General features: G+C 56.5%; 176 protein-coding genes, 4 tRNA genes, 2 pseudogenes and 1 riboswitch (1 of these 183 cut by a window edge). Of the genes and pseudogenes, 108 read left to right on the top strand and 74 right to left on the bottom strand.

The genetic code is table 11. The annotated features are described in order from the left end of the window. The 28 genes and pseudogenes from tuf to rplQ form a co-directional block, all read left to right on the top strand. Positions 1-140: pseudogene (gene tuf / locus ACN0TA_RS09270) on the top strand (elongation factor Tu); the annotation flags it as partial. 66 nt (positions 141-206) lie between these two features. Then, positions 207-515: a 30S ribosomal protein S10 gene (gene rpsJ, locus ACN0TA_RS09265; RefSeq protein ID WP_014130837.1), complete on the top strand. Its 309-nt coding sequence runs from the start codon at positions 207-209 to the stop codon at positions 513-515. A 91-nt stretch (positions 516-606) separates the two neighbouring features. Then, on the top strand, positions 607-1,302 hold the full coding sequence (rplC, locus tag ACN0TA_RS09260) for a 50S ribosomal protein L3 (protein ID WP_338610410.1): 696 nt from the start codon (positions 607-609) through the stop codon (positions 1,300-1,302). Then, on the top strand, positions 1,302-1,922 hold the full coding sequence (gene rplD / locus ACN0TA_RS09255; protein ID WP_417582000.1) for a 50S ribosomal protein L4: 621 nt from the start codon (positions 1,302-1,304) through the stop codon (positions 1,920-1,922). The genes rplC and rplD overlap by 1 nt, the downstream gene beginning before the upstream one ends. Next, positions 1,919-2,212, top strand: a complete 294-nt coding sequence (locus ACN0TA_RS09250; RefSeq protein ID WP_264227493.1) for a 50S ribosomal protein L23 — start codon at positions 1,919-1,921, stop codon at positions 2,210-2,212. Before rplD ends, ACN0TA_RS09250 begins: the two co-directional genes overlap by 4 nt. 23 nt (positions 2,213-2,235) lie before the next feature. Further along, positions 2,236-3,075 (top strand): 50S ribosomal protein L2, encoded by an 840-nt coding sequence (gene rplB, locus ACN0TA_RS09245; protein WP_417581998.1) that lies wholly within the window; start codon positions 2,236-2,238, stop codon positions 3,073-3,075. Positions 3,076-3,078: 3 nt separating this feature from the next. Continuing rightward, positions 3,079-3,357, top strand: coding sequence for a 30S ribosomal protein S19 (rpsS, locus tag ACN0TA_RS09240; RefSeq protein WP_014130832.1), 279 nt, complete (start codon positions 3,079-3,081; stop codon positions 3,355-3,357). A 2-nt stretch (positions 3,358-3,359) separates the two neighbouring features. Beyond that, the gene (gene rplV / locus ACN0TA_RS09235) at positions 3,360-3,740 is read left to right on the top strand and encodes a 50S ribosomal protein L22 (RefSeq protein WP_417581995.1); all 381 of its coding nucleotides are present in this window, start codon (positions 3,360-3,362) and stop codon (positions 3,738-3,740) included. Further along, positions 3,740-4,450: a 30S ribosomal protein S3 gene (rpsC, locus tag ACN0TA_RS09230; RefSeq protein ID WP_417581993.1), complete on the top strand. Its 711-nt coding sequence runs from the start codon at positions 3,740-3,742 to the stop codon at positions 4,448-4,450. The genes rplV and rpsC overlap by 1 nt, the downstream gene beginning before the upstream one ends. 14 nt (positions 4,451-4,464) lie before the next feature. Continuing rightward, positions 4,465-4,878, top strand: coding sequence for a 50S ribosomal protein L16 (rplP, locus tag ACN0TA_RS09225; protein ID WP_417581991.1), 414 nt, complete (start codon positions 4,465-4,467; stop codon positions 4,876-4,878). Positions 4,879-4,890: 12 nt separating this feature from the next. Next, entirely contained in the window at positions 4,891-5,091 is a 201-nt protein-coding gene (gene rpmC / locus ACN0TA_RS09220; protein ID WP_264227498.1) for a 50S ribosomal protein L29, read from the top strand. A gap of 10 nt (positions 5,092-5,101) precedes the next feature. Continuing rightward, a complete protein-coding gene (gene rpsQ / locus ACN0TA_RS09215; protein ID WP_417581989.1) occupies positions 5,102-5,335 on the top strand; it encodes a 30S ribosomal protein S17 in 234 nt (77 codons plus the stop codon). 76 nt (positions 5,336-5,411) lie between these two features. Beyond that, positions 5,412-5,780, top strand: coding sequence for a 50S ribosomal protein L14 (gene rplN / locus ACN0TA_RS09210; protein ID WP_014130826.1), 369 nt, complete (start codon positions 5,412-5,414; stop codon positions 5,778-5,780). Continuing rightward, the gene (gene rplX / locus ACN0TA_RS09205) at positions 5,780-6,094 is read left to right on the top strand and encodes a 50S ribosomal protein L24 (RefSeq protein ID WP_417581986.1); all 315 of its coding nucleotides are present in this window, start codon (positions 5,780-5,782) and stop codon (positions 6,092-6,094) included. Before rplN ends, rplX begins: the two co-directional genes overlap by 1 nt. Then, positions 6,087-6,641 (top strand): 50S ribosomal protein L5, encoded by a 555-nt coding sequence (rplE, locus tag ACN0TA_RS09200; protein WP_417581984.1) that lies wholly within the window; start codon positions 6,087-6,089, stop codon positions 6,639-6,641. Before rplX ends, rplE begins: the two co-directional genes overlap by 8 nt. Before the next feature lie 36 nt (positions 6,642-6,677). Next, positions 6,678-6,983 (top strand): 30S ribosomal protein S14, encoded by a 306-nt coding sequence (gene rpsN, locus ACN0TA_RS09195; RefSeq protein ID WP_264227502.1) that lies wholly within the window; start codon positions 6,678-6,680, stop codon positions 6,981-6,983. 13 nt (positions 6,984-6,996) lie between these two features. Beyond that, positions 6,997-7,395, top strand: coding sequence for a 30S ribosomal protein S8 (gene rpsH, locus ACN0TA_RS09190; RefSeq protein WP_417581982.1), 399 nt, complete (start codon positions 6,997-6,999; stop codon positions 7,393-7,395). A gap of 45 nt (positions 7,396-7,440) precedes the next feature. Beyond that, positions 7,441-7,974 carry a 50S ribosomal protein L6 gene (rplF, locus tag ACN0TA_RS09185; RefSeq protein WP_417581980.1) on the top strand — a complete coding sequence of 178 codons (534 nt, stop codon included), beginning with the start codon at positions 7,441-7,443 and terminating at the stop codon, positions 7,972-7,974. 12 nt (positions 7,975-7,986) lie between these two features. Next, complete coding sequence (gene rplR / locus ACN0TA_RS09180; protein WP_417581978.1) at positions 7,987-8,340, top strand: 50S ribosomal protein L18; 354 nt, start codon at positions 7,987-7,989, stop codon at positions 8,338-8,340. A gap of 47 nt (positions 8,341-8,387) precedes the next feature. Further along, positions 8,388-8,918: a 30S ribosomal protein S5 gene (rpsE, locus tag ACN0TA_RS09175; RefSeq protein WP_417581976.1), complete on the top strand. Its 531-nt coding sequence runs from the start codon at positions 8,388-8,390 to the stop codon at positions 8,916-8,918. A 21-nt stretch (positions 8,919-8,939) separates the two neighbouring features. Further along, complete coding sequence (rpmD, locus tag ACN0TA_RS09170) at positions 8,940-9,128, top strand: 50S ribosomal protein L30 (RefSeq protein ID WP_014130818.1); 189 nt, start codon at positions 8,940-8,942, stop codon at positions 9,126-9,128. Between the two features lie 14 nt (positions 9,129-9,142). Further along, complete coding sequence (gene rplO, locus ACN0TA_RS09165; protein ID WP_417581974.1) at positions 9,143-9,622, top strand: 50S ribosomal protein L15; 480 nt, start codon at positions 9,143-9,145, stop codon at positions 9,620-9,622. 150 nt (positions 9,623-9,772) lie between these two features. Next, positions 9,773-11,107 carry a preprotein translocase subunit SecY gene (gene secY / locus ACN0TA_RS09160; RefSeq protein WP_417581972.1) on the top strand — a complete coding sequence of 445 codons (1,335 nt, stop codon included), beginning with the start codon at positions 9,773-9,775 and terminating at the stop codon, positions 11,105-11,107. After that, positions 11,104-11,670, top strand: coding sequence for an adenylate kinase (locus ACN0TA_RS09155; protein ID WP_417581970.1), 567 nt, complete (start codon positions 11,104-11,106; stop codon positions 11,668-11,670). Before secY ends, ACN0TA_RS09155 begins: the two co-directional genes overlap by 4 nt. Before the next feature lie 186 nt (positions 11,671-11,856). After that, positions 11,857-12,225, top strand: coding sequence for a 30S ribosomal protein S13 (rpsM, locus tag ACN0TA_RS09150; protein WP_014130814.1), 369 nt, complete (start codon positions 11,857-11,859; stop codon positions 12,223-12,225). A gap of 119 nt (positions 12,226-12,344) precedes the next feature. Then, a complete protein-coding gene (gene rpsK, locus ACN0TA_RS09145; RefSeq protein ID WP_350057778.1) occupies positions 12,345-12,737 on the top strand; it encodes a 30S ribosomal protein S11 in 393 nt (130 codons plus the stop codon). A gap of 50 nt (positions 12,738-12,787) precedes the next feature. Further along, the gene (locus ACN0TA_RS09140) at positions 12,788-13,849 is read left to right on the top strand and encodes a DNA-directed RNA polymerase subunit alpha (protein ID WP_417581967.1); all 1,062 of its coding nucleotides are present in this window, start codon (positions 12,788-12,790) and stop codon (positions 13,847-13,849) included. Positions 13,850-13,887: 38 nt separating this feature from the next. Continuing rightward, a complete protein-coding gene (rplQ, locus tag ACN0TA_RS09135; protein ID WP_417581965.1) occupies positions 13,888-14,316 on the top strand; it encodes a 50S ribosomal protein L17 in 429 nt (142 codons plus the stop codon). A gap of 19 nt (positions 14,317-14,335) precedes the next feature. Here the strand turns inward: rplQ and ACN0TA_RS09130 are convergent, their stop codons facing one another. Continuing rightward, the gene (locus ACN0TA_RS09130) at positions 14,336-14,797 is read right to left on the bottom strand and encodes an AAA family ATPase (RefSeq protein WP_417581963.1); all 462 of its coding nucleotides are present in this window, start codon (positions 14,795-14,797) and stop codon (positions 14,336-14,338) included. A gap of 110 nt (positions 14,798-14,907) precedes the next feature. After that, on the bottom strand, positions 14,908-16,059 hold the full coding sequence (locus ACN0TA_RS09125) for a hypothetical protein (protein WP_417581961.1): 1,152 nt from the start codon (positions 16,057-16,059) through the stop codon (positions 14,908-14,910). 219 nt (positions 16,060-16,278) lie between these two features. Here ACN0TA_RS09125 and ACN0TA_RS09120 point away from each other — a divergent pair, with 219 nt between their 5' ends. The 5 genes from ACN0TA_RS09120 to ACN0TA_RS09100 all read left to right on the top strand — a co-directional run bounded on the left by ACN0TA_RS09120 (position 16,279) and on the right by ACN0TA_RS09100 (position 21,532). After that, positions 16,279-17,670, top strand: coding sequence for a DegQ family serine endoprotease (locus tag ACN0TA_RS09120; RefSeq protein WP_417581959.1), 1,392 nt, complete (start codon positions 16,279-16,281; stop codon positions 17,668-17,670). An 18-nt stretch (positions 17,671-17,688) separates the two neighbouring features. Next, positions 17,689-19,017, top strand: coding sequence for a replication-associated recombination protein A (locus ACN0TA_RS09115; RefSeq protein WP_417581957.1), 1,329 nt, complete (start codon positions 17,689-17,691; stop codon positions 19,015-19,017). Positions 19,018-19,089: 72 nt separating this feature from the next. Beyond that, complete coding sequence (locus ACN0TA_RS09110) at positions 19,090-20,091, top strand: RluA family pseudouridine synthase (protein ID WP_417581955.1); 1,002 nt, start codon at positions 19,090-19,092, stop codon at positions 20,089-20,091. Then, positions 20,091-20,759 (top strand): HAD-IA family hydrolase, encoded by a 669-nt coding sequence (locus ACN0TA_RS09105; protein WP_417581953.1) that lies wholly within the window; start codon positions 20,091-20,093, stop codon positions 20,757-20,759. The genes ACN0TA_RS09110 and ACN0TA_RS09105 overlap by 1 nt, the downstream gene beginning before the upstream one ends. Then, on the top strand, positions 20,759-21,532 hold the full coding sequence (locus ACN0TA_RS09100) for an ATP12 family chaperone protein (RefSeq protein WP_417581951.1): 774 nt from the start codon (positions 20,759-20,761) through the stop codon (positions 21,530-21,532). The genes ACN0TA_RS09105 and ACN0TA_RS09100 overlap by 1 nt, the downstream gene beginning before the upstream one ends. On the opposite strand, the gene folK is transcribed toward ACN0TA_RS09100, so the two are convergent. The 6 genes from folK to lipB all read right to left on the bottom strand — a co-directional run bounded on the left by folK (position 21,524) and on the right by lipB (position 26,059). Then, the gene (folK, locus tag ACN0TA_RS09095; protein ID WP_417581949.1) at positions 21,524-21,970 is read right to left on the bottom strand and encodes a 2-amino-4-hydroxy-6-hydroxymethyldihydropteridine diphosphokinase; all 447 of its coding nucleotides are present in this window, start codon (positions 21,968-21,970) and stop codon (positions 21,524-21,526) included. The two genes, ACN0TA_RS09100 and folK, sit on opposite strands and share 9 nt — an antisense overlap. Continuing rightward, on the bottom strand, positions 21,970-22,356 hold the full coding sequence (gene folB / locus ACN0TA_RS09090; RefSeq protein WP_417581947.1) for a dihydroneopterin aldolase: 387 nt from the start codon (positions 22,354-22,356) through the stop codon (positions 21,970-21,972). Before folB ends, folK begins: the two co-directional genes overlap by 1 nt. Positions 22,357-22,360: 4 nt before the next feature. After that, the gene (folP, locus tag ACN0TA_RS09085; protein WP_417581945.1) at positions 22,361-23,212 is read right to left on the bottom strand and encodes a dihydropteroate synthase; all 852 of its coding nucleotides are present in this window, start codon (positions 23,210-23,212) and stop codon (positions 22,361-22,363) included. Continuing rightward, the gene (gene rimO, locus ACN0TA_RS09080) at positions 23,209-24,558 is read right to left on the bottom strand and encodes a 30S ribosomal protein S12 methylthiotransferase RimO (RefSeq protein WP_417581943.1); all 1,350 of its coding nucleotides are present in this window, start codon (positions 24,556-24,558) and stop codon (positions 23,209-23,211) included. Before rimO ends, folP begins: the two co-directional genes overlap by 4 nt. Before the next feature lie 172 nt (positions 24,559-24,730). After that, on the bottom strand, positions 24,731-25,267 hold the full coding sequence (locus tag ACN0TA_RS09075) for a DUF4282 domain-containing protein (protein WP_417581941.1): 537 nt from the start codon (positions 25,265-25,267) through the stop codon (positions 24,731-24,733). Positions 25,268-25,324: 57 nt separating this feature from the next. Then, positions 25,325-26,059 carry a lipoyl(octanoyl) transferase LipB gene (lipB, locus tag ACN0TA_RS09070; protein ID WP_417581939.1) on the bottom strand — a complete coding sequence of 245 codons (735 nt, stop codon included), beginning with the start codon at positions 26,057-26,059 and terminating at the stop codon, positions 25,325-25,327. Positions 26,060-26,140: 81 nt separating this feature from the next. Between lipB and ACN0TA_RS09065 the strand changes: the two genes are divergently transcribed. From ACN0TA_RS09065 to ACN0TA_RS09055, 3 genes are all read left to right on the top strand, one after another. After that, positions 26,141-26,374, top strand: coding sequence for a FliM/FliN family flagellar motor switch protein (locus ACN0TA_RS09065; protein WP_264227524.1), 234 nt, complete (start codon positions 26,141-26,143; stop codon positions 26,372-26,374). Positions 26,375-26,486: 112 nt separating this feature from the next. Next, positions 26,487-26,573 (top strand) — tRNA-Leu (locus ACN0TA_RS09060). A gap of 262 nt (positions 26,574-26,835) precedes the next feature. After that, positions 26,836-27,471, top strand: a complete 636-nt coding sequence (locus ACN0TA_RS09055) for a L,D-transpeptidase (RefSeq protein WP_417581936.1) — start codon at positions 26,836-26,838, stop codon at positions 27,469-27,471. A 32-nt stretch (positions 27,472-27,503) separates the two neighbouring features. Here ACN0TA_RS09055 and ACN0TA_RS09050 read toward each other — a convergent pair whose 3' ends face one another. Beyond that, positions 27,504-28,088, bottom strand: coding sequence for a DNA-3-methyladenine glycosylase (locus tag ACN0TA_RS09050; RefSeq protein WP_417581934.1), 585 nt, complete (start codon positions 28,086-28,088; stop codon positions 27,504-27,506). Positions 28,089-28,102: 14 nt separating this feature from the next. Further along, the gene (locus ACN0TA_RS09045) at positions 28,103-28,888 is read right to left on the bottom strand and encodes a GGDEF domain-containing protein (RefSeq protein ID WP_417581932.1); all 786 of its coding nucleotides are present in this window, start codon (positions 28,886-28,888) and stop codon (positions 28,103-28,105) included. A 198-nt stretch (positions 28,889-29,086) separates the two neighbouring features. On the opposite strand from ACN0TA_RS09045, the gene mgtE reads away from it, so the two are divergent. The 4 genes from mgtE to ACN0TA_RS09025 all read left to right on the top strand — a co-directional run bounded on the left by mgtE (position 29,087) and on the right by ACN0TA_RS09025 (position 32,805). Then, positions 29,087-30,496 (top strand): magnesium transporter, encoded by a 1,410-nt coding sequence (mgtE, locus tag ACN0TA_RS09040; RefSeq protein WP_417581930.1) that lies wholly within the window; start codon positions 29,087-29,089, stop codon positions 30,494-30,496. Between the two features lie 343 nt (positions 30,497-30,839). Further along, complete coding sequence (locus ACN0TA_RS09035; RefSeq protein ID WP_417581928.1) at positions 30,840-31,262, top strand: DUF1489 family protein; 423 nt, start codon at positions 30,840-30,842, stop codon at positions 31,260-31,262. Positions 31,263-31,358: 96 nt separating this feature from the next. Then, positions 31,359-31,760 (top strand): PRC-barrel domain-containing protein, encoded by a 402-nt coding sequence (locus tag ACN0TA_RS09030; protein ID WP_417581926.1) that lies wholly within the window; start codon positions 31,359-31,361, stop codon positions 31,758-31,760. A 172-nt stretch (positions 31,761-31,932) separates the two neighbouring features. After that, positions 31,933-32,805, top strand: a complete 873-nt coding sequence (locus tag ACN0TA_RS09025) for a division plane positioning ATPase MipZ (protein WP_417581924.1) — start codon at positions 31,933-31,935, stop codon at positions 32,803-32,805. Between the two features lie 9 nt (positions 32,806-32,814). Here ACN0TA_RS09025 and ACN0TA_RS09020 read toward each other — a convergent pair whose 3' ends face one another. From ACN0TA_RS09020 to ACN0TA_RS09010, 3 genes are read right to left on the bottom strand one after another with little or no spacing between them, the layout of a single operon-like run. Beyond that, positions 32,815-33,594, bottom strand: a complete 780-nt coding sequence (locus tag ACN0TA_RS09020) for an SDR family oxidoreductase (RefSeq protein ID WP_417581922.1) — start codon at positions 33,592-33,594, stop codon at positions 32,815-32,817. Positions 33,595-33,653: 59 nt separating this feature from the next. Beyond that, positions 33,654-33,935, bottom strand: coding sequence for a hypothetical protein (locus tag ACN0TA_RS09015; RefSeq protein WP_417581920.1), 282 nt, complete (start codon positions 33,933-33,935; stop codon positions 33,654-33,656). A gap of 52 nt (positions 33,936-33,987) precedes the next feature. Then, a complete protein-coding gene (locus tag ACN0TA_RS09010) occupies positions 33,988-35,568 on the bottom strand; it encodes a serine hydrolase (RefSeq protein ID WP_417581918.1) in 1,581 nt (526 codons plus the stop codon). Between the two features lie 285 nt (positions 35,569-35,853). Between ACN0TA_RS09010 and clpS the strand changes: the two genes are divergently transcribed. Further along, complete coding sequence (clpS, locus tag ACN0TA_RS09005; RefSeq protein WP_417581916.1) at positions 35,854-36,273, top strand: ATP-dependent Clp protease adapter ClpS; 420 nt, start codon at positions 35,854-35,856, stop codon at positions 36,271-36,273. 12 nt (positions 36,274-36,285) lie between these two features. After that, on the top strand, positions 36,286-38,667 hold the full coding sequence (clpA, locus tag ACN0TA_RS09000) for an ATP-dependent Clp protease ATP-binding subunit ClpA (RefSeq protein WP_417581914.1): 2,382 nt from the start codon (positions 36,286-36,288) through the stop codon (positions 38,665-38,667). Between the two features lie 110 nt (positions 38,668-38,777). Here the strand turns inward: clpA and ACN0TA_RS08995 are convergent, their stop codons facing one another. The 6 genes from ACN0TA_RS08995 to ACN0TA_RS08970 are packed head-to-tail and all read right to left on the bottom strand — an operon-like array spanning position 38,778 to position 43,208. After that, positions 38,778-39,197, bottom strand: coding sequence for an HIT family protein (locus tag ACN0TA_RS08995; RefSeq protein ID WP_417581912.1), 420 nt, complete (start codon positions 39,195-39,197; stop codon positions 38,778-38,780). 59 nt (positions 39,198-39,256) lie between these two features. Next, a complete protein-coding gene (locus ACN0TA_RS08990) occupies positions 39,257-40,417 on the bottom strand; it encodes a GNAT family N-acetyltransferase (protein ID WP_417581910.1) in 1,161 nt (386 codons plus the stop codon). Next, positions 40,414-41,172, bottom strand: coding sequence for a glycerophosphodiester phosphodiesterase family protein (locus ACN0TA_RS08985; RefSeq protein ID WP_417581908.1), 759 nt, complete (start codon positions 41,170-41,172; stop codon positions 40,414-40,416). Before ACN0TA_RS08985 ends, ACN0TA_RS08990 begins: the two co-directional genes overlap by 4 nt. After that, on the bottom strand, positions 41,173-41,625 hold the full coding sequence (locus ACN0TA_RS08980; RefSeq protein ID WP_417581906.1) for a RidA family protein: 453 nt from the start codon (positions 41,623-41,625) through the stop codon (positions 41,173-41,175). Next, positions 41,600-42,928 carry a DNA polymerase IV gene (locus ACN0TA_RS08975; RefSeq protein ID WP_417581904.1) on the bottom strand — a complete coding sequence of 443 codons (1,329 nt, stop codon included), beginning with the start codon at positions 42,926-42,928 and terminating at the stop codon, positions 41,600-41,602. Before ACN0TA_RS08975 ends, ACN0TA_RS08980 begins: the two co-directional genes overlap by 26 nt. A gap of 4 nt (positions 42,929-42,932) precedes the next feature. Beyond that, positions 42,933-43,208: a DUF3572 family protein gene (locus tag ACN0TA_RS08970; RefSeq protein ID WP_417581902.1), complete on the bottom strand. Its 276-nt coding sequence runs from the start codon at positions 43,206-43,208 to the stop codon at positions 42,933-42,935. A gap of 99 nt (positions 43,209-43,307) precedes the next feature. Between ACN0TA_RS08970 and ACN0TA_RS08965 the strand changes: the two genes are divergently transcribed. Both ACN0TA_RS08965 and ACN0TA_RS08960 read left to right on the top strand, forming a co-directional pair. After that, the gene (locus ACN0TA_RS08965) at positions 43,308-43,679 is read left to right on the top strand and encodes a response regulator (RefSeq protein WP_417581900.1); all 372 of its coding nucleotides are present in this window, start codon (positions 43,308-43,310) and stop codon (positions 43,677-43,679) included. A 43-nt stretch (positions 43,680-43,722) separates the two neighbouring features. Further along, positions 43,723-45,093 (top strand): PleD family two-component system response regulator, encoded by a 1,371-nt coding sequence (locus ACN0TA_RS08960; protein WP_417581898.1) that lies wholly within the window; start codon positions 43,723-43,725, stop codon positions 45,091-45,093. A 336-nt stretch (positions 45,094-45,429) separates the two neighbouring features. On the opposite strand, the gene rpmG is transcribed toward ACN0TA_RS08960, so the two are convergent. From rpmG to ACN0TA_RS08905, 11 genes and pseudogenes are all read right to left on the bottom strand, one after another. After that, complete coding sequence (gene rpmG / locus ACN0TA_RS08955) at positions 45,430-45,597, bottom strand: 50S ribosomal protein L33 (RefSeq protein WP_014130775.1); 168 nt, start codon at positions 45,595-45,597, stop codon at positions 45,430-45,432. Between the two features lie 102 nt (positions 45,598-45,699). Continuing rightward, complete coding sequence (locus ACN0TA_RS08950; protein ID WP_417581896.1) at positions 45,700-46,128, bottom strand: DUF983 domain-containing protein; 429 nt, start codon at positions 46,126-46,128, stop codon at positions 45,700-45,702. Positions 46,129-46,131: 3 nt separating this feature from the next. Next, positions 46,132-48,426, bottom strand: coding sequence for a ribonuclease R (gene rnr / locus ACN0TA_RS08945; protein WP_417581894.1), 2,295 nt, complete (start codon positions 48,424-48,426; stop codon positions 46,132-46,134). A gap of 9 nt (positions 48,427-48,435) precedes the next feature. Next, positions 48,436-51,051 (bottom strand): type I DNA topoisomerase, encoded by a 2,616-nt coding sequence (gene topA / locus ACN0TA_RS08940; RefSeq protein ID WP_417581892.1) that lies wholly within the window; start codon positions 51,049-51,051, stop codon positions 48,436-48,438. A 360-nt stretch (positions 51,052-51,411) separates the two neighbouring features. Further along, positions 51,412-52,527: pseudogene (gene dprA / locus ACN0TA_RS08935) on the bottom strand (DNA-processing protein DprA). A gap of 9 nt (positions 52,528-52,536) precedes the next feature. Beyond that, positions 52,537-53,139, bottom strand: coding sequence for a glycerol-3-phosphate 1-O-acyltransferase PlsY (plsY, locus tag ACN0TA_RS08930; protein WP_417581890.1), 603 nt, complete (start codon positions 53,137-53,139; stop codon positions 52,537-52,539). Continuing rightward, complete coding sequence (gene pyrC / locus ACN0TA_RS08925; RefSeq protein ID WP_417581888.1) at positions 53,136-54,434, bottom strand: dihydroorotase; 1,299 nt, start codon at positions 54,432-54,434, stop codon at positions 53,136-53,138. Before pyrC ends, plsY begins: the two co-directional genes overlap by 4 nt. Continuing rightward, positions 54,427-55,404 (bottom strand): aspartate carbamoyltransferase catalytic subunit, encoded by a 978-nt coding sequence (locus ACN0TA_RS08920; protein ID WP_417581886.1) that lies wholly within the window; start codon positions 55,402-55,404, stop codon positions 54,427-54,429. The genes pyrC and ACN0TA_RS08920 overlap by 8 nt, the downstream gene beginning before the upstream one ends. Before the next feature lie 69 nt (positions 55,405-55,473). Continuing rightward, on the bottom strand, positions 55,474-55,977 hold the full coding sequence (locus ACN0TA_RS08915; protein ID WP_417581884.1) for a DUF1772 domain-containing protein: 504 nt from the start codon (positions 55,975-55,977) through the stop codon (positions 55,474-55,476). 61 nt (positions 55,978-56,038) lie between these two features. Further along, a complete protein-coding gene (locus ACN0TA_RS08910; RefSeq protein WP_417581882.1) occupies positions 56,039-56,431 on the bottom strand; it encodes a DUF4345 domain-containing protein in 393 nt (130 codons plus the stop codon). Further along, positions 56,431-57,261, bottom strand: a complete 831-nt coding sequence (locus tag ACN0TA_RS08905; RefSeq protein WP_417581880.1) for an NAD(P)H-binding protein — start codon at positions 57,259-57,261, stop codon at positions 56,431-56,433. Before ACN0TA_RS08905 ends, ACN0TA_RS08910 begins: the two co-directional genes overlap by 1 nt. A gap of 131 nt (positions 57,262-57,392) precedes the next feature. Here ACN0TA_RS08905 and ACN0TA_RS08900 point away from each other — a divergent pair, with 131 nt between their 5' ends. After that, on the top strand, positions 57,393-58,346 hold the full coding sequence (locus ACN0TA_RS08900; RefSeq protein ID WP_417581878.1) for an AraC family transcriptional regulator: 954 nt from the start codon (positions 57,393-57,395) through the stop codon (positions 58,344-58,346). On the opposite strand, the gene ruvX is transcribed toward ACN0TA_RS08900, so the two are convergent. Then, complete coding sequence (gene ruvX / locus ACN0TA_RS08895) at positions 58,332-58,790, bottom strand: Holliday junction resolvase RuvX (RefSeq protein WP_417581876.1); 459 nt, start codon at positions 58,788-58,790, stop codon at positions 58,332-58,334. The two genes, ACN0TA_RS08900 and ruvX, sit on opposite strands and share 15 nt — an antisense overlap. 89 nt (positions 58,791-58,879) lie before the next feature. Here ruvX and ACN0TA_RS08890 point away from each other — a divergent pair, with 89 nt between their 5' ends. The 6 genes from ACN0TA_RS08890 to ACN0TA_RS08865 all read left to right on the top strand — a co-directional run bounded on the left by ACN0TA_RS08890 (position 58,880) and on the right by ACN0TA_RS08865 (position 62,932). After that, entirely contained in the window at positions 58,880-59,416 is a 537-nt protein-coding gene (locus ACN0TA_RS08890) for a hypothetical protein (RefSeq protein ID WP_417581874.1), read from the top strand. A gap of 112 nt (positions 59,417-59,528) precedes the next feature. Further along, positions 59,529-59,816, top strand: coding sequence for an Asp-tRNA(Asn)/Glu-tRNA(Gln) amidotransferase subunit GatC (gene gatC / locus ACN0TA_RS08885; protein WP_417581872.1), 288 nt, complete (start codon positions 59,529-59,531; stop codon positions 59,814-59,816). A gap of 3 nt (positions 59,817-59,819) precedes the next feature. Continuing rightward, entirely contained in the window at positions 59,820-60,287 is a 468-nt protein-coding gene (locus ACN0TA_RS08880) for a GNAT family N-acetyltransferase (protein ID WP_417581870.1), read from the top strand. Between the two features lie 10 nt (positions 60,288-60,297). Further along, positions 60,298-61,782: an Asp-tRNA(Asn)/Glu-tRNA(Gln) amidotransferase subunit GatA gene (gene gatA / locus ACN0TA_RS08875; protein ID WP_417581868.1), complete on the top strand. Its 1,485-nt coding sequence runs from the start codon at positions 60,298-60,300 to the stop codon at positions 61,780-61,782. Next, complete coding sequence (locus ACN0TA_RS08870; RefSeq protein ID WP_417581866.1) at positions 61,782-62,543, top strand: pentapeptide repeat-containing protein; 762 nt, start codon at positions 61,782-61,784, stop codon at positions 62,541-62,543. The genes gatA and ACN0TA_RS08870 overlap by 1 nt, the downstream gene beginning before the upstream one ends. Before the next feature lie 74 nt (positions 62,544-62,617). After that, positions 62,618-62,932 (top strand): hypothetical protein, encoded by a 315-nt coding sequence (locus ACN0TA_RS08865; RefSeq protein ID WP_417581864.1) that lies wholly within the window; start codon positions 62,618-62,620, stop codon positions 62,930-62,932. Between the two features lie 406 nt (positions 62,933-63,338). On the opposite strand, the gene ACN0TA_RS08860 is transcribed toward ACN0TA_RS08865, so the two are convergent. Further along, positions 63,339-63,596, bottom strand: a complete 258-nt coding sequence (locus ACN0TA_RS08860) for a YjhX family toxin (RefSeq protein ID WP_417581862.1) — start codon at positions 63,594-63,596, stop codon at positions 63,339-63,341. A 257-nt stretch (positions 63,597-63,853) separates the two neighbouring features. On the opposite strand from ACN0TA_RS08860, the gene ACN0TA_RS08855 reads away from it, so the two are divergent. From ACN0TA_RS08855 to gatB, 3 genes are all read left to right on the top strand, one after another. Beyond that, positions 63,854-64,168, top strand: coding sequence for a chorismate mutase (locus ACN0TA_RS08855; RefSeq protein WP_417581860.1), 315 nt, complete (start codon positions 63,854-63,856; stop codon positions 64,166-64,168). 13 nt (positions 64,169-64,181) lie between these two features. Further along, positions 64,182-64,697, top strand: coding sequence for a GNAT family N-acetyltransferase (locus tag ACN0TA_RS08850; protein WP_417581858.1), 516 nt, complete (start codon positions 64,182-64,184; stop codon positions 64,695-64,697). Positions 64,698-64,780: 83 nt separating this feature from the next. Next, complete coding sequence (gene gatB, locus ACN0TA_RS08845) at positions 64,781-66,265, top strand: Asp-tRNA(Asn)/Glu-tRNA(Gln) amidotransferase subunit GatB (RefSeq protein WP_417581856.1); 1,485 nt, start codon at positions 64,781-64,783, stop codon at positions 66,263-66,265. A gap of 300 nt (positions 66,266-66,565) precedes the next feature. Here the strand turns inward: gatB and ACN0TA_RS08840 are convergent, their stop codons facing one another. The 3 genes from ACN0TA_RS08840 to purM all read right to left on the bottom strand — a co-directional run bounded on the left by ACN0TA_RS08840 (position 66,566) and on the right by purM (position 69,247). Next, positions 66,566-67,465, bottom strand: coding sequence for a DMT family transporter (locus tag ACN0TA_RS08840; RefSeq protein WP_417581854.1), 900 nt, complete (start codon positions 67,463-67,465; stop codon positions 66,566-66,568). A 115-nt stretch (positions 67,466-67,580) separates the two neighbouring features. After that, positions 67,581-68,174 (bottom strand): phosphoribosylglycinamide formyltransferase, encoded by a 594-nt coding sequence (gene purN / locus ACN0TA_RS08835; RefSeq protein ID WP_417581852.1) that lies wholly within the window; start codon positions 68,172-68,174, stop codon positions 67,581-67,583. Further along, positions 68,171-69,247: a phosphoribosylformylglycinamidine cyclo-ligase gene (purM, locus tag ACN0TA_RS08830; RefSeq protein ID WP_417581850.1), complete on the bottom strand. Its 1,077-nt coding sequence runs from the start codon at positions 69,245-69,247 to the stop codon at positions 68,171-68,173. Before purM ends, purN begins: the two co-directional genes overlap by 4 nt. A 127-nt stretch (positions 69,248-69,374) precedes the next feature. On the opposite strand from purM, the gene ACN0TA_RS08825 reads away from it, so the two are divergent. The 4 genes from ACN0TA_RS08825 to ACN0TA_RS08810 are packed head-to-tail and all read left to right on the top strand — an operon-like array spanning position 69,375 to position 74,914. Further along, positions 69,375-70,493: an AI-2E family transporter gene (locus tag ACN0TA_RS08825; protein WP_417581848.1), complete on the top strand. Its 1,119-nt coding sequence runs from the start codon at positions 69,375-69,377 to the stop codon at positions 70,491-70,493. A gap of 34 nt (positions 70,494-70,527) precedes the next feature. Continuing rightward, positions 70,528-71,175: an HdaA/DnaA family protein gene (locus tag ACN0TA_RS08820; RefSeq protein WP_417581846.1), complete on the top strand. Its 648-nt coding sequence runs from the start codon at positions 70,528-70,530 to the stop codon at positions 71,173-71,175. Positions 71,176-71,195: 20 nt separating this feature from the next. Beyond that, on the top strand, positions 71,196-73,376 hold the full coding sequence (locus ACN0TA_RS08815; protein ID WP_417581844.1) for an RNA degradosome polyphosphate kinase: 2,181 nt from the start codon (positions 71,196-71,198) through the stop codon (positions 73,374-73,376). Further along, the gene (locus ACN0TA_RS08810; RefSeq protein WP_417581842.1) at positions 73,373-74,914 is read left to right on the top strand and encodes a Ppx/GppA family phosphatase; all 1,542 of its coding nucleotides are present in this window, start codon (positions 73,373-73,375) and stop codon (positions 74,912-74,914) included. Before ACN0TA_RS08815 ends, ACN0TA_RS08810 begins: the two co-directional genes overlap by 4 nt. A 3-nt stretch (positions 74,915-74,917) precedes the next feature. Here ACN0TA_RS08810 and rnd read toward each other — a convergent pair whose 3' ends face one another. Further along, entirely contained in the window at positions 74,918-76,078 is a 1,161-nt protein-coding gene (gene rnd / locus ACN0TA_RS08805; protein WP_417581840.1) for a ribonuclease D, read from the bottom strand. 152 nt (positions 76,079-76,230) lie between these two features. On the opposite strand from rnd, the gene aspS reads away from it, so the two are divergent. The 3 genes from aspS (at position 76,231) to ACN0TA_RS08790 (ending at position 82,077) form a co-directional block, all read left to right on the top strand. Continuing rightward, positions 76,231-78,015: an aspartate--tRNA ligase gene (aspS, locus tag ACN0TA_RS08800; RefSeq protein WP_417581838.1), complete on the top strand. Its 1,785-nt coding sequence runs from the start codon at positions 76,231-76,233 to the stop codon at positions 78,013-78,015. 92 nt (positions 78,016-78,107) lie between these two features. Then, positions 78,108-79,697, top strand: a complete 1,590-nt coding sequence (locus ACN0TA_RS08795; RefSeq protein WP_417581836.1) for an EAL domain-containing protein — start codon at positions 78,108-78,110, stop codon at positions 79,695-79,697. 97 nt (positions 79,698-79,794) lie between these two features. Continuing rightward, the gene (locus ACN0TA_RS08790) at positions 79,795-82,077 is read left to right on the top strand and encodes an NADP-dependent malic enzyme (RefSeq protein WP_417581834.1); all 2,283 of its coding nucleotides are present in this window, start codon (positions 79,795-79,797) and stop codon (positions 82,075-82,077) included. Positions 82,078-82,110: 33 nt separating this feature from the next. Here the strand turns inward: ACN0TA_RS08790 and ACN0TA_RS08785 are convergent, their stop codons facing one another. The 3 genes from ACN0TA_RS08785 to ACN0TA_RS08775 form a co-directional block, all read right to left on the bottom strand. Further along, complete coding sequence (locus ACN0TA_RS08785; RefSeq protein WP_417581832.1) at positions 82,111-83,589, bottom strand: AMP nucleosidase; 1,479 nt, start codon at positions 83,587-83,589, stop codon at positions 82,111-82,113. Between the two features lie 274 nt (positions 83,590-83,863). Next, positions 83,864-84,286 (bottom strand): DUF1801 domain-containing protein, encoded by a 423-nt coding sequence (locus ACN0TA_RS08780; RefSeq protein ID WP_417581830.1) that lies wholly within the window; start codon positions 84,284-84,286, stop codon positions 83,864-83,866. A 12-nt stretch (positions 84,287-84,298) separates the two neighbouring features. Then, a complete protein-coding gene (locus tag ACN0TA_RS08775; RefSeq protein ID WP_417581828.1) occupies positions 84,299-84,904 on the bottom strand; it encodes a DUF1176 domain-containing protein in 606 nt (201 codons plus the stop codon). Between the two features lie 106 nt (positions 84,905-85,010). Continuing rightward, positions 85,011-85,124: riboswitch (TPP riboswitch) on the top strand. On the opposite strand from ACN0TA_RS08775, the gene ACN0TA_RS08770 reads away from it, so the two are divergent. The 4 genes from ACN0TA_RS08770 to ACN0TA_RS08755 all read left to right on the top strand — a co-directional run bounded on the left by ACN0TA_RS08770 (position 85,115) and on the right by ACN0TA_RS08755 (position 88,820). Next, complete coding sequence (locus ACN0TA_RS08770) at positions 85,115-85,732, top strand: YkoF family thiamine/hydroxymethylpyrimidine-binding protein (protein WP_417581826.1); 618 nt, start codon at positions 85,115-85,117, stop codon at positions 85,730-85,732. Its footprint overlaps the riboswitch before it by 10 nt. Positions 85,733-85,792: 60 nt before the next feature. Beyond that, the gene (locus tag ACN0TA_RS08765; RefSeq protein WP_417581824.1) at positions 85,793-86,404 is read left to right on the top strand and encodes an ECF transporter S component; all 612 of its coding nucleotides are present in this window, start codon (positions 85,793-85,795) and stop codon (positions 86,402-86,404) included. Then, positions 86,404-88,059, top strand: a complete 1,656-nt coding sequence (locus tag ACN0TA_RS08760) for an ABC transporter ATP-binding protein (RefSeq protein ID WP_417581822.1) — start codon at positions 86,404-86,406, stop codon at positions 88,057-88,059. Before ACN0TA_RS08765 ends, ACN0TA_RS08760 begins: the two co-directional genes overlap by 1 nt. 5 nt (positions 88,060-88,064) lie before the next feature. Further along, positions 88,065-88,820: an energy-coupling factor transporter transmembrane component T family protein gene (locus ACN0TA_RS08755; RefSeq protein ID WP_417581820.1), complete on the top strand. Its 756-nt coding sequence runs from the start codon at positions 88,065-88,067 to the stop codon at positions 88,818-88,820. Here the strand turns inward: ACN0TA_RS08755 and ACN0TA_RS08750 are convergent. Then, a complete protein-coding gene (locus ACN0TA_RS08750; protein WP_417581818.1) occupies positions 88,817-89,446 on the bottom strand; it encodes a Spy/CpxP family protein refolding chaperone in 630 nt (209 codons plus the stop codon). The two genes, ACN0TA_RS08755 and ACN0TA_RS08750, sit on opposite strands and share 4 nt — an antisense overlap. A gap of 153 nt (positions 89,447-89,599) precedes the next feature. Next, complete coding sequence (locus ACN0TA_RS08745; RefSeq protein ID WP_417581816.1) at positions 89,600-90,853, bottom strand: aminopeptidase; 1,254 nt, start codon at positions 90,851-90,853, stop codon at positions 89,600-89,602. A 91-nt stretch (positions 90,854-90,944) separates the two neighbouring features. Here ACN0TA_RS08745 and ACN0TA_RS08740 point away from each other — a divergent pair, with 91 nt between their 5' ends. From ACN0TA_RS08740 to ACN0TA_RS08730, 3 genes are all read left to right on the top strand, one after another. Then, entirely contained in the window at positions 90,945-92,135 is a 1,191-nt protein-coding gene (locus ACN0TA_RS08740) for a TIGR03862 family flavoprotein (protein WP_417581814.1), read from the top strand. Between the two features lie 142 nt (positions 92,136-92,277). After that, the gene (locus tag ACN0TA_RS08735) at positions 92,278-92,649 is read left to right on the top strand and encodes a VOC family protein (RefSeq protein ID WP_417581812.1); all 372 of its coding nucleotides are present in this window, start codon (positions 92,278-92,280) and stop codon (positions 92,647-92,649) included. A gap of 391 nt (positions 92,650-93,040) precedes the next feature. Beyond that, positions 93,041-93,727: a response regulator gene (locus tag ACN0TA_RS08730; RefSeq protein ID WP_417581810.1), complete on the top strand. Its 687-nt coding sequence runs from the start codon at positions 93,041-93,043 to the stop codon at positions 93,725-93,727. A 28-nt stretch (positions 93,728-93,755) separates the two neighbouring features. On the opposite strand, the gene ACN0TA_RS08725 is transcribed toward ACN0TA_RS08730, so the two are convergent. Further along, complete coding sequence (locus ACN0TA_RS08725; protein WP_417581808.1) at positions 93,756-95,153, bottom strand: sensor histidine kinase; 1,398 nt, start codon at positions 95,151-95,153, stop codon at positions 93,756-93,758. Positions 95,154-95,338: 185 nt separating this feature from the next. On the opposite strand from ACN0TA_RS08725, the gene ACN0TA_RS08720 reads away from it, so the two are divergent. The 4 genes from ACN0TA_RS08720 (at position 95,339) to ACN0TA_RS08705 (ending at position 107,606) form a co-directional block, all read left to right on the top strand. Continuing rightward, positions 95,339-102,271: a peroxidase family protein gene (locus ACN0TA_RS08720; RefSeq protein WP_417581806.1), complete on the top strand. Its 6,933-nt coding sequence runs from the start codon at positions 95,339-95,341 to the stop codon at positions 102,269-102,271. A gap of 65 nt (positions 102,272-102,336) precedes the next feature. Beyond that, positions 102,337-104,073: a type I secretion system permease/ATPase gene (locus ACN0TA_RS08715; protein ID WP_417581804.1), complete on the top strand. Its 1,737-nt coding sequence runs from the start codon at positions 102,337-102,339 to the stop codon at positions 104,071-104,073. Continuing rightward, the gene (locus ACN0TA_RS08710) at positions 104,070-106,235 is read left to right on the top strand and encodes a calcium-binding protein (RefSeq protein WP_417581802.1); all 2,166 of its coding nucleotides are present in this window, start codon (positions 104,070-104,072) and stop codon (positions 106,233-106,235) included. Before ACN0TA_RS08715 ends, ACN0TA_RS08710 begins: the two co-directional genes overlap by 4 nt. A gap of 27 nt (positions 106,236-106,262) precedes the next feature. Continuing rightward, positions 106,263-107,606, top strand: coding sequence for an HlyD family type I secretion periplasmic adaptor subunit (locus ACN0TA_RS08705; protein WP_417581800.1), 1,344 nt, complete (start codon positions 106,263-106,265; stop codon positions 107,604-107,606). Between the two features lie 739 nt (positions 107,607-108,345). Here the strand turns inward: ACN0TA_RS08705 and ACN0TA_RS08700 are convergent. Both ACN0TA_RS08700 and ACN0TA_RS08695 read right to left on the bottom strand, forming a co-directional pair. Next, positions 108,346-109,011 (bottom strand): ImmA/IrrE family metallo-endopeptidase, encoded by a 666-nt coding sequence (locus ACN0TA_RS08700; protein WP_417581798.1) that lies wholly within the window; start codon positions 109,009-109,011, stop codon positions 108,346-108,348. 9 nt (positions 109,012-109,020) lie between these two features. Then, on the bottom strand, positions 109,021-112,737 hold the full coding sequence (locus tag ACN0TA_RS08695; protein ID WP_417581796.1) for a vitamin B12-dependent ribonucleotide reductase: 3,717 nt from the start codon (positions 112,735-112,737) through the stop codon (positions 109,021-109,023). Positions 112,738-113,281: 544 nt separating this feature from the next. Between ACN0TA_RS08695 and ACN0TA_RS08690 the strand changes: the two genes are divergently transcribed. Then, positions 113,282-113,680, top strand: coding sequence for an NADH:ubiquinone oxidoreductase subunit NDUFA12 (locus ACN0TA_RS08690; RefSeq protein ID WP_417581794.1), 399 nt, complete (start codon positions 113,282-113,284; stop codon positions 113,678-113,680). Between the two features lie 15 nt (positions 113,681-113,695). Beyond that, entirely contained in the window at positions 113,696-114,115 is a 420-nt protein-coding gene (locus ACN0TA_RS08685; RefSeq protein ID WP_417581792.1) for a DUF2155 domain-containing protein, read from the top strand. On the opposite strand, the gene ACN0TA_RS08680 is transcribed toward ACN0TA_RS08685, so the two are convergent. From ACN0TA_RS08680 to ACN0TA_RS08650, 7 genes are all read right to left on the bottom strand, one after another. Next, positions 114,112-114,609, bottom strand: coding sequence for a GNAT family N-acetyltransferase (locus ACN0TA_RS08680; protein WP_417581790.1), 498 nt, complete (start codon positions 114,607-114,609; stop codon positions 114,112-114,114). The two genes, ACN0TA_RS08685 and ACN0TA_RS08680, sit on opposite strands and share 4 nt — an antisense overlap. Continuing rightward, positions 114,609-115,247: a leucyl/phenylalanyl-tRNA--protein transferase gene (gene aat, locus ACN0TA_RS08675; RefSeq protein ID WP_417581788.1), complete on the bottom strand. Its 639-nt coding sequence runs from the start codon at positions 115,245-115,247 to the stop codon at positions 114,609-114,611. The genes ACN0TA_RS08680 and aat overlap by 1 nt, the downstream gene beginning before the upstream one ends. Before the next feature lie 38 nt (positions 115,248-115,285). After that, positions 115,286-116,632 (bottom strand): acetyl-CoA carboxylase biotin carboxylase subunit, encoded by a 1,347-nt coding sequence (gene accC / locus ACN0TA_RS08670; RefSeq protein ID WP_417581786.1) that lies wholly within the window; start codon positions 116,630-116,632, stop codon positions 115,286-115,288. Between the two features lie 9 nt (positions 116,633-116,641). Next, a complete protein-coding gene (accB, locus tag ACN0TA_RS08665) occupies positions 116,642-117,139 on the bottom strand; it encodes an acetyl-CoA carboxylase biotin carboxyl carrier protein (RefSeq protein WP_417581784.1) in 498 nt (165 codons plus the stop codon). A gap of 36 nt (positions 117,140-117,175) precedes the next feature. Then, a complete protein-coding gene (gene aroQ, locus ACN0TA_RS08660; protein ID WP_417581782.1) occupies positions 117,176-117,613 on the bottom strand; it encodes a type II 3-dehydroquinate dehydratase in 438 nt (145 codons plus the stop codon). Positions 117,614-117,745: 132 nt separating this feature from the next. After that, on the bottom strand, positions 117,746-118,102 hold the full coding sequence (locus ACN0TA_RS08655) for a DUF2087 domain-containing protein (protein ID WP_417581780.1): 357 nt from the start codon (positions 118,100-118,102) through the stop codon (positions 117,746-117,748). Then, on the bottom strand, positions 118,092-118,982 hold the full coding sequence (locus ACN0TA_RS08650) for a DsbA family protein (protein ID WP_417581778.1): 891 nt from the start codon (positions 118,980-118,982) through the stop codon (positions 118,092-118,094). Before ACN0TA_RS08650 ends, ACN0TA_RS08655 begins: the two co-directional genes overlap by 11 nt. Before the next feature lie 242 nt (positions 118,983-119,224). Between ACN0TA_RS08650 and ACN0TA_RS08645 the strand changes: the two genes are divergently transcribed. Together ACN0TA_RS08645 and ACN0TA_RS08640 are read left to right on the top strand one after the other, a co-directional pair. Then, positions 119,225-120,364: a pyridoxal phosphate-dependent aminotransferase gene (locus tag ACN0TA_RS08645; RefSeq protein ID WP_417581776.1), complete on the top strand. Its 1,140-nt coding sequence runs from the start codon at positions 119,225-119,227 to the stop codon at positions 120,362-120,364. A 78-nt stretch (positions 120,365-120,442) separates the two neighbouring features. Beyond that, a complete protein-coding gene (locus ACN0TA_RS08640; RefSeq protein ID WP_417581774.1) occupies positions 120,443-121,345 on the top strand; it encodes a hypothetical protein in 903 nt (300 codons plus the stop codon). A gap of 84 nt (positions 121,346-121,429) precedes the next feature. Here ACN0TA_RS08640 and ACN0TA_RS08635 read toward each other — a convergent pair whose 3' ends face one another. Beyond that, the gene (locus ACN0TA_RS08635) at positions 121,430-124,057 is read right to left on the bottom strand and encodes an Rne/Rng family ribonuclease (RefSeq protein WP_417581772.1); all 2,628 of its coding nucleotides are present in this window, start codon (positions 124,055-124,057) and stop codon (positions 121,430-121,432) included. Positions 124,058-124,582: 525 nt separating this feature from the next. On the opposite strand from ACN0TA_RS08635, the gene ACN0TA_RS08630 reads away from it, so the two are divergent. The 4 genes from ACN0TA_RS08630 to prfB all read left to right on the top strand — a co-directional run bounded on the left by ACN0TA_RS08630 (position 124,583) and on the right by prfB (position 132,160). Beyond that, positions 124,583-125,875 (top strand): N-acetylmuramoyl-L-alanine amidase, encoded by a 1,293-nt coding sequence (locus ACN0TA_RS08630; protein WP_417581770.1) that lies wholly within the window; start codon positions 124,583-124,585, stop codon positions 125,873-125,875. A gap of 65 nt (positions 125,876-125,940) precedes the next feature. Beyond that, positions 125,941-128,427: a response regulator gene (locus ACN0TA_RS08625; protein WP_417581768.1), complete on the top strand. Its 2,487-nt coding sequence runs from the start codon at positions 125,941-125,943 to the stop codon at positions 128,425-128,427. Between the two features lie 122 nt (positions 128,428-128,549). Beyond that, positions 128,550-130,967: a penicillin-binding protein 1A gene (locus ACN0TA_RS08620; RefSeq protein WP_417581766.1), complete on the top strand. Its 2,418-nt coding sequence runs from the start codon at positions 128,550-128,552 to the stop codon at positions 130,965-130,967. A gap of 76 nt (positions 130,968-131,043) precedes the next feature. Further along, a protein-coding gene (gene prfB / locus ACN0TA_RS08615; RefSeq protein ID WP_417581764.1) for a peptide chain release factor 2 occupies positions 131,044-132,160 on the top strand; the annotation gives its coding sequence in 2 pieces (ribosomal slippage) (positions 131,044-131,112 and positions 131,114-132,160; 1,116 coding nt in all). Positions 132,161-132,235: 75 nt separating this feature from the next. On the opposite strand, the gene ACN0TA_RS08610 is transcribed toward prfB, so the two are convergent. Together ACN0TA_RS08610 and bcp are read right to left on the bottom strand one after the other, a co-directional pair. Next, positions 132,236-133,363 carry a M23 family metallopeptidase gene (locus ACN0TA_RS08610; protein WP_417581762.1) on the bottom strand — a complete coding sequence of 376 codons (1,128 nt, stop codon included), beginning with the start codon at positions 133,361-133,363 and terminating at the stop codon, positions 132,236-132,238. 69 nt (positions 133,364-133,432) lie between these two features. Next, complete coding sequence (gene bcp, locus ACN0TA_RS08605) at positions 133,433-133,894, bottom strand: thioredoxin-dependent thiol peroxidase (protein WP_417581760.1); 462 nt, start codon at positions 133,892-133,894, stop codon at positions 133,433-133,435. 206 nt (positions 133,895-134,100) lie between these two features. Between bcp and ACN0TA_RS08600 the strand changes: the two genes are divergently transcribed. Next, positions 134,101-137,523, top strand: a complete 3,423-nt coding sequence (locus ACN0TA_RS08600) for a hypothetical protein (protein WP_417581758.1) — start codon at positions 134,101-134,103, stop codon at positions 137,521-137,523. Between the two features lie 56 nt (positions 137,524-137,579). Here the strand turns inward: ACN0TA_RS08600 and tyrS are convergent, their stop codons facing one another. Both tyrS and ACN0TA_RS08590 read right to left on the bottom strand, forming a co-directional pair. Continuing rightward, positions 137,580-138,833, bottom strand: coding sequence for a tyrosine--tRNA ligase (tyrS, locus tag ACN0TA_RS08595; RefSeq protein WP_417581756.1), 1,254 nt, complete (start codon positions 138,831-138,833; stop codon positions 137,580-137,582). A gap of 163 nt (positions 138,834-138,996) precedes the next feature. Continuing rightward, on the bottom strand, positions 138,997-139,659 hold the full coding sequence (locus tag ACN0TA_RS08590; protein WP_417581754.1) for an alpha/beta hydrolase: 663 nt from the start codon (positions 139,657-139,659) through the stop codon (positions 138,997-138,999). Positions 139,660-139,907: 248 nt separating this feature from the next. Here ACN0TA_RS08590 and ACN0TA_RS08585 point away from each other — a divergent pair, with 248 nt between their 5' ends. Genes ACN0TA_RS08585 through ACN0TA_RS08550 form a run of 8 tightly spaced genes read left to right on the top strand, consistent with a single transcriptional unit; the run spans position 139,908 to position 147,101 of the window. Then, complete coding sequence (locus tag ACN0TA_RS08585) at positions 139,908-141,050, top strand: cysteine desulfurase family protein (RefSeq protein WP_417581752.1); 1,143 nt, start codon at positions 139,908-139,910, stop codon at positions 141,048-141,050. A 17-nt stretch (positions 141,051-141,067) separates the two neighbouring features. Beyond that, the gene (gene sufB / locus ACN0TA_RS08580; RefSeq protein WP_417581750.1) at positions 141,068-142,597 is read left to right on the top strand and encodes a Fe-S cluster assembly protein SufB; all 1,530 of its coding nucleotides are present in this window, start codon (positions 141,068-141,070) and stop codon (positions 142,595-142,597) included. Beyond that, a complete protein-coding gene (locus ACN0TA_RS08575) occupies positions 142,597-143,112 on the top strand; it encodes a cupin domain-containing protein (RefSeq protein WP_417581748.1) in 516 nt (171 codons plus the stop codon). Before sufB ends, ACN0TA_RS08575 begins: the two co-directional genes overlap by 1 nt. 8 nt (positions 143,113-143,120) lie before the next feature. Further along, entirely contained in the window at positions 143,121-143,873 is a 753-nt protein-coding gene (gene sufC / locus ACN0TA_RS08570) for a Fe-S cluster assembly ATPase SufC (RefSeq protein ID WP_417582106.1), read from the top strand. Between the two features lie 11 nt (positions 143,874-143,884). Continuing rightward, complete coding sequence (gene sufD / locus ACN0TA_RS08565; RefSeq protein WP_417581746.1) at positions 143,885-145,096, top strand: Fe-S cluster assembly protein SufD; 1,212 nt, start codon at positions 143,885-143,887, stop codon at positions 145,094-145,096. Further along, positions 145,096-146,313 (top strand): cysteine desulfurase, encoded by a 1,218-nt coding sequence (locus tag ACN0TA_RS08560; protein ID WP_417581744.1) that lies wholly within the window; start codon positions 145,096-145,098, stop codon positions 146,311-146,313. Before sufD ends, ACN0TA_RS08560 begins: the two co-directional genes overlap by 1 nt. Before the next feature lie 12 nt (positions 146,314-146,325). Then, positions 146,326-146,712 carry an SUF system Fe-S cluster assembly protein gene (locus ACN0TA_RS08555; RefSeq protein WP_417581742.1) on the top strand — a complete coding sequence of 129 codons (387 nt, stop codon included), beginning with the start codon at positions 146,326-146,328 and terminating at the stop codon, positions 146,710-146,712. Positions 146,713-146,714: 2 nt separating this feature from the next. Further along, positions 146,715-147,101: a HesB/IscA family protein gene (locus ACN0TA_RS08550; RefSeq protein ID WP_417581740.1), complete on the top strand. Its 387-nt coding sequence runs from the start codon at positions 146,715-146,717 to the stop codon at positions 147,099-147,101. Positions 147,102-147,107: 6 nt separating this feature from the next. Here the strand turns inward: ACN0TA_RS08550 and ACN0TA_RS08545 are convergent, their stop codons facing one another. The 3 genes from ACN0TA_RS08545 to parE form a co-directional block, all read right to left on the bottom strand. After that, positions 147,108-148,172, bottom strand: a complete 1,065-nt coding sequence (locus ACN0TA_RS08545) for a GGDEF domain-containing protein (protein ID WP_417581738.1) — start codon at positions 148,170-148,172, stop codon at positions 147,108-147,110. A gap of 322 nt (positions 148,173-148,494) precedes the next feature. Beyond that, positions 148,495-149,901 (bottom strand): DEAD/DEAH box helicase, encoded by a 1,407-nt coding sequence (locus tag ACN0TA_RS08540; protein ID WP_417581736.1) that lies wholly within the window; start codon positions 149,899-149,901, stop codon positions 148,495-148,497. A gap of 243 nt (positions 149,902-150,144) precedes the next feature. After that, entirely contained in the window at positions 150,145-152,157 is a 2,013-nt protein-coding gene (gene parE / locus ACN0TA_RS08535; protein ID WP_417581735.1) for a DNA topoisomerase IV subunit B, read from the bottom strand. A gap of 273 nt (positions 152,158-152,430) precedes the next feature. Here parE and ACN0TA_RS08530 point away from each other — a divergent pair, with 273 nt between their 5' ends. From ACN0TA_RS08530 to ACN0TA_RS08520, 3 genes are all read left to right on the top strand, one after another. Beyond that, the gene (locus ACN0TA_RS08530; protein WP_417581734.1) at positions 152,431-152,601 is read left to right on the top strand and encodes a hypothetical protein; all 171 of its coding nucleotides are present in this window, start codon (positions 152,431-152,433) and stop codon (positions 152,599-152,601) included. Positions 152,602-152,668: 67 nt separating this feature from the next. Continuing rightward, positions 152,669-153,562 (top strand): sulfotransferase domain-containing protein, encoded by an 894-nt coding sequence (locus ACN0TA_RS08525; protein ID WP_417581733.1) that lies wholly within the window; start codon positions 152,669-152,671, stop codon positions 153,560-153,562. A gap of 257 nt (positions 153,563-153,819) precedes the next feature. Continuing rightward, the gene (locus ACN0TA_RS08520; protein WP_417581732.1) at positions 153,820-155,331 is read left to right on the top strand and encodes an ATP-binding cassette domain-containing protein; all 1,512 of its coding nucleotides are present in this window, start codon (positions 153,820-153,822) and stop codon (positions 155,329-155,331) included. On the opposite strand, the gene ACN0TA_RS08515 is transcribed toward ACN0TA_RS08520, so the two are convergent. The 9 genes from ACN0TA_RS08515 to ACN0TA_RS08475 form a co-directional block, all read right to left on the bottom strand. Further along, positions 155,311-155,799 (bottom strand): DoxX family protein, encoded by a 489-nt coding sequence (locus ACN0TA_RS08515; protein WP_417581731.1) that lies wholly within the window; start codon positions 155,797-155,799, stop codon positions 155,311-155,313. The genes ACN0TA_RS08520 and ACN0TA_RS08515 overlap by 21 nt on opposite strands. Before the next feature lie 4 nt (positions 155,800-155,803). After that, positions 155,804-156,550, bottom strand: coding sequence for a DNA-binding domain-containing protein (locus ACN0TA_RS08510; RefSeq protein WP_417581730.1), 747 nt, complete (start codon positions 156,548-156,550; stop codon positions 155,804-155,806). After that, entirely contained in the window at positions 156,547-157,413 is an 867-nt protein-coding gene (locus ACN0TA_RS08505) for a DUF692 domain-containing protein (protein ID WP_417581727.1), read from the bottom strand. The genes ACN0TA_RS08510 and ACN0TA_RS08505 overlap by 4 nt, the downstream gene beginning before the upstream one ends. 63 nt (positions 157,414-157,476) lie before the next feature. After that, positions 157,477-157,770 (bottom strand): DUF2282 domain-containing protein, encoded by a 294-nt coding sequence (locus ACN0TA_RS08500; protein WP_417581725.1) that lies wholly within the window; start codon positions 157,768-157,770, stop codon positions 157,477-157,479. A 282-nt stretch (positions 157,771-158,052) separates the two neighbouring features. Continuing rightward, on the bottom strand, positions 158,053-159,648 hold the full coding sequence (locus tag ACN0TA_RS08495) for a carboxylesterase/lipase family protein (RefSeq protein ID WP_417581723.1): 1,596 nt from the start codon (positions 159,646-159,648) through the stop codon (positions 158,053-158,055). A gap of 130 nt (positions 159,649-159,778) precedes the next feature. Then, a complete protein-coding gene (locus tag ACN0TA_RS08490; RefSeq protein ID WP_417581721.1) occupies positions 159,779-160,807 on the bottom strand; it encodes a serine hydrolase domain-containing protein in 1,029 nt (342 codons plus the stop codon). Between the two features lie 179 nt (positions 160,808-160,986). After that, entirely contained in the window at positions 160,987-161,118 is a 132-nt protein-coding gene (locus tag ACN0TA_RS08485; protein WP_417581719.1) for a hypothetical protein, read from the bottom strand. Between the two features lie 171 nt (positions 161,119-161,289). Next, complete coding sequence (gene glnA / locus ACN0TA_RS08480) at positions 161,290-162,699, bottom strand: type I glutamate--ammonia ligase (RefSeq protein ID WP_417581717.1); 1,410 nt, start codon at positions 162,697-162,699, stop codon at positions 161,290-161,292. 106 nt (positions 162,700-162,805) lie between these two features. Beyond that, the gene (locus tag ACN0TA_RS08475) at positions 162,806-163,144 is read right to left on the bottom strand and encodes a P-II family nitrogen regulator (protein WP_014130680.1); all 339 of its coding nucleotides are present in this window, start codon (positions 163,142-163,144) and stop codon (positions 162,806-162,808) included. A gap of 339 nt (positions 163,145-163,483) precedes the next feature. On the opposite strand from ACN0TA_RS08475, the gene ACN0TA_RS08470 reads away from it, so the two are divergent. The 3 genes from ACN0TA_RS08470 (at position 163,484) to ACN0TA_RS08460 (ending at position 166,649) form a co-directional block, all read left to right on the top strand. Continuing rightward, positions 163,484-163,568 (top strand) — tRNA-Leu (locus ACN0TA_RS08470). Positions 163,569-163,621: 53 nt separating this feature from the next. After that, positions 163,622-165,010, top strand: a complete 1,389-nt coding sequence (tig, locus tag ACN0TA_RS08465; protein ID WP_417581713.1) for a trigger factor — start codon at positions 163,622-163,624, stop codon at positions 165,008-165,010. Between the two features lie 163 nt (positions 165,011-165,173). Then, positions 165,174-166,649 carry an NAD(P)H-hydrate dehydratase gene (locus tag ACN0TA_RS08460; RefSeq protein ID WP_417581711.1) on the top strand — a complete coding sequence of 492 codons (1,476 nt, stop codon included), beginning with the start codon at positions 165,174-165,176 and terminating at the stop codon, positions 166,647-166,649. 69 nt (positions 166,650-166,718) lie between these two features. On the opposite strand, the gene ACN0TA_RS08455 is transcribed toward ACN0TA_RS08460, so the two are convergent. Then, positions 166,719-167,972 (bottom strand): cytochrome P450, encoded by a 1,254-nt coding sequence (locus tag ACN0TA_RS08455; protein ID WP_417581709.1) that lies wholly within the window; start codon positions 167,970-167,972, stop codon positions 166,719-166,721. 233 nt (positions 167,973-168,205) lie between these two features. On the opposite strand from ACN0TA_RS08455, the gene ACN0TA_RS08450 reads away from it, so the two are divergent. From ACN0TA_RS08450 to ACN0TA_RS08415, 8 genes are all read left to right on the top strand, one after another. Then, entirely contained in the window at positions 168,206-168,433 is a 228-nt protein-coding gene (locus tag ACN0TA_RS08450; protein ID WP_417581707.1) for a hypothetical protein, read from the top strand. 174 nt (positions 168,434-168,607) lie between these two features. Further along, positions 168,608-169,237, top strand: coding sequence for an ATP-dependent Clp protease proteolytic subunit (locus tag ACN0TA_RS08445; RefSeq protein WP_417581705.1), 630 nt, complete (start codon positions 168,608-168,610; stop codon positions 169,235-169,237). A 169-nt stretch (positions 169,238-169,406) separates the two neighbouring features. Further along, positions 169,407-170,684, top strand: a complete 1,278-nt coding sequence (gene clpX / locus ACN0TA_RS08440) for an ATP-dependent Clp protease ATP-binding subunit ClpX (protein ID WP_417581703.1) — start codon at positions 169,407-169,409, stop codon at positions 170,682-170,684. Positions 170,685-170,862: 178 nt separating this feature from the next. Continuing rightward, on the top strand, positions 170,863-171,249 hold the full coding sequence (locus ACN0TA_RS08435; RefSeq protein WP_417581701.1) for a hypothetical protein: 387 nt from the start codon (positions 170,863-170,865) through the stop codon (positions 171,247-171,249). Positions 171,250-171,503: 254 nt separating this feature from the next. Continuing rightward, a complete protein-coding gene (gene lon, locus ACN0TA_RS08430; RefSeq protein WP_417581699.1) occupies positions 171,504-173,930 on the top strand; it encodes an endopeptidase La in 2,427 nt (808 codons plus the stop codon). A gap of 328 nt (positions 173,931-174,258) precedes the next feature. Next, on the top strand, positions 174,259-174,531 hold the full coding sequence (locus tag ACN0TA_RS08425) for an HU family DNA-binding protein (RefSeq protein ID WP_014130670.1): 273 nt from the start codon (positions 174,259-174,261) through the stop codon (positions 174,529-174,531). Positions 174,532-174,703: 172 nt separating this feature from the next. Beyond that, positions 174,704-174,779: transfer RNA gene (locus tag ACN0TA_RS08420), tRNA-Val, on the top strand. A 110-nt stretch (positions 174,780-174,889) separates the two neighbouring features. Beyond that, positions 174,890-175,093, top strand: a complete 204-nt coding sequence (locus tag ACN0TA_RS08415; RefSeq protein WP_417581697.1) for a hypothetical protein — start codon at positions 174,890-174,892, stop codon at positions 175,091-175,093. Between the two features lie 210 nt (positions 175,094-175,303). On the opposite strand, the gene ACN0TA_RS08410 is transcribed toward ACN0TA_RS08415, so the two are convergent. Next, complete coding sequence (locus tag ACN0TA_RS08410) at positions 175,304-176,056, bottom strand: SDR family oxidoreductase (protein ID WP_417581695.1); 753 nt, start codon at positions 176,054-176,056, stop codon at positions 175,304-175,306. Between the two features lie 321 nt (positions 176,057-176,377). Beyond that, the gene (arfB, locus tag ACN0TA_RS08405) at positions 176,378-176,809 is read right to left on the bottom strand and encodes an alternative ribosome rescue aminoacyl-tRNA hydrolase ArfB (RefSeq protein ID WP_417581693.1); all 432 of its coding nucleotides are present in this window, start codon (positions 176,807-176,809) and stop codon (positions 176,378-176,380) included. Between the two features lie 259 nt (positions 176,810-177,068). On the opposite strand from arfB, the gene ACN0TA_RS08400 reads away from it, so the two are divergent. Further along, a tRNA-Asp gene (locus ACN0TA_RS08400) sits at positions 177,069-177,145 on the top strand. A gap of 250 nt (positions 177,146-177,395) precedes the next feature. On the opposite strand, the gene ACN0TA_RS08395 is transcribed toward ACN0TA_RS08400, so the two are convergent. The 3 genes from ACN0TA_RS08395 to ACN0TA_RS08385 form a co-directional block, all read right to left on the bottom strand. Beyond that, entirely contained in the window at positions 177,396-177,815 is a 420-nt protein-coding gene (locus tag ACN0TA_RS08395; protein ID WP_417581691.1) for a hypothetical protein, read from the bottom strand. 160 nt (positions 177,816-177,975) lie between these two features. Then, positions 177,976-178,305 (bottom strand): I78 family peptidase inhibitor, encoded by a 330-nt coding sequence (locus ACN0TA_RS08390; protein ID WP_417581689.1) that lies wholly within the window; start codon positions 178,303-178,305, stop codon positions 177,976-177,978. A 111-nt stretch (positions 178,306-178,416) separates the two neighbouring features. Beyond that, positions 178,417-178,635: a hypothetical protein gene (locus ACN0TA_RS08385; RefSeq protein ID WP_417581687.1), complete on the bottom strand. Its 219-nt coding sequence runs from the start codon at positions 178,633-178,635 to the stop codon at positions 178,417-178,419. A 195-nt stretch (positions 178,636-178,830) separates the two neighbouring features. On the opposite strand from ACN0TA_RS08385, the gene ACN0TA_RS08380 reads away from it, so the two are divergent. The 4 genes in view from ACN0TA_RS08380 to ACN0TA_RS08365 are tightly spaced (at most 37 nt apart) and all read left to right on the top strand, a layout consistent with a single transcriptional unit that may run on beyond the window. Further along, entirely contained in the window at positions 178,831-180,309 is a 1,479-nt protein-coding gene (locus ACN0TA_RS08380) for an ABC transporter substrate-binding protein (RefSeq protein ID WP_417581685.1), read from the top strand. Between the two features lie 37 nt (positions 180,310-180,346). Beyond that, on the top strand, positions 180,347-181,294 hold the full coding sequence (locus ACN0TA_RS08375) for an ABC transporter permease (protein ID WP_417581683.1): 948 nt from the start codon (positions 180,347-180,349) through the stop codon (positions 181,292-181,294). Then, positions 181,291-182,118, top strand: coding sequence for an ABC transporter permease (locus ACN0TA_RS08370; RefSeq protein ID WP_417581681.1), 828 nt, complete (start codon positions 181,291-181,293; stop codon positions 182,116-182,118). The genes ACN0TA_RS08375 and ACN0TA_RS08370 overlap by 4 nt, the downstream gene beginning before the upstream one ends. Beyond that, positions 182,115-182,303, top strand: partial view of an ABC transporter ATP-binding protein gene (locus tag ACN0TA_RS08365; protein ID WP_417581679.1) — the beginning only. Its footprint extends 1,407 nt past the window's final position; only the first 189 of its 1,596 coding nucleotides appear in the window; the start codon lies at positions 182,115-182,117; its stop codon lies off the right edge, out of view. Before ACN0TA_RS08370 ends, ACN0TA_RS08365 begins: the two co-directional genes overlap by 4 nt.

The raw sequence follows: 182,303 nt of genomic DNA, 5'->3' as shown, positions 1-182,303 counted from the left end.
AGATGGTGATGCCTGGTGACAATGTGGAAATGAACGTGGAACTGATCGTTCCGATCGCGATGGAAGAGAAGCTCCGCTTCGCCATCCGTGAAGGCGGCCGTACTGTCGGCGCCGGCGTCGTCTCCAAAATCGTCGCTTAACGAGCCAATTGAGAGCGCGGTGCGCGAATGGCGCGCGCCGCGGTCCTTTTTTCGGGATAGAACACAATGAACGGTCAGAATATTCGCATCCGGCTCAAGGCGTTCGACCATCGCGTGCTCGACAATTCGACCCGCGAGATCGTCAACACGGCCAAGCGCACAGGCGCGCAGGTTCGCGGACCCATTCCGCTGCCGACGCGAATTGACAAGTACACCGTCAACCGGTCGCCACACGTCGACAAGAAGAGCCGCGAGCAGTTCGAAATCCGGACTCACAAGCGTCTTCTGGACATCGTGGATCCGACACCACAGACGGTGGATGCACTGATGAAGCTCGATCTCGCCGCCGGTGTCGACGTCGAAATCAAGCTCTAAGCTAAGCGTTTAGACGCGACTTTCGTTTTAGTGGGTCCTCTTGGGAAACAATGACCCGGAAAGCCGCAAAATAAAGAGAAGGTAACAACCGATGCGTTCTGGATTGATCGCACAGAAGCTGGGAATGACCCGCATCTTCACTGATGACGGCGCTCATGTTCCCGTTACCGTTCTGGCGCTGCAAGGCTGCCAGGTGGTGGGCCAGCGGACGCAGGACAAGGACGGCTATGTTGCGCTGCAGCTCGGCGCAGGCTCGGTCAAAGTCAAGAATGTCAGCAAGGCCGAGCGCGGGCACTATGCCGCAGCCAAGGTCGAACCCAAGCGTAAGGTCGTCGAGTTCCGCGTGAGCGAAGACAATCTTATCGACGTGGGTGCTGAACTTCAGGCAGACCACTTCATCGAGGGGCAGCTCGTGGACGTCACGGGTACTTCGATTGGTAAGGGCTTTGCTGGTGCAATGAAGCGCCACAATTTCGGCGGCCTGCGTGCATCGCACGGCGTTTCGGTTTCGCACCGTTCGCATGGTTCGACCGGTCAGAACCAAGACCCTGGTAAGGTGTTCAAGGGCAAAAAGATGGCTGGGCACATGGGTGCTGAGCGCGTCACGACCCAGAACGTCAAGGTCGTCAAGACCGATGTCGAGCGTGGCCTGATTATGGTTCAGGGTTCGGTTCCGGGTTCCAAGGGTGGCTGGATCCAGATCCGCGACGCCGTCAAGAAGCCGCGTCCGGAAGGCGTTGCGTTGCCTGGTTCGTTCAAGGCCGCAGCCAATGGGGAGAGTGCATAATGGAACTCCAGGTCACAACCCTCGAGGGTAAGTCGGCCGGCAAGGTCACTCTCGACGAAACCGTATTCGGTCTCGAGCCTCGCGCCGATCTGATCCAGCGCATGGTGCGTTATCAGCTTCTCAAGCGCATGTCTGGTACGCACGACGTCAAGAATCGTGCAGAAGTCTCCCAGACGGGCAAGAAGTTCGGTCGGCAAAAAGGCGGCGGCGGTGCACGTCACGGTTCGCGCCGGTCCAACATCTTCCGTGGTGGTGGCCGTGCTTTCGGTCCGACGCCGCGCAGCCACGCGATCGAGCTTCCCAAGAAAGTTCGCGCGCTTGCTCTAAAGCATGCACTTTCTGCCAAGGCCAAGTCTGGCGATCTCGTGATTATCGAGAATGCCGTTGCTGACGCCCCCAAGACTGGCGCGCTGCGTCAGATCTTCGGCAAGCTCGGTTTTTCCAATGCGCTGATTATCGGCGGCACTGAACTGGATACAAATTTCGCGCTTGCCGCGCGTAATATTCCCCAGATCGACGTGCTTCCGGCCCAGGGCATCAACGTTTACGACATTCTGCGTCGTGAGAAACTCGTTCTTACCAAGGACGCTCTCGCTGCGCTGGAGGGCCGGTTCCAATGAGCGCGCTCAAGCACTACGACATCATCCGCAATCCGGTCGTGACTGAAAAGTCCACCATGGCTTCGGAAAACGGTCAGGTCGTGTTCGATGTAGCCATCGACGCAACCAAGCCGGAGATCAAGGCCGCCGTTGAGGCGCTCTTTGAAGTCAAGGTTAAGGCCGTCAACACGATCGTCCGCAAGGGCAAGGTCAAGCGGTTCCGCAACATGCTTGGCACCCGCAAGGACGTCAAGAAGGCCGTCGTTACCCTCGTTGACGGTCAGACCATCGATATCTCGACCGGTCTGTAAGAAGGCGAGAAGGAAGAGTTCAAATGGCTTTGAAACAATATAATCCCACCTCGCCGGGCCGTCGCCAGCTTGTCGGCATCAACCGGTCCGAGCTCTGGAAGGGCGGTCCGGTCAAGAAGTTGACTGAAGGTCTTTCCAAGTCTGGTGGTCGCAACAACAATGGTCGCATCACCTCGTTTGCACGGGGCGGCGGACACAAGCGCAGCTATCGTGTCGTCGATTTCAAGCGCACGAAGTTTGACGTCCAGGGTACAGTTGAGCGTCTTGAATACGATCCCAACCGGACCGCGTTCATTGCTCTGGTGACCTATGACGATGGTGAGCAGGCATATATCCTGGCCCCGCAGCGTCTAGCTGCTGGAGACAAGATTATCTCGTCACTGAACGCAGTGGACGTTAAGCCCGGCAATACCATGCCGCTTGAGCGTATGCCGGTTGGCACTATCGTTCATAACATCGAGATGAAGCCCAAAAAGGGTGGCCAGATGGCTCGCTCTGCTGGTGCTTATGCTCAGTATGTGGGGCGCGATGCTGGTTGGGCGATCCTTCGCCTGGGCTCTGGCGAACAGCGCCTCGTGCATGGTTCTTGCCTCGCGACAGTGGGTTCGGTTTCCAATCCGGATCACTCAAACACCTCGATCGGTAAGGCCGGCCGCAGCCGTTGGTTGGGCAAGCGTCCGAACGTTCGCGGCGTCGCTATGAACCCTGTCGATCACCCACATGGTGGTGGTGAAGGCCGTACCTCGGGTGGCCGTCATCCGGTTACTCCGTGGGGCAAGCCGACCAAGGGCAAGCGCACCCGCACCAACAAGGCGACGGACAAGTTTATCGTCCGCTCGCGGCACCTCAAGAAGGGCAGGTAAGACATGGCACGTTCCGTCTGGAAAGGCCCGTTTGTCGACGGGTATCTGCTGAAGAAGGCAGACAAGGTCCGGGAATCGGGCCGCAACGAAGTCATCAAGATCTGGAGCCGTCGCTCTACGATCCTGCCGCAGTTCGTTGGCCTCACCTTCGGCGTCTACAACGGCCAGAAGCATATCCCGGTGAATGTCTCCGAGGATATGATCGGCCACAAGTTCGGTGAGTTTTCGCCCACGCGCACCTATTACGGGCACGCGGCCGACAAGAAGGCGAAGAGGAAGTAACGATGGGCAAGGAAAAGCGTGAACGCGCGCTCAAGGACACTGAGGCGAAAGCCGTCCTTCGCATGGTGCGCACGAGCCCCCAGAAGCTCAACCTGGTTGCCGCACAGATCCGTGGCAAGAAGGTCGATAAAGCTCTGGCCGAACTGGAATTCTCGCGGAAGCGGATTTCGCTCTCGGTCAAGAAGACCCTTGAGAGCGCCATCGCGAACGCCGAAAACAACCATGGTCTGGATACGGACTCGCTGGTGGTCTCGGAAGCCTTTGTTGGCAAGGCCATGGTGATGAAGCGGTTCCATGCACGTGCCCGCGGTCGCGGCGCTCGCATCGAAAAGCCGTTCTCGCACCTGACCATCGTCGTCCGTGAAGTCGAGGAGGCCGTCTGATGGGCCAGAAAGTTAATCCGATCGGGCTTCGCCTCGGCATCAACCGCACCTGGGACTCCCGTTGGTACGCCAACAAGGGCGAATATGGTTCGCTCTTGCAGGAAGATCTCAAGATCCGCGAGATGCTCGAGAAAGAGCTCAAGCAAGCTGCAGTTTCCAAGATCGTTATCGAACGCCCGCACCGTAAGTGTCGCATTTCGATCCACTCGGCTCGTCCGGGTATCGTGATCGGCAAAAAGGGTGCGGACATCGAGAAGATCCGCAGCAAGGTCAAGAAGTTCACCAACTCGGAAGTGCACATCAATATCGTTGAAGTGCGCAAGCCTGAGACTGACGCGACGCTGGTTGCACAGGGCATCGCCCAGCAGCTGGAACGTCGTGTTGCGTTTCGCCGTGCCATGAAGCGTGCTGTGCAGACGGCAATGCGTATGGGCGCTCAGGGTATCCGCGTCAACGTTGGTGGCCGTCTTGGTGGCGCTGATATCGCCCGGACCGAATGGTACCGTGAAGGCCGCGTGCCGCTTCACACCCTTCGTGCCGACGTCGACTATGGTGTTGCCGAAGCCGCGACCACCTATGGCATCATCGGTATCAAGGTCTGGATCTTCAAAGGCGAGATCATGGAACACGATCCGATGGCTCACGAGCGCCGCGCCACTGAAGGTGGTGATTCCGGCGGGCAGGGCCGCCGCGGTCCGGCTGCAAGCTGATAGGACTATAAAAAATGCTGCAACCGAAACGTACAAAGTTCCGTAAAGCCCATAAGGGCCGGATCCACGGCGCCGCCAAAGGCGGTACCGATCTGAATTTTGGCGAATATGGCTTGAAGGCTCAGGAACCTGAGCGTATAACCGCCCGCCAGATCGAGGCTGCACGTCGCGCGATGACTCGCTATATGAAGCGCGCTGGTCGTGTGTGGATTCGGGTGTTCCCGGATGTGCCCGTGTCGTCCAAGCCGACTGAAGTCCGTATGGGTAAAGGTAAGGGTGCTCCCGAATATTGGGCAGCCCGCGTCAAGCCCGGCCGGATCATGTTCGAAATTGACGGCGTAAGTGAAGAGATTGCGCGTGAAGCTCTGCGTCTGGCGGCCATGAAGTTGCCGATCAAGACGCGGTTCGTCAGCCGCATTGCAGATTAAGGACGTACAGCGATGGCAAAGCCGAGCGACGTTAGGGCAAAGACGGTCGACGAACTCAAGGATGAGCTCGTCAATCTGAAGAAAGAGCAGTTCAACCTGCGCTTCCAGCGCGCTACCCAGCAGCTGGAGAATACTTCTCAGGTACGCAAGGTCCGCCGCGATATCGCGCGCGTTCAGACCGTGCTTGCTGAGAAGTCAGCAGAAGCCAAGTAAGGAGCCACAGATGCCCAAGCGTATCCTGCAGGGGACAGTGGTCTCCGATACGAACGAGAAGACGGTTGTGGTCAGCGTTGAACGGCGCTTCACGCACCCGATCATGAAAAAGACCGTGCGCCGGTCCAAGAAGTATCACGCACACGACGAAGCCAATGTGGCTAAGGTCGGAGATATTGTGCAGATTCAGGAATGTGCGCCGATCTCCAAGAACAAGCGTTGGACGCTCGTTACTCCGGCGTAACGCAAGAGCTCATAAAGAGGTCTAGTGCCGTGCCGGTTACCGGACGCGGACCAGTAATTAAAGAAGGCAACCAGTCATGATTCAGATGCAGACGAACCTCGACGTCGCCGATAATTCGGGCGCTCGTCGTGTTATGTGCATCAAGGTGCTGGGCGGTTCGCATCGCAAGTATGCGTCTGTTGGCGACATCATTGTTGTGTCGGTCAAGGACGCCATCCCGCGCGGCCGCGTCAAGAAGGGCCAGGTTATGAAGGCTGTGGTGGTTCGCACCGCTTCCGACATACGCCGCCCCGATGGCACCGTGATCCGTTTTGACCGCAATGCGGCGGTGATCATCAACAACAATAAGGAACCGATCGGCACCCGTATCTTTGGCCCGGTTCCTCGTGAGCTGCGCGCGAAAAGTCACATGAAGATTATTTCGCTCGCGCCGGAGGTGCTGTAATGGCTGCCAAGATCAAAAAGGGTGACAAGGTCATCGTTCTGACTGGCAAGGACAAGGGCAAGACGGGGCAGGTGCTTCAGGTCATGCCGACCGATACCAAAGCCTTGGTACAGGGTATCAATCTGGTGCGTCGTCACCAGAAGCAGACCCAGAGCCAGGATGCGGGCATCATCACTAAAGAAGCCCCCATTCACCTGAGCAATATTGCTTTGGTCGATGCCAAGGAAAACAAGCCGACCCGTGTCGGCTTCAAGATCGAAGACGGCGTCAAGAAACGCGTCGCAAAGCGTTCTGGAGAAGTGATCGATGGCTGAGACTTATATTCCGCGCCTCCGTACACATTATGACGATGTCGTGCGTGCCGGTCTCACCGAGACCTTCAATTACGTCAACCCGATGCAGGTGCCCAAGCTTGAGAAGGTCGTTCTCAACATGGGTGTTGGCGAAGCTGTTGCCGATTCCAAGAAGGTAAAGGCGGCCCTTGCCGATCTCGAAAAGATCGCTGGGCAGAAGCCGATCGTGACCTATGCTCGCAAGTCGATTGCTGGCTTTAAGGTTCGTGAAGGCATGCCACTCGGCGTCAAGGTCACGCTCCGTCGTGCTCAGATGTACGAATTCGTCGACCGTCTGGTCAACGTCGCGCTGCCGCGCGTCCGAGATTTCCGCGGTTTGAACCCCAAGAGCTTCGATGGCCGCGGCAACTACGCAATGGGCATCAAGGAACATATCGTGTTCCCGGAGATCAACTATGACCAGATCGACCAGGTCTGGGGCATGGACGTGATCGTCTGCACCACGGCAAAGACCGATGATGAAGCGCGTGCGCTTCTCAAGGCTTTCAATTTCCCGTTCCGCCAGTAAGCGGATAACTGGAAAAGAGACGAAAGAGAGACTTAGATGGCTAAGACTAGCTCCATCGAGAAAAATAAGCGCCGCGCGAAGCTGGCCAAGCAGTATGCGCCTAAGCGCGCAGCGCTGAAGGCAAAGGCAAAGGACGCGTCGTTGAGCTTTGAAGAGCGCTTCGCTGCCCAGCTCAAACTGGCTGAATTGCCCCGCAATGCTTCCCCGGTTCGCATTCGCAACCGTTGCGAGGTTTCGGGTCGTCCGCGCGGTTACTATCGCAAGCTCAAGCTGAGCCGTATTGCGCTCCGCGAGCTAGGCTCGATGGGCATGATCCCTGGTTTGGTCAAGTCGAGCTGGTAAGGAAAGAACGAAGATGACTCTTACAGATCCTCTTGGCGATATGCTGACCCGCATCCGCAACGCGCAGATGCGTCGTCGTGATGTTGTCCGTACGCCTGCTTCGAGCCTTCGTGCTCATGTGCTCGACGTTCTCAAGGGCGAAGGCTACATTCGTGGCTATTCGGAAGAGACCAGTGAAAACGGTCTTCCCGAATTCTCCATTGAGCTGAAATACTCGGAAAACGAACCGGTTATCCGCGAGATCCAGCGCGTGTCCAAGCCGGGCCGTCGGGTTTACGCATCGGTCAAGAATATTCCGGTTGTTGGCAATGGTCTTGGTGTTTCGATCTTGTCCACCCCCAAGGGTGTGATGGCCGATCACAAGGCGCGTGCTGAAAATGTTGGCGGTGAGGTCCTCTGCCGCGTCTTCTAAGGCGCGACGAGGAGACCCCACCAACTAGACGAAAAGGCAATTAATATGTCGCGTATTGGCAAAAAGCCGGTAGGACCGGTCAGCGGCGTGACGGTCACACTGGACGGCCAGAAGGTTACTGCAAAGGGCTCGAAAGGTGAGCTCTCGGTGGTACTCGTTGATCTGGTTAAGCCGGAAATGACCGATGACGGCGTGGTTGTAACCCCCGTCGACGATAGCCGCGAGGCCCGTGCGGCCTGGGGCTTGTCCCGCTCGCTCGTTCAGAACATCGTGACTGGTGTATCGACAGGCTTTGAGCGCAAGCTCGCCATCACCGGCGTTGGTTATCGTGCCCAGATGCAGGGTTCTGATCTCAAGCTTTCTCTCGGCTTTTCCCATGAAGTTATCTTCAAGGCGCCGGACGGGATATCGCTTGCAGCGCCCACCCAGACGGAAATCGTCGTTACGGGTATTGACAAGCAACAGGTTGGCCAGGTCGCGGCTGACATTCGTGAGTTCCGTCCGCCGGAGCCCTACAAGGGCAAGGGCGTGCGCTATGCGGATGAGCATATCTACCGCAAAGAAGGCAAGAAGAAGTAAGGATTGGTCGAGATGGCTAAGCTTTCTGGTATCGAACGGCGCAAGGCGCGTGTTCGTCGGGCGCTCAAGGCCCGTGCCAACGGTCGTCCGCGCTTGTCGGTCTTCCGTTCGGAAAAAAATATTTATGCGCAGATCATTGACGATGCGAATGGCGTGACGCTGGCGTCCGCTTCTTCGCTCGAGAAGGATCTCAAGATCGAGAACGGTGCCAATCAGGCCGCTGCCTCCGAGGTCGGCAAGGCACTTGCTGCTCGCGCCACTAAGGCCGGTGTTTCGGACGTTGTGTTCGATCGCGGGTCGTACCTGTTCCATGGTCGCGTCAAGGCGCTGGCCGATGCCGCTCGCGAGGGCGGGCTAAGCTTTTAAGCGAACGCTCCTTACAAGATAAAAGAGAAAAAAGACTGGTAGGAACGATGAGAGACACTCAAGAACGCGATAGCGAATTCGTCGATCGCCTGGTGCATATCAACCGTGTCGCCAAAGTGGTAAAAGGCGGTCGCCGCTTTGGTTTCGCTGCCCTGGTGGTGGTTGGTGACCAGAAGGGGCGTGTCGGCTTCGGTCATGGCAAGGCACGTGAAGTGCCGGAAGCCATCCGCAAGGCAACCGAGCAGGCCAAGCGCCAGATGATCCGCGTCCCGCTGCGCGAAGCCCGCACGTTGCACCACGATGTGCATGGTCGTCACGGCGCTGGTAAGGTGATCCTGCGTGCGGCTCCGGCCGGTACCGGTATCATCGCCGGTGGCCCAATGCGTGCCGTTTTCGAAACGCTTGGCATCAACGACATCGTTGCAAAGAGCCAAGGTTCCGCAAATCCGTACAACATGGTTCGCGCCACATTCGACGCGCTCAAGAACGTTGACAGCCCGCGTTCGGTCGCTGCTCGTCGCGGTCTTAAGGTTTCCGAGCTGCAGGCCCGCCGCGGCGAAGCAGCCGTCGAGGCTTGATAGGGCTCGAGGAGAGATATAATGGCTAAGAAGACCGTCATCGTCGAGCAGATCGGTTCGCCGATTCGCCGCAAGGAAGATCAGCGCGCGACACTTGTGGGCCTTGGCCTGAACAAGATGCATCGCCGCAGCGAACTGGAAGATACGCCGTCTGTACGCGGCATGATTTCCAAGGTCGCTCACCTCGTCCGCGTCGTGGACGAGCAGTAAGAGGGATTGTTACTATGAAACTCAACGAGATCGCCGATAACGCCGGCGCCACCAAAGCCAAAGTACGCGTCGGCCGTGGGCTTGGCTCTGGTCTTGGCAAGACCGGCGGTCGTGGTGTCAAGGGTCAGAAATCCCGTTCGGGCGTTTCGATCAATGGCTTTGAAGGCGGCCAGATGCCGCTTCATATGCGGATGCCCAAGCGTGGCTTCAACAATCCCTTCGCCAAGAAATGGAATGCTGTGCGCCTCGATCGTATCCAGGCCTATATCGATAGCGGCAAACTCGATGCCAAAGGCGTCGTCGATGCTGAAGCACTTGTAAAGGCTGGCGTTATCCGCCGCGCTAAAGACGGCGTTCGCCTTATCAACAGCGGTGAGTTCAAGGCCAAGAAGGTTACCTTCAAGGTCAATCACGTCTCAGCCGGCGCTGCCGCTGCTATTGAAGCAGCCGGGGGCAAAGTCGAGCTGATCGGCAAGCCTGCTGACGCCGAATAATTCGTTGCGACTTTTCGAGCGCGCCCTAGTGATCGTCCCGTATACGGGGATTGCATAAGGGCGCGCTCTGACTATATCAGAGCATTGTCTTTTCGCGGGCCCGAGTGGCCCGTTCCTTTGCTCTATTAAGCTACTTCAGAGGGAGCCGTCATGGCGTCTGCAGCCGAGCAACTGGCCCGAAACTTGAGTTTTTCGACCTTCTCCAAGGCCAAGGAACTCCAGAAGCGGATTTTCTTCACCCTTGGCGCGTTGCTGGTGTACCGACTCGGCACCTACATCCCGATTCCGGGTATCGATCCGGACGCCTTTGCTGCGACATTCCAGCAGGCACAAGGTGGTATCTTTGGCCTATTCAATATGTTTGCTGGTGGCGCTGTAGAGCGGCTGGCAATTTTTGCTCTTAACCTGATCCCCTATATTACGGCCTCCATCGTCATTCAGGTGATGTCGACGGCGTCTCCGCGCCTTGAAGCGCTGAAGAAAGAAGGGGAGAGCGGGAGGCGCAAGCTCAATCAGTACACCCGCTATCTCACTGTCATTTTCTGTGCTGTTCAAGCCTATGGCATTGCCGTCGGTTTGGAGGCCAGTGAAGGTGTTGTTGCGGATCCGGGCTGGTTCTTCCGTATTTCGACAGTGATCACCCTGGTCGGGGGCACCATGTTCCTGATGTGGCTGGGTGAGCAGATGACTGCCCGCGGTGTTGGTAACGGCATTTCTCTGATCATTTTCGCCGGTATCGTTGCATCGTTGCCTGCTACCATTGCCCAGACACTCGAACTTAGCCGCACCGGTGCTCTGCCGACGATTGCCGTTGTCGGCATTCTTATCGGCGCCATTGTTGTGATCGGCATTATCGTGTTCTTCGAACGCGCCCAGCGCCGTCTTCTGATCCAGTATCCGAAGCGTCAGGTCGGCAATAAGATGTATCAGGGCGACACTTCGCATCTGCCGCTCAAGCTCAACACGGCCGGCGTTATTCCTGTGATCTTCTCGTCCTCGTTGTTGTTGTTACCAGCAACAATCGCGACGTTTTCTGCGCAGGGTGATGCCCCGCAGTGGTTGCAGTACATTTCTGCGCTGCTCGGCCGTGGTCAGCCGCTCTACCTGGCGCTCTTTGCCGGCATGATCATCTTCTTTGCTTTCTTTTATACCTCGATCGTTTTTAATCCGACCGAGACAGCTGACAATCTCAAGCGTTCGGGCGGGTTCATTCCTGGCATTCGCCCGGGAGAAAGAACCGCACAGCATATCGATTACGTGCTGACTCGTATTACTGTTGTCGGCGCGATCTACCTGACCATCGTCGCGCTGATCCCGGAAGTGTTCCTGAGCCAGCTCAATATCTCGGCTTTCCTTGGCGGAACATCGCTGCTCATCATGGTTACTGTCACATTGGACACTGTGAGCCAGATACAGAGCCACCTGATTGCTCAACAGTATGAGGGGATGGTCAAGAAATCGCGTCTAGGGGGACGGAAAAGATGAGATTGGTTCTTTTGGGCCCACCGGGCGCAGGCAAGGGTACGCAGGCACAGATTCTGGTGTCGACCTATTCCATTCCGCAGCTTTCGACGGGCGATATGCTCCGAGCTGCAATCGCCGAAAAGACGCCATTGGGTCTCGAAGCGAAAGCAATCGTCGATCGTGGCGATCTGGTTTCCGATGATATCGTGTCCGGTATCATTTCCGAGCGAATGGACCAGCCAGATTGCGCAAACGGGTTTATTCTTGACGGTTTTCCGCGCACAATTGCGCAGGCCGAGGCTCTTACTCATATGCTCGACCGCAAAGGGCTTCACCTTGATGCGGTCGTTGAAATCAAGGCCGATCCCAATGTGCTCGTGGAGCGTATTATCAATCGCGCCAAGGAAAGCGGCGGTGCTCGGGCCGACGACAATGAGGAAGTGCTGCGCAAGCGCCTCGAAGTCTATTCCGAGCAGACGGCGCCTCTGGTGTCATTCTATTCAGAGCAGGGTTTGCTCAAATCCGTAGATGGAATGGCTCCTATCGAGGACGTCACTGTTGCGATCAAGTCAGCCATCAGCTGACTATTACGTTTGGACTTGCGGCAGTGTTGACTTTAGAGCCGTGAGTCCTTAGAACCGCGCCCAGTCTCAGAAATTTCGAGGGCTGGATTCGGTTCCTTCCGTATAGAGAAGGGGGTCGGATACCGGTCCCTTGTTGTTGAACGAAACGGGACGGTAACGTCCTCATATCAATTTAGGAGATCCGACGTGGCTCGTATTGCTGGCGTCAATATCCCGACGAACAAGCGCGTGGTTATCGCGTTGCAGTATATTCACGGGATTGGGCCGAAAATGGCCTCTGAAATCTGCGAAAAGGTATCCATTCCAGCCGAACGGCGTGTGAATGAATTGACCGACGCGGAAGTTATCCAGATCCGCGAAACCATCGACCGTGACTATCAGGTTGAAGGTGATCTTCGCCGCTCTGTTGCCATGAACATCAAGCGTTTGATGGATCTGGGCAATTACCGCGGCCTTCGTCACCGTCGCGGGCTGCCGGTGCGTGGTCAGCGGACCCACACCAATGCGCGCACGCGCAAGGGTCCTGCAAAGGCCATCGCGGGCAAGAAGAAATAAGAAGGTCGGGCAGGGCGATGATGCCGGGAGAAGTGTTCCGGCCAAGGCGTTCTGTTTCGGATTTCTTGAGGTGTAGCCGCTGGAACCACGGCGGCGCTAGAGATCAATTGAGGAAGTAAATGGCTAAAGCAGATACCACACGCGTTCGCCGTCGCGAGCGTAAGAATATCAGTGCTGGCGTTGCACACGTAAACGCCTCGTTCAACAACACGATGGTCACCATCACCGACGTTCAGGGCAACACGATCTCCTGGTCCTCCGCCGGCACGATGGGTTTCAAGGGTTCGCGTAAATCGACCCCTTACGCAGCACAGATGGCTGCGGAAGACGCCGCCAAGAAGGCGCAGGAACACGGCATGAAGACCCTCGAGGTCGAGGTTCGTGGCCCGGGTTCAGGGCGTGAGTCGGCACTGCGTGCCCTTCAGGCCGCCGGTTTCACTGTCACTTCCATTCGGGACGTTACATCCATTCCTCACAATGGTTGCCGGCCGCGCAAGCGCCGTCGCGTCTGATGTGATTGGACCTCGGCAAGGCCAGCCGGGGTTCTTTTACGGTTTGCGGCATGGCGGCCGGGCAGGGCCGCGATTTTGAAAGGAAGTTGGACGTGATGATCCAGAAAAACTGGCAGGAACTGATTAAGCCGACCAAGCTCGACGTCGTTCCGGGCAGCGATTCCGCGCGCGTCGCCTCCGTGGTCGCCGAGCCGCTTGAACGCGGTTATGGCTTGACCTTGGGCAATACGCTGCGCCGGGTTCTGCTCTCGTCGCTGCAGGGGGCGGCAATTACCGCCATCCAGATTGATGGCGTTTTGCATGAATTCTCGTCGATTCCCGGCGTGCGTGAGGACGTGACTGACCTCGTTCTCAACATCAAGGAAATCGCCATCAAGATGGAAGACGAAGGGCCGAAACGCCTTGCGCTTTCCAAGCAGGGTCCGGGTGCCGTTACTGCTGGCGACATCAAGACCACTGGCGATATTGAAGTGCTCAATCCTGAGCTCGTGATCTGTCACCTTGATGATGGCGCCGAGATCAATGTCGAGTTCACGATCAATACGGGCAAAGGTTATGTTCCGGCCGACCGGAACAAGCCTGAAGACGCTCCGATCGGTTATATTGCCGTCGATGCGCTTTTCTCGCCGGTCAAGCGGGTTAGCTACAAGGTTGAGAAGACCCGTGAGGGTCAGAACCTCGATTTCGATAAGCTAAGCATGCAGATCGAAACCAATGGCGCGATTAGCCCCGAAGATGCTCTGGCCTTTGCGGCTCGGATCGTCCAGGACCAGCTTTCGGTATTCGTCAACTTCGAAGAGCCCACAAAGGAAAAGCCCGAGGATTCGACTCCCGAACTCGCCTTCAACCCGGCGCTGCTCAAGAAGGTCGACGAACTCGAGTTGTCTGTGCGTTCGGCAAACTGCCTCAAGAACGACAACATCGTCTATATCGGTGATCTCATCCAGAAGACGGAAGCGGAGATGCTCCGTACGCCAAACTTCGGGCGCAAGTCGCTCAACGAGATCAAGGAAGTTTTGGCCCAAATGGGGCTCCATCTTGGTATGGACGTCAACAACTGGCCGCCCGAAAACATTGAAGACCTCGCCAAGCGTTACGAAGATCATTATTGATCGTCCGCCGAGCGAAAGAGCATTTTTAGGAGAGTACCATGCGCCACGGTAAAGCCGGCCGCAAACTGAACCGGACCTCTTCGCATCGCAAGGCGATGTTCAAGAACATGTCCGCATCGTTGATCAAGCACGAACAGATCGTGACGACCCTTCCCAAGGCGAAGGAACTCCGTCCGATTGTTGAAAAGCTCATCACCCTTGGGAAGCGCGGTGATTTGCATGCGCGTCGCCAGGCCATTGCCCAGATTGGCGATGAAACGATGGTCAAGAAGCTGTTCGACATTCTCGGACCGCGCTACAAGGATCGCAACGGTGGTTACACTCGCGTCCTGAAAGCGGGATTCCGCCATGGCGACAACGCGCCAGTTGGCGTTATTGAGTTTGTCGACCGCGATGTTGAAGCCAAGGGCAAGGATTCCGGCCCCACTGCTGACTTTACGCGCGACGAAGAGACTGAGGCTGCGTAAGCGCTTTATAGTTTTGAATTTAGAAAGGCGGCCTTTGGGCCGCCTTTTTTTTGTTCGTAGGAGGGTGGAGGTGCCAGGCGCGATAAAGGGTGCGTAACTGCTTGCTGTCGCGACAGAAGATGTGTGGTCGCCCGGTCTCAAGCACAAATTGCCGGGTTTGGTTGGATTTGTTGCGGGTTTTCCAAATCCAGCTCAACATTTCGAAGGTGATCCGCTCATGTCGCTGGCCCAGGCCGCCTTTTCGCGGCGTCACAGATAGACTGCGTTTCAAGTAACGCAGGGTGCGGATGAAGAGGTTTTCGTCAAGGACGATGATGGCGGTCGCGCGCAGGATGCGTTGGGGCATCAGAGCAGAGTACGAACCGTCCATTATCCAGGCTGGTTCGGCAATTGCAGCATCGTGCAATGTTGCAAAGTCTTCGTCGGATCTTGGTTGCCAGTTCGATCCGGGCACGTGTCGCAATTGGTCGAGATGGACCACGGGGATAGCACAATGCTTCCCCATTGCGTCTGTCAATGTTGACTTCCCCGAATGAGTCGGGCCCAGGACCATGATGCGTGGTCCCAGGCTTGCGATTGGCGGAATGGTCATCAGACCAGAATATCGTCGACCCAATAGAGGTCACGGCGGTCAAACCCGTTGAACGGCGTCAGCGATGCTTGTGTATAGGCCCCCATAAGGCCGAACTCGATGTAATCATCTTCCGCAATGGCGGCGGGCAGGATGAACGTTTGGGGCATCACGTCGTAGCTGTCACAGGTAGGGCCGAATATTTTGAAATCCCAGCTTTCGCCCGTGAGTAGTTTGTCTCCGCGCCACACGCGGATCGGTGGCATGAACTCAAGGATCATCGCCTCCATCAATGAGCCGTAGACGCCATCATTGAGGTAGACCGATTGTTCGCCGCGTACGTGTTTGACGCGCAGCAACAGTGACGTACAGCCTGTCGACAGGCCGCGTCCCGGCTCAGCAATCAGTTCTGGTTTGCTCGATCCGAACGTATCGGTAACAGCATTGCTGATGGTCTCGAAGTAAACGTCTAGAGGGGGGGCCGAATTGGTAATGTACGGGGCAGGGAACCCACCGCCGATATTGAGGTGCTTTAGCTCGATGCCCGAGGCTTGAGCGATGCGACCGGCGGCAGCGATGTGACGTTCATAGGCGTAAGCTTCCTCGCACTGACTGCCGACGTGGAAACAGAGAGATGTGGAGTATCCCATGGCCTTTGCCAGTGTGCAGATTGCTATGGCACCTTCTTCCATCACGCCAAACTTGGTGCCGAAATCATAGGATTTGAGTGCTTTGCCCGCCTTGAAACGAACGGTGACCTCAACATCTGCGCTAGGTGGGATCACTGCGGCGAGCTGATCGAGTTGGGCAACATGGTCGATGGTAAACGAGCGGACGCCAAATTCTTCATAGGCGCGGCGGATTTCGCGGCGCGACTTGATGGGATTGTTGTAGTGCATTCCCGCTTGGGGGGCGTGTTTGCGGATCAACGCCATCTCGGTATTGGACGCAACGTCATAGGCTTTCAAGCCTTCGCGATTCATGATCTCGAGGATGTGCGGTGAGGGGTTCGATTTGACCGCATAGGTCAAAAGCCCGTCAAAGCCAGCCTTGAAGGTATTTATCGCATTGACCAGATGCCGTTCAGAAAACAGAAAACCCGGATAATCCGGTTCCTCTATGGCGATCAGTTCTGCGGTGTTCGCGTATGTGCGAGACGGCGCGTGGTCCATTGACCTGGATACCTTGTGCGGGGGTTGAAAGCGCGCGTGTATAGGGCTCATTGCCCCCCTCTGCAATGGCCAAATTCGCCTATAGAGGCAGGTTGTGACGATTCTTTGTGCGGGGTCAAAAATGCCACGGTTTTGCTCCCTATCTTACGGTCTTGTCACTTGAAACCGGAGGCTTTGCGCCTAACCTCTGGTTAGATTGCATGCCTTTTGGAGTCTCGAATGTTCAGCAGATCAGTTCTTGCCCTCTTTCTGGTTCTGGCGCCGGTCGCCGTACAGGCGCAGGTTGAACGTGCGGTGCCGCAAAGCCATGAAGCGATTCAACTTTCCTACGCCCCCGTGGTTCAAGAGGTGGCACCTGCGGTTGTCAATGTGTACGCGACGCGAATGGCTCAGCAGCAGAGTGGTTTTGGCGACCCGTTTTTCGATCAGTTTTTTGGCCGCTCACCCATGTTCCAGCAACGCCCACGGGAATCGCAATCACTCGGTTCGGGCGTGATTGTCAGTGGGGAAGGCATGATCCTTACCAACAATCACGTGGTTGAGGGCGCCACTGACATCCGGGTGGTTCTTACTGACGGGCGTGAATTTCCGGTGGATCTTGTGTTGGCCGATCCGTCGACTGATCTGGCTGTTTTGAAGGCCGATGATGGGACCGGCAGCTTTCCCTTTTTGTCCTTTGCCGATTCTGACCAGCTTGAGGTCGGCGATCTGGTCCTTGCCATCGGCAATCCATTTGGGGTCGGACAGTCGGTTTCAAGTGGCATCGTATCGGCCCTAGCCCGGACAGGGATGGGCATGACCGACTATCAGTTCTTCATTCAGACAGATGCGGCGATCAATCCTGGTAATTCGGGAGGGGCGCTTGTCGATATGAACGGCCGGCTGATTGGTATAAACACTGCGCTTTTCACCCGTTCTGGCGGCTCTCAAGGCATAGGTTTTGCTATTCCTTCCAATATGGCAAGGGTGATTGCCGACGCCGGCGAGGCCGGCGGCGAGATCGTCAGGCCCTGGTTGGGCGCGCAGATGCAGATGCTGGATGCTGAACTGGCTGCGAGCTTGGGGTTGGAAACGCCGCGCGGCGCTCTTGTCACCGAGATTGCGCCTCAAAGCCCTGCCGAAGCGGCTGGCTTGATCTCCGGCGACGTCATTACTGAAATCGATGGGATCGTTGTGCAGGATCCTGAAGCGCTCAATTACCGTGTCGCTACCATGCCCGTAGGCACGATCGTACAATTGACCGTCTGGCGAAATGGAGCCCCCACAACCGCCGCACTGGAAATGGGAGCACCGCCATCAGCTTCGGTGGACCAAACGACGATTTCAGGGAATACGCGGTTTTCGGGCGTGACGGCTGCGGAACTGACTCCGGCTCTGGCGCAGCAATTGGGTCTGGGTTTTTCAACTCAAGGCATCGCGTTGATCGGCATTGAAGCGGGCAGTCCTGCAGCACGAATGGGACTGCGGGAAGGCGATGTTATCGTTGCGCTCAATGGCGCGGAGATTCGTGATATTGAGACTTTCGAATCCGTTGCCAGTCAGCGCCCGCGTTCCTGGCAAATCATTTTGCAGCGCGGGGGCCGTGTCATTCGGTCAGTGGTCAGCGGCTGAAATGCATGAAAGAATGCGATGAGCGATCTGTTTCCCGAAGACATTCCAGCGTCCCGACCAACGGATAACTCGGGTGGGGACCGACCTTTGGCCGATCGTTTGCGGCCCAAATCTCTCGATGAGGTGATTGGTCAAACTCACATCATTGGGCCCGAGGGTACATTGCGGCGCATGCTGGCCTCGGGACGTATGGGGTCCCTAATCCTTTGGGGGCCTCCGGGGACCGGCAAAACCACCGTCGCGCGACTGCTGGCCGCTGCTGTCGATTATCGATTTGAGCAGATTTCTGCAATCTTTTCGGGTGTGGCTGACCTCAAGAAGGTTTTTGAAACGGCCAGGGTTGCGCGGCGGGCAGGGCAACGGACGCTGTTGTTCGTTGACGAAATCCATCGTTTCAATCGGGCGCAACAGGACAGTTTCCTGCCGGTCATGGAAGATGGGACCGTGGTGCTGGTTGGCGCTACAACTGAAAATCCGAGTTTTGAGCTAAACGCTGCGCTCTTATCGCGTGCTCAGGTACTCAAGTTCACTAGTCTTGACCGTAACGATCTCGATGCACTTGCCAAGCGCGCGGAAGACGAGTTGAGCCAGCGGCTGCCGCTCGACGATGATGCGCGCCAGACGCTTATCGGGCTCGCTGATGGCGATGGCCGGGCCATGCTGGGCTTGATTGAGGAAATCATCGCTGCCACCGGACCGGATGAAATACTGGACCCGGCGGGGCTTGCAAAGCTCGTTCAGCGACGAGCGCCTATTTACGACAAGAGCCAAGACGGGCACTACAATCTCATTTCGGCTCTGCACAAGACGGTGCGTGGATCGGATCCGGATGCTGCACTATATTATTTCGCCCGCATGATCGATGCGGGCGAGGATCCGATGTATCTCGCACGCCGGCTCATCCGTATGGCAGTCGAGGATATCGGTATGGCCGATCCGCAGGCGCTCCCGATCGCGACGGCGGCCAAGGATGCCTACCATATGCTCGGCTCCCCGGAGGGCGAGTTGGCTCTAGCTGAAGTTGTCGTTTATCTCGCAACTGCGCCAAAATCCAACGCGCTCTACAATGCCTACAATCGAGCATTGGCTCTTGCCAAGAAGACCGGGTCGCCGACGCCGCCCATGGCAATTCTGAATGCGCCCACCAAGTTGATGAAGTCAGAAGGCTATGGTGAGGGGTATATCTACGACCACGATACGCCAGAGGGATTTTCCGGGCAGGAGTATTTCCCCGAAAAGGTGGGCAGACAGGATTTCTACAAACCGGTGGAACGCGGGTTTGAGCGCGATGTCAAAAAACGCATGGACTATTTTGAAAAGCTGCGCGCGGCAAAGCGCGACAGCTAAACCAAGACTTCCCCCATGACGGCGCGGCATTTTCCCGCTAGAAGGGCCGCGAATGATAAAGGACCGAATGCGATGAGCGGCGTGCAATTGCGGGAAGTGGCGGAAGATGAAGACGGGATGCGGCTCGACCGCTGGTTCTCGGTTCATTTCTCTGAACTGAGCTTCGGACGGCTGCAAAAACTGCTGCGCTCGGGGCAGGTGCGTGTCGATAGCGGACGCGTGGTCACTAACACGCGGCTGGCGGCCGGCCAGACTGTGCGTGTTCCGCCGTTGGGCGATGCGCCTGCGCCTACACCCGACAAGCCGCGTATCAATCAGAAGGACGCCGACTTCCTGCGCGATCTCATCCTGTATGAGGATGATGAGGTTTATGTTTTCAATAAGCCGCATGGCCTTGCTGTTCAGGGCGGATCGGGCACCAAACGTCATATCGACGGGATGCTTAAATCGCTGCCCAACAAGAAGGGTGAGCCGCCGCGCCTGGTTCATCGGTTGGACCGCGATACGTCCGGCTGCCTGCTTGTCGCAAAGACTCGCGCAGCGGCCAGCCACTTCGGTACCGTGTTCCGGTCGCGTTCGGCACGCAAGATCTATTGGGCTTTGACCATCGGTGTGCCGCATCCGCGGCAGGGTCGCATTTCGTGCTTTCTAACCCGCCAGTCCACGCAGGACGGTGAGCAGATGGTGGTGGTCGACAATGGCGTCAAGGGCGCGCAACACTCGGTTAGCTACTATTCAGTGACCGAAAGCGCGGCCAATCAATTCGCATGGGTGACGCTCAAGCCGGTAACGGGACGCACACACCAACTGCGCGTTCATATGATGGAACTGGGAACGCCCATCCTCGACGACCCGCGCTACAATACGCTTGAAAACTGGAATTTCGAACGCCCAGAGGAACTCGGCAATGGGCTGCATTTGCACGCGAGGCGTTTGGCTATTCCGCTACGCAGTGGCAAGAAAATCGACATTACGGCGCCACTGCCGCCGCATATGAAGGCGAGTTTTGATACTTTGGGCTTCAATGCCAATCAGTACGATGTTCAGGACGTCGATCCCGAGGACGATGCCTGATGGCTGAACCCCGCCTGATCATGTTCGACATGGATGGTACGCTCATCGATTCAGGGGCTGTCATCGCTCGCCATATGGCTGCGACGTTTCGCGACCATGGTTTCGATGTGCCAACGACTGAAATGTCGCATTCCATCATTGGCTTGTCTCTGGAACTTGCCATGGAACGTTTGGCGCAATGCGACGCGGAAACTGCCTTGCTTATGGCTGGGACCTATCGCCGACATTATCGTGCCATGTTGGCCGAGGGCGGCAGCCATGAGCCTCTCTACGTCGGAGCGCTGGACGCCCTGAATCGACTGCGTGCGGATGAAACGTCAGCTCTGGGCATCGCCACCGGCAAAGGGCTGAACGGGGTCAACCGCATTCTGACGTTGTACGAGTTGGCTGGGCATTTCGTGACGCTGCAAACGCCTGATCACAATCCTTCAAAACCCCATCCGGGTATGATCCTGCGGGCGTGTGCCGAAACCGGGATCGATCCGGCATCTACGGTCATGATTGGCGACACGACCTTCGATATGGAGTTGGGACGTTCGGCAGGGGCACGGACGATTGGTGTCACATGGGGCTATCATGCCCGTCTTGCGCTTGAAGAGAGTGGCGCCGATATCATTATCGAAGATTACACCGATCTCGATGATGCTATAGAAAAGGTAATGAACTGATGCGCGAATTTCTGGAAGACGCCATTCGGCACCAGGACGCCGGGCAGGGGCGCGATCAAAAAGACCTGATCCGCGAATTACCTAAACGGTTCTACAAATCGGCCGAGATTGCAGAACAAGACGGCGTGTTTTCAGTCCTACTCGATGGGCGCGTGACCAAGACGCCGACTGGTAAGCTGGTTGGAGTCAGGCATCCCGAGATTGCTGAACGTATGCGTGACGAATGGGAGGCCCAGTCCGAACGCATCGATCCCGACATGATGCCGCACGTCAAACTGATCAATTCGGCGGTTGAGGCGGGTGATGAAACACGGGCAGCGCTGCTCGACGAGGTTGTCAAATACGCCGGCAACGATCTGCTGCTCTATCGCGCCGATAGTCCGCGCGAGCTTGTCGAAAAGCAGGAACAGATCTGGGACGACGTCCTGGTGCGCATTGCGCGACATTTTTCCGTCAGCTTCCAGCCCACAGTGGGCATTTTGCACAAGGCGCAATCTCGGGACATGCTCGATAAGCTAAGGTCGGCAATCGAACCGCTGCACCATATTCCGGCGACTGCAATGGTGTCGGTGACAGGGCTGACTGGATCTGGGCTATTGGCTGTAGCGCTGCGTGAATGTCTTGTCGACGCCGATGCCGCATGGACGGCGGCGCATGTGGATGAAGACTATCAAATATCGCTTTGGGGCGAAGATTATGAAGCGGCTGCGCGGCGTCGGCAGAGGCGACTGGAGTTTGATGCTGCCGTTAACGTTATCAAGCACTTAGGTTGATGGTCTGCCAGCTTGATTCATGAGCCAGTTGGCCACATCCGGTGCAATTTCTCGCACCGGCGTCATCACAAAATCTCGCTCGTGGGCATAGGGGTGGGGTAGGATTAGTTGCTCAGTTGTAATCACCAGATCGTCATACACAATGATGTCTATATCGATCACGCGCGGACCCCATCTCTCAATGCGGACGCGCCCGATCTCTGCTTCAGTCGCTAGACAGTACTCCAGCAAATCGATGGGCAGCAGGCTGGTTTCCACAAGTACGGCGCTGTTGTGAAATTGCGGTTGATCAGTTTTGCCCCAAGGGGCGCTGACGATCAGCGTACTTTGCTCAAGAAGCGAAATTTGAGGGTGAGCGGCGATTGCATCGATTGCTTGGGCAATTTGATGCGCGGGATCGCCCATGTTGGCGCCAAGAGCCAGAATGGCACGAGCCATTACACCTGTTCCCGCGTCCTGACCATTTCAATTGCAGCCTCGCCCGCGACTATGGGAAGCGGGGCTTCGGGCTTCCGGACTTTTATGCGTATCCAGTCGAGTTTGTCGAACTGCCCGAACAGACGGGTCATTATGTGGTGGCCAAGGGCTTCGATGAGCTTGAATCGTTTTTCGTCAAACGCTTCTTTGACCAGATCGTAAATGTGCGCATACGAAATGGTTGACGCAACATCGTCGGTGCGGGCGGCTTCGGACATATCGAGACCGAGTTCCAGATCGATGCGAAAACGCTGCCCGAGGGCGTTTTCTTCCATCATGACACCGTGATAGCCATAAAAGGCCAGACCGGCCAGAATTATGCGGTCGCGATCGGCAAAGCTGTCCATTGGGTCACCCTTTTTGTTGCGGCGGACCATAGAGTGCGGCGGCGGCAACGCGCAAGGCATCGCGATTGGCGCGCACGTCATGGACACGGAAAATATGACCGCCTTTGAGATAGCCCAAAACCGATGTGGCAATGGTGCCCGACACGCGTTCCCTGGGCGGCACGTCGAGTAAGTTCCCGATCATGCGTTTGCGGGATGTCCCCACCAGCAACGGGAACCCAAGCGCGTGCAATTCGTCTAGGCGATTCAAAAGTTCGTAGTTTTCAGCAAAGGATTTGGCGAAGCCGAACCCAGGATCGAGAATGATCTTGTCCTTGGCAATTCCAGCGTTCAAGGCAATTTCGATGGACCGTGACAGCCAACGCTTCATCTCGTCGATCAAATCAAGCCCAGAATCACGCTCGGTGTCCCAGTGCATGGCAATCACCGGCGTACCATGACAGGCGGCAACGGCTGCAATTTCCGGATCGCGCTGCAAACCCCGTACGTCGTTGATGAGACTAGCGCCGGCCTGAACAGCCTGGTCGGCGACCAGTGCCTTGTAAGTGTCGATGGAAATGGGCGCTTCAAAGTCACGGGCGGCCAGGGCGTCGAGAATTGGCATGACCCTGTCGAGCTCTGCCTGCACACCAACTTCTTCAGAGCCCGGCCGCGTGCTCTCGCCCCCGAGGTCGACGATATCTGCGCCTTCGGCAATAAGAGCGTCGGCATGGTTGAGTGCCAGATCGCGATTGGAAAAATCTCCGCCATCGGAAAAGCTGTCCGGTGTGACGTTCAAAATGCCCATAACTAATGGATCGCGGCCCAACTTGAGCGGGCCGCCGGCCATCACGACGTTATGGGCGGTGTGGGTCACTGCGCCGAGCCGGTCGGAACCGCGTAGAGGTCATACTCGTCGGAATCCACGACATCGACCGAGATCATGTCGCCCGGTTTGATGCCTGTAGCGTTTTCGACGATGACGTTGCCGTCGATCTCGGGCGCATCCCACTGGGACCGCGCTATGACGCGCTGTTCGTCGGGTTCAACATCGTCAACCAAAACATCGATTGTGCGGCCGACGCGTGAAGCAAGGCGCTCGGCGGAAACCTCCTGCAGAGCTTCCATCAAGCGGCCGTAGCGTTCCTGCTTGACTGCGTCGGGGATCTCATCGAGTCCCAGATCGTTGGCGCGGGCGCCCGTCACCGGCTCGTACGGGAAGGCTCCAGCGCGATCGATCTTAGTCTCGTGGACCCAATCGAGCAGCATCTGGAAATCCTCGTCTGTCTCGCCGGGGAAGCCGACGATAAATGTCGAGCGAATCGCCAGGTCGGGGCAGACTTCACGCCATTTGCGGATGCGGTCCGCAGTCTTTTCCTGATTGGCCGGGCGCCGCATGGATTTGAGAACTTGCGGGCTGGCGTGCTGGAAGGGAATATCGAGATAGGGCAGGATCACCCCATCGGCCATTAGTGGAATGACGTTATCGACATGCGGGTAGGGATACACATAGTGCATCCGCACCCATGCGCCGAGCTTGCCCATCTCTTCAGCAAGTGTCTGGAAACGAGCTTCGACCTGGCGGCCGCGATAGGGCGATGTGGCGTATTTGAGATCGACGCCATAGGCAGAAGTGTCCTGGGAAATAACCATGATTTCCTTGACACCGGCCTTTACCAGCCGCTCGGCTTCGTAGAGCACCGAAGCGATGGGGCGCGATACGAGATCGCCACGGATAGAGGGGATGATGCAGAAGGTGCAGCGATTGTTACAACCTTCGGAAATCTTGAGATAGGCGTAGTGGCGCGGGGTCAGGCGAAGGCCTTGTTCTGGCACCAGATCAACGAAGGCATTGGGCACCGGTGGCACTGCTTGATGGACGGCATCGACCACGGCTTCGTATTGATGCGCGCCGGAAATTGCTAAAACGCCCGGATGGGTCTTGCGGATCAGCTCTTCCTCGCCGCCCAGGCACCCGGTGACGATGACGCGGCCATTTTCAGTAATGGCTTCGCCAATGGCATCGAGGCTCTCGGCTTTCGCACTGTCTAGAAAGCCGCAGGTGTTGACGATAACGACGTCTGCGCCCTCGTAAGACGGGGAGAAACTGTAGCCTTGGGCTCGCAATGTTGTGAGGATCCGCTCGGAATCAACCAGGGCTTTGGGGCAGCCAAGGCTGACGAGACCGATCTTGGGGGCGTTTTGCGTTGTTGGCGCGCTCATGGGCGTCCGCTAATCCTTGAAATGGCGAGATTGCCAAAGGCGCCGAGCCAAGTGGGTCGGTGCAGTGGATATGAAACTCGCATGAATTTGCGGGTGTCATAACGCAAAGCGCGCAAAGGTCAATCTTTGCGCGCTCATACCAGCCTTGATGTCAGGGCGTACCCTGTCAATTTCAACCCTCGGAAGCGGGTTTTGTGAGGTTCTCGCCGTTGGATTTTGGCGCGTTACCGTCCGGCATGATTACAGGCTCTTCAGCAACCGTTGTGCTGGGCGCTGGCGGTGTCGTTTGGGTCGGCTGAGATGGAGCGGGGGCAGATGGTGCCGGTGCGATTGGCTCGACGGGGTCGGGTTCCTGATCAGCCAGATCTTCGATCGCGTCGCGCACGTCGTCGATCAACGAAGCGCCGAGGTTTTCGGGCTCATAAGTTTCGGCTTCCTCACTGTTGGCCCGGAAGTACACAATGATCGCCTCGCAAACGATCCGGAGCGCCACGAAGGCAAGCAAGCCAAAAACCGCGATTTCGAGCAAGCCCCAAAGCCCGTTTCCAAATCCGAAGCGAAAGCTCGAGAAAAAGTGGTTCACAGCCCATAGACCGATGGCGGCCAGACCAAGCAGGTAGAGGATCGTCACAAGGCGTGGCGAAATGATCCGTCCCAGATTGAACAGAACACTGCCCGTGGCGAGCTTTCGCAGATCGTCGAAGCGCATTTTAGTCCCCTTGCACCTGGATATAGTGAGGATTGAGTATCACCGACCTTGTCGCGATCAAAGCGTCGAGGCAAGCGTCGTTGGTCCGAAGTGTGTTTCGAATTTAGATTTGAGTACCGAATCCACTTCCGCCAGGGAAACGATTTGTCCGAGGTCCTCAAAGCTGGTTACGCCATGTTGGCTGATGCCGCACGGTACGATACTAGAATAGTGATCCAGGTCAGGGCTTACGTTGAGCGATATGCCGTGAAAACTGACCCAGCGCGAGACACGGACGCCGATGGCGGCAATCTTGTCTTCGACAAATGGGCCCTTGTCTGGCCGCTTCACCCATACGCCGATCCGGCCCTCGCGCTTTTCGCCTTTGATGTTGAATGCTGCCAGGGTGTCGATCACCCAGTTTTCGAGGCCGGAAACCAAGCAGCGAATATCCCGTCCCCGCTCGCGCAGGTCGAGCATTACGTAGGCTACGCGCTGGCCGGGGCCGTGATAAGTGAACTGTCCGCCGCGGCCGGCTTCGAATACGGGAAAGCGATCGGGGACAAGCAGGTCTTCAGACTTTGCTGATGTGCCGGCTGTGTAAAGGGGGGGGTGCTCGATCAGCCAGATCGCTTCCTGCGCTGCACCGTCCGCTATAGCGCGCGCGCGCTCCTGCATGACTTCAAGGGCATTTGGATAACTCACCGGCGAATCGGCGATCACCCAATTTGCTGGATGCCTATCGGAGCGAAGCAGTTTGGGTGCACTTGCACACACCTCGATTGCTTCGGGCTTTAACGCTTCACTAACCATGACGCCTCAATGTCGAACGCAGCGTGCGAAAATCGACGATTCTCGCCCATGTGATTTGAATTTTTCGGTCCGGACCTTTTGATGAATACGCTTGAAACCATCGAAATCGATGTCTCCGTGGAACTCGGGGCTGCCGTCCTGCCGGTCCACCACCTGCTGCGCATGGGGCGAGGCGCGGTGATTGAACTCGATGCCTTCGAGAACGATGCAATGCGTATCTATGCCAACAACACGCTTATCGCAAAGGGCGAGGTTCAGGTCGACGAAGGTCAGCTTAATGTGGTTGTGACCGAGAAGGTCATCAAGCCCGCATAGAAGGTGGTTTGAAAACTTTATCCCCAAACCGCGAAATAGGTCTTGAGGGACACCAAACCATTTGCTACATGCAGCCTCGCTTCGCCCGAGGGTGTGGCATTCCCCAGACAGTGCGGTCGTGGCGGAATTGGTAGACGCGCAGCGTTGAGGTCGCTGTGGGGTAACTCCCGTGGAAGTTCGAGTCTTCTCGACCGCACCATCTCTGGCCCGCATCGGGCAAATATAAAAATTTCCATCTATGTTGATGAGCTCAGACGGGCGCCTACGGCGCGCGTGGGGCGGATTTGTGTCGCTCAATGATGTCTTCGTTTGTGTGGGTGTTGCAGATTTGCCGCGATTCCCGAGCAGAACGCCCTGAAATCGATCACGAGCGGCTATGCGGCGGAATTATGGTGAGAGAAGTTTTAACCCTTGTGGTTAATTATCGCACAAGTTGTTGATTCTTGCCTGGGTAGTTATCGATGAGCCTGACGCGTCGCGGATTTCTTGTAGGCCTTCCGCTTTTTCTCGCTGCGTGTTCGACGCGCACCTCCTCCTCCATTTCTTCGACATCGATGATCAGTGCTTATGGGCCGGTCACTGATGAGCCATTTCCGCTTCCTGGTCTCAATGCACGGTTGATCAAGCCCGAGTTGCGGCGGCAGATGGTAGATTACGAGACCAATCATTCCAAAGGGACCGTAGTCGTCGATACGCCCAATCGTTTTCTTTACCTTGTTGAAGGCGACGGCAAGGCGATGCGCTATGGCGTTGGTGTCGGACGGGAAGGGCTCGCGCTACGCGGCAATGCCTATATCGGACGTAAGGCTGAATGGCCCAGCTGGACGCCGACAGCCAATATGCTGCGCCGCGATCCGGAAGCCAATGGCCCTTATCGCAACGGTATGGCGGGTGGGCCAAACAATCCGCTGGGCGCCCGCGCGCTCTATCTCTACCGCAGCGGCGGAGACACGATGTTCCGGATTCATGGCACCAACCAACCCCAGTCGATCGGACTTGCCATGTCCTCGGGTTGCATTCGTATGCTCAACCACGACATCATCGACCTTTACGAACGCGTCCCCTCGGGTACCCGGGTCGTGGTCATTCAAGCCTGATATCGCTGCAAAGTATGTATTTGAACGGCCCCTCAGACCGCTGAGGGGCCGTTTTTCGTGAAAGGCCGACTGAGATATTTGCTGTCGGGCAGTCCAAATCGCCAGGCCAAGTCGGTGGCCTTGGTGATCCCGATGCGCGGCCCGGCGATTACGCCGCTCTCGACGGGCGCGGGAGCAAAATCGAACGGCAGGTCGGACAACGGGCGTTCGTTGTGCTCAAGGTCTATTCCAAGGGCCTGTGTTAGTCTGCCTGGACCCGCGCAGAGTTTCCGTCTATCGGGCACGGCGCGGCGTTCGATCATATGTTCGATACCATCGGTCGGGAACAGTGCCCGGATCAAGACAGCGTTTCCAGGGCGGCAAACGAAGTTCACGCACCAATGAACCCCGTAGCTGCGATAGACGTAGACGGTGCCTGGCGCGCCAAACATTGGCCTGCTGCGGGGTGTGGGGCCGCGAAAACTGTGTGAAGCTGGATCGTCTGGCGCGTAAGCTTCGGTTTCTATGATTGTTCCACCGACGTGATTGACCAAGAATTGCGCGCCGATCAAGCGTCGTGCCACGGCGACGACATCGTCGTTGAAATAGTTCTCGATAAACTCTCGCTTGGCGGCCATTCGCCTAGATAGCGTCAGACATCAAGGATTGCAAAGTCGCCCTCAGCCATTTCGCACCCTGTTATTCGAACGGTATTGCGGCCTGCAGTCTTCGCTGCATAAAGCCTCTCGTCAGCCAGCTTGAACAGTTCCTCAAACCCTGTTCGATGATCAAACACGATGCCGCCCACACTTACCGAGAGTTGACGATGGTGCCCGTTGGCCACGAAAGTCAGGTGCTCGACCGCACGCCGGAGCCGTTCGGCCACTGCATCGGCGCCGGAGCGGTCGGCGACAGGAAGAAAGACGCCGAACTCCTCCCCTCCGAGCCTTCCAACAATGTCACCGGCACGAACAGATGACCGTATTGCTCTGGCGATAAGAGTTAGAGCGAGGTCACCATTTTGATGACCGAACCGATCGTTCACCTGTTTGAAGTTATCGGCGTCAATCACAAGTAGCGCGCCTAGCACATGATCGCCATGTGGCACGCGTGCTTCAAGTCGCGCTTCGACAAGTGCCGTAAAAGCTGTCCGGTTTAAGCAGTTGGTTAATCCGTCAGTAGCCGCCAGAAGGCTGAGTTGCCGATTGGCGGAGGCAAGCTCTCCAAGCTTGATCGAAAAATAGAGAAAGAGTGGGGTTGCCAATCCAAGCGACACCACTACGGCCGAGATCGTCGCCTGGTGTCGAATTTCGGGCGCAAAACTGGCAAATGTCACGCTGTTGTAAACGAGTGCCGCCAAAACGCAGAATACGGGACCCGAGATCGTCCAGCTTGCGATCCGGATCCATCCTTTGTGCCCTTGACTGCCGACCTCCATTACCGCCTCCATAGTCTCCGACGACAGTGAAGGTAGCCATGATAAGGCTGGCCTTACACGGCTTTAGGCTAAACTACGGACACAACGCCAGCGGGCAGCTGCCATGCGATTGTGCTGTGGCAAATGGAAGCTGAATGGTTTACGCCATAGCCAGAAACAAAGAGTCGCGCCATCGCGAAAACCGGGAAGGAGAGATGCATGGAAGACGCTGCACCGACCGGACCGGAGCCCCACGAAAAAATTGATACCATCTACGATGAAGATGGCCGCCTGCGTTCCGATTGGTATGAGGCGCTGCGGGTCGAAGTGGAGGCTGGCGAGGCTGAGGCGCTTCGCAAGCGCATGGAGCCGCTCCACGAGTCGGAAACGGGCGACGTGATCGAAGCGCTGCCAGCGGACGATCGGGTTCGGTTGGTTAGACTGCTTGGCGATGCCTTCGACTATTCGGCGCTGACAGAGGTCGATGATTCGGTTCGTATCGAGCTCATGGAAGAGTTGCCCAATGCCGAGATTGCGCGCGGCGTTGCGGATCTCGACAATGACGACGCCGTCTACATTCTCGAGGATATAGATCAGGACGACAGGGACGAAATCCTTGCCCAGATGCCGGCGTTCGACCGCATCTCGCTCAAACGCAGTCTCGATTTTCCAGAAGATTCCGCCGGTCGGCGGATGCAGACCGAGTTTATCGCCATTCCGCCGTTCTGGACGGTCGGTCAAACCATCGATTATCTGCGCACCAATGATGATCTGCCCGACGATTTTTACCAGATCTATGTGGTGGATCCGGGTTTCAATTTGCTGGGGACCATTCCACTCGATCGCATTCTTCGCGTGCAACGGGCTACGCGCATTGAAGAGATAATGAACACCCAGATCCGCCAGATCGATGCAACACTCGATCAGGAAGAGGCAGCACGCATCTTTGAGCGGTACGATCAGATTGAAGTTGCAGTTGTTGACGAGAGCAAACGGCTCGTTGGTGTCCTGACCATCGACGATATTGTCGACGTTATCAACGAAGAAGCCAACGAGGACATTCACCGCCTCGGCGGTGTGGGCGACGAAGATATTTCGCGCACTGTACCTGGCGTGGTGCGCAGTCGCGCCACCTGGCTCCTGGTTAATCTAGGAACCGCCACGCTGGCGTCGCTGGTCATCGGGCTTTTCGATGGCACCATTCAGCAAATGGTTGCACTGGCGGTATTGATGCCCATCGTTGCGTCGATGGGCGGTGTGGCAGGCACGCAGACCATGACGGTTACTGTGCGCGCAATTTCACAAAAGGAACTGGACAAGAACAATGCCTGGCGGCTGATCCGTCGCGAGCTGCTCGTGGGGCTGACCAACGGCTTGATTTTTGCCGTGTTGCTCGGCCTCATCACCGGTTTCCGGTTCGCAAATCCGGAACTGGGACTGGTCATTGCCATGGCCATGGTCATCAACATGATCGTTGCGGGCGGTTGCGGTATTCTTATCCCTCTGTTGCTCAATCGGCTCAAGGTCGATCCGGCAGTGGCCTCGTCCACCTTTGTTATGACCTTTACCGACGTCATCGGTTTTCTCGCATTCCTCACTTTGGCAGGCTGGTGGTTCGGACTTTTCTGAGTGCGATTCGCAAGCCATGCGTAAATTGCAAGTGAGAATTGCGCGAATGTGGCTCAAACATGGCTTGCGGAACCATCTTTGCGTAGTTAATTAGGCGTTACCGGTGAGTTGCTCAGAAGGCGCTCGCCGCTTTTGCAACAGCGCAAGGAGCTTGCATGCGTAGCCAATCCAAGGCCGTATGCTGGCGAGCAGCAAGTTGGACGTGTGTCGGCTTGATCTCGCTTGGTTTCATTGTTTCTGTCATTGCTGGTGCCTGATACGGCCTTTCGGCAAAAGATGGATTCAGATACGACAATGGGGTGCCCGGAAACGGTCGCCCCATTATCTTTTTTGGGTGGTTCTCATGCATATCATCAAGCTCTGCGTCGGCGTTTCCTCGGTTGAGGACCTGATTGCATGGCGGACGCAGCGGCGCGAGCAGGGTTTTGGCCGCCCCGACGGACTTACAGTTCATCGCACGCGCATGATGCCCAAAAAGGCCACCGAAATCGTGGGGCACGGATCATTATACTGGGTTATTGCCGGTGCGGTTCGGGTGCGGCAGGTCATTGCGGATCTCAAGTCCGAGACCGATGCGGAAGGCAAGTCGTGTTGCGATATCCTTCTCGAGCCCGAATTGATCCGTACGGCGCCCTATCCACGCCGTCCTTTTCAAGGGTGGCGCTATCTTGACGCTAAGGACGCGCCCCCCGATCTTGCCCGAGCAGGTGAGGACGCGCCCCCGGAGGGAATGGCCGAAGAACTCGCACAACTGGGGCTCCTTTAGGCCAGCTTGGTGGCGACTTGCCTTAGTTGGCAAGTGCGGGAACTCCACAGACTCCATGCCGTTGATCCTCAGTGCTACCTGCAACGGAGAGCTACAATGGATCCGAGGAAAGATGACGGACTACAGGCGCGAGATCTCGACCGGCGCGAGAGCGGCAACCTGATCGGAAGCGACAAAGTCGAAGGCACTGCCGTCTATAGCCTTGCCAATGACAAGATTGGCGTCATCGAGCGCTTAATGATCGATAAGGTAAGCGGCAAGGTTGCGTACGCCGTCCTGAGTTTTGGTGGTTTCTTGGGCATCGGCGATGATCACTATCCTCTTCCATGGGCCAAGCTGACCTATGATGAAACGATAGGTGGATATCGGATGGACGTTTCAAAAGCCGATCTCGATTCGGCACCCCGCTACGAGTCAGACGACGATTTCGAATGGCATGATCGACAGCGCGCGATGGACATCTATACTTATTATGGTGTCCCGCCGTACTGGATCTGAACGGCCCATCAAAAAGTCGAGTTGCGCAGGGCGCGCGCTGCTCATTCGTTTATAAAATGTAAATCAAATGCGAACTATGCTTCGCCTTATGCGCAATATTCGTACTTGTGCGGGTATTGCCAAGCACACAAGCTATGCGACGCTTTTGGGGGCAGGGGTTAGAGTCGGATCAATGCAGCGATCGAACGCGCATGTTATCGTTCTGGGCAACGAAAAGGGTGGCTCGGGAAAATCCACTACGGCAATTCATCTTGCTATCCACCTTCTTTATGCAGGCTTGCGCGTCGCAACCATTGATGCCGACAGCCGCCAGCACACCCTTACGACCTATGTGCGTAATCGCCGCGAGTGGGCCCGTGCTCATGGCTTGTCAGTCCCACATTCCACGCATTTCCATCTGCCGCAGGGGCGGGGAGATTCCCGCGAGAAAAACGCGGATATGGAGTTCGAAATGTTCCGTCGCGCCGTGGCGGAGGTGGAAAAAGATGTTGATTATCTCATCATCGATACACCGGGGTTCGATACACATCTTACGCGTATTGCACATTCATTAGCCGATACGTTGATTACCCCGCTCAATGACAGCCTGATCGATCTAGACGTCATTGCACGCATTGCGCCAGACAGCGGGGAACTGCTTGAACTCGGCCATTACTCACGGTTGGTTCAGCGCTCGCGGCGCGAACGGTTGGCCATTGATGGTCGGACGATCGATTGGGTGATGGTCCGCAACCGTACGTCCACGCTAAACTCGCGCAATACGCGTCTGGTGCGGACGGGCGTTGAAAATGTTGCGAAGCGCGTTGGGTGTCGTGTGGCGGATGGAATTGCAGAGCGCGTGATTTTTCGCTCCCTGTTTCCAATCGGCATGACAGTTTTTGACCCTCTCGATGAGGAGGCGCTTGGTGGCGCACCGACGATGAGCCACATCGGCGCTCGGCAAGAGTACCGGCAGTTGCTTGACGCCCTTAACTTGTCGGGTAAACGGTGTCGGGAGCAGGGTGGCGGCCAAAGCGACGACCGGATTTTGGCAGGTACCGTTTAGCGTCCAGTCTCACACGAGCAAGGATTGGGCGCCATCGATCCAGATTGGTGTGCCCGTAATATGCCGAGAGGCATCGGACCCAAGAAAGTACACAAGGTCAGCAACCTCCTCCGCTTTTCCCGGAATGCCGTCGGTCAGGGGGATATCGCCATCTGGATAGTGGGCCGGTTCAGCAGCTTTTTCGACGTTCCTCCGTTCGGTGTTCTCATCGATTTGGCTTTCGATGGCACCAGGACAGATCGCGTTGACGCGGATGCGATGCTTAGCGAGTTCCAGCGCAGCCATCTGCGCCAATGCAAGCTGACCGGCTTTTGTGGTTGAATAAGCCGACGCACCAGCTGTCGTAAACGTGCGTGTGCCATTGATTGATGACGTGATGATTATCGAGCCGCCGTGCGACTTCATCAACGGTATTGAATGGTGCAGCGTGAGGAAAGTGCCGCGCAGATTGACGGCAATAGTCTTGTCCCAATCGTCAACAGTCAAATCTTCGATTGGGGCCCAGGTCCCGTTGATCCCGGCATTGGCAAAGACGATATCGAGCCGCCCAAATGTCTCGGTTATCTGATCGAATGCGGCCTGCATATCGGAGACATCTGAAACATCGGCGTAGATGGGAAGCGCTTTGCGCCCCAATCTGGTGATTTCGAGCGCGACAGCGTCGACTTCTTCCATGGTGCGGCTGAGCAGAGCTATGTCTGCACCTTTGGCCGCCAGTTTGAGGGCGCTGGCCCTGCCTAGACCGGATCCGCCTCCGGTCACCAATGCTATTTTTCCTGTAACCGCCATCTTCATCTCCGTGCCAACAGGAAAGGCAACGCGAATGAGAGCAGCCGGTTCCGCTGGCGTCAGTCGTCCTGTGGCATATACATCCGGAGTGCTCGGCGACCGGCGGGGTCGAATACATCGACGTCCACAGCCACGCGTGGGAGGACCATGCGCCGCGTGCGTGAGGACAGTGCGAGAACCACCGAAAGCATGTCGGACATACGCCGATGGACCGGCTTGTTTTCTCCAAGACCCCGCGCCAGAAGACGGAGGGACTGTGCGCGCGTGGCGTCGTCGTCCGATGCCAGTGGTGAGCGGGGCTGGAACTGGCCAAGCTCAGAAAGTCGGGTCATTTCGCTCATTGGGCTACTCCATACACTTGCGCCAATTATCGAAGACTGTCCGGTTTTTTCGCTACCCTTGGACTGTTAGGCAGTTGATCGAAGCTTCCGAAAGCGCATCGCAAGTGGTTCTGGCCTGGGTTCGGTCGGCAAAGCCAGCGAAACGGGCGCGATAGTAAAGCACGCCATTGCGCTCGAAGGTTTCAACATACCCGCGCAGATTGGCGAGCTGATCATAGGTCTGGGTTGCTTGGCTAAGCATTTGTTCTGCATTGCCTTCGCTATCGGCAGCACCGACCTGAACCACCCAGCCGCCGGCGGGAACGGTTGCGGCGCTGTTTGTGCTCATTGTATCCAAGGCCAGTCCGTCGGGGCGTGCGATGGGCGCGGGTGGAACGAGAATCTGGCCACGTTGCGGGCCGAGCTGAAGCGATTCAGCAATCCAGGCACCAATCGGGTCGTCAGCGGGATAAACTGGCGCTTCTGAGGGCATCACACCGGTAGCAACGTAGGTTGCCTGATCGAGCGCGTTGTCGCCGGGCCGAGAAGGAATGTCGTCGGCTGAAACGACTTGGAACGGGATATTCTGCGGTTCGCTTGGCGTGGGTGCGGGCGCAGCAGCCGACGCTGCCTGGCTGAGCGAGGCGACCTGCATGGCCTGTTCCGCCGTTATGATTGGTAGCAGGCTGACGGGTCGGCCGGGAGGAAGGCGGTTGAGGGGCACTGATGCACCAGCTGAGGCCACTGTAATGCCGCCGCCAAGCAGAGTAGGGCGAGGGATCATCGCTTCGCGCCAGTAATCGCCCTGGCGCGCGTCGGGGAGGTAGGTGCGGACCAGTTCGGCAACGCGGGCGTTCCGGGCGGCGCCGGTGTTGAAGCCCAGTCCGATCACAACGATATGGCGGTTGTTGGAACGGGCTGCGGTCATCAGATTGTAGCCCGAAGCGTTTATGTAGCCGGTCTTGATGCCGTCGACACCGTTCTGACCCAGAAGCGCGTTGTGATTGCCATACGTCTTTGAGCCGTAGGTGAAGCTGCGTGTCTGGAAATATTCGTAATAATGAGGGAAGTGGAGGTAGATTGCTCGGGCAAGGGTGGCTTGATCGGCGGCCGTCGTAACCTGTCCGCTATCGGGCAGGCCCGAGGCATTCTTATATGTGGTGCGGCTCATGCCAAGCGCGCGGGCCGTCTGGGTCATCCGCTCGCCGAATTTGCTTTCGGTGCCTGAGATGTTCTCGCCAATAACGCGTGCAACGTCGTTTGCCGATAGCGTAACCAGGGCCTTGATCGCGTTCTCCACGCTGATGGTCGAGCCGCGCTGAACATAGAGCTTGGTGGGGACTGCTGCAGCTGCATGAGCGGAAACAGACAGCTTGCTATCGAGCCGCAGACGGCCGGCCTCGAGTTCCTGGAAGAGGATATAAAGCGTCATCACCTTGGTGAGTGATGCCGGATAACGCAGATCGTTTGCGTGATCCTGGTACAGAACCTGGCCCGTTTTTGCGTCAACGGCGATGCCCGCAAACGCGCGAGGCACACTTTGTGCCGCTGCTGGAGCGGAAATGGCGGCGAAACTGATCGCCGCGATCAAGATTGTGATAAAAAAGCGTACAAAAGGGACGCGTGCGGAATCGATACGCAGAAGGGTCGGCACCCGATACTCCAACTCTTTACTGGACCGGTACGAAATACGCCGCACCGTTACTCTACTCTTGAATCTCTGTGCGCCCGTCCCCCGATGGCACGCCAGAAACCCTAACTCGCAGGCACTTTAGGCCGATGCGGTTACAAATCCGTAAAGTGCTTAAAACTTGAAGCAAAAACCTTGTTGGGCGATCACACCTGATTGATCGGATTTTCGCCCCTTAACATGGCCGAGATTTTGCCTACATAATGGGGCCATCTTGCCTTTCTGATTTGGGACAAAAGAGCCGTGCTAATGTCTGCCCCTCTTACTGGTCTGGAACTGCTGGCAAACGGCAGTGTTGGTTTGCGGCTGGAAACGCCGCAAGCGATCTCGGCCGGGCCGGGAAAAGACGGAAACGATGATGACCATGGCGGTGATGGCCAAACCGGGGTCGCCACCAAGACCAGAACCAAAACCAAGAAGCCGAGCCTTTATCGGGTTTTGCTGCTCAATGATGATTACACTCCAATGGAATTCGTCATTCTGATCTTGGAAGAGGTCTTCAACAAATCCCGGGAGGATGCGACGCGCATCATGATGAGCGTCCATAATCAAGGTGTGGGGGAGTGCGGGGTTTATCCTTACGAGGTGGCTGAGACCAAAGTCACCAACGTCATGGATGCCGCTCGCCGAAACCAACATCCGCTGCAATGCGTGATGGAAAAGCAATAGGATAGGACCAACATGCCTTCATTCTCTCGCGGTCTCGAAAAGGCGTTGCATCAGGCCATGAATTTGGCTCGGGAGCGCAGTCATGAATTTGCGACCCTGGAACATCTGCTGCTGGCGCTGACCGAAGATCGCGATACGATTTCGGTTCTGACCGGCTGCGATGTCGATATCGAGTCTCTCAGGGCTGATCTCGAAGAGTTCATCGACGAGGAACTCGATAGTCTCGTTGTGCCCAACGGTCAGGATGCACGTCCGACGGCGGCATTTCAGCGCGTCATTCAGCGCGCGGTTATTCATGTTCAATCGTCTGGCCGTGAAGAAGTGACCGGTGCCAATGTGCTGGTTGCGATTTTCGCCGAGCGCGAGAGCCACGCTGCTTATTTCCTTGAGCAGCAGGACATGACCCGGCTCGACGCCGTCAATTTCATTTCCCACGGCATCGCAAAATCGGGTCGTAACGCCGATCGCCCCGTGCGTGGCGCCGAAGAAGGCGGGCCAGGGTTCGAGGGTGAACAGGAACGTGGCGGAAGCAGTCCGCAGCAAAGCTCGGCGCTTGCCGATTTCTGTGTCAACCTCAATGAAAAGGCCCGCGCCGGCAAGATCGACCCGCTTATCGGCCGGGGCATTGAACTCGAACGCACAATACAGGTGCTGTGCCGACGGTCGAAGAACAATCCGCTCTACGTGGGCGATCCCGGTGTTGGCAAGACAGCCATTGCCGAGGGACTTGCGCGTCGCATTGTCGAGGGTGACGTTCCAGAAGTGCTGGAAACTGCTGTGATCTACGCCTTGGACATGGGAGCGCTCCTGGCCGGTACGCGCTATCGGGGCGATTTCGAAGAGCGCCTCAAGGCAATTATGAAAGAGCTCGAAAAGAAGGATAATGTCGTTCTTTTCATTGACGAGATCCACACTGTGATCGGCGCAGGGGCAACTTCGGGCGGGGCGCTAGACGCCTCCAATCTGCTCAAGCCCGCTTTGGCTTCGGGCGCAATCCGTTGCATCGGCTCGACTACCTACAAGGAGTATCGCCAGTTCTTCGAAAAGGATCGCGCCCTTGTGCGTCGCTTCCAGAAGATAGATGTAAACGAGCCCACGATTCCCGATGCCATCGAGATCATGAAGGGGCTGCGCCCGTATTTTGAGGACTACCACAAGCTCAAATACACAGATGATGCCATCAAGGCTGCTGTTGAGCTTTCGGCGCGCTATATCAACGACCGCAAATTGCCCGACAAGGCAATCGATGTTGTCGATGAGACCGGTGCTCGTCAGAAGCTGGTTGCCGAGGACAAGCGCAAGAAGACGATTGGCGTCGAGGATATAGAGGCGACGGTCGCCACCATTGCCCGCATCCCACCAAAATCGGTTTCCAAGTCCGATACTGAGTTGCTGGGTAATCTCGAAGCCAACCTCAAGCGCGTCGTCTTTGGCCAGGACAAGGCAATCGATGCCCTGTCGTCGGCCATCAAACTTGCCCGTGCCGGGCTGCGTGAGCCTGAAAAGCCCATCGGGTCCTACATGTTCACCGGTCCGACCGGTGTCGGTAAGACCGAAGTGGCCAAACAGCTTGCCGACACGCTCGGGGTCGAGCTTTTGCGCTTTGACATGTCCGAATATATGGAGCGTCACACAGTTTCGCGATTGATCGGCGCGCCTCCGGGCTATGTCGGCTTCGATCAGGGCGGGTTGATGACCGATGGCGTGGATCAGCACCCTCATTGCGTCCTGCTGCTCGATGAAATCGAAAAGGCTCATCCGGATCTGTTCAATATTCTCCTGCAGGTCATGGACCACGGCAAACTGACCGATCACTCGGGAAAGCAGGTCGATTTCCGCAACGTTATCCTTATCATGACCTCTAACGTCGGCGCCTCCGAGCTGGCAAAGTCTCCGATCGGCTTTGGACGCGTACGTCAGGAGGGGGACGACGAGGAAGCCATCAACCGCATGTTCACGCCGGAATTCCGAAATCGGCTCGATGCGATCATATCCTTTGCACCGCTCCCCCCCTCGACGGTCAATCGTGTCGTGGAGAAGTTTATTCTCCAGCTCGAGGGTCAGCTCGCCGAACGCGGCATAACCATTGAATTGACGCCAGAGGCGTCCGATTGGCTGGCTGTCCGCGGCTATGATGAAAAGATGGGTGCGCGTCCGTTGGGGCGGGTCATTCAGGAATATGTCAAGAAGCCGCTTGCTGAGGAAGTGCTGTTCGGTCTCTTGCAGAAGGGGGGATCGGTCAAGGTTACTGTGGTCGGTGAGGGCAGCGAAGCGCGGCTTGAGCTGGTCTCCGTACCGCCGCGCCCGGCACGCCCAAAAGCAATCACTGGTCCGAAAGGCGGAAAGAAGCCCGTCCGGAAGTCCAAGCCTAAGGATGCCGAGCAGAACACCTGATCGGTTACAGGAATGGAAAAAGGCCGGTCTTGCGACCGGCCTTTTTTAATTGGGTTATGCCTTATCGTTTCGGACTTATCCCCGTTAAGCCCGGAGTTATCCAAAAGCGCTCACAGGGCGGCTCGGATCTTTTCAGCTTGGGCCGCCAACTCGTCCTGATCGGCAGTTTCGCCCGTGTGGGGCCGCAAGGGCACCCCTTCATACATGGGGATGATATGGAAATGGAGATGGAACACCGTCTGGCCGGCCGGCGCTTCGTTGAACTGGGCGATCCGTAGTCCGTCGGCATCCATGGCACTCATTACAGCTTTTGCAATCCGCTGCGTTTTCTGGATCAGGTTGGCTAGCACCTGCGGTTCTGCGTCAAACAGATTGCGTGACCCGGTTTTGGGAATGACGAGTGTATGGCCGCGCGATTGCGGCATCACGTCCATGAAGGCGAACGTGTCGTCGTCCTCGTAAACCTTATGGCTCGGAATCTCGTCCTTGAGGATCTTGCCGAATATGTTGTCCGGATCGTAAGCATTCATGACACGCTCCCTTGCTGCAGGTTCTGAGCTATAGCGGAATGGTACTGGGGGACAACCCGCTAGCCTTTTCGGAATGGGGTGTAGTCGGCGAGTTCCTGGTTTTGAAGATCGACATATTTGCGTTCATCCTCAAGGTATTCAGACACGGCACGCCGCAGCCCAGGATGCACTATGTGGTGGATCGAGCGTGTCACGGCCGGCGCATAACCGCGCGCCAGCTTGTGTTGCCCCTGCGCGCCGGCTTCAACACGCTTAAGCCTGTGCGCAATGGCAAAATCTATAGCCTGATAATAGCATAGCTCAAAATGGAGAAACGGCACGTCGCGAACGGCACCCCAGTTTCGGCCGTAAAGCGTATCATCTCCCACAAAATTGAGCGCTCCGGCGATGTACTCGTCACCATCGCGCGCCAGCATCAGAACGACGCTGTCTGCCATGGTTTCGGTGACGCGAGAAAAGAACTCGCGATTGAGATAGGGGCGGCCCCATTTGCGGGCGCCGGTGTCCATATAGAACTTGTAAAACGCGTCCCAGCGCGCCTCTGTGAGATCGCTTCCCGTAAACCATTCGCAGACGATTCCGTCTATCAACGCGTCGCGGCGTTCGCGGCGAATGGCCTTGCGCTTGCGCGATTGCAGGGTTTCGAGGAAATCGTCGAACGTCTCAAAACCGTCATTGGTCCAATGAAACTGCGTGTCGTGACGCACGAGCCAATTGGTGCTTGCTGCAATTGCCTCTTCGTCGCCCGTGACAAAGGTCGCATGGACCGATGAAGCGCCCAGACGTTCGGCCAATGCTTCTGAGGCTTGCAGTAATAAAGTCTGGGTGTCGGCGCTGCCATCGCGTGTCAGCAATTTTGGGGCGCTGGCCGGTGTAAACGGAACAGACGACTGAAGCTTGGGGTAGTAGTTGCCTCCTGCACGCTCGATGGCGTCGGCCCAAGCTTGGTCAAAGACATATTCGCCCATTGAATGCGATTTGAGGAACATGGGCATCAGCCCGATGGGTTCGTCCTCGCGCGAAATCAGAAGATGCTGCGGCTGCCAACCCGTTGCGCCAGTGGCGCACCCGGACTCTTCAAGCGCCAGAAAAAAAGCGTGATTTAGGAATGGGTTGCCTGGCTTTTTTCCACCACGAGATGCAAGCGCATTCCACGTGTCCGAAGGGATGGAAGCGGTCGTCGGATGAACCGAAATCGTCAGTTCGGGCTTATCATTCACGCGTCGGGATCGAATCCTTCAAACACTATTTGGTCAGCGTTGTGCCGAGCGATCTTGGCCTGATCCGCCGTTCTGACGGTCCAACTCATAACCTTGAATCCCAAGGCGCGGAACAGGCGTATGGCCGGAAGGCCCAGGGCCGTTTGTTCGCACGATATGAATGTGAAGCGGGTCCATGGGTAGTGCAAGAGGTGGCGCAACACAAATCGCGTTTGCGCCGGCATGTCGCCATACCATTCTGGCTTGTCGTACCCATAGGTGATGATGCCGATTTCGCCCGAAAATCCTTGCCGCCGCACTGCGACGATCATTCGTGGATCAAAGGTCTTTAGAACAAAGGGGCCCTGATAGGTCGCCAAAGTTTGAACGACACGTTTTGCGAGTTCGGACGTGTCTTTGGCATTTGCTTGCTTTTTGATCTCAATGACCAAAGGCGTGCGCCCGTCGATTTGGTCGAGGAAGGCTGCAAATGTCTGAGGGCAATCGCTGGTCGCACTTTCGAGTAGCGGGAGTGCGGTGAGCTCATTGGCCGAAAGGGCGCGAACAAGCTTGTTACCGCCAACGAGACGAGAGATGTCATCGTCGTGAAAGACCACGGCCTCACCGTCGGCAGTCAGTTGGAGATCGCATTCAATTCCAAAACGGCGCTCTATTGCGGCGGTAAAGGCGGAAGGCGAGTTTTCGATAATCCCCCGTTGCCTGTCATGCAATCCGCGATGGGCGACAGGACGGGCGAACGGGGGATACTGTGTCATTTATTCAATCTCGATAATTGCGTCGATTTCGACTGCAGCGCCAAGGGGAAGGGAGGCCACGCCAAACGCGGCGCGGGCGTGCTTACCCGTGTCGTCCAACAGTTTTATGAACAGATCGGAAGCGCCGTTTGCCACGATATGCTGTTCGTTGAAATCGGGCGTCGATGCGACAAGAACTGTCAGCTTCTGAATTGCCTTTATCCGGGAGAGTGGCACGACGGTATTGACGTGCGCCAGGATGTTGATGGCACAAAGCTCAGCGGCCCTCTGACCAGTTTGCACGTCGACATCCTTACCGAGACAACCCTTCACGATGCCATCGGCGCCTTGGGAAATCTGGCCCGAGACGAAAAGCAATTTGCCCGATTGGCGTACAGGGACATAGCTGGCCGCAGGCGAAGCTGGTGTGGGCAAGGTGTAGCCCAGATCATTGAGTTTCTGTTCGATCGTCATCGTCGGTCTCCGGTTTTATGTCTCTGGTGTTCGATTGGCGGTAGAGCTTGCCGCGTACCAGGGCCTCACGGCCATATTTGTCACGTACCTTGTCCATGGCCCGTTCCGCCGCAGCCTTGCGAGCGATATCGGGTTCGATCAGGTCAACCGGATCGATGCCAGTGGCCGCCTCCAGACCGGTAACACCGATCCCCAAAAGGCGAAAGGCTGTGCCGTCTACTTCTCGGGCTAATAGCCTCATGCCGGTTTCATAGAGCGTTGTGGCCAGTTGTGTCGGCAGCATGATGTGCTGGGCGCGCGTGCGGGATTTGAACCCCGCCGTTTTGAGCTTGATGGTTACAGTGCCGCCCACAAGGTGCTGCTTTTTCAGGCGTTCGGACAGGCGCTCGCACAGGCTCAACAATGCAGTCGAGAGCGAGTCGAAGTCGGACAGGTCCTTGAAAAATGTCGTTTCGGTACTTACCGACTTGGTCTCGCGATCAATCGAGACCCGTCTGTAATCTTCGCCTCGCGCCAGCTTTGCAAGTCTCGCGCCCATCTCGCCATAGCGCCGCATTAAGTCTTCGGGCGAACGTTGTTGTAGTTGCCCGATGGTAATCAGCCCGTCTTTGCGCAGCGTTTCGGCCATCACTTTGCCTACCCCGAATATGACCGTGATGGGCTTTTCTGCCAGAAGAGAGACGGTTTCCGCTTTCCCGATGATGGCAAAGCCCCGCGGCTTGTCGAGTTCCGAAGCGATCTTGGCGAGGAATTTGTTGTGACTGAGGCCGACTGAAATCGTTACACCGATCTCGACTTCGATTCTTTTCGCCAGCCGCGCCAACGATACGGCCGGAGCAGCTTGATGAACTTTCTCGGTGCCGGAAAGATCGAGGAACGCCTCATCGATTGAAAGTGGTTGAACGAGCGGTGTCAGTGAATCCATCAGCGTGCGGATTTGTCGGCTGACTGCGACATATTTTGCCATGTCGGGCTTAATGACGACAGCCTGTGGGCATAGCCGGTTTGCCTGAAACATCGGCATTGCCGATCTGACTCCGCTCATGCGAGCGATGTAACAACATGTCGACACCACACCCCGCTGCCCGCCACCAACAATCAGGGGCTTGTCGAGCAGTGACGGATCGTCGCGCTTTTCCACGGAAGCGTAAAACGCATCGCAGTCGATGTGGGCGATCGAGAGGGAAAACAGTTCTGGGTGATGCAGGATGCGTGGCGATCCGCATTTGTAGCACCGGGCAGGGGCTTTCGCGCTGTTTCCCGTTGCAAAGCAATCGCGGCACAGATGTCCGCCCGCAATCATCTGATCAACTCTGCGGGTTCAGGCTGTGCCACAGGCCCATGACACGGTTTACGTCCAGGCCGGCATTGGCGCACATAGCAAGCAATTGAGCCTCGTGCCGTCCGAAATAATCGATGAGCCCCTCAGCCAGTTCCTGCGTACCGACCGAATCTCGCAGGCGCTGAGGCGAAAACCCGGCGAGGGCCATGAAGCGCTCAAGCTCGTTAACGTCGGCGGCAAGCCAGTTGAGGCAAGCCTCGCCAACGTAAAGAAGTTCTTCGGTGTTGATCCTATCGCGCAAGCGTCAGACTCAGCTTATTTCTTGTTTCGTAACACATTGCTGTTAGCGCAAAGCAATGACAACTCAAAGCATCCGATTGCTGGTGCCGAGCGAGGTGAAATGGCCAAGACTGTCATGATCGTGGAAGACAACGAGCTCAATATGAAGCTCTTTCACGACCTGCTCGAATCCCGCGGATACGACACCATTCAGACCCGAAACGGTCTGGAAGCACTCGATCTCGCCCGCGAACACCGGCCCGATCTCATCTTGATGGATATTCAGCTTCCGGAAGTATCGGGCCTTGTGGTCACCAAATGGCTCAAGGAAGACGACGATCTCGCCCATATTCCAGTAATCGCTGTCACGGCGTTTGCCATGAAGGGCGATGAAGAGCGTATACTGTCCGGTGGCTGCGAAGGTTATATCTCCAAGCCCATCTCCGTGCCTCACTTTTTGGAAACGATTGAAGGCTATATTGGCAAGGCATAACCGCTAAAACCATTCTTCATTCAGGGGCGAAGGGACGCGCGCCGTGACTGCACGAGTGCTCATCGTTGATGACATCCCCACAAATGTGAAACTGCTCGAGGCGCGTTTGCTCGCCGAGTATTTCGATGTGGTGACAGCCTCTTCAGGCGCGCAGGCCATCGAAATCTGCCGCAAACAGGATATCGATATTGTCCTTCTCGACGTAATGATGCCCGAGATGGATGGATTTACGTGCTGCCAGATTCTTAAGCGCGACGTCGCGACATCTCATATTCCAATCGTAATGATTACCGCTCTCGATCAACCCTCTGATCGGGTCCGTGGTCTGGAATCTGGCGCCGACGACTTTCTCACCAAGCCTGTCGATGACATCCAATTGCTTGCTCGGGTCAAGAGCCTCGTAAGGCTCAAGGGACTCAGCGACGAACTTAGAGCACGTGCGCGAACCAGCCATGAACTGGCGCTTGAAGATACGGCGCGGACCGAGTTCGGGATTGCAGTGGATGGCGGGCGTGTTCTGGTCATCGATACCGAGCGGGGGCGGGCCGAGCGCATCGAAGCGTATCTGCGTGATACTCACAAGGTCACGACTCTCTTGAACCCTGCCGATGCCGTCTTCCAGATGTCAGGTGGAGAATTCGAGCTTGCAGTTGTCTCAATGGCTCTTGATGGATTCGACCCGCTACGCATCTGTTCCCAGATACGCACTGTAGATCAGACGCGTTCGATCCCCATCATTCTGGTTGCTGACGAAATGGATCGTCCCAAAGTGGTCAAGGCACTTGATCTGGGCGTCAATGATTTCATCATGCGGCCGATTGAGCGCCATGAGCTCTCGGCGCGGGTGAAAACCCAGATCCGGCGTCAACGCTATACTGTAGAATTGCGCGAGAGCCTGAATTCGACAATGGCCATGGCGGTCATTGATGAGCTGACTGGCCTCTATAACCGGCGCTATTTTGAACGGCACCTTGCGATGGTGCTCAACAAAGCGCAGGAGCAGGATCGCGATATGGCGCTAATGCTGCTTGATATCGACTACTTCAAGCCAGTCAACGACACGTATGGTCATGATGTCGGCGATGCCGTGCTCAAGGAGTTTGCCACGAGGTTGCAGCGCAACATTAGGGGCGTCGACCTAGCTTGCAGGTTTGGTGGTGAAGAGTTTGTGGTTGTGATGCCCGATACCGACATGCGAGCCGCCCAGGGGGTCGCTGAACGGGTGCGCAGCGCGATTGCCGATGAAGGATTTCAGTTCGGCGCCGATCGGCCGCTCAACGTTACGGTCAGTGCCGGCCTGGCACTTAACGACCGGGAAAATGATACACCAGAATCGGTAATCAAGAGGGCCGATGTAGCGCTCTATATGGCCAAGCGAAGCGGTCGCAATCGGGTTGTTCACGACGCAGCCTGATCTCGCAGGTCGGTAAGGTTAACCTTTCATTATTAATTTTGAAACCGGCACCGGACCGCATTGGAATGCTTGGCGTTCGCCCAGCCCCAGAGTAGGTTGTCAGCACTGAGACGGGCGTGTTTACGCGATCCAGTCCAGTACAAAACCCTACGGTTTTCAGGTCCGCCGCAACTCCTGATCCGTAGGGCGGCTGGCCCGGTATCGGACAAGAGTGGCCTCTTCGACAAACCGGAACCGGGTCAGCCATATTTCACCAGGACATCTCAGATTATGAACAACAAAAAACCCCGCTCTATGGCGGGGTTTTTGAATTTTCGGCAGATGCTTTCGACCAATTTATTTGATCTTGGCTTCCTTGAATTCGACGTGCTTGCGAACAACTGGATCGTACTTGCGGAACGAGAGCTTTTCGGTCGCTGTACGGGTGTTCTTCTTGGCAACGTAATAAAAGCCAGTGTCGGCGGTCGAAACCAGCTTGATCTTGATCGTGTTGGACTTTGCCATCGCGGTAGCCTTTGAAACAAACAGGCCGCGCGGCGGTTTTGCGCACGGCTCGGAAAATCAGTTGGGCGCAAACTATGCATTTCGCGCCAAAAGTCAAGCGGATCAGCTTCGCTCGTCGTCCTCAAATTCATCATATGCGCTGACCGGATCAAATCCGTGCATATAGCGTGCCCATTGAAGCCCGACGATGGCACCTTTGGTGATCGGAAGAAGGGCAAGCGTGGAAATGATGATGAGTGGAATCATCACCCACAGATAGGTCAGGGCCGGGAGCGGGGTTGAGCTCATTTCCATGTGTAGGACCGCGCCCACAGCAAGATGCCCCACGATTGTAATCACGATATAGGGAGGGGCATCATCGGCGCGATGATGGAAAAGTTCGGTGCCGCAAAAGTCGCACTGATCTGCCACCTTGAGGTAACTGGAGAACAGCTTGCCTTGCCCACAATTAGGACAGCGGCATTTCAGGCCGTTGAGCATGGCCGGCCATGTGGGGCGGGCCGGGCGCAAAGTCAGATCCGTATATGGCATCGTCTATCTCCTCGCGCGGTGTCCTCGCGGCGTCGGCTTGCCCTTGCGGTCCCTGCGGCCGCGGGTGGGGCCGGGCGGTTTGACCCGCTCCCCTTCAGATAGAACTTCAAACCGTAAGGCACCAGCCATCGGCGCTGCTTCAAGCAGTCGCACCTCGATGCGATCGCCGATTCGGAACCGCTCGCCAGTCCGCTCTCCGATTAACGCCTGCTGATCTTCGAAATGGCGGAAATAGTCCTGCCCCAGCGATGACACCGGCACAAATCCGTCGGCACCGGTTTCGTCAAGGCGTACAAAAAGCCCTGCGCCGACAAGGCCCGCAATCTTGCCGGTAAACCGCGCGCCGATATGTGCAGCCAGATACTGCGCCAGCAAGCGGTCAGACGTCTCGCGCTCGGCCACCATCGCGCGACGCTCGGTAGCCGATATATGCTCGCCGATGGAGCCGAGGCGTTGTTCTTCGGCTACCGTCAACCCGTCTTCGCCGAGTTCGAGCGCCCGGATCAACGCGCGATGGACGATCAAGTCGGCGTAACGTCGGATCGGCGAGGTGAAGTGTGCATAGCGATCAAGGTTGAGCCCATAATGGCCGTAATTGCCAGGCGCATATTCTGCCTGCGCCTGGCTGCGCAGTACCATTTCGTTGACCTGCTGGCTTTTTCCGGCCTTTTCGGCCCGAAAAAGGATCTGATTGAAATCTTTGGGGCGCAGCGACTCGCTGCGCGGCACGGGCAGGTCAAGAGATTTGAGAAACTCGCCCAGCATCACCACTTTCTCGCGGCTCGGGGCATCGTGGACACGATAGAGAAGACCTAGCTTGTGCTTTTCCAAAGTCTGGGCCGCGCACACGTTCGACAGAATCATCATTTCTTCGATGAGCTTGTGTGCTTCAAGGCGTTCGGGAACGTAAACGCCGTCAACCATACCGTTGGCGTCGAGCCGTATGCGGCGTTCGGGTAGGTCGAGCGCCAGAGGGTTGCGTCGATCGCGTGCCATCGAAAGCGCTTCGTAGGCGGCCCAGAGGGGCTTCAGGATCGGTTCGAGTAACGGGCCGGTCACCTCATCGGGTCGGCCATCGATTGCGGCCTGTGCTTGTTGGTAGCTCAATTTGGCTGCCGATCGCATCATTACGCGATGGAAGGTATGGCTCTTCTTGTTGCCGTCGGCATCGATCACAATGCGAAGGGCCATTGAAGCCCGGTTTACGCCTTCACGCAGCGAACACAGATCGTTTGAGATGCGTTCGGGCAGCATTGGGACGACGCGGTCGGGAAAATAGACCGAGTTGCCCCGCAGGAACGCTTCGCGGTCCATCGCCGAGCCCGATTTCACGTAATAGGATACATCGGCAATCCCGACGCGGATGATGAATCCGCCTTCATTGTCGGGATCGGTATCGTATTCCGCGTGGACAGCGTCGTCATGGTCCTTGGCGTCAGCCGGATCGATGGTGACCAAGGGAATGTCGCGCCAATCCTCGCGACCTTGCAGTGTCGCGTCCTGAGCCTGTTCAGCATCCTTGAGAACGGATGAGGGAAACCTGTAGGGAATGTCCAGCGCGTGCAACGCAATCAGGCTGACCGCGCCTTCGGACTCTGGGTTGCCGATAACACTGACAACCTTGGCGCGCGGTATCATCATTCGGCCGGAAACACTCACCTCGACCTCGACAAGATCACCGTCTTTTGCGTCGCCAAGATCCCCTGCAGAGATTCGCATTTCGCGAGCCTTGCGCTCAATGGGGACAAGGCGTGCGCCATCGGTGTCCAGACGCACGATGCCAACATCTGCCTTTCTTGGCTTGTCGAGCACCTTCATGGGCCGCGCAGTATAGGTCGGTACGGCGCCGCCATCGCGCTGAATGCGAGCCAGGATTCTGTCGCCGGGCGCGGGTACGACGCGCGCATCCTTGCTCACCGACACCGACACACGCGGCTTTTCACCTTCGTCATCGTCCCATTTGGATGGGAACGCGTGCATGTTGTCCGGGTCAGCATCGGCAGGAATGTCGAGCACGGTGACGGCCGGAAGCTCACCGACAGGCCGTAGTTCCTTGCGCTTTCGCGCCAGCAGGCCCTCTTTTTCCATGTCGCGCAACAGCACTTTGAGCGGCACGCGGTCGTCGCCCTTGATATTGAAATGGCGCGCGATTTCCCGCTTGGAGTTGATTTCTGGGAAATCGGCGATTGCTTCGAGAATCTGTTCGCGGGTCGGCAATTGACCGGGTGAGAAGCTGGCCGAACGCCGACCCTTACGCGGAGCAGGGGCCGAAGGGGATTGTCCTGTGCGTTTGGCCATTTCTATCCTTTAAGCCTCAGCCTTCTTCTTGGCGGCGGGTTTTTTGGTTGCCGTTGTCTTTTCTGCTGTCTTTTTTGCAGCCGGCTTATTGGTCGCCGTCTTTTTCGCTGCGGCCTTGGGTTTGGCTTTTGCCTTGGGCTTGGCCTTTGAACCGCCTTTGGCGGCAATCAGTTCCAGCGCTCTCTCGAGGGTAACGGCCTCCGGAGCCAGATCCTTGGGCAAAGTCGCGTTGACCTTGCCCTGGTTGACGTAAGGACCGTACCGGCCCGCGCGAACGGTGACCGGGCCATCGTCATGCTCGAAGGTCTGAATGGCGGCCACGGCTGCACCGCGCGCTCCACGCCCGCCACCGGCGCGCTTCTGGGCAATCAAGTCGACGGCGCGGTTAAGTCCCACGGTGAAAACTTCTTCCACATCAGGAAGGTTCGCGTAAGTCTTCTCGTGGAGCACGAAGGGACCGTAGCGGCCGATCCCCGCGGTAATCGGTTTGCCGTCTTCGGGGTGCAGTCCAACTTCGCGAGGCAGTGAAAGCAGCTTCAGTGCCTTTTCGAGATCCATGGTTCCGACATCCCAGCCTTTGGGAATGCTGGCGCGCTTGGCATCCTTGGCGTCTTCACCCAATTGCACATAGGGGCCAAAACGGCCAGTCTTGAGATGGATGTCTGAACCGGTTTCTGGATCGGCGCCCAGCACACCGTCGCCCTGGCCGGCCTCCGATGCCTGTCCCGTTGCGCTCTCGGCCAATTGCTGGGTGTGGCGACACTCAGGGTAGTTCGCGCACCCGATAAAGGCGCCGTACTTGCCTAGCTTGAGCGAAAGCTGGCCGGTGCCACACGTCGGGCAGAGCCGGGGATCTGTGCCATCGGGCCGCTCGGGAAAAATATGGTGTCCCAAGAGGTCGTTGAGCGCGTCGAGGACTTCGGAAACCCGCAAATCCTTGATTTCATCAGCCTGATGGGAGAAGTCCTTCCAGAAGCGGCGCAGCACTTCCTTGTAATCGATCTGCCCTGCAGAAATTTCGTCGAGCTCTTCTTCAAGTCCAGCGGTGAAACCGTACTCGACATACTTGGTGAAAAAGCTCTGCAGAAATGCCGTAACCAACCGGCCGCGATCCTCGGGAACGATGGCGCGTTTGTCGATACGGATGTAATCGCGGTCCTTGAGCGTGCCAAGCGTTGCCGCATAGGTCGAGGGACGGCCTATACCGAGCTCTTCCATCTTCTTGATCAGGCTTGCTTCGGTATAGCGGGCAGGGGGCTGGGTAAAATGCTGGTCGATGTCGACCTTTTCTAAAGCAGGGGTGTCGCCGACATTGAGCGCAGGAAGGTCTTTTCCATCCTCGTCATCGTCTTCGGCTTTTTCAACGCCATAGACGCCCAGAAAGCCAGGAAATGTTACCACCGATCCTGTGGCGCGAAGGGTTATGGCGCGGCCGGCGGCAGCGACATCGATATCGGCTGTCGTGCGCTCTATTTCGGCCGATCGCATCTGGCTGGCAAGGGCGCGGCGCCAGATCAATTGGTAAATCTTGTGCTGGTCGGGGTCGAGATTGCGCAGCGTATCGGGGTGCTTGCCCAAGTCTGTCGGACGGATAGCTTCGTGGGCTTCTTGAGCGTTTTTCGCCTTGGTTTGGTAAAGGCGCGGCTTTTCGGGCACGTACTCGGTGCCGAACTCCTTGCCAATGACCCGGCGCGCAGCTTCAATCGCCTCGGGCGCCATCTGAACGGCGTCGGTACGCATGTAGGTAATCAGCCCGTCCTCATAAAGACGCTGGGCGATCTGCATGGTTCGCGACGGAGACAGGGACAGCCGCGAGGAGGCGTCCTGCTGCAAGGTCGAGGTTGTGAACGGCGCGTAAGGATTTCGCTTGGTTGGCTTCTTGTCGACACTGGCAACCTTGAAGGCGCCTTTTTCGATTGCCGATTTCAGGTCTTCTGCGTCATCGCCGGTCTTTACGGCCAGCTTGTCGGTCTTGACGCCATCGACTGAATACAGCCGCGTTGCAAAGCTTTTTCCAGCCTGATTGAGCGTCGGAATCACGCTCCAGTATTCTTGAGGCTTGAAGCGTTCGATCTCTTCTTCACGCTCGGTAACCAGACGCAGCGCGACAGATTGGACACGCCCCGCCGACCGCGAGCCTGGCAGCTTACGCCAAAGAATAGGCGAAAGGGTAAAGCCCACAAGATAGTCCAGAGCGCGGCGTGCCAGATAGGCATCGACCAGCGGCGCGTCGATGTCGCGCGGCTTCTTCATCGCCTCTGTCACTGCGTCCTTGGTGATCGCGTTGAAAACCACGCGCTTGACTGGCAGATCGGCTTTTATTGCTTTTTTGGCCTTGAGGGCGTCGAGCAGGTGCCAGGAAATGGCCTCTCCTTCGCGATCAGGGTCAGTCGCCAGAATCAGTTCGTCGGCGCCCTTAAGCGCGCGGGTGATGTCGGCAAGGCGCTTTTTGGAGTTCGTATCGATCTCCCAGCTCATCGCAAAATCTTCGTCGGGCCGTACCGAGCCGTCCTTCGCTGGCAGGTCGCGCACATGGCCAAAGCTGGCCAGAACCTCGAAGTCCTTGCCCAGATACTTGTTGATGGTCTTTGCCTTGGCCGGGCTTTCGACGATGACGACTTTCATGCCTGTGACGGCTCCGCAAATAAGAGAGAATTGCCTTGAAGGAGTGGAGATAGGGCGGACGACACCCGCCCACAAGGTCCGCGCAAAATGGTGAAAGCGTCAGCTTCTGTCAATTGCGCGTGGATATTGGAGCCCATTGGCCGCTTCCCGGCATGCCACCTAAAGCTTCTCGAGGGACCGAAATTGGGGCAACATCATCAGCGTAGTGTGGGTTTGAGATACCGTTCGCGGTGATACTGTGCATGGGCCGCAAGTGGTGCACATTTTATCCTGGGCTGCGTCATCTTCGCGCGCCGGCCCCAAACTGTTCTGCACAAAGCATGGCCCCAGGTTGCCATAGAGTTATCTATAAGTTTTACCTTATGTCTTCAGGGCAAACAGATGCCCGCCTGAACGTTCGACCCGTCCCGCAAGTTCAAGCTCGAGAAGCAGGATCTGCAGGATCGGTGCCGTGATGCCAGTCGTTTCGATCAACATGTCAGTGGCCGTCGGCGCATGGCTGAGCGCCGTCAGCAGGCGTCCTCGATCATCCTCAGTAGGATCTGAAGAAGCCGCTGCAAAGACAGCGTCTATTGTTTCATTTTCAAACAGTCGAAGACGGGTCGGATCGGCATGGGTTAGCTCGGCAATGATGTCGTGGGCACCAGTCACCAGCTTGGCGCCCTGCTGAATGAGATGATTGCCACCTTCGGCGCGTGGATCGAGCGGAGAGCCGGGAACGGCGAACACCTCGCGATCCTGTTCTAGGGCCAGCCGTGCGGTAATCAGCGAGCCCGAGCGTTTGGCAGCTTCGACGATTACGACACCCAGGCTTATCCCAGCCACAAGCCTGTTGCGGCGGGGGAAATCTCGTGCCCTCGGTTCCCAGCCCAACGGCATTTCAGTGACCAAGGTACCGCCAGCCTCAACGATTGATCTCGCAAGATCGGCGTTTTCGTTAGGATAAATATGATCGAGGCCGCCGGCCATTACGGCGACGGTTCCTGTCTGGAGCGACGCGTGATGAGCTGCCTAGTCGATGCCGCGTGCCAGCCCGGAGACAATTATGTATCCTTGTTGCCCAAGATCGGTAGCCAGCACCTGTGCCATGCGCCGACCAGCGGCCGATGCGTTGCGCGCACCCACGATCCCCACGGTCCTGGTTTCGCCGAGCGCTGTCCCACCCATCACTGTAAGTAGCGGCGGCGGCCCCGCGACGTGCCGCAGATGGGGCGGATAGTCTGGGTCGTTGATCGAAATCAGGCGCGCGCCGATCGCCTCGACGCGCGAGATTTCATCCTCTGCTGCATCCAGACTTGGAATTCTGATTGCTTGTCCGCCGCCGCGCTGCGTTAGCTTGGGCAGTGCATCGAGCGCCGCTTCTGCCGAGCCAAAGCGGTTGACCAGTGTGCGAAATGTTGTCGGCCCGACGTTGTCGGAGCGGATGAGGCGGAGCCAGGAAACGCGCTGGGATGGGGTCAAGCTCGAGCGCGTCATGATTTCTGCCTAGACTCGGGTGGTGTTCTTTTTCCCGCCGACCTTGTTTTCGGTACCAGCGATCAACCGCTTGATGTTTTCCCTGTGAGTAAAGAACAGCACCACGGAAAGTGCAATTGTAACCCAGGTCAATTGTACGCCGGAAAACGCAAAAGCAAACATAGGCGCGGTGGCTGCCGCTGTCAGAGCCGCCAGCGAGGAATAACGCTGGGCGAAAAGGATGAGCAGCCAGGTTGCGCAAAAAATCAGTCCGACTACCCAGTTGAGTGTCAGTAGGATGCCTACATAGGTCGCAACGCCCTTGCCGCCCTTAAATCCAAGCCAGACCGGAAAGATATGACCCAGGAAGGCTGCAACTCCGGCCAGCATCGCGGCTTCGTAGCCCCACAGCCAGTGGGCGATCATTACGGCAACTGCACCTTTGCCAGCATCAAGTAACAACGTCAGCGCTGCAATATCGCGCCGGCCGGTCCGCAGCACATTGGTAGCGCCAATATTGCCTGAACCGATCGTGCGTACGTCGCCCAATCCCGCAGCTCGCGTGACGACCAATCCGAATGGGATGGAGCCAAGCAGATATCCCAATATAAGTGCCAGCGCATATTCGGTCATGCGAAGGCTTCCTCCCTGTAAACGATCTGCCCGCCAACCAGTGTTGCCATGACTTTGCCGGACATGCGGGCACTTTCGAACGTTGTGTTAGTCGAACGCGAGCGGATGGTAGCTTCCTCAACCACCCAGGGATAGTCCGGATCGAAAAGACAGAGATCGGCTTTGCCCCCTTTGGTGATCCGCCCCGCATCTATGCCCAGAATTTCTGCCGGGCGCACTGTCATGGCGCGCAGGATCGTCATAAGGTTTGTATCGCCCGAATGAACCAACCGCATGGCGGCAGCCAAGAGAGTTTCGAGGCCGATCGCTCCGGTTGCCGCATCGGCGAAAGGCTGTCGCTTGCCTTCCGCATCCTGGGCATCATGATCGGAAACGATGACATCTATGGTTCCGTCCTTGAGCGCTTCGACGAGGGCGAGCCTGTCATCTTCTGTGCGCAGCGGCGGGTTGAGCTTGAAGAAGGTTCGATAGGAGCCGACGTCGTTCTCGTTGAGGCATAGATTGTTGATCGAAACACCCACCGAAATTGCCGAGCTCCGCTTTTTGTAGAAAGCTGCCAGCTCTGCTGAACGGGCGGTGGAGATGGCGGCGGCGTGATAGCGCGCTCCCGTCATCAATGCCAATTGCAGGTCGCGATCGAGGGGAATGGTTTCGGCTTCTGATGGTATACCCTTGAGGCCGCGGAAAGTGGCCAGCGGCCCCGCGTTCATCACACCATCAGACACAAGATTGGCGTCGGCCGGAAGATGCATGATGGGCATGTTGAAATTCGTGGCATAGACCATGGCGGCCCGCAGCACGGAGCTGCTCTGGAGCGCCTTGCGCCCTTCGGTGAAACACACAGCCCCGGCCTCCTTGAGAAGCCCGAATTCGGTGAGGTCCTTGCCTTCTGTGTCAGTTGTGATCGCCGCGGTGGGCAGAACGTTGACACAAGTGGTAGCCTGGGCATGGCGGGAGATGAACTCGACCAATGCGCTGTTATCGATTACCGGCTGCGTGTCCGGCATGACCAGGATCGAGGTAACCCCGCCTGCTGCCGCAGCTTGGCCCGCACTCTTGAGCGTTTCGCGATATTCGTGACCTGGTTCGCCCGTGAATACGCGCATGTCGATCAAGCCAGGACCCAGCACGAGACCCTTGGCGTCAATGATATCGGCATTTTCAGGAGCGCCGGGTGCATTGCCGTTGACGATGTCGGCGATCGATCCGTTCTCGACAAGAATGGCGCCGGTGAAATCGGCATTGGTCGCCGGATCAATGATCCGGGCATTGTTGATAAGGAGGGGCTTATTCACCGTTTTCCTCCTTGTTGAGCAGCGCATCGAGCACCGCCATGCGGACGGCGACGCCCATCTCGACTTGCTCGGTAATCACCGATTGCGGGCCATCGGCAATAGCAGGATCGATTTCCACGCCGCGGTTCATCGGTCCGGGATGCATGACCAGGGCGTCGGCGTTGGCTCGGGCCAGTTTGTCGGCATCGAGCCCGTAAAAGCGGTAATATTCTCGCACCGAGGGGATTAGTCGGCCTGAAGCCCGTTCGTTCTGCAGCCGCAGCATCATCACCACGTCTACCCCTTCCAGGCCTTTTTCCATGTCGGTAAACACTTCTGCGGCCATTTGTTCGACGCCGCGAGGCAGCAGGGATTTTGGCGCGATTACACGGGTGCGGGCCTGCATGGCGCCCAGCAGGATGAGATTGGACCGGGCGACGCGCGAATTCGCAATGTCGCCGCAGATCGCCACGGTTAGCCCGTTCAGTCGACCTTTGTGGCGACGAATGGTGAGTGCATCGAGGAGCGCCTGAGTGGGGTGCTCATGAGCGCCGTCACCCGCGTTGAGCACTGCGCACTCGACTTTTTGGCTCAGCAGTTCTACCGCGCCCGACGATCCATGCCGAACGACAATCGCATCAGGCTGCATGGCGTTGAGCGTTGCCGCCGTATCGATAAGGGTCTCACCCTTGGCGACCGATGAGGTTCGCACCGCCATGTTCATGACAGTTGCGCCCAATCGTTTGCCTGCGATTTCGAAACTTGCCTGTGTCCGGGTCGAGTTTTCAAAGAACAGGTTAATCTGCGTTTTGCCTGCAAGGCTTGGCAGCGTTTTGCGCTGGCGCGATATTGGGATCATCGCTTCGGCTCGGTCCAAAAGATCAATGATCTCGACTGGATTGAGCTGGGCGATCCCCAACAAATGCCTGTGACGGAAAGGCAGAAAAGATGCGGATGATGTTTCCGAAGTGTCGGGTTCTGGAGGTGCCATAGGGGTTCCCACTGCGACTAGCGGTGCGTACCCCAAGGCCCGACCAACGGCAAGTCCCTATTGGCGATTTTAGCCGACCGCCCGCCCCGCGAGGAAGATGCCAAGGCCACAGAGCAGCGTTGAAGCGATGCTGGACAGAGTACGAATGTGGTTCCACCAGGTCCAACGGTTCGAATAGTCAGCCCATAATATGCGGGCAGCTTCGGTATCGAGAGGGATCGACTCGCTGCCCAGTGCCTGATTCATGGGCACGTTGATCGCGACGGTGACGCCAAAGGCGCCGATCAAATATGCGAGCGCGGCCAGGCTAAAGACGATGCCGATATCACGCTCACCCATTGAGAGGAAAACGAACGCTGTTAGAATTGCGAATATCGGGGCGCCGAAAAAGTTGGGGAAGAACCAAGGGTTCTGGATCACCGCGTTGATGCGCTGCATGCCATTGATCGCTGAGGCTGGCGCAGCCGCATCGAGACCCCACATCACTGAAACCGAATAGGCAAAGAAGGAGCCGGCCATGATGGCGCTGGTCAAGAGTGCGAGGCCGGTCAGTACGCCCGCAATATAAGTCATGTCGCCCTCCGTTGGTTCGTATCTGTCATACAGGTGTTTTGAGGCGATGGCGGCATCAGAGCTATCGCGCGGATTTTCGATGTCGCCACACCAAAAACGCGCCGCCAAGGCCCAGTAGAAGTTCTGCCGCCATGGCGATCAACAGTCCTGTGCCGGGAAGGCCATCCAATGCTATTGATACACTCCGGGCTGCAGCATAGCTGAGGTATAGCATAGTCGCGATGCCGAGAGAGAGGCTGCGCAAATGGCGCCTGAATGTCCCGACCCCGATGGAGACGCCGACCAGTGCGAGCCAGAGCCCCGGCGAACGCAATTCGTTCGCAAGGTCGACCGACTCCATCAATTCTATGCCGTAGCTGCCGTAAAACGGGGCGGGCATGAAGACCATGCCTGCCCCTATCAATAGCGCAACAGCGCCGGCGAGCGAGAGATAGGCGACTTCGAGCTGTCCCATCACGCTGCCGCCTGCCACGCGCCACCGGCCATCGCACGCTGCAGATACTCGCCAAAATCACGCGGCTCGCGCCCAAGTGCGCGCTGAACGCCGTCGCCTAGCCGTTCATTGCGGCCATCAAACAGTTCCGCGCATATGTTGGCCATGAGATTTGCATCATCTTGACCGACAACGGGCAGCAATGCCGCATGGAACTCCGTAACGCTGAGCGGGACATAGGCCACATCAAGTCCCGAAGCCGCGGAAATTTCCGATGCCGCATCCGCGAACGTCAAAAGTCGTGGCCCTGTCACCTCGTAGATTTCCCCATTGTGCCGGTTGTCGAGCAGTGAGGCGACGGCAACATCGGCGATATCGTCGGCGTCGACGAAGGGCTCAAGCTTGTCACCCGCCGCCATTGCCAAAGTGCCTGAGAGTACCGAGGGCAAAAACATGCCCTCATCGAAGTTCTGGTTAAACCAGCTGGCGCGGACAACAACGTGGTCGAGGCCGCTCTGACGCACCTTGTTTTCGGAAAGCTCGGCTCCGTGTTCGCCGCGGGCCGAGAGCAGCACGATCTTGCGTACCCCTGCGGCCTTGGCTGTGGCTATGAATTGTTCAATGATTTCGGGTGCACCTTGTGCTGCGAGGTCCGGCATAAAACTCACGAAGGCGACCTGAACAGCCTCCAGCGCTTTTGCCCAGCTTTCCGGGTTCTCCCAGTCGAATGATGGGGTCGTGGAGCGCGAAACGGCGCGGTGAGCATGCCCGTGCTCGGCCAAACGGGCGGCGACACGGGAGCCGACCTTGCCGGTTGCGCCGACGACGAGGATTGTTTTTGTGCTTGGCATCGTGTTCTCCGATTGATGACACCGCCAATTTGGAGGTATGATCCCGGACGAACAATGATCTTTTTTACGATTATATTTGCGAATCGTCCAAACTTCTGGACGCTAACGTTTTGTCGGAGTACTTTCGAAAAATGGATGATTGCTTTCAGCCCGTGCCGTTGGCCGATCCGCTTGGCGAAGCTTTGCACATGCTCCGGCTCACCGGGACACTGTATTGCCGTGCGACGATGACGGCCCCTTGGGGGGTCGTTTTGCCCAAACTTGTCGATTCGATGATCTTCCTGATCGTTACGGCGGGGCGTTGCGTCGCAGAAATCGATGGTGAAATCATTGAGCTGTCCGCGGGCACCATGGTGCTTTTGCCGCATGGCGACAGTTTCAGACTTCTCAGTGAGGCAGGCGTGGATGCCGAGCCGTTGTTCGATCTGCCGGTCGAGAAAATCAGTGATCGTTATGAATTGATGACCTATGGCGGCGGTGGCGCGTTGACGCGTGCGATGACAGGCGTTGTGCAGTTCGACACTGTTGCAGGTCAGCGGCTTCTGAGCGTGTTGCCGCGCGTTATACGCATTGATGGCTGGGACGAATCTCTCGGGGATTGGGTGCAAAGCACGCTGGGCCTCATCGCGCGAGAGGCAAGCGCTCTCAGGCCGGGTGGTGAAATCGTCATAACACGGCTTGCCGATATTCTCGTCATCCAGGCCATAAGGGCTTGGCTCGATTCCGCGCCTGACAGCGAACAAGGCTGGCTTGCCGCCTTGCGCGATCCGCAGTTGGGGCGGGCGCTGGTTGCCATTCACCGCTTTCCGCAAACCGACTGGACGCTCGCGCAACTGGCCGCGCAGGCGGGTATGTCACGATCTGCCTTTTCGGCGCGCTTCAGCGAACGCCTCGGGCAATCCGCAATGGCCTATCTCGTGCAATGGAGACTGCATCTGGCACGGGCGCGGCTCATGGAAACCAATGATCCGATGGCTGCGGTGGCGCAACAGGCGGGGTATCAATCGGAAGCCGCGTTCAGCAGGGCCTTCCGGCAGTATTTCGGCAAGCCTCCAGGCGCCGCGCGGCGCTCAGTTGTTGCGTAGCCGATCCAACGCGCCCTGAAGGATGTAACTGGCCGCCAGTTTGTCGACCACTTCGGCCCGCTTCGCGCGCGACAGGTCGGCCTCCAACATTGTGCGGGTGACGGCCATTGTCGACATGCGCTCATCCCAGAACACGATGGGCAGATCTGTTTTTTGCTTGAGATTGCGCACGAATGCCCTGGCCGATTGGGCGCGGGGGCCCTCGCTGCCGTCCATGTTGAGTGGAAGGCCCATTACGATGCCAGTAACGTTGTTCTTGGCGATCAGTTCGACCAAGCGCTCGGCATCGGCGGTGAATTTGCTTCGTTTTATCGTTTCGATCGGAGAGGCCGCCATGCGCAGGGAGTCCGAGATCGCAACACCGATGGTTTTGGTGCCCAGATCGAGTCCCATCAGCTTGCCCGCGGGGTGAAGCTCGGCGAGGGCAAAAGGGGCGTCGGTCATCGTGAGTTTCCTTGCGGAGATCGGTATGTCGGCTTATCAGCAGTTTGTGCCGCACTGGCAAGGAAAATGGTTTTGAGGCTGGGCCCGAAATGAAGATCACCTGGTTTGCCGATATGACCTTTCGCATACAGATTGCAGGGCGAACTATTGTGACCCATGCCGAAGAGGTTCCTCAGGGCATTGACCGGTCCGAACTGATCGCCGGCGCTCAGACCGTAGTTTCCACCCCAAGCTCCGATCTTGCCCAATTCGACTTTTTGAAATGGCGCCCACGCCGCCGTACGCGTCTGATCGACCGGGAGGCAGGCGAGGAGGGGCTTGATCTCTTTGGATTTGGCGCGCGCGGTCTGTTGGTCTATTCCGTCGATGAGGGTGTTCTGGTTCTTGACGAAGCCAGCGCGGGCGCCCAGTGGGACCGGTTTGCGGACAATGGCGTTGTCGTTCTTGCCGGTTCGGGGACTCGGTGCGCGGCGCAAGGCGCTGCCTTGCTCCACATCGCGCGGCCCCGCCTAATTGCACTCGCGGTCAATGATAGCGAAATCGATATTGCGTTCGATGCGCTCGCCGCCGGGCTTGGACAAGCCAGCCTGATCGTGCTCGAACCCAATCTGGCAGTGGAAGTGTAACTAAGGACCGAGCGGGCGCATAAAGCGTTTCGATGGGCGGATTTGCCGATTGCGTTTGTCGGACACCCATTGCTAAAAGCCCATTCAACTCTAAGTTTGCTAGGAGATGGCTATGTCGGTCGACGCCGATACCGTGAGACGCATTGGGCGTCTGGCCCGCATCCGTATTACCGAAGACGAGGTCGCCGCATACGAAGGCGAGCTCAACGCGATTCTCGGGTTTGTCGAACAACTTGATCAGGTCGACGTCGACGGCGTAGAGCCGATGACGTCGGTAACCCCGATGACGCTTCGTCGCCGCGATGATGCTGTGACAGATGGCGGCTATGCCGACCGGATTGTCGCTAATGCTCCAATCTCGGAAGACAATTTCTTTATGGTACCGAAAGTCGTGGAGTAGTCCGTGGCTGCCAGTATTGCCATCGAGACGCCGTTGCAGGACGATGTGCGCGACCTTGTCGCTGCACTCAACGAAACCATGCGCCCGCTTTCTCCCCCCGAGTTCCAGTTCCAGATGACAGTGGAGCAAATGGCCGGTGCGGACACGACCGTGTTTGTCGCTCGCGACGATTCCGGGCGTGCGGTGGGCATGGGTGCGCTTAAAATGGTCGATGGCGAGTTGGCCGAGGTCAAGCGCATGTATACGTTGCCCGAGGTGCGCGGCCAGCGCATCGGAGTCGTACTGCTCGACGCCATCGAGACGCAAGCCCGGCAAAAGGGCGTAAAAACGCTCAAACTCGAAACAGGGAACGTTGCCGGGTTCGAACCTGCCTGGCGGCTCTATGAGCGCGGCGGGTTTACGCGCTGCGGCGCTTTTCTCGATTACCCCGATAGCGAATATTCAGCCTTTTATGAAAAGGCACTGATCTAAGGATTTATCCGTGACTGATCTTACCCGTCTGAGCCTCAAAGCCCTGCGCGATGGCATCGCTGCCAAGGAGTTTACTGCGCTCGAAGCCACCGATTCCTATGTTTCCGCCATTGAGGCCGGGAATGACAAGCTTAATGCCTATGTGGCCGTCACCGCAAATCAGGCGCGTGAAATGGCAAAGGCGTCAGATGCGAAAATCGCCTCGGGCGACAATGGTATGCTTGAAGGCGTTCCTTTGGGCATCAAGGATCTGTTTGCGACCAAGGGTGTCCATACCCAGGCTGCCAGCCATATTCTCGATGGCTTCAAGCCCGAATATGAATCCACTGTCACCGCGCATCTTTGGGCGGATGGCGCGGTTATGCTGGGCAAGCTCAATATGGATGAGTTTGCCATGGGGTCATCCAACGAAACTTCCTATTACGGCCCGGTGGTAAACCCTTGGCGCGGCGAGAGCGACAACAAGGACTTGGTGCCGGGAGGGTCCTCAGGCGGTTCGGCTGCTGCGGTTTCCGCGTGGCTCTGCGCTGGCGCAACCGCTACTGACACTGGCGGATCGATCCGGCAGCCCGCAGCTTTTACCGGCACAGTTGGCATCAAGCCGACTTACGGCCGCTGCTCGCGCTGGGGCACTGTCGCTTTCGCGTCCTCGCTCGACCAGGCTGGCCCCATCGCGCGCACAGTCGAGGACACGGCGCTGATGTTGCAGTCCATGGCCGGGTTCGACCCCAAGGATTCCACTTCAGTGGATATGGCGGTTCCTGACTTCGCAGCTGCGGTCGAACGCGGCGTCAAGGGCATGACCATTGGCGTTCCCGCCGAATACCGTATGGACGGAATGCCCGAAGAGATCGAAAAACTCTGGAGTCAGGGTCTCGAGTGGCTCAAGGCCGAGGGTGCAATGGTCAGGGACATATCCCTTCCGCACACGAAGTATGCGCTGCCAGCCTACTACATCGTGGCGCCGGCCGAAGCGTCTTCCAATCTGGCGCGCTATGATGGCGTCAAATACGGACTGCGGGTTTCTGGCAAAGACATCACCGACATGTACGAGATGACCCGGGCCGAAGGGTTTGGCCGCGAGGTCAAGCGCCGGGTTATGATCGGAACCTATGTGCTTTCGGCTGGCTATTACGATGCCTACTACGTCCGCGCTCAGAAGGTCCGGACGCTGATCAAGCGCGATTTCGAGGACGCCTTCAACGCAGGTGTCGATGCAATCCTGACCCCTGCCACACCGTCTGCGGCCTTTGGCATAGCTGATCAGGAGCTGCATGCAGATCCCGTCAAGATGTACCTCAACGACATCTTCACAGTTACCGTCAACATGGCCGGGCTGCCAGGAATCGCAGTTCCAGCAGGCAAGGACGGGCAGGGGCTTCCGCTCGGGTTGCAACTCATCGGAAAGCCGTTCGACGAAGAAACGCTATTCGCTGCCGGTCGCGTCATCGAGAAAAGCGCAGCTCTCGATCTTGGTCCTGCCAAATGGTGGTGATGACCCAAAGGCAGCTTGAAGAGCTGATCCTTGAAAAAAAGCCGATCGAAAATGCCGATCTCTCGTCCATTGATTGGACCGATCTTCCCGATGGCGCACTTCATGCGCGCCATTGCGTGTTTCGCGATGCCCATTTGACGGATGCCGAACTGGCTGGCGCGAAATTTGAAAATTGCAGTTTCGAGCTTGCCCGCTTTGGCGGTGCGAATTTCACTGACGCCAGTTTTTCAAACTGCTCGTTTTTTGACTCGGAGACCCGTGAAGGCTGTGATTTTTCCCGCGCCGATTTCGAAGGTGCGACATTCGATAACTGCAATTTGGCGACGTCGAAATTTGGCCTGGCGAGCCTTTTCGATACCACCTTCAAACACTGCAAGGCGGCGGGGTGCGATTTCGAAGACGCACGCTTTGGAAAGGCATCGGGCCGCGTATCGGTTTCGCGCGTACGTTTCATCGGCTCGCAACTGGATATGTCCAGTTTTCGGCAGGCCCGGCTCGACGATTGCGTATTTTCGGAGTGCAGTCTGCGTCAGTCGGATCTGCGCCAGACGACGCTGTCGAGCGCAGACCTGCGTGGTTCGGATCTGTCGGAGGCCAACCTCAACGGCGCCATACTCGACAATGCCGATTTGCGCGACGCCACGCTTCTTGGGCTCGATGTTACACAGCTTGCGAGCTTCGAGGGGATGAAGGTTTCCGCCGATCAGTTGACCGATCTCGTAAGACCATTGGGCATCAGGGTCTTTCCGCGCGGGCGTTGAACCATCATGTTGCACTCGGCGTCCTTAGCGGCTAACTGACGTCTTCATCTGCTTTCTGGTATTTTTTGAAATCCATGTCTGACATCTTCACCACACTCGATTGGTCCGCACCACCTAAAGACCTCAGCATGCCTTTGCAGGCGCTTTGGTGGATCAGGAAGGGCGAGTTTCGCATGGGCCCTGAATGGGAAGAGGCTCATCGTATCGTTCAGCAGATGGAAGGTGTTGAATCCTTTGATTGGGTTCATGCTCTTCTACACTGGATAGAAGCTGACATGGGCAATGCCGATTACTGGTATCGCCGGTCCGGCAAACGCCGCACAGCGCCATCGGTTTCTCAGGAATGGGAACACATGGCAATGATGCTCTCGGACGCGCCAAGGCATTAGCCAAAACTTATCCCCCCACTCAAATCCGCCCCCATACTCTCTCACGAACCCGCTTTTATGGACGCAAGCGCAACGAACGTTTGGGCGGGCTTGGTTCGGGTTCCTTGCGGGTCGCTGCAGGGAAGGCCCAAACGTCACGAGCGCTGGACGGCGCGAACCGGCCGCCTGATCTCGATTGAGACTGGCGCGATATTGCTAGCGCCGTCGTACTCTCGAAAGGGAGAAGGGATTGACCCTGGCCTTTGAAGGGCGACTAAGCCAAAAATCCCGGATGCATGGGGCAATGATCGCTTCATATAAAAACTAAAAAATGCGGAGCGTTCATCGCCCCATGCCGTCTTTGACTTTTCATCAGCCGCGGTCCGATGGGCCGGCGGGCGTTTTGTTGCGCCGGCCCCGGGATTTCTCAGCGGTTGTCCAATTGGCCGCGCACCAGCGCTATGCCCCTGCGGGTTATTCGATACGGGCCTCCCTGCTGAGAGGCAATCGTCTTGCGGCGGCGCAGCCTCTTAAACAGTGCCATATCGCATTGGGTCATGCGCCAGCCATCCCTGTTGTAACACTCTATATCGGCGATTTTGCCGTGTGAGTCCTTGAGGGGTTGGATGAAGCCGCCTTGGGCCAGCGCGTGCAACACGCGCTGTTCGTCTCGGGAAATGTCCATGAAAGTCTGTCTGTCGATGAGGCGGTCAAACCGCCGGTCAAACGAAACCGTGCCACCCGCATTACGCCAGGAGGTCGGTAGGTTCGATTTTTCAGCCCAGCCAGATTTGGCCGGGCCTCAGCGGAGCTCAGACAGATTACACATAAGACATTTGCTTATGCCCGCGGCGTCCAGAAGGCAAGAGGATCGAACGGGACGGTTGAAAAACATCGGCCGTCGATGCACACCTGCATCACAGAATAAAGAGGAATACCGCAATGACCGCGACGAAACTGCCTGCCGATTGTGAGACCAAGGATGACGTGCGCGCTGAGATCGACCGGATCGATCATGCGCTGATCGAACTTTTTGCCGAGCGGCATGGCTATGTCACACGCATGGCGGAAATCAAGACCGACCCACATGAAGCCAATGATCCGGCCCGTATCGAGGCGATTGTTTCCAAGCGCCGGGCTCAGGCTCTGGACCTTGATCTCGATGAAGATCAAATCGAATTGCTCTGGCGCACATTAATTGACTGGAACATCAACTATGAAAAGGGCATCATCATTGCCCGGAACCGGAAAAAATAGAGCGCCCAAGGAAATGCTCGACAATCTGATCCTCCGCCGCGCCTCGATCGCCGAAGCTGACAAGCTCGGAATGCTCGCATTTGCGTCGTGGGATTCGAGCATGTGCCATATTATCAGCCCCGAATCTGAAGATGGTGAAGCCGCAGAGCGTGCGGCGCTTGAGCTATCGTTTCAATTATTCTGCATCACCGCGTGTGATGCCATTACTGTTGCCGACAACGACGGTGAGCTTGTGGGCTGGGGAGCTCGTGAGCCATTGAGCGACTATATTTCCGATCTCTGGGTCACGCCGTCCCACCAGCGCAACGGTATCGGTCGTGCACTTCTGGCCGCGGTCGAGCAGGATATATTTCGTGCCGGCCACGATATCGCAGTGCTTGAAACACATGCTGAGAACGGCGGTGCCATCCGGTTCTATGCCCGTGAGGGGTATGGGATCGTCTGGCGGGGGGTGAAGTTTTCGCGCTTGCTGGGCCAGCGCGTCGAAAAAGTACGCATGGAAAAGCAACTCGTGGTCAGTGCCCACTAGCCTCTCGGCGGCAATTGATTTATTCCCCACATCATATTTTCGCGCACACTAGCGCCTGAGCAATCAAGCAGGTTTTTGCCTCCATGACACTCGTCGACACACGTACACCCACCCCGAAATATTTCATCTCCGGCGCCACGGGCGATTGGGAAATGGTCATCGGAATGGAGGTGCATGCTCAGGTAACCTCGGAATCTAAGCTTTTCTCCGGCTCGTCGACGGAATTCGGCAATCCACCCAACTCAAATGTCTCGTTCATTGATGCCGCCATGCCTGGCATGCTGCCGGTCATCAATGAGGAATGCGTGCGCCAGGCTGTGCGTACCGGGTTGGGACTCAAGGCTCAGATCAACAAACGTTCGGTATTCGATCGCAAGAATTACTTTTATCCCGACCTGCCTCAGGGCTATCAGATTTCCCAGTTCAAGGATCCCATAGTGGGTGAGGGCAAGGTTATGCTCGATCTTGGCGAGGATGGTGAAGTCGAAATCGGTATAGAGCGCTTGCATCTCGAACAGGATGCCGGCAAGTCGATCCACGATCAGCACCCTAATATGAGCTTTGTGGACCTTAATCGGTCCGGCGTTGCGCTGATGGAAATTGTGTCCAAGCCGGATTTGCGGTCGTCGGACGAGGCGAGGGCCTATCTGACCAAGCTCCGCACAATTCTGCGCTATCTTGGCACCTGCGATGGCAATATGGAGCAGGGTTCCATGCGCGCAGACATTAACGTTTCGGTTCGCCGCCCGGGCGGGGAGTTCGGTACGCGGTGCGAGATCAAGAACGTTAACTCGGTTCGCTTTGCCGGACAGGCTATCGAATATGAGGCCCGCCGACAGATCGACATTCTTGAGGATGGAGGATCGATAGATCAGGAGACGCGCCTTTACGACCCCAAGACCGGCACCACCCGATCAATGCGATCTAAGGAAGAAGCACACGATTACCGCTACTTCCCCGATCCTGATCTGTTGCCACTCGAATTCGATGATGCGTTTATCTCCAAGCTGGCCGAAAACCTGCCGGAACTTCCCGATGAGAAGGGCGCGCGTTTGGTCAAGGATTACGGCGTAACGGCTTACGACGCCTCTGTTCTGGTCTCTGATCGTCGCTATGCCGACTTCTATGAGAATGTTGCCAAAGGCCGCGATGGCAAGCTGGCTGCCAACTGGGTCATCAACGAGTTCTTCGGGCGATTGTCCAAGGAAGGTCTGTCGATCGATGAAAGTCCGATGGACGCAGATCAGCTTGGCGGCATCGTTGACCTGATCTCGAACGGCGAGATTTCAGGCAAGATTGCCAAGGACTTGTTTGAGATTGTTTGGAATGAAGGCGGCGATCCGGCCAAACTCGTCGAATCGCGCGGCATGAAACAGGTGTCCGATACGGGCGCTATCGAGAAGATTGTCGATGAGATTATTTCCGGCAATCCCGGACAGGTTGAAGCCGTCAAAACAAAGCCTGGCCTTTTGGGCTGGTTTGTCGGGCAGGTCATGAAACAGACCGGCGGCAAGGCCAACCCGCAAGCCGTCAATGAGATACTTAGGGCCAAGTTGGAACTCGAATAGTTCCGACCGTTCCAGCCGGCAGATCATCCTCATGGATTGATCTGCCGCAAGGGCGGCTCAATTGTGGGAACGGAGGCACTGGGATCATCGTTGGTAGGAAAAGGAGGTCGCCATGACTAATCCGCCGCCCGACAATCCCATCCCCAATCCTGACCCTGTTCCACCGATTCCAGGCCCCAAGCCAGACCCTGTTCCGCCACCGCCAGATAGTCCGATCCCAGATCCGTCTGATCCGGTTCCGCGTCCTCCGGAGCCGGAAATTCCGCCCAACCCTGGCGACCCTGTTCAACCGATTCGGAGTTAGCCGGCGGAGCGCGAGCGCATGCCGATCCACCTTGGCAAGCGGCCATCGATCATCAAGAGTCCGATGAAGATGGCCAGCATGCCGAGAAGGTGTGTGGGCAAAATGATTTCCCCGAGCAGCACGAACCCGAATATGATCGCAGACACCGGTGCTATGAAGGTGACTGTAGAGAAATTTGTAGCGCCGATCCGGGGGAGGATGCGGTACATGATGATGAAGGTGAATGTCGTGGCCACCAATCCTATGCCCAAGGCTGCGAGCCAAGTTTCGGGAAGTGTAATAGTGGGCGCGCCTTCAAAGAAAATTGCAATCACAGCGGAACTGAGGCCCGCCCCTGACATTGCAATGACCGCGAATGCTGTCGGCTCGACCGACTTGAAGCTGCGCGTTATGTTGAGTGACAATGCGTAGCAGACGGTTGCGCCCAAGCATGCGGCAATGGCCCACAATTGGGAGTTTCCGCCCTCGGCCAGCGCGGGCGAAGCCAAGATTGCCACGCCAGTAAATCCGCAGATGACGCCCACGAACTTGAGGGTGCTTGCCCGCTCTCCGTCCCGGAAAAAAAGTGAAATAATCACTGTCATTATCGGCGTAAGCGCGTTGATGATGGCGGCGACGCCGCTGGCAAGACTGCCCTGAGCCAATGGATAAAGGGCAAACGGGATTGAGTAGGCCAACCATCCAAGCATGCCCAGCTTTATCCAAAGCATGGGATCGCGCGGCAATTGCTTGCGCATCACGAATAAGGCCACCCAGCATCCCAGCGCGCCGATGCAGACTCGCAGCGCCGAAACCCATAACGGTCCCAGTTCTCGGATAAGGATTGCATTGAAAATAAAGGAAAAACCCCAGATTCCGCCGAGGAGGAGAATCCAGAACCAGTCGCGCGTTGCCATGATTTTATGCCCATGAGTCGGGTTGTGGACGCTACGCCTTTGCTGGCGTGTTGTCGAAGCAGTTCTAGAAATGACGCATATCAAATCGGGTGATGTCAGCGACCCGTTTTTGACACTACCCGTTATAGGTGATCTGGCCCGACGCCAGCATTTCCAGCGCCTTTGGGTAGAGTTTGTGCTCTTCTATCAGGATACGCGCGGCAAGAGATTCAGCAGTGTCGTCCGGGCGGACGGGAACTCGGGCTTGGGCAATGGCCGGGCCCTCATCAAGACCTGGTGTCACAAAATGAACAGTACAGCCGGCTTCCGATACGCCATCTGCTATTGCCCGCGCATGAGTATCAAGGCCCTTGTAGGCCGGCAGCAGCGAGGGATGGATGTTAATGGCTCTGCCAAGCCAGCGTTCAGTAAATTGCGGTGTCAGGATTCTCATGAAGCCGGCAAGGCAGATGAAATCCACAGCCCAGTTTTCGAGAATTTTCGTCAATGCATTCTCGAAGTCGAGGCGACTATCGAAGCTGCTTTGTGCGAGACTTGCCGTCTGAATACCATCGGCGCTGGCCGTTCCAAGCCCTGCCGCCGCCGCGCGATTGGAAAAAACCCCTACGATCTCGGCGGGATAGTCAGCGGCTTTGGCAGCCTTGATCAATGCCGTCATGTTCGAACCACGACCGGAAATCAGCACCGCAACACGCTTTTTGCGAGTCATAGTGAGAGGGCGCCACTAAACTCGACTGCATCGCCGCTGCGCTCGATCAGTTCGCCGATGACGTTTGCGGCTTCCCCATGGCTCTCGAGTTTGGCAATCAAAGAATCGGCATCCTGTGCATCCACCGCAACCAGCATACCAACGCCGCAGTTGAACGTCCGGAGCATTTCGCGCTCTGCGATGCCGCCCTGCTTTGCCAGCCAGCCGAACACTTTGGGCGCCGACACCGCATCAAGATCCACACGGGCCGCCAGCGTAGAGGGCAGTACGCGGGGGATGTTCTCTTGAAAGCCTCCGCCAGTGATGTGAGCAAGCGCCTTGATGTTGTGGCCGGACTTGATGGCATCGAGCAACGGTTTGACGTAGATCTTGGTGGGTGTCAGCAACGCGGCACCCAAGGTGGTTTCCGGTGCGAAGGGTGCGGGGTCAGTCCATCCGAGACCAGACATGGCAACGATTTTGCGCACCAGCGAATAGCCGTTGGAATGAACACCCGAAGAGGCTATGGCGACCAGCTTGTCACCAGGACCGATGCCCTTGCGTGGCAGGAGCGTGCCACGTTCCGCTGCGCCAACCGCAAATCCGGCAAGGTCGTAATCGCCGCCATGATACATGCCTGGCATCTCGGCGGTTTCGCCCCCGATCAATGCGCATCCAGCCTGTCGGCAGCCTTCGGCAATACCTTCGACGATCGCCGTGCCCTGCGCGACATCTAGAGCTCCAGTAGCGAAGTAATCGAGGAAAAACAGCGGCTCTGCGCCCTGAACCACAAGGTCGTTGACGCACATGGCAACGAGATCGATGCCCACGGTATCGTGGATACCCGCTTCGATGGCGATCCTCAATTTTGTGCCTACGCCATCATTGGCTGCGACAAGCACGGGATCTGAAAATCCGGCAGCCCTGAGGTCGAACAGCCCGCCGAACCCCCCGATCTCTCCATCTGCACCGGAGCGACGAGTCGATTTGACAGCCGGCTTTATGGCCTCAACCAGAGCATTTCCGGCGTCAATATCGACTCCGGCTTGCTTGTACGAAAGGCCATTCGAGGGCAGATTTGCATCGTTGGACATATGAATACGCCATCCCCGGAGAGTCGCCCTAATGTGAGGCGACGTCAGATTAACGTTGATCGGGCCGGTTGGCCTCTATATTTCGAAAGGCTGATACCGGCTCACAACGCTACACGCAAGGACTGCCATGTCTCTTAGGAACCAGATTACGTTCTGGATCGCACTGTTTGTCGTATTGGGCGTGCTGATGTGGGTCTTCAGGGGCATCCTGTTGCCGTTCGTTCTCGGCATCACCTTGGCTTATCTGCTCAATCCATTCGTCGATTGGATTCAAGCCCGAAAAGTGCACCGTGGCCTTGCGACCCTGATCGTTATGTCGCTGGCCATGCTGGCTGTGCTAGCGGTGTTTTTGCTGATCGTGCCGCTCATGTTGCAGCAGGCGTTCGGCTTGGCGCGCAACATTCCTACCTATGTTCAGCAGTTACAGGTCTTTGTCGAGAATATGCTTCCAAGGCTCGAACAATGGCTCGGGCCGGAGCGGATGCTGGAGCTTGAACGTGGAATCGAACAGATGTTTGCCGATGGCATCGGTATGCTTACGGGCTTTACCGGGCAAGTGATGCAGCAATCGATGGGCATCCTCAACACAATCGGCATCATGATCGTCACGCCCGTCGTCGCTTTTTATCTGCTTCTCGACTGGGATCGTATGGTCGCGAGTGTAGACAGCCTGTTTCCGCCGGCACATCGCGCTGAGATGCACGAGCTGTTTAAGGACATGGATGTAGCGCTTGCCGGTTTTGTGCGCGGTCAGGGCGCGGTCGTTGGAATCCTGGCTGTATTTTATGCTGTGAGCTTGTCTCTCGCAGGGCTGAATTTCGGTTTGGCCATCGGACTGATGGCTGGACTGTTCAGCTTCATTCCATATGTCGGGGCGCTGATTGGCTTCGTACTGTCAATGGGAGTGGCGCTTTTTCAGTTCTGGCCGGACTGGGGAATGATGGTGGCTATCCTCGTGATATACCTCGTTGGCCAGTTTCTTGAGGGCAATATACTTTATCCAAAGCTTGTAGGGTCCAGCATCGGCGTTCATCCTGTTTGGCTGATGTTCTCCCTGTTTGCATTCGCCGTATTGTTTGGCGCATTGGGGGTCTTGATCGCCGTGCCTCTAGCGGCCATCTGTGGCGTTCTCGTGCGGTGGGCTGTTCGTAAGTACAAGCAAAGTCCACTCTATGAGGCCGAAAGCCCAATATTGATTGCTCAGCGAGAGGCTGGCGCTGATGGAAGCCCTAAAGAACGGTCATAGCTCCGTGTCACGGCACCCAAGAGAACAGCTGATTTTGGAGCTCGGGCATGATGTTGCTCAGTCCGAGGACGATTTCATGGTCTGCGCCGGCAACGAGTTGGCGTTTGCCCATGTGATGGCGTTTCCCTCCTGGGCATCGCCTGCCACGGTGCTCGTTGGCGCCGCAAAGTCTGGGAAGTCGCATCTTGCTCGGATATGGGCTCAAAGGGCCGGGGCTGTCGCCGCCACGACTAAGACCGCCGAAGAGCTTGCGACACATGGTGGCAAACAGCCGGTCTTGGTGGACGACGTCGACCGGGACGGATATTTGGAATCAGATCTATTCCATCTCCTGAACCAGTCGATGCGCGATGAACGCCCGATACTATTGACGGCAAGAGTGCCGATCGCGGAATGGCCGTACATAACCAATGACGTTAAATCACGAGCGAGGTTGGCCGCCCTCTTTTCTCTCACTGCGCCGGATGACATCTTGTTGTCGCAGATGTTCGTGAAATTGTTCACCGATAGGCAGTTGTCGGTTGATCCGAAAGTAATCTCCTATCTGGTGAGCCGTATGGAACGGTCGTCAGAAGAGGTTGTCGCTCTGGTTGAACTGCTCGACAGAATGTCGCTGTCACGTGGACGGGCGATTACGCGGGCCATTGCGGCCGAAGCGCTTGAAATTCGCTCTGAACGCTAGCCGAACTGGAATGATGAAAAATGGACGACATGGCATATGAGCAGCACGCAAGCGACGAAGCTGCGCCTGATATCGACGCGTTGCGGACGAGTCCTGCTCGGTTTGTAAATCGTGAAGTGAGCTGGCTGCAGTTCAACATGCGCGTGCTCGAGGAAGCTGCCAACCCCAATCATCCATTGCTGGAAAGACTGCGATTCGTTTCGATTTCGGCCAACAACCTCGATGAGTTCTTCATGGTGCGCGTTGCGGGCCTTAAAGGGCAGCTGCGTGCCGGACTACCGCGCGAGAGCGCAGACGGCATGACACCGAGTGAGCAGATTGAAGAGATCACGACGCTTGCGCAGCACCTCCACCTTGAGCAGCAGGATCAGTGGCAATCGATACGCGATGAGCTTTTCCGCCAGAATATCGTTTTGCTGGAAGCATCTGACCTGACACCTGAGCAGGTCGAGTTTCTACAGAAGATCTTCCGGGAAGAGATTTTCCCCGTCCTTACGCCGATCGCAATCGATCCGGCGCACCCGTTTCCATTCATACCCAATCTGGGTTTCTCCCTTGCGTTCCAACTGGATCGAGCGACCGATAGTTCACGTCTGACGGCGCTGGTCCGTATTCCTTCCAATGTTGACCGCTTTATCAAGCTGCCGACCAAGGCGATTTCGGATCGCCGCGTGGAAATGGTGACTGTCGAGACGATGGTTCAGCTATTCTTCCACAAAATTTTCCCCGGATATAATATTGTCGGACACGGCTCGTTCCGCATTGTCCGTGACAGCGAAATCGAAATCGATGATGAGGCGGCCGATCTAGTAGTCGAGTTTGAATCCGCCCTGCGGCAACGCCGTAGAGGGCAGGTTATCCGGCTGGAAATCGAACGTTCCATGCCGCGGTCTCTGAAACGGCTGATAGCCGAGGAATTGGGGATTTCGGCTGAGGATACATTCGAGGTCGACGGCTTTATGGCCTTGGCCGATGCTGGCAAGATCTGCGATCTTGATCGCCCGGAGCTGAAATTTCCGCGTTATCATGCAAGGTTTCCAGAGCGCATTCGCGATCATCACGGTGATTGTTTTGCTGCGATTCAGGAGAAGGACATTGTTGTCCATCATCCTTATGAGAGCTTTGACGTCGTCGCGCAGTTCGTTGCGCAGGCAGCACGCGATCCTGACGTTGTTGCAATCAAACAGACACTTTACCGTACGTCCAAGGATTCTCCGATCGTCAAAGCGCTTATCGCCGCTGCGGAAATGGGCAAGTCGGTAACGGCGCTCGTCGAGCTCAAGGCACGCTTCGATGAAGAAGCAAACATACGTTGGGCCAGGGATCTTGAACGCGCCGGTGTTCAGGTCGTTTTCGGGTTCATTGAGCTAAAAACTCATGCCAAGCTCAGTCAGGTCGTGCGGCGCGAGAAGGGAAAGCTGGTTTCTTACTGCCATGTGGGAACGGGCAACTACCATCCAGTTACCGCCAAGATCTATACCGATCTCTCATATTTCACAGCGGATCCGATCATCACGCGTGACGTGGCTAGGGTGTTCAATTTCATCACCGGCTATGCCCGACCGAGTGAGTTGGAAGCAATATCGATCTCGCCGTTTTCGCTGCGCGCTAAATTGCTTGAACATATTGCCACCGAGATCGCGTTTGCCCAGCGGGGCGAGCCGGCAGCGATCTGGTTTAAGTGCAACGCGCTGGTTGATCCTGAACTTATCGATGCTCTGTATGCAGCCAGTCAGGCCGGTGTTCGTGTCGAATTGATTGTGCGTGGTATCTGCTGCTTGCGCCCGGGAATTCCAGGTTTTTCGGAGAATATCCGCGTTAAATCCATCGTCGGACGGTTTCTTGAGCATTCCAGGATCTACTGCTTTGGCAATGGCGGCGAGATGCCGTCTCGCGAAGCGGCGATCTACATTTCTTCTGCCGATTTGATGCCGCGCAATTTGGACTGGCGTGTTGAAACCCTGGTTCCGATCAAGAACCGTACGGTACACAGGCAAATACTCGACCGCATCATGGTGGCCAACCTTAGGGACAACCAGCAAAGCTGGGAAGTTCTACCAGACGGGACTGCACAGCGTGTGGTGCCTGCCGATGGCGAAGAGGCTTTCAACGCCCACGATTACTTTATGACCAATCCGTCTTTGTCAGGGCGCGGTAGCGCTCTGCATGGGGATAGTGATGACGAGGATAATGATCTTTGATTCGATTCTGGAGCCTTGAATCCGATCCGGCGGGGCAGGGGCGCCTTGCAGGCGCCAAGCCTGTAGCGGTGCTCGACATTGGCTCGAACTCTGTACGGCTCGTCGTCTATGAACGGCTAACGCGCGCCCTGACCGTTCTCTACAACGAGAAGTCTGCAAGCACACTTGGGCGAGGGGTCGCCGCTACCGGGCGGCTCGCTGAGACGTCGATGGCCAGCGCGCTTAAGGCAATCCGGCGCTTTGCGCTGGTCTGCCGCTTAACAGAGGTGGGCGATATATACGCTATCGCAACCTCCGCCACACGGGAGGCCGAAAACGGACCCGAGTTTGCGCGCGCGGTGGAAGACATCATCGGAGTGCCTGTGCGTGTCCTCAGTGGTGCCGAGGAGGCGCACTATGCGGCGCTTGGACTGGTCTCCGGTATGCCCGAATTTATGGGGGTAGTTGGCGACCTGGGCGGCGGTAGCCTGGAGTTGGCGATGGTCGATGGCGGCCATGATACCGGTGGGGAAACACACGAACTGGGCGTAATTCGACTTCAGGATGACACACAGATGACGCCAAACAAGGCGTCCAGCATAATCGCCGATCGTCTAAAGGCCTCAAAGTTGCTTGATCGCGGCAAGCACAGATCATTTGCCGCTGTCGGCGGGACCTGGCGTGCCCTGGCCAAGCTGCATCAGTCTCGATGCAATTATCCTTTGCATATGGTGCAAGACTACGTTGTTCGTAGCGAAGATATTCTGCCGTTGTGCGATGCACTGATTGAAGGCAACGGCGACAAGAAGCTGGTAAAAGGCATCGAAACGGTGTCGGGTTCGCGCAAAGACCTATTGCCGTACGGCGCTGCAGTGCTGGCTGAGGTGCTGCGTGCCGGCGCATTTGAAGAAGTCGTTTTTTCCGCTCAAGGAGTCCGGGAAGGCTATCTCTATGACCGGCTCTCCGATGACGACAAACAGATCGATCCGCTCCTGCAGGCGACCGAAGAAATGTCGACATTGCGGTCGCGTGCGCCTGAATTCTCGGATGATCTGGTTGTTGGCAGCGCCAAACTCTTCAAGCTGATCGATGTCGATGAAACCGATGATGAAGCGCGATTGCGAAAGGCAGCGTGCTACATCTCGGACATTGGCTGGCGGGCGCATCCGGACTACCGCGGTGAACAAAGCATTCAGATGGTTGCGTTTTCCGACATCGTTGGGATCAGTCATTCTGGCAGGGCTTTTTTGGCCCAGACCCTGGCCTTCAGGTATATGGGCTTTAAGCAAAAGAGCGCAAATGCCAAACTCCTCGAGCTCGCAGGCAAAAATCTCGGTCCGCGAGCACGCTTGATTGCGGCTTATTTTCGCGTTGCATATCCGTTAGCGGCGGCAATGCCAGGCATCTTGCCGCGGACGCGTTTTGCCGTGAATGGCAAGACGTTGGAACTGCATCTGCCGACCGATCTCGCATTTCTCGACGGCGATCGAATGCGCGGCCGCCAACGTCAATTGGCGACGGAAGCTGGTTTCAAGGATGGTACGATAAGGGTCGATTGACCCTTATTCTTCTAGCTCCACGGGCACTTCGATAACGCCTTTTCGCGTGGCGGCCAGCGCCATGCGACCGTGCTTGATGGCCAGGGCTTTTTCGCCGAACAGTTTACGGCGCCAGCCTTTCAGGGCAGCGACGTCTGCATTGTCATCGAGCACTATGGCATCGATGTCGTCGGAACTGGCGATAATGCGGGTTGCAACCCCGTTCGTGTCTGCGACAGCCTTAAGCCACACTCGAAGCAGATCACCAACTGCGCCCTTGGGCGATGGCCCTCGGGGGCGCTCCGCAATCTTGGGCAGGGTAGACTTGTCGGCTGCTTCGACGGCCTTGATTATGGAAATCAACTCGCCTGCTGCTGACGAGCGACCATAGCCACGCGGCACTGCGCGCAGCTTTTCAAAGGCATCCGGCGTCGTGGGGCGCTGGATGGCCAATTCGGCAATAGCGTCATCCTTGAGGATTCTACCGCGTGGCTGATTGTTTTCCTGTGCGCGGCTTTCACGCCAGGCGGCTATAGCCTGAAGTGCAGCGAGGTCTCGGGGTTTGTTGACCCTCGCCTTCACGCGCTTCCATGCGACATCGGGCTGGACGACGTACGTGTCGACACTTTCCAGAACGGCCATTTCGTCAGCTACCCAGGCGCCACGGCGAGTTTTCTCGATTTCGCCACGCAGCTGAGCATAGATGTCACGAAGGTGGGTAACGTCCGCCAACGCGTAGTTGAGTTGCTTTTCGGACAGCGGGCGATGCGACCAATCGGTAAAGCGCGAACTTTTGTCGATTTGCTCGCCCACCACCGAACGGACGAGATTATCGTAGGACACCGAATCGCCGTGGCCGCAAACGCTCGCCGCGACCTGAGTGTCGAAGATGGGGTGGGGAACGCTGCCGAACAATTTGACAAAGATCTCGATGTCTTGCCTGGCTGCGTGAAAGACCTTCGTAACGTGCCGGTCAGCAAGAAGTGCTGCAAACGACGCGAGATCTATGTCATCAGCCAAGGGGTCAACTATCACCGCTCTGTCAGGGGTTGCCGCCTGAATGAGGCAGAGCTTTGGCCAGTATGTTGTTTCGCGCAGAAATTCGGTATCGACGGTTACGAAATCATAGGTCGCAGCGTCCTTGCAGAACGCTTCCAGCGCCCGCGTCGAAGTAATGACCTGCATTGAGTCGCTATCCAGTTCAATAATAATGAGATGTCTGTTATCAGCATTGTTGTCCCGCCGCAAAGCGCCATGGCGCATCATGCTTGACATTGAACACGTCCCATGCGCTTTTCCGCCAAAATTCCCACTCCGTTCTCGAAAGACTTGTTGTGATGCATCGCTATCGTTCGCACACCTGCGCCCAGCTTAATAAGGCAGATGTTGGCTCGACCGCCCGACTGTCCGGATGGGTGCATCGTATTCGAGATCACGGAGGGCTATTGTTTATCGATCTGCGCGACCATTATGGGCTTACCCAATGCGTGGTCGATCCAGACTCTCCGGCTTTCAAACTTGCTGAATCGGTACGTGCCGAGTGGGTTATTCGCGTGGATGGTGAGGTTAAGGCTCGTACGCCCGAAACGACCAACAAAAACCTGCCGACGGGTGAGGTCGAGGTTTTCATTCGCGATATCGAGGTTTTGAGCAAGTCGGCAGAACTGCCACTGCCGGTGTTTGGCGAACCTGAATACCCAGAGGATATCCGCCTTCGCTATCGCTTTATCGATTTGCGCCGCGAGACGCTACACGCAAATATCGTGAAGCGGACGAACATCATTTCTTCGATGCGCCGGCGTATGTCCGACATTGGCTTCAACGAGTATTCAACGCCTATCCTGACGGCGTCGTCGCCAGAAGGCGCGCGCGACTTTCTTGTCCCCAGCCGCATTCACCCTGGCCAGTTCTTTGCTCTGCCGCAAGCGCCGCAGCAGTATAAGCAATTGCTAATGGTGGCCGGTTTCGACCGCTATTTCCAGATTGCACCGTGCTTCCGGGATGAAGATCCGCGCGCTGACCGACTGCCTGGCGAGTTCTACCAGCTTGATGTTGAAATGAGCTTTGTCACCCAGGAAGAGGTCTGGGAGACCATGGAACCTGTCATCCGTGGCGTGTTCGAAGAATTTGCTGAGGGCAAGAAGGTTACGAAGGACTTCCCGCGTATTCCTTATGATGTAGCGATCCGCAAATACGGGTCCGACAAGCCAGACCTTCGCAATCCGATTGAGATGGAAGATGTCACCGAGCACTTCCGCGATTCCGGCTTTAAGGTCTTCGCCAATCAGATCGCAGGCGATCCAAAGGTAGAGGTTTGGGCAATTCCGGCGCCTACCGGCGGCTCGCGCGCGTTTTGTGATCGCATGAACGCTTGGGCCCAGGGCGAAGGCCAGCCAGGGTTGGGCTACATCTTTTTCAAGGATGATGCAGGTTCGGGACCTATCGCCAAAAATATCGGTGAGGAACGCACTTCCGCCATTCGCAGCCAGCTCGGTCTTAAAGACGGCGATGCTGTGTTCTTTGTTTGCGGTGTGCCCGCCAAGTTCCACAACTTCGCCGGGGCTGCGCGCACGAAAGTCGGCACCGATCTCGAACTGCTCGACCTTGATAGCTATGCCCTTTGTTGGATCGTCGACTTTCCATTCTATGAGTGGGACGAAGATGAAAAGAAGCTTGAGTTTGCGCATAATCCGTTTTCGATGCCGCAGGGTGGGCGCGATGCGCTTGACGGCGATGATCCCCTCTCAATCAAGGCGTATCAGTATGACGCCGTGTGTAACGGCTTCGAAATCGCATCGGGCTCGATTCGTAATCAGGAGCCTGAAACCATGATTGCCGCCTTTGAGAAGGTCGGGCTTTCGCGCCAGGATGTTGAGGACCGTTTCGGTGGACTATATCGTGCCTTCCAGTACGGCGCGCCTCCGCATGGTGGCATGGCAGCAGGCATCGACCGTGTCGTAATGCTACTGTGCGGCGTCCAAAACCTTCGTGAAATCACGTTGTTTCCGATGAACCAGCAGGCAGAAGATTTGCTGATGGGCGCGCCCAATGAGGCATCTCCACGTCAGCTGCGCGAGCTTCATTTGCGTCTCAATCTGCCTGCTGACAAAAAGAACGCCTGACGATATCGGCGCAAGCCCGCCCTATTTAATGCGCAGTTAAAGTGTTGCCCGGTAGGATCGAATTCAAGGGTTCGATACTTCCGGGCATTTTTTTGCGGTCGCGTTTTTCACAAATTGTGCTTCTTGTCGTTGCACTGCTGGCATTTCTGCCAGTACTGGCGGTCGATTATGTGATCGACGGCTACGTCATGGCGCGCGAAACGACCGCATTACAGACAACAGTTGATGCGATTACCCACGATTCCCAATTGACCGTTTATGAAGGGATTCAGTCGCTAAGGCGTATTCTTGCCAATAGTCCGTCACTGTGCGCAGCAACATTCGTCCAGAACGTCAATAGTGAGCTTGGGACTAATCCATTTCTTCGACAGTTGATCGTAGAGAACAATGACGGTGTGCAGTATTGTTCGGCATTCGGTCAGCCTGTCCGTTACAGGGTGCTGTCCGAGAGCCTTACGGTTCCGGGTCATACAGAGACGCTGAGCGTTGTTAAAATAGAGGGAAGTGAGACGCCCTTACTCAAGATCAGTCAGGCGTTTGGTCAGGAACGTTCGGTTTCGGCGCTGGTGCTGGCTTCCCCAATGCTTATGCGCAACGATGTCCCACTCCTTGGTCAGATAAGCTATTTACAGGTCGCATTGACCAGTGGCACGTCGATCCTGTTGCGTGGCGATGAACGGATCGGACAAGGGGCCAATCGAAACGAATATCTCTTTGCGCGATCTTTCGCCGGTGAAATTCCGCTTAAAGCCGAGGCTGGGATATCATTTGCCGAAGTTCGCTCCGGCTACTCACCGCTCGACATTGGTTTTACCGTCGTCGCGTGTTTTTTAGGAGCATTGATCCTGGTCCTAGCACTGCAGTATGCTCGCAAGGCCGATGTGGTAGCTTTTGATCTCGAGCGGGCCATCATCGCCGGCGAGATGAAGCCCTACTATCAGCCTGTCATGAATCTCAAGACCGGCAAGCTTATTGGATGCGAGGTTCTCATACGATGGGTGAAGAAAAACGGCGAGGTCATTCCGCCAGGCGCATTCATTGATTACGCGGAAATGTCGGGCCTTGCCATTCCAATGACGCTTAGCCTGATGGAGCAGGTGCGACACGACCTCGAAGATATTTGCAGGGAAGTGCCCGACTTCAAGGTGTCCATCAATTTGTTTGAGGGCCATTTCCGGGATGGATCGATCGTCGAAGACATCCAGACCGTTTTTGAGGGTAGCGGCATTTCTTATCGACATTTGGTCTTTGAAATTACTGAGCGTCGGCCCCTGGATGACCGTAATGCTGCAAACCGGGTGATGACCGCGATGCACAAGCTGGGCGTCCGTATTGCCATGGACGACGCCGGGACCGGCCATTCCAATCTTGCGTATCTGCAGACGCTTGGTATCGACATCATCAAGATCGACAAGATTTTCGTCGATATGATCAAGGACGCTACCAATCCGGTGCCGGTGGTCGATGGCCTTATTTCAATGGCCAGGGAACTTGATATCGAGATCATCGCCGAAGGCGTTGAGACTCAGGAACAAGCGCTTTATCTGCGCTCCAAGAATGTGGTCTTTGCTCAAGGATACCTCTTTGCACCGCCTATGAAACTCTCATCATTTCTCGTGCTTGCCAACGCATTGCGCCCGATAGGGCGGGAAAGCAATCTTGAGGCTGGCATGGCGGCTTGAGCCGTTAATGTCTCGCGAGCTGAAAAGATAGTTCGGCAAGCCTTCCATTTTGTCGCGATTGGTGGCACGTATCTCGCCGCTAATCCGAGGAGACGGCATGACGGAAGAACCGCGCGATCCGCAGAAGGCACTTAAAGAAGCTGCACTGCATTTCCATCGATATCCAAAGCCGGGCAAGATCGAAATTGCTCCGATCAAGCCTTTGGCAAATCAACGCGATCTTGCGCTTGCCTATTCGCCAGGCGTGGCCGCGCCTTGTGAAGAAATTGCCGCCGACCCTGAAACGGCAGCGCTCTACACGTCGCGCGGCAATCTGGTCGCGGTGATATCTAACGGTACAGCGGTTCTCGGCCTTGGCAACATTGGTGCTCTTGCATCAAAGCCGGTGATGGAAGGCAAGGCTGTTCTGTTCAAGAAATTTGCCGGCATCGATTCAATCGATATCGAAATTGATGAACAGGACCCCAAGAAATTCATCGAGACGGTTGCGCCGATGTGGCCCTCGTTCGGTGGCATCAATCTTGAGGACATCAAGGCTCCCGATTGCTTCGAGATTGAAGAAGCTCTGCGTGAGCGCATGTCGATCCCAGTGTTCCATGATGATCAGCACGGCACAGCGATTATCGTTGCGGCGGCGGTTCTTAATGGCCTCAAGATTGCCGGCAAGGATATATCCAAGGCAAAGATCTGTACTTCCGGGGCGGGGGCGGCGGCCATTGCGTGCCTCAACATGCTCATTGCCGTCGGCGCCAACCGCGAGAACATCTGGGTCGCTGATCGCGAAGGGCTCGTAACGACACAGCGCGACAATTCAGTCGATCGCTGGCGCGGCGCGTTCGCTCAGGACAGCGACAAGACTTCGCTGGCGGAAGTTATGCAAGGTGCCGACATCTTTCTCGGGCTTTCTGCAGCTGGTGCGTTGAAGCGCGAGATGCTCAAGGATATGGCGGAAAATCCGCTCATCCTGGCCCTGTCAAATCCTGTTCCCGAGATCATGCCTGAAATAGCTCAGGAAGAGCGTCCAGACGCCATGATCTGTACGGGCCGGTCCGACTACGCCAATCAGGTCAACAACGTCCTGTGCTTTCCATTCATTTTCCGTGGCGCGCTGGATGTCGGCGCAACCACAATCAATGAAGAAATGAAATCGGCCGCCGCCCACGCGATAGCAAAACTGGCGCACGAACCGGTGCTGGAATCGGTCCCTGGTTCGCCCTCGACGTTCGGCAGGGACTATCTTATTCCCAACCCGTTCGATCAGCGACTGATCCTTCGCATCGCGCCTGCAGTGGCGAAGGCGGCGATGGATTCCGGCGTTGCTCGTCGCCCGATCACTGATTTCAGTGCTTACAAAGATAGCCTCAACAGGTTCGTTTTCCGCTCCGGCATGGTGATGAAGCCGATGATCGAGCGGGCTAAAGGCGCCGGGCAGCGAATTGCTTTCGCCGATGGCGAAGACGAACGCGTATTGCGTGCCACCCAAGTGGTTCTTGAAGAAGGTATTGCGCAGCCAATCCTTATCGGTCGACCGTTTGTTATCGAACAGCGCATCGAACGCTTTGGCCTGCAGCTTACGCCAGGCAAGGATTTCGAGATCATCAACCCCGAGGATGATCCACGATACAAGGAATATGTGTCGCTTTTCCATTCGCTCGTGGGACGCAGCGGGGTTACGCCGGATACAGCGCGGACGATCGTTCGCACAAATACAACGGTGATCGGCGCCCTTGCAGTCAAACGTGGGGAGGCCGATGGCCTGATTTGTGGCCTCCAGGGGCGCTATATCAAGCACGTGCGTGATATCAAATCGATTATCGGACTGTCTGACGGTGTGGCCGATGTTTCCGCATTGTCGATGCTGATCATGCCGCGTGGGGCCTTCTTCCTGGCCGATACCTACGTAACAATGGACCCAAATGCCGACGAGATCGTTTCTATCGCGCTTCAGGCGCGTGATCACCTCAAGCGGTTCAATATTGAGGCCAAGGCGGCATTGCTGAGCTACTCCAATTTCGGTTCGCGCGAAGGCACTACTTCGGACAAAATGAAGGAAGCCTACGACAAGCTCAAACACGTCGCCCCGGATCTTATTGTAGAGGGCGAAATGCAAGGCGATCTGGCACTGAACCAGAGTCTGCGCGAACGCTACATTCCGGACTCGGTGCTTAAGGGCGAAGCCAATCTACTCGTCTTCCCAAACCTGGAAAGCGCGAATCTTTCCATGACCTTGCTCAAGGAGCTTAACAACGCGCTTCCTGTGGGGCCGATCCTTATGGGGACGCGAAGCCCTGCTCACATTCTGGCACCGTCGGTGACCAGTCGTGGGATCGTCAACATGGCGGCCATTACTGCGAATGAGAGCCTGGCGCTCAAGAGCTAGAGGGATTAAAGGGCGCCAATGGCGCCCTTTTTGTTATTGGAATGCTGTTTCTGCGAATGATCGGAGCTTGCGCGAATGGAGCCTTTCGACCGGCTGGTTGCGTAAAATTTCCATTGCCTTGAGACCAATCAACAGGTGTCTGTTGACCTGGGTGCGATAGAAATCTGAAGCCATCCCGGGAAGCTTGAGTTCGCCATGCAGCGGTTTGTCAGACACGCAGAGCAGGGTGCCGTAGGGCACCCTGAATCGGAAGCCGTTCGCTGCAATTGTCGCGCTTTCCATATCCAGTGCGATCGCTCTGGATTGGGACAGGCGACGGGTTATCTCGCTTTGATCGCGCAATTCCCAATTGCGGTTATCGATAGTGAATACTGTGCCGGTGCGCATTATAGCCTTGGTCTCTAGCCCTTCGAGATGTGTGACCTCGGCAACCGCCTCCTGCAAAGCGACCTGAATTTCGGCGAGGGCAGGGATCGGCACGGTGACGGGCAGGTCATCGTCGAGAACGTGATCCTCTCGCACATAGCCATGGGCGAGCACATAATCGCCAAGCGATTGTGAGTTGCGCAGACCGGCACAATGTCCAAGCATCAGCCAGGCATGAGGACGGAGCACAGCGATATGGTCGGTAGCGGTCTTGGCATTTGAAGGCCCGACGCCGATATTGATCATTGTTATTCCGCGCCCGTTCGGGGCGGTCAGATGGTAGGCTGGCATTTGCGGTTGGCGCGCCGGTTGGTCGCCGCTCGTTCCCCCACCTGACCTTGAGTTTGTTGTGATGACGTTGCCCGGTTCGACAAAGCTCTCATAAAACTCGTGACCTTCGCTCATCCATTGATGGGCCAACCGGGTGAATTCCTCAATGTAGAACTGATAGTTCGTAAAGATCACGAAATTCTGGAAATGATCGGGGATTGTGCCGGTGTAGTGATTAAGCCGGTGTAGCGAATAATCAACTCGCGGCCCGGTGAACGCTGCCAAAGGGTACGGGCCGCCCGTTGGTGGAATGAACGTACCGTTGGCAATCTCATCATCCATATGTGCCAAGTCCGGCACGTCGAAGAGATCCCGTAGTGGCACTCCGATGTCGAGCAACGTGTCCCCCTCCACGCGTTCCTTGGGATCGACTGCGAAATGGAGTGGGATAGGTGTTTCGGACTCTCCGACTTCGATCTTACCGCCATGATTTTTCAGAATGAGCGAGAAGTTTTCGATCAGATATTTATGAAACAGAGCCGGTTGGGTCAGTGTCGTTTGATAAAGGCCGGGGCTGTGCAAGAAACCGTAGGCGAGCCGCGAATTGGCCTGCTGCTGAAAGCTTGTCGAAAGCACCTGAACCTTCGGATAGTGCGCGCGGACTTTGCCGGGAGGCACTTGCCCCTTGGTGAGATTGAGCAGGTGGTCGCGTATGAAGCCCGTATTGCGATCATAGATTTCGCAGACATACTCCCATGCCTTCACAGGATCGGAGAACGACTTGAGGGGCATGGTCGGCGGCGTGATGAGTTTCATGCGCATTTCCTGTTCTTGTTTTTGGTTTTAACCGCAAGGGATGCCAGTTTCGGGTGTCCTGTGCAATGGCTGGCATCCAAGCAGCATTTTATCACAGTTCGGTGATTGGCCTTTTGTCGCCGCATTGACACCCGATATTGCTGGTGTCTGCTGGACTGGCAAACGAGCCCATGCACTAGCGGACGAGCTTCCGCTGTAGTCCCCCAAGCCCTCAACAGCGCGGCGGAGGCGTTTATGGAGACCGCAGTTGTCCGCCCGGCGCTGCGGTCTCTTGCTATTTAGTGGGGTATTTTGCCCTCATTTGTTCGACGGAGCAGCGAACAATCTCTTCGAGTATGCTCTGATCGATGTCGCCCAGCTTCTTGATATAAAGGCAAGATTTTCCAGTTGTATGCTTGCCCAGCTTTTCCATGAGCGGACCAAACCGGGTGAAGCCGGGCATTACGTAGATTGTGAGGTTTGCTTTGCGTGGTGAAAAGCCGGTGATTGGCCAATCGGCCGGCTTTTTCGTGGTGTTCACGTAGGTATACGTTCCAAATCCAACTATCGAAGCTCCCCACATGACTGGCTCGGCACATGTTATTCGGCGCATCATTTCGACAATCGTCCAGCAGTCCTGCCGCTTTGATTCAGGCTCGACCGCCTGTATGAATTGTGAAACCTTTTGATCGGTAGGGCGCGTCTTGAGGTCTGACATTGAATATGTCCTTCACTTGAAGCCGACCAAGGTTATCGGGTCGATTTCACCATCATAATCGGCATCGACGTCATAGCGAACAAGTCGGAACTGGCCCTCATGGAAGCTCCACGTGCCGGCCGAGAACGCATCACCAATGCCCCGCCAGAGCGCGTGACTTGTGATGGTTTTTGTTTCTGGATTGAACTCTGAGTTGGTCAACATCAACTGTGAGGCGTACCCGGTAATAGGCATCTCGATAACTGCGGCTTCAAGTTCGTCATTTTCCCGCACAACGTCGAATGTTGGTGCTGCAAATCCTACGGGCATTGAACCGTTGAACTCGGTATCAAGGTAATATACGTGGTTGACGTTGTAGGCGCCCGATCCGCAGAAAAACTTATACAATGTGGTAGTGCGGGGTTGGTCAGAGTATTCATCGTTCCAGCTCAGCTCCCAGCGCTCGTCGGGATAGTAGTCGGCGGCTGCGGAATCTTGGAATCCGTAACACAGGTCGGCGAAGTTGTGAGTGAAGCGTGCGAAGGCTTCACTTTCGGCCAAGCTATCGTCTTGTGCGAGGCCAATGCCGGGGCCGGCGATGACGAGCGCCGTCAAGACTAAAATTTTGTTCGTTCGCACGTTGCTTCCCCTTCGATATTGCCGAAGAAAGAGTGCAGGAAAATGGCATTCGGTTAAAGCGCGAATTTGGTATTGCAGCTCGGCGAAAAGGTGTGCTAACCATCGAGTCGTTCGACAGGGGTGCTCCGAATTTGCCGGGGCTGAGAGGACGGTGCCAAGCCATCTAACCCTAAAAGCTGATCTGGATAATACCAGCGGAGCGAGGCGAAGATGAAGTGCGGTGCACAACTCTCCCTTTATGTAATGGCGGACGATTTCGTTCGTGTGATCCTGTCATCGCTTGATGCAATAGAACCTTTACGGGAATATTTGCGCATCGAGACCGACGATATTTCCACTCTGATTGTTGGGCCTTCTGACATGATCTTTCCCGTGATGCGGGAGCTGTTTGTTGCTGCTGCATCAAGCGGTCATCATGTGGCGATGCATGCCACAATATCGCGTGGATGTCCGGGCGAACCAGACTTGGTAACATGCGAGCCTGTTAAGGCTACCGTGTTCGACGTGGACCTTGAAGGACGCAAGGCCCTTGCCGCCAAGGCGGTCGAAATGGCGGCCAGGAGCGGTCGGCGCGTTGCTGTGCAATTCTCGCTATATCCTCTCGGTCCAGCCGACTACATGGACGAGATCTACGGTTGCATCGATTTTCTAAAGGCTTCGCCCGTCTTTGACAGGGCCAAAAATTACTGCACGCGTCTGGTAGGTGATGCCGGCCCGGTTTTTGAAGCCTTGTCTCAGGCATGGCTTAGTTTCGGCGATCCCAACGCCCATGTTGCAATTGATCTGACCGCTTCGGCCAACAGCCCGTCCAAGGACGCTGCTGCCTGATTTGCCGTGGGGCGTTGCCCCGCGATTTTATCCGACATTGTTATCTAAGGAGGGCAGTAAATGTCCCAATACGTACCTGCAACGTGGCGCTGGACGCTGCGCGAAACGCTAGTGGTGGCCGTACTTGGCGCTGCTTTTGCAGTGCTTTATTTGGCTTGGGTCCAAGTCTGGCTGGTAAGCCAGGCGGTGTTTGGGCCAGTTACCATGGATGTGTTCATGGGTTTCTGGTTTTCCGCTTCCATCGTTGCTGCTGCCATCATTCGCAAGCCAGGCGTTGCACTGATGGCCGAAGTTCTAGCGGCTGGCATCGAGATATTACTCGGCAGCCCTGCCGGATTGGGCCTATTGGTTGCCTCATTCATTCAAGGTTTGGGGGCAGAGCTGATTTTTGCGGCTCTGGGCTGGAAGCACTACCGATTGCCTGTGTTGATCGCGGCCGGTGTAGGTGCTGCCGTGGCGAGTTTTGTTTACACATGGTTCCTGTACGATTACGGCGCACTTCAGCCCTGGCTGGTGGGAAGCATGCTTGCCGTCCGGATTACAAGCGGCGCGCTGCTGGCCGGCGTCGCTGGCTATCTCATCGTTGAAGCTCTCTACCGCACAGGCGTTTTGCGCGGACTGCGCATTGACATGGAGCGTCGCGGCGCTGGTTTTGCTGCACGGGCAGCCTAATGAATCTCGCCCACTGGGAAGGGGTATCAATTCGATATCCCTTCGCCACCAGCAACGCCGTTGGCCCCGTGACTATTTCGGTCGCCCAAGGTGAGAGGGTGCTCTTGCTTGGTCCTTCAGGTTCAGGAAAATCGTCTCTGATGTTGGCGCTTACAGGGCTGATCCCCAACGCTGTGCCGGCGGAAATTGAGGGAACAATCAGCTTAAAGGGCGCCAAGGTTGGCAGCAGGACAGCTGCCGAATGGGCCGACACCGTCTCCCAGTATTTCCAGAATGCAGACGAAACGCTGTGCGGTATGCGTGTTGGCGAAGAAATTGCCTTTGCGCTGGAGAATAAGGGAATAGCGCCGGCAAACATCGATGAACGGGTAACTGCTGTGCTTGATCAGATCGGCTTGCCACAAGCGTGGACTTCCCGCCGTAGCGCGGCACTGTCTGGCGGCGAAAGGCAACTCGTTGCCTTGGCTTCGGTCTTGGCCCAGGAAACTCAGATATTGGTTGCCGACGAGCCAACCTCACATTTGAGCCCCGTCGCAACAGCCAAGATTCATGGCCTGTTGCTGGATCGGGATGCATTTGACGCAGTCGTAGTTATCGACCATCGGCTCGACGGGCTGATTGATGCCATCGATCGGGTCGTTGTGCTGGGAAACGATGGATCGGTATTGGCGGATATGCCGCCAGCGCCACTATTTCGTGTGCGCGGAAACGAACTAGCGGCCGAAGGTATTTGGCGTCCGGCGTTTTCAGACCTTGACGACATGCTGCAAGCTGCAGGTCTTGGGGCGGAAAAACCTCCGCTCTCATTTGCAGACGTTCTGGCACCGTTCGAGCCAGGTGTCGGAAATGCAGCTGCCATCGCCGCGGCCGGGGTGATGGCACGTCGGTTCGTGGATCAACGGGTGAGTGTACCTTCCTCGCAAGGCCGGACCATCGCATCGTTGCGGAGCGCCGATTGCGCGCCTCCAATGGCACCAGCGGTTCTGAGCGGGATCGACCTCAACATCCACGAGGGCGAGGTTCTTGGGTTGGTCGGACCTAACGGCGCCGGAAAAACGACGCTCGCGGCGAGTCTTGCCGGAGTGCTGCGGCTTCGCGCCGGGCAGAGAAGCGGGCCAATGGGGGGGATCGCCTTTCAGAACCCGGAGGCCCAGCTTGTCGCAGCGAGCGTGCGTGAAGAAGTCTGGTCCGTTCTGACTGCTCCGGGAGAGGAGCGAGTCGCCTCAATCCTCTCTCGCTGGGGACTAGTTGAACTCGCAGATCGGCATCCGTTCGAACTCTCGTTTGGACAGAAGCGACGGCTCGCGTTGGCCTCGCTTGAGGCGAGTGCGCGCTGGCCGTTTATTGTCTTCGACGAGCCTTTCTCAGGATTGGACGCAGCTGGCGCTTCAATGGTGGAACGACATATCCTCGAACTCAAGAACACTGGAAAATGCGCTGTTCTCGTTACTCACGACATGGATCGGGCAGTAAAGTTGTGTGACCGAATTGCCGTCGTGGCCGATGGTGGTATTGCTGCTGAAGGGCACCCGATGGAGGTATTGTCGAATAGGGCTGTGGTGAAAATGAATGGACTGGCGCGACCCAGTTTTGCGCCGGTTATTGATTGGCTCGATCGGACAGAGACGAAGTCAAGTGCAAACATCGCAGGATAGCCGACATGGCGATACTCTATGAGAAATTCTCGCAAGCGCCCCTAGCCAAGCTCAATCCTCTGTCGGTCTTTGCGGCTTGTCTAGCTTATTTTATTGGCGTTGCGAGCTCGCTTGATCCGCAATTCCAACTTTCTGTAATCGGTTTGATCGTGATCGTGTTGATCGGCGTTCAACGCGTGCCGCCGCTTTTGCTTTTTGCTCTGATGGTGCCCTTCGTTCTGTTTGGAATGGGCTTCGTCACCACCAATCTGTTGTTTCGCCAGGACAGTGATTTTGCGATCAGTATCGCAGGAGGCGAGGGCGGCGGGCAGGCGCTGTCAGCAGGATTGACATTGAGCTTGCGAGCACTGGCGATGGGAACGATTTCAATACTCTTTGCACTAAGCGTAGATCCGGGTGCATTTGTCAGGTCTCTGATCGCCTACTTAAAATTTCCAGCACGGTTGGGATATGCGCTGTTCGTTGCCATGCAATTGGTGCCAGATCTGCTTGCCGAAGCCGCCCAAATGCGCATGGCAAGAGCTATGCGCGCCGCCCGAGCGGTACGCCGTGTTCCAGGGATTCGTGAGATGACCGCACTTGCCGTGCCACTATTGGCTTTTGCCGTACGGCGCGCTGGACGGTCTGCCATTGCCATGGAGGCAAGAGGGTTTGGCGCGTCGCCGACACGCACAATGGTTGGCGTGCCGGGCTTTTCCTGGGCAGACCCGATCTTTCTGATTGCCGCGCTGTGTGCCTTGGCGGGGCTTCGGCTGGTCTAGCCTCGGGGCACGGGTATTTGCGATGTAGTCTCGACGTTCAGTTCGATTGCGCCGGAGCGTGGCCCGCCGTGGCGTTGAGACGCAAGTTTGTCCAGTTGACTGTCATCGAGGCTTTCCACAAAGGCCTCGAATGCTGGTTGAACGGATTCCAGCGCTTCGGCGCGTGCCGTAATCATCGCCACCATACCTGCAAAGCCAGCGATGATATCCGGTTTGTTGGCGTTCTGGTCCTCGATGGGGGTGATCACGTTGCGCGCGGTCTGGAGAACGCTGTGGGCGTTTAGTGCTGCGGTCTGAAGGTCTTCAAGCAGAAGCTTCTGATCATCGTGTAACTCGAGGAGATGTGTGAGGCGAACTGCAGTGATATCGATTGCCTCGGCTCCGCGTTCGGAGAGGAAAATGGCTGCTAACCGGTTGCTTTTGCCAAGGCCGGTTGCTTGGTGCACGTTGTTCAGCGGACCGCTACCTCCCGGCCGAAAGCTGCGGGCCTGATCGCCTTGAATTTCCTGGACGGTGCCGTTGTCCCGGATGCCGGCAAAAGGCTGTGCCAAGGCAGGGGTCAAAGCCGTTGCGCCGATCGATGTTGCGGCTATTGCGGCAATAGTTTTTTTGGTGAGGGGCTTCATACTTCGTCTCCTTTGCATGGACGGCGCTTTCGGTGCGCCGATGAAAGTAGACTTAAGTGAGTGAGCCTCACGGCAAGCTGTCCGATAGATGAAATCTGGGACAGGATTTTAATCCAAGGAAAGGGCCGGGAAAAATGCCCGGCCCTGACTTCATCAGTTGGCCCATTCGCCCTTGCGGAACACGGGCACGCGCACGCCGTCCTGGGTGATGCCATCGATATTCATTTCATCCGAGCCGATCATCCAGTCGATGTGGATGAGACTGGAATTGCCGCCTTTGTCGGAGACTTCTTCATCGGAGAGTTTGTCGCCGTCGACAAAACACTCAGTGTAGCACTGGCCCATGGCGATGTGGCAGGCAGCGTTTTCATCGAACAGCGTGTTGTAGAAAAGTACACCCGACTGACTGATTGGTGAAGAGTGCGGAACAAGGGCCACTTCGCCCAGCCGGCGACTGCCTTCGTCCGTGTCGAGCACCTTGTTCCAGACATTTTCTCCCTTAGAAGCGCGAACCTCTACAGCAACGCCATCCTTGAAAACCATCTCGATGTCGTCGATGACCGAGCCATTGTAGGAGAGCGGCTTGGTCGAGCGCACGACCCCATCTACGCGACGCGCGTGGGGAGTGGTGAAAACTTCTTCGGTCGGGATGTTGGGGTTGCAGGTAATGCCGTTCTTGGCAAGCGATGCACCGCCCGCCCATTCATGATCATCTGCGAGGCCCACGACAAGGTCGGTGCCGGGCGCAGTAAAGTGCAGGTCGCGGAACTTCATCTCGTTGAGCCAATCGCGACGGGCATGGATTTCGGCGTTGTGCTGCTTCCAGGCGGCGACAGGATCGGCCTGATCGACACGCGAGGCAGCAAAAATGGCATCTGCCAGTTTTGCTACGGCCTCGTCGTCACCGAGCTCCGGGAATACCAGTTTTGCCCATTTCGGGTTTGGATAGGAAACGATGTTCCAGTTGATCTCAAAGCCGGTGATCTTCTTGATGGCCGGCTTGTAGGCTTTGGAGTTCGCCTGGTTGGCGCGGGAAACTTTTTCAGGGTCTTGCTCGGCCAGCATCATGGGATTGTCACCTGAGATCGCCAGGCGGGCGGTATTGGATCCGAATGCCTTTGCCATACCTTCATAGAGCCAGCCAGCTGCATGGTCGAAAGCATCGTCGTTTGCATATTTGTAACGGGCGAGGGTGGCTTCCTCATCCGAATAAAGAGTGGTTACGAGGCCCGCACCAGCCTTATAGGCGTGCTCAGTTATCTTACGTACCAACGGCAAAGCCGAAAGCGGAGCGGTGATAAGGAGATCCTGACCTGCTTCGAGCCCGAGGCCGGTATGAACGGCTACCTGGGCGAGCTTGTCGAGCTTTTCCTCGTTGACTGGAGCGTTTGAACGCGAGTCGGACATGATGGGTCTTCTTTTGTTTTGGAAATGACTCAGGTTGAACTCGAAATCTATCGGTTTGACAGGCGAGGCGAAAGGGTGTTCTGGGCTTGCCATGGACAAGCATATTGCAATCATAGGAGGCGGCCCAGCTGGCCTTATGGCGGCGGAGGTCATTTCCCGCGCAGGATTTCCGGTGACGGTCTATGACTCGATGCCCACCGTCGGCAGAAAACTGCTTATGGCGGGCAAATCCGGCCTCAATCTGACCCACTCTGAGCCGATGGACAAGTTTGTGGCCCGTTTTGGTACAGCGAAGGCGCCACTTTCTTCTGCCCTTAACGCATTCGACAATGATGCGGTGTGTGAATGGGCCGCGGGACTAGGTTGCGAGACATTCGTCGGTTCTTCAGGACGCGTGTTTCCTATGCAAATGAAGGCTTCGCCCCTGTTGCGGGCGTGGCTAAAGCGCCTTAGGGGGCAGGGCGTTATCGTAAAGACCCGGCATCGCTGGGTCGGGTTTGACGATGACAGGTTGGTATTTGAAACCCCTGAGGGCGAACTGCGAACGCACTTCGATGCTGTAGTTCTGGCGCTTGGCGGAGCAAGTTGGTCGCGGCTTGGGTCCGATGCGGCATGGGTTGGAGTGCTGGAAAATGAAACCGTCGCTGTCGCGCCATTCCGGCCGGCAAATTGCGGGTTTGACGTTGGCTGGAGCGACCACTTCGTCGAGCGCTTCGCTGGGGCGCCCGTTAAATCTGTGGCAGTGGGCAAAGAGCGCGGTGAGTTTGTCATCTCCCGGCACGGTGTCGAAGGATCGCTCATCTATGCTCAAGCGGCTCGTTTGCGCGTTGCATTGGAGGGAGGGCATGCTGAGCTGGTGCTCGATCTCGCACCAGACCGAAGTCTCGACAGGCTTCAGCGCGACTTGGGACGGCAATCTGCAAAGGCAAGTTTTTCCAATAGGCTTCGAAAAGCTGCGGGCCTGGACGGCGTCAAGTCAGGTCTGGTCCGAGAGTTGACGTCGGATGTCACGCGGGCGGACCATCGCGCGCTAGCGGCAGCCATCAAGGCCCTAAAAATTCCGTTGATCGGCACCCGTCCCATTGATGAAGCCATTTCGGTGGCGGGCGGCATAGCCTGGAGCGAGATCGACGGTCAGTTGATGCTCAAAGAGCTTCCGGGCGTTTTCGTCGCCGGGGAAATGGTAGATTGGGAGGCGCCGACCGGTGGTTATCTGATCTCTGCCTGTCTTGCCACGGGATATGCTGCCGGCCAGAGCGCAATCAAATATCTGCGACAATAGCTGTCGGCACAACGGCATTGCAGGCGCAGGATTTGCCCAACAAGACGTCGAGGCGTTAATCTGTCGGCCCGATCGGCCGGGCTTCGCCAGTCACCTTGGTGAGATATTGTCGCATGCCGGTCGTGCAGCAGGAGGGAAGACTATGGATTTGGGCGCATTTTCGGTCAGTTTGGCCGTTAAGGACATCGCTGCTTCTCGCGCTTTCTACGAAAAGCTAGGCTTCGTAGTATTTGGAGGCGAGGTCGATCAGAATTGGCTGATCATGAAGTCGCCAACAGCGGTGATCGGTCTGTTTCAGGGTATGTTTGAAAAGAACATTCTGACGTTCAATCCCGGTTGGGATGGCGACGCCCAGCCGACTGGCGAGTTTGCCGACATTCGATCAATTCAGAAGACGCTCAAATCGACTGGTCTGAGTTTTGAGCAGGAAGCCGACGAAACAGGCGCCGGCCCGGGAAGCTGCACATTGCTGGACCCCGATGGCAATGTGATCTTGATCGATCAGCACGTCTGAGGGCAGCAAACCGGCAGGATTTATCTGCTGGGCTTATGTTATTGAAATATAAGGGTAATTCTAAAGCGCGATATATGGGGTTAGTCTGTCTTTTGCCGATTACTATTAGTTTCTATTGGGTGAGTCCCAATATATATAAGTCAGATAGTAAAGTTTGCAGTCTGAAGGCAGCAGAATTCGACAGATAGTCAATTTTGATTTTGGAGGTGTGGCTAGGGCCACGATGACGTGGGCGCTGATGTGTCGATCGGGGCTTTCTTTAAGAGATTGAATTAATAGATCTTTTTGAATTTCGCTAAGCGTTGAAATGCAGATCTTTGATATTTATCATTATGAGCAAAACTCGTATTATGTTATCTAGATAATTATCTGCAGGGCGAGGGGTGAAATAATGGTTCAAGAAAAGATCAGTATTGCTTTCGTCGACGATCATCCAATTCTACTCGAAGGTATGCAGGCTCTTTTCGCGGCCAGGGAGCAGTTTAGTGTTGTGGCTCTCGGGGGATCGGCTGGCGACGCCCGCAGCATAGTCGATGAATATCACCCGCAAATTCTTTTTATGGATTTGAGTATGCCGGGTGACGTTTTTTCCGTTATGACGGAAATAGTTCGCAAATCCAGTCTCACAAAAATCATAGTATTTACAGCGTTCTCGAGTGTTGATTCTGCTTTGAGGGCATTGGAGGCGGGTGCGACCGGGTTTGTCCTAAAAGGCGCAACCTTTGGAGAATTGTTCGATGCGGTGAATTCGGTAATCCGCGGCGAAATGTACATCACCCGGCTCTATGCAAGTCAGGTTCTCAGCGGTTTGCGCAATAGAAATCGCAAGGAAGAAGACCAAGACGTTGATCTTAGCGTTCGCGAACGCCAGATCGTCGCATACTTGCTTCAGGCTCGTACAAATCGAGAAATTGCCAGCAGCCTTTCCATCAGCGAAAAAACTGTCAAACGGTACATGACCAATTTGATGCAAAAGCTCCATGCGCGCAATCGTGTGGAAGTGGCAATGCGTGCGCAGGAGCTGTCCGAATTTAAGACAAGCGCGCCATCTGTTTCACTTAGCCAGGCGGCACGGTAGCGCCTCGGCTTGTTCCCGCATTCTGATGTTAGAGTTTGATCGGCAACCGGACCTTGATGCTTGTTCCGCCGCTGTCGCGTTGCGCGAAGGAGACGTCGCCCTTCAGTGCATTGACCCTGTTTCTGATGCCGACCAGCCCAAGTTGCTGGCCTGCACCTGCAATGCGTTCCTCTGCCGGCATGCCCGGACCGGAATCTGCGATGGTTATGTAGAGGTTTCCCTTGGCGATAACAGCGCGGACTTCAGTTTCGACGTCACCGGCGTGTTTATGGGTGTTGCTAAGTGCCTCTTGCACTACACGATAGGCACATGTCCTAAGAGGCAGGGGAGACTTTTCCGGTAATCTGCCAAAGTTCGAAGCGACATGGGCGCCTGTAAGCCCCTCGTGACGCAAAATTGCCAGTTGCAACGCCCCTCGCAAGTCTGTACTGGCGATTTCAGGCAGAACGAGACCTGCGGAAATAGTGCGCAATTCGATAAGCACGTTCTGAGCGATCAAGGCACCTGCTATTGCCTGTGGCTCCGAAATGTTCGCGGCGTGCTCTTCATCGGCCGAGAGTTGTAAAGCAAGCAAGCTGAGCATTTGGATAGGGCCGTCATGAAGATCGGCGCCAATCCTTGCCAAGAGCTGTTCGTTCGCTTCGCTAGCATCCACGCGCGCCTTATCAGCAGCGTAACGCAATTTCTTGTTTTGGGATGCCATTCGATCGGCTTCCGTAATGCGCTGGTCGAGTTGCTTGCGTTGGTTCGTAATCAAAGAACTTCCGCGTACGACCAGCAGGAACAGAATTGCAATCATTCCGGCAGTCGTCGCGCCAACAACAGCCCAAGTTGAATTCCGCGCACGTTCTAGATCTTCGGCGAACCAAGGAGCGTGTTCATAGTATTCCCCCACAGCGACAATCTCGCCACTTTCGGATCGGCGCAGTGGAGCGTAGATTTCGATAATTGGCAGCCCCAGTGCACGCTCGGATGCGTCTTCCCCGTTATCCAGCTCATCGTAGGAGGCTACGATCTCACCACCGGCGGCCAAGGCGACTTCGGATGCGTCGAACTTTTGACCAATCAGGTGTGTCTGGGTGCTGTAGATAATGGTGCCGTCACTACGCCAGATCTTGACTGAAACAAGGCGGTCGCGAAGGGGCGTATCGGCTAGAAGCTGATCGAGGCGCGCCATCCGCTCCGGAGCCATCATGCCATCAGGCTTCAGGTCCTGAACATATGGCTCAAGGAAGGTCTCGACGAAGACCGAACTTGATTTTGCTGCGCTGTTCAAGGTGCTCGCAGAAATCGAACTCGTAATCCAGCCACCCAGAACGGCCATACTGACGCAAAGTGCGCCGCCTCCGACGATGAGAAACTGCGCAGAAAGACTCAGGCTGCGAAGCCGCTGTAGCAGCGCGCTTAAGTGAGACCAAAGTCCCATCGATTATGTCCCATTGGTCGCGTTCGCACTGACACCGGACGTCTCACATCTTCGCTAGACCATCGTAGCTTACGTAAATCTCCAGTGACAGCGACACTAGCAGTCCAGAATTTACGTGTCACCTTCGCCATGTCGGCTTCGGGACACCCCCAAAATGGCTGGTTGGCCGATAACGGAGAGCGACAATGGTTAGCTACATCAAAAGCGATCTGGAGTTCATCCTCAAACAGATCAAGATTTCGGAAGCCCACTCTCTTTACGTCGAGACCGATGGAGCGGATGGGGCGCCGCTCTACGGTGAGAGCCTGAACTCTAATCCTGCGTCGATCCCATCCTACAACATTGCATGGGGGCTTCGGACAGTTGACGGCACATATAATCATCTGCTCCCTGGCCAAGAAACCTGGGGAGCCGCGGATCAGGAATTCCCCGAATTGATGGATCCGCAGTATCGTACTGTGACCGCGATGGTCGATTTCGACGGTGACGGGCCAATGGCTCCGGTTCCGGTTGAAATGACATATACTCCCGGCGTCGATGCTGATGGTCCGGGACCCAATGCCAATCCCGGTGACGTCATTGATGCGTCCGTTCGCATAATTTCCAATCTTATCGTTGATCAGACGCTGGGCAATCCTGCGGCCATTTTAACGGCATTGGAGGCTGCAGGTATCGATGACCCCGGGCTTGTCATCACCGGGCAGATCTCGTCGGCCTATGCGCCGTTGCGCCCGCTGTTCATAGACGTTGCCGACGCTGCCCGCTCTGAAGCGTCAGCTGCTGCGGCGGCCGCAGCCAATCCAGGCAACGCAGATCTTCAACAAGCTGCAGCAGACGCGGCTCTGATTTTGGCCAATGCCCAATCCGCGCTGGACGCTGCAGCGAGCGTTCCGGGTGGCTTGAACGAAATGCTCGAAGCCAACGGCATTACACTGGATGGTGCCAACCTCCATATTCCCAATGTTGCACCTGACGAAGGTCTTTCAGCTCCGTTCAACTCCTGGTTCACGTTGTTTGGCCAGTTCTTCGATCATGGTCTGGATCTTGTGAACAAGGGGGGCAGCGGAACGGTCATGATACCGCTCCAACCTGATGATCCTCTATACGTGGAGGGTAGTTCTACCAATTTCATGGTGCTGACCCGTGCGACACGGGGGGCCGGTCCAGACGGCTTGATGGTCGATGATCCTGCCACTGCCGTGGATGAGTCGGCCGACAACGTTGGCCCGATCAACACAACGACCCCTTTTGTTGATCAGAACCAGACGTATAGCTCGCACCCATCCCATCAGGTATTTCTTCGCGAATATATCGCCACACCCAGCGGTCCTATGGCAACGGGCAAGCTGATTGAGGGTGCAAATGGCGGAATGGCGACTTGGGCGGAATTGAAGGCTCAGGCAGCAGACATACTTGGCATCCAGCTCACAGACCTTGATGTTGGCAGCGTGCCACTACTGCGCACCGACCCGTATGGAAATTTCATTCCTGGTGTCAACGGCATGCCACAGCTCGTTGTCGGCCTTGGGCTCGACGGCATTCCCAACACCAATGATGACATTGTCATTGAGGGCATTGTTGGCGCAGCAGTGGATCCAACAGCAGTTGGTGCAGTTCGGACCAATCATGCCTTCTTGGCTGATATTGCGCATACTGCAGTCCCCGATGGCCTTGAGGATGGGGATACTGAGATTGGCGGCAACATTCCCGAAGATGGGTTCTATGACGATGAACTTCTCGATGCGCATTTTATTGCTGGCGATGGTCGCGCCAATGAGAACGTGGGGCTGACTGCCGTTCATCATGTATTTCATTCCGAGCACAACCGGCTGGTCGATCATACAAAGGAAATGGTGATCGCCTCTGGCGATGTCGACTTCATAAACGAGTGGCTGATGACTCCGGTCGGCTCCGTTCCAGCTTCACCAGACGGGCTGGACTGGAACGGTGAGCGCGTGTTTCAGGCAGCCAAGTTCGGTACAGAAATGCAGTACCAGCACCTCGTATTCGAGGAGTTTGCTCGTAAGGTTCAGCCAACGATCAACGCTTTCCTTGTGCCCGATGGGTTCGACATCACGCTCGATCCTTCGATCGTGGCCGAGTTCGCTCATGTTGTCTATCGCTTCGGCCATTCGATGCTGACGGAGTCCATCGATCAGTACAGCGCTGAGTTTGTGCCCAATCATATCAGCCTGATTCAGGGTTTCCTCAATCCGACGGCGTTTACAGGTCCGGGATCGACAATTCCCGATGAAGTCGCTGCCGGAGCGATTATTCGTGGCATGACTCGGCAGGTCGGCAATGAGATTGACGAGTTTGTCACGAGTGCATTGCGCAATAACCTTCTGGGTTTGCCGCTCGATCTGGCAACGATAAATTTGGCACGCGGTCGTGATGCAGGTGTTCCATCGCTCAACGAGGCCCGTAGAAGCTTTTATGATGCGACAAACCAAGATGTGCGTCTGAAGCCCTATGATAGCTGGGTGGATTACGCCCTACATCTCAAGCATGAAGCGTCGATCATCAACTTCATTGCGGCTTATGGTACCCATGAGCTGATAACAGGAGAAACCACTGTCGAAGGCAAGCGGGCGGCAGCATTGTCGATCATTTTTGGCACCGAACAAGGTGTCGATGACAATGGCGACGGCGTTCCCGATCGCATGATTGCACCTCCAGCGGATGCTGAGGATTTCCTTTACGGGTTGGGCGAATATGCCGACGACCTTGGCGGACTTGAAGACATCGATCTTTGGATCGGCGGTCTGGCCGAGGAAATTATGCCATTTGGCGGCATGCTTGGTGCGACGTTCAATTTCGTCTTCGAAGTGCAGATGGAGAACCTGCAGAGCGGTGATCGCTTCTACTATCTGCAGCGGCTTGATGGGCTGCATCTTTTTGGCGAGATGGAGAATAACTCCTTTGCCGGCATGATCATGCGCAATACCGATGCCGCGCATCTTCCGTCGGATGTTTTCTCGACGCCGGGCTTCATTCTTGAAGTCGATCAATCTCGTCAGTTTAATCCTGATACCGGCGTATATCTGCCGGGCGAGGACGGCGTTCTAGGGGACGATCCACTGACTGTGGGCGTCGATGAAAGTCTTGATGACATCGTGGATACCAATGCGGATCCTGCGGGCGGGGGCATCCTGACCCCACTAGTGATCCGGAACAATCCGGGGACAGCGGGTCCGGACACCAACTATCTGCGCTATACCGGAGGCGACCACGTCGTGCTCGGTGGGACGGATCCAGGCAATGCATCGAATCCGAGCGGAAATGACATCATAATCGGCGGTATCGGCGATGACACGTTGTACGGCGATGGCGGGGATGATCGGCTCGAAGGTGGATTCGGCAACGACATCATCAACGGTGGCGACGGTGATGACATCATTACCGACAGTGGCGGCGACGATAATATAAAGGGCGGTGCGGGCAATGACGTAATCCACGCAGGACCAGGGCTCGATCTGGTGCTCGCTGGGGCGGGCCAGGACTTTGTGTTTCTCGGTACGGACGAAGGTTCGGAAGTGTTTGCCGGTGAAGGAAACGACTTCGTTTATGGCAACAAGAACGCCGAACGCATCCTTGGCAATGAAGGCAATGACTGGATCGAAACCGGCACCTTTGACGGTGCTCCGGGCGATAACTTCGACGAGATATTTGCCCACGACGATATCGATGGACACGACGTGTTCCTGGGCGATGGCGGTTTTGATGAATTCATCGGGGAGGGCGGGGACGACATCTTCGTCGGCAGCCCCGGGCGCGGCAAGATGGCCGGTATGTCCGGCTGGGACTGGGCGACCTATAAGGATAGTAATTTCGCTGTAAACGCGGATTTATCGTTGCCTATCGTCTTTGATGAAGCGCCCACAATCCCCGGCAATGCAGCTCTTGACGAATACCAATCGGTAGAGGGACTGTCCGGTTCTGCTCACGACGACGTCCTGACAGGGACCAACCTTCTCGCTGAAGATCGTTTGCCTGTCGATCTCAACGCCAATCCAATAGGTGGTGCCGAGGGTTATCGCGGCAGCGCGATTGACCAGGAAACTATAGATCTTGTTTCCGGACTTCAGGATGTTCTCGGGGCTGGTGTTTCCGAATACAGCGCCGGCGAGATTATTCTGGGCGGCGCAGGCAGCGACATCATGATGGGCATGATGGGCGATGACATCATTGATGGTGACAAGTGGCTGGATGTGCAAATCGGGGTGTTTGCCGTTGGCGATACCGATCACGCCGGAGCGCCGCTGGAACTTCATAACTCGATGACCACGCTTGCCCAGAGAATGTTCTCGGGTGAACTCAACCCGGGTCAGCTTTCGATCGTCCGGACCATTCGCCAGGCCGATGGAACAGGTGATGTCGATATCGCCGTGTTTGGCGATGTGATGGAAAACTACGATATCAGTTTCAATCCTGACGGCACAGTTACGGTTGAACATACAACTGTATCTGACGACCTTGAGTCCGATGGTACGGACACCTTGAGAAATGTGGAAGTTCTGCGTTTTGCCGATCAGGACTTCACGCTGAACCAGCCAGCGACCGGTATGCCAGTCATAAACGACACGACACCGACGCAGGCTCAGGTACTGACATCCGACACATCTGGAATCGGCGATCCAAATGGAGTTGGCGTGTTTGCTTTCCAGTGGCAGTCGTCCCTGGATGGCGTGAATTGGACTGATATCGGCGGCGCAACCTTGAGTGCTTTCACGCCAACGGCTGGCGAGATCAACATGCAATTGCAGTTGGTGATAACCTTCACGGACGGTGGCGGTAACCTCGAGACTGTCATTTCCGAACCGACGAGCGTTGTGGGTGCCGTTTTCAACGGCAATGGCGCTGCAAACGTCTTTAACGGCACGGCCGGGGAAGACCATGTCAATGGCGCTGGCGGACCAGACACGCTGTCTGGCGAGGGTGGCAATGACATAATCAACGGCGGCGCAGGTGCCGATACCATATCGGGCGGCGCCGGCGACGACACGCTCAACGGTGGCGGCGGTGCCGACTCCATGAATGGTGGCGATGGTATTGACACCATGAACGGCAACGGCGGTGCTGATCAGATGAGTGGCGGCCTCGGCAACGATATCATGAATGGTGGCGGCGGCGTCGACACCATGGACGGTGATGCTGGTGACGATACGATGGCGGGGGGCGCCGGGAACGACACTATGGCCGGCGGCGAGGGCAACGACATGCTCGACGGTGGCGGTGGTGCTAACGATACCGCCTTCTTCTCCGGTCCGCTCGGCAATTACGAAATCGCTCTCAATGGATCGGGCGGAATTGTGGTCACCGACAATGTGGGCACTGACGGTGTCGACACGTTAACCAACATTGAGCGGCTCAATTTTGGTGGACAGCTCTTCACTATCGTCAACGGTACGAACGGCGGTGACTTCCCCTTGGCTAGCGGTGCCGGTGCACAAATCTTGTTGGGATTTGATGGCAACGACTTGCTCCTTGCTGGAGGAGGAAATGACGCCATCCACGGCGGGGCTGGTGACGACACCATTCTTTGGGCGCCTGGCGACGGTAGCGATGTCGTCAACGGTGGCACCGAGGGCCTGGTTGGCGACATTTTCCAGATATCGGGAGCGGCTGGGGCCGAGACATTCAATATCTATACCCGCAACGCTGCTGCCGCCAACATCGGCTACACAGGTAGCGCCGAGATCGTTATTACCAGGGCCGTTGGGGTTGGTGCAGCTGTCATCATTGCTCAGCTGTCTGAAATCGAAGAGCTGGTAATCAACACCCTCACCGTATCCTCACCAGGTGGTTCTGGCGGCGGTGTCAATGGTGGCGACACGATAGCTGTTTTCGGAGACTTTACCGAAACGAGCCTTAACATGAATACCATCACTATCGATGGTTCGACCGGCGATGACACGATCGACATTTCCTCGCTTGGCTCGGCACACCGGATCGTCTTCAAGTCCAATGGCGGACAGGACACGATTGTTGGTGCGTTGCGCGATCAGGATGTCATCGAGCTGCCGGAAGGCGCGCTGCTTAGCGATTATGTCACCACCGAAGATGAGAATGGTGTCGTGACCATAAGCAACGGCATTCACTCGATATCTTACACGCCAGTGGAAGGGCAATCGCCGCAAATTGGCGGCGATGGCGACAACTCTGAACAGGAGCCGGTCGACGAACAAACCGAAGAGGCTGGATCCGAACCTGGCTCCTCCATCCAAAGCGGAACGACGGAAAATGACATTCTGACGGGCACTGCGTTTGGTGATCATCTCATCGGGTTCAGCGGTGACGATGTCATCATCGGATTGGCCGGTGCCGATGTAATGATTGGCGGCGATGGTGCCGACTTCATGGCCGGCTGGGCAGGAGAGGACTCGGTTTTCGGTGGTGCAGGCAACGATACGATCCTGGGCGGCGACGACTCTGATCTACTCTATGGCGACGACGGTGATGACCGCATCTTTGCCGATGCTGGGGATGATCTGGTGAATGGTGGCGCCGGCAATGACACTGTTGTTGCAGGTGCCGGCGATGACCGGATCGTGGCAGCAGCAGGTGACGGTAACGATGCTTACTTCGGCGATGAGATCAGTGGAGGTATCGGGAATGACACCCTGGATATGTCATCGATTTCGTCCGACGCCGCAGTCGACCTGGGCACCGGGCTTGGTGGTTTTGGCAGCGCCATGAGCGCAGAAACCGGCTCAGATACGCTTTGGGGCATTGAGAACGTCGTTACCGGCTCTGGCAATGATACGATCACCGCCAGCACTGCCGTCAACATCATAGATGGTGGAACTGGAAACGACGTCTTTGTCTTTGACTCGGTTGCTGCCGCCAACGGCGATACTATCGTCGGCTTTGAGGCCGGGGACAAACTCGACCTTAGTGCTATCGACAGCAATGCCGGTTTGGTGGGCAATCAGTCCTTTACCCTGGTTAATGGCGGCCAGTCGGCTGGCATTGGTCAGCTTCTGGTAACGCACGAAACTCGCGCTGACGGTGACTACACCGTCGTCGAAGGCAATGTTGATAGCGGAGCCGAAGCAGACTTCAAGATCAGCATCAAGGGTACCCATGACCTCGTGAGCACCGATTTCTCGCTCTAGGTCCAGAACGGCGGCCCTGTGGGCCGCCGATTTTCCTTTTCCCTTGGGTATAAGGACTTCGGAAAATGCGCACTTCGAATGCCAGGGCACTATCTGAACGTCGCGTAGACGACGTCCTCAAGCAAGAGTTTCGCGGTATCACCGCATACCTTTTCACCGTTTCCGGCCTGATCAACATTCTCGCGCTGACCGGTGCGTTTTATATGTTGCAGATCTATGATCGGGCGCTGACCAGTGGCAGTGTGCCGACACTATTGGCGCTATCGGCGCTGGCCGTCGGCCTTTACCTTTTTCAGGGGCTGTTCGACATTGTGCGGTCACAAGTTCTGGTGAGAGTTGGGGCCCGTCTAGACCGCAAGTTTGCGCCACTGGCTCATCAGGTGGCGATCGACATGCCTCGATTTGGCTTTTCGACTCCAGAGGCACTGGAGCGCGGCCGCGATGTTGACAATCTGCGGGCCTTTCTCGGCAGCCAAGGGCCAATGGCTCTATTCGATATGCCCTGGATGCCAGTCTATGTGATTTTCGTCTATTTTCTCCACCCGCTGCTGGGCGCTCTGACATTGGGTGGTGCCGTGGTGCTTGTGTTTCTAGCCATTCTTGGCGAGCTATTGTCGCGCCGGATCGCCAATGCGACGCAACAGGCAATGATCAATCGGAACGCAATCGCCGACTCTAATGCCCGCAACGCCGAGATTCTAAAGGCGATGGGTTTTGCTTCGCGGGCTATCGAGAATTTCAGGGTCGCCAACGGCGAGCATTTGAAGCTGCAGACTAAAGCCAACGATGTGGTGGGGACGCTTGGCGCAATTTCACGCGTGCTCCGCATGCTGTTGCAATCATCGATCCTCGGCTTAGGCGCTTATCTCACAATCCAGGGCGATTTGTCGGCAGGCGCTATTATTGCTTCCTCGGTTGCAGCAACAAGGGCATTGGCACCGGTCGACCTCGCCATCGGCAACTGGAAAAACGTTGTTTCCGCGCGCAATGCATTCAAGAGATTGCGTGACACCATGATCGTTCTTGGTGAAGCGAAACCGCCAATGACACTTCCAGCGCCCAAATCATCCCTGCGGGTCGAGAATCTTACAGTTGCAGCACCCGGCTCGGGCCGGATTTTGCTGACCGATGTGGCATTTGAACTCAAGGCAGGGCAGGCCCTCGGTATCATTGGACCGAGCGCTGGTGGCAAGACCACTCTCGTGCGCGCCCTTGCCGGGATCTGGCCGCCATTGCGCGGCGCAGTGCGCCTTGATGAGGCGGAGCTGAGTCATTGGTCCGACGACAAACTTGGTTCTTATGTCGGCTACCTTGCTCAAGAGGTCGGCCTGCTTAACGCGACTATAGAACAGAATATTTCCCGGTTTGGGCCACAGCGCGATGGAACTGGCATCGTCAGGGCAGCAGAGGCTGCCGGCGTTCACGAGATGATTGTGCGGCTGGATGATGGATACGATACACAACTCGGTGCCCACGGCGACGCGCTATCGGCCGGCCAGCGCCAACGAATTGGGCTTGCTCGCGCGCTCTATGGCGAACCATTTCTCGTTATCATGGATGAGCCGAACTCTAATCTCGACGGTGAAGGCGAGGCTGCGCTTACCGAGGCTATCAGGGGCATCCGTGCCCGCGGTGGCATTGCTATAGTCGTTGCGCACCGACCGAGCGCGCTGGCTGCAGTTGATCTGGTGGCGGTGATACAAAACGGTCGGATGACTGCGTTTGGTCCTAAAGAAGAAATCCTTGCTCCTCATCGCGTCACACCGATGACCGGCCGCCAGTCTCGAGAGGTGACGGCATGATCGAAGTCAAAGGCACGCAGCAGTCGGAGACTACAGAGCCCACGCGAGGCGAGCGTTATGCATTCGCCGAAGCACAACGTCTTAATAAGCTTCCGATGGCGATTGGCTTACTGGTTACGGCCATAGTCGGCTATCTCAAGCTTGCCCTGACGCCCGCGCAGGCGGTGGAGCGGCCGGACGAGCCAAATGGGGAACCCGAGGAAGTGCAGATTACTGCACCGATGGCAGGGAGCTTACCCGAGCAATTGGAAGCCTATCGCAACAGGTCGGTTGCCAAGGACATAGAGGGAAGCCTCGCGCCCTCGCAGCCGCTGGAACCAGCTGGCCAGGTGGGGAATGTTATCGGTTTTCCTGGGCCGCGTTTTGCTCTTGCGGACTCTGCGATCATTGATTTTTCCGAGTTTAAGTCCGCACCGGTTTGGAGCGGCTATGACAACGGTTCTCGATTTGTAGAACTTGCACCGCTCCGGCAATCATTTGAGGCGCCTGTCGACCAGGAACCATTGAAGCTCGCGCTTGGACATAAACGACCGGTTCGACAGCCTGTTGAGGATCGACGCAATGGGGCGCCAGAATCAACGGGCCCCGTTCGATTAAACAATGTGGTTGCTGGCACCGCGGTACTAATTGGACTGTCGGAACTTCTCACCAACGTTGCTGATGCTGACGGCGATACTCTTGTTATCGACAACGTCCGCGCTTCCACAGGCTCGATTGCTCGAAGTGGAGACGGATGGGTCTATTCGAGCCATGCTCAAACACCAGATACCGACATAGTGGTCACATACGATGTCAGCGACGGCACCTCCACGATCACACACACGGCCCTGTTCAGTGTCGAGCGGAGCGGTGAGTTGGTCGGGACACAGACACCCGACCACCTTGTCGGAACAAACTTCGACGACATAATTGACGGCTTAACCGGCAATGACCTCATCGACGCGCGAGATGGAGACGACGCTGTATTCGGCGGCGGGGGGGACGATCAGATCGTTGGCGGGGCCGGCAATGACCTGATTTACGGCGGCGCTGGCAATGACCGGATTTTCGGCGGTTCAGGCGATGATGTCCTGGTCGGAGGCGAAGGTGATGACCTGATCTTCGGCAACGATGGTGACGACATCGTTCTGGGCGAAAGCGGCGATGATTATCTGTCTGGCGGGGCCGGACATGATTTGATTTCCGGAGGCGCCGGCGCCGATGTGCTCAGCGATGGAACGGGAACGGACAAGGTGCTTGGAGGAGAAGGCGATGACATCTTCATTGCCTCCGCTGACATGGAGGACGATATCTTCGATGGCGGCCCGGGCAATGATACTCTCGATTTCTCCGCCGCCAAAAGAACAGTTGTCGTCGACCTCGAGGAGGAGAGCGCCAGCGGCGCCGACATTGGCGATGAGATCGTGACTGCGTTCGAAGCCATTGTCGGCGGTTCTGGCAATGACATCTTCACCGGAAGTACGCGTTCAGAAAAACTGGATGGTGGCGCGGGCAACGACGTTCTTGATGGACGCGAGGGCGCTGACGAAATTCATGACGGGGCCGGGAAAGACACAGTGTCGGGCGGTGACGGCGACGACACCGTCGTTGTCGCACTCGATGGTGAAGACGACATTTTTGATGGCGGTGCGGGCAGGGACCAGCTTGACCTTTCCAGGGCAACACTGGGCGTAACTGTTGACCTTAAGACCGGACAGCTTACCGGCATTGAAGTTGGAAACGACACTATTTCAGGCTTTGAAGAGGTGCTGGGCGGTTCAGGTAACGACATGTTCCATGTCGGTGATGAGGCGGTTGTCCTGACCGGCGGCGCTGGGGACGATACCTTCTCATTCGGAGTGCCGCTCGACCGCTTCATGGACCGCCCGCAGGTGATCCACGATATTCTCGATTTCCTGGTTGGCGATCGCATCATGGTGGCCGAGTACGAATTTTCCAAGACCCGCCGGGACGGCGAGGAAAACCGCTTTGAGTACTATTTCCAAGGCGAAGACGCGCAGGGCGAGGACAACGATCTGCGGCTCAGGATCCGATATGAGATGGAGGGCGATGTCGAAATGACGTTGCTGGAATTCAACTACGACGGGAACCAGGACTTCGACCTCGTTGTCGCCATCCACGGCCAGCATCAACCCTATCTCTATGAACACGCGGCAATCTAACCCGAGGGATCGAGGGGAGCACCAGTCATGACAAGCATCGATGCAGGATCGTTGTCCGCAGGATTGCTAAAACGCGGGGCGCAGAGCGCGGAGCCGACGTATGGGCTTGGCCTGAGGATCGCCGTCAGCGTTGTCTTTGGCATCCTGCTGGTAGTTGTCATTGGCGGTTGGGCTTCGACCGCCACGTTGACGGGAGCTGTTATTGCCCCTGGCACGGTTGCGGTCAGCGAGCATGTTAAGGAAGTTCAGCACCGCGATGGCGGCATTGTGGCTGACATTGCAGTTCGGGAGGGCGACTTCGTGGAGGTTGGCCAAACGCTTATTCGCCTGAGCGACGTTGACACGCGGGCCGAGCGTTCGATCGTTTTGGGACAGCTCCACGAGCTTCAGGGGCGCGCCGTTCGACTGCAGGCCGAGCGTGACGGTTTGGCCCAGATCGACTTTTCCAATTTGCCTGCTGCCGAAGGTGATACGCGTTCTGCAATCATTGCCGGCGAAACAACTCTGTTTGTCGGCAATCTTCTTGCCCGGGCGCGCCAGCGCGAACAGCTCGAACTACAATTGGCACAATTGAGCCAAGAGATCGTCGGCCTCGAATCCCAGCTCGGCGCTCTCAATGAAGAGATCGAACTCGTCGGGAACGAGCATGCCAGGCTCGAGCAGTTGGCGGCCAATGGGCTTATTGAAGGCGCGCGGGTCTATGCCATAAGCCGAGAGATTGCGCGCCTTACCGGCGAGCATGGCGAGGTGGTGGCCAACATGGCGCGCGCCGAGGGCCGGATGAGCGAAGTGCGGCTGCAGATCATTGCTACCGATGAGACGGCCCGCAACGAGGCTCAGCGCGAACTGCGGGTGGTGCAGGCCCAGATCACCGAGCTTTCCGAACGTTTGCTGGCGGCCGAAGATCGCCTGGACCGCGTCGATATCCGCTCGCCCATTGCAGGCATTGTGAACGAACTCAACGTCACAACCGTGGGTGGTGTTATAACCCCTGCTCAGACGCTGGTGACAATCGTGCCTGATGCTGCGGACCTGAAGATCGAATTGCGGTTGAGTATCGTCGATGTCGATCAGATTTCCGTCGGTCAGCCGGTCAAATTGCGGTTTTCGGCTTTCAATCAGCGCACCACACCTGAGCTGGAAGGTGAGATCATCCACGTTTCCGCAGCTGCACAGCGCGACAGCGGAACTGGCGAGCTGTTTTATCTTGGCGAGGTCGAAATCACCGATGAGCTCAGCAAGCTTGGAAACGTCACGCTGATCCCGGGCATGCCTGTCGAGGTGTTTGCCGAGACCGCCGAAGTGACCGCCTTAAGCTATCTGGTAAAACCGTTTCTCGACCAGGCGGCCCGTGCTTTCCGCGAGGAATAGACGCAGGGAAACCTCCGACGACCATAAGCCCCGGTTTATATAAGCGGCGCCCGAATTGGGCGGTGAACGGCGAAGCAAGCTTCATCCGAAGTGCAGTTTATGTGCGAAGCCAGCTTCGCCGTTCACATCCGGGGTTTTTGGCTTATAGCGGTTCTCTGGCTGGGGTTTGTCGTCCGGGAGACTGGCATTTGTTTTGGGTCGGTTGGCGAACCGGTAAGCCGGTGTCCACTTCCCCTGCCAAATTCCCGGCGGTGTCCCTCTCCCTTTCGGGAGTATGGCGTGGATCTTTCGCCCTCGCCTGGCCATTTTCCGCCTTGGGCCTCCGCTGGAGCGACCTCCATCGGACCCGGACCGACCTGTCGGATGGGACCGGAGCGCCCGGAGGCCGATGTGGTCCTAAGGCTCGGACCCATGCTCCTCCTTCTCCAATCCCGCCCTCACCGGAAGCTCGTTTGCAACCTCGCCCTGGTGCGGTCGTGAGGGGAGAATGGCATGAGGGGCTAGGGGCGGGGATAAGTTTTTGGGGCGATTTTGCCTCTCCATGATCATCCCGGTGCTGTGTCCCTCGCGCCCAGTACTCGGGGCGAGAGCCTGGCGGGGACGTTTTGGGCGGCCGGGCTCAAACGTCTGAGGTGCGGTGCGGAAGCGGTGCGGATCTCCGGGTCAAGCCCGAGGATGACGAGGTGTGGGGGAGCATCGTGAGCGGAAATGTTAAAATGACGGAGAGGGGAAATACCGCTTAGCGAGAGTATTCCAGCTGACACGTCGTGCATCGAACCATGACGCCTTCGGCCATCAAAGTGAAGTTGCTGCATCGATTGCATGCATCTCCTTCTACTGCAATGGGGACGATCGGGCCGAAACGCTTGATTTGAAAAGCACGATGCTCGGCAAGTTCAGAAGAAATGTTTAGCATGATGGCGGCGGTCTGAGGATCATTCATGTGGCGTGCGATGATCCAGTCAGGGCAAAGAAAATAATCTGCAAATGTATTTGCCTGCCACTCAGCGCTTCGCTCTTTCCCCATCGCGTGCACAAGTTCCTCACCTGTTGAGGAGAACGCCTTTTCGAAGTCTTGGTGCATGACCAAGTGGCCTATTTCATGCGTAAGCACAAACTCTGACTCGGAAACACCTAGTTCGGCTGATCGCCAAATACCGCGCTGAACATTAAGTTTCAGAGGATTATACGAAACATAGGCCTCCCGTTCATCTTCCTCTGGAAGATAAAGGCGTAGCCGAAAATTGTGACCCAAATAGTTAGTAAGTTCGTGGCGAATAAAACGACATATTGCAATGCTGAGCTTTTTGGTGCCCGAGGGTGCGAGATTGCGGATTATATCCGCAATCTCAGCGATACGCTGTTCGCTCCTATATTCTACAATATAGTCACGAGCTTTTGACAATTAGCGCTCCTACGAACACCCAGTGGTGCTGCCGCAAGTATCACACTTCAAGCAGGTCCCATTGCGGACCAGCGTAAAGTTCTGGCACTCTGAACACGCCTCGCCCACGTAGCCCTTCATTTGAGCTTCCATGCGGAGCGTATCCGTCGAACGAGACTTCGCTGGCGAAAAGCCCATTTCAACCTTATCGACGATGTCTGTGGAGGCCTCGGCTTCCGGTTCGGTCTTGAGTGCCGTGCCCTGCTTGAGAGCGGTGACCGTCTGGGACTGCATGGCCTGGACGGGGTTGGCGAGTTTGACGTCGGAGGAGGCGACGAGCATCAGGGTTTTGTCCTTGACGCGGCCGCGCGTCATGCCGCGGGAGACGAAGTTGTCGGCCGGGACCGGGGCGGGGGCTGCGCGGTCCTTAACCTGATTGTCTTCCGAGACGCCCTTGCCGATCGAGGTGGCGCCGGCGTCGGGGGTGACGTGGGCCAGATCGGTTCTGTCGAGATAGGAAATGGCCAGCTCGCGGAACACGTAATCGAGGATCGATGTGGCGTTCTTGATGTGGTCATTGCCCATGACGAGACCGGCGGGCTCGAAGCGGGTGAAGGTGAAGGCCTCGACGAATTCGTCGAGCGGCACGCCATATTGCAGACCGATCGAGATCGCTATGGCGAAATTGTTCATCATGGCGCGGAAGGCGGCGCCTTCCTTGTGCATGTCGATGAAGATTTCGCCCAGGCGTCCGTCACCATATTCGCCGGTGTGGACATAGACCTTGTGGCCACCAACGATGGCCTTCTGGGTGTAACCCTTGCGGCGGTCGGGCATGCGCTCACGCTCACGGTAACGCTCGCGTTCGACGATGCGCTCGACGATCTTTTCGGCCACGGCCGGGATGCGCTCGGAGAGCGCGGCGGCGGCGATTTCGGCCACATCATCCTCGTCTTCATCCTCATCGGCGAGGAGCGAGGAATTGAGCGGCTGGGACAGCTTTGAGCCATCGCGATAGAGTGCGTTGGCTTTCAGGGCCAGCTTCCAGGAGAGCATGTAAGCCTCCTTGGAATCTTCAACTGTCGCGTCGTTCGGCATGTTGATGGTTTTCGAGATCGCGCCCGAAATGAAGGGCTGAGCTGCGGCCATCATGCGGATGTGCGATTCAACCGAGAGATAGCGCTTGCCGATCTTGCCGCACGGCGTTGCGCAATCGAAGACGGGCAGATGCTCGTCCTTGAGGAACGGCGCGCCTTCAAGGGTCATGGCACCGCACACATGAATGTTGGCGGCTTCGATGTCCTTTTTGGCAAAGCCAAGGAACGGCAGAAGCTCAAATGTCGGATCGACGAGCTGGGCGTCCGACACACCAAGTTCCTTAAGGAAATCAGCACCAAGCGTCCACTGGTTAAAGACAAACTTTACGTCAAAAGCCGACTTCATCGCTGCATTGAGCGCAGCAATCTTGTCTTCGGGGAACCCCTTGGCAGCCAACGTGACCGGGTTGACGCCCGGAGCCTGGTTCATGTTGCCATGACCCACCGCATAGGCCTCCATCTCGGCGATCTGATCTTCTGAATACCCGAGGGTGCGCAGAGCCGCGGGCACTGCACGGTTGATGATCTTGAAGTAACCGCCACCGGCCAGTTTTTTGAACTTGACCAGCGCAAAGTCCGGCTCGATGCCCGTGGTATCGCAATCCATCACGAGACCGATGGTGCCGGTCGGGGCGATCACAGAAACCTGGGCGTTACGATAGCCGTGCTTTTCACCAAGCTCGAGGGCCAGATCCCAGGCTGCCGTCGCGCGCTCGATCAAGGTCTGATCGGGGCAGGAGGCGTGATCGAGCGGGACCGGAGTGATTGAGAGCGCTTCATAGCCATCGGCCTTGCCGTAAGCGGCATTGCGGTGATTGCGGATGACGCGCAGCATGTGCTTGGCGTTACGCTCGTAATCCTTGAACGCACCGAGTTCTGAAGCGATCTCGGCAGACGTCGCATAGGAAACGCCAGTCATAATCGCTGTCAGGGCGCCGGCGATCGCGCGGCCTTCGTCACTGTCATAGGGGATCCCGGAGGTCATCAACAGACCACCGATATTGGCATAGCCCAGACCGAGGGTGCGGTAGAGATAGGAGCGCTCTGCAATGGCTTTGGAGGGGAACTGGGCCATCATCACAGAGACTTCGAGGACGAGCGTCCACAGGCGCACAGTGTGCTCGTAATCGCCAGTGTTGAAAACTCCATCCTTGCCGCGATAGGGCAGCAGGTTGATAGAGGCGAGGTTACAGGCCGTATCGTCCAGGAACATGTATTCCGAGCAGGGGTTCGAGGCGTTGATCGGACCGGCTTCGGGGGAGGTGTGCCACTCATTGATGGTGGTGTGGTACTGGATGCCGGGATCGGCGGACGCCCAGGCAGCATAGCCAACCTGTTCCCACAAATCGCGGGCCTGCAGGGTTTTGACGGTCTTGCCCGACTGGCGCTCGGTGAGGTTCCAATCACTGTCGTTTTCGACGGCACGCAGGAAGTCGTCGGTCACGCGGACCGAGTTGTTTGAATTCTGTCCGGAGACCGTGAGGTAGGCTTCGGAATCCCAGTCTGTATCGTAGATCGGAAATTCGATGTCAGTGTAGCCCTGCTTGGCGAACTGGATGACGCGGAAAATGTAGTTTTCCGGGACCAGGGCCTTCTTAGCGGCTTTGACCTCGCGCTTGAGCGCCGGGTTCTTGTTGGGATCGAAGCAATCATCGGCGTGGCCGTCGCAATTGACGGCGGCCTTCATGATGAGCTTGAGGTGCTTGGAGACGGTCTTGGAACCGGTGACCAGGGCCGCCACCTTCTGTTCTTCCTTGACCTTCCAATTGATGTATTCCTCGATGTCGGGGTGATCGATGTCGATCACGACCATCTTGGCGGCGCGACGGGTTGTGCCGCCCGACTTGATTGCGCCGGCTGCGCGATCGCCGATCTTGAGAAAGCTCATCAGGCCAGACGACTTGCCGCCGCCCGAGAGCTTTTCACCCGAGCCGCGCAGGGCCGAGAAATTTGTGCCGGTGCCCGAGCCATACTTGAACAGTCGTGCTTCGCGGACCCAGAGATCCATTATGCCGTTTTCGTTGACCAGATCGTCATCGACAGACTGGATGAAACAGGCGTGCGGCTGGGGATGTTCGTAGGCGGATTTGGACTGAACGAGCTTGTGGGTGAACGGGTCGACATAGAAATGGCCCTGGCCGGGGCCGTCGATGCCATAGGCCCAATGCAGGCCGGTGTTGAACCATTGCGGGGAATTGGGGGCAACACGCTGGGTGGCGAGCATGTAACACAGCTCGTCGTAAAAGGTGCGGGCATCGGCTTCGGACGTGAAATAGCCACCCTTCCAGCCCCAATAGGTCCAGGTGCCAGCAAGGCGGTCAAAGACCTGGCGGGAGTCCATTTCCGAGCCGTAGCGCTCGTCTTCAGGCAGCTTGGCGAGCGCTTTTTCGTCGGGGACCGAACGCCAGAGCCAGGAAGGAACGTCGTTCTCTTCGACCTTTTTTAGAACTTTGGCGACGCCGGCCTTACGGAAGTATTTCTGCGCAATGATATCGGCCGCGACCTGGCTCCAGGGTGCGGGTACAGCAATATCTTCAAGCTTAAAGACCACAGACCCGTCCGGGTTGCGGATTTCGCTCGTGGCCGAGCGGAATTCGATACCGGCATAGGCCGATTGCCCAGCCGTAGTGAAGCGCCGTTCTATCTTCATTCGTCTTGTATCCCCAAACTAGCTGCCGCTCTGCTGGCTCGTCGCCCCTGCAAGCGTCTTGTCGTTGCCGACAATGTCGATTTGATCGGGCCGTGGGCGGTCCCGTTGATGCGACTGTTTTCGATTCTTTGGTCAACCGTCAATCACACGAAATCGACTATCCCTTGTGCCTAAACAATGAGCAGTCCCTAAATATAGTGGTTTTTGGTGTGGATAGCGAGGAAAACGTGCAAAAAGCTGCACGAGGGTCACGCAGGTGACATATGGCCCGCAATTGGCAAGGTTAATAAAGCGTTGCCTTGGAAGCGGCGGCTAAGTTGAGGAAAAACCTCATTGTCTGACCTGCGCACAGGTATCTCCGAGTCTCGTCAAGTGCTGTCAAGCGGCTTTTTTGGGCGAGAAATGCTGTTTTTTGTTCGTTCAAGATGTGCACACCATCTTGTGCGGATCACAGCGTCGAAATCGAGCGATGCAGTCTCTAGGCTGGCACAACCATGTATGCTAAAGCCCAACGAACTCATCTTGTGATTTGAAGGTACCGGGCGTGGCAAACAGCGGCTTTAAACAGTTCGTCTTCGAAATTTTCGGCTGGTGGAACAAGCAGACGCTCTCCACACGCATTTTCACCGCCTTGCGCGGGGTCAAGGTGGGGGAAGATGAGCTTGGCAACGTCTATTACCAAGGCAAGAAGGATGGTCGCCGCTGGGTCGTTTACAACGGTGCCGCCGATGCATCTGCCATTCCGGCCGGCTGGCATGGCTGGATGCACAAGCGCACGGATGTGCCGCCGAGCAAATCGGACTATAAGGCCCGCGATTGGGAAAAGCCTCACCTGCCCAATATGACCGGGACGGCACAGGCGTATCGTCCCGACGGGTCGATCCTGACGCCGCAGTCGCGTCCGCGCGTGACAGGCGATTACGACGCCTGGTCGCCGGAATAGGGCGGTTCTGCCCGCGTGGATTTTCGAAGGTCGACAAGAACCCGGTGTGCGCTCGCGCTTTTTGCGGCGCTTGCCTTAACGGCTATGCCTGCGAATGCGCAGGCGGTCTCCAACCCGGTTGCAGTCTTTACCGGACTCGACAAGATTACCGGACGGATCACCATATTTGACGTTTATATCGATGAAACAGTCCAATTTGGCTCTCTACAATTGACCCCTCGGGTCTGCTATTCGCGGCCAACGACTGAGGCACAAAGCGTCTCCGCCTTTGTTCAGGTCGACGAGGTTTCGCTGCAGGCGACAATGGAACAAGTATTTTCGGGCTGGATGTTTGCCGATTCGCCGGCTCTCAATGCAATCGACAATGCCGTCTACGACGTTTGGTTGATCGACTGCCGGCAAACTTCGGACGTGCCTCCGCCCAATCAGCGCTAGAGGCGCTTGCGCAAATCCACACCGTCAAATTCGTATTGTCCCGAAATCAACTCAGTTCGGGACCCAAGTCTGGTATATCCGAGAGCCAGATAAAACGGGACGGCCGGCACATTGGCAAAGGCTTCGAGTTCAGTCATGCCATTTTGGACGGCATCGGCTTCTACTGCTTCGAGCAAGTCTCGGCCGAAGCCACGGCCACCCGCTTTCGGATCGACACCGACATGGCGGATGTGCCCGCGGGCCGGTGCGTAGGAGGCGGTGCCCGGCGCGTCCTCGCTCCAACCGCCGACGGCGCGCACCGCCCCATCCTCGCGCAGAACGAAGTATCGTCCGGACGCAACGAGCTTATGGTTGCAAGTTGCGAATAGGGGCATGACCGGCTTCAGGATTTCCACGGGATAGAATTGTTCCAGTCCAGCATAGGCACGGGCGAGCAGGGCCGAGATTTCCGATGTGTCTTGTGGTGTTGCCGGGGCTATGGTGAGCGGGGCCATCACTCCAAGCCTCTGTCCCAGGTATAGAAGTCGCCATCGACTTCAAGCGCTCCCGACAGCCGAATTTCATAAATTGCCCGTGGGATCTCGATGCCGCCGAGTGAGGCCAGGTGGTCTGTAATGAACTGGGTGTCCAGCAGCACGTAGCCGCCGGCCCTCAACCGGTCGACCAGGTGAGCCAGTGCGATCTTGGAAGCGTCGGTGCGCCTGTGGAACATCGACTCGCCGAAGAACGCTCCGCCAATAGCCAGGCCGTAAAGACCACCGACCAGCGCATCACCGTCATAGACTTCAACAGTGTGGCAATAGCCCATTGAAAACAGTTCGCGATAAAGCTCGCGAATTGTTGGGTTGATCCATGTGGACTCGCGATCGCTACCGGCGGTTGCGCATCCTTCGATCACGGCTGCGAAATCATGGTCAACGACGACGGAAAAACCGTTCTTACGCATTGATTTGCGCAGACTTTTGGAAGCTCTGAATCCATCGAGTGGCAAAACACCGCGCATCTGGGGGCTGACCCAGAAAATATCAGGATCTTCTGCACTTTCCGACATCGGGAATATCCCGGCGCGATAGGCACGCAGGATCAATTCGGGCGTAAGGTCGATGTCGAAGGGGTCGTTGTTCCGGGTCATCGCAAAAATGAAAGAGCGGCCGTTGCGGCCGCTCTTTCCTACTCCTTGTTGGCCTCGAGAAACTTCTCGAGCCAGTGGATGTCGTAATTTCCTGCCTGAATATCAGGCTCTTTGATGAGCCGCCGGAACAAGGGAAGGGTGGTCTTTACGCCATCGACGATAAATTCATCCAGCGCGCGATTAAGGCGCTGCAGACATTCCGGACGTGTCCGGCCATGCACAATCAACTTGCCGATCAGGCTGTCATAATAGGGGGGGATATTGTAGCCCTGATAAACAGCGGCATCGACCCGGACACCTACGCCGCCAGCGGGGTGGTAATATGTGATCCGCCCCGGCGATGGCGCAAAAGTCTGCGCGTCTTCGGCATTGATGCGCACTTCAATCGCATGGCCATGAAAGACAACATCTTCCTGCTTGAGCGATAATGGCTCTCCGGCAGCGACACGGATCTGTTCATAGACAATGTCGAAATTCGTGATGCGTTCGGTGACTGGGTGTTCGACCTGCAGCCGGGTGTTCATTTCAATGAAATAGAACTCGCCGTTTTCGTAGAGGAACTCGATGGTTCCCGCGCCCGAATATCTGAGTTTGCGCATGGCGGCAGCGCAAATTTCGCCGATCTCGTCCTGTTCATTTGTGGGAACTGTCGGGGCAGAAGCCTCTTCCCAGACTTTCTGATGCCGACGCTGCAACGAACAGTCGCGGGTGCCTAAATGTACTGCATTTCCCTGTCCATCACCAATGACCTGCACTTCGATGTGGCGAGGCTTTTCAAGGTATTTTTCGAGATAGACAGAATCATCGCCGAAGTTGGCTTTGGCCTCTCGGCGTGCCGTGGAGAACGCTATCGAGAGGTCAGCTTCGTTAAGTGCGACCTTCATGCCCTTGCCGCCGCCGCCCGATGCGGCTTTGATCAACACGGGATAGCCGATTTCTGCCGCCGAACGCTTTGCTTCCGCTTCGGTCGTCACAGCGCCGGCCGAACCGGGAACGCAGGGGATACCCAGTTCCAGAGCGGTCTTTTTGGCCTGGATCTTATCGCCCATGATATCGATGTGGTGAGCCGATGGGCCGATAAAGGCAATCTTGTGTTCTTCGAGAATACGAGCGAAGCGTGCGTTTTCCGACAGAAAGCCATAACCAGGATGAACGGCCTCGGCACCTGTGATTTCGCAGGCAGCGAGAATCGAAGGGATGTTGAGGTAGCTGTCACGCGCGGCGTTGGGGCCGACGCAAACGCTTTCATCGGCAAGGCGCACATGCATTGCATTGGCGTCGGCCTGGGAGTGAATGGCAACCGTCTGGATGCCAAGTTCCTTACAGGCGCGCAGGATGCGCAGGGCGATTTCGCCGCGATTGGCTATGAGAACCTTGGAAAACATGGCTGAGCCTTACTCGATGACCACGAGAGGTTCGCCGTATTCAACCGGCGAGGCATCATCGACCAAAATGCGCGTGACAGTACCCGATTTATGGGCCGGTATCTGGTTCATGGTCTTCATGGCCTCAATGATGAGGATTGTCTGGCCCTCGGCAACCTTGGCACCAACTTCGACAAATGACTGCGCGCCGGGTTCTGGCGCTAGGTATGCGGTGCCGACCATCGGCGAGGTGAGCGTATTGGGGCTGGCGGCCAGATCCTCTGGCGAGGCGGCAGCGGGTGTCGATGCAGCAGAAGCCGCCGGCACCGCAGGGGCGGTTGCCGGAGCGGCAGGCGCTTGCTGGGCGTAGCCCGGAGCTGCGACCTGAACGACTTCCTTGGCAAATGTACGGGTCACGCGGATGCGGAAATCATCCTGCTCAAGTTCGATTTCGGCCAGATTGGCCTCATTGACCAGTTCGGCGATTGTGCGAATGAGGTCCTGATCGACCTGCGAGATCTTTGCCATTGTTTTTGTGTCTCCACCGACCCCAGGGGGTCTTTCTCAATTCAGGATTTCAGCAAGGGCTTCAAGGGCAAGCGTATAGCCTCTTGGACCCAGACCGCAAATTACGCCCTTTGCCACTGCAGATACGTAGGAATGGTGGCGAAAGGGTTCACGCTGATGAATGTTTGACAGATGCACCTCGACGACAGGCTTGTCCAATGCACGCAACGCGTCGTGAATAGCAACCGAAGTGTGGGAATAGGCTGCGGGGTTTATAACGATGGCATCCGCCGTCTTGCGGGCGGACTGTATCCAGTCGACCAGTTCGCCTTCATGATTAGACTGTCGGAAGTCGCAAGCCATTGAAAGCTTGTTGCAAGTCTCTCGGCACATGGCCTCGATGTCGGCGAGCGTTTCGCCGCCATAAATCGATGTTTCCCGCGTGCCCAAGAGATTGAGGTTCGGTCCATTCAGGATCAATACGCGTTTTGCCATGTGTCCTATCTTGTCGCGTCAGATACGCCAAATGATGGCAGACGCGCCTTTTTTAAAACTTTTTGAGCCAGCCGGGCTGGCAATTCAAGCTGGCGTTATACGAAATGCACCGAAAAGGCAAAGGGTACCTCCCTACGCGCGCTGTACCGTAATTCTGGCCAGCAAAGCTACGGCCTCTTGCGGTAGATCACGGGCCACGCGTCGATAGATACTGCCATCGGGAGTTCGGCGCAAAAGGTCGCGCTCGCACAGCTCGCGCCTAAGTAGGACATAGTCTTCGAAATCGTTCCGCGTGCGAAGCATTGTATTGACCTCGAGTTCCGAGCATTGACCAAAGTCAGGCAATTGCGACCAGATAACCCAGAGTGCGAGCTCCTGGTCAGCCCGACGCGACGGCCACCGCACGAGGCGCCCGGTGCCATCGAAGCATCTTGCTGTGCGTACGATGCGTTTTTCGATGGCGATCTCGGTCGGCTGTTCATCCGCCATATGTTGAGCCGTCCTGGCCCGTCCCGTCGCAAAGCGTATCACCGCACTCGCGCATGTTCTCAACGCGACGGAGCAATTCGACCTTGGGCAGTGCGCCGGGTATGACTTCATCGCCGATGATGAAAGTCGGTGTGCCCGAGATGCCCAGCGCCTGAGCGATCGTGTATGTGCGCTGGAGTGCGTCAGACACGTCGGGCGCCCCCATTTCAAGTTCGAGTGAGACGCGGCTCAGGCCAAGCGACTCGGCCGCTGCGAGGGCTGCCTGAGTGTCGATCTCACCAGGCGTCGCAAACAGTTCTGTGTGGAAGTCCTGATAGCTCACATCGGAGCGGCCGACCAGAATGGCGATGCGGGCGGCATCGACAGAGGCTTGCGACAGAATGGGGAATTCCTTGAGGATGACCCGCAAATCGGGGTCTTCTTCGACCAGCGCCATGACGTCGGCGACAACCTGGCGGCAATACCCGCAATTGTAGTCGAACATTTCGACGATGGTGACGTCACCATCGGGATTGCCAAGCACAATGTTGGCGGGATCATTGTAGATTTCCTCTTCCAGTGCCGCCAGAGCGATGCGCGCACGCTCGCCTTCTTCGGCGCTCACCTGTGCTTGAAGTTCGATGGACATACGCTCGAGCAGCCGCGGGTTCGCAAGAAGATAGTCTTCTATGACGGGGCCAATGGTCGCCGTATCGATTGGCGCAGCCTGAACCTCCGGAGTCGTCTCGGCGGCGGGTTGAGCCCCAGCAGCCTGAGCAACAATGGCCTCTATCTCGGCCGCTGTCATGCCCGACTGCGGACGACTTGCGATCGAATACGCCAACCCGGCTCCAAGCACCACTATGGCAGCGGCAAGGCCGATATTGATCGCTTTTTGCATTTGAATCTCCTATCGCTTTCCGGTCGGTTTAGCGTAAGCCGCAGCAAGGAGCCAGCCGGATTGAGTGCGTCGTCGAGATAATGTTAAGCGCGGGAGGAAATTTCTATCAATGCGGCTAAAGATGGAATTTTTTGCCTTCAAGGTGGCGTATATGATAATGAAATGCTGGTATGCTCGGTATTCTAGCAGTTCCAGCCTTGCTGCTGTTGGCTGCCAAAACCTGAGCACTAGCGGACGCTGAAATGATGAATGCCAATTCAATTCGCCCATTTTACGCATTGGAGCTGATGGCGCGGGGGCAGGCGCTGGAAGCCCAGGGGAACACCGTGTGTCATCTCGAGATCGGGGAGCCCGGTGGCAAGCCTGCCGAATGCGTGCTCGATGCTGTCCGTGAATGTCTCGACCGGCCCATGGGGTATACTGCTGCCAAAGGTATGCCAGCGCTGCGTCAGCGTTTGAGCAGCTATTACGCAGAACAGCATGGTGTGGAAGTCTCACCTGAACGGATCGTTGTCACGACAGGGTCGTCCAGCGGGTTCATTTTGACATTTCTCGCAGGTTTGGCGCCCGGTCAGCGCATCGCAGTTACTCGGCCAGGCTATCCAGCATATCTCAATATTATCGCTTCTTTGAATCTTGGGAGCGTCGAAATCCCGGTTTCCCCGGCCAATGGCTGGCGATTGACGGTGGCAGACATTGAAGCAGCGTACGCAAGGGCTCCATTTGAAGGACTTCTTGTCGCCAGTCCGGCAAATCCGACGGGTGCAGTGCTGGAGCGGGAAGAGCTTGCGGCGATTATTGCCTGTTGCGACCGGTTGGGTGTGCGCTTTATTTCAGACGAAATCTATCACGGCCTGAATTATCTAGGCGGAGATGCCAGTGCGCTCGAGTTTTCCCACGATCATGTGGTGGTCAACAGCTTCTCAAAATATTACTGCATGACGGGATGGCGCATCGGTTGGCTTGTCCTTCCAGAGGATATGGTGCGTCGGGCGGAAATGATGGCACAGAGTCTGTTTATCTCGGCTTCGAGTGTGTCTCAATGCGCCGCTCTGGCTGCATTGGAAGCACGGGATGTGTACGATCAGCGGCGTGATCAGTATGCGGGTAACCGACTCGTGTTGGCAGATGGCCTCAAGTCACTGGGCTTCGGATTGGCCGAGCCTTCCGATGGGGCGTTCTATGCCTATGTGGATGCTTCGGCCTTCACCAATGATACAATGGATTTTTGTTTCCGGATGCTCGACCAGGCCGGTGTCGCCGCAACGCCCGGGCAGGATTTCGATAGAACCGACGGCCACAAATATGTCCGCTTTTCCTACGCCGGCACTCAGGAGAGAATAGCCATGGCGCTCGAACGGATGGGGCGGTTTCTGCTGTAGGATTCAAGTTATTTGATTGCGCTGAATTCCATGATATCGGCCGGCCCACAAACGCCAATCCCGATGCAGAGGACAGCCATGCGCCGCTTTTCAATCGCTTTGATCGTAACGCTGGCATTTGGTCAGCAGGGGCTTGCGCACACAGTCAATGGCGGAGAAAATTGTCTCAAGATCATCGAAACTATTGGTGCGTTGGAGATTTCGGCTGACACGGTGATTGAAGAAACCGCTGACAGTTGTCGGATATTTGATGGCCATATAAAGATTGATGCGACGGTCCGCTATAGCTTCGAAGAGCTGAGTGTCGATGGCGAAGGCGTCATTGCAGCGCTCAGCGAAAAGAGCTTGCCGTCATCATTGAACATCTCGGCCAAGAATTTGCATATCCAGCCGGTGATTGACGACAAGGTCTTCTCATATCTGCTTGAACTTCAATCGCCGCCGTTCGATGTGAGTTTTTCGATCATCTGGGATGAAAGCAGTGCTTCACTCAGACTTGTCGATGCGAGCCTTAGCTCGCAGTATATAGGGCGGCTGGCGCTATCGGGCGCGTTTTCGAACGTCTCTCAACCGGTGGCATCCCTGTTCGATACCAACCCTGGACCACGGATAGACAGTATCAGGATAGTGCTGGAAGACCGCGGATTGGTCGGAGCATTTTTGGTAATGCCGATGAGCAGCTTTTTGGAGCAAGCGCGTGATCCTGCGGCTGGAGTGGCAGCCTATCAACAAACAGCGCGCGACATGATTGCCGGTTTACCGAAGGCCGTGGCGGATGAGGGGACAAAAGACGTTCTCACTCAGTTTGTTGATGAATTTCCCCGTCCGAGCGGAATCTACGAATTCGTACTTACTGCTGGAGATGGTTTCAGCCTTGAGGATGTCGATGTGCTTCCGTTCATGCTGGAGGATCGACTAACGATCGAAGCCGATTACACCGAAACTGATCTGAGCCTGAGAAGTCTGGAAATCTCGAACTGAAAAAGCGCCGGCCCGAAAATTCGGACCGGCGCTCAAATGTTGTTGTGGCCGTTGAGCTATGCGCTGGAACGTCCCCTTAGTCGATTAGCCAAGGCCAAGGCGACGCTGCCACCATCCGGCCTTTTTGGGCTTTTCTTTAGTCGGCTCGCTCGTTGAAGAGACAAGAATCTCATCGGAAGGCAGCGCCTTTTTCTTGCGGCCCGCATTATCTTCTGATTTCTCGGCAGCTTGCTCTTGTGCCGGCTCGGAAACGGGCTCAGGCGCATTTTCGGGCACAGGTTCAGGCTGGGCCTGGCTTTCCACTGCCGGCTCTTGAGCCTCCACTTTTTTCTTGCGCGGTGCACGCGGCTTGCGTGCAGGCTTTTCGGGGGTTGGTGCCGGTTCGGCGGCTGGCGCTTCTTCGGCTCCCTCTACAGCTTCTTGCGCTACGGTGTCGGGCTGCACGGCCTTTGCTTTGGTCGTCCTGCGTGTCCTGCGCGCCTTGGGTTTTTCCTCAGCCTTCTCGACAACTTTTTCGGCTTCGGCTTCGGCTTCGGCTTCAGGTGCTGCGTCAGGAGCAGGGAGGTCGTCGGACTTGGCCGCAACAGCTGGCTCTCTATCCTCGACGGCGTTCATTGCGTCGGCATCGCCGAGCGATTCAGTATCCTGTTCCGAACCGTTGCCCTCGTTTGGACGCTTGTTGCGGCGACCACCGCGACGCCCGCGCCGGCGACGCTTGCGTGGCTGATCGTCGTCATCCTCGCTGACGCCTTCTGAGCGAACTTCGTCGTCCGTCTCAGCGGTTTCTGCATCCGGAGTGGCGGTTTCGGTTGCCTGAACAACTGCATTGTCCTTGCCGCCGCGGCGACGGCGACGGCGGCGCTTGTTGCGGTTTCCATCACGCTCGCCCGAATTTTCGGATTCTGCGTCGACTTCAATTTCAGCGTCGGCCTCGACCTCTTCCTCCTCGACCTCAGGCTCCTGGTAGTCATCCAAAGAGGCTGCATCGGCGCGAATGTGTTGGACCGGAGTCGCAGCCACCGGGGCTCTTGCTTCACCGCGCTCGATGTTGAATTGAGAGCCAAGAAGACCGCTTTGTGCGGATATGGTGATTGAAAGGCCATATTTGGCTTCGAGCGCTGTCAGTGTTTCGCGCTTGGTATTGAGGATGTAGAGCGCAACGTCGGCCGGCATGTTGACGTTGATCGATTGACCTGGCTTACGCAGTACATGGTCCTCGATCGCGCGCATGATCATTAGCGCCAGCGATGACACCGAACGCACCAGACCGGTACCCGCGCAGGTGGGGCAGGTGTGGGTTGACGACTCCAACACACCAAAACGGATGCGCTGGCGGCTCATTTCCATCAGGCCGAAATGGCTGATGTGGCCGACCTGAATGCGCGCGCGGTCGTTTTTGAGGCAATCTTTGAGCTTCTTTTCGACAGAACGGTTATTGCGCCGCTCTTCCATGTCGATGAAATCGATAACGATCAGACCAGCCAGATCACGCAGACGCAACTGGCGGGAAATTTCCTCTGCAGCTTCAAGATTGGTTTGAAGCGCAGTGTCTTCGATATTGTGTTCCTTGGTCGCACGACCCGAGTTGACGTCGATAGACACCAAGGCTTCGGTTGGGTTGATGACAATGTACCCGCCCGAAGGCAGCGTGACCTGTGGGTGGAACATGGAGTCCAGTTGCGACTCTACATTGAAGCGCGAGAAGATCGGCGCATCATCCTTGTAGACTTGCACATTCTTGGAATGGCTGGGCATGATCATGCGCATGAAGTCCTTGGCCTCCCGATATCCGGAATCGCCGGATACAAGGACTTCCGTGATATCCTTGTTGTAGAGGTCACGAATGGTGCGCTTGATCAGGCTCCCTTCCTCGTAAACCAGGCAAGGCGCCGAAGACTCTAGCGTAAGCGTGCGAACATTTTCCCAAAGTCGCATCAGATATTCGAAGTCGCGCTTGACCTCAGCCTTGGTCCGCGATGCACCTGCAGTACGTAAGATAACGCCCATACCCTGTGGCACTTCAAGGTCAGTAGCGATTTCTTTGAGGCGCTTCCGGTCGGCAGCACTGGTGATCTTGCGCGAAATGCCGCCGCCGCGTGCGGTGTTGGGCATCAGGACCGAATAGCGGCCTGCGAGCGAAAGATAGGTGGTCAGCGCAGCGCCCTTGTTGCCGCGCTCTTCCTTGACGACCTGAACAAGCAAAACCTGGCGGCGCTTGATGACTTCCTGGATTTTGTAACGGCGCTGGTTCCGGCGTGGACGCTCCTGCAAGTCTTCCAGCGCGTCGCCATCACCGATCTGCTCAACCTTTTTGGTTTCGCGTGGCGTCTCAAGATCATCGCCATTGTCTTCGGTCGACTCTTCGTCGCCTTCGGCGCTATCAGTATCTTGATCGTCGACAAGGTCCGCTTCTTCCTCGTGCGCTTCTTCTTCGTCGCGCATGAGGGCTTCACGGTCAGCGACCGGAATTTGATAATAGTCTGGGTGAATTTCGGAAAAGGCGAGAAAGCCGTGACGATTTCCGCCGTAGTCAACGAAAGCGGCCTGCAAAGAAGGCTCAACCCGCGTAACCTTGGCGAGATAGATATTGCCCCTCAGCTGCCGCCGTTCAGCGGATTCAAAGTCAAATTCCTCAAGTCGATTACCGGTGGTAACGACTATCCGTGTTTCTTCCGGGTGGGTGGCATCCACCAGCATTCTTTTTGTGGCCATAAATTAGAACTCCGCGCGCTCGCGCGCCGGGCCCGAACCGTTCTTGTGACGGGCGGCCAGCGCCATGCGAGGCGTATGACAGGATCGTGAAAACGCCAGAGGCGTCGATGGGAAGGGTAGGGGTCAAGGAATGGGACAGCGGGCTGCGGCGCGCCGGAACATCGATCGTGCCGATTGCCAGAGTTAAACCCATTCGACCTCGTCCTTAGGGGCATGGCCAGTTCGGCCGTGCCGGTCGAACTGCCTCAATACCGGCAAGTTCGATATTCTCAATTCGGTGCAAGTCGCGCGTCACATGTCCAGTAAGTCGTGGCCGGCGATTAGCCGGAGGCGAAAACAGGCATGGGCGCAGACTCTTTGGAGCACCGCACTACAGTCCTTACGAGTGTTCCTGCACATTGGCAATAGCCAATAGCCCTGGCACGCGATGGACAGGATGTGGCGTGGAGCAACATGAAGTTCAAGCCAAGGCTTGCCTATTTCTGCCTGAGAATCGCATAAGGTGCACGTGAACTGGAGTTTTAGATGATCGTCCCGGCTGTGCGCAAAAAGCTGATTTTTTTCGTTCTGGCATGTGCCATGTCCAACGTATCGGCTGGCGCAGCCCAGGATGCTCCACAAGCCGAAGCGACATCGGAAGCGCAGGCGAGCAACGGTGAGCAGGCCGATCCGGCGCTGCTAGACTCTCGCGTTACTGCCACGCAAGACCGCGCCCGTCTCGTGCTCGATCTAACCACGCCGACCGAGTTTGCGGTCTATACGACCGACAATCCCATGCGCGTAGTCGTCGAACTGCGCGGGCAGACCGGAACCAGCGGTCAAGATAATCAGCCGACTGGTGACGGCCTGGTGAGCGCCTACAATATCGAAGCTCCGGCTGAAGGCCGGGTTCGCGTTACTCTTGAGCTTGCCGGCCCCGCCCAGGTGCAGCAGTCATACATCCTGGACGCTTTTGAAGATCAGCCTGCGCGCCTTGTTATCGACCTCGTTCCAGACACCGCGGACAATTTTACAGCCAACATTCGGGGAGCCGAGGACGAGAGTGACGTCAGCGAGGTGCCGCAAGCAGCTTCTCCTGCTGCGCTTGACGGTGCACAGACAGCGCCCGGCGAAACCGCCACGGCAGTTGATAGCGTAAGACCGCTGGTTATTATCGATCCTGGACATGGTGGCGTCGATGGGGGCGCGCGCGCAACCAACGGCCTCGAGGAAAAAACCATAGTTTTGGCCTTTGCACTCAAGCTGCAAAATCTCCTCGTGGAAACGGGACGGTTCGATGTGGCGTTGACGCGCGATACCGATACTTTCCTGACGCTCTCCGAGCGCGTTGCCTTGGCGCGACAGAACCAGGCGGACCTGTTTATTTCCCTGCATGCTGACTCCTTCGACCAGCAGGACGTGCGCGGAGCGTCCATCTATACGCGTGGCGATCTGGCAACCTCCGATCTCGACCGCGTTCTGGCTGAAAGCGAGAACCGAGTGGACCTGATCGCCGGTTTTTCGCCACCCGAGGATGAGGGTGCGATTGATGTGCTTGTGGATTTCCTGGCGAGAGACACGCGGCGGCAATCTTACCTGGCCGGGCAAGCGCTGATCGAACAGCTGGAACCCTCTGTTCAGTTGCGACGTTTTCCGCTTCGGCAAGCCGATTTCTTTGTGCTCAACTCGCCAGATATTCCATCGGTGTTGATCGAACTGGGTTTTCTATCCAATTCGGACGACACAGCAAATTTGACGACAGATGCCTGGCTGGACCGAGTGGCCGCAGCATTGGCGCGTGGAGTCGCCGTGTACTTCGATGGTCGGTTTCAGGATTGATCCGGCGCATTGATTGGACGAAAAATGCGCGATAACAGAGTTCGGAAATCGAGGATCCAGCGACATTGACACCGCCGATCGACTTCAGCGCGCTTTTCGAGAAATCGCCTAACCCGTACGTTCTGCTCGATCGCGATCTGCGTATTGTTGCGGCCAATGCAGCCTATCTCGACGTCACGGAACGCAGACTGGATGCCATTCTTGGCAAAACAATGTTTGATGCATTTCCCAGCGATCCGGAAACGGCGAGCCATCAGCAATTGCTGTCGTCGCTCGAGCGTGTCATCGCCGGGGGCGGCATCGATCACTTGCCGCTCATTCAATACGATATTGAGCGGGGCGGGTTAGTGGAGCACCTTTACTGGTCAGCGACGCACGTGCCGTTGCTCGACGATGCCGGACAGACGGCCTATGTTCTTCAGCACACGACCGACGTTACTGAACTGCAGCGGCTGCGTTCAATGGCCCATGCCGAGCCAGGCAGAGAGGGCGAGGCCGTAGAGGCTACGGTCTTCAGGCGTGCGCGCGAAGTTCAGGCACTGAACGACCAATTGGGCGCCGAGGCAAGACGGCTGAACCTGCTATTCGAGCAAGCTCCCGGTTTTATGGCTGTTCTTTGGGGGCCGAACCATGTGTTCACAATGGCCAATGCCGCCTACGAACAGGTTGTCGGCGGGCGCGATGTTGTGGGCAAAACGGTTGCTGAGGTCCTGCCTGAAGTCGTGAGCCAAGGTTTTGTTGCGCTGCTCGACCAAGTCTACGAAAGCGGCGAAGTGTATCTTGGCCGACAGATGCGTATGAAACTTACGACCGGCCGAAGTGGGGCGCCGGTCGATCGTTACCTCGATTTCATTTACCAGCCCATTGTTGCTGACGATGGTTCCACGGCTGGCATATTTGTTCAGGGCCATGACGTAACCGACGAAATCGTTGCCTCAGAAAAGCTCAAGGAACTCAATGAGAGCCTGGAAGCCCGAGTGGCCGATGCAATCGCAGAGCGTCGGCAGGTTGAGTTGGCCTTGCAGCAATCTCAAAAGATGGAGTCGCTGGGCAAGTTAACGGGAGGCGTCGCTCACGACTTCAATAATCTGTTGCAGGTGATCTCGGGCAATATTCAGCTTCTTTATGGCGATGTAGGCGATAATGCGCGTGCTCGCCAGCGGCTCGAGAATGCAATGGCGGGTGTCGAGCGCGGTGCGAAATTGGCCGAGCAATTGCTGGCCTTTGGGCGGCGTCAGCCGCTTGAGCCCAAAGCCCTCAATGTGGGGCGCCTCGTTAACGGTATGGGCGACATGTTGCGCCGGGTACTGGGTGAGGAAGTCGAGGTCGAGACCATGGCTTCGGGTGGGCTTTGGAATACGATGGTCGATCCCAATCAGATCGAGAATGCGCTTCTCAATCTGGCCATCAACGGGCGCGACGCGATGGACGGCGTCGGCAAGTTGACAATTGAGGTCGGTAACGCATTTCTCGACAACGCCTATGCGCTACAACATGAGGAAGTCGCGCCTGGTCAGTACGTCGTTATCGCCGTGACGGACACCGGCACCGGCATAGCGCCCGATGTGCTGGACAAGGTGTTTGAGCCGTTCTTTACGACCAAAAGCGGGGCCAATGGTTCCGGGCTTGGCCTGTCGATGGTTTACGGGTTCATCAAACAGTCTGGCGGCCACATCAAGATCTATAGCGAGCTGGGTGAGGGTACCACGGTCAAGCTTTACCTTCCGCGCATCAATGCCCAGGAAGACGTCGTGCGTGCGGTGGACATGGGGCCAATTACCGGTGGCAGCGAAACCATCCTTGTGGTTGAGGACGATGAGGCTGTGCGGGCGACTGTCGTCGAGATGCTTACGGATCTTGGATACAAGGTTCTCAAGGCCAACGATGCGCAAAGCGCACTGGCGATCGTGGAAAGTGGCGTCGCAATCGACATGCTGTTCACTGACGTCGTGATGCCCGGATCCCTCAAGAGCCCGGAATTGGCGCGAAAGGCGCGTTCGTCCATTCCGGATTTGGGGGTGCTCTTCACTTCCGGCTATACTGAAAACGCCATTGTGCATGGTGGGCGGCTCGACGCCGGAGTGGAACTTCTCTCCAAGCCTTACACGCGAAACGCACTGGCGCGCCGCGTGCGACAGGTGCTTGCCGACCGGACGGGCGTCACGTCGATCACTGAGGCAGCGCCTAAAACGGATGGTGCGCTTGAAAAAGTGCTGCTTGTCGAGGACGATCCACTGATCCGCATGTCGACGGCGGATATGATCCGCGAGCTGAATTTAAGCGTTCTGGAATGCTCAAGCGCTGAGACCGCGCTTGAATTGCTGGCCGGCGAGAAAATCGATTTCCTTGTGACCGATATCGGGTTGGCTGGGATGTCGGGGACGGAACTCGCATGGTCCGTGCATCGCGATTATCCTGACATTCAGATTGTTCTCGCAACGGGCCACAGCGTGTCAGCGGATGATGTAGTGCCAGGTGGGAAGGTGCTTTCCAAACCGTTCGACGAACGTCGCGTTGCCGAAGTGCTTGGCAAGTTGAGCGCGGGCGGGTGAACCGGCACACACCGTTTTGATGTGTTTCTAAAGGTTTTGGTGCGCAAATGCACCGGATTCTGGTAGACTCAGAATCGCGGGGAATAGCGCAATGTTTGGGTGCGAGCCCGTGTGAGAACGCAATGTTTCGACTGTTAAGCTGGCTGTTCGGTTTCGGTGTCTTTTCCGGACTGATCGTTTTGGGTGGTGTCGCCTACTACGTGGCCCTGCTCAATAATGATCTCCCCGACTATACAGTACTGATGGACTACCAGCCGCCGGTTACGACCCGTGTGCATGCCGCAGACGGGGTGTTGCTCGCCGAGTTTGCGCGGGAAAGACGTCTGTTCCAACCTGTTGAGACTATTCCGCCAATGGTGGTGGAGGCATTCCTGTCTGCCGAGGACAAGGACTTTTATGCTCATTTCGGGATCGACGTTGCCGGCGTTTTTCGCGCAGCGCGCGACAACGCTGCACAGATGATCGAAGGCAGCTCGGGCAATCTGGTCGGCGCATCCACGATCACCCAGCAGGTTGCCAAGAATTTTCTCCTGACGTCGGATCAGACATGGGACCGCAAGATCAAGGAAGCACTTTTGGCGCTCCGGATCGAAAATGCCATGAGCAAGGATCAGATCCTCGAGCTCTATCTCAACGAAATTTTTCTTGGTCTGAATTCTTATGGCGTTGCTGCTGCGGCGCTAAACTACTTCGATAAGGCGCTCTATGAGCTGACTTATGCCGAAGCTGCCTACCTTGCCGCGCTGCCGAAGGGGCCCTCGAACTATCATCCTTTCCGGCGTCCTGAAGCCGCGATCGAACGGAGGAACTGGGTACTCGACCGGATGGCCGAGAATGGGTACATCACTCTCGAAGATGCCAGCGACTACAAGAGTGAAAACCTCAACGTCATCCCGCGAGCCGGCGGCTCACAGCTCTACTCGGCCGAGTACTTTACCGAGGAAGTGCGGCGACAGCTCGCCGGCCTTTATGGCGAAGATACGCTATACGGTGGCGGTATGTCGGTACGCACTTCGCTCGACCCTGAAATGCAGCTGCAAGCCCGTAAAGCGCTGATGGATGGCCTGATTGATTTCGATCAGCGGCGTGGATTTCATGGCGTCGAAGAGACCATCGAGATCGGGGATGACTGGGGCGGCGCTCTAGCCGGAATTTCGCCATTGGGCGACGTTCCCGAATGGACGCTGGCGGTGGTTCTGGATATGGACGCCAATTCAGCCCGGATTGGACTTCGGCCAATGATCGATGTGGATGGAAGGGTTAGTTCGGAGCGCATAACTGGAACGCTGCCAGGTCGTTCTGTGACCTGGGTAAGCGAACCGCTCAACCAGCTCCTGAGCGTCGGTGATGTCATTTACGTGGAGCCCGTCGCAGGCGAGGAGGGTGTCTACACCCTGCGTCAGGTGCCCGAGATCGAGGGCGCGATTGTTGCGATGGACCCCAGGACGGGACGTGTTCTGGCGCTTGTCGGCGGATTTTCTTTCGCCGAAAGCGAGTTTAATCGCGCTACGCAGGCCATGCGGCAGCCTGGATCCTCGTTCAAGCCCATAGTTTATGCAGCTGCACTGGATAATGGCTATACACCCGCCAGCGTTATACTTGATGCGCCGCTTGAGGTCCGCAATGCCGACGGTTCGGTCTGGCAGCCTGAAAACTACGCGCGCCGTTTCTATGGCCCGCAGACTCTGCGGCGCGGCATCGAGCTTTCACGTAATGTCATGACGGTACGGCTGGCCCGTGATCTGGGCATGCCCATGATTGAAGAATATTCCCGCCTGTTCGGTGTCTACGATGACATGCCACATGTGCTTGCGATGGCTTTGGGGGCAGGTGAAACGACAGTTATGCGTATGACCGCAGCTTATGCGACAATCGCCAATGGCGGCCGCAAGATTACGCCGACGCTGATCGACCGAATTCAGGACCGCTACGGCGATACGATTTATCGCCATGACGAGCGTATATGCGAGGCCTGTGAACAAGCCGATTTTCACGGTCAAAGTGCGCCGATGATCATCGATAGCCGTGCGCAGGTTCTTGATCCAATGACGGCCTATCAGATTACGTCCATGTTGGAAGGGGTCGTGCAGCGGGGCACCGGAACTGCTGTCCGGGCCATCGGCCGACCCGTAGCAGGCAAGACCGGCACGACCAATGACTATAAAGATGCATGGTTCGTCGGGTTTACCCCGGAACTGGCTGTCGGGGTCTATGTCGGCTATGACACGCCGCGCAATATGGGTTCGAGTTCGACCGGTGGTGAGTTGGCAGCTCCGATCTTTGCCGATTTCGTATCGGCAGCGCTCGAAGGCGTTCCGCCCACGCGGTTTCAAGTGCCCCAGGGCATGCGTACCGACTGGATCGACCCCGCTACCGGGGTAGGGATCGTTGCCGGCGGCTCGGGTGTTCAGGAAGCTTTTAAGCCAGGGACCGGGCCGAATTTGATGACCTCGGTTATCGGGGTGAATTCCCAAGCATTCGACAATATTCAAACTGGTGCCAGCCAGCAGCCCAGATTTGCGCCCGGCGGCCTTTTCTAACCGAGGCCGGGTGGTTGATTGTCGCTTTCAATCCCGCTAAGTCAGCCGGCGAATTGAAAAAAGAACGGAAAGAGTCATGCGCGCAGACGTTCTCAAGACGGTCGACGAAATCAAGCAGGCCCTAAGCCTGCTGAGGAGGCATCTTTGACTGGGATACCGCAGAACGACGCCTGGACGCGCTGAACGCCCGATCCGAGTCGGGTGATCTCTGGAACGATCCAGAAGAAGCCCGCAAGGTGATGAGCGAACGTCAATCTCTCGAAAGTGCCATCGAAACGGTCAAAACACTTGAAGCTGGAATTGCTGACAACGTTGAGTTGATTGAACTGGGCGAAGCCGAGGGCGATAACGAGATTATTGCTGAAGCCGAAAAGGCGCTTCTGGATCTGAAGGGCACGGCCGCCCGGATGCGTGTGGAAACCTTGCTGTCAGGCGAGGCGGATTCCAACGACTGTTTTGTCGAAGTCCATTCGGGGGCCGGTGGTACCGAGAGCCAGGACTGGGCGCAGATGTTGTTCCGCATGTACACACGCTGGGCGGAGCGTCGCGGGTTCAAGGTTGAGACCATAGAATACAGCGCCGGCGATGAAGCCGGCATCAAGGGCGCAACAATCCTGGTCAAGGGCCATAACGCTTATGGCTGGCTCAAGACGGAGAGCGGCGTACACAGGCTAGTCCGGATTTCGCCTTACGACAGCCAGGCGCGACGGCATACGAGCTTCTCGAGCGTCTGGGTCTATCCCATGGTCGACGATTCGATCGATATCGATGTCAGTGAATCCGATGTCCGTATCGATACTTACCGAGCGTCCGGTGCGGGCGGACAGCACGTCAACACGACCGATTCAGCAGTTCGCATCACCCATATTGAGACTGGCATCGTGGTTCAGTGCCAGAACGAACGCAGCCAGCACAAGAACAAGGCACAGGCCTGGGATATGTTGCGCGCGCGCCTGTATGAACTTGAATTGCAAAAGCGCGAGGAGGCTGCCAATGCAGAGGCAGCTTCAAAGACCGAAATCGGCTGGGGGCATCAAATCCGTTCATACGTTCTGCAGCCCTATCAGCTGGTGAAGGACCTCCGCACACAAGTGGAGAGTACAGCGCCATCCGATGTGCTCGACGGTGCTCTCGATCCGTTCATGGAAGCTTCGCTTGCTCAAAGGCTGGGGGCAGACAAGGACGAAGAATAGATTTCGCGCTTATGTGAACGCAAAAAATGTGGCAGTACCTGTTAAAGGTGCCGCCTTTTTTCATGCCGGGCTGGGCTACTGAAGATAAGCGGCGAGGCTGCGTCCGGTTGAAATGAAACGTGATGGATCGATGGCACTTCCGCCTTTGCGGACTTCGAAGTGCAGATGAGGCCCGGTCGAGCGGCCGGTCGACCCCGCGCGGCCTATCTGCTCGCCACCAGAAATCGATTGGCCGACGGCTACGCCAATCTGGCTCATATGGGCATACCGTGTGGACAGCCCGTTTCCATGATCGATTTCGACCATGTTGCCATAGCCGCCATTTGCTGCAGCGAATCTGACGGTACCTGAAGCGGCTGCCAGTATCGGCGTTCCTGTCGATGCGCGAAAATCGAGGCCCGAATGAAATGCCGCGCGCTTCAGAAAGGGGTCGGTCCGATTTCCGAAAGAAGAGGTTACGGTCCCGTTGACGGGAAGTTGGACCGGAGCCGTCGCCAAAGCCTGTCGCGCTGACTGATAGCGTGCCAACGCGTCTGCCACGGCATTGGCTTCGTCGATAATGGAGCCCTGTTCGCCATCAGCGGGAATGAACGGGCCGCCCACATTTTCGGTCGACGGCTCGGGTTCAATGCCGATCCCGCTCAGCCCGGATAGGATTTCATTTGTCGAAAGCGTCGCTGCGTCGGAAAGCGACACCAGGGCCATGCGGGTTTCTTCCTGCATGGCAATAAGGGTTTCAGCGAGCAGTGCCGAGTCGCCGGCAAACGCGAGGGGCTGGGGTGCAATTGATCCTGTCGTTACGGTATCGGGCGCCGCCTGCTGCCCGGAAACGCCCATTTCTCGGGCAAGTTCGGTTAGCGCACGGACATACTCATGCTGTTCGGACAAAACCTCCTGCTGCTGAACAAGTTCATGCATTTGCAGGTTCATATCGCCCATCTGAGCGTATTGACGGGAGTGCAGACGATCCACTTCGAGACGCAGCTCGGTGATGCGCTGTTCATAAGCTGTCAGAATAATTGAATTGTCGTTGCGTAACAGGCCGTTGATTTCCGGTGCGAAATAGAGAGCCAGGGCCGTTGCTGCGTTAGTGACCAAGAGCAGGGCTACAACTGCCGTTAACAGAAAGTAGGCACCGGAGCCATTTCTGCGTGGACCGACTTTCTGCCGGCCCAGTGTAATCGACTGATCCCCCGAACGCACTGATAGTCCCCTGACGACGCAATTCTTACATTAATCAGGGGACTATGCAGTGCCTTGGTTAATGGCGGACTAACCCAGCGCCTTCATGAGACGTTCGACGTGGCCCTTGGCCCGAATATTGGGCCAGATCTGCGCGATCTTCCCATCTGGTCCGATGAGAACAGTTGAGCGAATGAGCCCCTGATACGTGCGGCCGTAGTTCTTCTTTTCGCCCCATGCCCCGAAAGGGCCGATGGCTTTGTGATCGATGTCGGAAAGCAGCACTGGCGAAAGGCCATGCTTCCGTCGAAAATCAGAGAGCTTATCGACGCTGTCGGGGGATATCCCGACAACGATGATGTCGCGGTCCGAGAACCATTGCGCGTTCTCGGTAAAGGCAAGATTCTGATCGTTGCATGCGGGCGTTCCCGCCTGTGGATAGAAATAGATGAGGACCGATTTTCCGCGGAAGTCGGAAAGCGTGATGGGCGTGCCCTTGTCCGACTGGAGAGTAAAGTCGGGCGCTGTGTCGCCGACAGATAGCTGGGTCATAGGATTTGCCCCTTTCAGTCAATTTCCCGGTCAGCACGGCGCTGTCGGGCTATCTGTGCCATATTCAAGCCGATATGGTCAGTAACAGACAGCTCTGATAGCCGATTCTTGGAATTCGGCCCTTGCACATACTTCTATGGGACTTGCAGCCGACAGTGAGTGAGACGACACGTCCCAGGCAACCAGTTTTCGGCCCGAAGCGACGCTTGGCGCTAAAGCTTGTCGCTTTTTTTTGCGTTGGCGTTCTCATCCTTATTGCACTGCTCTATGTGCGCCTGCTGTTTGGTCCCATATCGCTCGGGTTCTTGTCCGACAGGGTCAAGAGCGAAGTCGCTGGAATTGTCGACGAGAGTTTTGAGGTTGATTGGCGCGATTTCGGTTTGTCCCTGACGGGACCGGTCAGCATTGGATTTCACCTTTCAACTGTAGTTCTTACAGAACGCGCCTCAAATGCCGTTGTTGAGGCGGAAGCGCTGGAAATCGAGCTATCACCCATTGGGCTTCTGGTCGGTCGGCCGGAGGCTCGTGTGATCCTGAAAAAGCCTCGGTTCCAGATTGTCCAGGATTTGCTTGGACCCCGACTCTCCCGGTTTGAGTTCATCGAGGAACAGGGTACCGGCGAAACTGTCGTTCGCGTTATCGAAGGGCGCCAGCAGGCGCCCAATGTCGAAATCGGCGATGACGGAATTTCACTCGGTGATAGACGGCCCGAAGATATCGGGCTTCAGTCGGACAATGACTGGCTTGTCGTTAATGTCCAATCCTTGAATCAGTCGCTCGCCCAGCTTTCCGAGCAAGCGATGGGGGGGCAGGTTCGGCGGTTCGAAATTCGCGACGGGTCCGTTGGTCTCGTCGATACTGTTTATGGACTTTACCGTTCGATCGAGAATATCGATCTCAACGTCCGATCCGGCCGTATTGACGGTCGGGTGGCCGCCGATTTTGCCGCCGATATTGCCGGTGAGACGATGAAGGGTGAGATCGTTCGGGAAATTGGTGCGCAAGGCGCAACGATTACTGCACAGTTCAGAAATTTCGATTTTTCATCGATCATTCCGTTCCTTGATGATGCAAACAGCCTGGTTGCGGTGAGGGGGACGGGCAATCTGGGCTTGTCCGTGGATTTTGAAGCAGATGGGCGTGACAGTGTAAGAACGGGCCGTTTTGTCGTCGATGTCGATGGCACGCGGGTTCGGATAAACAAGGATCTGTTCGCCTTGTCAGCTGAGCCGTTTGTTGTTGACTGGATTCCCGATAGGGCACAGTTCTCCATAGCGGACGTCGAAGTCTCTGTTGGCCAGAGCAGGGGCACCATAGGCGGCGATATCGTTATGGGCTTTGATGAGCAGTACGGGCCCACGCTGGGCATGTCCCTGCGTGGTCGAGACTTGTGGCTACACCCGGACGACCTTGACGCGCCGACAGAGCCCTTTGATGAAATCCATTACGAGGGATGGTCGGCGCCGCTCTACGGAGCAGTCGGTATCGACCGCATGGTTGTGGCCAAGCAGGACGTCAGCGTCGTTGTGCAAGGTCGACTCGACATGGTTCGAGAAGGGATAGGGCTCGATGTTTCGCTCAGCGGACGGGGGGCATCTGCCGACGATATCAAACGGTTGTGGCCCTATGTTTTCGGCACTGAGGGGCGCGAGTGGTTTACGCGCTATGTCGCAGACGGATCGGTTAGTGGCGCGGACATGCAGTTTCGATTTCCCGTCGGAAGCATTGCATTGGATGGCGAGCCGCGACCGATGCCTGAAGGCGCCATGAAGATAGATCTCGTTGGCAACAATGTCAGCCTGCGACAACTTGAGGATCTGCCGGAATTTCAGGTTGGTGGCGAGGCACGCCTCACGATGCGAGACAATCAGCTAACGATGGCGTTTGAGGAGGTCGAGCTTCCTGATTTCGGCGATGACGTTGCGATATCCAATGCCGCCTATATCAATCAGGATCTCTCGGCGTCCGATCAAGTATTCGAGATATCCGGCGATGTTGCCGGCGCTGTTCCCGATATCATCAAGGTTTTGACAAGCGATAGGCTCAACCTGCTCGCAGAGCTCGATTTGGGGATAGATCCCGCCGCGCTGGCGGAGGACCTGACAGGAGACGTTGAAGGCACCGTGATTGCGACCATCGAAACCGACGATGCCGGGCAGATGGCTGGCACCGATTATGCACTCAATGGCTCGGTTTCCAACATGGCTAGCGCCCGACCGATAGAGGGCATTAACTTTAGTGACGCGGATCTGACGTTTACGGCTTCGCAGGCTGGGTTCCGGGTTGTGGGCGCTGCCAGTGTGGGCAAGGCGCGTGTGGATTTGGAAGCACAACAGTCAGGGAGTGGCGCACCACAGCTAGCGTTTGCATCCACGCTTGGCGTCGCGGACGCGGCAGAATTGGGTATCGATCTTTCCCCATATATGGATGGCAGTGTGCGCGTCGTCGCGCGCCCGCTCGATGATGGAAGGATTGAGATACAGGCGGATCTCACCGACGCTGCGCTGACAATTAGCGATATCGGCATCAGTAAAGCGCCGGGCACTCCTGGCGGCTTCGAGGCAAATGTGGCTCTGAGCGACGATGAAATTGCCGTTTCCGATATTGCACTCGGTTTCGGGACTGTGCAGCTTGAGGGCGGATTGTCTCTCAGTCCGGGCGGCGAGCTGGTGTCGGCACAGTTCGACAGGTTCCAAATCAGTTCGGGCGATAGCGCAACCGTTGTAATGACGCCTGTCGAGGACGGCTATTCATTAGCGATCAGGGGGCAACAGCTCGACCTCAAGCCGGTGCTCAAGCGATTTTTCAATCTCGAGGGCAATGAAGCGGCTGGCGCGAGCGAGGATCTGCAAGATCAGGCGTTTAACGTCAGCGTCAATCTGGATCGGGCGCTGGGTTATTACGGCACTGTGGCTTTTAACGTCAATCTCGATCTTTCAGTGAGAGGCGACCAGTTAGGCAGGGTGAATCTGACCACTCAATTCGGCAGTGGCCGATCGGCTTCGGCGACAACCAATCCATTGCCGAGCGGACGCATCATTTCCTATGCGACCAATGATCTGGGAGAAACATTGCGGTTTATCGGCATTTATCCGCGCCTCGTAAATGGTGAAGGCAGCATGGTGATGCGATACGACCAAAATTCGGAAACCGATACCGGCGAGTTTGTCGTTCGCAATTTCGCTGTTGTCGACGAAGACAACCTTGATGCGATATTGGGGTCGCATGATGAATCACAGGAAGTGGCTGCTGGCGCTTCAGCAATGGATTTTGATTTTGGCAGAGTGGAGTTTGTCAGATTCAGTGACCGGATCGAACTGGTCGAGGCGGCGATCTATGGCGACACTGTGGGTGGCACGATCCGGGGAAACATTCTCACCGAAGCCGGGCAGTACGATCTGACCGGCACTTACGTCCCTTTGTTCGGACTGAATAATTTCTTCCAGCAAATTCCCTTGCTTGGTCCAATTTTCGGTGGCCGAGAAGGCGAGGGTCTTATTGGTGTAACTTTTGCAGTCAGGGGGGCGCTCGACGAGCCTGATCTGCTCATCAACCCCGCATCGATCCTTGCGCCGGGTGTGTTCCGTACGCTGTTCGAATACAGGTCTGCCAACCAGGCGGAAAACTGAGCAAAAAAGGCCGGGTTCTACCCCGGCCCTAGATAGTCTGGCGATGCGCTGTTTGGTCAGACCGGTTTTAGGAGCACGTGGCGCTTCTTGCCAATAGAGAGCTTAATGACGCCTTCGCTCAATACCTGATCCTGGCCAAGGCTCATCTTTTCGTCGGTTACCGTCTGATCGTTGACTTTGAGTGCACCACCCTGGATGTGTCGGCGCGCCTCACCATTGGACGAAGCGAGGCCGGCGGTAACTGTAGCGGCAAGAATTCCCAGCCCGCCGCGAAGAGCCGACCAGCCAATTTGAATGGTTGGAAGTGAAAGATCGAGCTGACCGGCCTCAAAAACCGCAACGGCAGTGTTAGCCGCATCCTGAGCCGCCTGCCGACCATGGACCAGCGCCGTCACTTCGGTGGCCAGCACTTTCTTGGCCTCGTTGATATCGGTGGCAGTGCCGGCGACGATCCTGGCGACCTCATCAAGGGGCAGGGTGGTGAATAGCTTGAGGAAGCGTTCAACGTCGGCATCCTCGGTGTTGCGCCAGTATTGCCAGAAGTCATAGACCGAGAGCGCATCGGCATTGAGCCAGACTGCGCCGTTCGCGGTCTTTCCCATCTTCTGACCGGATGCCGTGGTCAGGAGCGGCGAGGTCAGGGCGTAGAACTGGGTATCGAGCATACGGTGGCCAAGGTCGAGGCCATTGACGATATTGCCCCACTGATCGGAACCGCCCATCTGCAATGTGCAGCCGTAGCGTTTATTGAGCTCAACGAAGTCGTAAGCCTGCAAAATCATGTAATTGAATTCGAGAAAGCTCAGCGACTGTTCGCGATCCAGGCGCGTCTTGACCGAATCAAAGCTGAGCATGCGGTTGACCGAGAAGTGGCGGCCAACATCACGCAGGAACTCGATGTAGCCGAGCTCAAGCAGCCAATCGGCGTTATTGGCCATTACGGCGTCCTGTGGGCCGTCGCCGAACTCGAGGAAATTGGCGAACTTCTGCTTGATGCCTTCGATATTGGCCGCGATGCCGTCGACGGTCAGCAGCTTGCGGGCTTCATCCTTAAAGGACGGGTCGCCGATCATGCCGGTGCCGCCGCCCATCAGCGCAACGGGGCGATGACCGGTCTTCTGCATCCAATGCAGCATCATGATCTGCATGAGATGGCCGACATGAAGCGAGGCCGCCGTCGGATCGTATCCGATGTAGCCGGTTACGATCTCGGTCGAGAACTTCTTGTCGAGTCCTTCGGGATCGGAAATCTGGTGGATGAAGCCGCGCTCGGTGAGCGTATTGAGAAATTCGGACTTAAATTGGGTCATTGGTCTTGATTCCAGAGCATTGAAGCTGCCGTGCAGTGCCAAGCAGGGCGGGTTTGGCTCGAAATCATCCCGTCAGTCGGGCGCCCTTACGCCCAGGATGAGCTTCGCAAACTGTCCGGCGCGTTCTCCGCAGAAGGGAAAGCGCGCCGAAACGATCGCAGGGTTAGCGTCCGCCGCCGGCGGCGATCTCGGCCCGGCGACGGTCGAGATATTCACCGCACGCCTCGATCAGCTCATCGGTCTTGTTTTCGTAGAAGTGGTTTGCACCCTGAACAATCTGCTGCTCGATAGTGATGCCTTTTTGAAGCTTCAGCTTGTCCACCAGCTTCTGTACGGATTCGGGCGGTGCCACACGATCCTTGTCGCCATGTATGATGAGACCCGACGACGGGCAGGGGGCCAGGAATGAGAAGTCATAAAGGTTTTCCGGCGGCGAAACCGAAATAAAACCTTCCACTTCGGGCCGACGCATCAGAAGCTGCATGCCGATCCATGCACCAAACGAGAAGCCGGCAATCCAGCAACCTCGGCTTTCGCGGTTGAGGGCCTGGAGCCAGTCGAGCGCCGCCGCCGCGTCGGAGAGTTCGCCGACGCCGTGATCAAAGAGACCCTGCGAGCGCCCGACGCCACGCGAATTAAAGCGCAAGACCGCAAAGCCTCGCTGCACGAACATGTAGAAGAGATTGTAGACGATCTGGTTGTTCATCGTTCCCCCGAACTGGGGATGAGGATGAAGGATGATCGCAACGGGTGCGTTGGGCTCCTTGCCCGGCTGATACCGGCCCTCAATACGCCCTTCGGGTCCGTTGAAAATCACTTCAGGCATTGACTCTTACCTTATGCTTTAGTTCGGCTCCGCATGGGAGCCATGCGCCCGCGGACCCGGCTTGACGAATGGTGCAGGTGTCCATAAAACTGACTTAGAAAACCAGTTTAGAATAATTCCAAACGGATTTTTGCCGGAGTTCCCGGCGCCTTTGAGCGCTCCTTGTACTTAAGGAGCGAGTCGAATTTCAAGGATTGTTTGTTGCAGCGACCTTTTGCCGGGTTTCAATGCAGCGAGATGTTGGATCGATGAGCGCATATCTCGACCATAACGCCTCGGCGCCCATGCTGCCGCGTGTTCGCGCAGCAATGCTGGCTGCGCTCGAAATGGTGGGCAATCCCTCATCCGTCCACGGCCCGGGGCGGGCGCTGCGTGCCGTTATCGACGATGCGCGCGACGCTGTGGCTCGGGCGACTGGTGCTGAAACCAAGCAGGTGGTGTTCACAGGCTCGGCGACTGAAGCTATTACCCAAGCTATAGTTGGTGGAGTAAAGGCATTTCAGATTGACCGTGTGGTGGTGTGCGCTACCGATCACGCTGCTGCTTTGAAGGCTGCTGAGGTTTGTGGCGTTTCTGTTCGCACAATCGGGGTCGACGAGAACGGTGTTATCGATTTCGATGCATTGGCTCTGCTTGCAGACACTGCCGGTGCAGCCGGTGAAAAACTTCTGGTCGCAGTTTCGTGGATCAACAATGAGACCGGGGTTGTTCAGCCGCGTGCAAAGCTTGAATCGCTGATCGGGCCTTCGCCTCATATTCTCGTCATCGATGCAGTGCAGGCTCTTGGGAAGCGTGATCTGGATTTTGCCAGTTCGGCTACCGATATGATGGCTGTATCGGCGCACAAGATCGGTGGGCCTGCCGGCATCGGTGCGCTGCTGGTTAAAGGGCATGCTGACAATGTGCGCCTGATTCCCGGTGGTGGGCAGGAGCAGGGCCGTCGCGGCGGTACAGAATCTGCAGTCCTGATCGCTGGTTTTGGCGCGGCCTGCGCAGAGTTTGCCACAGTTTTCGATAACGCGCGCGCCGCGGAGCTGGTTGGCGACTTCGAAAGCCGGCTGACAAGAGTGGCTCCGGATGTCGTTATTTTTTCGTACGGCGCGGAGCGTGTGGGTACCACGATAAATTTTGCGGTGCCCGGTATCAAAAATACAGTGGCGATGATGAGCCTCGATCTGGCTGGCATCGCAATTTCGTCGGGTTCGGCCTGTTCGTCTGGCAAAGTGGGGCGTTCTCACGTGCTCAGCGCGATGGGGGTGGCATCCGAATTGAGTGAATGTGGCCTTCGGGTCAGTTTCGGCTGGTCGTCGACCGCCGAGGATATTGACGCCTTTTTCCGGGCGTTCGAAACCGTTCTGAGCCGCCATCGCCGTAATGGCGCAGCAGCTTAGCACCAGGAGAATTATTGATGTCCGATTATGGGATTCCGACCCTCAAGGAAAATATCGATCGTGATACGGTCGATCAGGTGCTGGCGCTTGACGTCGACAAATACAAGTACGGCTTCGAGACTGTCATTGAATCCGAAAAGTCGCCGAAAGGCCTCAACGAAGATACCGTGCGGTTTATTTCGGCCAAGAAGAATGAGCCCGAATGGATGCTCGAATGGCGGCTGGAAGCGTTCAGGCGCTGGCTGACGCTCGAAGAACCGACGTGGGCGCGTGTGTCGTACCCTGAAATCGATTTTCAGGACCAGTATTACTACGCTGCACCCAAGAGCACCTCTGGTCCCAAGTCGCTGGACGAGGTCGATCCCGAGCTGCTGCGCACATATGAAAAGCTCGGCATCCCACTCTCAGAGCAAAAAATACTGGCAGGCGTTCAGGGCGAAGAGGCAGCGGCAGGCACGCCCTTTGGCAGCAACGTCGCTGTCGATGCGGTGTTCGACTCGGTCTCGGTTGTAACGACGTTCCGTGAGGAATTGGCCAAGCAGGGCATTATCTTCTGCTCGATTTCCGAAGCAGTGCGTGAGCATCCAGAACTGGTGAAGAAATACCTCGGTACCGTCGTTCCGGTGACTGACAATTTCTACGCTACGCTCAATTCGGCCGTGTTTACCGATGGGTCGTTTGTCTACATTCCCAAGGGTGTACGCTGCCCGATGGAGTTGTCGACATATTTCCGCATCAACGAGAAAAACACCGGTCAGTTCGAGCGCACGCTTATAATTGCCGAAGAAGGCTCGTATGTGAGCTATCTTGAAGGCTGTACCGCGCCGATGCGTGATGAGCATCAGCTTCACGCCGCTGTCGTGGAATTGGTCGCTCTGGACGATGCCGAGATCAAATACTCGACGGTTCAGAACTGGTATCCCGGCGACAAGAACGGCAAGGGCGGCATCTACAATTTCGTCACCAAGCGTGGCGATTGTCGCGGAAAGAACTCCAAGATCTCCTGGACGCAGGTGGAAACCGGTTCGGCGATCACCTGGAAATATCCAAGCTGCATCCTGCGTGGTGACGGGTCGCGTGGCGAGTTTTATTCGATCGCGATTTCGAACGGAAAGCAGCAGGTCGACAGTGGGACCAAGATGGTCCATCTGGGCAAAAACACATCGAGCCGCATTATTTCCAAAGGCATCGCTGCGGGGAATTCGGACAATACTTATCGCGGTCAGGTATCATCGCATCGCCGGGCTACTGGCGCGCGCAATTTCACCCAGTGCGACAGCCTTCTGATTGGTGATCGGTGCGGTGCGCATACGGTGCCTTACATTGAAAGCCGCAATTCTTCGACGGTCTTCGAGCACGAAGCGACCACTTCGAAGATTTCCGACGATCAGATGTTCTACTGTCTGCAGCGTGGACTGAGCGAGGAAGAAGCCGTGGCTCTGATCGTGAATGGGTTCGTTCGTGACGTGCTGCAGCACCTGCCAATGGAATTCATGGTCGAAACCCAGAAGCTGATTGGCATTTCGCTCGAAGGCAGCGTTGGCTGATGGGGGGAACTTACAATCCAGTCTTGCGCCTTTCGGACGCTGAGCTTGAACGCAATGCGGATCAAGGCTGGTTTGAATCCCACGACGCTTATGTTGGGGACATTCTCCAACTGACCCGGCTGGGCTGCGCTTACACCGAGGTGGCGCCGGGAAAGACAGCGTGTCCCTATCATGTCCATCACGCCGAAGACGAGATGCTGGTCATCCTTTCAGGCGAGGGTGACTATCGGTTCGGCGGAGAGACTTACAAGGTGAAGGGCGGCGACGTGCTTGGCGCGCCAGTCGGTGATGCCAGCTACGCGCACCAATTGATCAATACCGGGACGGAAACACTGAAGTATCTGGTGATTTCGTCCAAGGCGGATATCGACGTCTGTGAATATCCCGACAGCGGGAAATTCCAGGTGATGAGCCGCCCAGTGGAAGGCACGAAACTTCGGCGCTTTCGCTACATCGGAAGAGAAGAAACGAGCCTCGAGTATCTCGATGGCGAAAATATCGGAGACGAAAAATGAGCACCCCGTTGCTTGAGATCAAGAACCTGCATGTTCGCGTCGAGGACAACGAGATCCTCAAGGGTGTGAACCTGACCCTTAATCGCGGTGAAGTACACGCGATTATGGGCCGGAACGGTTCGGGCAAATCTACGCTGTCCTACGTGCTGGCCGGCAAGGAAGACTATGAGGTCACCGAAGGCGAAATCCTTCTTGACGGTAAGGACCTTCTTGAAATGGAGGCTGATGAGCGTGCTGCAGCTGGCGTGTTCCTGGCGTTCCAGTACCCAATTGAAATCCCTGGCGTTGCGACCATGACCTTTCTCAAGGCAGCCATGAATGCGCAGCGCAAGGCACGCGGCGAGGGTGAACTCTCGACGCCCGATTTCATGCGCGCGGTAAAGGATGCCGCGGGTTTGCTCGAAATCAAGCAGGACATGCTCAAGCGCCCGCTCAATGTCGGGTTCTCAGGTGGCGAGAAAAAGCGCGCCGAAATTCTACAGATGGCATTGCTGGCGCCAAAGCTCTGCATTCTCGATGAGACGGACTCCGGTTTGGATATCGACGCGCTCAAGGTGGTGTCAGAGGGTGTCAACAAGCTGCGCTCGCCAGAGCGTTCGATGCTGGTCATCACTCACTATCAGCGCCTTTTGAACTACATAGTGCCTGACGTTGTGCATGTGTTCTCGGCTGGCCGTGTCGTGGAAACCGGCGACAAGTCGCTGGCGCTAGAACTCGAAGCCAAGGGCTATGCCGACTTCGACGAATCCAACGCGGCCTGAGGGGTATCGCTGTGAATATTCAAACGCCTGTCCGGCTAAGCGGCGCCGAGGAAAGTCTCGTCTCCCAGCTCGAGAGCGTCGGAGCCAAGGATGCAGCCGAGCGGTTGCGCGTCATCGGGCTGCCAACACGCCGGGTCGAGAGCTATCACTATACCGATTTGAAAACACTGCTCGGCCAGATTCCGCCGCTGGCGGAAGTGGCCAACGATTCCAGCGCGCCAGCCATCGACATTCCCGGTGCCTATCGAATCGTGATTGCCAACGGCGTGGTTCAGTCAACTTCGACGGCTCCTGCAGGAGTGATCGTGGGCAAGTCCGCCGGATCGGTCCTGACTACACGGGACGATGTGCTCGTGCGGTTAAACGCGGCACTTGTTTCGGAGTCGCTGAACCTTGAGCTTTCCGGCTCGGTGGACCCGGTGATTCACATCGACCGTCGAATGGAAGGACCTGCTGCCCACGTGCAGTCGGGCGCCAAGATTTCCATCGCTCCTGGTGCAAAGGCCACTGTGATTGAAACGATATCTGGCAGCGATGCAGCGCATATGGGCAATTCGGGCAGCTACGTGGCCATCGGTGATGGCGCCGAGGTTACCCATGTGCTTGTCGATCTTTCTGCGCGTCAGGCAACTCATTTCGCTACTGTCGAGTATCGGATTGGTGCTGAAGCGAATGTCAAATCCGTTGTCATCAACGCGGGCGCTCATCTTGCCCGTGCGAATCTGTTCGCCGACTTCGTAGGCGAGGGGACCCATGGCGATTTCTTTGGACTGAACGTTGTCGATACCGACGAGCATCGCGATATCACTATCGATATCACACACGGCGTTCCCAACACGACGTCTTCCGAGATCTACAAGCAAATCGCTCGGGGTCGTGGCCGTGCTGTGTTCCAGGGCAAGATCAATGTTGCTGTGGATGCCCAGAAAACCGACGCTAAAATGATGATGCAAGGGTTGATGCTTTCCGACGAAGCCGAAATCCTCTCCAAGCCCGAATTGGAAATCTTTGCCGACGATGTCGTATGTGGACACGGGGCGACGTGCGGAGATCTGGATGAAACCTGGCTCTTCTATCTGATGAGCCGCGGGATCGCTCGGGCCGATGCCGAAACCATGCTCATTCGCGCGTTTCTGGAGGAAATTACCGGGTCCGTTGAGGACGAGTATGTTGCCGAAGCGCTTTCAGGTGTCGTGGAGCGTTGGCTCAAGAAAGGTGCCTGATGGTTTTCGATCTCGCGTCGGTCCGCGCGGACTTCCCCATCCTTGGTGAGGAAATCCACGGCAAGCGGTTGGTTTATCTCGACTCTGGTGCGTCAGCGCAAAAGCCGGTGCAGGTGCTCGATCGCATGGATTATGCGTATCGGCACGAATATTCCAACGTGCATCGGGGGCTGCATACGCTCGCCAATCGGGCCACAGAAGCCTTTGAGGGCGCGCGAGAAAAAGTCCGGGCGTTTCTCAATGCCGAGCGGGTCGAAGAGGTCGTATTCACGCGCTCGACGACAGAGGCCATCAACCTTGTCGCATCGTCATTTGCCGGTCCTCGGATCGGGGAGGGCGATGAGGTGGTCATTTCCATAGCCGAGCACCACTCAAATATTGTGCCCTGGCATTTTCATCGGGAGCGCAAGGGCGCGGTCATCAAGTGGGTGGATGTAGCCGATGACGGCAGCTTCGATCTTGAAGCCTTCTCGGCAGCACTGACCGAACGCACCAAGATGGTCGCAATCACGCACATGTCAAACGTGCTCGGTACAATCAATCCTGCCAAGAAGATTGTAGACATTGCTCACGCCCGCGGCATTCCGGTGCTGATCGACGGAAGTCAGGCAGCTGTGCACACCAAGGTCGACGTTCGTGACATTGGCGCGGATTTCTACGTCTTCACCGGCCATAAGCTTTATGGGCCAACCGGTGTAGGCGTTCTGTACGGAAGATTTGAACTGCTGGCCGAGATGCAGCCGTTTCTTGGCGGCGGAGAGATGATCGAAGAGGTCTCTCAGGATGCGGTGAGCTATAATGGTCCTCCGCATCGTTTTGAAGCCGGTACTCCACCGATCGTACAGGCAATTGGCTTGGGCGCAGCCATCGACTATATCGATAACCTGGGTCGCGATGCCATCGAAGCGCACGAGCACGAGGTCGCCGCCTATGCCGGTGAACGACTCTCGCGGATCAACTCCCTGCGCATGATCGGACCTGCGTCGGGCAATGGCGGAATTTTTTCGTTCATGCTCGAGAACGCTCACGCACACGACGTATCGACAATTCTGGACCGCTACGGCGTAGCTGTGCGCGCCGGAACGCATTGCGCGATGCCACTTCTACAAAGATTTGGCATTACCTCTACATGTCGGGCATCCTTTGCACTATATAGTGGCAAGGACGATGTAGATGCGCTTGTCGAAGCTGTCGAAAAAGCACAATCCTTTTTTTGATACTGGACCGTCATGACTGATACAGCACCGGAAAAGACCGAAGACGAAGCCAAGAGCCTGGTTGCAGGCGGGAAAGGGCTTCCCAGCGACGAGGTCGCGCGCATTACCGCTGACCTGATTGCTGCGTTCAAGACGGTGTACGACCCGGAAATTCCCGTCGACATCTACGAACTCGGTTTGATTTACAAGGTCGATCTCGATGACGACCGCAACGTAACCATCGACATGACGTTGACGGCGCCGGGGTGTCCCGTGGCCGGTGAAATGCCAGGTTGGGTCGAAAACGCCGCGCGTACGGTCGAGGGCATTCAAGACGTCGACGTGAAAATGGTGTTCGATCCGCCCTGGGGGCCGGATCGGATGAGCGAGGAAGCGCAAGTCGCGCTCAATTGGTGGTGAAAATGGCTTTTGCGATCATGCAGCTCACTGATGCCGCAGCCGAACGCATCAGGGAAATCATCGAAGACACCGACAAGCCCGTCATCGGTGTACGGGTTGGTGTCAAGAACGCTGGCTGTGCAGGCATGGCGTATACACTCGACTATGTCGAAGACGTTGTCGCTGGCGACGATCATATCAGTGACAAAGGTGTCGAGGTGTGGATCGAACCCAAAGCGACGCTGTTCCTGCTGGGAACGGTCATGGACTTTGAAGAAACCCGGATGTCATCCGGATTCACGTTCAACAATCCGAATCAGGAAGGCGCTTGTGGGTGCGGGGAAAGCGTGCAGCTTAAACCTGCCGACCTTGCCGACCTTGCGCGGGCGCGCGCCGAAGCAACTGCCTGACTGTAACTAGGCTACATCGGTTGACGAGCCGGTAAGGCCGGGAATGTCCCGCTCCGACATTACGCGATTGCGCCCAGCGCCCTTTGCTGCGTACAGGCATTTGTCGGCGCGCTCGATGAGAGCTGCGGCGGTGTCGCCCGGGCGCCATTGCGCGACACCCACTGACAAGGTGATGCGTCCCAGTTTCTCGTTTGTTGAGCGCTTGAGAAGCTCTTTTGCCTGCACCGAGCGGCGGATGTTTTCTGCAACTGTGATGGCACCGTCGAGTTCGGTTTCAGGCAGAATAGCAACGAACTCTTCGCCGCCAAAACGCGCAGGCATATCCCGCCCTTTGAGGTTGGCTTTGAGTACGTGCGCTACGAGGCGCAGGACCTGGTCGCCGGTAAGGTGGCCGTAGGTGTCGTTAAATGTTTTGAAGTTATCGATATCGAGCAACAGTAGAGACATCGTAGCGTCCTGTGCGTGCGTACGCTCAAGGTCGGCTGAGAACTGCTCGTCGAAGCACTTACGGTTTGGAATCTTGGTCAGCGGATCAAGCATAGACTCCTTGCGCACTTCGTCGAGGTCTCGCTGGAGCACTGAAATGTCGTCTTTTGAGTTTTCGAGTTCGGCTTCAAGTCGCCGGTTCGTGTCCTGCATCCGGCGGGTTTCTTTAAGCAGGCGCGAGGATAGCATTTTTAGTGCGTCTTCATCGATGCCTCCGACCGTAAGATCGCCGGTAGCTTGTTGAAGTGAGCCTGAATAGGAATTGGCCGAAACCATCGCGACGTCGATTGCCTGGTTAACGTCAGTAATCTTGCGGCTCATCACCTGCGACATCGCGCGCAGTTTCTCGTCCATATTCGAGACTTTGAGAAACTTCTCACAAAGTTGCGTCGCTTCATCAATGCTGATTGTCCCTGACCGCGTCAGGATAGCATTTATCTGCGTGTTGAGTTCAACGTTCGAACCGGTAGCATATGTATAGAAGAGCTCGAAATAGACCGGAAACGGCGGAATGTGCGCGCGCTTGAGCATTGCAAGTGCTGCGTTGGAAAAGCCTGATGCGCGATCAAAGTCCAGGTTCGTCACGTTGCGTCAACCATCACCTGTTCTAGGCAAATCGTAGTCCGGCAGGGCTTAAGGGCGCCTTAAGCCAAGTTCAACACTCAAACCGCGTCCGAAGAACGGCGAAATGCAGATTGAGTATTTAGATTGCAGTACAGGTTGCAAGCGGCAACAATAACAAGGTTCCGATCGCTTCCAAGAGCCCCCCGGCATGGAACGTTTTCTAGCTAGTGTGTCGAAGTGCGCCTGTCCACACCAAACTTGCATGACAGCGCATCGGTCGGCTCACTTTGGCGTATGTCGAGCAATTTGCGAGCTTTGATCGACACACTTTTGCAGAGTGTTATTAGGCCTGCTTGCCGGCAGGCCTGAGAAGAAATGCTGGAATGTGGCCTTCGGACTTGAAGCTGGCAGGGCCGTCATCATTGCTGGCACGACGAGGTTGTTCGCGGCGTTGTCGCGGAGCCTGATCGACCGGTTTGGTCTGCTTTTGCGTCTCTGCAACTGGCTCGGCTGCCGGCTTTTCTGCTACAAGCTTATCGTCTTTGCCGCGTGTGCGTCGTCCGCGCTTACGGCTACTGGGCGCTTCTTCACCCTTTGGCACATCTGGCGTGGAACGTTTGGCCGATGCGTCATCCCAAGCGATATCGCGTTGGATAAGCTTTGTAATCGCATCGACGTACTTGGTCTCGCCGGGACCAACAAGCGTGATCGCAGTGCCGGACCGGCCAGCGCGACCGGTACGACCGATACGGTGAACATAGTCTTCGGCGTGCGTCGGTATGTCGAAGTTGAATACGTGGCTCACTGCGGGGATATCGAGGCCGCGAGCGGCGACGTCGGACGCCACCAGGATGGCAAGAGAGCCGGCCCGGAAGCTATCGAGCGTTTCCGTACGTGATTTCTGATCCATATCGCCGTGCAGAGCCCCAGCGTCAAATCCGTGGCGTTCAAGCGAACGGGCGACCGTGGCCACATCACGTTTGCGATTGCAAAATATGATGGCGTTCTGCAGATCCTTGGCGTCGCGGATCTGGTCGCGCAAAGCTGCCCGCTTTTCCGCAGGCGTCTTGCCCACTTTGAGCAGCACCTGCTTGATTGTATCGGCTGTCGAATTCTGGCGGGCAACCTCAACCTTGACTGGATCGCGCAGAAAGCGCTGCGTCAGCTTCTGGATTTCTGGCGGCATGGTGGCCGAGAAAAACAGCGTCTGGCGGCGCTGCGGGAGCAATGAGCAGATGCGTTCGATGTCGGGGATGAATCCCATATCGAGCATGCGATCGGCTTCGTCAATGACGAGAATGTCGACGCCAGTAAGGAGCAGGCGACCGCGCTCGAAGTGATCGAGCATGCGGCCGGGCGTGGCGATCAGTACATCTGCGCCGCGATCCAGCTTCTTGTTTTGCTCTTCAAACGATACACCGCCGATCAGCAGCGCGACGGTCAAACGGTGGTTCTTGCCGTATTTTTCAAAATTTTCGTGAACCTGAGCGGCCAGCTCGCGCGTCGGCTCCAGAATAAGGGTGCGCGGCATGCGGGCTCGGGCTCGGCCCTTTTCGAGCAACGAAAGCATCGGCAGAACAAAAGAGGCCGTCTTGCCGGTTCCGGTCTGGGCGATTCCTATCAAGTCCCGCTTTTCGAGGACGTGGGGAATGGCCTGGGCCTGAATGTCGGTTGGCGTGGTGTAACCGGCTGCAGCGACCGCTTCGGTGACCTTGTCGCCCAAGCCGAGCTCGGAGAATTCAACAGTCAAATCGGGTGTCCATCATGTTCGGGTCAGAGAACAAAGAAGAAGTGCGGCAGGCTGCCGGTTCGTTCTTTCTCGACGTGTCGCCAGCGGAAATCGGTACACTTTCATCCACACTTAGCTCAAACCTGCACGCGGAACGTGCAAGCGAACGGGTATGGCCTCTGACGAGCGGGACCATAAACTACCTTGGGTTCAAGTCAATCTTGATTTGGCCATCAAGATTAACGCAAGCTCGCCAACAACCGTCTAGACATCGACTTCGGTCACAAAAGCGGCTTTTTCGGAAATAAATTCGAAGCGTGCCTCGGGCTTGTTTCCCATCAGCCGATCAACGGTATCGGTGGTTTCCGCGCGATCGGAGACGACGCGTACTTCGAGCAATGTCCTTGATTTGGGATTCATTGTCGTTTCCTTCAAGTGCGCGTGAGGCATTTCGCCGAGCCCCTTGAAGCGTGTGACGTCGACTTTGCCACGGCCCGTGAATTCTTCTTCCATCAGCTTGGACCGATGGGCGTCGTCCATTGCATAGGCTGTCTTGGCGCCTTGCGAGAGCCGGTAGAGCGGGGGCAGGGCGAGAAAAAGATGTCCGCCTTCGATTAACTGAGGCAATTCCTGGTAGAAGAATGTCATCAATAGCGAGGCGATGTGAGCGCCGTCGACGTCAGCGTCAGTCATGATGATGATTTTGTCGTAACGAAGATCGTCCTCGCGGTATTTGTCACGCGCACCAACGCCAAGCGCTTGCAGGAGATCGGCGATCTGTTGGTTGGCAGCAAGCTTGTCGCGGCTGGCGCCCGCGACGTTGAGCACCTTTCCGCGCAAAGGTAAGACCGCCTGGCTTGACCGGTCGCGCGCCTGCTTGGCGCTGCCCCCGGCGCTGTCACCTTCGACGATGAACAGTTCGGCACCCTGGGCGGCTGTCTGGCTGCAATCGGCCAGCTTGCCCGGAAGGCGAAGTTTGCGCGTCGCCGACTTGCGGTCGATTTCCTTTTCCTTGCGGCGGCGTAGACGATCCTCGGCGCGCTCTATCGTCCATTCGAGCAGCTTGTTGGCTTGGTTAGGGGAAGCAGTCAACCAATGGTCGAATGCATCGCGGATGGCGTTGTCAACGATGCGAGTCGCTTCTCCGGACGCCAGCTTGTCTTTGGTCTGGCCAACGAACTCGGGTTCGCGGACAAAGACCGACAGCATGGATCCGCAATGTCCAAGGACATCCTCTGACGTGATCACCGAAGCGCGTTTGTTGCCAACCATGTCGGCGTAATTCTTCAAGCCGCGCAGCAGCGCGGTGCGCAGCCCTGCCTCGTGGGTGCCCCCATCAGGCGTTGGCACCGTATTGCAGTATGACGAAGTGAAGCTGTCGCCGATAAACCAGGAAATTGCCCATTCGACCGACCCGTGGCTCCCCGGTTTTCCGGTTCTCCCAGAAAACACGTCGTCCAGAATACGTGTCCTGCCTTCGATGCGTCGCTCGATGAAGTCGCGTAGACCGCCCGGGAAGTGGAAGACTGCCTTGGCCGGAACTTCCGCTGTGGCCAGAGATTCGTCGCACGACCAGCGAATCTCAACGCCTCCAAAAAGATAAGCTTTCGCGCGGGTCATGCGGAAAACACGATCGGGAACGAAGCGCGCCGCGTTCCCAAAAATTTCGGCATCAGGGTGAAAGCGGATCGTTGTTCCGCGGCGATTGTTGACGCGGCCCATGTTTTCCAGTTTCGAGGTCGGCTTGCCGCGCGAATAGGTCTGCCGGTAGAGCGTCTGATCCAGCGCGACTTCAACCTGAAGATCGTCAGTCAAAGCGTTGACGACGGAAACACCAACGCCATGCAGGCCACCGGATGTTTCATAGGCTTTCGAGTCAAACTTTCCGCCGGCGTGGAGTGTGGTCATAATGACTTCGAGGGCGGAGAGATGTGGCTGCTTGGGATGATTGTCGACTGGGATGCCACGACCATTATCGACAACGGTAATGTAGCCGTCTTCACCCAGGTGAACTTCGATCCGGGTGGCGTGTCCGCCAATCGCTTCGTCCATCGAGTTGTCGATGACTTCAGCGAACAAGTGATGCAGCGCGTTCGTGTCGGTGCCGCCCACATACATGCCAGGTCGGCGTCGGACCGGTTCAAGACCCTCAAGAACCTCGATGTCTGCCGCCGTATAGGAGCCTGATGGCGCAGGCGTGCGGGCCGGCGTGGAACGCTGCGGCTCGGTGGCAGGTTGCGGGGGCGTGACGCCAAAAAGATCGTTGTCGTCGGTCATGGGCCTCAAAAATTCTTGCCAAGCGAATCAGATGTCATTCTTGACTATCATATGGTGGCTTGTATGGGCGGAAACACCACAGAGTCCAAGGTGTTTCAACAGGATTGAGTTCCGGTATGGCAGCTCTTGAATGCGCGCGACTTTCTCATCCTGGCACACATTGGGGGTCAAGATTTGTGGTCGAGTTTACCTTCGGTTTGTGTCTCATCAGCACTTCTTTAAGTCCCTTGCGATAAGAATTCCCCATACGGTTCATGTGTTTGGAGTTGCCGTATGCGTGCACGAATTTCCCAAGGCGCTGCGTATCAGGTGTCGGGGGCAGGGCACGAAGTGTTTAGGTGGCTGCAGGCCGGATTGAAGAGTTCTGCGTACCGGCTTGCCCACCTTTATCTGCCCAAGGCCGTGCTGTTGCCTGGGCTGGCGGCAGTGTTTTTTCTTGCCTGAAATCCGCCGCGCGGTTGCGCGTGCGCTGTGCTGCAGATAACTAATGCTCACAGTTCAGGAGTCCGCCGTGTCCGATCAGCAGGCAAAGCCCATTCGTCCGCTCTATTTTGTTGCCTCCTATCCGCGATCAGGAGGCAATTGGTTGCGATCGGCGATATTCCTGATGATCGCGCTGGCTCAACCCAATCCGCCAAAACGTATCGATATGCGCAATATCGATAATATCATACCGCTCGATTCCCATGGCCGCTTTTACAAGGAAGTGACAGGCAAAGATGCCGGCAGCCTTGCTGAAGAGGAAGTCGCAGCGGCGCGGCCGCAGGTGCATGAACTGCTGTCGCGCGACACCAGGGGGTTGCCAGTGGTGCGTACGCACGCAATCCGGGGGACGTTTTTCGGGCACCCGACCTTCAATGCCAAGGTCTCAATCGGCGGGACATACATTGTCCGTTCGCCGCTCGATGTGGCCGCAGCCCTTGTCGATGTAAGCGGCATGCAGCCAATGCGGATCATAGAGGCGATGATGACGGTAGATCGTCGCGTTCGCGGCGGTAAATCCCGTGTTTCCGAGCCGCAAGGCTCATGGAGCCAGAATGTGGCGAGCTGGATCGGTACGCGCCAGCCAGAGGTCCACGCCATAAAATTCGAAGATCTGCGGGCCGCTCCGATCACCGAGCTCAAGGCGCTCGCCGCCCATATGAAAATACCGGTCACCGAGGACAGCCTGAAAACAGCGGCCGGGCTATTGGCGGAGACGCACAAGTCAAGTGGCAAGAATGCTGTGCAGCGCGATTATCGGGAAACGCTGAAGCCGATTCACGCCCGGGCGATTATCGAAGCCCATGGGGTGCAGATGGACGCTCAGGGGTATTTGACCGACAGCGTGTTGCAGTACGCAGATATCGACCGCAAGGCAGCCATGATGCTGGCGGCGAAATACGCACCCCGCACTGCGAACTGACCCTTGCGCGATCCCGATGGGCTGGTGCATAATTTTGGTCGAACCTGAAAAGCGAAAGGAGGGTTGCGTGATCGAACAGTGGCGTCATCACCGTCAGCGTGGCCCTGTCCACGCCCTGCAGCACATGTTGCAGGGCTGACCGCCGCCGGACATTTCGTTTTCGAATTCCGCACGGGTCTGCCCTGATCGCGACCGCATGAGTTCATGTGGTCTGGCAGAATAGGTGGTTGAGGCCACCCTCGATGTTCGAGACTGAAATGACCACGATTGCCCTGAAATCCGCTTCGTTTACTTCAAAAACCAATCTTTTCCATGACTTGACCCTCACCATAAGCTCTGGCGACAGAGTAGGAATTGTTGCGGGTAATGGTGCTGGCAAGACGACGCTGTTGCGATGCCTTGTCGGCGAATATGAACTTTCCAAAGGCGAGATAACGCTCTCACGTGGCGCAAGAGTTGGGCTTGTGCCGCAAGTCGTACCCAATGAACTCCTCGAAATCACCCTTTTCGATGCCGTCGCGACTGGGCTCGATGTTCAGACTCTGGAAAGTGAGAGCTGGCGGGTTGACGTCGTGTTCGACACACTCTCCACACCCGAGGACATACGAAAGCTCCCTGTAAGTGCGCTCAGTGGTGGCTGGCAAAGGCTCATGCTGCTGATGCGTGCCTGGGTCTCCGACCCTGACATTCTGGTCCTCGATGAGCCGACGAACCATCTCGATCTCGAGAAGATTGCGCTTCTCGAGCAGTGGTTTGCGGGCGTCGGGGATGTGCCTATCATCATGGCGAGTCACGACCGAAGCTTCCTCGATGCAGTAACAAACCGCACGTTGTTCCTTCGGCCCGAAGTTTCGCGCTACTTTGCACTTCCCTATAGCCGGGCACGTGGGGCGTTGGAGCAAGAGGATGCAAGCGATGCTGTGAAGCGTGAACGTGACCTGAAGGAAGCCGGGCAACTGCGTCAGCAGTCTGCAAAGCTGAAAAACATTGGCATCAATTCGGGCAGCGATCTTTTGCAGAAGAAGCAAAAGCAGTTGCGCGAACGTGCGGAAAAAATCGAAGCGCAGGCAAAGGTACTGCATAAGGAGCGTAGCGGCGACATCAGGCTGGCCAATCGGGGAACCCACGCCAAAGTCTTGATGGCTATCGAGGGGCTGACGGTTGCTGCGCCCGATGGGCGCAAGCTCTTTTCAATCCCCAAGCTTCATATCTTTCAAGGGGATCGGATCGTTCTCCTGGGAAGAAACGGCACGGGGAAGACCAGTCTCGTGCGTCTGCTGCGGCGGGTGCTGATATCCGGTGAAATGATCGATGGGATCAAGGCAACCCCGAGCCTTGTCGTTGGTTACATGGATCAGGCACTCGAACTTGTGCCCGAAAATGAGAGCCCGTTCGAGTTCATTTCGGGCCTAGGGCAGGGCGATCAGCGAACGCGCGCTCTTCTGGCGGCCACCGGTATTGATCCCGATGCTCATCGCGTCTCGGGTGTGCGATTGTCTCACGGGCAGAGGGCGCGACTGGGGCTGCTTGCACTGCGGCTGATGGAGCCGAATTTCTACCTATTGGACGAACCGACCAATCACATCGACATTGCTGGTCAGGAAGCGCTTGCTGCTGAAATCATCGAGCATGATGCCAGTTGTGTGCTCGTCTCGCACGATCGCGCTTTCGTTCGCGAGGTTTCCAACAGGTTTCTCGTGATTGAGAATGGGAAGTTGACCGAAGCAGACGACCCGGAGGCATTTTTCTCAGCGATGGGTGCCGTTTAGACCCAATTGTTGGTTTCTTCTGATCAGCAACCTGTCAACGCAGAACGGACCACCCCCGTAGGCCATGAGCGCAAGGGCCATTGCGGCCCAGGGCAGATGAAAATTTGCCCAGCCTTCTGGCACCGTGAGTTGAATGACCGCCGTCATTACCAACACACCGAGTGCAGCAAAGCGTGTGCCCAATCCCAACAGGAGCAGGATGGGAAACACAATTTCCCCGGTTGCCGCCAAATAGGAGGCGAGCGTGGGAAACGGATATGGAAAGGCATTTCCAAAGATGTGGAGGCGAAACTCCTGGCTGAACAGATAAAATTGGCTTGGCGCGATTACGAACGGCGCCTCCCATTTGGTCAGGCCCGAACGTAGAAACGGGACAGCCAGCGCGAACCGCAGAGCCAGAAGAACGAGCCCTGTCGGAACGCTGGCGATAAACTGTTCGCTTCGCGCTATCATCGAAGGTGGCGTCATTGGGCTACTCCTCCAAACCGGATATGGCACCGAGTGAAATCAGACCGACCACCGCAGCCCCGAAATCAAATCCAGTCGTCGTCGCTGAAGCCGCAGCTGAATCGCCAATCGTCATGCCATTCAGCAATGAGCGTGCGAAATCGACATCGTGGGCGGGCAGTATTGTCACCACAACGTCAAGGAGCGGACGGGTGATCAACACGGTTTCTGCTGTGCCGGACGGTAGCTTGCCCGGGTGGCCTGCTTGGTGGGCTTCCCAAATCGAACCAATGGGAAATGGCGAAGTGACGAGCGTAGTGGCTGGATGTAGTTTGGGGCGACGCTCGAGCAGTCCGTGAGGTGTAAGTTGGCCGAGCTCACCGGTGGTGATAACGGGGTCGTCTGCCGCGTGGTATGCTTGGGTCCAGGCGTATTCGAGACGCGCAATATCGGCGAGGTAGGGTAGGGATGCAGCTGGTCCGAAATCTTGAATGAAATCGGCAAAGCTCGCGCCATACTGGAAGAGCAACGGCGAGGACGGCTTGGTTTGCCCGACAAAAACACGGCTCATTGCGGTGAAAAATTCTTCACCCACCAGCAGGCGGATGACCGGGAACCCCTTGCCGAGCGCTCCCACAAGGCTAACATGGACGTTGTTGCGATAAACAGCAAAACGCAGAGGATCGTTTTGCCCGGTGCTACTCGTCAGCCCTTCAGGAAGCGCAAGTTCAGGATTTTGAACGGCTTGGGCGAAAATTGGCAGCGTATTCATTGTGCGGCTGCCGGCAAAACGGGTCGGGCTTTCTTGAGTGCTGTTTGGGCCAGGCGCGCCTCTCCCATCAAGGTCATGAAATCGGGAACGTCATTATCCCATTCAACCAATGTGGCAATTGGGCCGGTGCGTTTCAGAGTGTGGACGTAGAGTTCGAAGACATCGGGTCGAATAGCAGAGCCATGAGCGTCGATCAGGAGGCGGGCGCCTGCACTGTCCAAGGTTTCGTCATAACCGGCCAAATGGATTTCTCCGACAAACTCGATTGGGAAGCGGTCGATATAGGCTTTAGGGTCCCATCCGTGATTAACCGTGGAGACCATGACGTTGTTGACGTCGAGCAGCAGACCGCATCCGGTGCGCTCGGCTATGGTCGCAAGAAATTCGACCTCATCGATCGTGCTTTCTTCGAAGAGGAGGTATGTCGAAGGATTTTCGAGCAGCATGGGTACGCCGAGGGTCTGTTGGACCTGATCTACGTGGCTGCAGACGCGTGCAAGTGTATCGGGTGTATACGGCAGCGGCAGGAGGTCGTTGAGATATGCGCTGTCATGGGTCGACCAGGCAAGATGCTCAGAAAATGAAGCGGGCTGGTAGGTTTCTATAAGGTGCTTCAGGCGCGCCAAGTGGACGCTGTCGAGCTTGTCTTCGCCGCCGATCGACAGGCCCACGCCGTGCAGAGAAATCGGGTAGGTTTCGGCAATTGCCGAAAGGTAGCGATGAGGGGGGCCGCCGGCGCCCATATAATTTTCGGCATGAATCTCGAAAAACCCAAGCTCTGGACGGCTCTCTAAAATCTCAACGTAGTGCTCTGCCTTAAGGCCCACGCCTGCGCGATCGGGCAGTCGATTAAAGCGGTTCATCTTGGCCTCCCGTTTTTTGGGAACGGAGCGCGAAATGTCCCGCGCTCCGTTTGCTGAATCCGGTCAGGCAGGAATATCGCGCTCAAGCGCTTCAAGGCTGCCCATGCGGTCGCCGGGCAGTTCCATGCTATCGCAAGTGCCCGCTGGAACGAGGGTCCAGGCGTTGCCCTGGTAATCAACTGTCGATGTACCGGCACATGTGGTGCCGGGGCCGGCCGCGCAGTCGTTCTGACCAGCAAGCGAGACGCCGTAGCATTTTTCCATGCTGTCCTGGGCAATGGCAGGCGCGGCGCCAGCAGTTCCGAGGGCAGCGGCCAGTGATGCAGCAAGCGCAGCTGAAGCCAAGTGACGATTCATTGCAATGTCCTTCCTTTGGAGGTTCAAGGCGTCGGTTCCCGACACCCTGAACAGCAATTCGGGCTGGCATCGCAAATCGTTACACAAGTCTACGATCACGGAATCGCGACTGGCAAAAACTCGGCAAATCCGGACGTTCCCAGATCATGGGGTGTCGGCTTTTCCAGTGGTGTGGTGGCGTACGGCGCCGGAACAAAAAGGGCTCCCGAAGGAGCCCTTTTCGTTGAAGGCGACTTACCGTCACTTTGAGAACGGCAAACAAGATGCTGAGAAGTTTGAGTACTATTGGTTCAGACGCTGTTCGTGAACGATCTGCATGGCCTCATGGTTGGGCCAGTCGATAGTTTCGATCGTGCCGATATCAAATTTCACAATGCGTTCGTCATCCAAGGCGTAAGTCGGCCAATCCAGCCCGTCGAGACTGGGGTCTCCCGTCTGAGCAAAGGCCACTAGCGCGCCCGCCGACTGATCGCGCAGTTTCAAATCTGCGTCGGTCCATGTGCGCGTCTGTCGGAAGATGTTGAGGCTATCAAGCGTATCGAGAAAATAAGGCACCTCGACCGTGTGATAAGCGCCCACGGTGTCGGGGTCGTGGTCAGCGAACTCAACACCCTGAGTGTAGGGCTGCGTGCGGCTGTAGATATAGGCGTAGACGGGGCTATCACCGTAAGTGGTCTGCGCGATGGCCCAATCGCGTACTGCGCTGGCCATTGACGTGTCACGCGAGATATCGACAGCCGTACGACGGAAATTTTCTGCGTCGAGATCGTAGAGCGCCAAAATGTCCTCGGCGTCGTCGCCGAACATCTCCTGTGCCCTGCTGCGCAATGCCTCGGCGTCTTGCGCGCTGGCCAGTCCATTGAAAGTTTCGTCTCTGGTGTAGCCAATGACCATTGGAACGTCGGCGAAATTTCCATTTTCGAAAGCTGTCCATGCCGGTTCGGGCAAAACATAGCCGTCTATACCAATGCCGAAGCGAACGCCTTCAAGATCGAGGAACTTGTCGGCCGATATTGCGTGCATCTGCTCGATGCTTGTGGCTCCAAGTTGTTCCTGGGCACGCAAACCTGCAGCTTCGACCTGTTCATAGGGCGACGCAAAAGAATTTACGACGCTCCCCGACATTCCAAATATTTTGTGAAACGCTCCCTCAGCCAGCGGGCTGACCTGAAGTGCGCTCAGGGACATTGAGCCCGCCGATTGGCCCACAATCGTAACGTTTGTGGCATCGCCGCCAAAGGCTGCAATGTTGTCCTGGAGCCATTGCAGCGCGAATGCTTGATCCATCAAGCCGTAATTTCCTGATGTCTCAGTGTCGCTTTCCGCCGCCAGTTGTGGGTGGGCCATGAAACCCATTGCGCCGAGTCGATAGGAAATTGCGACATATATGACACCGCGTTGTGCCAGCTGTTCACCGGAATAATTGGCCATGTTGGTTGAACCGACATTAAAACCACCGCCGTAAATCCAGACGACCACGGGTAAATCGTCGCCCTCATTGGCGTCTTCCGGGGCCCAAATGTTAAGGTAGAGACAGTCTTCGGAGAGAGATTCCTCGCCGAAATAATGGTTGATGTCGCTGTTACGAAGTGACTGCATGCATTCGGGAGCGAAGCGATCGGCGTTGTAAACGCCGTCCCATGCCGTGTGAGGTTGGGGCGGCTGCCAGCGCAAGTCGCGCAAAGGAGGCTCCGCAAAAGGCACTCCGAAATAGGCTTTGACGCCGGAATCCAAGATTTTGCCCGCGATCTGACCGGAACTTGTTTGTACTGGGTCGCCCGGAATGGGGGTTTTGACAATCTGACCTTGCGCGCTGGCGGTAAGGGCCAGCGTAACGACCGCAACTGCAGTCGCGGCAAGCTTATTCAACCGAAACATAGAGCTATCCTCCTCACTGATGTACGAAATGGTCCGTACATTTGGAGGTTAGCATGGAGGTTGACGGAGTCCATCCGGGTAAATCAGAAATATCAGAGAAAAATAGTTATGGCCTTTGTTTTTGTGTAGATCAGTTATTGTTGGCGACGACGATGTCAGCAAGCAGGTCGTGGAGGCTGTCGCGATGGCCATTTCCGCTTGAAGGGCTGTTGGGGTCTGACGTCATGACGACAGTCAGGTCTAGATCTGGAACGATATAGAGCATTTGGCCGCCATAACCCCAGGCGTAGGAAACGTCGTAGCCGCCAAACTCAGCCAAGAACCAACCATAGCCATAGCCATGGCCCCCAAAACGGGAAGTGGTGCGTTGTTGCCAGGATTGATCGATCCACGCCTGTGAAACGACCCGGTCGCCATTCTCGGTTACCCCGCCATTGCGGATCATTTCGCCAAAGGCAAGAAGTGACAATGGCGTCATGGCCAGCTCATTGCCGCCCAGATATATGCCTTGGGGGTCTTGAAGCCACCCTGTTATGGCAAAGCTTTCGATTGGCGCCAGCCAGTCGCGAGCGAGCTGACGCGTTGAAGCCTTGCCAACCTCTGTAAGAATTGCCGATAGCAGATGGGAGGATCCTGTGGAATAGACCATGGCGCCGCCCGGCTCCTCCACAAAGGGCTGCTCCAGGGCGGACCGCACCCAGTTCTCACTTGCAACCCAACGACCGTAATTGGCTCCCGAGGTTGCTTCGAGACCGGCCTGCATGGACATGAGGTGGCTTACGGTAACGTCTTGCAGGAGCGGATCTGCATCTGGGGGGAGGTCGTCTGAAAGCAGGTCAGCGATTGGCTGGTCCGGGCCCGAGAGCAGACCCTTGTCGATGGCTATGCCGACCATTGTGGTGACGATGACCTTGGACGCCGATTTTATATTTGTAGGGTCGCTGGACGTGTACCCGTTATAGCCTCGGTCGGCGATGATTTCGCCGTCGAGCGCAACTGTTACAGTCCGAAGAGGCTCGAGCCTTTCAGCGGCGTCAAGAATCGCAGCAAGCGTATCCCGGTTCTGCGTTTCCTGAGCGGCTGCTGAGATCGAAACCATCATCATCGCTGCAAACGTTGCAAGCTTGCCGACGGGACCGTTGAAAAGAGAAATTGTCATGCCGTGAACGCCCCGCGCATTGCTTTGAAGTCCAGAGCGCGGTTTGGAAAGCAAGATGGGCTATTGTGGGGCGATCACGGTGAACTGATACTGAGCGGGCAGCTTTCAGGACGGGCGATTTGGATCGAAAGGACGGCGCTCATCCGTTCCTTGTTGCCGCTCCGCCTTCGAAGTGCACGCTATTTCTTGGGTTTCTTGTGTTCTCCGAGCTGGATGACGCCTTTGATTGACGGTGCCGCCGCGATCGTTTTGGCTTTTTCCTGCTTGGGCTTTTTCGCTTCGCGGTTTTTCCGCACCTGACCCTTGGCCATGCTGCTATCCTTTGAGCGCGCAAACTTGATCGTTTGCGACATTCCAGCATCGCACGTTCCCTTGAGGAACCCTACGGAAATTATTGAGCCTGAGAGGGTGCTAGCCGCGTTAGGAACTCCCACAAAAAAAGGGCTCCCGAGAGAGCCCTTTCACAATCGATAAGCGTCGACTTATGCCGAGTAGTACATTTCGTACTCGACGGGGTGTGGCGTGTGCTCGAACCTGATGACTTCTTCCATCTTGAGATCGATGTAGCTGTCGATGAAGTCGTCATCCATGACGCCACCGGCCTTGAGGAAGTCACGGTCGGCCGAAAGGCTTTCCAGGGCTTCGCGCAGCGAGGCGGAAACTGTCGGGATGTCCTTGAGTTCTTCCTTTGGCAGCTCGTAGAGATCCTTATCCATCGGGTCGCCGGGGTGAATTTTGTTCTTGATGCCGTCAAGGCCAGCCATGAGCAGAGCAGCAAAGGCCAGATAAGGGTTGGCAAGCGGATCCGGGAAGCGGACTTCGACGCGCTTGGACTTCGGCGACTGGCCGAAGGGGATGCGGCACGAAGCGGAACGGTTGCGAGCCGAATAGGCAAGCAGAACCGGAGCCTCAAAGCCTGGCACCAATCGCTTGTAGGAGTTGGTCGTCGGATTGGTGAAGGCGTTAATTGCCTTGGCGTGCTTGATGACGCCGCCGATGTAGTACAGGCAGTCCATCGACAGTCCGGCGTATTCATCACCTGCAAAGAGCGGCTTGCCATCTTTCCAGATCGACATGTGGCAGTGCATGCCTGAGCCGTTGTCGCCATATACGGGTTTAGGCATGAAGGTTGCCGTCTTGCCGTAAGACTGAGCCACCTGCTGTACGCCGTATTTGTAGAGAAGGACCTGGTCTGCGGACTGGATCATGGGCGCGAACTTGATGCCGAGTTCGTGCTGTGCAGATGCCACTTCGTGGTGGTGCTTTTCAACAGTGACGCCCATGGCAGCCAGCGCTTCGAGCATTTCGCCGCGGATATCCTGGGCGCTGTCGACCGGCGGGACCGGGAAATAGCCCTTCTTGAGCGCAATGTGGTGGCCGGTATTGCCGCCTTCGTAATCTGCATCCGCATTGGTGCCGAGTTCGGAGGAATCGACCTGGAAGCCGACTTTATACGTCGATGTCGAGTACTTGACGTCGTCAAAAAGGAAGAATTCCGGTTCGGGACCAAAGCCGACAAAATCACCGACGCCGGATGTGGTTACGAAAGCTTCGGCTTTCTTAGCAATCGAGCGGGGATCGCGGTTATACGGCTGATAGGTTGCGGGCTCGAGGATGTCGCAGTTCACACACAGGGTTGGGGCCGAGAAGAACGGATCGACATATGCCGAATCGTTGTCAGGCATAAGGACCATGTCGCTCTCGTTGATGGCCTTCCAGCCCGCGATCGAGGAGCCGTCAAACATGACGCCTTCTTCGAACATATCCGCATCGACAACCGATGCGTCCATGGTCACGTGCTGAAGCTTGCCGCGCAGGTCTGTGAAGCGAAGGTCAACATATTTGATGCCTTCGTCTTTAATCCGCTGCATAAGATCGTTTGCTGAGCTCATAATAGATCCCCAGATATTGGTGATTGATGTTTATGCCCGCGTTAAAAGTCCGGGAGGAGTTTTTCGCGTGCCTGACTTGGTCTCACGAAACTGACTGAACACGCGTTCAGAGAGCTTCGTCTCCGCTTTCGCCCGTGCGGATTCGAATGGCCTGTTCGACCGTCGAAACAAAAATTTTGCCATCGCCAATACGACCGGTCTGCGCCGCATTGCGGATCGCTTCGATCGCCTTGTCGGCAAGTTGGTCTGGTACAACGACTTCGACTTTAACCTTGGGCAGGAAATCGACGACGTATTCAGCGCCTCTATAGAGTTCTGTATGACCCTTCTGACGCCCGAATCCCTTGGCCTCCGTCACTGTGATGCCTTGCAACCCAACTTCTTGAAGCGCCTCTTTGACTTCATCGAGCTTGAAGGGTTTGACGATGGCCTCGATCTTTTTCATGTCCACGTCTCCTAGTGTTCGGGACCGGTTGGCCCATTGAATGCATGGGGTGTGCCAATCGTGATTATCTTGATTTCATTGCAGCAAAAACAATGACTTGCAGCCATAGGCGTAAGAAGAAGGTTAGTTTTGTCGTGATCGTGATGGTCAAATAATAGCCATTACGCCTGTTTTATGTGCACTTTCTAAGGTCGCTGTTTGCTTCTTTCAAAAGCATCATGAAGCAGGTTGAAGCGTCGCGCAAACGAGGGCAGCACCTTCCAAATCCAATGAGGCTTTGACTGTCGTGTGAAGTTGGGCTAGGACGCGTGCCAGCTCGGCGCCCAGCGTGCGAGATACGCGGGTGTGGCGGAACTGGTAGACGCACTGGATTTAGGTTCCAGCGCCGCAAGGCGTGGAGGTTCGACTCCTCTCACCCGCACCAAATTCTACGCTGGCGAACAAACGATTTACGAAAATACGGGATCGATACGCAAAATGAACGTGACTGAAACTCTGAACGAAGGGCTGCGCCGCAAGCTCGATGTGACCATTCCGGCGACGGTGCTCGCATCGAAGCTCGACGAAAAGCTCGACGAGGTTCGGGGCAAGGTGCAGCTCAAGGGCTTCCGCCCCGGCAAGGTGCCGACCGCGCATCTGAAAAAGGTCTATGGCCGTTCGCTGATGAGCGAAGTGCTTCAGGACTCGATCAATGATACCGTTTCCAAGACGCTCGAAGAGCGCTCGGAAAAGGCGGCGACTCAGCCTGAGATCGATCTCAGCGAAGACCAGGCGCTCATTAATCGTGTGCTCGACGGCGAAGGTGATCTCGAATTCTCCGTAACCTATGAAGTGCTGCCTCCGGTCGCGCTTATGGACTTCAAGACCATTAAGCTCGAAAAGCCGGTGGTCGAGGTGACTGACAAGGAAGTCGACGAAGAGGTCGAAAAGTTCTTCAAACAAAACCGGCAGTATGAAGACAAGGGCGATGACGGCGTCGTTGCCGACGGTGATAAAGTCGGCCTTTCGTTCGTCGGCAAGATCGATGGCGAGCCTTTCGAAGGCGGTTCAGCTGATCACACCCACCTCGTGGTAGGGTCGGGTCAGTTCATTCCCGGCTTTGAAGAGGGTTTGGTGGGCGTCAAGAAGGGCGGCACTAAGACCATCAAGGTTACCTTCCCCAAGGATTACCAGAACGAAGAACTCGCTGGTAAGAAGGCCGAGTTCGAAGTCAACGTGCTTCACGTCGATGGTCCCAAGGCCGACGTGGAACTCAATGACGAATTTGCAAAGACGCTCGGCCTGGAAGATCTTGCTGCGCTGAAGTCGGCGATCCGCGAACAGATCGAAGGCCAGAACAAGAATTTGTCGCAGCAGCGCCTCAAGCGTCTGGTTCTCGATGCGCTGGACGAGGGCCACAAGTTCGACGTGCCCGCCAAGCTTGTCGATTCAGAGTTTGGTGCCATCTGGAACCGCGTCAAGCACGAGGTCGAGCACCACGGAAAGACCTTCGAATCCGAAGGTACAACCGAGGAAAAGGCGCAGGAAGATTACAAGAAGATTGCCGAACGTCGCGTTCGTCTCGGGTTGGTCGTTGCCGAGGTCGGCAATGTTAACGAGATCACCGTGTCCGACGAAGAGCACCAGCAGGCGTTGATTGCCGAAGTGCGGCGCTTCCCGGGCCAGGAGCAGCAGGTTTACGACTACTATCGCAAGAACCCTAACGCGCTTGCCGGTCTGCGTGCACCGATCTTCGAAAACAAGGTCATCGACTTTGTTGTCGAGCTTGCTGATGTCAAGGACAAGAAGATCAGCCGCGAAGAGCTGGTCAAGCTTGTCCGTGAAGGTGAAGACGGCTTCGATATCGACAGCGATCACGATCACTAATCTGTCGTTTCTGAGTCTTCGGTGACTGGCCGCAGATATGGCCACGTTATCGACACAGAACTCACTATTTGAATGGGGCTCCGCACATTTTGCGGGGCCCTATTTATTTGTAGCTGCAGACTGTGTCGGGGGACGGTGCTGCGGATAGTGACCGGAGTTGAAGGTGCAAGAACTACTAAGCCCGAAACAGATGGCAGCTGCGGATCGACTGGCCATTGAGAGTGGCGTCAATTCGCTGAGTTTGATGGAAAATGCCGGTCAGGCGGTTGCCTACGAGGTGAGCCAGCGATTTTCGTTACAGCCCGTTCTGGTCCTATGTGGACCTGGCAACAATGGTGGCGATGGTTTCGTTGTTGCGCGGCTGCTTTCAGAGCGGGGGTGGCCGGTGCGTGTGGGATTGACCTGTTCCAAGAGCGACCTGGACGGCGATGCTGCAATTATGGCTCGCATGTGGGGCGGGGCTTTGGAAACTGCTGTGCCGGCGATGTGCAGCGATTTTGGGGTCATCATCGACGCCTTGCTGGGGGCGGGGCTGTCGCGCGATGTTGAGGGCGAGATTGCCGACCTCGTCACAGCAATCAACGACAGTGACGCACACATCGTATCTATCGATATGCCCAGCGGGGTGGATGGCGCCACAGGCACCGTGTGCGGCGTGGCAGTGAAAGCAAACCTCACCGTCACATTCTTCCGTCATAAGCCGGGTCATCTGCTCTTTCCGGGGGCCGGGTTGTGCGGTGAGGTGTTGCTGGCCGATATTGGTATCCCTGACGCAGTGCTTTCCGAACTCGATGTTGATCTCTACGAGAACGATCCAAAGCTTTGGACGCTGCCGCAACGTAGCGATGTTGGGCATAAGTTCGATGCCGGTCATTGTGTCGTTGTTTCTGGCGATGAATTGTACACCGGTGCCGCCCGCCTAAGCGCCTTTGGCGCGGCCCGGAGTGGCGCCGGGCTGGTAACGATAACAGGCAATCGTGATGCGCTGATCGTACATGCCGCCCATGTAACGGCGATCATGCTCGCTGAGATTTCCAGCGCTTCGGGGCTGGCGGCTTTGCTCGACGATGAGCGAAAGAAAGCATTGGTCATCGGCCCAGGTGCCGGCATAGGGGAGGAGACACGTGAAAAGGTTCTCGTGGCTCTCGAAAGTTCTGCTCGATTGGTTCTCGACGCTGACGTCATAACGAGCTTTGCCCATCAGCCGGATGTACTATTTGCGTCGATAGGCAAGCGTGAAGCGGCATCAGTGGTCCTAACGCCCCACGCTGGAGAATTTAATCGGATGTTCGGGGATATCGAAGGGGTGAAAACTGAAAGGGCGAGAGCTGCTGCAGTTAGGTCGGGCGCTATCGTTCTGTTGAAGGGGTCCGATACGGTGATTGCCCATCCATCGGGACGAGCTGTCATCAATCGGACAGGAACAGCCCGGCTGGCGACAGCGGGGTCAGGGGACGTGCTGGCCGGGGTTATCGGCGGGCTGATGGCACAAGGAATGGGAGCTTTTGAAGCTTCATGCGCCGGCGCTTATATTCATGGTCGCGCCGGTGTGGCGTTCGGCAAGCCTGGTATGCTCGCCGACGACCTGCCGCGCCAGATCCCCTCAGTGCTTGCTGATCTGGCTATGGATCGACTTTAGTGCGCGTCGCTGTAGACTTACACGTCCAGGTTGAAACGTGTGAGGCCAGCTTCTGGGTTGACCGGTGACCTACCAACTAACGTTCAGCCGCTCCAAGCCGTGAAAATGGTATACATCCGCGTACCGCGGCGGTTCGGTGAGATGCAATTTCGGCAGGCGTTCAAACAGAATTGCCATGGCAATTTGCATTTCGAGCCGGGCGAGGGGCGCGCCTATGCAAAAATGTATGCCGGCACCAAAGCTTACATTGGCTCCATCTGAGCGTAGAGGATCGAAAGTGTTTGGGTTGGTGAACCGGCTGGGATCGCGGTTGGCTGCGCCGAGCATGAGGCCGACGACGTCGCCTTTTCTCAATGAGATGCCATCGTACTCGATATCTTCGAGCGCATAGCGGGTGAACATGTGCAACGGTGCGTCAAAGCGCAGTGCCTCCTCGATGGTCGCTGCCGTCGCGGTCTCATCGGCAAATAGCATCCTTGGGTCATAGCCGCTTTCGAGGATTGCCTTGATTGCGTTGCCAGTGGTGTGAACTGTCGCTTCGTGCCCGGCATTGAGAAGCAGTATGGCTGTCGAGATAATCTCGTCTTCACTCAGGCGTTCTCCTGCCTGTTCGGCAGAGATCATATGACTTAGAAGGTCCTCCCGCGGCTGCTTGCGGCGCTCAGCTATCATCGATCGAAGATAGGTGGTGAAATCGGCAGCCGCGCGATTGGCGTCGCGTTGAACTTCACGGCCAACCCCGAACATGTACATCCGCACCATGCGGTTGGACCAATCGATCAATTGAGGGGCCATTTCGGCTGGTAAGCCAATCATCTCAGCAATAACGATGGCCGGAATTGGTGCTGCGAAGTCTTTGATGAGTTCAGCGCTGCCGTGCGTTTCAAATCCATCAATCATTGCGTTTGCAATGTCGGCGATACGGGGTCGTAGCAACTCGACCTGTCGGGAAACAAACGCCCGATGTACGAGGGTGCGCAGTCGCGTGTGGCTCGGGGGCTCAAGATTGAGAAGAGAGTATTTTTCGGTCAGGTCGAAATCAGCAGTATGCGGTTGAGGGGGCGGCAATCCGATTTCCTGACGAGTCGCAACGTGAAGTATGTCGCGTCCGAATCGCCGGTCGCGCAGAAGTGCGCTGACAGACTTGAAGTCGGAAAAGCACCAGTGCCCATACTCTTCCCAGAAAAATGCCGGCCGAACAGCGTGACGTTCAGCGTAGAAACGATAGGGGTCTTGATAAAAATCAGGATCTGATGGTTGCATACTTGCTCGGCAGCCATCGGGGACGTCGGTGATCGGTCTGACCTGAACTATGGCTGCCATTGCCTTGCTGTCCCCTTGTTGGCTTTCGGTTCCGCGAGCCTATGCCGACAAATTCCGTGTGCCTACGGTCTAGCCTTGCCCATGCCCAAAAATTCTTTAGGGATGGGCCAAGCAACGCAGAATTCCCACCAGGGGATTCAGTTGTTATGAGTTTTCATGCCTCAGCGCTCTCGCCAAGCCAGAATTCGCCGGCGTTGGCCCGTTGTTCAGAACCATCTCGGAGACCACATATCGTGAGTGAGATCACAGTTTCGCAGGCGACTGACGCCATTTATACCTCGCTTGAAAATGATAATGAGGATCTCGATCTTCACATCGCTGCCTTGAAAGCGGCAATGGCTCGCGAAGGCATCAAGGAAGCGGTCTTTGAGACGTCCAAGCTGGCTCAACCCAATCGGCAGGGCCGTAAACTGATGCAGGCATATTTCCGCAAGAAGGGCGTTGCGACCAGCTTCAAGTGACAATTGGCGTAGGCGGTGACCCGTTAAGCATGCGCCACAATAGGGCCACGCTTGGGCTTGCTATTGAAGTTCAACGCGGCCAAGCCTATGTGAGATTTAACCGTCCTTTAAGCAGCAATCGCTTGCTATCTGGCCGACAAGCCGAATCCTTTTCCCCGGGGGAGTTACCCAATTATGCGAGATCCCGTCGATCTATACATGAACACACTCGTGCCGATGGTGGTCGAGCAGTCCAATCGCGGCGAACGCGCCTTCGATATCTATTCACGCCTTCTGCGTGAACGCATCATTTTCGTCACCGGCGTCGTAGAGGACAACATGGCCTCGGTGATCGTCGCGCAGCTGCTTTTCCTGGAATCGGAAAATCCGAAAAAGGAAATCGCCATGTACATCAATTCGCCTGGCGGTGTGGTTACGGCGGGGCTGTCCATTTACGATACCATGCAGTTTATTCGCCCCAAGGTGCAGACCCTGTGCATGGGGCAGGCCGCCTCCATGGGGTCGCTGCTGCTGACGGCAGGCGAAAAGGACATGCGCGGCGCGTTGCCGAATGCCCGTGTGATGGTTCACCAGCCGTCCGGCGGTTACCAGGGACAGGTTACCGACATCATGATTCATGCTCGTGAAGCTGAGAATCTGAAACGTCGCCTGAATGAAATCTATGTGAAGCATTCGGGGCTGGAATATCAGCAGGTAGAAGACCTGCTCGAACGCGACAAGTTCCTTTCGCCCCAAGAGGCCAAGGAACTCGGCCTTATCGACCACGTTCATGAGAAGCGTGAAGTACCCGAAGGCGGGGCATAACCCCGTCTATTTATCAATTGCAACGGGCGCTGGAGAAAGCGCCCGTGCCGATTGCGCCCCGGCGGAACGATCTTTATGGTCAAGGTGAGAAATTGTTCACGCGTCGTCGGGTAGCTTTATGAATCGGCGAAACTGAACCAAGCGTTTGCAACGCTGCTGGAGTTGCTAGATGTCCAAGGAAAATTCGAGCGGAGAATCCTCCAAGAACACGCTGTACTGCTCGTTCTGCGGGAAATCCCAACACGAAGTCCGCAAGCTTATCGCCGGACCCACCGTATTCATCTGTGATGAATGCGTTGAGTTGTGCATGGACATCATCCGCGAGGAATCAAAAACCTCGATGGTCAAGTCCGCTGATGGCGTGCCGAGTCCGGCCGACATCTGCAAAGTGCTCGACGACTACGTTATCGGTCAGCGGCGCGCCAAACGCGTGCTCTCGGTGGCCGTGCACAATCACTACAAGCGCCTGCACCACGCGACCAAGAATCAGGATGTGGAGCTGTCCAAGTCCAACATTTTGCTGATCGGTCCGACCGGTTGCGGCAAGACATTGCTGGCCCAGACGTTGGCGCGCATTCTCGATGTGCCCTTTACAATGGCCGACGCCACCACGTTGACCGAAGCCGGTTATGTTGGTGAGGATGTCGAAAATATCATTCTCAAGCTCTTGCAGTCTGCCGACTATAATGTCGACAAGGCACAGCGCGGGATTGTCTATATCGACGAGGTCGACAAGATTTCACGCAAATCCGACAACCCGTCGATCACCCGGGACGTTTCGGGCGAGGGTGTGCAGCAGGCTTTGCTCAAGATCATGGAAGGCACTGTGGCTTCGGTTCCGCCACAGGGTGGTCGCAAGCACCCCCAGCAGGAGTTCCTGCAGGTGGATACCACCAATATCCTGTTTATTTGCGGCGGTGCGTTTGCCGGTCTTGAAAAAGTCATCGCAGCGCGGGGCGAAGGATCATCTATCGGCTTTACTGCCTCGGTCAAGGATCCGCAGGATCGTCGCGTAGGTGACGTTCTTGCAGAGGTCGAGCCTGAAGACATGGTTCGTTTCGGGCTGATTCCGGAATTCATCGGCCGGCTGCCCGTCATCGCTACGCTTGAAGATCTGGACGAGGACGCTCTGGTTCAGATCCTTGCCGAGCCTAAGAATGCTTTGGTTCGCCAGTATCAGCGCCTGTTCGAGATGGAAGATGTCCAGCTCAATTTCCACGAGGATGCGCTCAAGGCGGTTGCCCGCCAAGCGATTGCCCGTAAAACCGGTGCTCGTGGTCTGCGTTCAATTCTTGAGGGCATTCTGCTTGATACCATGTACGATTTGCCTTCCCTGGAAGGTGTCGAAGAGGTGGTCATCAGCCAGGAGGTCGTTGAAAACAAGGACGTCCGGCCACTGTACATTTACGCAGAACGCGCCAAGGAAGACATGAAGTCGGGCGCCTGACGTACGGTTGATCCGCATTTTTCAGATAGGGCCCGGATTTGACGATCCGGGCCTTTTCGCATTTTGAATATCCCAAAACCGATCAGAAAATTGCCGGCCGTTGGCGTTTACGGCGAGGCCGATGGATTGCTAAGGTCCAGTTCGGCCTGATCGCCAACGTAGATAAGGGACGCAACGTATGAAAATTTCCAGCTTTTTGCTGCCACTTTCGATGGCATTCGGTCTTTTGGGTGTCGGTAGCGCATTCGCGCAGCCTCAGACCAAGCTGGTCCAGGATTTGCCTAAGGGCCTTATTCAGGCAATCTGGTGCAGTTCCTTGTTTTTCGAGGAGTCCTACTACTACGAGGAAACCAGTGAAGACGCCGAATATTACAGCGACCTTGCCTTCGATCTAGGCGATGATATCGACGATTTGCTGCGTGGGCGGTATGATCTTCCGCAGGCGGAAATAGATGAAATCTGGGCTGTTTTCGATGGCGGCGCTTTTGATCTGACCAACGAAGATGATGATGGCTTCCTCGCACAACTTGAAATGTGCGAAGCCAATTATGACGACCTGATCTAGTTTTCTGGCAAAGGGCGATCGGCGTATTCGCCGTTTAGTGGTCGACATGCAGAGTTTGCATGGCGGCCATTTTGATATGCGCACGGGAAATTGTGCCGTCGCGCTTGTAGAGCCGCGCTATTGCCCTATCTTAGTGAACGAAGAGTCGCTTCGGTTAGCCAATCCCTAACGGGTGAGGCGCACACTGGAGTGCAACACGCTATAAGTCGCCGGAATCTATCCCTCCCAATCCGGCGACGACGAAAGGATAGTCCATGTCCGACACCGAAGCCTCGGCAGTCCAGTTCGACCGCGAAAAGGTGTACCCCGTCCTTCCGCTGCGCGATATCGTCGTGTTTCCGTCGATGATCGTTCCGCTGTTTGTTGGACGTGAAAAGTCAGTGCGCGCCCTTGAAGAGGTGATGCGCGAAGATAAGCACATTCTTGTGGTTACCCAGAAAAATGCCCAGGAAGACGACCCTGAGCCCGATGGCATATATGAAATCGGGACGATTGCGTCTGTGCTGCAGTTGCTGAAGCTGCCCGATGGCACTGTCAAAGTGCTTGTCGAAGGGCTGCATCGCGCGAAAATCGAGAACTATGTGCAGACCGAAAATTATTTCGAGGCACAGGCCGAAGCGCTCCCCGTCGAGGGGCATGATGCCGTTGAAGCCGAGGCGCTTGGACGCTCCGCTGTTACCGAGTTCGAAAATTACGTCAAGCTCAACAAGAAAATCTCCTCAGAAGTGGTCGCTGCGGTCACCCAGATTGAAGAGCATTCCAAGCTTGCCGATACGATTGCCAGTCATCTGGCGGTCAAGATCCAAGACAAGCAGGACATTTTGTCGACTCCGTCGGTCACTGAACGCCTGGAACGCGTTCTGGGCCTGATGGAAGGCGAGATCGGTGTCTTGCAGGTGGAGCGCCGGATTCGCAGTCGGGTCAAGCGTCAGATGGAAAAGACCCAACGCGAATATTATCTCAATGAGCAGATGAAGGCGATCCAACGCGAGCTGGGCGATGGGGAAGACGGAACCAATGAGCTTCAGGAGCTCGAGGAACGTATCGCCAAGACGAAGCTTTCCAAGGAAGCGCGCCAAAAAGCCGACGCCGAGATGAAAAAGCTCAAACAGATGAGCCCGATGTCGGCCGAAGCCACTGTCGTGCGCAATTATCTCGACTGGATGCTGAACCTTCCCTGGGGGAAGAAGTCCAAGGTCAAGCGCGACCTCAAATACGCTGAGGACGTCCTTGAGAGCGATCACTACGGCCTTGAGAAGGTCAAGGAGCGTATAATCGAGTATCTTGCGGTCCAAAGCCGGACGGGCAAGCTCAAGGGCCCAATTCTGTGCTTGGTCGGCCCTCCAGGGGTCGGGAAGACATCACTTGCTCGCTCCATCGCCAAGGCGACCGGACGTGAATATGTGCGCATGAGCCTGGGTGGCGTTCGCGACGAAGCTGAAATCCGCGGTCACCGTCGGACGTATATCGGGTCCATGCCAGGCAAGATCGTGCAGTCACTCAAGAAGGCTGGAAAGGCAAATCCGCTGTTCCTGCTCGACGAGATCGACAAAATGGGGCAGGACTTCAGGGGCGATCCATCTTCGGCGCTGCTTGAAGTGCTCGATCCTGAGCAGAATTCAACCTTTAACGACCATTACCTCGAAGTCGATTTCGATCTCTCCGATGTGATGTTCGTTACCACGGCGAACACTCTCAATATTCCTGGGCCGCTGCTCGACCGCATGGAAATAATCCGTCTTTCGGGCTACACCGATGAGGAAAAGTGGGAGATTTCCCGCCGGCATCTCATGCCGGAAACCCTCAAGGAACACGGACTCAAAGCCAATGAGTTTGAACTGCCTGACGAGAGTCTGCAGCTTCTGACACGTCGGTACACGCGCGAGGCGGGCGTTCGTAGTCTCAAGCGGGAAATTGCCAACTTGATGCGCAAGTCCGTCAAGGACATTCTGTTGACCGGCAAGAAAAAGATCGTGGTCACACCTGAGGTTGTCGAAGAGTATCTCGGCGCGCCGCGGTTCCGCTATGGCGAGATCGATGCCGAACCGCAAGTTGGTGTTGTTACCGGACTGGCTTGGACCTCGGTCGGCGGCGAATTGCTGACCATCGAGGGCATTATGAGCCCCGGTAAAGGCAAGATGACCGTGACGGGCAACCTAAAGGACGTGATGAAGGAGTCGATTTCGGCAGCAGCGACCTATGTTCGTGCCCGGGCTCTAGAATATGGCATCAAGCCGCCCTTGTTCGACAAGCGCGATATCCACGTGCATGTGCCAGAAGGCGCCACGCCCAAGGATGGTCCATCGGCTGGCATCGGTATGGCAACCGCCATCGTGTCGGTGATGACGGGCATCCCCGTGCGTCACGATGTGGCGATGACCGGCGAAATAACGCTGCGAGGCAGGGTCCTGCCGATTGGTGGGCTGAAAGAGAAGATGTTGGCAGCTCTTCGCGGCGGCATCACCAAAGTGCTGATTCCTGAAGAGAATGTACGCGACCTCAAAGAAATTCCTGACAACGTCAAGGAAGGTCTGGAGATTGTGCCCGTTAGCCGGATGGGTGAAGTGCTGGAGCATGCATTGGTCGAGATGCCACAGGCTATCGAGTGGACGTTCGAAGATGACGCCAAACCAGTGCCCGCCGCCGATGGTGAAGATGCTGGCACAGCGTTGCCGCATTAGCTCAAAGTGACTGTGTAGATCTGAGCGGCGCCCAAGTGGGCGCCGCTTTCGTTTTACCCGAACAATTTTAGGTTTAGCGAAGAGGCTGGTTGTTGATTCGTCTGGAAACGACCCCGATCCGGACAAGGTCTCCCTTTTGTCGCATGCGCCGCTAACATTTGCGCGAGGCACTTGCCACATTGCTGACAAGGTCCGGAATTTTTCCCCAGTTTGCGGCTGAAAACGCCGAGAATCCCGGAGTTTTCCTTGCTTTTGCCCCGGAATCGTAAAAGGGTGATGCCGCTTCCGCTCGTCCCGTAGGATGGGCACATCATTGTGAGGAAACGCTATGAACAAGAACGATCTGAGCGCGGCTGTCGCCGAAAAGGCTGATCTCACCAAGGCCCAGGCGGCGGCAGCAGTTGATGCTGTATTCGAAGCCATCACCGCCGCTCTGAAGGGCGGAGACGAAGTTCGCCTCGTCGGTTTCGGCACTTTCGCTGCCACCCAGCGTAAGGCCACCAAGGGCCGCAACCCGGCTACTGGCGCGGAAATCGATATTCCGGCTTCGACTCAGCCCAAGTTCAAGGCCGGCAAGGGCCTCAAGGACGCGCTGAACTAAGCCATTTTGGCTTCAGTATGGTTTGGCCCCGGACATCCGTCCGGGGTCTTTCCGTTTATAGGGCCCGATAGTCAGATCGGGCTATTGACGACGCGTAGGTTTACGCCTAATCAAACGCGGCGTTTAACGCTACCGGACCAAACAGGCCCGGTACTTTCCGCCAAGGCGGCAAGGGCGATTAGCTCAGTTGGTAGAGCGCCTCGTTTACACCGAGGATGTCGGCAGTTCGAGCCTGTCATCGCCCACCATCGCTTTAAAAGGCGACGGCCCTTCAATTCTGTTCTACCTCGATCCGCCGTACTGGGACTGCGAGAGCGATTACGGCCCAAACATGTTCGGGCGGGAACAGTTCGAAAACATGGCTAATCTGCTGCAGTCAATCGCTGGTAATGCGATTGTCTCGCTCAACGACACGCCAGGCGTGCGGGAAACCTTCGGAGCTTTCCGGATGGAGAAGGTCGATCTGACCTATTCGATTGGGCAGGGAACGGGCGGAACGAAGGCGGTCGGGGAGATGCTGATCTACACCTTTCCCGAGACAAACCTGCCTTTGTTTGGGTGAAGCTGGTGGGCAATTTGTCGGTGTAAATGAAAGCCGGGACCCGAAGGTCCTGGCTTAACTGGTCGGAGTAGGGTGATTCGAACACCGTCCTCGTCGGCACAAGCCTATGAAGTCGAGAGACTCGCAAAAGCGAATGGCAGCTACGGGGTGGGAAGCGGACTGGCAGCTTTCAGACGCTTTAGCATCCAAGCTGCCAGTCCTAGAGCATTATTACGTCTTCACTGCGGCATTACCGCCATCGGCCCAAAGCGCTGACCCCGTAACAAAGCTTGACATATCGCTCGCAAGGAAAAGCGCGGCCTGGGCGATTTCTTCGGGTTGAGCGATCCGCTTCATGGCGTGAAGGCCCGCAGCCCACTCACGCTGAGCCGCATCGCCAGCCATGTCGGTCGCCGTTCCGCCAGGCAATAGGGCATTGGCGCGAATACCTTGAGCGGCATAGTCTGCGGTAATGCCACGGACAAGACCCATCAGGCCGGCCTTGGCTACCCCATAGGGCGCCATGCCCGGCAGCCCCACGCTGTTACCTACGAAGCTGCCAGTGAAAACGAGCGTTCCGCCGCCGACCTCCAACATGGCTGGAATCTGCGCCTTCGCGCCCAAGAACGCTGCGGTCAGGTTCACCGCCATCACCTCGGCCCACTCTTCAGGCTCGATCTCGACCAGCGGCTTTGTGGCTCCGACAAGCCCCGCATTGTTGAAGGCGATATGTAATCCGCCAAACGCAGCATACGCACTGGTTACTGCGTCCAGATGGGTGCGCGCGTCGCTGACGTCGCCTGCGACAGCAAGCGCCCGGCCGCCACTTGCCCGGATTTCATCGACTACCGAGTTTAGAGAATCTTCTCGTCGCGCGACGAGCACCACCGCCGCGCCATGTGCGGAAAACAGCATCGCCGCTGCCTTCCCAATGCCTGAGCTTGCGCCCGTTATAATTGCCACTTTTCCGTCAAGTAGTGTCATTGTCAGCTCCATTTGTGGAGCAGTGCAACTATGGCCTTCTGCAGACGCGTGCCACCCGATTTTTACCACGAGAGCTCAGGAGCACGCCAAGGATAATTTAGCGCATGTGACCGCTTTCGGGCCTTCCATTGGTCTTCCGGAATGTCTGCAATTGCGCCGAAACCTGACGTGCGCCTTCGCCATCCCTAAGATGACCGATGCGGGAAGGGCGGTAAAATTCGCAAGTGAAATCAATGGCCGGCTAACTGACGGTGCGGGGTATCTATTTCATTGAAAGCCCGCAGCAAAAGCAGAATGTCATCGCCCACCATTCTTCTCATTTCAATCAAGACGCGGTTTGTTGCCACGCAGCGCCTTTATGGCGCCGCGGCGAGTCTTTGTGTCCATCCGTCGCCGCTTCGACGCCAGTGTGGGCTTTGTGGGCCGGCGTTTGCGCTGCACGTGGGTCGCTGTGCGGATCAGCTCGGACAGGCGCGTGAGAGCATCCTCGCGGTTCAGGGGCTGTGTCCTGTGGCGGTCGGCTGTCAGGATGATGATTCCATCCTTTGTCGCCCTCGATCCTGCCAGGGCGATGAGGCGGGTGCGGGTGCCTTCGGAGAGGGAAGGCGAAGCGGCCGCGTCAAAGCGCAACTGGACTGCTGTTGCGACCTTATTGACGTTCTGACCGCCGGGGCCCGAACTGCGGACGAAATTGAGTTCCACCTCCGATAGCGGAATGGACAAGGTAGAGGTGATTTGGATTCGGTCCGTCATAAATTCTCTCTTTCGCCGATTTCCACATGCGATTTTATCAGCACAGCGGCCCGGCTTACAGATAGCGGCTTTAGGAAAAGCACGCTTAAAAATCAAGGTTTTGCGGGCTTTTTGACGTTGCAGTGGCCGGGAAGGACTGACCTTTTTTGCGAAGTTCGAAAATTCTTCACAAAAGGGGGTAGCAAGTCGCTTGACTTGGTCAGGGGACCCCGTTAAACGAAGCCCACCTTGCCGGGGAAGAAGCGCTCCGGACACGCAAGGGGGTGTAGCTCAGTTGGTTAGAGCGCCGGCCTGTCACGCCGGAGGTCGCGGGTTCGAGTCCCGTCACTCCCGCCACTTCCCAAAAACATTGCTGTACATTAGGCGGCCGTTGCCGCCAGATTGTGCGGACTTGTGCATTCGGTGACGCCAAGTGTCCATGGAATTGCCTTTTCATGGCCGCTCTGTGGCCCCAATTCACGATCATGTTACCGGTGGCCTGAATCGCCAGCGAGCCCCCAAATTTGTAGGCGGTTCGGCCATGGGCATCCGTTCGGTTTTATCCGAGCGGATGCTCCAGTTTCCCGGTACTGTGTTGTCCTGCAAATCAGCTTGAAAAATCCTCAAGCGAGCCATCTTCGTAGACGAGGGCACGGACGCAGGCGATTCCAACGACATCGTCGGGATGCAGGTTTTCCAACCGTTCCAGAATTGTGCCGGCAACCACCTTGTTAAGCAGATAGTTTTGCTCGGGACCGATTCCATCGGCCCGTTCCAGCGCGAATTCACCGATTCTTTCGCCTAGGACGTCCTGAAAGCGCACTGTTGCGTCGATCAGGCGGATGCCAACTGTCCCCGCGTGATGAAGTGAAATGTTGATGGTCTTTTCGGCATCGGTCTCGCCGTCCAGAAGTTCCCAGCCTTCGAGCGTCAGGATGTCGCCCGACTGGCCGTTGAGGCATTCTATAGCCTGTGCGCTGGTGGCACCGAAAAGAGAAAGTGACAGAGCTAAAATAATCTGGCGCATTATGGGTCTCCTCAAATCGAGAGAGGAATGCGGTCAGGGGGCTCCCGGTTTCATAAGGAAGAGCCCGCAGGCATCACAAAGTTGCCATTGGGGCACACCAGAGCCCGGCAACAGCACCTTGAGCGCCAGCCGGGCCGCTGTCCATTTGAAGAGCGCCACTCTAGCTACACGAAGCGCGCAGCAAGGTGTTTGATGCGTCGACTTCGAGATTGAGGCGGTCTGGCCGATAATCCTGAGTGACAGGCATGCCGGGTCTGATAACGCGGACCGTGCCGGCGGAGTTGATCGGCTGACCGCCGATACGAACGTCCTGCGCAGTGCTGCCGATAACCTGCTGTCCGATCTTTCCCGAGAGCGATTGCGCGCCGCAATCGATTGGAGGCGGCATGGAAGTCGATGGCGGCGTTGTGGTGCTCGAACATGCCGCCAGCAAAAGTGACGACGCAAGCGCGAGGCCGCCAACGAAAGGTCTCGAAGTGGGTGTCGGCATGATGGCTCCTTGGTAGTTGCTGATTCTGCCCCTGGCGGGTGTAAGCGCAAAACGAAAAAGGCCGGGAAACGATCCCGGCCTTTTTCAATCAATGCAAAAGGGTGGCGACCGCTAGTCGCGGGTGCCAAATTTGCGCAGTCCAGCCTTTAGCCAGCGGCTAAAGTGACTGAAGGTCTCGCGGGTATCCCCGCGCAGATCCTGATACACTCCCGACGCCATCAACCCGAAGTCGCGCAGATTTTCGACCCATTCGGGTTCTGTTGCAGTCAGTGCGGCTTCGGCGCGGCGAGCGCGTAGACGATAAAACAGCGAATTTTCATTATGGGCCATTAGCAAACCCTCGTGAACGTTAGGCTCTCGATGCCAATATAAGTGTGGCGAATGCAAGGACAATGTCCAATCGAAAGACAATGTTCCACTTCGAAGGCCGAGTGTTGCCCATCCGCGTCAACCGGCTTATGGGTTGAAATCGACGAATATGTTGCCGGAGCGCTGTGCGCAACCGGGTTCAGGAAGGGAGAGTTTATGCGCCAAGTCATTCGCATTACAGCGCTTTTTGCGTTTGCATTTCTAGCGGCCATGCCGGCTGTGGCGCAACGAAGCGATATTGTGGTCGGCCTTGTCCTTGAACCGCCGCATATGGACCCAACTTCGAATGCTGCGGCGGCTATAGACGAGGTCGTTTACGCAAACCTGTTCGAGGGATTGACCCGATTCGGTTCCGATGGCGCTATAGAACCTGCGCTTGCAGCGAGTTGGGACGTTTCCGATGACGGGCTGGTTTATACCTTCCATCTTTCTGAAGGCGTGCGGTTCCACGATGGTTCAGAATTTTCCGCTGATGATGTGGTCTTTTCGCTCGATCGGGCCCGCGGCGATAACTCGGTCAACGCCCAGAAGTTTCTGTTTGCCGATATCGCAACTGTAGAGGCAGCCGACGATGCAACCGTTGTGGTGACGCTGGGGCAGCCGAACGGAAATTTTCCGTTCAATATGGCTTGGGGCGACGCGGTGATCGTGGCGCCTGAAAGTGCCGACACCAATGTGACAGAACCTGTTGGCACCGGGCCCTTCCGGTTTGAGGACTGGCGGCAGGGCGACAGCGTCGTACTCGTGCGCAATGATGACTATTGGGGCGAACCCGCGCAACTCGAGCGGGCAACCTTTCGTTTCATTTCCGACCCGACTGCCGCATTTGCCGCGATGATGGCCGAAGATGTAGACACCTTCCCGGTTTTTCCCGCGCCCGAGACCCTTGCGCAACTCGATGCCGATCCGCGCTTTGAGGTGGTGGTCGGGACCACGGAGGGGGAAACGATCCTCGCGATGAACAATGGGCGGGAACCCCTCAATGATGTGCGCATACGCGAGGCGATTGCGCATGCAATTGACCGGCAAGCGGTTATCGACGGTGCCATGTTTGGGTATGGAACGCCGATCGGAACACATTTTGCGCCGCACCATCCCGCCTATCTCGATCTGACATCGCTATCGCAATATGACCCTGAGCGGTCTCGGGAAATACTGGCCGAAGCTGGTGTGAGCGATGTTCAGCTCTCGCTTGCACTTCCGCCCCCGGTTTATGCACGGCGAGGCGGAGAGATTATTGCTGCGCAGTTGCGGGAGGTCGGTATCGCTACCGAGATCGTCAACGTGGAATGGGCGCAATGGCTCGAGCAGGTGTTCGGCAATGGTGATTTCGACCTGACCGTAATTTCACATACCGAGCCCATGGACATCGAGATATACGGTCGCGATGACTATTACTTTGGCTATGGCGCACCCGAATTCGTGGCGCTTTGGAACGAACTGAACAGCACAATCGATCCTGAAGCGCGCAATCAATTGCTGGGAGATCTGCAGCGCAACATTTCAGAGAACTTCGTCAACGCCTATATTTTCCAGTTGGCCAAGGCCGGTGTGCAGAATGCGGCTCTTGAAGGATTGTGGGTGAATGCGCCAACGCAGGCGACTGACCTGACCCGGGCATATTGGGCGCGATAACGATGGAGAGCGGCGCGGCCAGACCTGCTGGTGGCCGATGCTGAGCTTTGCGCTGCGCCGTGCACTGTCTCTGAGCTTCAGCCTTCTTGTGGCCAGCATAGTGATTTTCGCCGTTCTGGAGGTGCTGCCGGGGGACCCGGCGCGTTTCATGCTAGGGCTCAACGCATCTCCCGAAGCTCTGGCAGCACTCCGGACACAATTGGGGCTCGATGCTCCAGTTCTCGCGCGGTACTGGGCGTGGCTGGGCGGGATGATGACCGGCGATTTTGGGATCAGCTATACCTACCGGACCGCGGTGATCGATCTCATTGCAGCGCGACTTTGGGTTTCACTCTCATTGGCGCTCTACGCCCTTGTTCTGGCCACGCTTATTGGCGTGCCACTCGGCGTGCTTGCGGCAACCAACCGCAATACTCCGATGGACGTAGGCACGATGGGATTGACCCAGATCGGAATTGCGCTGCCCAATTTCTGGTTTGCCATGTTGTTGGTGCTGTTGTTCTCTGTGAATTTGCGGTGGTTTTCGTCGGGTGGATTTCCCGGTTGGGATGACCCGGTGGCGGCCGTGATGGCGCTGACCCTGCCATCAGTCGCGCTGGCGTTGCCGCAGGCGGCGATTCTTGCGCGGGTCATGCGCTCAAGTCTGCTCGATACGCTTGATGAGGACTATGTCCGCACGGCTCGGGCCAAGGGGCTGACGAGGGGGCAAGCGTTGTGGCGGCACGCGTTTCGCAATGCTTTGATCCCTGTTCTGACGATCATGGGACTACAGTTCTCGTTTCTTCTGGCTGGGGCGATCATCATCGAGAACGTGTTTTACCTGCCTGGACTGGGGCGGTTGGCGTTTCAAGCGATCACGGCGCGGGATTTGATCGTCGTGCGTTCGGTGGTGATGATCCTAGTCTTCGCCGTGATCGTTGTGACGTTTGTCGTCGATCTGGGCTATGCCGCTGTCGATCCGCGCCTGCGCAGGGGGCAGCAGTGAACGGGCGGGGTAGTGCGGGTCTTATAGTTGGTGCAGTACTGACGGCGTTGCTGGCCTGTCTCGCGCTGCTTTCGCTGATATGGACACCTTATGATGTGACCCGGATTTCAGTGGTAACACGCCTGTTGCCACCCAGTCCTGAACACTGGCTGGGGACTGATCATTTTGGGCGCGACATGGTGTCGATGATCCTTGTGGGCGCGCAAACCTCGATTGCAGTGGCGCTGGTGGCAGTGGGCCTGGGCATGGGCGTTGGCGTGCCATTGGGGTTGTCGGCTGCGTCACGGGCCGGCTCTGCACTTGATGAACTTATAATGCGCGGCAACGATCTGGTGTTCGCTTTCCCGGCCTTGATCATAGCTATTTTGATTACAGCCGTGTTCGGTCCTGGCGCGATCAACGCGATCATCGCCATCGGCATTTTCAACATTCCAGTTTTTGCTCGACTAACCCGCGGTGCGGCAATGAGCGTGTGGCAGCGTGAGTTCATCATGGCAGCGCGACTGGCGGGAAAGGGCAGGGCGATGATCTCGCTCGAGCACGTGCTGCCCAATATCGCCAATATGCTTATTGTTCAGGCGACCATTCAGTTTTCGCTGGCGATCCTTGCAGAGGCGGGGCTGGCTTATGTGGGCTTGGGCGCTCAGCCGCCTGTGCCCAGCTGGGGACGGATGCTGGCAGAAGCCCAGACGATGATCTCATTTGCGCCGCATGTGGCCCTGGTTCCGGGGCTGGCGATTGTTTTGTCGGTGCTGGGGCTGAATCTGTTCGGCGACGGATTGCGCGATCTGCTCGATCCGCGGTTGGGACGGGCCGTACGATGAACCTGCTCAAAATCGAAAAATTGGACCTGACCATCGGTGACACCTCGATTCTCAGCGATGTGTCGCTTGAAATTGGGGCGGGTCAGGTCGTGGGGCTAGTTGGCGAATCGGGCTCTGGTAAGTCGCTGACAGCGCTTTCGGTCATGGGGCTGCTGCCAAGCACTGCCATATTGAACGGTGTCATC

The organism is Pelagibacterium sp. (genome assembly GCF_048264985.1).
Lineage (GTDB): Bacteria > Pseudomonadota > Alphaproteobacteria > Rhizobiales > Devosiaceae > Pelagibacterium.
The sequence above is the reverse complement of the archived record's forward strand: the minus strand, read 5'-3'. Positions and strand labels throughout refer to the sequence as shown.

Bases quoted from the DNA above. Each gene is read 5' to 3' on its own strand.
- rpsJ (WP_014130837.1), top strand. From the start codon at position 207: ATGAACGGTCAGAATATTCGCATCCGGCTCAAGGCGTTCGACCATCGC.
- rplC (WP_338610410.1), top strand. From the start codon at position 607: ATGCGTTCTGGATTGATCGCACAGAAGCTGGGAATGACCCGCATCTTC.
- rplD (WP_417582000.1), top strand. From the start codon at position 1,302: ATGGAACTCCAGGTCACAACCCTCGAGGGTAAGTCGGCCGGCAAGGTC.
- ACN0TA_RS09250 (WP_264227493.1), top strand. From the start codon at position 1,919: ATGAGCGCGCTCAAGCACTACGACATCATCCGCAATCCGGTCGTGACT.
- rplB (WP_417581998.1), top strand. From the start codon at position 2,236: ATGGCTTTGAAACAATATAATCCCACCTCGCCGGGCCGTCGCCAGCTT.
- rpsS (WP_014130832.1), top strand. From the start codon at position 3,079: ATGGCACGTTCCGTCTGGAAAGGCCCGTTTGTCGACGGGTATCTGCTG.
- rplV (WP_417581995.1), top strand. From the start codon at position 3,360: ATGGGCAAGGAAAAGCGTGAACGCGCGCTCAAGGACACTGAGGCGAAA.
- rpsC (WP_417581993.1), top strand. From the start codon at position 3,740: ATGGGCCAGAAAGTTAATCCGATCGGGCTTCGCCTCGGCATCAACCGC.
- rplP (WP_417581991.1), top strand. From the start codon at position 4,465: ATGCTGCAACCGAAACGTACAAAGTTCCGTAAAGCCCATAAGGGCCGG.
- rpmC (WP_264227498.1), top strand. From the start codon at position 4,891: ATGGCAAAGCCGAGCGACGTTAGGGCAAAGACGGTCGACGAACTCAAG.
- rpsQ (WP_417581989.1), top strand. From the start codon at position 5,102: ATGCCCAAGCGTATCCTGCAGGGGACAGTGGTCTCCGATACGAACGAG.
- rplN (WP_014130826.1), top strand. From the start codon at position 5,412: ATGATTCAGATGCAGACGAACCTCGACGTCGCCGATAATTCGGGCGCT.
- rplX (WP_417581986.1), top strand. From the start codon at position 5,780: ATGGCTGCCAAGATCAAAAAGGGTGACAAGGTCATCGTTCTGACTGGC.
- rplE (WP_417581984.1), top strand. From the start codon at position 6,087: ATGGCTGAGACTTATATTCCGCGCCTCCGTACACATTATGACGATGTC.
- rpsN (WP_264227502.1), top strand. From the start codon at position 6,678: ATGGCTAAGACTAGCTCCATCGAGAAAAATAAGCGCCGCGCGAAGCTG.
- rpsH (WP_417581982.1), top strand. From the start codon at position 6,997: ATGACTCTTACAGATCCTCTTGGCGATATGCTGACCCGCATCCGCAAC.
- rplF (WP_417581980.1), top strand. From the start codon at position 7,441: ATGTCGCGTATTGGCAAAAAGCCGGTAGGACCGGTCAGCGGCGTGACG.
- rplR (WP_417581978.1), top strand. From the start codon at position 7,987: ATGGCTAAGCTTTCTGGTATCGAACGGCGCAAGGCGCGTGTTCGTCGG.
- rpsE (WP_417581976.1), top strand. From the start codon at position 8,388: ATGAGAGACACTCAAGAACGCGATAGCGAATTCGTCGATCGCCTGGTG.
- rpmD (WP_014130818.1), top strand. From the start codon at position 8,940: ATGGCTAAGAAGACCGTCATCGTCGAGCAGATCGGTTCGCCGATTCGC.
- rplO (WP_417581974.1), top strand. From the start codon at position 9,143: ATGAAACTCAACGAGATCGCCGATAACGCCGGCGCCACCAAAGCCAAA.
- secY (WP_417581972.1), top strand. From the start codon at position 9,773: ATGGCGTCTGCAGCCGAGCAACTGGCCCGAAACTTGAGTTTTTCGACC.
- ACN0TA_RS09155 (WP_417581970.1), top strand. From the start codon at position 11,104: ATGAGATTGGTTCTTTTGGGCCCACCGGGCGCAGGCAAGGGTACGCAG.
- rpsK (WP_350057778.1), top strand. From the start codon at position 12,345: ATGGCTAAAGCAGATACCACACGCGTTCGCCGTCGCGAGCGTAAGAAT.
- ACN0TA_RS09140 (WP_417581967.1), top strand. From the start codon at position 12,788: ATGGCGGCCGGGCAGGGCCGCGATTTTGAAAGGAAGTTGGACGTGATG.
- rplQ (WP_417581965.1), top strand. From the start codon at position 13,888: ATGCGCCACGGTAAAGCCGGCCGCAAACTGAACCGGACCTCTTCGCAT.
- ACN0TA_RS09125 (WP_417581961.1), bottom strand. From the start codon at position 16,059: ATGGACCACGCGCCGTCTCGCACATACGCGAACACCGCAGAACTGATC.
- ACN0TA_RS09120 (WP_417581959.1), top strand. From the start codon at position 16,279: ATGTTCAGCAGATCAGTTCTTGCCCTCTTTCTGGTTCTGGCGCCGGTC.
- ACN0TA_RS09115 (WP_417581957.1), top strand. From the start codon at position 17,689: ATGAGCGATCTGTTTCCCGAAGACATTCCAGCGTCCCGACCAACGGAT.
- ACN0TA_RS09110 (WP_417581955.1), top strand. From the start codon at position 19,090: ATGAGCGGCGTGCAATTGCGGGAAGTGGCGGAAGATGAAGACGGGATG.
- ACN0TA_RS09105 (WP_417581953.1), top strand. From the start codon at position 20,091: ATGGCTGAACCCCGCCTGATCATGTTCGACATGGATGGTACGCTCATC.
- ACN0TA_RS09100 (WP_417581951.1), top strand. From the start codon at position 20,759: ATGCGCGAATTTCTGGAAGACGCCATTCGGCACCAGGACGCCGGGCAG.
- folK (WP_417581949.1), bottom strand. From the start codon at position 21,970: ATGGCTCGTGCCATTCTGGCTCTTGGCGCCAACATGGGCGATCCCGCG.
- folB (WP_417581947.1), bottom strand. From the start codon at position 22,356: ATGGACAGCTTTGCCGATCGCGACCGCATAATTCTGGCCGGTCTGGCC.
- rimO (WP_417581943.1), bottom strand. From the start codon at position 24,558: ATGAGCGCGCCAACAACGCAAAACGCCCCCAAGATCGGTCTCGTCAGC.
- ACN0TA_RS09075 (WP_417581941.1), bottom strand. From the start codon at position 25,267: ATGCGCTTCGACGATCTGCGAAAGCTCGCCACGGGCAGTGTTCTGTTC.
- lipB (WP_417581939.1), bottom strand. From the start codon at position 26,059: ATGGTTAGTGAAGCGTTAAAGCCCGAAGCAATCGAGGTGTGTGCAAGT.
- ACN0TA_RS09065 (WP_264227524.1), top strand. From the start codon at position 26,141: ATGAATACGCTTGAAACCATCGAAATCGATGTCTCCGTGGAACTCGGG.
- ACN0TA_RS09055 (WP_417581936.1), top strand. From the start codon at position 26,836: ATGAGCCTGACGCGTCGCGGATTTCTTGTAGGCCTTCCGCTTTTTCTC.
- ACN0TA_RS09050 (WP_417581934.1), bottom strand. From the start codon at position 28,088: ATGGCCGCCAAGCGAGAGTTTATCGAGAACTATTTCAACGACGATGTC.
- ACN0TA_RS09045 (WP_417581932.1), bottom strand. From the start codon at position 28,888: ATGGAGGTCGGCAGTCAAGGGCACAAAGGATGGATCCGGATCGCAAGC.
- mgtE (WP_417581930.1), top strand. From the start codon at position 29,087: ATGGAAGACGCTGCACCGACCGGACCGGAGCCCCACGAAAAAATTGAT.
- ACN0TA_RS09035 (WP_417581928.1), top strand. From the start codon at position 30,840: ATGCATATCATCAAGCTCTGCGTCGGCGTTTCCTCGGTTGAGGACCTG.
- ACN0TA_RS09030 (WP_417581926.1), top strand. From the start codon at position 31,359: ATGGATCCGAGGAAAGATGACGGACTACAGGCGCGAGATCTCGACCGG.
- ACN0TA_RS09025 (WP_417581924.1), top strand. From the start codon at position 31,933: ATGCAGCGATCGAACGCGCATGTTATCGTTCTGGGCAACGAAAAGGGT.
- ACN0TA_RS09020 (WP_417581922.1), bottom strand. From the start codon at position 33,594: ATGGCGGTTACAGGAAAAATAGCATTGGTGACCGGAGGCGGATCCGGT.
- ACN0TA_RS09015 (WP_417581920.1), bottom strand. From the start codon at position 33,935: ATGAGCGAAATGACCCGACTTTCTGAGCTTGGCCAGTTCCAGCCCCGC.
- clpS (WP_417581916.1), top strand. From the start codon at position 35,854: ATGTCTGCCCCTCTTACTGGTCTGGAACTGCTGGCAAACGGCAGTGTT.
- clpA (WP_417581914.1), top strand. From the start codon at position 36,286: ATGCCTTCATTCTCTCGCGGTCTCGAAAAGGCGTTGCATCAGGCCATG.
- ACN0TA_RS08995 (WP_417581912.1), bottom strand. From the start codon at position 39,197: ATGAATGCTTACGATCCGGACAACATATTCGGCAAGATCCTCAAGGAC.
- ACN0TA_RS08985 (WP_417581908.1), bottom strand. From the start codon at position 41,172: ATGACACAGTATCCCCCGTTCGCCCGTCCTGTCGCCCATCGCGGATTG.
- ACN0TA_RS08980 (WP_417581906.1), bottom strand. From the start codon at position 41,625: ATGACGATCGAACAGAAACTCAATGATCTGGGCTACACCTTGCCCACA.
- ACN0TA_RS08975 (WP_417581904.1), bottom strand. From the start codon at position 42,928: ATGATTGCGGGCGGACATCTGTGCCGCGATTGCTTTGCAACGGGAAAC.
- ACN0TA_RS08965 (WP_417581900.1), top strand. From the start codon at position 43,308: ATGGCCAAGACTGTCATGATCGTGGAAGACAACGAGCTCAATATGAAG.
- rpmG (WP_014130775.1), bottom strand. From the start codon at position 45,597: ATGGCAAAGTCCAACACGATCAAGATCAAGCTGGTTTCGACCGCCGAC.
- ACN0TA_RS08950 (WP_417581896.1), bottom strand. From the start codon at position 46,128: ATGCCATATACGGATCTGACTTTGCGCCCGGCCCGCCCCACATGGCCG.
- rnr (WP_417581894.1), bottom strand. From the start codon at position 48,426: ATGGCCAAACGCACAGGACAATCCCCTTCGGCCCCTGCTCCGCGTAAG.
- topA (WP_417581892.1), bottom strand. From the start codon at position 51,051: ATGAAAGTCGTCATCGTCGAAAGCCCGGCCAAGGCAAAGACCATCAAC.
- plsY (WP_417581890.1), bottom strand. From the start codon at position 53,139: ATGACCGAATATGCGCTGGCACTTATATTGGGATATCTGCTTGGCTCC.
- ACN0TA_RS08920 (WP_417581886.1), bottom strand. From the start codon at position 55,404: ATGGCACCTCCAGAACCCGACACTTCGGAAACATCATCCGCATCTTTT.
- ACN0TA_RS08915 (WP_417581884.1), bottom strand. From the start codon at position 55,977: ATGACTTATATTGCGGGCGTACTGACCGGCCTCGCACTCTTGACCAGC.
- ACN0TA_RS08910 (WP_417581882.1), bottom strand. From the start codon at position 56,431: ATGGGACAGCTCGAAGTCGCCTATCTCTCGCTCGCCGGCGCTGTTGCG.
- ACN0TA_RS08905 (WP_417581880.1), bottom strand. From the start codon at position 57,261: ATGCCAAGCACAAAAACAATCCTCGTCGTCGGCGCAACCGGCAAGGTC.
- ACN0TA_RS08900 (WP_417581878.1), top strand. From the start codon at position 57,393: ATGGATGATTGCTTTCAGCCCGTGCCGTTGGCCGATCCGCTTGGCGAA.
- ruvX (WP_417581876.1), bottom strand. From the start codon at position 58,790: ATGACCGACGCCCCTTTTGCCCTCGCCGAGCTTCACCCCGCGGGCAAG.
- ACN0TA_RS08890 (WP_417581874.1), top strand. From the start codon at position 58,880: ATGAAGATCACCTGGTTTGCCGATATGACCTTTCGCATACAGATTGCA.
- gatC (WP_417581872.1), top strand. From the start codon at position 59,529: ATGTCGGTCGACGCCGATACCGTGAGACGCATTGGGCGTCTGGCCCGC.
- ACN0TA_RS08870 (WP_417581866.1), top strand. From the start codon at position 61,782: ATGACCCAAAGGCAGCTTGAAGAGCTGATCCTTGAAAAAAAGCCGATC.
- ACN0TA_RS08865 (WP_417581864.1), top strand. From the start codon at position 62,618: ATGTCTGACATCTTCACCACACTCGATTGGTCCGCACCACCTAAAGAC.
- ACN0TA_RS08860 (WP_417581862.1), bottom strand. From the start codon at position 63,596: ATGGACATTTCCCGAGACGAACAGCGCGTGTTGCACGCGCTGGCCCAA.
- ACN0TA_RS08855 (WP_417581860.1), top strand. From the start codon at position 63,854: ATGACCGCGACGAAACTGCCTGCCGATTGTGAGACCAAGGATGACGTG.
- ACN0TA_RS08850 (WP_417581858.1), top strand. From the start codon at position 64,182: ATGCTCGACAATCTGATCCTCCGCCGCGCCTCGATCGCCGAAGCTGAC.
- gatB (WP_417581856.1), top strand. From the start codon at position 64,781: ATGACACTCGTCGACACACGTACACCCACCCCGAAATATTTCATCTCC.
- ACN0TA_RS08840 (WP_417581854.1), bottom strand. From the start codon at position 67,465: ATGGCAACGCGCGACTGGTTCTGGATTCTCCTCCTCGGCGGAATCTGG.
- purN (WP_417581852.1), bottom strand. From the start codon at position 68,174: ATGACTCGCAAAAAGCGTGTTGCGGTGCTGATTTCCGGTCGTGGTTCG.
- purM (WP_417581850.1), bottom strand. From the start codon at position 69,247: ATGTCCAACGATGCAAATCTGCCCTCGAATGGCCTTTCGTACAAGCAA.
- ACN0TA_RS08825 (WP_417581848.1), top strand. From the start codon at position 69,375: ATGTCTCTTAGGAACCAGATTACGTTCTGGATCGCACTGTTTGTCGTA.
- ACN0TA_RS08815 (WP_417581844.1), top strand. From the start codon at position 71,196: ATGGACGACATGGCATATGAGCAGCACGCAAGCGACGAAGCTGCGCCT.
- rnd (WP_417581840.1), bottom strand. From the start codon at position 76,078: ATGCAGGTCATTACTTCGACGCGGGCGCTGGAAGCGTTCTGCAAGGAC.
- aspS (WP_417581838.1), top strand. From the start codon at position 76,231: ATGCATCGCTATCGTTCGCACACCTGCGCCCAGCTTAATAAGGCAGAT.
- ACN0TA_RS08790 (WP_417581834.1), top strand. From the start codon at position 79,795: ATGACGGAAGAACCGCGCGATCCGCAGAAGGCACTTAAAGAAGCTGCA.
- ACN0TA_RS08785 (WP_417581832.1), bottom strand. From the start codon at position 83,589: ATGAAACTCATCACGCCGCCGACCATGCCCCTCAAGTCGTTCTCCGAT.
- ACN0TA_RS08780 (WP_417581830.1), bottom strand. From the start codon at position 84,286: ATGTCAGACCTCAAGACGCGCCCTACCGATCAAAAGGTTTCACAATTC.
- ACN0TA_RS08770 (WP_417581826.1), top strand. From the start codon at position 85,115: ATGAAGTGCGGTGCACAACTCTCCCTTTATGTAATGGCGGACGATTTC.
- ACN0TA_RS08765 (WP_417581824.1), top strand. From the start codon at position 85,793: ATGTCCCAATACGTACCTGCAACGTGGCGCTGGACGCTGCGCGAAACG.
- ACN0TA_RS08760 (WP_417581822.1), top strand. From the start codon at position 86,404: ATGAATCTCGCCCACTGGGAAGGGGTATCAATTCGATATCCCTTCGCC.
- ACN0TA_RS08755 (WP_417581820.1), top strand. From the start codon at position 88,065: ATGGCGATACTCTATGAGAAATTCTCGCAAGCGCCCCTAGCCAAGCTC.
- ACN0TA_RS08750 (WP_417581818.1), bottom strand. From the start codon at position 89,446: ATGAAGCCCCTCACCAAAAAAACTATTGCCGCAATAGCCGCAACATCG.
- ACN0TA_RS08745 (WP_417581816.1), bottom strand. From the start codon at position 90,853: ATGTCCGACTCGCGTTCAAACGCTCCAGTCAACGAGGAAAAGCTCGAC.
- ACN0TA_RS08740 (WP_417581814.1), top strand. From the start codon at position 90,945: ATGGACAAGCATATTGCAATCATAGGAGGCGGCCCAGCTGGCCTTATG.
- ACN0TA_RS08735 (WP_417581812.1), top strand. From the start codon at position 92,278: ATGGATTTGGGCGCATTTTCGGTCAGTTTGGCCGTTAAGGACATCGCT.
- ACN0TA_RS08730 (WP_417581810.1), top strand. From the start codon at position 93,041: ATGGTTCAAGAAAAGATCAGTATTGCTTTCGTCGACGATCATCCAATT.
- ACN0TA_RS08725 (WP_417581808.1), bottom strand. From the start codon at position 95,153: ATGGGACTTTGGTCTCACTTAAGCGCGCTGCTACAGCGGCTTCGCAGC.
- ACN0TA_RS08720 (WP_417581806.1), top strand. From the start codon at position 95,339: ATGGTTAGCTACATCAAAAGCGATCTGGAGTTCATCCTCAAACAGATC.
- ACN0TA_RS08715 (WP_417581804.1), top strand. From the start codon at position 102,337: ATGCGCACTTCGAATGCCAGGGCACTATCTGAACGTCGCGTAGACGAC.
- ACN0TA_RS08710 (WP_417581802.1), top strand. From the start codon at position 104,070: ATGATCGAAGTCAAAGGCACGCAGCAGTCGGAGACTACAGAGCCCACG.
- ACN0TA_RS08705 (WP_417581800.1), top strand. From the start codon at position 106,263: ATGACAAGCATCGATGCAGGATCGTTGTCCGCAGGATTGCTAAAACGC.
- ACN0TA_RS08695 (WP_417581796.1), bottom strand. From the start codon at position 112,737: ATGAAGATAGAACGGCGCTTCACTACGGCTGGGCAATCGGCCTATGCC.
- ACN0TA_RS08680 (WP_417581790.1), bottom strand. From the start codon at position 114,609: ATGGCCCCGCTCACCATAGCCCCGGCAACACCACAAGACACATCGGAA.
- aat (WP_417581788.1), bottom strand. From the start codon at position 115,247: ATGACCCGGAACAACGACCCCTTCGACATCGACCTTACGCCCGAATTG.
- accC (WP_417581786.1), bottom strand. From the start codon at position 116,632: ATGTTTTCCAAGGTTCTCATAGCCAATCGCGGCGAAATCGCCCTGCGC.
- accB (WP_417581784.1), bottom strand. From the start codon at position 117,139: ATGGCAAAGATCTCGCAGGTCGATCAGGACCTCATTCGCACAATCGCC.
- aroQ (WP_417581782.1), bottom strand. From the start codon at position 117,613: ATGGCAAAACGCGTATTGATCCTGAATGGACCGAACCTCAATCTCTTG.
- ACN0TA_RS08655 (WP_417581780.1), bottom strand. From the start codon at position 118,102: ATGGCGGATGAACAGCCGACCGAGATCGCCATCGAAAAACGCATCGTA.
- ACN0TA_RS08650 (WP_417581778.1), bottom strand. From the start codon at position 118,982: ATGCAAAAAGCGATCAATATCGGCCTTGCCGCTGCCATAGTGGTGCTT.
- ACN0TA_RS08645 (WP_417581776.1), top strand. From the start codon at position 119,225: ATGATGAATGCCAATTCAATTCGCCCATTTTACGCATTGGAGCTGATG.
- ACN0TA_RS08640 (WP_417581774.1), top strand. From the start codon at position 120,443: ATGCGCCGCTTTTCAATCGCTTTGATCGTAACGCTGGCATTTGGTCAG.
- ACN0TA_RS08635 (WP_417581772.1), bottom strand. From the start codon at position 124,057: ATGGCCACAAAAAGAATGCTGGTGGATGCCACCCACCCGGAAGAAACA.
- ACN0TA_RS08630 (WP_417581770.1), top strand. From the start codon at position 124,583: ATGATCGTCCCGGCTGTGCGCAAAAAGCTGATTTTTTTCGTTCTGGCA.
- ACN0TA_RS08620 (WP_417581766.1), top strand. From the start codon at position 128,550: ATGTTTCGACTGTTAAGCTGGCTGTTCGGTTTCGGTGTCTTTTCCGGA.
- bcp (WP_417581760.1), bottom strand. From the start codon at position 133,894: ATGACCCAGCTATCTGTCGGCGACACAGCGCCCGACTTTACTCTCCAG.
- tyrS (WP_417581756.1), bottom strand. From the start codon at position 138,833: ATGACCCAATTTAAGTCCGAATTTCTCAATACGCTCACCGAGCGCGGC.
- ACN0TA_RS08590 (WP_417581754.1), bottom strand. From the start codon at position 139,659: ATGCCTGAAGTGATTTTCAACGGACCCGAAGGGCGTATTGAGGGCCGG.
- ACN0TA_RS08585 (WP_417581752.1), top strand. From the start codon at position 139,908: ATGAGCGCATATCTCGACCATAACGCCTCGGCGCCCATGCTGCCGCGT.
- sufB (WP_417581750.1), top strand. From the start codon at position 141,068: ATGTCCGATTATGGGATTCCGACCCTCAAGGAAAATATCGATCGTGAT.
- ACN0TA_RS08575 (WP_417581748.1), top strand. From the start codon at position 142,597: ATGGGGGGAACTTACAATCCAGTCTTGCGCCTTTCGGACGCTGAGCTT.
- ACN0TA_RS08560 (WP_417581744.1), top strand. From the start codon at position 145,096: ATGGTTTTCGATCTCGCGTCGGTCCGCGCGGACTTCCCCATCCTTGGT.
- ACN0TA_RS08555 (WP_417581742.1), top strand. From the start codon at position 146,326: ATGACTGATACAGCACCGGAAAAGACCGAAGACGAAGCCAAGAGCCTG.
- ACN0TA_RS08550 (WP_417581740.1), top strand. From the start codon at position 146,715: ATGGCTTTTGCGATCATGCAGCTCACTGATGCCGCAGCCGAACGCATC.
- parE (WP_417581735.1), bottom strand. From the start codon at position 152,157: ATGACCGACGACAACGATCTTTTTGGCGTCACGCCCCCGCAACCTGCC.
- ACN0TA_RS08530 (WP_417581734.1), top strand. From the start codon at position 152,431: ATGCGTGCACGAATTTCCCAAGGCGCTGCGTATCAGGTGTCGGGGGCA.
- ACN0TA_RS08520 (WP_417581732.1), top strand. From the start codon at position 153,820: ATGACCACGATTGCCCTGAAATCCGCTTCGTTTACTTCAAAAACCAAT.
- ACN0TA_RS08515 (WP_417581731.1), bottom strand. From the start codon at position 155,799: ATGACGCCACCTTCGATGATAGCGCGAAGCGAACAGTTTATCGCCAGC.
- ACN0TA_RS08510 (WP_417581730.1), bottom strand. From the start codon at position 156,550: ATGAATACGCTGCCAATTTTCGCCCAAGCCGTTCAAAATCCTGAACTT.
- ACN0TA_RS08505 (WP_417581727.1), bottom strand. From the start codon at position 157,413: ATGAACCGCTTTAATCGACTGCCCGATCGCGCAGGCGTGGGCCTTAAG.
- ACN0TA_RS08500 (WP_417581725.1), bottom strand. From the start codon at position 157,770: ATGAATCGTCACTTGGCTTCAGCTGCGCTTGCTGCATCACTGGCCGCT.
- ACN0TA_RS08495 (WP_417581723.1), bottom strand. From the start codon at position 159,648: ATGTTTCGGTTGAATAAGCTTGCCGCGACTGCAGTTGCGGTCGTTACG.
- ACN0TA_RS08490 (WP_417581721.1), bottom strand. From the start codon at position 160,807: ATGACAATTTCTCTTTTCAACGGTCCCGTCGGCAAGCTTGCAACGTTT.
- ACN0TA_RS08485 (WP_417581719.1), bottom strand. From the start codon at position 161,118: ATGGCCAAGGGTCAGGTGCGGAAAAACCGCGAAGCGAAAAAGCCCAAG.
- glnA (WP_417581717.1), bottom strand. From the start codon at position 162,699: ATGAGCTCAGCAAACGATCTTATGCAGCGGATTAAAGACGAAGGCATC.
- ACN0TA_RS08475 (WP_014130680.1), bottom strand. From the start codon at position 163,144: ATGAAAAAGATCGAGGCCATCGTCAAACCCTTCAAGCTCGATGAAGTC.
- tig (WP_417581713.1), top strand. From the start codon at position 163,622: ATGAACGTGACTGAAACTCTGAACGAAGGGCTGCGCCGCAAGCTCGAT.
- ACN0TA_RS08455 (WP_417581709.1), bottom strand. From the start codon at position 167,972: ATGGCAGCCATAGTTCAGGTCAGACCGATCACCGACGTCCCCGATGGC.
- ACN0TA_RS08445 (WP_417581705.1), top strand. From the start codon at position 168,608: ATGCGAGATCCCGTCGATCTATACATGAACACACTCGTGCCGATGGTG.
- clpX (WP_417581703.1), top strand. From the start codon at position 169,407: ATGTCCAAGGAAAATTCGAGCGGAGAATCCTCCAAGAACACGCTGTAC.
- ACN0TA_RS08435 (WP_417581701.1), top strand. From the start codon at position 170,863: ATGAAAATTTCCAGCTTTTTGCTGCCACTTTCGATGGCATTCGGTCTT.
- lon (WP_417581699.1), top strand. From the start codon at position 171,504: ATGTCCGACACCGAAGCCTCGGCAGTCCAGTTCGACCGCGAAAAGGTG.
- ACN0TA_RS08425 (WP_014130670.1), top strand. From the start codon at position 174,259: ATGAACAAGAACGATCTGAGCGCGGCTGTCGCCGAAAAGGCTGATCTC.
- ACN0TA_RS08415 (WP_417581697.1), top strand. From the start codon at position 174,890: ATGGCTAATCTGCTGCAGTCAATCGCTGGTAATGCGATTGTCTCGCTC.
- ACN0TA_RS08410 (WP_417581695.1), bottom strand. From the start codon at position 176,056: ATGACACTACTTGACGGAAAAGTGGCAATTATAACGGGCGCAAGCTCA.
- arfB (WP_417581693.1), bottom strand. From the start codon at position 176,809: ATGACGGACCGAATCCAAATCACCTCTACCTTGTCCATTCCGCTATCG.
- ACN0TA_RS08395 (WP_417581691.1), bottom strand. From the start codon at position 177,815: ATGCGCCAGATTATTTTAGCTCTGTCACTTTCTCTTTTCGGTGCCACC.
- ACN0TA_RS08390 (WP_417581689.1), bottom strand. From the start codon at position 178,305: ATGCCGACACCCACTTCGAGACCTTTCGTTGGCGGCCTCGCGCTTGCG.
- ACN0TA_RS08385 (WP_417581687.1), bottom strand. From the start codon at position 178,635: ATGGCCCATAATGAAAATTCGCTGTTTTATCGTCTACGCGCTCGCCGC.
- ACN0TA_RS08380 (WP_417581685.1), top strand. From the start codon at position 178,831: ATGCGCCAAGTCATTCGCATTACAGCGCTTTTTGCGTTTGCATTTCTA.
- ACN0TA_RS08375 (WP_417581683.1), top strand. From the start codon at position 180,347: ATGCTGAGCTTTGCGCTGCGCCGTGCACTGTCTCTGAGCTTCAGCCTT.